Raw genomic sequence first — 201,947 nt, forward strand, 5'->3', positions numbered from 1 at the left:
TTCGCCGACCGCAAACGAGGAATCCGCCAACAACCCGTCCGTTCCACCAATTCAACCCGCTCCACCACGCAGGTTTCATGGAATCGGTCGTCTAGGTTTGATTCGTCGGCTGCATCTAGTTGGTTACGCTGGAAAAGCAGTGGCGGCGGCATGATGATGATGATGCAGAATTCTCGGAACGGACCGTATTTTGCTGATCTCAAACTTCTGTTCGTCACCTGTGCATGGGACAGACGCGAATCAAGTCCACTAGTAGTTTGGCTCTGAGGCGGTCGCCGGTCGAAACTTACTGCCAAATTAGAAAGGCGGGCGTTAATGGATAATCATCTGTCGCTTGATCAGATCCGCGAACTCATCAAGCCGATTTCGGGACCCGACGGGCGAGGAACCAAAGATGCCGATGTCTTGGTCGTTGGTGCGGGTCCGATCGGCCTGACGGTCGCTAACATTCTCGGCTCGCTCGGGATTTCCACAATCTTGCTGGAGCGGAATGAACTGACGTCGGACTTGCCCAAAGCACTCGTGATCGACGACGAGTATCTCCGTCTTCTTGATAGCCTGGATTTGCTCGACGACATGGAAGAGCACCTCTCGCCGCCTTTTGGAATTTTCTTTTATTCTATGCGGGGCAAGCCGGTGGTGAAGGTCAACCCCTTCTTGACGTCGAATGGATTTGGCAACCGCGCGGGATTGATGCAGCCAGTCTTCGAGAAGAAGCTGCTGCATGGCGCACGGCGCTATCCCTGCCTCGATCTGCAGTACCGGTCTACTGTCGCAGGCCTAGATCAGGATGAGAATGGCGTCAGGTTGAAGGTCGTTCGTGCCGGGCGAGAGCATCTAGTGACTGGACGATTTGTACTCGCCTGTGATGGCGCGCGAAGTTTCATCCGCTCGGCTGTCAATATTTCTTTCGCCGGAAATCGCATTGATCAACCCCATTTAGTGGTCGACCTCGCCGAGTTCCCCGACCGGTCCCCCTTCTCGCGTTTTTTTTGCAATCCTGAGCGGCCGTTCAACAGCGTGCCTGCGCCATATGGCGGGCGAAGACTGGAGTTCATGCTCAACCCAGGCGAAGATCATCACAAGATTGCCACGGCGGACAGCATCCGTGATCTCGTGGACAGACATACTCCGTACAAAGGAACACCCCTCAAAATCATCCGGTCGGTGGTCTATGGATTTTCGGAGCGCATCGCCGAGCGAATGGGATCGAAACGGGTCTTCTTGCTCGGCGACGCAGCGCACGTCATGCCGCCGTTCGGCGCGCAGGCCATGAACACGGGCGCTCGCGATGCCAACAACATTTGCTGGAAGATTGCGGCGGTACTGCAAGGGAGGCTCAACCCCACGATCCTTGAGACCTACGAGACAGAAAGGAGGCCGCAGGTTGAGGCGATTATTCGATATTCGGTGATGATCGGAAGGATGGCAAACATTCGCAACCGCATTATTGCTGCGGCGAGGGACGCCTTCTTCCAGACATTGAACCTTATCCCCGCGATCCAGCGTTTCTTTGCCGAGATGCGCTATATGCCTCGACCATGGATTAAGGCCGGCTTCATGGTGCGGTCCAGGCGGCAGGAACTCGTTGTTGGACGGACATGTCCGCGTGTTTCGCTTTTCCTGGATGGTGGTAGCACGAAGTCAATTGATGCGATTTCGGACGGTTGGTTCCTGGTGGTAGGGATCGCTGTACCCACCAACGATTTGCTCTTGCTTGCCGATTCGCGAGTGTTGAGCCCGCGGTTTTTGTCTATTTGCTTCAATCAAATGCAGCGTGTGAAAGTTAGTGGTGTGCACCACGCTAGACCGGCCTCGCCGGAGGCGGAAGCGTTTTTGAGACCGCTCACCGGTCGGGTGCTGCTTGTGCGGCCTGATCGATATGTCGCGGCTGTGTCGACGCTAGATGGGATTGGTGCGGTCTTGGCAGAGCTTGAGAAATCGTTTGGCCCGCTGCGGGAAGACGTCAGTTCGTCACCTATTCGCTCGAGCTAACGGAGACGCAAGTCGCTTGCGGACTTCGCAAGCGGCGGAGCGGCGAGCGCGGCGCCTCTGGATCGCAAAGCTTTGGCCGCGCCATAGCGACAGTCGGGTTTGCCGCCACTGCCGCTACGCGGATCACCGCCTGCTTCTCGCGGTTGATTACCAGCCGCACTGCGTCGGTGCGCGAATAGCGGCCGGCTGGATCCGCAGTGGATTTTGCGACCGCAAGCGCTCCGGGATGGAGATCGGCGTTGAGGATGCCTCTTGGTGGTCAGGAATACGCTCACAGAGTTTGCGGGCGTCCGGTCCATTAATCATTGAGAATCCCGCGCCTGGTTTGGACGTGCGCGGATTGAGCTAAAAGGCTTTCTGCGGCGTATCCACGACCATGCCGTACATGTCCTGGCTCACGACGGCGCAGGCGGCGAGGACATAGCGTGACCCTTCGACCGCGTAGCGAGGCTTGAGCGAGGGACCCCGCCGGCATCACCTGACCGGAGCCGATGTAGGATCGAATTTCTTTGCAAGGTCGGTCCAGCACTCGGCGTAGTCGTCGTCTCTTTCCGCCAAGTCGGCCGCATATTGCGTCAGCTTTTGCGGAAAGCGCGACTCGAACATGAAGGCGAGTGTATTGGCGATCTTGTGCGGTTTCAGTTCGACGGTGCTCGCCCTCTCGAAGGCGACGGCGTCCGGTCCATGCGGAAGCATCATGTTGTGGAGGCTCATGCCGCCGGGCACGAAGCCCTCGGGCTTCGCGTCGTATACGCCGTAAACAAGGCCCATGAATTCGGACATAATGTTGCGGTGATACCAAGGCGGCCGAAACGTGTTCTCGGCGACCGCCCAGCGCTCCGGGAAGATGACGAAGTCGATATTGGCGGTGCCCGCACTTTCCGACGGCGAGGTCAGGACGGTGTAGATTGATGGGTCCGGGTGGTCGAAGGCGATTGCGCCGACCGGCGAGAAGTGCCGTAGGTCGTACTTGTAGGGTGCGTAGTTGCCGTGCCAGGCGACGACGTCAAGCGGCGAATGCCCGATCTTGGTCGCGAACAGTTCGCCGCACCATTTGAAGGTCACGACGCTCGATGAATCAACGTCATCATAGGCTGCGACCGGCGTAAGGAAATCGCGGGAATTGGCCAGGCAGTTCGCGCCGATCGGCCCCCTTTCCGGAAGGGTGAACGACCCTGCGTAGTTTTCACATACATAGGCGCGAGCGGGCCCGTCCATAAGCTCCACGCGGAAGATGATTCCGCGCCGGATCACGCAGATCTCGCCGGGTGCGATTTCAATGATGCCGAACTCCGTACAGAAGCGCAACGCGCCATGCTGCGCCACGACGAGCAGTTCTCCGTCGCAGTCGCAGAAATACTCGTCCTTCATCGAGTGGGTGATGAAGGACAGATGGGCGGCCATGCCGCCTTGTGCTTCGGCATCGCCGGCAGTCGTCACCGTTCGCAGTCCGCTGACGAAGGTCAGTTCGTCGGCGGGGATGGCGACCGGCTGCCAGCGGTATTGCCCGATCGGCAGCTTCGATTGTCCCGTGTTGGGAGCGGTGCGGAGGAAGCCCGGCTCGACCGGCGTGAAGCGGCTGGTGTGCTTGACGCTGGGGCGGATACGGTAAAGCCACGATCGTTCGTTGGTGCCGCGCGGTGCCGTGAACGCCGAGCCACTCAACTGTTCGGCATATAGCCCGTAGGTGGCCCGCTGCGGCGAATTCCGCCCGACCGGCAGCGCGCCGGGGAGCGCCTCTGTTTCGAAGCTGTTGCCGAATCCAGACATGTATTGCGGTGTGTTCATGTTCGAGGAACCTTGCTCGTTGCCTGGCGCGTGGCGCTGCCAATGGCACGAGCATAAGCCGCCCTGTCCGCGATCCCCGTCCCATCGGCGTGTGACATGGCCGCTCTTCCGGACGGCGGTGCCGTTCTGTCAATTCATCGCAACCCACGACGGCTCACGCCGCAGTTTGATGGAGTCCGCCAATTCCGGCAACGCCTTCCAATACAGAACCTGCCGTTCGGCGTGTTCCGGCGCACCGACCCGGCCGAAGCTCCGCGAGGTGGCATCGCGATCGGCGATATGATCCTCGATGTAAGCATATGCGCCGCCAATTTCACTGGCCTCGCGGCTTGGGGCGGTCGCCTTAGGCGGATCGAGCCTGAATGGTTCATGGTGTTGGGACCGGACAAGGTCTGAAGTTCGGCTGCAGATTTTCCGGCTACAGTATACGCAGAACGTCGCCGCCCGCGTGGGACTGTCGCCGCACTTGGTCGCGATGGCTGATGCGGAACTTCTACTACCTGTGCGGATTGCGGTCTCCATCGATGAGGCGTGGCAGCACATCTTCGGCTTCTGCGTTCTCAACGACCGAATGTCTCGCCGAAGTGCTGCTTCCGTTCCGCGTGACTGCATTCCCGCGTGACGAACAAGACCCGCGTGCTTTGCCGCATCTGTACGCCCAGGCCGATAAGCAGTCCGGCGCGATCGACATCGACGTGCGTTGCGCTCTACGTGCGGCAGGCATGACCGTGGCTCTGACGGTCAGCCCCGCCTGCACTCGCGGCCTGTATTGGAGGCCTGCCCAGTTCGTCACGCACCAAACGAGCAACAGATGCAATCTAGAGACCGGCGATCTGCTTGGATCCGGCACCGTCTCCGGAACGACGCTGGGTAGTCTCGGCAGCCCGCTCGAGATCACCGCGTGCGGCCACCAAGCCGTTTGATCTCGGCGGCGAGCCCCGATCGTTCCTGGCGGACGGCGACGAAGTTCGATGACGGGATAGTGCAATCGCGACGGCTTCGCCACGATCGGCTTTGGTGAATGCACGGGGAGGGTGACACCTGCGGTCTGAGGCTTCCCTGCGCGCAGGTTTAATCCATGACAAGGCGGAGCAATTCGTTCTGCGACGAGATGCCGAGGCGGGCATAGGCGCGCTTGCGATAGGTCAGCACCGTGTTGATGCCGATGTCGAGCCGCAGCGCAATGCCTTCCGAGGTCAACCCCTCCATGATGCCGGCACAGACGTCGGCTTCCCGCGTGGACAACACGGGCGCAACCCGCAGCAATCGCGCGCGAACGTCTTGGGCCGGGCCGCGCTGGGCCGCTCGGGCATCGCGGGCATGGCGCCCGATCAACGCCAAGAGCATGTCGGCGCCACGCGCGATCAAGGCCTCGTCGGAATCCGAAAACGCGTTCCCACCGGAACGGTACAGATTGATGCGGATGGTCCGGTTCGCCGACGCGCCGGCGATGCAGATGCGGTCGCCCAGTCCGACCGACGTGTAGCAGGCGCTGCGATAGTCGGAATGCTTAATCTCGGAGGCGCGCGTGCGGATGCACCAGGTCGCGCTCCCCGATGTTGGCGTACCGGCCATCACCTGATTGGCCAGGTCGTGACGCCAGTAGGTGCTGCGGTAATGGTTCGCAACGTCTCTGGCCACCGGTCGTTGCCCGGCGTTCTCTGCGATCAGCACAAGTGGATCAGCATCGCGGTCGAATGCGAACGCCGTAAGGTGGCCGCAGCCGGTCATCGCGTGAGCCATCTTGAACAACGTGCCGGGAAACGTTTCCGCGCCTGCGAGATCGATCAGTCCAATCAGCGCCGGCGTCATGTCGTAGACGCCAGTCGGATGGTCCACCTTGTAAGCCTTCATCCCGGAACCTCGGCCAGCGGCTCTCTGTCCGCTCGCCTGCCACTTAAAGGCAAATTCGGGTGCAGGCAATCGGCGCTTCGGCTTGGATAGTGTCCCCTATTCATGTGACTGGGCGACCGGTGGCAGCGTGTTAGCCTCCCCCCGGATCAGCGCGTGACAAGCGCCTTGCGGCGTTGTCACAAATTCAGGGTGGAACCATCGATGAACGACGCCAAACCGCTGCGCGACCGGGTCGCCGTGATCACGGGCGGCAGCAACGGTATCGGCGCCGCCGCCGTGCGTGAAATCGCCATGCTCGGCGCCAACGTCGTGATCGGCTACCACAGCAGCGAAGAGCGGGCGCGAAAGCTACTGGAAACACTCCCGCCGGCCGACCACGCGGTAGCGCGCCTGGAACTGAAGGACGAGACCTCGTTCGCAGCCTTGGCGGATGAACTCGGAATCCGCTATGGAAAACTCGACATCCTGGTCAATTCCGCAGGCTTCACCCGTGCGATACCGCATGGCGATCTCGACACGCTGACGGACCAGCTGTTCGAGGACATCCTGATCGCGAACGTGTGCGGTCCGTACTCCGCTGTCCGGGCGCTCCGCTCCTTGCTACGCGCATCGGGTGACGCCGTCGTCATCAACGTCTCGTCCATCTCGGGCTTCACCGCGTCCGGCAGTAACGTCGCCTACTGCGCATCGAAGGCCGCCCTGGACAACATGACCGCCTCTTTGGCACGCGTGCTCGGCCCGGAAATAAGGCTACTGGCGGTTTCGCCCGGCGCCGTTGCAACCGACTTCGTTCCGGGTCGCGATCGCAGCGCTCTCGAGGCGGGCGCCAAGGCGACGCCGCTCAAGCGCGTCATCGAACCGGATGACGTGGCCGCCGCCATCGTTGCCTGCATCACCCATCTCAAGGCCAGCACCGGCACGCGCATCGTCGTCGATGGAGGGCGTCACTTGTGATCGCCGCCCGATTGCAATCTCGTTCGCGTTGGCCTGTGCGTCGGCCCAGGACGCCCAGCAGACCAAGATCGTCGCTGGCTTCGCGGCGGGCGCCGTCGCGGACGTTCTGGCGCCCATCTATGCGGATTCAAAGAGGTGTCTCAACAGCGTCACCATGTCGAGAACCGGCCGGGCGGTGTCCGGCATGGTCGCGGTCGCCGCGGTGTCCCTCTCGCGATTGCTGACAGCGCGTACTTGCTTGCCGCGCGCCAACAGGTGTTTTGCCGTTGCTCCGCCCACTTTTCCCGTAATTTCCAGTACCCATACATGCGTTTTTTCCTGATCCTGGGGGACAATACGATGCCCCGGTTGGTTCAGTGGATGAGTGGCATAATGGCGCGGATACCACAAAGATATCCAACACGTAGCCGAGCACTCGTGGGGAAAGACCAAGTCTCCGACCAATTCATTTAGGGCAAAGTAAATTGGAATATAGATGAGGTTAGCCGATCGATACGTCTCAATTACGGAACGGGGCATTCCAGTCGCGGAACTGGACGAGCAATATCGAAACGCTGTTGAGTAGGCCGCAAGCGACCTTCGGCGCCGGAAGCAAAGTTGGCAATGCCGGGCGACGCAGACGTGGCACCCGAGACACGCAGGAGGTGCAGAGAGTCGAATGCCGTTCTGATGGTTGTATGAGTCTGATCCGGGGCTAGCTTCGGCGTTGAATTGTTGGAGACGAGAAATGGTTGGAGTTGAGCGCAGCGTGGATCATATCGAGTTGGAAACACCTTTCGGCTGCCTGCGGGGCATCACGGTGGACGGTGTTACCGCGTTTCATCGAGTGCCATACGCAGAGGCTCCGATCGGGCCGCGGCGTTTCGAGTTGGCGGGATCGGCTCTCCGATGGCGAGATACTCGCGACGCGACCGTACCTGGCCCCGTTCCCCCACAGTTACCCTCGCGCCTGGACAGCGTTATGGGTACCTACGAGGTGGAGCAAAGTGAAGACTGTCTCCATCTCGATATATGGACGACGCACCGGGCCGGCGACAATGCGCCGGTCTTGGTCTTCCTCCACGGAGGCGCCTTCATGACCGGCGGCGGGTCGCTCCCTTGCTATAATGGAAGCGTTCTCGCAGGGGAGAATGGTCTTGTAGTCGTGAACATTACCTCTCGCCTTGGTCTTCTCGGCTTTTGGCCTGGACCTGATTTCGGCGAATTGAATCTGGGCCTCCACGATCAAGTTGCAGCTCTGCGTTGGATCAGGGAGGCGATCAGTTGCTTTGGAGGCGATCCCGCGCGCATCACAGTTATTGGGCAGTCGGCTGGCGCCTTCAGCATCGCTGCGTTTCTCGGGACTGATCTTGGGCGCGACCTCTTCAGCCGAGCGATCATCATGAGCGCGCCTGTCGGCGTAGAGCTGCGCACAGTCGAAACGGTGAGGCCGCTGGCCAAGACACTTCTAGACGTTCTTGGATTGGCCGACCAAGATGCCAACAGACTGCGGACGATGCCCGTTGACCAAATTCTTGGATTACTACGTGGGTTGCAAAACAGACCTCCGGCGATACCGGGGGACATCAGCCCGCCGTTCATGCCCGTTCTGGATGGCAGCCTTATCCCGAGAGATCCTGTCGCATCCATTCAAAACGGTAGCGCACAGTGGTGCGACATCATGATTGGTGTAACACGCGAAGAATACGCTGCGTTTTCGCTATCCAATCCGACCTTGAACGACCTGTCTGAAAACGAAGTGAATGACATATTCAAGTTACAAATAGGAAGCGGCGCAGCGGATGCGATCATGAAGATCCGATCAGCGCGCGTTCCCGCGATTCCTCGGACGATAGTGGGAGATCTCTACACAGACACGATCTTCACGGACGCGAGCCTGGCTGTCGCAACTGCCCAAGCGAAGGCTGGCCGGAATGTGTTTTCCTATCGTTTCGATTGGCAGTCGCCAGTCCCAGGACTAGGCGCCTGCCACTGTATCGATCTTCCGTTTCTTTTCGGAAATATCGACGTGTGGCGGAACGTTCCGATGCTCAAGGGAGCAGATTGGCGAGAGGTGGAAGAGCTGAGCCGACGATTTAGAGGTGCGATTGCGGCATTTGCGAAGAGCGGCGAACCAAACGGGACCGATTTGCCGTATTGGCCCGCGTACACACACAACCGTGCGGTGCTCCACTTTGATAGGCGCATTCAGGCCTTTGGCTGGGTCGCCTGATACTCTTTAGCCGGTTGAGTCGCGCGACCGAGGAAAGTCTGTCGCGCGCGCCGCTTGCCCAAGTCGCTTAAAGCGGGTTGTTGAAGGATGTTGCATTGCTTGAGCTTACAAGTTGTACGTCTGGAGCGTTCCTGGGACAGAGCTTTGATCGTGTTCAGCTCGGCCCTGATCTTGCACGTTGGTAGATCAACGAGTTCATTTCAGTCGCCGCGAAGTTGGGTGATCCACGTCGCAAATGTGGGCGCCGAGCCGATGCTTGAACTCGCCAATCCGGCCACTCAATCTTGATTTCTCTCGTCGTTCGGCTTGCGGCTGAAAGGCTGTCCCGCTCGTCTGCGCCGTTACCCGAACGTCGTCCATGAAACGCGCGAAATAGAATGATCGTCCCATTCTTGGAACGCGATCGTGCCAACTGCGGTGCTTTTGCTTACCCGCTCGACGCTTATGCTGCCAACCGTTGGATTTTGGAGAATGGCCTGGGTACAGCGCTGTTCGGCTGGCTAGGCAGAACATTGGCGGGGGAAAATGAAGCGTCAAATTCAGATAATGCTAACAGTACTGCCCTTGGTTTCCTTTGGTAGCGCGGCAGGTCTGGCGGGAGATCTGCCGGTCAAGGCCCAGCCAGCGCCGCCCGATCTGCCATTCTTCCTGGTGATCGATGACCGTGTCACCTTTTCGTATATACCAAAAGCAGCAGACCCAGGTGTGTACTCGGTAAATCCGAACGGGTCGCTCAACAGCAACACCGCGGTGCAGGTCTATTCGTTCACGCATTTCGACGCCTGGCGATACGGCACGAATTTCCTGAACCTATCAATGTACAAGGCGGATCAAAACGATCCAGCCAGCCCTTGCACCAACGCCGGCAGTATCTTCAATCCTGGCACGCGTGTTACCACTCCTGCAAATTGCGCAGGTGCTATTTCTGGCGTGGGCCAGCTTCGGTCGACATTTGGCTGGAACGAAATCTTCGGGGCCAAGACTTTCACTGTCGGGCCGCTGCGCAACATCTCGTTCGAGATCGGCCTTGATGCGGCGGCCGCGAACTATTATCGGGCGTCCGCAGGGCAGGCCGTCTCGGCGGGCTTGCAGTTCCAGTTCGATCTTCCCTACAAGGGCTACATAAATATTGCCCCTCTGGCGACCTGGGTCTACAGCTCCCACATGGGCTTCCTGCAGTGTGGCGGAGGGTTCGCTCCCAATACACCAGGCGTCGGCTGCCTTACCGACGGCAACAGACAATATCAGCCGACTTGGGCAATCGAAACCAACTACTACATGAATCTCGATTTCTTGCCCGAGAGCGTCCGCTACTTTTCTATCAGCGGCCGAGCGGCTTGGACTGGGACGATGGGGTCTGAGAATAGTCCACTTCCTTACAACCCTTTGCCACTAGCTAGCCCTGCCAACTCGATGACAGCGGTTCAGCTAAATTCCGAGCCGATCCGTCTGACCTTCGATGCATCGAAAGCGATGTGGGGGCCAAAGTATTCGCATTACGTCGACGTGTGGGTCGCCTATCGCTATTGGCAAAACAAATACGGATTGGATCACAACGTCAGTCGGCTTTGCAACCTCTCACCGGGTGTGAGCAACAATACCTGTACCGAATCAAGTCTGTACAGCGGCGTCACGATGAAGTTCTAGCTTCATTTACCTCCCGAAGGTCAACTCTGGCCGCATGCCCCGCGGCACAGTTTTCGGATGCTTCCATGGCGGACAGTGCGCAAGCTTCTTCGAGGCTGCGTTGCTGGCCGCCTCTTCGTGGGCCATGAACTGAGAAGGAGAGGTTGCGATGAAGTTTGTGAAGCGGCTGGCGTACACGTGGATCATTGTGGGTCTGCTTGGAAGCTCAACATGGTCCGCTGCAGAGGCCCAGCCGGCGATAGCCGATACCATTTATGTTAATGGCAAAGTCTACACCGCTGATGTGAAGAACACCGTGGTGGAGGCGTTCGCGTTATCAGGCGATCGCTTTCTCGCCGTTGGCAGCAACGAGGAGATCAGGAAGCTCGCGTCCACCGGCACCCGTGTGTTCGACTTGAAGGGACATTTCGTTAGCCCTGGCCTTGCCGACGCGCATTTCCACAATGAAGGCGGCGGTACCGGTATTGATCTGTCTCATACCCGTAGTCTCGCCGAACTCATGTTGGCGGTAGCCAACGCCGCCGCGGGGGCCGCGCCGGGCGCGCTGCTCGTTTCGAACGGAGATTGGCACGAAGCGCAGTTGAGAGAACAGCGCCTGCCAACGGCGCGACAGTTGGACGAGGCGGCGCCGAACAATCCTGTGGTGCTAGTGCGAGGCGGTCATTCCTACATCCTCAATGGGCGAGCGCTGGCGCAGTTCAATATCACTAGCCAGACGCCGGTGCCGGCCGGGGGACAGATCAGTCGTGACGCAAATGGTGAACTGACCGGAGAGTTGTTTGACGCGGCCAAGGCGCTTGTGCCGCTACCCGCTCCAAAGCCGCTCGCGATGGAGGACATCCTCGCGACGCAGAGAGCGATCAATCCTTTCGGCCTCACGGCGGTTCGAATTCCGGGTGCCTACCGGGGCAACCTGGTGGAGGCGCTGAAGCTGATGCGGCAGGCCGACGCCGAGCACGCGCTCACCGTGCGCTATACCGTCTATATGCCGGGGTTCGGGTTCAGAACCCCGCAGCAGGTCGACGATGCGGTCGCCCAATGGGGTGTGACGCAGGACGAAGGCAGTGATTTCGTCCGCGTAGGCGGCATCAAGCTCGTGGTGGACGGTGGTTTCGAGGGGGCTCACCTCACGCGCGCATATCAAGAGCCATTCGGGAAGAGCGGAACCTATTCGGGTCTTACCCTTTCACCTCCCGAGGCCTACAATTCTGTCGTGCGCGAGATCAATCGCCTGGGTTGGCGCGCCGCGACGCATGCCGTAGGGGATGCGGCCGTGGACGAGGTTCTCACCGCCTACGAGATCGCCCACAATGACAAACCGTTGACCGGGAAGCGATGGGCCATCGAACATGCCTTCATCGCGCGGCCCGATCTCGTCAAACGCATGCAGAACCTGAAACTGATGGTGTCAGCGCAGGATCACCTTTATCTCGCCGCGCCAGTCTTGAAAGGATATTGGGGTTGGGATATCGCCAGCGAAGCGACGCCGCTCAAGAGCTATCTCGACGCCGGATTGCTGGTCGCCGGCGGCACCGACTCGCCGGTCGTTCCGTGCAACCCATTTTGGGAACTCTACCATTTTGCGAGCCGCGATACGATGTCCGACGGTGTTTACGGGGCCGACCAGAAGGTTACCTCGCGAGCACAACTGCTGCGATTGGTCACGATTAACTTTGCCGTGTTGATCGGAGAGGAGAATCGTCGCGGCTCGATCGAGCCAGGCAAACTCGCCGACTTCGCGGTACTGACCGACGACTTCTTGACCCTGCCGCTCGACGCCATTCCCAAGATGAAGGCATTATTGACCGTAGTTGGCGGGAAAGAAGTCTATCGCGATCCCAATATGCCTTGACGATCGGAGCGGTCCTCCGCCCCATCGTCGGTAAGCATTCATCAAGGGCGAACACCCACTTCTGGATCGATCCCAAGGCCAAGCTGGCTGCTCTCTTCATGACGCAGTTAGCGCCCCTGGGCGATCCGCGTCTTATGTCGGCCTTCGTCGAATTCGAGCGAGCTGTTCATGCCCATGGATGATCTCTAGCCACCGCGTGAGCGGGTCGGCTTGCCCGTTAGGGCTTCGAGCACGTGCTGGTTGGGCCGATTGACCGGTGAGGCATCAGGGCAACCTTGCTCCCGCTCCTCGTCAAGAAGTCAGCTACACGGCAATTCCTTTTGCCAAAGTGGCTGTTGTCTTCGGAGCCAATGCGCGGAAGTGTTGGGGACCATTCGAATGCAAAGCATTCAAATTACCCCTTAGCCAGGAGCAGCGTATGAATCGCGGTGGAAACCGGCCTTTCACGGGCGCCGAATATCTTCAGTCTCTACGAGACGGCCGCGAGGTGTGGATCTATGGCGAGCGTGTCAAGGACGTTACAACTCATCCAGCGTTTCGCAACGCGGCGGTCTCAATAGCCAAGCTATATGATGCGCTGCACGACAAGTCCCTCAAGCAGGTCTTGACGACCGAGACCGACACGGGAAGCGGCGGCTTTACACATCGGTTTTTCCGCTACGCGCGGTCGCGCGAAGATCTGATCGCGCAGCGCGATGCAATCGCAGCCTGGGCGCGCCTGACATATGGCTGGATGGGACGAACGCCCGACTACAAGGCAAGCTTCACGAACACCCTGGGGGCGAACGCAGACTTCTACGGCAAGTTCGCCGACAATGCGCGTGGCTGGTACAAGCATGCGCAGGAAACGGTGCCATTTATCAATCACACGCTCGTCAACCCGCCGATCGACCGGAACAAGGCCGCAGACGACGTTAAGGATATCTACGTCCGCATCGAAAAGGAGACGGACGCAGGCATATTCGTCTCGGGTGCGAAAGTCGTCGCAACCTCGTCGGCGCTGACCCACTACAATTTTCTCGGCCAAAATATGGCTGCAGAAATCACGGATGACAGTATGGCGGTGATGTTCATGGTCGACATGAACAGCCCCGGGATCAAGCTGATCTGCCGAAATTCCTATGAACTTGCGGCCGCAGCGACCGGCTCGCCGTTCGATTACCCGTTGACCAGTCGATTCGACGAAAACGACGCGATGTTCATTTTCGACAACGTGTTCGTCCCCTGGGAGAACGTCTTCGTTCACCGCGACATCAACATGTTGCGTACCTTCTATCCGAAGTCGGGCTTCCTCAACGGCTTCACCTTTCAGAGTTGCACGCGCCTCGCCGTGAAGCTCGACTTCATTATCGGCCTGCTGCAGAAGGCCCTGCGTGCCTGCGGCACCGATGAGTTTCGTGGCGTTCAGGTGCAACTCGGCGAGATCGTGGGTTGGCGAAACCTGTTCTGGTCGCTGACTGACGCGATGGCTGCCGCGCCAGATCGCTGGGTCAACGATGGCTTCCTGCCGAATATTCGCGCCTGCACTTCCTTCCGGATCTTCGCCACGGAAGCCTATCCCGCTATCCGATCCATTATTCAGCAGATCGTAGCGTCCGGCCTGATTTACCTCCCTTCCAGTGCCAGGGATTTGAAGGTGCCGGAGATCGAAAAGTACCTCGCGCGCTATGCACGCGGTTCGAACGGCATCGATCACGTCGAGCGCATCAAAATCATGAAGGCGCTCTGGGATGCCGTCGGATCCGAGTTCGGTGCGCGTCACGAACTTTACGAGCGCAACTATGCCGGCAACCATGAAGCGATCCGACTTCAGGCGCTCATCCACGCCAAGGTGTCGGGCACCATGGGAGAAATGGAGGCTTTGGCGACTTCATGCCTCGCCGACTACGATGAGAACGGCTGGCGCGATCCCGCATATCACAATGGCGACGACGTCTCTGTGCTCGATTATCTCGCAAGGAGCCGCTGATGTCTGTCGATCGCATTGCCTTTCGGGACATGATGTCCCGGTTCGGCGTCGCCGTTTCGGTGATCACAACCGATGGCGCCGCCGGCCAGTGTGGCTTTACCTGCACAGCCGTCTGTTCGGTCACGGATGAACCGCCGACGATCCTGGTCTGCCTCAATCGCAAGAGTCAGATGAACGCCGTCTTTCGCCAAAACGGTGTCCTGTGCGTGAACGTCCTGAGCGCGGAACAGGAGGACCTTTCCGCAACGTTTGCCGGACGTCGTGACATCGGCATGGCTGATCGATTCGCCGTTTACCCCTGGGATCGGGTCGCCACCGGCGCCCCTGCGCTGCGACACGCTCTCGGAGCGATCGACTGCGAGATCTCCGAAACGCAGGATTATGGCACACATACCATCTTGTTCGGACGGGTAGTGGCGATAGCCCTCAACCCAGCCCGCGACGCGCTGCTTTACCTCAACCGCGAATATCGCGTCGTGCCCTTTCTGCGGCCGGCTGTGGTCGATCAAAGCGGAGCCCGTACGCGCTAACCAACAACCTGGAGAAACCTATGAAGCACGCGTTGGAGAACCCACCAATCAATCTCGACGATTGGATTGAAAAGAACAAGGCAACGCTCAAGCCCCCGATCGGTAATCGTCAATTTTGGAAGGGCTCTTGGGAGACAACCCTCGTTATGATGGTTGGTGGGCCGAATTACCGACCGGACTACCATGACGATCCAGGCGAAGAACTGTTCATTCAACTGCGCGGTGACGCCACGCTCAAGCTGATCGACCCCGCGTCGGGCGAACGCAGCGAGGTCGTTGTGCGGGAAGGGGAGATGTATCTCCTGCCGTCGCACGTCCGCCATTCGCCGCAACGGCCAGAGGGGTGCATCGGGCTCGTCATCGAGCGTTACCGCCAGCCTGGGGAGGTCGACGCCTTGGAGTGGTATGACGAGAAGGGCTGTCTGGAATTTCGTGGCGAGTTCCTGGTAAAGAATATTGAGGAAGATCTCGCCAAAGTTCAGGCAGCCTGGAAGGCTTGGTCAATAAATCCGGATCGGCTGATCCCCACGACGTGGAGGGTTGGAATGCCGGTGCCCACTCAATAGGCACCGTTAGCCAAGAAGGGGACGAGCATGAAGCGCGAGAAGGACCCTATCGAGGTGCCTCATCATGACCAGCCGGCGCAGGTGCTTAACGTTCCTGCCTATTTCCTTTATGGAGAAAACTGGTCGGGCTCCATCTTCGGCTTCTTCCATATCGAAGAGCTGTTTGTTCGGAACGCTCCGAACAAATGGCACATTGCGCTGCACCGGCATTTGGACTTTGACCAACTTTCCATTCTTCTCAGTGGACACTGCACATTTGAACACGACGGTGTTTCGCGGCGGGTCGAGGCGCCAAACTGCGTTTATACGCCAGCCAACGTTGTGCACCAATTTGACTATTCATCTGCGGCGGTCGGATTTGTCATCAGCGTTTCACCAGACTTCGTCGTTGGTTTGCCTTCTGTCGAGGGAGCGACGAATACAGTTCTCCTGCGCTTGGTGGAAGAACGGGTCGTCGCCTTGGAAGGCGGCCAGCAGGTTACCACGGTCCGAAAGTTGCTCGAGTTGATCTCGGAGAAGGCGACCTCGCGCAACCCCTATCGTCGCGACGCATTGCGATATCTCTTCGGAAGCCTGCTCCTCGAACTCGGTGGGACATTGATGTCCCCGTCTCAGAACAAGATGCCGCAAGCATCCACATTCGAACTCGATCTATTCAAACGCTATCGCGAATTGATCGGCTTAACACTGAATGCAATTGGCTTCGCCGACGACCAGAGAACCAACCCTCTCACTGTCGAACTCTTCGCACAACGCCTCTCGGCCACTCCATATACGCTCAATCTCGCTTGCCAGCACATTTCCGGCATTCCAGCTCGCGACGTCTTGCAGGCTGCCGTCTTGGAGCAGGCAACGCGCCTGTTGTTGTACACGACAAAGCCCGTGAAGGAGATCTCATTCCTTCTTGGTTATTCGCACGCCTCCCACTTCGCTCGCTTCTTCAAACAACGACGCGGGGCGACGCCAGAAGCCTTCCGCCGGGCTTGCACCGACGGCCCGCCCGGCGAGGCCGCAATTGATTCAAGCGAACATGGTTCGATCGCCAACTATGAAAAGGATGCCTGATGACACGGACGATCTTCAACAATCCCAACCTGCCACGGTCGAAATCTCCGCATTCGAACGCCGTGAGAATTGGAAACCTGATCTTTGTCTCGGGCTTTCCGGGTTACGACGATAACGTGCAGATTCCGAAGGGTGATTTCGCAGCGCAAATGCGGCTTGCTCTCAAGCACGTCAAGGCGACGCTCGAATACGCCGGCAGCTCAATCGACAAGATCGGCAAGGTGAACATCTATCTCGATCGCAGAGCCGACTTCGATCAAATGAATGAGATTTATCAGGAGTTCTTCGGAACCGATCCCTCTGGTTGGCCTGCGCGCACGACCGTCGAAGCTAGGCTACCGCGGCCCGATTTTCTTCTCGAAATTGATTGCGTCGCGGAAGTATGAGCGCGATTCAGACGGCCTATGAGGCCGTTGGACCAATCTCGCGCGCGTGTCAGCCGCGCGCATCTTCATAGCTGCAGGAAAGTGCACATATGCTAACAGACCAACAGCGCCACCAGGCCGCAGACGTTCTCATAGAGGCCGAGGGTGTTCGTGAGCAGGCGGGGCAGCTCTCGACTGAGTGGCCGTCGATCGGCTTCGATGACGCGTATGCGATTTCGGCCGAGGTCAACAGGCGTCGCCTCGAAGCGGGCGCAAAGCTGATCGGCTATAAGGTTGGCTTGACCTCGAAAGCGATGCAGAGGTCCTCCCAGATCGACGAGCCCGATTACGGCTATCTCTATCAGCACATGATAATCGCGGACGGCGGAAAGACGCCTCGTGAAAAATATTGTGTCCCAAGAGTTGAAGTCGAACTCGCTTTCGTGTTGGGCAAGTCTCTCAAAGGCCCCGGTGTCGGTATATTCGAAGCGCTGGATGCTTGCGATTATGTCTGCCCCGCGATCGAGATCGTTGATGCTCGCGTAAAGGATCCGCGAAAGATTTACGATACTATATCCGACAATGGGGCGGCGGCAGGCCTTGTGCTTGGCGGACGACCCCTCCGACCCAGCGAAGTCGATCTGCGCTGGACCGGCTGCATCCTTTATCGCAACGCCGAGATCGAAGAAACGGGCCTAGCGGCCGGTGTGCTTGGCCACCCGGCCCTCGGCGTCTCGTGGTTGGCAAACAAGCTTGGGGCCCAGGGCATTACCATGGAGGCGGGTCATATCGTCCTTACTGGCTCATTTACCCGGGTGGTTTTCGCCCAGCAAGGTGACAGTTTTCACGCAGACTTCGGTGTGCTCGGCGGCGTCGCGGTGCAATTTAGCTAAGCGACGGCGATGCTGAATCAGCCAAAATGATCGCGCTGGATCTTCTAGTGGTACTCGGCACAAAGGAAACATGATGGAAAATTCGAGGAACCGCGCGATTCCCTAGATCGAGTAGGCGCGATCTCACCGGCGCGGGTAAGTGGTTAGCGATTTTTCACAAATGGCTGTTGTGCAGGCTTCACTCCACCTCTCTTATTTCGTCGGCCCCGTTGTTGCAATGTAACTCCAGGCCGCCTTTAGGAAGTAAAACGAAAGGAGAAGTGGATGCTCGTCCGTCTCATGGCGTCGCTGATGATGCTCGCCCTATTAAGTTGCGCGGAGGCTTCCGCTCAGGTCCAAGCGGATTATAAGAAGGAGAGCTTCAACTACAGTGAATGGACCAAGGGGAAGTTCTCGGAGGTCGTGACTGTCACAAACGCGAACAAGTTCATTTTTCTTTCTGGGACGGGAGCGGAGCGCGAAGGAGACGGCGAGATTCTGTTTCGCGACGACTTCATGGCGCAATGCACATACGCGTACTCAAAGATCAAGAAGGCCCTGCAGGCCCAAGGCGCCACAATGAATGACGTCGTGCGGATCGTTACTTACACGACTGACGTAAGGTTCTTTCGGGATGCACTAAAATGCAGAGCGGATGCCTTCGGGAGCGCTCCAATCCCCGCCTCGACCTTCTTAGTCGTCAGTCAGCTCGCGTGGCCGTTCATGACCATAGAGATCGACGTAACGGCCGCCCTTGGAAAATAGCGCCTCGTTCGGCGACTTAGTCGCGATCGACAGGCATTGAGTAGACAGCCGTGCCTCCAACACGCTGATGCGGTTAGGATCAAGGCGTCAGGGAACGTTATGGTCAAAACGACAGGAGAAATCGACACCTGGTCGACCAGTCTAGTCGAGCCTGCGCGGAGCTTCGACTACTGGATTGGCGCCGTCTGCGAATGCTTTCTAGAGATGGATATCACGACGCCCGTTCGCAGAGGATTCGACTGCTCCATCCAGCGCGGGCAACTGGATGGGATTGGTGTCAATCGTGTGCAGGGCTCGGCGCAGCACGTCTATCGCCGACCAGCTAGCGTCGCGCGCGCGACCGCGAATTACTACTATCTACTCTGCAAGACCGACGGCGACTGGAGGGTGCTGCAGAACGGTAATTCGTCGCCCATGAAGACGTTCGATCTCGTGCTGCTGGACTCGCGGCGGTGCTATGAGTTCAATTTTCCGGTGACCGCGGACACGCTGTCGCTGGAACTGCCGATCCCCTGGGTCGAGTCATGGATCACCGATCCCGATCGATGCATCGGACAGCGCATCGACGGGCGAACGGGCTGGGGTGCGGCGCTGAGCGCGTATGCCTGCCAGCTGACGCCTCATCTTGCGATCGACCCGCCTCTGCCCGCGCCCGTTCTCGCCGACCAACTTGGCGCGCTGCTGGCGCTGGCTTATGGAAGCGAGATTCCCGCTACTCTATCCGAGCAGAAGGATGCTGCGAAGCTGATGGACGTGATCGTCCGTGGCATACGGCTGTACTACGCCGAACCTGGATTGACGGCAGGGCACGTCGCCAGACGTCTGCGTATCTCGAAGCGATCGTTGCATCGCTGCCTCAACGGCGCCGGGCTCACGTTCAGCGGACTTCTGAGTGATTGCCGGATGGCAGTGGCGCGCAGGATGCTGAGCGAACCCCGGTTCGATCACATTAGCATCAGTGGGATCGGGCTTCGCGTAGGTCTGTCCGATCCATCCCATTTCATTCGCCAATGCCGAAAGTCTCTTGGCGTGACACCTGCCGTATTCAGACGTCAGCGCTAATGCTGTTGCGAACTGAAGCTTCTTCGAAGCGCTGTATCGCTAAAGATTTGTGACTGTGGATGCATGCTTTCCCGGGAAACCCGTGTCCGCTTTTCCGGACAATGTTGTGGCACAAATCGGCGATCACTGCGGCGGAATCCGGCCATCCGGCTTAACGAGCCGTGCCTAGACTAGAATTCCGATGGTCGAACCGAGGGAGAGAGAAATGATAGAGCCTTATGTTCTGGTTCACGGCGCGTGGCACACTGGGGCCGAGATGGAGGCGGTCGCGGCACATCTGCGGAAGAAGGGATATTTGGTGCATTGCCCGACAGTCGCTGGCAACAACCGCGGCGACGATCGCGCTAAGATAGGGCTCGAGGATGCGATCGGCTCAATTGTCAGCTACATTGAAGGAAACGATCTGCGGAACGTCCGGCTGATCGGCCACAGTTACGGGGGAATGGTGATTTCCGGTGTCGCCGACCGCCTTACCGACCGGATCAGGCGTCTCGTCTATGTCAACGCGTTTGTTCCGCTGGACGGGCAGTGTCTCAACGACATGGCGCCGCCGCATTATGTAAGCCTGTTCGATACGATGGCCGCCGCGAATAACAACGCGGTCATGCTGCCGTTTGAGATCTGGCGCGAGGCCTTTATTAACGACGCCGATCTCGATCTGGCAAAGTCCGCTTACGCCAAGCTCAATCCGCATCCAAACAACACCTTCACCGACAAGATCACGCTGAAGCGCCCGTTGGCCGAGCTATCGGTCAGCAAATCCTATGTCAATTGCCGGCAGGACATCTCGCTGCCTCACAGCCTTCCGTGGCATCCGCGGCTATCCGAGCGCCTGGGTCTGTTTCGCCTAGTCGAGTGCGATGGCAGCCATGAAATGTTCTTCAGCAATCCGGCGCGGTTGGCGCAGGCCATCGAGGAGGCCGCCCGCGACTAAAGGGACCAATGCGAAGCTGAATTGGCGAGGGGCGCGACGGTTGCGTCGGGCCTCCTCTTTCTTCCTTTCTTTGGCGTTTCCTCCCAAACACTGGCCGCCAGCGACCTCGTTGCGCGGCCATTTTTGGTAGTGGCGTGGGCTCGATGTCGTCTAGAACTTGCATACGAGCGTTGAGTCCTTCCCGGCAGGAGCTACCAAGCCGTTCGCCCTTCGTGAACTTCTCCTGAATTTCCGTCGACCCGTCGCGCCGCTGCTATTGGCCACTGGTTCCCGATTTTACGGAAATGGTCATTGTCAGCTCGCGGAGGCGACTTCAGCATGAAGGAGTAAGAACCTAAAGCGAGCGCGGCACCCGGCCTCTCTAGGAATGGCGCGCAACCTGTGAGGGCCACGAGGGGCTATGTTTCGTGGCGAAGGGAAGGGCTGCAGCGATGACGACAACTCGTCCAATTCCAGAACTCGACATCGATCCGTTTTCAATGGAGTTCTTCGACGATCCATATCACACGCACGAGCGTCTACGCGAAACCGGACCGGTCATCCGGCTTTCAAAATGGAACGTCTACGCGGTTGCCCGTCATCGGGACGTTCGAGCCATTCTACATGACCACGCCAGCTTTTGCTCGAGCCGCGGTGCCGGATTGAGCGACTTTGTAAAGGAAGCGCCGTGGCGGCCGCCTAGCCTTATCCTTGAAGCAGATCCTCCGGAACATACCAGAATTCGCGCCGTCTTCGATCGAACATTGTCGCCGGCTCTCGTAAGAGAGCTGCGGGAGCACTTCACAAGGATCGCTGAACTGAAGGCGGAGGAGGTGGTCTCAAAGGGCCATGTCGATGCCATTTCGGATATTGCCGAGGCGTTCCCACTCTCAGTATTTCCTGATGCGGTTGGGCTGAAAAAAGAGGGGCGGGAGCATCTTCTCCCGTATGCCGGGGTCGTATTCAACGCTTTTGGCCCTCCGAATGAGCTTCGCCGGCAGTCGCTGGAGCGGTCGATGCCTCATCAAGCTTATGTTCAAGAGCAGTGTCAGCGGAAGAACCTCATGCCGGGAGGCTTGGGCGCGTCCATTTATTCTCGCGTTGAACTTGGCGAGATCAGCGAGTTGGAAGCCCCGTTGTTGGTGCGGTCACTGTTAAGCGCGGGCCTCGACACAACCGTCAATGCGTTAGGAGCAGCGTTGTATTGCCTAGCGCGCTTTCCAGACCAGTGGAGCCGTTTGAAGGGAGATCCCACGCTGGCGCGCAAGGCGTTTCAGGAGGCAATCCGCTTCGAATCGCCAGTGCAAACCTTCTTCCGAACGACCACGCGTAAGGTCGAGATAGACGGTTTTGAGGTTCCAGCGGGCGAAAAGGTGCTGATGTTCCTGGGCGCCGCTAACCGTGATCCACGCAAATGGGACCGTCCGAATGAGTACGACATTTGTCGGCAAACGAGCGGGCACGTCGGCTTCGGTTCGGGGGTCCACATGTGCAGCGGCCAATTCCTCGCACAGCTCGAGGGAGAAGTCATGCTGTCGGCTTTGGCGAGAAAAGCGAAATCAATCGAAATCTCGGGAGCGGTTCGGCGCCGCTACAATAACACGCTGCGCGGCCTAGACAGCCTTCCCGTCACCCTCAAAGCAATGGATTGACGCATGCCTTCCATCAAGTTCGTCCAGTCGTCCGGGAGCTCGGAAGTCGTCCAGGCACACGAGGGAGAGAGCGCAATGGAAGCGGCTACCCAGAACGCAATACCGGGCATTCTAGCTGAATGCGGCGGAAACGCCATGTGTGCGACGTGTCACGTATACGTTGATGATGAATGGCTCGATCGACTGCCGTCAGTTTTGGAGCAAGAGAAAGCGCTGCTCACCGAAGTCGCGGCCGAACGCCGCCAGACGAGCCGGTTGTCGTGCCAGATCCAGATGACGTCAGGCCTCGACGGGCTACTTCTCCACATTCCGAATAAGCAGATCTAAGGCCGAAGAAAACCAGTCCCCCTATTGCTGAACCGAAGGTAACAAGATGAGAATGCGCGTGCTTACTTTGCTCATCATAACCGCATTCGCTGCGCCGCAGATGGCGAACGCCGAAGTGTCGGACAAGGTCGTCCGCATCGGCGTGCTCACCGATATGTCGGGACTTTATCAGGACACAAATGGTCTGGGATCCGTCGAGGCTGCCAGGATGGCAGCGGAGGACTTCGAGGGGGCTCATAAAGGTGTCAGGGTCGAGGTGATCTTTGCAGACCATCAGAATAAAGCCGATGTGGCGTCAGCGATCGTACGAAGATGGCTTGATCTCGACCGGGTCGATGCAGTGGTTGATGTGCCAAATTCGGCGGTCGGACTGGCGGTGAACTCGCTGCTCCGCGGCACAAGGGCGACTTTTCTCGCTGCGTCGACAGCCACGTCCGAGCTTACCGGCAAGGAGTGCTCTCCCAACACCATCCAATGGGTCAATGACGTCTGGGCGACTGCGCATGCGACCTCGGCGGCAATGATGGAGCGTGGAGGCAAGGACTGGTATTTCATCACCGTGAACTTCGCGCTCGGCCAGGGCCTCGAGTCAGAAGCGACGAACTATATCGAAAAGCACGGTGGCAAAGTGTATGGCTCCAGCAAGCACCCCATCGGCACGTCGGACTTCGCGTCGTTCCTTTTGCAAGCCCAGAGTTCCAAGGCGAAGGTAATCGGTCTGGCAAATGCCGGCGGCGATACGATCAACGCGATCAAGCAGGCGTCTGAATTCGGTATTCAGCAGGGCGGCCAGTCTATGGTCGCCTTCCTCCTCTTCATCAACGATGTTCACGGAATGGGTCTTAAGGTCGCGCAAGGTCTACAATTGATCGAGGCGTTCTACTGGGATGCGGACGATGACACGCGAGCCTTCGCGAAGCGGTTCGCTGCGCGCGCCGGCATGAACGGAAAAATGCCGAGTGGAAACCAAGCCGGCGTCTATTCGTCGACGTTGACTTTTCTCGGCGCGGTTGCCGCCACGCAAAGCGACGATTCGAACGCTGTGGTACCGGAAATGAAGAAGGTGAATGGACGGGATAAGTTGTTCGGCAATATCAGAATTCGCGAGGACGGGCGCGTCATACATCCAATGCACCTGTTCGAGGTGAAGCGTCCGGAAGAATCGAGATATCCGTACGACTATTACAAGCATCTCTCGACCATTCCTTCGGAACGGGCATTTCGTCCTTTGGAAGCTGGTGGGTGTCCCTTGGTGAAATGAGCCCTTCGTTTCCCGACGCCTAAAACGGTGGTCGGCGTGAGCGAGCCGTTCGGCAAGGCCCGGCACATTAAATCATGCCTGCGCCATGAGTGGAGACGTAGGGATGGACGGCGTGTCCCGGAATGCCGCGAACCAATGACACTTGCGATCGGCCTGTTGGAGCGCGGACGGCAAGGGCAACACTAGGGCAGAAGCCTTGCTCGACAATACGACTGCTGGCGCCTGCCTCCGGCTGGGAATATGGTCAAGGCCGCCGCCGGCAGGGCTCGCTGACCAGACGCCATGGCGGCCGAGGTGATCGAAAATGGGGATCGTTGACGACCTTACGCTTTTCGTGGAGACGGTCAGGGCCGGCAGCCTTTCTGCCGCAAGCCGTAAGACCGGCATTCCGAAGTCCAGCCTGAGCCGTCGCATCGGCGATCTCGAGAGCCAGCTTGGCGTGCATCTGCTCTACCGGGGGCCGAGAAATTTCTCCGCAACCGAAGTCGGAATTTCGATCTATGAACGAAGTGAGCGGATCAAGGAGGAGTTAGATGCCGTTAAAGCGCTGGCGGAGAGCTTTTCAAATCACCCGTCAGGCAAGCTCCGCATCTCTTGCCCGGCCGTGCTGGCCGAAAGTCTGGTTTCCGAATTCGCGATCGGATTCTCGATCGTGCATACCGACGTTCGCATCACCCTGGATAGTGCGGTCGGTGCCTTCGACACCGCGATCGGCGACTATGACCTGATGATTCATCCGGCGCGCGGGGACACCATGGCCGACTCCGAGCTGGTCCGGCAAAAGCTTGCCGCCGCAAGCTACCGGCTCGTTGCCTCGCCTGGCTTCATGAAACCACTCGGAATGATCAACGATCCATCGGAGCTTCAGGACCGGAACGGAATTGGCTGGGCGGCAGACGGCCATCTGGCACGCTGGACGCTCGTGAACCGAAACGCAAACACGACCGAACTAAACGTTAATCTCAAGTTCAGCGCGAACAACCTAAACGTGATCAGGCAGGCGGCGTTGAGCGGCGCCGGCCTGGCGCGGTTGCCGCTAACGATGTGCGAAGCCGACCTCGTGGAAGGACGTCTGGTGCTTCCGCTTCCCGATTGGGCGCCGCCTTCCGTTACCGTTTATGCTCTTTACCCTTCGCGGCGGTCACTGACGCTTGCCGGCCGTCTGTTTGTGGCCGGATTGGCCCGTCATCTGCAGGATAGCATGCCGGCAGCCTGACCGAGTCGTGGCGAACAGCCTGCGGCCCGCGAGACCTGGTCGGCAATAAGTCTCGGAGCGGACGTCCGTGCAGTCCTCTCTGCAATGGGCAGAGCGCGCGGGGAACGCGGCTTGCGACGTATTCGCGTATTGCTTCGACTGGCGATCAACGGACATGAGGTTGGGAACTCCCGCGGCTATGCGAGCTCCCCGTTGCGTCCTGCATCTCGCTGAGAGCCGCCTGTCCCGGATTCGGAATGCACAGTCCCATTCCTGGGTCTCGACAAGCCGCGAACGAAATCTTTTAACAAACGAATGCGCGAGACAACGTAGTCATCGGGGGATGAACTTGACGAACAAGATGGATGTGATTGGAAGGGGCGATGCCGCAAGCGTCGCAAGCGCCTCTCCGGCTGTTTCTGAAAGTCTTCAGCCGTCCTTTCCCAAAACCTTGCTGTTGTGTTTCCTAGCGATATTGCTCGACGGCCTTGATACGGGCTCCATCGGAGTCGCCGGTCCGGCAATCGCGGCTCACTTCGGCGTGTCGACAGCTTCCTTGACACTGCCATTTATCAAGACAAGCATCGGAGCCGTGTTAGGATATCTGGCTTCCGGCTATCTGGTGGCCCGATGGCGGGCTCGACGTGTGTTGATTTTCAGCGTGATTGGATTCGGGGTGCTCACCTTGGCAACACCCTTTGCGAGTTCGATTATTGTCCTGTCCATCCTCCGTCTTGTCACGGCCATAGGACTTGGCGCTGCACTTCCCTCGGCCGTGGCGATCGCAGTCTTGCAGGCACCCGTCACGCTGCGAGCTGCCGCCACGATCGTGGTCGGAACGGGACTTGCTGCGGGTGGGGCCCTAAGCGGTGCGCTTGGCGGCCTTCTGACCAGGAAGTATGGCTGGGAGTCACTATTCTACTTCGGAGGCGCGCTTCCATTGTTGCTGTCATTTGTACTGTTGCGCTGGCTGCCTGCGCCAGATGAAGCCGATGCTGCGGCAACGGCGGCGGGCGACAAGCGTATGGCGGGAAATCTGAAGCTCATCTCAAGCCTATTTGCCGGTTCGCTCGGCAGTCGAACCACATGTCTCTGGATCTTTTCATTTCTCATCTTCGCCGACGCCTATGCACTCATCTTCTGGCTGCCCCCGCTGCTGATCGGGTTCGGCTTTCCGGCTGCGGACGGCCAGTTCGCGGTCGGCTTCTTCAGCGCCGGCGGCCTCATCGCCAATTTGATTGTCGTGCCGCTGGTGGGCCGCTTCGCCGTCACCAGCGTGATGAGGATTGCCGCGTCGACAGCTGCGGTATGCGTGACCGGAATCGCGCTTTGGGCGACGACGTCGTGGGTCTGGGCGCTGATTCTAGGTGTCGGCGCCGGGCTTATCGCCTGTTCGGTCGGCCAGTCGGCGCTGGCCGTCTCAATCTATCCCGCGCCATTGCGAACCAACGGCGTCGGCTTCTCTGCGGCAGCGGGGCGGATCGGTTCGATCGTCGGGCCTGCTTTCGTTGGTCTGCTGTTCTCGCTTGGCTGGTCTCCGAAATCCATCGTCTTGGCGGCGGCCGTGCCGATCCTGGCCGCGATCCTCGTGCTGTTGCTCCTCCCGCGATCGGTTCAAGGCAGTGAGCTTTGGGATGTTTCCGCAGGGAAGCGGGGCACCTGATCGCATTTCGCGAGGTTCACCAAACAGGCATTGTCATGCAATGTTCAGGCTGCGCCCTTCTTCTACATGCCCTTCGCCTCGCTGCCGATCGACCGTGGACTGGTCGAAGCAATTAAGTGAGCGTGGAGCAAACGGAAGGTCTCAATGCGAAACGACGGCGCTGTAGCGCGAAAGTTCGAGCCTGCAGAAGCGGGCAGCATTCGAGACCCGGCCAATGCCCCTCTTATCCAAACACCGGGGTCCGGAGTTAAGCTGCCCCCGGTAGGAGAACAGCGCCTCCAGGGCGGTGGGTTTAGCAATGTGGCGGTCTAGTGACTCGAATCCCCGACAGATCACGGCATAGTCTAATGCGCTTACCCTCGGAGGCCTCGGCTGCTCGGCCGCCAGTCCAAGATCCCAATGACGCGCCAAGCGCCGTTCTCCCTGGCTGCCGCCGCAACGAAATCGCAATGAATTGGACGAAACGAGCGTGAACAAAACGGGTCGAAAAGGCCATCCAGATCAAGAAAAATCAACGACTTAGAAGTTGTTCACTGCGTTCGGGACGCAGGCATCCCTCAGTCAGATCGCAACTTGGACCGAATGTCGGTATCGGTGGTTGCGCCTCCTGGATTTGAGCTACAATGCGAGCTGGGTGTAGTTCCGAAGAGACACCGTGCTGTGCCGACGAAAGCGGGCATCGAAAATGCGCGTCTTCGATTTTGGGCGGCGGAGGTCGCTTTCACCTGACCGGCAGCCCAGGGCTTCGATATTCGTCTAAGCGTAGAGCTGCGGTCGTCCTGAGGCTCACGCACCGCCCTATGGATAAGATTGGATGAGGTATCGTAGCTTGGGCTGGTATGGGAAAGGCGGTTAGCGCTCCAGGGATTCGAACCCCGACGATCCAGCGGCACACTATCTCTTGGCATCTTAGAATGCGCAACGCTCCAGTAGCATGGACAAGGCTACCCCGCGTTCGCCTTCCACCCCGCCGCCTGGATGCCCGCCACGGCACACGCCTCGTCATTGTCCGACGTGTCGCCGGAGACGCCGACGGCGCCGAGAAGGGTCGTGCCGTCCATGATCAGCACGCCGCCGGGGACCGGCACCAACGCGCCTTTTGCAATCGTGTTCACGGCGTCGATGAAATAGGCCTGCTCCTGTGCCCGCTGGTACAAAGCGCGCGAACCCATGCCCATGGCGAGCGCGCCAAAGGCTTTGCCGTGGGCGATCTCGGCGCGCATCAGGCTGGTGCCGTCCTGCGCGGCTGCGAGCTTGAGCACGCCGCGGGCGTCGAGGACGGTGACGACGAGCGGCTTGAGCTTCAGCTCGGCCGCCTTCGCCAATGCGGCGTCGAGTATCTTGCGGGCGGTGTCGAGCGTGAGGTCAGCCATAACTGGGTTCCTTTGCAATAGGAGTGGAATTGGTCTCGGCGCGATCGAGGCTCATCGCCAGCACGCGGGCGACGTGAAGCGCCTCGCGCTGCGCGCCGTCGTGGATCTGGTGGCGGCAGGAGGTGCCGTCGGCGACGACGAGCGTGCTCTGGTCTGCGCGGCGCACCGCCGGCAGCAGCGACAGCTCGGCCATCTCGATCGAGGCATCATAGGTGTCCGCGCCGTAACCAAAAGCACCCGCCATGCCGCAGCAGCTCGACTCGATGGTCTTGACCTCAAGGCCGGGGACGAGCCGCAGCACCTGCTCGACCGGCTTGAAGGCGCCAAAGGATTTTTGATGGCAATGGCCGTGGACGAGGGCCTTCTCAGCGACGGTGCCGAGCGGCAGTTGCAGCCGGCCGGCCTCGGCCTCGCGCACCAGAAACTCCTCGAAGGTCAGCGCGTGGGCGCCGACAGCCTTGGCGTCATCGTCCTTGCGCAGCGAGGCGAGCTCGTCGCGGAGCGTCAGCAGGCAGCTCGGCTCGAGGCCTATGATCGGCACCCCGCGCGTGGCAAAGGGCGCGAAGGCGGCGACGAGACGATCGAGCTCGGACCTGGCTTCATCGACCAGCCCGGCGGACAGGAAGGTGCGACCGCAGCAGAGCGGGCGGTTGCCGCTGGGGGGCTTCGGCATATGCACGCGATAGCCGCCAGCGGCGAGCACACGCAACGCGGCCTCGAGATTTTCGCGCTCGTAGATGCGATTAAAAGTGTCGGCGAAGAGAACGACTTCGCGGCCGGCCTCCGGACCGACGCTGTCGGCAGGCGCCACGAACACATCGCTGCGGAAGGCGGGCAGGGCGCGGCGCGCGCTGATGCCGGCGAAGCGCTCGAACAGCTTTCGCAGCAGCGGGCTTCGGTTGCGCAAGTTCGCTAGCGGCGCAAAGCGCGACGCGAGGCCGGCGTAACGCGGGAGGTAGCCGACCAGGCGGTCGCGCAGCGTCAGGCCGTGCGAGGCCGTGCGCGCAGCCAGCACCTCGATCTTCATCTTGGCCATGTCGACCCCGGTCGGGCATTCGTGGCGGCAGGCCTTGCAGGAGACGCAAAGTTTCAGGGTCTCCATCATTTCGTCGGAGGACAGCGCGTCGGGGCCGAGCTGCCCGGAGATCGCGAGCCGCAAGGTGTTGGCGCGGCCTCGCGTGACATCCTTCTCGTTTCGCGCGGCGCGATAGGACGGGCACATCACGCCGCCCTCGAGCTTGCGGCAGGCGCCGTTGTTGTTGCACATCTCGACCGCGCCCTGGAAGCCGCCGCCGGCGCCGGGATAGGCCGACCAGTCGAGCTTGGTCTTGAGGTCAACGACGCGATAGTCCGGCTTGAAACGGAACAGCGAGCGGTCGTCCATCTTCGGCGCGTCGACGATCTTGCCGGGGTTGAGCACGCCGTCGGGATCGAAGCGGTGCTTTACTTCCTTGAAGTCGGTGACGAGGCGCTCGCCGAACATGGTCTCGTGGAATTCGGAGCGGACCAGGCCGTCGCCATGCTCACCGGAATGCGAGCCCTTGTATTCGCGCACCAGCGCAAAAGCCTCTTCGGCGATGGCGCGCATCGCCTTGACGTCTTTGTCGAGCTTGAGGTTCAGCACGGGGCGCACATGCAGGCAGCCTTCGGAGGCGTGCGCGTACATCGTGCCGCTGGTGCCATGCCTGGCAAACACCTCGTTCAGCCGCGCGGTGTAGTCGGCGAGATACGGCAGCGGCACGGCACAGTCCTCGACGAAGGAGACCGGCTTGCCCTCCTGCTTCATCGACATCATGACGTTGAGGCCGGCGGCGCGGAAATCGGCGATGCCGCTTTGGAGCGCGGGCTCGGTGATCTCGACCACGCCGCCCCATTTGCGCGTGTCGTTATTCCAGCCGAAGCCGAGATCGCCCATCAGCTCGCCGAGCTGCTTGAGGCGCAATAGATTGTCGGCCTGGTCCTCCTCGGCGAACTCGACCACCAGCACGGCGTCTGGATCGCCCTTGATCGCCGCATTGATGATCGGCTTGAACATCGCGATGTCGCGGCCGAGCGCGATCATGGTGCGGTCGACCAGCTCAACCGCGATCGGCTTCAGCTTGACCAGGTGCTGGGCCGCGTCCATCGCCTCGTAAAAACTGCCGAAATGGCAGACGCCCAGCGCCTTGTTGCGGATGACAGGCCACAGCTTCAGCTCGACCTTGGTGGTGAAGGCGAGCGTGCCTTCGGAGCCGACCAGGAGATGCGCCATGTTGTTGCGCGCATTGCGCGGGATGAGCGCATCGAGATTGTAGCCGCCGACGCGGCGCTGCACTTTTGGGAAGCGCGCAGCGATCTCGTCGGCCTCGCGCGTGCCGAGGTCGAGCATGTCGCGGAACAGGGCGCGCATGCTGTCGTCGGCGTCGAGATCGGAGAGATCGCGCGAGACCTCGCCGAAACGGCTCAGCGTGCCGTCGGCGAGCGAGGCCTCCAGCGACAGCGTGTTGTCGCGCATGGTGCCGTAGCGAAGCGAGCGGCCGCCGCAGGAATTGTTGCCGGCCATGCCGCCGATGGTGGCGCGGGACGCGGTCGAGACGTCGACCGGAAACCACAGGCCATGCTTTTTGAGCTGCCGGTTGAGGTCGTCGAGCACGATGCCGGGCTCGACCACGCAGGTCCGGCCTTCGACGTCGAGCGACAGGATGCGGTTGAGGTGTTTTGAGAGATCGACGACGAGGCCATCGTTGACGGTCTGGCCGCATTGCGAGGTGCCGCCACCGCGCGGGGTGACCTTCACGCCCTCGTCGCGGGCGACCGCCAGGGCCCGCAGCGCCTCGTTCATGGTCTTGGGGACCACGACGCCGGACGGCACGATCTGGTAGAACGAGGCGTCGGTGGCGTAGCGGCCGCGGCTGAAGCGATCGAACAGGACGTCGCCAGTCATGTCCGCGCGCAGGCGCCGTTCGAGCGAGGAGGCGTTGGTCATCCCTGGTCCCGGATTGATCCTACAAGGCCCCGGCCCCGTCGGATTATTCATTCTTGTTTCTGACCGATTATATTATGAATTCAAAATGGGCAAGCCGGCTACCCCTTAGGGTGCCGCCGGTGCGTCGTCTTCGGATTCGGCCAGGTGCTCGATCGCGGCCGTCCGCTTGTTGCGCAGGTGCTGGAACAGGATGTCGCTGAGCTCGCTCGCGGCGCGGCGGCGCAGCGCGTCCAGGATCGCCTCGTGCTCGCGCATCGCCTCCGCCCAGCGCTGCCGCTTGCGGGCGAAATTGGCGGAGTAGCGGACCCGGCGGATTCGTCCGGCAAAGTTGGCGTAAGCCGTCTTCAGCGTCTCGTTGCGCGCGGCTGCGACGATGCTCTCGTGGATGCGCTGGTTGGCCTGGAAATAGCCGTGCATGTCGCGATGCAGATAATGGCCGTACATCTCGTAATGCAGCTGCTCGATTGCAGTGATTTCCGCATCCGTAATGGCCTCGCAGGCGAGGCGCCCGGCGAGGCTCTCCAGTCCCGCCATGACGTCGAACAGCTCTTCCAGGTCGCGCTGGCTGAGCTGGCGGATGCGGGCGCCGCGGTTGGGTAGCAGCTCGATCAGGCCCTCGGCCGCGAGCACCTTCAGTGCCTCGCGCAGGGGCGTGCGGGAGATGCCGAACATCTCGCAGAGCTGGCGCTCGGGAACGCGGGCACCGTCGGGAATGTTGCCTTCCACGACGTAGTCGCGCAGCCGCAGCAGGATCTCGCCATGGAGCGAGGCCTCGTGACGGTTTTCTTGGCGGTCGCCGCCATTTGTGGCGGGCGGGGTGATCGGAACCCCGGTGTCGGGAATCGTGGATTTCATTTGCAGCACAGTAGTTTGCTCGTTGGGTCGCGTCGACGGCCGCAATCGAATACCAAATTTCGATTGAAATGACAAAAAATGAATGCAAAATGGCCAACAGAGCCGGCCAGAATCCGCCGCCAGGGAGGTTTTCATGCATCAGGGACGCCATTTCCTTCAAATTCCGGGCCCGAGCCCGGTCCCCGAGCGCGTTCTTCGCGCCATGGACATGCCTGTCATCGACCACCGGAGCGCGGAATTCGGCGAGCTCGGCCGCACCGTGCTCGAAGGCAGCCAGAAGATTTTCCAAACCGCGGGCCCCGTCGTGATCTTCCCTTCCTCGGGGACCGGCGCCTGGGAGGCCGCGATCGTCAACACGCTGTCGCCGGGCGACAAGGTGCTGATGGTCGAGACCGGCCATTTCGCCACGCTGTGGCGGCAGATGGCGGGCCGCTTCGGCATCGATGTCGATTTCGTGCCCGGCGACTGGCGCCGCGGCGCCGATCCCGCCATGATCGAAGCCAAACTCACCGAGGACAAGGCGCGCGCGATCAAGGCGGTGATGGTCGTGCACAACGAGACCTCGACCGGTGCGACCAGCCGCATCGCCGAGATCCGTGCCGCGATCGACCGCACGGGCCATCCGGCGCTGCTGATGGTCGACACCATCTCCTCGCTCGGCTCGGTCGACTACCGCCACGACGAGTGGAAGGTCGATGTCAGCGTCAGCTGCTCGCAGAAGGGGTTCATGCTGCCGCCCGGCCTTGGCTTCAACGCGATCTCGGAGAAGGCGCGCGCGGCTGCGAAGACCAACAAGATGCCGCGCTCCTATTTCGACTGGGAGGAGATGCTCAAGCCGAACGCCAACGGCTTCTTCCCCTACACGCCCGCGACCAACCTGCTTTACGGCCTGCGCGAGGCGATCGCGATGCTGCTCGAAGAGGGGCTCGACAACGTGTTCGCGCGTCATCAGCGGCTCGCCGCCGCAACGCGCGCCGCCGTCAATCATTGGGGGCTCGAAGTGCTGTGCCAGCAGCCGTCGGAATTCTCGCCGGTGCTGACCGCGGTGCTGATGCCGCCCGGCCATGACGCTGACCAGCTCCGCAAGATCGTGCTCGAGAGTTACAACATGTCGCTCGGCTCGGGCCTGTCGAAGGTTGCCGGAAAGGTCTTCCGCATCGGTCATCTCGGTGAATGCAATGCGCTGACGCTGCTCGGCGCGCTCACCGGCGTGGAGATGGGCCTGTCGGTTGCCGGCGTGCCGCACCGCTCCGGCGGCGTCGACGTCGCGATGAAGCTCCTGGAGCAGCGCCCGCATGGCAATGCATCGCCGCATCTGAAAGTGGTCGGCACCTAATTGCGCAGGGACACGCAAGGCCAATCATAAAAAGCGATCAGGAGGGGTGGAGATGGGAATTCGGTTCAAGGCCACGCATGTCGTGCTGGCGATGCTCTGCGCGATGTATTTCATCACCTATGTCGACCGGGTGAACATCGGCACCGCGGCGAGCGAGATCCAGAAGGAGCTCGCTCTCTCCAACACGCAGCTCGGCCTGATCTTCTCCGCCTTCGCCTATCCTTATCTCTTGTTTCAAGTGATCGGCGGCTGGGTCGGTGACCGTTTCGGGCCGCGCAAGACGCTGTTTTGGTGCGGCATGATCTGGGCGGTCGCCACCATCTCGACCGGCTTCGTCAACGGACTTGCCGCACTGTTCGTCGCGCGCTTCGCGCTCGGCTTCGGCGAGGGCGCGACGTTCCCGACCGCGACGCGCGCGATGCAGTACTGGACACCGGCAAACCGCCGTGGATTTGCGCAAGGCCTGACCCATTCCTTCGCCCGGCTCGGCAATGCCGTGACGCCGCCGGTGGTGGCGCTCCTGATCCTGTGGCTGACCTGGCGCGGCGCGTTCGTCGTGCTCGGCTTCGTCAGCCTCGTCTGGGGCGTGATCTGGGTCTGGTACTTCCGCAACGAGCCGAAAGACCACGCTGCCATCACGGAAGCAGAGCTCGCTGCACTGCCGCCGCGCCCGACCGGCGAGCGTCCGCGCGTGCCCTGGGGCCCGCTGTTGGGGCGGATGTGGCCGGTGACGCTGACCTATTTCTGCTACGGCTGGTGCCTGTGGCTCTATCTCAACTGGCTGCCGCTGTTCTTCAAGAACAACTACAATCTCGACATCAAGAACTCGGCGTTGTTCGCCTCCGGCGTCTTCTTCGCCGGTGTGATCGGCGACAGCGTCGGCGGCGTGATCTCGGACAAGATCCTCGACCGCACCGGCAATGTCCGGCTGGCGCGGCTCAGCGTCACCGTCACGGGATTTGCGGGGGCGCTGCTTTCGCTGTTCCCCATCCTGTTCGTCCACGACATCACGATCGTGGCGCTGTGCCTGTCGGCCGGCTTCTTCTGCGCCGAGCTCGTGATCGGCCCGATGTGGTCGATCCCGATGGACATTGCCCCAAAATATTCGGGGACCGCGTCGGGACTCATGAACACCGGCTCAGCCTTTGCGGCCATCGTCTCCCCGCTGGTCGCCGGCTTCGTGATCGATGCGACCGGAAACTGGTACCTGCCGTTCCTGATGTCGATGGGGCTGCTGCTGCTCGGCGGCCTCTCGGCTTTCCTGATGCACCCGGAACGCCCGTTTACGGAGGCCGAGGGGCGCCTGCCGTCCGGCAAGGTGGTGGCCGCGGAGTAGGAGCGGCGGAGGGTCCCCGGTTACGCATGGGAGTCGCCCTTTGGAGAGGGGACAAGCCGGTCAAATGGTGCTATTCGGCGGCCATCAAAACAAGGCTAGACCGGGAAGGACGCCTATGACCGTGCATACTGGAAGGCATTTTCTCCAGATTCCAGGACCGACCAACGTGCCCGACCGCGTGCTGCGGGCGATGGACATGCCGACGCTGGACCATCGCGGTGCGGAGTTCGCCGAGCTTGGTTTTGCCGCGCTTGCGGCGATGCAGCGCGTGTTCCGCACCAAGCAGCCCGTGATCATCTTCCCGTCGTCCGGCACCGGCGCCTGGGAAGCGGCGATGGTGAACGTGCTCGCGCCCGGCGACAAGGTTTTGATGTGCGAGACCGGCCAGTTCGCCGTGTTGTGGCGCGGCATCGCCGACAAGTTCAAGCTCGACGTCGATTTCATCCCGAGCGACTGGCGCCATGGCGCCGACCTCGCCGAGATCGAGAAGCGCCTCGTCGCCGACAAGCAGCACGCGATCAAGGCGGTCTGCGTCGTCCACAACGAGACCTCGACCGGCTGCGTGACGCCGCCGCTCGAAGTGCGCAAGCTGCTCGACCGCACAAAACATCCGGCGCTGCTGATGGTCGACACCATCTCCGGCCTCGGCTCGATGGAATACGAGCACGATGCCTGGGGCATCGACGTCTCGGTCGCCGGCTCGCAGAAGGGCCTGATGCTGCCGCCCGGTCTCGGCTTCAACGCCGTCTCGGAGAAGGCGCTCAACGTCGCCAAAGCCAATCCCGGCATGCGCTCCTATTGGGACTGGCAGGAAGTGATCTCCTTCAATAAGCTCGGCACCTTCCCCTACACGCCTGCGACCAATCTGCTCTATGGCCTGCGCGAAGCGGTCAAGATGCTGGAAGAGGAGGGGCTGGAGAACGTCTGGTCCCGCCACAAGCGTCACAGCGCGGCGACGCGCGCGGCGGCCAAGGTCTGGGGTCTCGAGACGCAGTGCGCCGATCCCGCCGCGCATTCGCCGGCGCTGACCGGCGTGCGCGTGCCTGAGGGCCACGACGCTGACGCCTTCCGCAAGGTGGTGCTGGAGAACTTCGACATGTCGCTCGGCACCGGCCTGAACAAGGTCAAGGGCAAGGTGTTCCGCATCGGCCATATCGGCCATTTCAACGATCTGATGCTGATGGGCACGCTCGCCGGCGTCGAGATGGGCCTGGATCTTGCAAAGATTCCGCACCGGAGCGGCGGCGTGCTGGCGGCCATGGACGTCCTGAAGGGACGCGACGCGGTGCCGATGGCCAAGGCGCAGGTAGCTTAGGGTCCAACTAATCTGGAGAGTGAGCGCGCGATGAACGCACCGACGACTGCTAACGAAGACCTGCTCTACTCCGTCACGGACGGCATCGCGCGGATCACCTTCAACCGCCCGCAGGCGCGCAACGCCATGACCTTCGCCATGTATGACCGCATGGCGGAGATCTGCCAGGAGATCAACGCCGACCGCTCGATCAAGGCGCTGATCCTCACCGGCGCCGGCGACAAGGCGTTTGCCTCCGGCACGGACATCTCGCAATTCCGCGCGTTCAAGACGGCGCAGGATGCGCTCGACTACGAGGCGCGGATCGACCGCGTGCTCGGCACGCTCGAGCAGTGCCGCGTGCCCGTGATCGCGGCCATTGCGGGGGCCTGCACCGGTGGCGGCGCCGGCATCGCCGCCTGCTGCGATCTCCGGATCGGCACCGAGACGACGCGCATGGGTTTCCCGATCGCGCGCACGCTCGGCAACTGCCTGTCGATGTCCAATATCAGCCGCGTCGTTTCGCTGGTGGGGCCGGCCCGCACCAAGGATCTGATCTTCAGGGCGCGGCTGGTCGAGGCGCAGGAAGCGCTGTCGCTCGGGCTGCTCACCGAAATCGTCCCTGATGTCGAGACGCTGCAGCGCCGCGCCGACGAGACCGCAAAGCTCGTCGCGAGCCACGCTCCGCTAACCCTCGAAACGACCAAGGAAGCGGTGCGCCGCATCCGCCCCACGCTGTCGCGCGAACAGGGCGAGGACCTGATCCTCAAGGCCTATATGAGCGAAGATTTCCGCGAAGGCATGGACGCCTTCCTCAACAAGCGCACGCCGAACTGGAAGGGCAAGTAGGGGCAAGTAGCGCGCGCTTCGTCAGCCGGAAGTCATATGCGGCCGAATGTCCGCCTGCTTGAACTCGCGATCTTTAGTCCGCACAATGCATCGATAGATTTCCCGGCGTCACAAAGCCAATAAGAACCAGGGGACGAAACTCGTGCGAATTCCAGTGAAAGCCGTCGGAGCTGCGACGGCCTTGTTGTTGAGCGCGCCAGCCTTTGCCGGCTGGGAGCCCACCAAGCCGGTCGAGATCGTCGTGGCCGCGGGCGCGGGCGGCGCCTCCGACCAGATGGCGCGGATGATGCAGGCCGCGATCCAGAAGAACAATCTGATGAAGCAGCCGATGGTGGTCTCGCTCAAGGGCGGCGCGTCGGGTGCGGAAGCGCTGATGTACATGAAGTCCAGCGAGGGCGATCCGAACAAGGTGCTGATCGCCTATTCGCTGATCTACATGCTGCCGCTGTCGGCCAAGATCCCGTTCAACTGGCGCGAGCTGACCCCGGTCTCGGTGATCGCGCTCGACCAGTTCGTGCTGTGGGACAACAGCGCCGGCCCCAAGACGGTGAAGGAATTCGTCGACGCCGCGAAGGCGGCGAGCGCCCCGTTCAAGATGGGCGGCACCGGCTCCAAGCGTGAGGATCACGTGCTGACCGTTTTCCTCGAGCAGAAGACCGGTGCGAAATTCTCCTACCTGCCCTACAAGTCCGGCGGCGAGGCCGCGACCCAGCTCGTCGGCAACCACACCGAATCCAACGTCAATAACCCTAGCGAAAATCTCGAAGTCTGGCGCGCCGGCCAGGTGCGACCGCTCTGCGTGTTCGACAAGGAGCGCATCGCCTACACCAGCAAGGTGACCGACACGCAGTCCTGGGCCGACATCCCGACCTGCAAGGAGGAGGGCATCGACGTCCAGTATCTGATGCTGCGCGCGATGTTCCTGCCCGGCAAGGTCACGCCGGAGCAGCAGGCGTTCTATGTCGAGCTGTTCCACAAGGTGACTCAGACCGCCGAATACAAGGACTACATGGAAAAGCAGGCATTGAAGCCGATCTTCCTCACCGGCAAGGACATGGTGCAATTCCTCGAGGAGGACGATGCCACCAACAAGTCGCTGATGACGGAAGCCGGATTCGTCGCGAAGTGATCCCACCTCCACGTCATGCTCCGCGAAGGCGGGGCATCCAGTACGCCGAAGCTTATCCGTACTCCTCGCCGCAGCTGGAATACTGGATCATCCGCCTTCGCGGATGATGACAGCGCATTTTGATTTGGCAGAGCATGTCCCAAACCGATCTTGAAATCGTCGTCGACGATCCGACCGCGCCTGAGGAAAACTCGCCTTCCGTCACGAGCTCGGGCACGGTCGAAATTATCGTCTGCCTGCTGCTGCTCGCGCTGGCAGCGATCCTCGGCTACGACAATTGGCGGACCGGGGCATCCTGGGATTCGACCGGGCCTGAGCCTGGCTATTTCCCGTTCTATCTCTGCCTCGTCCTCGGCGGCAGCAGCCTCTATGGCCTGATCGCCGCGCTCCTCACGCGCCGCGGGGCCGCCGAAACCTTCGTCACGCGCGCGCAGGCGCGCCGGGTGATGGCGGTGTTCGTGCCGACGCTGCTGTTCTGCCTGGTGACGCAGTTCCTCGGTCTCTACGTCGCGAGCTTCCTGCTGATCGCGGGCTTCATGCGGGCGATCGGCAAGATCGCGCTGTGGAAGTCGCTGCTCACCGCCTTCCTGTTCACGGCGATCATGTTCGTCACCTTCGACATCGCCTTCGACGTCATCATGCCGAAGGGCCCGCTCGAAGCGGCCTTCGGCTACTAGGCGGACCCGCGATGGAAGCTTTCGGTCTCCTGCTTCACGGCTTCGCCGTCCTGCTCACGTGGAAGACGCTCGTGCTGATGATGGTCGGGCTGGTGCTCGGCATCTTCGTCGGCGTGCTGCCGGGTCTCGGCGGCCCCAACGGCGTTGCGATCCTGCTGCCGCTCACCTTCACGATGGATCCGACCTCGGCGATCGTGATGCTGTCCTGCATCTACTGGGGCGCGCTGTTCGGCGGCGCGATCACCTCGATCCTGTTCAACATCCCCGGCGAAGCCTGGTCGGTCGCCACCACCTTCGACGGCTATCCGATGGCGCAGCAGGGCAGGGCGGCGGAGGCGCTGACCGCGGCGTTCACGTCGTCCTTCATCGGCTCGCTGGTCGCGGTGCTGCTCATCACCTTCCTTGCGCCGATGATCTCGTCCTTTGCGCTGAAGTTCGGCCCGCCCGAGTTCTTCGCAGTGTATCTCTTGACCTTCTGCTCCTTCGTCGGCCTCGGGCGCGAGGCCAAGCACAAGACGCTCATCTCGATGTCGCTCGGGCTGTTGCTCGCAGGCATAGGCATGGACACGGTGTCGGGCCAGCTGCGCATGACTTTCGGCTCGTCCGAGCTCTTGCGCGGCATCAACTTTCTCGTCGCCGTCATCGGCCTGTTCGGCATCAGCGAGATCCTGCTGACGATGGAGGAGCGGCTGGCGCTGCGTGGCCATGCCGCGAGCATCTCGCTGCGCGTGGTGCTGAGCGTGTGGAGGGACCTGCCGAAATACTGGGTGACGCTGCTGCGCTCCTCCTTCATCGGCTGCTGGCTCGGTATCACACCGGGCGGCGCGATTGCGGCGTCCTTCATGGGCTACAATCTTGCCAAGCGCTTTTCCAAGGATCCCGAGAGCTTTGGCAAGGGCCGCATCGAGGGCGTGTTCGCGCCTGAGACGGCCGCGCATGCCTCCGGCACCTCGGCGCTGCTGCCGATGCTGGCGCTCGGCATTCCCGGCTCCGGCACGGCTGCGATCCTGCTCGGCGGGTTGATGGTGTGGGGGCTCAATCCCGGACCGCTGCTGTTCATCGAGCACAAGGATTTCGTCTGGGGCCTGATCGCCTCGATGTATCTCGGCAATGTCGTCGGCCTCGTGCTGGTTCTGACAACGGTGCCGATCTTCGCCTCGATCCTGCGTGTGCCGTTCGCGGCGGTGGCGCCGATGATCGTGGTGTCCTGCGCGATCGGCGCCTATGCGATCCAGAATGCGATGTTCGACATATGGCTGATGCTCGGCTTCGGTGTGGTCGGCTACGTCTTCAAGAAGATCGGCATTCCCTTGGCGCCCTTCACGCTGGCACTCGTGCTCGGCAGCCGCGCCGAGGATGCCTTCCGGCTGTCCATGATCGGCGCTGGTGGCGACCTCAAGGTGTTCTGGTCGAACGGGCTGGTCGGCTCGATCACGACGCTGGCCATCGTGCTGCTGTTCTGGCCGGCGATCGACGGGCTGCTCGGACGTCTCGGTTTGACTGGGCGGACTAAGGCCGCCTCGGGCTGAGGCGGCCGGACGATGGTCTCAGGTCAATCGCCTAGACCACTTTGGCTTGTCGAAGTCCGGCGATCTCGCTGTCGGTGAAGCCGAACTCGGTGAGCACCTCGTCAGTCTGCTCGCCGAATTCCGGCGGCCGCGCCGCCATCTTGCTCGGCGTGCGCGACAGCGTGACGGGCTGGCCGACCAGGCGGAGCTGGCGGTCTCCTTCGTTCGGCACGTTCTGGGCGATGCCGAGATGCCTGACCTGGGCGTCCTCGAACACCTGGTCGATGGCGTAGATCGGCCCGCAGGGCACACCGGCCTCGTTGAATTCGCGTACCCAGGTCTCGGTCGACTTCGTCAATGTGCGCTTCTCGATCTCGGCGTTGAGCGCATCGCGGTTCTTGGAACGAGCAGGGGCCGTCGCATAATCGGGATGGCTGTAGAGCTCCGGCGCGCCGATCGCCTGCGCACAGCGCTCCCAGATCCGCCCGCCCGTCGTGGCGATGTTGATGTAGCCGTCCGAAGTCTTGAACACGCCGGTCGGGATGCTGGTCGGATGGTTGTTGCCGGCCTGCTTGGCGACTTCCTTCTCCATCAGCCAGCGCGCGGCCTGGAAGTCGAGCATGAAGATCTGGGCCTGGAGCAGCGAGGTCTGCACCCACTGGCCCTTGCCCGAAACCTCGCGCTCGAGCAGCGCGGTGAGGATGCCCATGGCGCAGAACAGGCCGGCGGTGAGGTCGGCAACGGGAATGCCGACCCGCATCGGGCCTTCGCCCGGCGCGCCGGTGATCGACATCAGCCCGCCCATGCCCTGCGCGATCTGATCGAAGCCCGGCCGCTTGTGATAGGGGCCGTCCTGGCCGAAGCCGGAGATGCTGCCATAGACGATGCGCGGGTTGATCTCGCGCAGCGTCTCATAGTCGATGCCGAGCTTCTTCTTCACGTCGGGCCGGAAATTCTCGACCACGACGTCGGCCTGTCCGGCCAGCCGCTTGAACACCTCGAGGCCCCTGGGGTCCTTCAGGTTCAGGGTCATCGCCCGTTTGTTGCGGTGCAAATTCTGGAAATCCGAGCCCCTGCGCGGCCCGCCCGGCTGCTCACCCCCGGAATCCTCGGTGAGCGCGTCGATCTTGATCACCGTGGCGCCCCAATCCGCGAGCTGGCGCACGCAGGTGGGTCCGGAGCGGACGCGGGTCAGATCGAGCACAGTGAAGCGCGACAGGGCTTCCGAGGCATGCGGGAAGGGCATTTTTGGCGGCTCCGGGAACAGATTGCGGGCCTACCATAGTGCCGAAACATCATGCGGCAAGTCCGGCCCGGCGCCGAAGCGGCCTGCCAAAATGCGATGCCTCGTGTTGCCTTTGTCCCTTGGAGAGATCAGCGCGACAAGCGCTTCAGTTCGGCGCGCGCCTTCTCGGCCAGGGGATCGTCGCCGTGGCGCGCGATGAAGAGCTCAAACGCCTCCGGCGTCCCCTTCTGGCGGGCAAGCTCGTATTCCTCGGCGACCGCTGCCGAAGGCGCACGGGCTGGCGGAACCGAGGGCGCGAGCAACCCCTTTGCGCTGTCGTCCGCGTTGGCTTTTCCGACCATGACAGGCATTCCTCGGAGGGGCAGGTAATCCAGCCCGGCGAGCGCCACTAGGGCACTGAACAGGCCGGCCGAGAGCAGGCGTAGTTCCATGATTTTCCCTGCAAATCACGATGGCCACTGGAACCGGCATTGTGATCGTTGCCCGTATGAGTACGAGATTTGGTGCCTAACACGGTATTATGGAAGAGGTCTGGCCGCATCGCCAAATTTAAACCAAATATATGTTTCTCAAGGTAGAATCGACTGTCCGCGCCCCAAATCGACCGGCGCTTGCTGTTTCGGAGATTCCCTTGGCTACCTCTGTCAACGTTAGTGCAACCAACAACGCGGACATAGACGGCCTGCTGGCGGGCACCAAATGGTCCGGCACGATCAGCTATAGCTTCCCAACCTCGTCCAGCACCTATGCCAATCCCTATTCCGGCGGTGACGGCGAACCGACAACGTCGGGTTTTTCGGCGGCGCCGACCCAGATGCAGGCGGCGATCAACTACGCCATTGCGCTGATCCAGAGCTACACCAACGCCAGCATCACGTATAACGGCACGGGCTCCGCCGACATCATGGTCGCGCAGTCGCCGGCGGCCAATCCGACCTCCTACGCCTATTACCCCGGCAACTACGCGGCCGGCGGCGACGTCTGGTTCGGCACGCAGTACGACTACACGCAGGCACAGCTCGGCAATTACTATTTCACGACCGCGCTGCATGAGCTCGGCCACGCTCTCGGCCTCAAGCACAGCCAGGAGACCGGCGGCCCCGCGAATGTCGCGGTGCCGAGTGCGCATGACGACAGCGAATACACCGTCATGAGCTATCGCAGCTACGTCGGCGGGCCGCTGACCGGCTACACCAATGAGGCCTACGGATATCCGCAGACCTATATGGCCAACGATATCCTCGCGCTGCAGACACTGTATGGCGCGAACTACAATACCCAGAGCGGCAACACCGTCTACACTTGGAGCCCGACGACGGGGCAGGAGTTCATCAACGGCGTCGGACAGCTCGCGCCCAGTGGCGGCGCCGGCGGCTCGGCCAACCGCATCTACGATACGGTCTGGGACGGCAATGGCGTCGATACCTACGACCTGTCGAACTACACGACCAACCTGACCATCAATCTCAATCCCGGTGCGTCGTCGGTATTCTCCACCACGCAGCTGGCCTATCTCGGCAACGGCCATTACGCGGCTGGCAACGTCTATAACGCGTATCTCTACAATGGCGACGCGCGCTCCTACATCGACAACGCCACCGGCGGCTCCGGTAACGACACGATCATTGGAAACGCCATCGCCAACGTGCTGAAAGGCGGCGCCGGTAACGACATCATTGCGGGCGGTGCCGGCAACGACACCATCATCGGCGGTGCGGGGATCGATACCGCCGTCTACTCCGGAAGCGAGGCGAATTATCTTATTTCCTACGACGAGAACGCGCAGACCTACACGATCGTCGATGAGCGTCCCGGCTCGCCGGACGGGACCGATACGGTGAGCGGGGCGGAGTATTTCCAGTTCAGCGACGGCACCTTCGCAACCAGCGCCACCGCCAGTGGTGCAAAGCACGCCAGCGCGACCGGATTCGACTTCAATGGCGACCAGAACACGGACCTGCTCCTTGTCAACAGCGGCACGCTAGGCGTCGCGGAATGGCTGATGAACGGCGTCGCCGTCGCAGCGAGTCCGCAGGTCGGAACGATGGCCTCCGGCTTTCACTATGCCGCGTATGGCGACTTCAACGATGACGGAAGATCCGATCTGTTGATGGTCAATGACACCTCCCATGATGTCGTCGTCTGGGAGATGGATGGCGCCCAGATTTTGGCCAATCAGACCATCGGAACGATCAATGCCGCCGACGGCTGGCAATATTCCGGTACGGGCGACTTCGATGGCGACGGCCAGACCGACCTGCTATTGACCAATAGTACGACGAATGGTGTCGCGATCTGGACCATGAACGGCACCCAGGTCACCGCCAGTCCACAAATAGGCACGATCAATGCAGGGGCTGGCTGGAGTTTCGGCGGCACGGGCGATTTCAACGGCGACGGCAAGACCGATCTGCTGATGCTGAACAGCACGACGCATGGCGTTGCGATATGGGAGATGAACGGCGCCCAGGTCACCGCGCCCCCCCAGATCGGCACGATCAACGTGGCGGCGGGCTGGAGCTTCGCCGGCACCGGCGACTTCAACGGCGACGGCAAGACCGACCTTTTGCTGCTCAACAGCACCACGAAGGGCGTCGCAATCTGGGAGCTGGACGGCACGCAGGTCATCGCAAATCCACAGATCGGCACGATCAATGCGGGGGCCGGCTGGGCCTTCGCCGGCACCGGCGACTTCAACGGCGACGGCAAGACCGACCTCTTCCTGCTCAACAGCACTACGAAGGGCGTCGCAATCTGGGAGCTTGACGGCACGCAGGTCATCGCAAATCCGCAGATCGGAACGATGGCATCGGGCTTCTCGTTCGACAGCACGAACGATTTCAACGGCGATCACAAGGCCGATCTCTTGTTTGAGAATTCCACCACGCATGCCCTCATCGTGTGGGAGATGAACGGGACTCAGGTCGCGATCAACCAGCAGATCGGGACCGTCAACGCCAGTGCCGGATGGCATATCGTCACCTAGCTGGGCGCCGCGGATTGCACGCCCGTACGGCCGCCGCCCGCTGAGACCTGCGCGACTCGATACTCGTCCGGCCCACCCCCGCCTGCATAGATTGCCCTTGCACGCGCCTGGAGAATGCGGCAAATCCCGGAACGTTCGATGATCTGGAGGGATTTTCACCGTGAAGCTGTCCGTCGTGACCACCCTCTACCGTTCGAAGGCGACGATTGACGAGTTCTATCGCCGCGCGGTTGCCGCCGCCGAGCCCATCACCCAGGACATCGAAATCGTGATGGTGAACGACGGCTCGCCTGACGATAGTCTGTCGCGTGCCGTGGCACTCCATAAGGCGGACCCTCGTGTCGTTGTTGTCGACCTGTCCCGCAATTTCGGTCACCACAAGGCCTTGATGACGGGACTCGCGCATGCGACAGGCGATCTCGTCTTTCTCATCGACAGCGATCTCGAGGAGGCGCCCGAGCTCCTCACGCGTTTCTACGCGCGGTACATGGAGGGAGATTGCGACGTCGTGTTCGGAGTGCAGACGGCGCGACGCGGAGGCTTGTTCGAGCGTACTACCGGGGCGTTGTTCTTCTCGCTCGTAAACATTCTCAGTGATCATAGCATTCCGCGCAACGTCGTCATCGCCCGTCTGATGACGCGCGACTATGTCCGCGCGCTCATCCGTCATCGCGATCGAGAGTTCTTGATCGCGCATTTGTTGCAAGTGACGGGATTTCGGCAGGTTCAGCTCCCACTCAAGAAGCTGTCGGAGTCGCCAACGACTTATTCGGTCAGAATGCGCATTGAGATGGCGGTGAAGTTTCTGACGACCACGTCGACGAAGTTGCTCTACGGGGTTCTCTATCTGGGCTTATGCATTTTTGTGCTGTCGACGCTTGCGATCGGATATTATGTCTGTCGCTACCTTCTTTCGGGCATTGGCGTCGATGGTTACACGTCGATCATCGTGTCGATCTGGTTCTTCGGTGGACTGACGACACTCATTCTCGGAATCCTGGGTATTTACATTGCCAACGTGGTTTCCGAAGTCAAACGCCGGCCCTACACGGTGGTTCGATCGGTCCATCGTGCCCATGACGCAGCGGTTAGCCTCTCTAATGTCGTTCATGTTCCATCTCGGGAGGCCCGGCATGAGAGCGGGCCGCGAACGTAGATGTCGGAGAATCCTATGATGACGGTTAGCTCCGAATCTCCGATTTTAAGCAGTGTCGCGGCGTATTACACGTCCAAGCTCCGGCTTAACGGCGCGACGCCGCGCGGCGTGGATTGGAACGGCGCGACTTCTCACGATCTGCGGCATCAAGAATTTCTCCGGCTGTTGGACGGCTCCACGGAGAGCTCGATTCTCGATCTCGGTTGCGGATATGGCGATTTCCTGCGCTTCCTCCGCCACGCCGGACACCGCGGCCCGTTTATCGGCTACGATATCGCGCCTGCGATGATTGAGGAGGCGCGACGGATCCACGGCGACGGAGCGGATCGCCAATGGCACGTCGGCGCAGAACCCGACGATGTTGCCGATTTCGCCGTGGCCAGCGGTATCTTCAACGTCAAGGGTGACGTGTTGCAGGAGAATTGGGAACGCTACGTCTATGAGACCATCGAGACGCTGGCGAGGGCGGGACGGCGCGGTTTCGCGTTCAATGTTCTCAGCCTGTCAAGCGACCCGGAGCGCCGGTCGCCGAACTTGTACTACGCGGATCCCTGCGCGATGCTTTCGCACTGCCTGCGCCATTACGGGCGGTCAGTGGCGCTGCTTCAGGACTACGGACTCTACGAATTTACCGTGATCGTTCGGCGCATCTGACATTTGCACACTAGTCCTGCTCCAGTACCGCGATTCCGAACCCGGCATCGCCATAGCGTCCGCCATTGTAGAGCATCATCCGGCCGAGATCTGTATCGAACACGAACGGATAACTTATCATCGGGCCTTCCCAGCCGGCATCGCGCTCGATGCCGGCCTCTTCGTCGCGGCGCGTCCATGAAATGCCGTCAGTCGAGGTTGCGAAGCCGATGCTATAGCCCCAATCGTTGGCCCGGTATGAATACCAGGCCTTATAGGACCCGTCGCGTTCCCTGAGGGGACAGAAGCGAGCGATAGCCACCTCGCCCGGATGTTGGAAAGCCAGCGACTGAATGCCCGTCAGGCTCCAGTTCAAACCGTCGACCGACTGCGCATAGCGGATGTCGTACGACGGCAGCGGGACATCGGCCGGGCGAGTCCATGGGCGCCCGGACTGATACCACATTCGCCAATGTCCATCCTCAATCACGACGGCAGGATCAGCGATGAAAACCGGCTCCTGGCGGCAACGGTCGAGAATTGGCCCTTCGCTGATCCGTTCAAAGGGACGATCGGGATTGCCGGCCGGACGCTCGGCCACGCCGACCGCGACGTAGAAACTCACGGTCACCCCGCGCATCCACCCCTGATAGTAAAGCCGTTCGATACCGTCATGCTCGACGATCCAGCATGCTATGGCCCCGCTGTCGTCGAAGCATCCGAGCGGCCCCGGCGACAGGAGCGGGTGATCCGACAGCCGCAGGACCCTGGTCGGATCGCGAATATCAAGATCGAGCCAGCTCACATTGGACCGGTTCTGCCGGTCGCGTGGACTGAAATAGATTCTATAGCGATGCGCATCCAGCGCCCGCGCAATCGGAACGATACCGTGGCTATGCACCCACTCCGAATGGCCATTGGCGACGAAGATCCGTCCGAGCTTCTTCCAGCGCATCTTCGAACTGTTTCTCAAATGCGGCGAAGGCGGTTGCTGGGAACGGGCGATCGTTCGGTGCCGCGCGGCGCAAGGACCGAAAGGTCGGGCTGATCCTCGAGCACGAGCGCTCCCGCGCCGATCACGCATTTCTTGCCGATCGCAACGTGGTCGCGGACGGTGGCGTTGACGCCGAGAAAGCTTCCTTGACCGATCCTGACCCCGCCTGAAATGATCACATGCGAGGCAACGAACACGTCGTCTTCAATTACGGAATGATGACCGATGTGGTTGCCGCTCCACAACGTGACGTTGGCCCCGATCTGCGCAAAGGGCTGAATGGTGTTGTCCTCGAGAATGAAGCAGTTCTCCCTGACCTCCAGGCCGGGAAAGGTCGTTGCTTTGCTGCTCACATAGGAGACCAGCCGATAGCCGGCGGCGCGAGCAGCCGCAACCCGGGATGCCCGCAACTCGTTGAGCTTCGAGTAGCTTACCGCAACGAAGAAACCAAAATCCGCCGGAGGAAACGACCGTGTGACGTTTTCGAACGGCACCAACGGACGCCCGCGAAACACGGGATCCTTGGCGTAGGCCTGATCGACAGTAAAGCCCGCGACCTCGAATTCCGAGTCGTGAGTGAAATAAAAGTCCGCAAGCTCGGCGATTTCGCCGATGCCGAATACGACGATTTGCTGCTTCACCATTGTTCACCCGCCGAACTATTTGGTTCCGGTCGCCTTGTGCAAGGTCTTCTCCAGCCAAGCCGAAATCGACAAGCCTTCGGTCGCGGCCTGCTTGACGACGGAGTCCCGCAACTGCGGCGACACGCCTTCGAGTCGCCCGAAGTAGCGGGTCCGGTGCGATCCCCCGCGCCACCCGGGAAATTCCACGTCCAGGTCGAGTTGCGGTTCGCCCTGACCGACCTCAAACGAGATCAGGTAAAATGAACCCTGGAGCACCCAGCGGCAGGTTACGTCCCGTGCATTGACCGGCACTTTGTCCAGCGGAGCTGCGTACGTGAACAGCGGATTTGAATTTTTGAGAATCTTGGCGAACTCTGTCTGCGCGAGCCAAGATCCAACGCCTTCGTCGCCGGCGACGACTCGACCACCAATCTTCACGACGCGGGCCATCTCGGCCAGGGAAGCGGCGATATCCGGAAACAGGTTGAGCCCGCCGAAGTGAAAGGCCGCGTCGAAAAATCCGTCCGGAAAAGGAAGAGACATGGCGTCGGCGCGAAACAGCCGAACGCGGTTGAGGTCGGCGTTGGCCTCGCTGAGCCGCTGCTTTCCGATGGCGAGCATCTCCTGGGACAGGTCTCCTGCATACACGGTGGCATTTCGGCGGAGAAGGTGAACGGTGTCGCGGCAAGTACCGCAGCCGATTTCTAGGACGCGCGCACCGGAGGCAAGCTTCAGCGTGTCGGCAAGATCCTCGCGAACTGGTTCTTCCTCCGACTGCAGCATCCGGAACATCACGCTGTTGCCGAGATCATACTCCTGCGCGCGGGTGCGATAGAATTGCTGGTTTCCTTCCGGCGGATCTTCATGTCCGGCCGCTGCAACGAAATCCGGTATGCCGTCGCGCACGGGATAACGCGCCCCGGCAGCGCTGACGAGCGCTGCTCCCTTTTCGGCAAGCGTGAGCGGCTGATGGTCCTGCGGACAAACGAAGTCGTACACTGAAAATTGCATCCTGGTCCTTATCACAACGGACTCTATAGCCTTCAACGGCAGGTGTCATCCCATCATCGCTGTCCCCAAGGCGCGCCTTTCCAACCCTGGCTGGATTTTTTGCTGGAGGACCTTGTCAAATGGCGTGTTCTATTTGTCATATGACGCATTCTCGTCTGTCGTGGCGCCAAGGGGAGCTTCACAAAGAAAACGTGCTTGATCGTTGAACCTCTACCGGGGGGCGAACCGACCTATCAGGGCGGTTTCGAGAGTGTGGCACTGTGGTACCGGAACCGCGCGGCCTACCTTTCGACGATTTGGCACGGGTCGCAAACTCAGGGGCGAAAATCTGTGAACATTGGAAATATGTCCAGGGGCGGCGCGCCCCACGCATACGACAGTATGACTGAAGTTCGAGCACGTACCCCATTAGTCCCACGCTTGACAAGCCTTGAACATTGCTTCGGGACCGAGTCTTGGTTGAGAAAACTCACTTTTTAAGGAGATATAATCCATGCGTCGCATTGCCTTGATGGCCTTGGCCATTGGACTGTTCCTGCCTTTCCTGGCTTCGGCACCGGCCAATGCCCAGGCGACTCGAACCTGGGTCTCGGGCGTCGGTGACGATGCCAATCCCTGTAGTCGCACAGCGCCCTGCAAGACCTTCGCGGGCGCGATCTCGAAAACCGCCGCGGCGGGCGAAATCAACTGCCTGGATCCAGGTGGGTTTGGTGCGGTGACCGTCACCAAATCGCTGACGATCTCGTGCGAGTCGGGGACTGCCGGCGTTCTGGTCTCGGGCACCAACGGCATCGTCTTCGCTGGCGCTTCAACTGACTACCTCTACCTGAAGGGGCTTGATATCGAAGGTCTGGGATCCGGCATCAACGGCATCTTGTTCAATTCGGGCGGCTTCCTCCATGTCGAGGATTGCGTGATCCGACGCTTCACTGGATCGGGAATCCTGATTCAAGCGACTACGAGCGTGGGCTTTTCAGTGAACCGCACGACCATGTTCAGCAATGGCACGGGCTCCACGGGTGCAGGAATTCGCGTGGTCCCGGGTTCGGGCGGGTCTGCCACGGGCACGATCAACAAGGCCGTGGCCGATCGCAACGTGTTCGGTATTGCTGCAGACGGAAGCAACGGCAATGTCAAGATTGCGATCGAGGACAGCGTAGCCAGCAACAACACGCTTTCTGGCATCGTAGCGACAGCTAGTGCCGGAACGACCAACGTCATGATCATGCGAACGCAGATCAACCAAAACGCTACAGGCGTTCAGAATGCCAGCGGCGCGACCACGGTCAGAGTCGGTCAATCGGCGATCACCGGCAATACGACGGGCGTCTCCGGCGCCGTTTCATCCTACGCCACCAACCAACTCGATGGTAACGGAAGCGACGGCACGATGACGGCAATCCCGCTGAAATAGGATACTTCCACGCCGACCAGAGCTCTGGATGACGTGTCATCCGGAGCCCTTCCGCGTCTGAGGTCGATCAGGGCGACGACGGGGACGCAGAACGCTCGAGATAGCGGGCGGCGTCAGCGCCGGTGTTGAACAGCAGGTCGAGCACCGTCACGCCGTGCTCAAAGTCGCCGTAAAGTTGATTGTACTCGGGATAGCCTTCGTAGCTCATCCACTCTGTTGCAATGTCGGCCCCGTCGAACACCGCTTCGTCGAAATAGGCTCGCGCCGAAGGGCCGCTCAGGTAACGATCGGCGCCTGCGTCTCGTGAGATCGCGAGAAGCCTCTCGGTCTTCGCGCCTTCGACGGGATAGATCGTGTCCCGGACAATCCGAGTCTTCAGGCTGAGCAGTCCTGCGAGCTCGCGGGTGAACAGCTCGTTGATGTCGGTTAGACGCCTCTCCTTGTCGGCGCGCTCGTACCAAGCCTGCACGCGGGGTGCCAGGGCGTCAAAGAACGGTGCGTGACGGTACGCCAGCTCCAGTGCCCGCCAGTGCTTTTCTGCCCAGGGCTTCTCGATCAAGACCTCGTCGATCGGCTGACTGAAGCGCCCCTTGGTGATGACGGGGATCGTGAGCCACTCGACGCCATTGGCGGTCTTGATCCGGTTCCGATTGTGCCAGTGACGCTTCACGAACTGCATACGGTCGTAGATGACGTACTCGTCGCACTGCCCGATCAGGTCGAAAAAACCTTTCCAGGGAATGTAGCAGGACTGGATGATCGAAATGCGCACTTCGGGTGTCCGCTTAGAATTCACGTTGTCAGAACGTTCAAGAATGCGTCGGTTGGCTTTCCCGCTCGCACCGGATCGGACGGCGAGGCTTTCTGAGCCCGCACCGTCGGCTGCTGGTAGTGTCCGGTACGCCTATTGGGCCGAATTTGCACAGCTTGCATTCTTTTTCGTCCACAGTGGAGTTCGCGTTGCAACCGACATCTTGAGCGGTACCCCGTAGTGCTCCAAACAATAGGTGTTCAGGAGAGACTCCTCGTCAGCGTCGGCGATCAGGGGAATGCCGGCCTGAGAGCGCAATCGTGTGAGAAACCCCTGGCCTCTCGCCTCGTCAGCGGTGGGTACGGAGTTCGGCGCTAGGGTCAATACGCCCAGCGCGTAAATCCGGGTGGAATGAACGTCCCGCTCGCGTGTAAACACGGGAAACACCAATTCATAGGGCAGCGAGGCGCCCCAAACGAATATTGATTCCGGCGAGACGAATCTGTTCTGCCGGGCTTGCGCGACGGCTTTGTCGCTTGCGATCGCCTCGCCAACCAGATTCCACGCATTGACGAGAGCGCCGGCGAGCAGCGCGGCGAACAGGATGAGGCGCCTCCATCGCGGAACTTGAAGATCCATGGTAACCGCGGCGATGGTTAGCAGAGCCAAGAGCGGGAGGCAGACGCGAACCGGCGGGCTGCGTCCGGCCGCCGTAAAGGCAAGAAAGGCCGCGAGGCAGATGAACCAGGCGACAAACAAGCGTGGTCGGAGCAGGATCATCAGCAGAGCGGCCCCGAGCAGCGTCAAGGTCAGCAACTGGGGCCCGAGCAGCAAGGAAAGGTCAGAAACGCTGGACGAGAGGTTCTTCTCAACGACCGCCTGCGGCTTGATCTCGCTCATGAGTGCCCAAAGCAACTCGGGATTGGAGAGCCGCGGGTCGACGAAGAACCAGCTGCTGACCAGCACAATGTCGTTTGGGGACAGGCCATGACGTTGCATCAGGTCCGGTCGCTCCAAGATGAACTTGGCAGCACCGAAATCGGTGAGCGGGGCCCGCGCGAGGTTCTGTTGGCGGAAAGTCTGCCATTCAGGCGACGAGTATGCACGGACGTTGGCGACGGTCGCGGCGAGGATGCAAATCGCAAGCCCCGCCGCCGCAATGCGTGCGGCGCGCAACGCGGCTAGTTTCCGCCACGGCACCAAAGGCAGGGCTACAGCGACCACCAGAGCGAGCTCCTGGTCGCGGATAAGATAGGCGAGGAATGTCAGGCAGCAGGCGAGCACAAGATCGAAAGCCGATCTGTGGCGATCATAGGCGAGCAGCCCTAGCACCCCCGCAATGGCCAGTAGTCCAGCTGTCTCCGTGAATTGCGGGAACAGGATCGGACGCATGAAAGCGACCGTCAGGATCAAACAGGCGACGATCGGCCTGACGCCGAGGCGGAGCAGGAAATAGACGACTGTGGATGCTGCCAGCGTCAACGCCAACAAGGTTGCGGTGGAATAGCCGAGTAAACCATCGATCGAAGGAAGACTACGGACGATGCAGCCCCACACGACGTTGGAAAAGAGAAGGAGATCGGAACCGTAGTCGACAACGCCGTAGCCGTGCGCAATCATCGACATCCCGACGTCGTCGTTGCTATCCCATTTCGGATCGAAGGTTGCGCAGAGCAGGACCACCCAGGCGATCGAGATCGCGGCAGCCATGAGCAGATGGCGGACGAACCGCGCGTCGCCATGTCGGCGCGCCGTCGCCGGCATCAGTTGGCTGGTCGAAACGTTCGTAGTCATTGATCGGATCGGAGCAATTACCGCTGTCTCGGCCGCCCACCACGACCGATTGGCAGATCGCCGCTTCGTGCCGATGGATATCCGGGTCATAATAGAATGAACAATCGTTGGCAATTCTGACTGGCGCGGATGAATCAAGGCGAAGGCATGGATTCCGTTACGGGACCAGAATAATCTGCCGGGGGGCGTTACCGACGAGAAGGCTGGATGGTGAGCATGATTGATCCCGATCCGAGCGGGCGCGGCCGCGTTCTGAGGCTGCGAGGTGCGCTTTTGGCGTTTGGCGTCGCCGGGCTGATGGTCGCGGGCGGCGCTAGCGCAAAGGCCCAATCCCTCGGCCAGGGCATCTCGGCGTTCAATCGCCAAGATTATGTGACGGCTTCACGCGTCTTCATTCCGCGGGCGGAACGCGGGAACTCGGCGGCGCAGACCTACCTTGGCTTGCTGTTCGAGACCGGCCGCGGCGTGCCGCAGAACTACACGGAAGCCGCGATGTGGTACCGGCGGGCGGCGGAGCAGGGCGATGCCCGCGCGCAATATTCGCTGGGGCTCCTCTACGACCGCGGCCAGGGTGTGCCGCAGGACATCGTCGAAGCGTCCAAATGGCTGAACCTGTCGACCGCCGCGTCGCCGCCGCGGGTGCGGGAGTCCCGGGCCCGGATCCGCGACGCCGTCACCAGCAAGATGACGCGCGGGGAGATCGCCCAGGCCCGCCTGCGGGCGCTGGAATGGGCGCCGAGCCGCGAGCACTGAGCCCCGACGGCAGGGGCCTGAACGACCCCCGTCCGGCAAAAAATCGAAAACAACCCCATGCACAGTAGGGGGCGGCGGACGGCGAGCGCCGAGACGACGATTTATGGAGATCACGGTTGGCTTTAGCCGGACCAGCCGCCGAGCCAGTTCAGATACCAGGTCTCGCCCAGCCAGCCGATCCAGATCGACGGCGCCAAAAACAGGCCGAACGGCAGGAAGGCGGTCCCGCGCAGCGGTTTCCTTTGCAATGCAGCATTGGCGACATAGGCGCCGATCGCGGCTAGCGCCGCGAGCTCGATCACCGCGGCCACCGTCGTAAGATCGAGCCAGGCGCCGGCCACCGCGGCGAGCTTGACGTCGCCGAGCCCGAGCCCGTCGCGGCCGCGCCAGCGCCGGTAGGCCAGCATCAGGAGCAGCAGCGGAAGCGCCATGGCCACGGCGCGCGCGACGGGCCAGAGCAGCGCCTGGGCGCCCACATCGGGTACGGAGGCGGCGGCCCGGAGCAGGGCAAGCGCGAAGGCGGCGCCGGTCAGCTCGTTCGGGATCAGATAATGGCGGGCATCGTTCGCGGCGATGGCGAGCATGAGAGCGGCCAGGAACGCGCCATAGAGGCCTTCCGCCCCCGGCGCTGTGACGAGGCTCGCGAACACGCCGACCAGAAGCGCGAGGCTGAGGACCAGCGGAGCGCGTATCCCGTCTTGCTCGACTTCCCCGGTCACGCCGTCAGCGTGCTGCCTTGGGCGGGCTGACGGTGACCACGGGATTGCTGGTCCCGACCAGGCGGCTGTTCATCTTGCTGCGCATCTCCTCGGCGATGACATGCGCATCGACGCCGTCCTTGATGACGGTCGGGCGGATGAACAGGATCAGCTCGGTGCGCGCGCGCGCGGTGGTCTGGTGCGAGAACGCGTCGCCCACGCCGGGAATGGAATCCAGGACCGGTATGCCCTGGCGCTGCTTGTTCTCGCTCTCGCTGATCAGGCCGGCGAGCAGCACGGTCTGCCCGCTCGTCACCGCGATCGAGCTCTTGACCCGGCGCTGCGAGATCGTCGGCGTCAGCGATCCGGCGGCGGTGCCGGCCGCGACGCTCGAAATCTCCTGCTCGATGTCGAGCACGACGTTGCCGTTGGCATTGGCGCGCGGCAGCACGCGCAGGATGATGCCGGTGTTCTTGTAGTCGATGGTGTTGACCACGGTGTTGTTGGCGGTCAGCACAGTCGCAGTGCCGGTCGAGAACGGCACCTGGTCGCCGACCTGCAAGGTCGCCGGCTGGTTGTCGAGCACCACCAGCGACGGGTTCGACAGCACCTTGACGTCGGTGACGCCGTGCAGCGCGTCGAGAACGACGCGCGGCGAGTTTTCCGAGCCGATCAGGAAGTTGAAGCCCGGCAGCACGCGTCCGAGCAGCGCGCCGGATGCGGCGTTGACGGCGTTGGACGCTGCTTCGACGGCACCGCTGCCAACAGTCGCGGCATTGCTGACACCGGAGATGGTGTTGGAGATCGAGCCTTTCTGGCTCGCCAGGAAAAACTGTACGCCGTAGTTCAGCTGGTTGTTCAGCGTCACCTCGGCGATCGTCGCCTCGATCGCGATCTGGCGCTGTGGCCGGTCGATCTGACGGATGGTTTGCTCGACGACGCGCTGTGCGTCCTGATTGGCATAGACAAGAACGGCATTGTTGGTCACGTCGGCGGTGATCCGCACATTCTGGAGAATGCCGTTGATGCCGGACTTCGCGCCGTTGCTATTGGGGCCGCCGAAGCTGTTGTCCTGCGCCGGCGTCGCGGACGCCGCTGGAGCGGGGCGGGCGCCGAACGATGATCCCGGAGCTCCGGTGACCGGGGTCGCGGCGCCGGACGCAGCTGTCGGCAGTGCGCTCAGTGAGGCGACTGGATTAGTTGAGGACGATGTCGCGATGCCCGCACCGGGCGCGACCTGGCTCGACGCGCTGTCGAGCGTCGAGCTGCTCGCCGCGCTCTGGTTGAACAGCATCTCGTTCAGCATCGACACGACCAGCTTGGAATTGCCGTAGCGCAGCGGATAGGATTTCAGGTTCACGCCATCGGTATCGGAACGGTCGAGCCGCGCGATCCAGGTCTGCGCGCGCTTCAGATATTCCGGCTTCTGGCTCACCACGAGGATCGAGTTGAGCCGCGCGATCGGCTGGAGCTTGATGACGTTCTGGCCCATGCCGCCTTCGCCGGAATCCATGATCTTCTCGATCTCGGCGATGACAGGCTCGGGCGAGGAATTGCGCACCGGGAAAATGCCGACCGATTGTCCGCGCATCCAGTCGGCGTCGAATGAAAGAATTGTGTCGACCGCGGTCGCCCGGTCCGATCCGCTGCCGCTGACGATCAGGGTGTTGCGGGAATTGTCGGGGCGCATGGTCGAAGCTTTGACGCCGAAAGCATCGAGCAGCTTGAAGATGTTTTGCGCCGACGTGTAGCGCAGCGGCACGACGGTGACGCCCTGGCCGGCCTCCGTGCTTGCCGAGCGGTCGATGCCGCCGGGGCCGGCTTCCGGCGCCGGCAGCAGGCGATAGCCGGTGCGGTCGCGCACCAGCGCCACGCCGGACATGCGCAGCGCATTTTCCAAGACGTAGATCGCGTCCGCTTTTGGCACCGGACGCACCGAGGCCAGCGTCACGGTGCCCTGCACGCGGGGATCGATGGTGTAGCCGACGTTGAGTACGTCACCAAGGATGACCTTCGCGACAGTCGCGACCGGGGCGTTCTCGAAATTGAGATCGTAGCCGCTGCCGCCGCCATCGTCGCGCTCGGCTAGCGCGCCGCCCTGCGGTGCACCATCGCTGAGATAGATCGCGGGTTTGGACGATTTCGCCTGACCGATACCGCTTGCCCCTGCATCCGCAGGTTGCCGCGGCTGGAGATCGAGGCCGCGGATTTTGTCAACAAGATCCTGGGCGCGTGGATCCTTGGGGTCCGCTTCGACCGATTGGTCGGCTGTGACGATGCAGGCGGTGAGCAGGAACGCGGACGACAAAAGAACGAGCGTTCCAGTCAACGCTGAGCGCAGGCGCAAAAGCGGCTGGACCACTTCAAACAAGATACGCCTACCAACGCTGCGAGAAAAAAGCATCCGATCCCCCTTGGCTCGGACGCGCAATAATTTGCCGCACGATTATGTTTTTGCTAAGAAATAAGTCAAGGGCAAAGGACCTTCCGTGCTCCATAGAAGCTGTTGTATTCAAGTAACAAGGTCAACGCCGTGAATGCGATGCGCGACCGCTCCGCCGATAGCTTCAGGCAGCATCTCCTGGAAAAATATTCACTGCCGCCGCGAGCGCATGTCCGTGTCGAACGGTCAGCCAATCCGGCGCTGACGCGTCCGCTGCGCGAATTTTGGGAGGCCACCGATCTGTCGGCGGCGGAATTCGCCGACGAGCTGTCCGATTATTTTGCTCTGCCGCGGATGAGCCTTCCGCAACTGCTCACGACCACGCCTCGACTCGAAGGTTTTTCGCGGCGATTTCTACGAGAATCCACCATCTTTCCCTTTGCCGCGCCCGATGGTGGATTTCGCCTCGCTGTTGCTGATCCCTCCGATACGGCGGCTATTCGTGCTGCCGAAATCGTGTTCGGAACGCCGGTCGATGTCGTCGTAGCGTCATATGAGGACATTACGACGGTCTTGGATCAGCGAACCGATGCCGACGATGCGAATGCAGACCAAAGCACCGGCCGCGCGGGGCAGTCCGATGACGACATCGAGAGCCTGCGCGATCTCGCCAGCGGTGCGCCTGTGGTGCGCGCGCTCAACGATCTCTTGGAGCGCGCGGTCGATCTGCGTGCCAGCGACATCCATGTCGAGCCGTTCCGCGCTGGTCTCGTAGTGCGCATGCGCGTTGACGGCTTGCTGCGCCCGCTACCGTCGCCGCACGGCATCCCGCCGCAGGCGCTGATCTCGCGCATCAAGATTCTCGCCAGCCTCAATATCGCCGAACGGCGGTTGCCGCAGGACGGCGCGGCGCGTGTCCGCGTCGGACGCAGTGAGCTCGACGTCCGTGTCGCCACGATGCCAACGCAGCATGGCGAGAGCGCAGTGATCCGTCTGTTGCCACGAGACCGCGGTTTGCTGGAGATGAGCAAGCTCGGGCTCGGCGCGCGCGACGAGAACGTGATGACGCGGCTGCTCGCGATGCCGCACGGCATGATCGTGATCACGGGTCCGACCGGCAGCGGCAAGACCACGACGCTTGCCACCATGCTGTCGATCCTCAACGAGCCGACCCGCAAAATCCTCACCATCGAGGATCCCGTCGAGTACGAGATCCCCGGCATCAACCAGTCCCAGGTCAAGCCGTCGATCGGCCTGACCTTCGCTACCGCCATGCGCTCTTTCGTGCGCCAGGATCCCGACGTGATCATGGTCGGCGAGGTCCGCGACACCGAGACCGCGCATATCGCGATCCATGCCGCGCTCACCGGTCATCTCGTGCTGACGACGCTGCATACCGAGACCGCGGCTGCGGCCGTGCCGCGCCTGATCGATCTCGGCATCGAGGGTTTCCTGCTCAAGTCGACGCTGCGCGCGGTGGTGGCGCAGCGGCTGGTTCGCATGCTGTGCGACCGTTGCAAGGTGCCGCACGCGCTGACCGCGGCCGATCTCGCCAAGGATCCGCGCTTTGCCGTGATCGGTTTCAAGTGCGGCGAGGTCGTGCACGAGGCTGGCGGCTGCGAACGCTGCGGCGGCACCGGCTATCGCGGCCGCAATGGCGTGTTCGAGATCCTCGAAATGTCCGACGAGGTCCGTACACTGATCGGGCCGCAGACCGACTCCCACTCCATCGACGCGGCTGCGATGCGGGGCGGCATGACGACGATGCTCGAGGATGCTGTCGCCAAATGCCGGGCTGGGATGACGACGGTGCCCGAGGTCTTCCGCGTCACGACGGTGCGGTAGAACCATGCCGAACTATCGCTATCGCGCGCTCAATGCCAACGGCGAATTGGTTTCCGGGGCCATCGCCGCGTCTGCGCCTGGCGACGTCGCGCAGCGGATCGAGCGGCTCGGCCTGGTGCTGGTCGACAACGTCACGCCGGAAGAGGGCGGCGCGGCGCGCAGCGCGCTCAGCCTCTTCAACAGGCCGAGGGCCGAAGACGTCACCATCTTCACCCGTGACCTCGCGCTGCTGCTACGGGCCGGCGCCCGCATCAATGACGGCTTGGAGCTGCTCGCCGCCGATCCCGATTTCGGAAGGTTGCGGACGGTCGTCGCCGACATCCGCGCGCGCGTCGTGTCCGGCGAGAGTTTTGCCGAGGCGTTGGTGCGGCATGAGGGGCTGTTCCCGCCGATGTATATCGCGCTGGTGCGGGTTGGCGAGGCGTCGGGATCGCTGGATCAGGTGCTTGAGGTGCTGGCCGGTGAACGCGCGCGCGGCGAGGCGCTGAGGCGGCGCCTGACGGATGCGATCCGCTATCCCCTCTTCGTGCTGGGCGCGGCCGGCTGCGTGCTGCTGTTCTTCCTGACTTTCGTGCTGCCGCAGTTTGCCAGCGTGTTGCAGGATTTCGGCGCCAAGGTCGATCCGATCGTCGGCGTGTTCCTGAACATCTCGACTTTCTTGCGTGGCAATTCCGACGCTGTGCTGGCCGGGCTTGCTGCCACGATCGTCGTCGCGTGGTTGCTGTTGCGCCAGGAGCGCGTCCGCAGCGGCATGACCAATGCGATCACGCGGCTGCCGGCGATCCGCAACGTGATGCGCTCGTACCGCACGGCGCTGTTCTGCCGCAATCTCGGCCTGCTGCTCGGTAGCGGCGTCAACCTCACCACCACGCTGCGCATCCTGATCGACATGATGGCAACGACGGGCCCGTCCGCAGTCTGGAGCGATGCTGCCGACCGCGTCCGCCATGGTTCGAAGCTTTCCGACGCGCTTGCCGAAACGGACGCGCTGCCGGCGATGGCGGTGCGCATGCTGAGACTCGGCGACGAGACGGGGCAGTTGCCGATGCTGTCCGGCCGGGTCGCCGAATTTTATGAGGTCAAGCTGCAGCGTACGCTCGACCGCGCGGTCGGCATTGCGGGGCCTGCGGCGATCATCGCGATCTCGCTCGTCGTCGGAGGCCTGATTACGTCGGTGATGACGGCGCTGATGTCGGTGAGCCAGATTGTCGGTTAGAGTAAAGCAGGGGAGGGGTTCCAGGTGACCAAACATGCATCGTCAAGGCGCAGCCGGCGGCGCGCAGACCGAGGGGAGGCCGGCTTCACCCTGGTCGAGATGCTCGTCGTCATCACCATCATCGGCATGATCATGGCGTTGGTCGGACCACGGGTGCTGAACTATCTCAGCGAGTCCAAGGCCAAGGCGGCGAAAATCCAGATCGAGAGTTTCTCCAGCGCGCTTGATCTCTACTATCTCGATCTCGGTCGCTATCCGACGTCGAATGAGGGCCTCACCGGGCTGACGCGCAGCAACAACCAGGCTGGCTGGAACGGGCCTTATTTGCGAGGTGGTGTGGTGCCCAACGATCCCTGGGGCCACGTTTATGTCTATCGTTCACCGGGGGCGAGCACTCCCTACGACATCATCTCGCTCGGATCAGACGGTCAGGAAGGCGGCAGTGGAACGGCAGCCGACATTGTCAGCGGCGCGCGCTGAGCCAGCTCGTGATACGCGGGCGTTCGATGCGCAAGCCTTCGATGCACAAGGCTTCGCGCTGATCGAGATCCTGTGCGTGCTCGCGATCATCGGACTGCTTGCGGCGATCATTCTGCCGGCGATCCCGCGCTCGACGACGCGGGCAAAGCTCGAGAGTTACGCGGTCGAGACCGCGGCGCTGCTGAAATCCGATCGCAACAGCGCGCTGCGCCGCCAAGTCAGGGTCGCAACCCAGGTCGATGCGGAGGCGCGCGCGATCCGTTCCGGCGTCACCGGACAAACCATTCGCCTGCCGCGCGATGTGGTCGTGCAGGCGACGTTGGCGTCGCGCTGCGCCGATCGCGCGACGGGGCGGTCGATCGATTTCTTTCCGTCGGGCATGTCGTGCGGCGGGACGATCGCGCTGGCGCGGCCCGGCATGGGTTACGAGGTGCGCGTCAACTGGCTGACCGGAGGCGTCGAGATTGTCCCGCAGAAGCTGCTCTGACGGCGCCGCCGGCTTCACGCTGATCGAGGCACTGGTCGCGCTTGCGATCATCGCCATCGTGCTCGGAACCATCGGCTCGGTCATCGCCGTCACGACCAAGGGCACGCGCTCGATCGACCAGCACCTGGCACTGGCCAGCACGGCCGAGACCTTGCTTGCGGATTTGCCGGCGCGCGGACTGCTGAAACCAGGCCGGCAGAGCGGGCAGCTCGCCGGCAGCCGCTGGCGCGTCGATATTGCGCCGATGAATGTTGCCGGCGGCGATCCCGCCACCGATCACTTCGTGCCACTGGCGGTCAATTTGCGCCTCCAACGCGCCGACGGCAGCGCGCTCCAGGTCACGACGGTGAAGCTGGTGCCGAGGTCGACGCAATGACCGACGTCATGAAACCCCTGCGCCGCGCCCTCGCTGCCGAGGCGGGCTTCACCCTGCTCGAAGTGCTGCTGGCAACGCTGTTGATGACGGTGATCCTGGCCGCGCTCGCGACTGTGACGGCACAGTGGCTGCCGAACTGGAATCGCGGCATTGCGCAGGTGCAGCGCGCGGAGCGCCTCGCCACCGGGCTCGACCGCATCGTCGCCGATCTCTCCGTCGCCGAGCAGATGACCGTGAACGGCGACGCCAGGGTGCCGCTGTTCGACGGTGCCGAATTGTCGGTGACTTTCCTGCGCACCGCGCTCGGCCCGAGCGCGCGCCCGGGCCTGGAATTCATCCGCCTGATCGAGAAGGCCGACGCGCAAGGGCTGGCGCTGGTGCGCGAGCGCGCGCCGTTCCAGCCGATGCCGACCGACGGGCAGATCCGTTTCGTCGACCAGGTGGTGTTGATCCGCGCGCCGTTCCGCGTCAGCTTCGCCTATGCCGGGCCCGACAGGCAGTGGCAGCCGATCTGGCACGGTCAGTCGCAACTGCCGGATCGCATCCGCATCACGGTGCGCGACGGCGCCACTGGTCAGGTGCTGGCGGTTTCGGCCGCCGTGTTGCCGCACATCACGGCACCGGCCGAATGCGCGCGTGCCAAGAATCCAACGACCTGCATCACCGCGGGCACAGAGCCGAAACAGGCGGAGAAAAAAGAGGAGCAACAGCTGTGAGCGGCGCGGCGCATGATCGGGACGCGCTTCGCCAGAGAATACTTGGCCAAAAAAAACTTGGCCAAAAAACACTCGGCGACGACCGCGGCTTCATCGTCATCGTGGTGCTCTGGATGCTGGCGGCGCTCGCCACGCTCGCGCTGATCTATCTGACCTATGTTACCAACACTGCCGTCACGGTCGCCGTCAACACCGACCGCTTGCAGGCCGACGCATTGATGAATGCGGGCCTCGAGCTCGCGGCCTATCGCCTGACCGCGCAGAGCGAGGCGACGCGCCCGACCAGCGGCACCTTCAATGCCCGCGTCGGGGCGGGAAGGGTGACCGTGACGTTTCGCTCGGAGGCCGCGCGCATCGATCTCAACATGGCGCCGAAAGCCGTCCTCGCCGGCCTGATGACGGGGCTCGGCGTCTCCGCGTCGGATGCGCCTGATTATGCGGACCGGATCCTGGCGTGGCGGTCGTCGACGGAGACAGGCCAGGACAATCCGGAGGATTCCTACTACCGCACGCTCGGCGTGCCCTATCTGCCGCGCCACGCGCCGTTTCCGCACAGTGACGAGCTGTGGCTGGTGCGCGGCATCCCGCCGGCGGTGATCGAGCGCGTGCTGCCCTTCGTCACCGTGTTCAGCAATATGCGCACCGTGAACGTGCTGGATGCTGCGCCGCAGGTGGTGGCGGCGCTGCCGAATATGACGCCGGAGACCCTGCAACGCCTGCTGCGCGATCGTGCCGATCCCAACGTGGACCCGCGGTCCCTGATTGGGCTCGCCGGCAGCGCCAGCGCGACGATCGAGGGCTCGAAGGCCTACCGCGTGACGGTTGCCGCCGAGGCGCCGTCGCACCGGCAGAGCTCGGCCGAGATCGTCATCCTGCTTCTCGAAAGCGGCGATGAGCCCTATCGTGTATTGTCGTGGCACAACGCCTTCGACGGCTCTGCCGGAAAGCCTCTGTGAGATGAGTTCGCTCAGTTCCCTTCGCGCGATCTTCGATGCCTGGACCGGCACGGTGGCCGGGGCTGCCGTGGCCGGACTGGAGCGAATGGTCTCGCCGCGCCTGGTGCGGCTGGTCGAAGGCGAGACCGGCGCGTTCGCGCTGGAGGCCGCGAAGCCGGAGAACGCGCCGAAGGAGGTCGTGTTCGAGAACGGCAAGTTCACCGGTGCCAATCTCGCGCCCATCGTCCGCGGCTGCCGCGTCGAGATCGTGCTGCGGCCGGCGCGCTTCCTGTTCCGTCCGCTGGAGCTGCCGGCGCGTGCGGCCGATTTCCTCGACGGCATCGTGCGGGCGCAGATCGATCGGCTGACGCCGTGGAGCGCGGGCGAGGCCGTGTTCGGTTGCAGCGCGCCAGTGGCGCAGGGCAGCGAGGGCATCACCACGATGATCGCGGCCGCACCGCGCCGGCTGGCGATGGGTTATGTCGAGGCCGTGTCCGGATTTCATCCGTCCGCGATCGCGGTCCTGACCGAGCCGGCCGAGGGTGGGCGCATCAAGGTGTTCGAGCAGAAGTCGCGCGGCGCGATCGACCCGGTGCGGTTGAGCCGGACGCTGCAGGCGGTGCTGGCCATCGCCGCGATCGCCGCCGTACTCGGTTCGATCGGCGCGGGCTATCTGGCCGACAGTTTAAGCGCGCAGGAGAGCGAGCTCGAGCAACAGATCACCCAGCGCCGCGCCGCGATCCGCGGTGCCGACGGCGGTGAGCGCTCGCCGCTGGCGCTGCTGGAGCGGCGCAAATACGACACGCCGGCGAGCGTGATCGTGCTGGAATCGCTGAGCCGTCTGTTGCCCGACCACACCTATGTCACCGAGATGCATCTGGTCGGCAACAAGCTCCAGATCGTCGGCATCACCCGCGATGCGCCCTCGCTGATTCCGCTGATCGAGCAATCCCAGCATTTCACCCGCGCGACCTTCTACGCCCCGACCACGCGCAGCTCTACCGATCCCGGCGAGCGCTTTCACATCGAAGCGCAGATCGAACCGAGGAACGCGCCATGAAAAGCGCCATGAAAAGCGGTATGAGCAGCGGCGGGATGGCGAGCGGAAACACGGTCGCGCGGTGGTTGAGCGGCTCGCCGCTGATCGCGGTCATGCTCTATCTCGCGGTGACGGCCGCGCTGTTGCTGATGGCGGGCCTGTCGATCGCCGACGTCATCGCCCACCGCCAGGCCCTGGCCCAGACCTCCGACCTGCTCGACCAGCTGCGCGGTCGCAACGGTGCCGCCAAGAATGCCGCGGCGATCTCGGCCGAACATCCCGGCACACCGTTCCTGGAGGGACCGACGGTGACGGTCGCGGGCGCCAATTTGCTGCAGCGGGTTGCGGCCGCGGTCGGCAATGTCGGCGGCTCGGTGCAGTCCTCGCAGGTCGACGTCTCGGGCGCGCAAGTGAAGGACGGCTTCGTCGGCCTCGTCGTCAGCTGCGAGCTGGAGCAGCCCGCGCTGCAGAAGGTGCTCTACGATCTCGAGGCCGGCATGCCGTTCCTGTTCGTCGACCAGCTCGACGTCCAGGTGCCGCAGGCCACCGCGATGAACGAGGCCAGCACCGGCCGCGTGAGGGTGATTTTGGGTGTTTCCGGCCAGTGGCAGGCGGGGAAGTAGGGCGGCCGGCTCACCAGCTGTATTTGAACACGCCCTTGCCGGAATAGCTGGTGACGTTGCCGGAGAACTCGCCGTCGAAGGTACCGGCGATCGAGAAGCCGTTCAGCCATTTCATCTCGGCGCTGGCGCTGACAAGGGCGGAATCGGCATCGACCCTGGCGCCGTTCACGACGAAGCTCGATCCCGGCAGGGTCTGGAACAGCGCGGTAACGGCGCGGCTCGGATTGTAGTCGTGCGCCCAGGCGGCGCGGCCGCGCAGGGTCAGCACGCCGTTCTGCATCGCGTAGGATTTGTCGGTGCGCAGGCCGAGTTCGGAGCGGGTGTCGGTCAGCGACTGCGAGGCATAGTTCAGCGCGAACAGGCCACCGCCATTGAGGCTGACTTCGGAGTAGTTCGGCAGGTTGAAATTCGTCACCTGCGCGGCCGCATAGGGCGTGATGCCGATCAACGGCGTCGTGAAGCGATAGCCGCCCTCGAAGCGGGCCGAGAAGATGTCGGCCTTGAAGCGGCCTTGGAGCTGGTCGGCGCCGGCGAGGGCCACGGTGCGGTTGGTGGTGACGTCGTGCCAGCCATAGGCCAGCGCGGCGGCGATATAGGCCGGGCCGAAATTGTGCCGGCCATAGACGCCGGCCTGGAACAGATCGGCGGAGCCCGTGCCCATCGCGTTGGCGAGCGAGTAGTTCAGCCCGCCGCCGCCGAGCGAGAAGCCGACGAGCGTGTCCAGCGAAATCCTGTAGTCGGCGCCGGCCGCGCCGCCCCAGACCCGCGCGGTGAGGTCCTGCGAGCCGACCGCGGTGTTGCCGCCGACCTGCGCCGAGCCGCCATAGCCGGCCGCCCAGACGCTCCAGCGGTTGATCGGCTGCGACGACAGCAGCGGCGCCTTGGTCGCCATCGCATAGGCCTCGCGCTCGCGTGCCGTCGCCGGGCGCATCGACGCATAGGCGGCCGCGTCATCGCTGTCGGCGTACTGCGCGACGCTGCCGGCCTTCGTGAAGCCGCTCGAGCGTCCGACGACGGTCGGATCGAGCATCAGGTTGAGGAACTGGCCGTCGGCGTTGATCGCGGACTGGATGATGCCGGTGCCGAGCTCGCCCGAAGCGGCGCTCAGCCCTGCAGGCGTCAGCGCAGCGAAGGCGGCGGAAATGCCGCCGGTCGAATTGAAGAAACTGGTCAGCGTGTTGGCGACGTTCTGCTGGTTGACGGTGAGGCCGCCCCTGCTCGGCGTGAAGTTGACGCCGATATTGAGGAACACATTGTTGTTGTCGTAGCTCAGCGTCGCGTTGATCGACGGCATGTTGGAGAGCACGGCCGAATTGAAGGTGGTGTTGCCGAGACCGGTGGCCGCGGTCAGGATCGTGTACTGCTTCTTGACGGTACCAGAGCCGAAGATCGCGCTCACCGTCGCGCCGCCGAGCGTGGCTGCGCCCGTGACGTTGGCGAGGCTGGCGCTGCTGGAGACCTGCACCATATAGGTCGAGGCCGCGGTGAAGCTCAGCGATCCGTTGATCGTCAGCGTCCCGGTCGGGCTCGCCGCGCTGCCTGGTGCGAGCGTGCCGCCGGTCACCGCAACATTACCGACCGTGCCGGTGCCTGCAAGCGTGCCGCCGGTGTTGACGGTGCTCGCGCTGACGATCGAGCCGTCAACCTCCAGCCTGCCGCCGTTCACCGTCGTGGCGCCGGTATAGGTGTTGGCGCCGGTCAGGATTTCAGTGCCGCCAGCCATGGTGAGGCCGCCGCCGGCGCCGCCATCGCCGATGACACCGGAGAAGGTGCTGTTGCCGTTGGTAATTGTCAGCGTGTTGGCGCCGATATTGACGTTGCCCGAACCCGACAACGACTTGATCGAGGTGCCCCCGCTCAAGCCCGTGATGTCGAAGATGCCGTTGGCAATGACGTTGCTCGAGGTCGCGATGCTGCCGTCGCTGCCGCCGAAATTGATCAGGTCGAGCCCGCCGCTCGCGATGGTCGTGGTGCCGGTATAGGTGTTGGTGCCGAACAGCTGCTGAGTGGCGCCGTTGGCGATCACGACGTTGCCGCCGGTGCCGCCCGCGATGCCGCCATCCTGAATGACGCCGCCGAAGAAGCTGCCACTGGTGATCGTCAGTGTCTTCGATCCAAGTGCGACGATGCCGCCGCCGGTCAAGGAGAACAGGGCGTTCACCGAGGTGCCTGAGGTCGTCTGCGAGATGTCAAACGTGCCGCCTGCGCCCGGCGTGAACGTGACGCTCGCCGAACTCGCAATCGATCCGCTGCCCTTCAGCGCCAGCGTCGCGCCGGCATCGATCTGGGTCGCGTTGGTATAGGTATTCACACCAGAGAGAGTCTGCGTTCCGCCACCGACCTCCAGCCCGCCTGTGGTGCTCTGGATCACGCCGGCGAACTCGGTCGAGCCGTTGGTGATGAACAGCCCGAAGCTTCCCATCTGTACGACGCCGCTGCCGGCCAGCGTCGTGATCGCCGTTTGTGATGTGGCCGCCGCGGTATCGAGCGTCCCATTCACCGTCACGACGCTAGAGGAGGAGATGCTGCCAAAGCCCGACAGCGCCAGCGTTCCGGCCGAGATCGTCGTCGCGCCCGTATAGGTGTTGGTGCCGGTCAGGGTCAGCGTGCCGGTGCCGACCTTGGTCAGTCCGCCGCCGGTGCCGGAGATCACGCCGTCGACCTGGGTCGAGGTGTTGAGGCTGCCGGTGGTGAGCGTGTTGGCGCCGAGAACGTAATTGCCCGCGCCTTCGATCGAGCCTGACGTCATGCCGCCGCTGGTCAGGCCGGAGATATCGACGGTACCACCGGCATTGGTGATGAAGCGGGCGCTGCCGCCGCTGCTCGTGCCGGCGAAGTTGGTGGTGCCAAGATTGTTGGTCGTGATCGTGGCCGTGCCCCCGGTGGACGAGCTGTTGAACGTCAGGAAACTGCCCGCGTTGTTCGTGATGCTGGAGCCTGCCGCCGAGGTTGTATCGTTGAAGTTGATCACCGCGTTGTTGACGATCGTGGCGGTGCCGGCTGTGCTGCTGTTGTTGAATTCGACATCGCCGCCATTGGTGATGTGTGCCGTGCCCGCGGTCGATGAACCGTTGAAGCTCATCGCACCGCCGCTGACGTTGTACGTCACGAAGTTGCTGCCGCCGCTTGCGCTGCTCGAATTCGTGAACACCATGCTGGCGACGACGTTGAACGTCTGCGTGTTCGTCGAATTGTTGGAGATGCCGACGCCATTCACCACGAAGATGTCGTTGGTATTGATGGTATAGGCCAGCGCATTGGGCGCAGCCGCAAACGTGACGGCGCCGATGTTGACGAGGCCGTTGCTGTCGACCGTCGTCAGGCCCGTGCTGGTGAAGGTGGCAGTGCCGTCCGGCACGGTCGGCGTCGAGGTCCAGTTCGTGCCGTCAGTCCATTCGGTAGACGTGCCGCCGACCCAGCTGCCGTCGACGGCGTGCGCGGCGACGACGCCAAGCGCCGTGGTCGCGAGCAGGGTCGCCAGCGAGTGCCAGACGACGGTACGCAGCCCGCCATCCATGCGTCCACGCGCTATGATCGATCCAGCCATCGGCCCTTCACAAATCGCCAAAATAAAGCGGCAACAGCGTCCCCCGGGCGCCATGATCTCACGGCGTCGCAACCGGCTGCAATGAACGGCCATCGATTTGCTTGGAGTTCCCGGTCATTTCGTTTGCAATTTCAGTGGTCGTGGCCATTGGGCAACAATTTCATGCATCGCAACATGCCAGAAGGCGCAGCCACTCCAAAGGGGGGCGGCGGGTTGATCGTCAGGCCTATCGGAACTAGTTTGCTGCCGCTGGCTTGCCGCGCGCTGGCCGATCGCAGGGGAGTTCGATGTTCGGGTGGCTGAGATCGGTCGGATTGGCTGTGTTGTGTGCAGTCCTCGGCATCACCGGAAGCGTAGCTGCGACCTCGTCGCGCATGGACATCCTGTCTGACGATGCCGCCAGCAGCCCTGCGGAGAGCGTCGATGTCGGTGCGGTCAGACCGATTGCCCGGCCCGCGCCGGCGACGAGCAAGCCTGCGCCCCGCGGCAATCCGCTCTGGTCGGTGCCGCTGTCGGCGCTGACCGGAACGCAGGAGCGGCCGATTTTTTCGGCGACGCGGCGGCCGCCGCCGCGCGCGGTTGCCGCCGCCCCGGCCGAAGAGGCCCAAACGCCGCAGCTGCCGAAGCCGGTCGAAGCGCCGCCACCGCTGATGCTGGTTGGGGCGGTCGTGGGCGAGGGTGATGCGATCGCGATCCTCGTCAACCGCTCCGATCAGAAGGTTGTCCGGCTGCGGCAAGGTGAATCGCTTGGCGGCTGGTCGCTCGCGTCGGTCCAGCCGCGCGAGGTAACGTTCAAGCAGGGCGATCGCATCGAGGTGCTGGCGCTGCAGCGGCCTGACGGATCGCCCGCACCGGTAGGGCCGCCAGCAACGGCCGGCGCGCCTGCGGACAGCGGCGGCAAGCTGACAATGCCGACAACGGCCAGCACTTCGTTCGCGCCCTTCGTGCCGCGCGCGACGCCAAAGAACGGCGAGGCGGACGGGCTCTGAGCGTTACCGTCCGAGGATCGTTCCGAGCGTATCGCAGGTCCGTTCCTGCTGGACCTCCTGCAAACCCATCCACATCGGCAGTCGGATCAGACGTTCCGAGAGTTCGGTTGTCATTGCTAGATCGCCGTGCGTCCGTCCGAACCGCTGCCCCGCGGGTGAGGAATGCAGCGGGACGTAATGGAAGACCGCAGAGATGTTCGCGTCTCTGAGCTTGCCGAGCACCATGGAGCGATCGATCTCAGGTGGCAGCAGCACGTAGTAGAGATGTCCATTGTGGCGGCAATGGCCTGGCACGATGGGACGGCGCAGGAGGCCGCGCTGCTCCATCGGCGCTAGCATGTCGTGATATATGTTCCAGCTCGCCAGCCGCTCGCGTGTGATGCGCTCGGCCTCCTCGAGCTGGGCCCAGAGGAAGGCGGCGGTGATATCGCTCGGCAGAAAGGAGGAGCCGATGTCCTGCCAGGTGTATTTGTCGACCTCGCGGCGGAAGAACCGGCTGCGATCGGTGCCCTTCTCGCGCATGATTTCGGCGCGCTGCGCGAGCTCAGGGTCGTTCACCAGCAGGCAGCCGCCTTCGCCCGAGATGATGTTCTTGGTTTCGTGGAAGCTGAAGCTGCCGAGATCGCCGATCGCGCCGAGCGCCGAGCCCTTGTAGCTCGCCTCGACCCCCTGCGCGGCGTCCTCGACGATCCGCAGATTGTGACGCCGGGCGATCGCGACGATCGCGTCCATCTCGCAGCCGACGCCGGCATAATGCACCGGGGCAATCGCACGCGTGCGCGGGGTGATCGCGGCCTCGATCTGCCGTTCGTCGAGGTTGAGGGTGTCTTCGCGGATGTCGACGAAGACCGGGACCGCGCCGCGCAGCACGAACGCGTTCGCGGTCGAGACAAAGGTGAACGAAGGCATGATCACCTCGTCCCCGCTCTTGAGGTCGAGCAGCATCGCGGCAAGGTCCAGGGCCGAGGTGCAGGAGTGCGTCAGCAACGCCCGCGCACATCCGGTGCGCTGCTCGATCCATTCGTGACAGCGTTTGCTGAAGCGTCCATCGCCGGAGATATGAAGTGACTCCAAGGCCTCTTGGATATAGCCGTGCTCCTTTCCGGTCGGGTAAGGTCGGTTGAAGGGAATAAAATCGGATGTCATCATTCAGGTATTTCCGGCGGCGCGGCGGATTCGGCCATTGGTTCGATTTCCCCCAACATGGCCGTTCTTTCGACCGGAATCAACCGGACGGTCCTTTCGACGTCGGCGCTGAGGTAATTCCTAAATGTGCTGATTGCAGCCTTTCCCATCGACATCATTGAGCGGGGCTGATAGGCGGCTGACTTGCGAAGAAGGTCCCGACGTTGATCGAACCACCGACTATTGCGCATGGCAGGGAAGGGACGGGTGCGAGTTCTCCCGCAGGAACCCGAGCCCGCCGCCTCTTTGAGGGGTGGTCCGCGAGCCTGGTCCAAATGGCTCTTGGAGTTTCGCAGCAGGTGCTGCTCATTCCAGTCTTCCTGCATTTCTGGACCAGCGATGTCCTGGCCGCTTGGCTTGCAATCTACGCCGCGGGCAGCCTTGTCCTCATTGCCGACGGTGGTCTGCAGATTCGTGCGATTAACCGTTTCCTCGCGTTCAAGGCGAGTGTGGATTGCGACGGCCGCACAGGCCAATTCTATGCTTCCATGATGCGGGTCTATTTCTCGCTTGTAACCATGCTGGCGGCTCTGCTGCTCATCGCCGCTTGGCTCTTGCCGCCGTCACGCGTGCTAGGATTCACCGCGACGGCGCATTTCGATGCCGCCTTCGTCGTGATTGCGGTGGGCACCCTCATGGTGCTGCCGTCCAATCTGACGTCGGCGCTCTACCGGACGCGAGGCAGTTATGCTCGTGCCGTCTGGCTTCAGAGCGCCGCCATGTTCTTCGCGCAGCTTATGCAATTGTTGGCGGTGATTGCGACGGGCAGCCTGCTCGCAGTCGCCGTCGCCTACGCTTCAGTTCAAGTGTTCGCCGCGATCTATTTCGTTGCTTTCGACGGGCCGCGTCTATTTCCGCACCTGCGCGGCCGCCGCGCGTCACCCTCGCTGCGCTGGTGTTTTGGCCAGATCAGGCTTGGATTTCCGTTCGGCTTTGCGGGCGCTGCCGACACGGCGCTGCTGAATGCGCCCGTGCTGTTGGTCAGCGTGTTCGTTTCCGGACGTGTGGCCGTCGTACAGTGGGCGCTTACCCGCGTCATCGCGGGGCTGGTGCGTATGCTCTGTCTGCAAGCGACGCTGCCGCTCTCTGCCGAACTCGGCCATGATCACGCCATTGGAGCCAGGGACCGACTTCGCGATCTATATGCACGAGGATCGGTGTTCGTCACGCTGCTGGCAAGCCTGACCGTATCTGCGCTGTTGCCATTCTGGCCGGACTTTTTGGCGCTTTGGACGCATGGAACCATTCCGTACGATCCATTGCTGACGATCACTCTGCTCCTGGGCTCCAGTGCCGCGGCGCCTTCAATCTTGGCACTCGGCTATGCGAACTGCAGCAATCAAGGAGATTTGCTGGTGCGGACTAAGGCAATTCAGTTGGCTCTGTTTGTCGTGCTCGCGGTCCTCTTGATTCCCCCGATGGGTCCGCTGGGCGCCGCCATCGCCATAGTTGCGAGTGATCTTCTCGTTCAGTCTGGATTCATGGCGTCTGCGATCATCCGCCGGACTCTGCAGAGCCCGTCCAGCCATGTTGCATTTCTCGCTGCGATCTGGCTTACGGTCGTAGGGGGCGGTTGGGCGGTGGGCGCGATTATCGGATGGCTGGTACCCGGGACCGGCGCGATACACCTCGTCGCAGGATGTGCGCTTTGGCTGATCATCATCGGCCTGCTCGTAAGTCCACTGGCGATCAAGCGTGTTCGCAACGGCTTGATTGCGGCAGTCCCACGATAGTCGCGATTTCTGTCGAAAGTGGACCCCGAATTTGGGAATGGTGCAGCAGCACTGACGTCGGTTCCGATCAAGAAATCCAAAGTACGCAGTTGGATCTCTCGCCAGACATTGACGGTCGACATCCGCTTACGGCAGATCACGCAGCGGTCTTCTCGAAGAAGTCTCGAGGGCTGACATACCACAACAGGAACAACACCGCGGCCCCATGCGTGAGCAAAATGGTAGTCAGCGGTACGTTGAGAAACACAAAGGGCAGGACCCCGCCGGAAAGCAGAATGAATTCGGCTGGGAGCCCTGCCGACAAGCGATTGGCGAGGGCGACGACGAGGCCGCAGACAAACACCGAAACGGGAGCGAGCAAGACACCGACAGACGCAATGCCCTCGGTCGCGAGCAGCGAGGCGTTGTAGGCGCCAAGGCCATAACTGTGCTCCATAACGACAGACAACTGATCTTGATAGGGGCACTGTAAGATCGGCTTCAGGATTGAGATTTGACAGAAGTACGTCAACGAGTGATCGAAGAAGAAGTCGTTGTAGATGGACATCGCCAAGGAGGGGATTGCCAGCATCCGGAAATTGACGGTCGTAAAATAGAATGCCCCTTTTTCCCGGAAGACGAACAAGAGGACGATGCCCGCGAGGGCCGGCGCCAGCAGCGACAGGATTGCGACCACCCTGGCTTCGAAGAGCCTTGACAGCGCCAGCAGCGCAATAAGCCAGAACGGCGCGAACAACGAGCTCTTGGTGAGTGTGATTGGATAGAAGAGGACCAACAGGAACAGTGTGGCGATTGCGCGCCAATATGCCTTCTTCGTGACGAAGCAGGCGAAGGCGAACGGCAGCATTGCATTTGAGATGATCGTAATCAGATAGTTGACCACTCGCGGATTGCTGAACTTCGCGCGATACTGATAAATCTCGCTGAGGGGGACGAGATGAAAACTGTAGAACGCGCCTATGGCAATCGCGGCAACGCCCAGGAGCAAGATCACGTTCAGGAAGCGTTCGAAGGACTGCACTGGCATGGAATAAACCTGCCGGATCGGCGACGACACCAGCAGTGCGGGCAGTAGAAAGGTGATTGCGGACGTCGCCGCGGACCATCCAGCGAGCCCGTAATTGTAGGTTAGGTCCGTGAAGTTGTTCAGCCAGAGATATCCGACGACCATCGTGTAGATGTAGAAGCCGACAAAGTATCCGAATGTGAAGTCTTTCAGCACGAACAGGATGGAAACCGTGCCAAAAGCTGCGACGGAGATTACCGCCGGCCACCAACGTGACGGATCGAGGAAAAGGTGGAATGTTTCTGGGAGGAAACCGATCGGGTAGGTATAGGTAGCGGCCTGGACCAGGGACACGCAGACGAGAATGATGTGTAAACCGACGAGCGTTGCGATCCTGATCTGCGACCGGTTTTGCGGCTCAGACATTCCGCAGAACTCCTTCCGGGCACCGGCGTTCCCGACACGGGTGACGTCGAAGGATAGTCCCGCTTCGCAAGTTGCAAGGAGGCATTGGCTTTGCCGGAGTTGGTGAGGGATAGGGCCTTCAATGAACTGGTAGTGCTGGGTTGCATAGCAATGCATCGAGCTTTAGCGACTGATGGCATGTCCGCGACCCAGAAACAAGAACCGAGCTGCTACTTATGAACGCGCTGGTCCTGCTGGTAAGCACCCTCGTCGGTGATCGCCGCGATCACTTGTCCGCTGTGTCCCGCGGAGTCTACGAAATCGCGTTGGCGCGTCGGACTCATCATCGCCTCGCGGGATGAACGGCTCTTTGTGAGCTCTCCGGCCTTGCTCCGACGTCAGTAGATTTGAGGGTAACGACGATATCGCAGCCGCATCAGGTGCCGGGCAAGCTGCTGATGCCCTTCGTCGATCGGTTCCGCGAGGTAGGCAAGCCGGTGCTTGCCTGCCATGGCGAGCCGGCTGCGCTCTTCGGCCGAGCCGACCTTCACGATGGCTTTCGCGAGCGAGGCGGGATCGTCGTAGTCGAACAGGAGGGCCGCGTCACCCGCTTGCGCCTGAAAGGCTTCCGGATAGATCACCGGCGTGCCAACCGCCCACGCCTCGAGCGGAGGAAGATTGGTGGGGCCGAAATAGGTGGCCATCACCAGCGCATTGGCGCCGCGATAGAGCGCGGCAAGCTCCGCGGAGGGGACGAAGCCGAGTATGTGCACGGAATCGGCTAGACCGTGCTGCGCAACCAGCGCCTCGAACGCGGCGCGCGCGCCGCGATCGGAGCCGCAGAGCACGAGCCGGTGCCGCTCGCCCTGATCCCTGAGCAGGCGCATCGCAAGCAGGACGGTTGCATGGTTCTTGTGTGACCAGAATTGCGCCGGATAGAACAGATAACCGGGCTCTATGCCGTGCTTCCTGAGGATCGAAGCGTCCGCGGCCTGATCCGGCGCGCCTGCTCGCGACACGTAGAACGACGGCGAGAACGGGATGCAGACGGCGTGGTCGCGCTCCATGGCGTAGCGCCGGCACAGCATGTCGATCAGCTCGTCGGCGTTGGTGACGACCACCGCGGCCTTGGTGGCGGCGCTGCGCCACACGATGTCGCGGCGCTCGAACTGAGCGAATTCCCGCACCTCGTCGAATTCGGGGCTGTCGCGGAAGCAGCCGTCGAAGATCGTGATGATGAACGGAAGCCTGTAGAGCACCAGGTTCCAATTCGACGTGGTGGTGAAATAGACGATATCGACGCCGGCCCTGATCAGCTTCTTCTCGAATGGCGCGCAGACCCGCATGGTATATTGCAGCAGGTCGAACGCACCCGAATATTTGAGAAACAGAAACAGGCGGTCGAGCCAGCCAAGCTTCAGATACGCGCTGTTGACGCCGAGATCGGCGAGGATCGCGACATTTTCGGGCAGGGTCGTGAACACGGTGACGTCGATTTCGGCGGTCTTGGCCCAGTCGCGCATCCACATGACGTCTGTGAGCGACTGCTGGAAGCCGCCGCCGACGTCGAGCGGTAGCTCGAGAAAAATCCCGACGTGGTAGCGCTTCACGGCTGCGCGGCCTTTCTCGCGATGGAATAGGCGGCCCAGTCCTTTGTGTTCGGCACAGCGTTGGAGAGCCAGGCATGGCTGCCGGCCGGCTCGAACCCGCAGTGTCTGAGTGCGGCTTCGACCTCGAAGGGGAACCAGTAGCGCATGTGGTGCGCTTCATCGACGCGACGGATCGTGGCGCGCTCCATGTCCTCGCAGAATAGCGTGTAGTTCACCGTGACGGTCGCCGCCTGTTCGTCATGGTCGGATTGTGCGATCCGGGTCAGACGCAGCGGCTTCTGCTCGATCACCTTAACGCGCGTCTCGACGCCTTGCGCCAGCACGGCGCCGCCATACCAATAGTCGAAAAAGAAAATGCCGCCGGGCTTCAGCGCGGCATGCGCCGTGCGGAACATCGCCGCCAGTGCATCGCGGCTGGTCTGATAACTGGCGACGTGAAACAGCGACACCACCGCATCGTAGTCGCGTTCCGGTCCGGTCTCGCAGGCGTTGCCCTGCCGGAACGGAATCGAGAACCCGGCCTGCCCGGCGCGCGCCTTGGCGCTCGCGATCATCTCATGGCTGAGATCGATGCCGGCAACGTTCCACCCATTGCGGGCGAACGCGATTGCATGCAGGCCGGTGCCGCAGCCGAGATCGAGCAGCTTGCCTGAGGAAACGCCGTGGTCGCGCAAGCGTGCTTCGACGAACGATGTCTCGGCCGCGTAATCCTTGTCCTGATAAAGCAGGTCATACCAGGGCGCGTAGTCGGCGAACACCGTCACGCCAGAATCTCCTTGAGCGCCTGGGCGGAGCGCGCGATCTCGTCGTCGGTCAAGGCAAGCCCGCTCGGCAGGTAGAAACCGCGACGGGCGATGTATTCCGCGTTGGGATGGGATTCATCGAGCATGAAGCCCATCCGGCGCAGCACCGGCTGCTCGTGCATGCACCAGAAGAACGGCCGCGTGCCGATGCCCTTTTCGCCGAGGCGGCGCATCGCCTCCTTGGCGTCGAACGGCACGCTGTCGTCCAGCACGACGCCGTAGACCCAGTAGATATTGTCCGCATAATTGGTGCGGGCGACCGGGCGGCGGATGTGATCGACGTTGCCGAGATGCTCGTCATAGAGCCGGCCGATCCGGCGCTTGAGCTCGACCGTGCGCGGCAGGCGCTCGACCTGGGCGACGCCGAGTGCGGCCTGGAGGTTGGTCATGCGCGCGTTCCAGCCTAACTCCTCGTGGACGAAACGCTGCCGCGGCTGGAAGCAGAGATTGCGATAGCCTTGCAGCCGGCCGGCGAGCGCGTCGTCGTTGGTGAGGATCATGCCGCCTTCGCCGGTGGTGACATGCTTGTTGGGATAGAAGCTGAAGGTCGAGACGTCACCGAAGCTGCCACAGGGCGCGCCACGATAGGTCTGGCCGTGCATCTCGGCGGCGTCCTCGATCACCCGCAGATCATGCTTGCGCGCAAGCGCCATGATCGGTTCGAGATCGACCGGCAGGCCGTAGATGTGCACCAGCATGATCGCGCGCGTGCGCGGCGTGATCGCGGCCTCCACGCCCTCGACCGTCATGTTCCAGGTTGCAGCGTCGCAGTCGACTCCGACCGGGACAAGGCCTGCGCGCACGATCGCCGAGGCGCAGCTGATGATCGTGAAGGTCGGGATGATGACTTCGGAGCCTTCCTCGAGGCCGAGTGCATGGACGGCGATGTCGAGCGCGACCGAGCCGTTGGTCACCGCGATGCCGTGGCGCCGTCCGGCAGCCTCGGCCATCGCCTGCTCGAAGCGCTTGATGAAGGGTCCTTCCGACGAGATCCAGCCGGTGCGGATGGATTCGGCGAGATAATCGGCCTCGTTGCCGTCGAGCAGCGGCGTGTTGACGGGAATGAACGGCGAGGTCACGGGTTTGGACCCTTGATCCGGATTTCCGACGGGGCGACTTCGGCAAAGCGGGTCTTGTCGTTCTCGCCGGAGTAGGGGCCCTGCTTGATCTCGAACATCTCGACCGGCTCGAGCACGTGGAAGCCGTGCGCGCCGCTGCACAACAGGATGATGTCGCCGGCGCCAAGCACGCGGCTTTCCAGATACTTTTCTTCGACCGTGTAGAAGTCGACCTGGAGCTTGCCCTTCTGGATCAGGAGCACCTCCTGGGTGTAGTGCACCTCCCGCGTCACCTTGTTGTGGCGATGCGGCTCGATGCTCTTGCCCTTCGGATGGCTCATATAGGCGAGCTGCTGCGACAGTTCAGGCGACGAAAAGAAGTGGATACCCGGCTCGCGGAACGAGGCGCGCACGATGATCGCATAGAGCTGGTCGCCGAATCGAACATGTTCGACGTGTTCCATCTGAGCCTCGACAAAAACGCTGTAATTGGAGTGACATAGCGTCACGCAGGAGCACTTTGGCCATTTTGGCCGGGACCGTCAAGGGCGCCCCGGCGGCTGCTATGTGTGGCCGGCGAGCTGCAAGATCGTGCTCACGCGCTGGCGGAACGTGTGGGTCGAAAGCGTGCGTGCCTGTCCGCCTGCAGCGATCGCCTCGCGCGCGGGCTCATCGTTGAGATAGCGATCGATCAGCGAGATGCAGTCGTCGGCCGAACGCCAGACCGCGACCTCGCGGCCGGGCTCGAACAGCGTGTGAAGATTGTCCTTGAAGTCCGTGAGCAGGAAGGCGCCGATACCGGTTGCTTCGAACAGCCGCGCATTGCCGGCTTCGGGGCCGGCCATATCGATATGCGAATTGAGCGTCACGCGCGAGGCGCGCAGCGCCTGATACATGTCCACGCCCCACACCTCGCCCTGGTAACAGCGGTGAAGCGGTGACGAGGCGGGCAGTGTATGCAGGCCGCTGCCGAACAGTTTCAGATCGTATCGCCGCGCGACAGCTTCCAGCTGCGCCACGCGCTGCTGGTGATCGGCCGATACGGCGCCCACGAACGAGACGTCGATGCAGCGTTCTGGTGCTGGCGGAAGAACGTCGAGGATCGCGGGCTCGAATCCGAGATGGATGACCTCCGAGCGGGCGCCTTGTTGACGAAAGAAATCCACCACAGCGGCGATTTGCGAGATCAGGAGATCGTAGACCGACCAGTCTTCGCCCCGCGAGGGCACGATTCCTACCTGGCCGACCATGATGGGGCGGCAGATCTGCTTGATCCGGCGCACCAGGCGCGTGTCGACGTGGAACAGATCCTGGTTGAGGATCAGGTCCGGCTTGAAGTCCTCGATCTGCGCCAGCAGGATCTGTTCGGACTGCGCGTCGAGGCGCGGGCTCAGACCGATCTTGCGGGCGAGCGGCCTCAACACCGGCTTGAATGGCGCGACGGCGCGTTGCAGCCATCCCGGGACGGCATCGCTCACGGCGGCGCCCGGCGGCGGCGATGGAGTCACGCTGATGCCATGCTCGCGCGCCCATGCCGTCTGCATCCAGCCGTTGTTGACGTGGATGTTGGCGGCCGTGTGCCCGAGGGCTTCGAAATTGCGCGAGTAGAAGTCGGCCACGCCGAACAGGCTGGCGCTGCGCGCGGCCATCTGCGCGTCGTAGTTCGAATTCTCCAGGCCCGGATGGCGCCGGTACAGCCAGGCGAGAAAGCGCTGATAATCCGCGTTGAGGATGAGAACGCGCACGGTCCTAGCGCTTCCCGATCGCAGTGTTGCGATTGCTGATGTTCCGACGGAGCCTCATGTCAGGGTCGAATAGCCCATCCAATGGGGGCACACAATGTCCGTGGGCGATCTTCTACCGCTCGTCCGCGATCACCTTGCCGTCGTTCGGCAGCGCGCCGGGGCTGACCAGCTCGACTGCGCCGCCGAGCTTGGTCACGGCCCGTAGGCTGGCCGCGATCTCCTCGCGCAGTGCATCGCCCGATGTGCCTGCCTCGGCCTTCAGCGTCATCGCATCGGCCTCGCCCTGGCGGGTGACGACAAGGCGCAGCCGCCCGAGCGCGGGATGGCGCTTGCCGATCTCGGCGACCTGCTCGGGGCGGACGAACATGCCCTTGACCTTGGTGGTCTGGTCGGCGCGACCCATCCAGCCGTTGATGCGCATATTGGTGCGACCGCAATTACTTGAGCCCGGCAACGCCGCGGTGAGGTCGCCGAGCGCAAGCCGGATCCAGGCATGGTGGGGATCGAGCGAGGTCACCACGATCTCGCCGACGTCGCCGGGGGAGACGGGATCGCCGGTGCCGGGCTTGACGATCTCCATGATCAGGTCCTCGTTCACGACCATGCCCTCGCGCGCCTCGGTCTCAAACGCGATGAGGCCGAGATCGGCGGTGCCGAAGGCCTGGTAGGCGTCGATGCCGCGCGCCTTGATCTCGGCCTGGAGCGAGGGTGGGAACGCCGCGCCCGAAACGAGTGCGCGCTTGATCGAGGAGACATCGCAGCCCGCCTTTGCCGCGGCATCGAGCAGGATCTTCAGGAAATCGGGGGTGCCGCTGTAGCCGACAGGACGATAGGCCTCGATCAACTCGAATTGCTGCTCGGTGTTGCCGGGACCGGCGGGGATCACCGCACAGCCCAGCGCGCGAGCCGACGCGTCGAAGATGAAGCCGCCGGGGGTGAGGTGGTAGCTGAAGGTGTTGAGCACGACGTCGCCCGGTCGAAACCCCGCGGCAAACAGCGCCCGCGCTCCGCGCCAGGGGTCGGTCTGGGTGCCCTCCGGCTCGAAGATGGGCCCCGGGGACGTGAAGAGGCGGGCAAACGACCCCGGGGTCGCCGCCACGAAGCCACCGAAGGGCTGGGAGGCCTTGTGCAGGGCGGGCAGTTCCGACTTGCGCAGCAGGGGAAGGTCCGCCAGCGCCGTCCTGGACGTTACCGAGGCGGGATCGATGCCCTTCAGCCGCTCGGCATAGGCGGGCGCGCTCATCGCGCTGCGCAGGACGCCCGGCAGGCGGGCGAGCAGCTCGGCCTCGCGCACCGCTGGCTCGCGCGTCTCGAGGGCGTCGTAATGGGCGGTCATGGCAGGTCTTTCCGGGTTGGCATCCGTTGCACGCCGCCGCTCGCATGGGTATCAGACGGCCATTGGCGGGGCGCGGAGAGAACGCAATGGCGGACGAGAGCATCATTCCGGCGGAAGAGGCGGCCGACGTCGTCGCGCGCCTGAAGCGCCGCATGATCGAGGACGCGATCCCGCTGTGGTCGACCGTCGGCTGGGACCGCCAAGCGGGCGGTTTCATCGACCGGCTGCATCGCGACGGCACGGCGGATGCCTCGGCGCCTCGCCGGGTGTTCGTGCAGGCCCGCCAGATCTGGTGCTACGCCAAGGCGGCGCAGATGGGGTGGTACCCCGAAGGACGCGCCATCGCGCTGAAGGGGCTGGAGCATCTGCTCAGCAAAGCGAAGGCGCCCGACGGCCGGCCTGGCTATGTGCATCGGCTGGCGCCGGACGGTTCTGTGCTGGACGCGCGGCGCGATGCCTACGACCACGCCTTCATCCTGTTTGCGCTGGCGGCCGTTTATGCGCTCGACAACGACGCGCAAATTCGCGCCGAGATCGACGCGCTGCTCGCCTTCCTCGACGGCCATCTGCGCTCGCCGCATGGCGGTGTGCACGAGAGCCTGCCGGTGTCGCTGCCGCGCCGGCAGAACCCGCATATGCATCTGTTCGAGGCGATGATCGCGTGCTTCGACGCGACCCACGATCTGTCGTTCCAGAATCGCGCCGGTGAATTCTTCGCGCTGTTCCTCGCCAATCTCTACGACAAGCGGAAGTGTGCGCTCGGCGAATATTTCGAGGAGGACTGGTCGAAGATCGAACCGGTCAGCGTCGAGCCGGGCCACCAGGCGGAATGGGTCTGGCTGCTGAAGGGGTTTGAGCGCATCACGGGCTGCCCGACCGGACAGCGGCGCGCAGAGCTGCTGGCGACCGCGCTGCGCTATCGCGACACGGCCACCGGCTGCCTCGTCGACGAGGGCGACGATACCGGCAACATCCGTCGCTCGACGCGCCGGCTGTGGCCGCAGACCGAGATCGCGAAAGCGTGGATTGCGCAGGCCGAGTCCGGCGAGGCGGGCGCGGCGGATGAGGCGCGCGCGGCGTTGGTGCGGCTCGAACGGCATTACCTCAGCCATCCCGTGCGGGGCGGCTGGTACGACCAGTTCGACAGCGACGGCAAATCGCTGGTCGACACCATTCCTGCGTCGTCGTTCTATCATGTTCTCTGCGCAGTCACCGAAGCGGAACAGGTGCTGGAAAGTTAAAGCCAGCGCTTGCGGCGCTTGAAGCTTTTGAGGTTTTTAAAACTCTTGCGCTGGTCGCCGGCGCCGCCGAGATAGAATTCCTTGACGTCCTCGTTGTCCCGCAGCTCGTCGGCGGTGCCGTCGAGCACGACCTTGCCCTGCTCCATGATGTAACCGTGGCTTGCCACCGACAGCGCGGCGCGCGCGTTCTGCTCGACCAGCAGGATGGTGACGCCGAGGTCGCGGTTGATCTTCTGGATGATCGAAAACACCTCTTTCACCAGCAGCGGCGACAGGCCCATCGAAGGCTCGTCCATCAAAATCATCTTCGGGCCCGCCATCAGCGCGCGGCCGATCGCGAGCATCTGCTGCTCGCCGCCGGAGAGATAGCCGGCCAGTCCGGTGCGCTCCTTCAGACGCGGGAAATAATTGAAGACCATGTCGAGGTCGGCATCGACCCCGCGATCCCTGCGGGTGAAGGCGCCGAGCTTGAGGTTCTCCAGCGACGTCATGTCGGAGACGATGCGGCGACCTTCCATCACCTGGAAGATGCCGCGGCGGGCGATCTTGTCGGGATCGATGCCGTTGATCCGCTCGCCCCCGAACAGGATCTCGCCGCGCGTGACCTCGCCGTCCTCGGTCTTGAGCAGCCCCGAGATCGCTTTCAGCGTCGTCGACTTGCCGGCACCGTTGGCCCCCAGCAGCGCGACGATCGCGCCCTTGGGCACATCGAGGCTGAGGCCACGCAGCACCAGGATGACGTCGTCATAGACGACCTCGATGTTGCGCACGGCAAGAAGGGGCGGCGCGGGCACTATGCTGGGCGAGGGACGCTCAGTGTGAGCCACTTCACTCATGGACAGTTACTCTCTCGATGTCGTCACCCCGCCTTGTGCGCAATTGCACACTGGGGCGAGTGACCCAGTATTCCAGAGACGCCGGAGTTTCACCGAGAAGCTGCGGCGTACTGGGTCCCCCGCTCCAGTGCGCGTTGCGCACAAGGCGGGGGATGACAGTTGCGGTTGGGGAAACGGCGAGGCTCACCAGCCCAGCAGTTCCGGCTTGCGCGGCAGCTCGACTGTCTTGACCTTCTCGAGCTTGATCGTGCCCTTGGCCATGAGGTCGTTGAGATCGCCGTCGGTCGCGCCCGAGATCTTGGTGCGATAGAGCTCGACCTTCAGGGTGCCGCGATGATCCTTGTCGGTCCAGGTCGAGGGCGCGCAGACGCCATCCATGCCGGCCGGCACCCAATCCTTTTTCTGGTAGAAGCCTTTGGCGACGTTCTCGCCGGTTGCGCCGCCGTTCTTGGCGGCCCAGTCGAGCGCCTCCTTCATGTAGAGCGCCGAGCAGACGGCGGCGATGTAGTGCACGGGGCGATAAACCTTGCCGGTGGGGTCGGACATCTTGGAGATCTCCATCACCGTCTTCATGCCGGGCGCATCGCCACCCCAGCTCACCGAAGTGCGCAGCGGGAAGATCACGCCATTGGCGGCGTCGCCCGCGGTCTTGGCAGCGTTCTCGTCCATGCCCCAGACATTGCCGAGGAACTGCACCTCGGCGCCGGCGGTCTTGCAGGCCTTCATCACCGAGATGTTGGAGGCCGCGGTGTTGCCGAGATAGGCGTAGTTGGCGCCCGAGGATTTGAGGCTCAGGCACTGCGCGCTGTAGTCACCCGGCGCAAGCGCGAACACCAGCGGGGGGAGCACCTCGAAGCCGAGCTCCTGCGCCATGGCTTCGCCGGCGGCCTTCGGCGCGTTCGGGTAGGGATGGTTGGCGCCCATATGCACGAATTTCGGCTTGCCGGGCTTGCCCTTGGCCTTCCAGTCCTCGGCCGCCCAGATCAGCATCGCGCGCAGCGAGTCCGAATAGCTCGGGCCGTAGAAGAAATTGTAGGGCGCGGGCTTGGCCTTGCCGCTGGTGCCTTCGGGATCCGTCAGGGCCGCGGCATAGGAGCCGGAGAGGTCGGGGATCTTGTCCTGGGCGAGGAAGCCGGTGAGTGCCTCGGTATCCGCCGTACCCCAGCCCATGATTGCCGCCACCTTGCTGTCCGGTGCCGACCACTTCTTGTACAGCGCGATCGCCTTCGGCACCTGGTAGCTATAGTCGTTGGTGTCGACGCTGACCTGCTTGCCGCCGATGCCGCCATTCTTGTTGACCCAGGCGAAGGTGTCGGCGACGGCCTGGCCATAGGGCGTGCCGACGTCGGAGGTGCCGCCGGAATAATCGGCGAGATGCCCGATCGCGATCTGCGCCTGCGCGCTGGCCGAGTAGGCTGCGATCGCAAGCACGAGCGACGCGGTGCTCAAAAGGGACTTCATTGTCATGGGTCGGTTCCTCCGGTTTATTGTTTAAGTGCAGTTTCCGCGCTCAATGCGAGAACGGGTAGAGTTTCCAGTACGCCTTGATCTGCCGCCAGCGATGCGCGAGGCCGTCCGGCTCGAACATCAGGAATGCGATGATGATCACCCCGATCGCGATCTCGCGCAGGAAGGTGATGTTGTTGTTGAGCGAGAGCGCCTTGTCGATCGCGCCGCCCTTCAAGGAGAGGCTGATGAACTCCATCGTCTCCGGCAGCAGCACCACGAAGGCGGTGCCCATCAGCGTGCCCATGATCGAGCCGGTGCCGCCGATGATGATCATGGCGAGGAACAGGATCGAGCGCTCGATGCCAAAGCCTTCCTGCGAGACCACCAGCTGGTAATGCGCATAGAGCGCGCCGGCGATGCCGGCGAAGAAGGCGGCGAGCCCGAACGACAGCGTGCGATATTTGGTGAGGTTGATGCCCATGATCTCGGCGGACAGATAATGGTCGCGGATCGCCACCAGCGCGCGGCCGTCGCGCGTGCGCATCAGATTGGTGACGAGGACGTAGCTCGCGATCACATAGGCCAGCACGACATAGAAATACTGCCGGTCGCCGCGCAGCGTATAGCCGAAGATCGAGAACGGCTCGGCGCTGGCCGGCACCGAGCCGCCGGTGAACCACTCCGCGCGCGAGAAGAAATCGAGCAGAATGTACTGCGCGGCCAGCGTCGCGATGACGAGGTAAAGACCCTTCAGCCGCGCCGCCGGAATGCCGAAGATCAGCCCGACGAGCGCGGTGACGACACCCGCGAGCGGAATCGCGAAGAATACCGGGATCGGCGCGTTGTTGGAGATGTAGGCCGAGCTGAAGGCGCCGAGCAGGAAGAAGGCGGCGTGCCCGATCGAGATCTGGCCGGTGAAGCCGACCAGGATGTTCAGCCCCAGCGCCGCAATCGAGAAGATGCCGATCTGAATGAGAATACTGAGCCAGTAGCCGCCGAGGAACTGCGGCACGAGGCAGAGCAGCAACACGCCGAGAATCGCAAAGTTGCGGCTGGTCGTGGTCGGGAAGATCGTGGTGTCGGCCGCGTAGGAGGTGCGGAAGTCACCAGCAGGGATGAGGGCAGGGCCGGCCATGGATCAGATCCGCTCGATGTCATGGGTGCCGAACAGGCCATAAGGCTTGATCATCAGCACGATGATGAGGACGTAGAACGGCGCGATCTCGTAGAGATTGCCCCAATGCAGGTACTCGCTGTCGACATATTGCGCGATGTTTTCCAGGAGCCCGATGATGATGCCGCCGAGCACCGCGCCGCCGACGGAATCGAGCCCGCCGAGGATTGCCGCCGGGAACACCTTGATGCCGTAGCCGGCAAGACCCGAGGACACGCCGTTCACCACGGCGACGACGACGCCGGCGACCGCGGAGACGGTGGCCGAGATCGCCCAGGCCATCGCAAACACGCTCTTCACGGAAATGCCGAGCGACTGTGCCACCTGCTGGTTGAAGGCGGTGGCGCGCATCGCAAGGCCGTACTTCGAGGCGCGGAAGAACCAGGCCATGCCGATCATCATCGCCACCGACACGACCAGGCTCATGACATAGACGGTCTGGATCTGGAGGCCGAACAGGCCGACCGACTGGCTCTCGAACACGCGCGGGAATGGCTGCGGGTTGACGCCGAACATCCATTTCAGCGTCGCCTGCAGCACGGTGGAGAGGCCGATCGTCACCATGATCACCGAAATGATGGGCTCGCCAATCATCGGCCGCAGGATCAGGACCTGGATCGCGATGCCGAACACGAACATGAACACCAGCGTCATCGGCATGCCGACCCAGAACGGCACCTGGTATTTCGCGAGCAGGGTCCAGCACACCCAGGCGCCGACCAGCAGCAATTCACCTTGCGCGAAATTGACGACCTGCGTCGCCTTGTAGATCAGCACGAACGACATCGCGACCACGCCATAAAGCGTGCCGACCACGAGGCCGTTGACCAGGAGCTGGATGAGGAAGGCGGTGTTCATGTAATGCTATCCTTCGCCTCTCCCGGCTTGGGTAGGAAGGGGCGGATCGATTGCTGGCCCTGGATTGGAAGCAAGTTCACTCTGCAGCCTCCGCCATGGGACCGTGCCCGCCGAGATCCACGACCCGCAATGTCGTTCGCACGCGCTGCGTGGTACCGTCCTGGAAGCGGATCACGGTGTCGACGGGGATGTCGGCGGTGCCGCGGTAGATAGCGTCGATGATGCCTTCATATTTCTCGTTGATGACGCTGCGGCGCACTTTTCGGGTGCGGGTGAGCTCGCCATCGTCGGCGTCGAGCTCCTTGTAGAGTAGAAGGAAGCGGGAGATGCGCTGCGCCGGCGGCAGCGTCGCGTTGACGGTTTCGACCTCCTTCTGCAGCAGCGCATAGACTTCGGGGCGCGAGGCGAGGTCGCTGTAGGTCGTGAACGAGAGCCGGTTCTTCTCCGCCCATTTCGAGATGATGGAGTAGCGGATGCAGATCATCACCGCGAGCGCGTCGCGCCCTGCGCCTAACACCACCGCCTCTGCGATGTAAGGCGAGAACTTCAGCTTGTTCTCGATGAACTGCGGCGAGAAGCGTTCGCCGCGCGATGTCTCGGCGAGATCCTTGATGCGGTCGATGACGACAAGCTGGCGGTTCGCGTTGAAATAGCCGGCATCGCCCGACAGCATCCAGCCGTCGCGGATATCGGCGACGCTCGCCTCCGGGTTCTTGTAATAGCCGAGAAACATGTTGGGGTGCCGCACCACGATCTCGCCGACGCCATGGACGTCGGCATTGTCGATGCGGATCTCGACGCTGTCCGCCATCGGCACGCCCGTCGTGTCGGGGTCGACCTTGCCCGCGGGATGCAGCGTGTAGGCCCCCAGCAGCTCGGTCTGGCCATAGAGCGTGCGCAGCGGCACGCCCATGGCCTGGAAGAACTTGAAGGTATCAGGGCCGAGCGCTGCGCCGCCGGTAGCGGCCGAACGCAGCCGCGTGAAGCCGAGCCGGTCGCGCAGGGCGCGGAACAGGACGGCGTCGGCAAAGCCCGAGCGCTTGCCCTGTTCGAGTGCAGCGAGACCCGACTTCATGCCGATGTCGAACAGACGCTGCTTGAAGGGCGTCGCATCCATCACCTTGGCGCGGACGTCGGCGGCGATCGATTCCCAGACGCGCGGCGCAAACAGCACGAACGTCGGCGCGATCTCGCGCAGATCGTTCATCATCGTATCCGGCTCTTCGACGAAGTTGATCTTCATTCGGCAGAGCAGGCCTTTGCCGAGCACATAGACCTGCTCCATGATCCACGGCAACGGGAGCACCGAGACGTATTCGTCGTCCGGGCCCTTCGGGTCGAAGGCGAGATAGGTCGCGCAATGGCCGAGCACGCGGCTGGCTGCGAGCATCGCGAGCTTCGGATGCGACGTGGTACCCGACGTGGTGCAGAGGATGGCGACATCGTCGCCGTTGGTGGCGTCGACGAGCTTGTCGTAGAGCTCCGGCTCGCGGGTCGCGCGGGCACGTCCGAGCTCGGCGAATTTCTCCGCCGACATCAGCCTGGGGTCGTCATATTTCCGCATCCCGCGCGGATCGGAATAGATGATGTGCTTCAGCCGCGGCACGCGCTCGGCCAGCGTCAGCAGCTTGTCGACCTGCTCCTCGTCCTCAGCAAAGACCAGCTGGGCCTCGCCGTAATTGAGGAGATAGGAGGCCTCTTCGTCGAGAACGTCGCGATAAAGCCCGAGGCTCAATCCGCCAATCGCGTGGGTGGCTACTTCCGCCGCAACCCAGTCCGGCCGGTTGTCGCCGATGATGCCGATGACGTCGCCGCGGCCAAGGCCGAGTTCGATCAGCCCGAGCGCGAAATCGCGCACGCGGGTCTGGTAGTCGTTCCAGGTGAAGGGGCGCCAGAGGCCGAGATCTTTTTCGCGCAGCGCGATCTCGTTGCCGTGCTCTTTTGCATTGAGCCGGAGCATCTTTGGATAGGTGTCGGCCTGGGCGACGCGGCCTGCATAATCCATCATGCCGCGCTCTCCTGCGCCGGCGGCGCATCGTCGGGATCGACCAGAACCTCGTCCTCCTCGCCGAGATAAGCGCGTCTGACGTGGGGATCGGCGAGCACGGCGGCGGGATCGCCCTCGGCGATCTTGCGGCCGAAATCCAGCACCATGACGCGGTGGGAGATGTCCATCACCACGCCCATGTCGTGCTCGATCATCACCACCGTCATGCCGAACTCCTCGTTGAGGTCGACGATGTAGCGGGCCATGTCCTCCTTCTCCTCGAAGTTCATGCCGGCCATCGGCTCGTCGAGGAGGATGAGGCGCGGCTCCAGCGCCATGGCACGCGCAAGCTCGACGCGCTTGCGCAGGCCGTAGGAGAGGGTGCCGGCTGGCGCCTTCCGCACCGACTGGAGGTCGAGGAAGTCGATGATCTCCTCCACCTTGCGACGGTGCTCGAGCTCTTCCTTGCGCGCGCCGGTGAGCCAGTACAGCGATCCCGTGAGGAAATTGTTCTTCAGGAGGTGATGGCGGCCGACCATGATGTTGTCGAGCACGCTCATGTGGTGGAACAGGGCGAGGTTCTGGAAGGTGCGGCCGATGCCGAGCGTGGGACGCGCATTCGGCGTCAGGCCGGTGATGTCGCGGCCCTGGTAGAACAGCTGGCCTTCCGTCGGCTTGTAGCGGCCGGAAATACAGTTCACGATCGAGGTCTTGCCGGCCCCATTGGGGCCGATGATCGAGAACAGCTCGCCCGCATTGATGGCGAAGCTGACATCGGTCAGCGCACGAACGCCGCCGAACCGCAAGGACACGCCGCGCACTTCGAGACTGGTAGCCACCAAACAGATCCCTCCCGGTGATGGCGCATTCAGTGGCGCTCTTCGTCCGTTCCTCCCGGTTAATCCTAGTACGGTCGTGCCGGTGAGGCCATGCAGCACATGGTCCCGACCGGAGCCGCGCCACTTTCGTACCCGTTTGGGATCAAAAGCCGCATCACCCGAGGTGGCTCTCAATAGGGGAAAGCGCTATTTTGAAATGTCTCCGGCCTGACAATTCTGCGACAAAGTTTTTCGGGCGGCCGTGACCCTACACCTTTCGTCGGGTGGTGGCCGGAACGATCATGTTGCAGTGCAACAGAAGGACGGAGTGACGAAACGGTGCGACTGGCTTCGGGGTCATGATTTCAGAGGATCAACTGAAGCGCGTCGCCGCCTGGTCGCGTGAGCTCACGGCAGCGGAGATCGAGGTCGCCCGTGCCGGGATCACGGAGCGGTCCTACGGCACCGGCGAGACCGTGTTCATGCGCGGCGACAAATTCGATTATTGGGCCGGCATGGTGAGCGGCCTTGCCCGCATGGGCGGGGTTTCGCGCGACGGCAAGGAGACGAGCCTTGCCGGGCTTACGGCGGGCGCCTGGTTCGGCGAGGGCAGCGTGCTCAAGAACGAGCTGCGCCGCTACGACGTGGTCGCGCTGCGCGACAGCCGCGTTGCGTTGATGGAACGCGCTGCCTTCATGTGGTTGTTCGAGAACAGCGTCGGCTTCAACCGCTTCCTGGTGCGTCAGCTCAACGAGCGGCTCGGCCAGTTCATCGGCATGCTCGAGGTCAACCGCACGCTCGATGCGACTTCGCGCCTCGCTCGCAGCATGGCTTCGCTGTTCAACCCGATTCTCTATCCGGAATCGACCGCGCATCTGGAGATTACCCAGGAGGAGATTGGCGCGCTTTCCGGCATGTCGCGCCAGAACGCCAACCGCGCGCTGAACCGGCTGGAGAAGGAAGGGCTGCTGCGGCTCGAATATGGCGGCGTCACGATTCTCGATATCGATCGGCTGCGCGGGTATGGCGATTAGCGCGCATTGGCGGGCGCGTGCACCGGCCAGAGGTCGGCGCGCCAGCGGATGGCGATGGCCAGCATCGCGATGAATCCGGCGGCGGCGTAGAGCGACCCCGTCGCAGAATAGCCGATGATGTCGATCATGCTGCCGGCCGCGAGCAATCCGATCGGCAGGCCGTAGATGACCATCATGCGCACCCCCATCACGCGACCGCGCAGGTGCGCGCTGGCTGTCCGCATCAGGATCACGGCAGCGGAAATCATCGACATGCTCTGGGCGATGCCGGTGAGCAGGAGGCAGGCCATGGCCACCGGCATGGTTCTGATTTCGACGAACACGAGCAACATTGTGTACCACGCCAGCGTCGCGCCGATCAGGAGCCGGGCAATGCGCAGGCCGCTGACCAGACTGAGCGTGACGGAGCCGATCAGCGAGCCCAAGGCGAAGCTCGCCGAGAGATATCCGAGGCCGGTCTGGTCGGTATGAAAGATGTCGCGCGCGATGTAGGGCAACAATCCATTCGTCAGCGGAAATGCGGTGAGATTGGCCAGGAACGCAACGCAAAGCGCTGCCAGCATTGCCGGCCCGTTCCAGGAATACACGATGCCTTCCTTGAGATCGCGCAACAGCCGCGAGCCCGAATGGCTCTCGACCGCGCGATGCTCGGCGGACTTCGCCGGTCGGGTCAGGCACAGCATCAGTATCGCGGCCACAAAATAAAGGCAGGCGATCACTGCATAGACTTTACCGATGCCGAAGGTCGCGAATAGTCCGGCTCCCGTCAGTGCCCCGGCGATGCGCGCGCTGTCCTGGGTCGTGCGTGACAGGCTGATCGCCCCCACCAGCAGCTCGGCCGGCATGATGTCGGCGAGAAGCGCGCTGCGAAGGCCGAGATCCGAGGAACGGATCAGGCCCATGATCGTCACAATGATCATCACCTTGAGCGGCGCCAGATGACCGGTCAGCGCCAGCACCATGATGGTCGAGGCGAGTACCGTATAGGTGAGACGTAGCACGACAAGAAGATCGCGGTGACCCATGCGATCACCGACCATCCCGAGCACCGGAGCAATCAGCGTTCCGACATATTGCAGCGATGCGAGAACGGTGAGCAGCAGCACCGAACCTGTCTCGACCAGGATGTACCAGCCGAGCACGAGCGTCTCGATCTCGAACGCCCAGGAGGTGAGCAGGTCGGACGGCCACTGGAAGCGGTAGTTGCGGATGCGGAATGGTGCGAGCGCCGAACGCCGCGCGGTTGTACTCACAACGCGATGACTCGTGTCACGGCGATTCCTGCCCTTGTTGTTTCTTCTTGCTGTTCGGCAACCTAGCGCCGACGATCCGCGTGTCAATCACAGCTGCTGCGGGCCGCCCCTGCGCCGGGCACTTACCTCACTGCTGATCTCGGCTTCCGCTCTGCGAGCGCCGCAGCCATTGCCGAGATCAGTGGACGCATGAAATAGGCGTCGTCCGCAGGCGAGATGTCGGTTTGCAGGCCATGCGCGGCAAGCTCACCCGAGACAGCAGGTCCCACCGAGGCGATCAACGTGCGCTCGAATCCCGCGCGCAACTTCGCCTCGCTGCCATGGGCTTTGGCGGCCTCGATCAGGCGGCGGACCTGGCCGAGATTGGTCAGCGCGATGGCATCGATCCGTCCCTCCGCCATGTCGTCGATGGCGGTGACGATGTTGGCGTCCGCAGCCTTGGAATCGTAGACGTAAGGCAAAACAGTATCGACCTCGGCGCCTTGCGCGGCCAACGCGCCGGTCAGCGTGCTGTGATCCTTGTCCGGATAAAGCTGAAGCCCGAGGCGGCGTCCCCTGAGGTCGAGCTTGCCCAGCATCTCGATCACGCCCTCGGTGGTCGGCTTCTCAGTGGTCTGCTGCGCCTCAAGCCCGTTCTCGCGTAGCGCCTTGCCGGGCTTCGGGCCGCGCGTGAATTTTCGCGATTTGGCCAGCGCCGCGACAAAGGCCTGGTCGAGGCTGCGTGCGCGCGCGAGCTTCACGAGCCGCCGCAGGCCTTCACCGGTCATCAGCACGAGGTCGTCAAGCGGCTTGTCGATGGCGCGGCGGATCCAGGCCTCGACCGGGGCAGGGTCCGGTGCATCCTGGATGGTGAACATCGGGCACTGCACGACCTCGGCGCCTTGCTCGGCCAGGAGTTTTGAGAACTGCGCCTCCTCGCGGGTTTCCAGGATCAGGATGCGGGTGCCGGTCAAACGGTCGGCCATTGGGCATGCTCCAGTGAGCAAAAATCGCAATCGTCCGTTCATCTTGGCACCGTCGTCGGGATTGGCGCAAGGGCCGCGTCGGTGCTAGAGCAGGACGCAAATCGCGGGCCGTTCCGCGGCCTTTGCACAAACCGTCATCAAGAGCCATTCTTCAAGAACCATGCCCGATCATCAATATGTTCTGACCCTGTCCTGTCCGGATCGCCCCGGCATCGTCTCGGCGGTGTCGACCTTCCTGGCGAATTCCGGACAGAACATTCTCGACGCCCAGCAGTTTGACGACGTCGAGACCAAGAAATTCTTCATGCGCGTCGTGTTCACCGCGGCGGATCTTGTCGTGGAGCTGGCTGCGCTTCAGACCGGCTTTGCCGCGATCGCCGAGCGTTTCGGCATGGCGTGGCAGATGCGGGATCGCGCGGCGCATCGCAAGGTGATGCTGCTGGTGTCGAAGTCCGACCACTGCCTGGTCGACATCCTCTACCGCTGGCGCACCGGCGAATTGCCGATGACCTTGGCCGCGATCGTTTCCAACCATCCGCGCGAGGTCTATTCCGGGCTCGATTTCGGCGGCATCCCGTTCCATTACCTGCCGGTCACCAAGGAGACCAAGCGTGAGCAGGAGGCGCAGATCCTCGATCTCGTCGCCAAGACCGGGACCGATCTCGTGGTGCTCGCCCGCTACATGCAGATCCTGTCGGATGACCTGTCGGCCAAGCTCTCCGGCCGCTGCATCAATATCCATCACTCGTTCCTGCCGGGCTTCAAGGGTGCAAAGCCCTATCACCAGGCTCATGAGCGCGGTGTGAAGCTGATCGGCGCGACCGCCCATTACGTCACGCGCGATCTCGACGAAGGCCCCATCATCGACCAGGACGTCGAGCGCATCAGCCACCGCGACACGCCGGAAGATCTCGTCCGCAAGGGCCGCGACATCGAGCGCCGCGTGCTGGCGCGTGCGATCCGCTATCACCTCGACGACCGCGTCATCCTCAACGGCCGCAAGACGGTGGTGTTTGTGGATTAGACTGCGCTGCGGCGAGAGTAGGCATCGATGAGCGTTTGGCTCGACTAGCGCCCAGCCCGCCACATCCAGCGCGCTATCACGAACGTGAGCCCGAGCAGACCTGCAGCGAAGGTCGTTAGCACCGTGATGATGCCTCGTTTTGGCCAGCTCGGCTCTTCCGGCAGGTCAGGAGCGGTGAAGATCACGTCATGTGAGACACCATCGAGCGCGTTCTTGAGAGCGACGATATCGCCCGCATTCTCGTCGTTCTTCGCGATCAGATCCGCGATCGATGCCGCAAGCAATTCCTTGTGGTCGTCGGAGACGAGCCGGTCCGCATCCTTCTGCGCGCGATCAATCAATTGAGAAACCAGCTTGTGACGGGCCTCCCTTCGTATGAGCTCGGCCTCCATACCAGCCCGTTTGGTGGGTGGCGGTTTGGTCGCCTCCAACCAAGCTTCGATGAACGCCGAATTGATCTTTTGTGCGAGATGTGGGTCGGGATCCGAGTACTCCAGGCGGAATAGCGTGGCCGTTTTCTGAAAGTCGCCGGGCGCGACCACTATGCGGCGATGCGCCTCCAGCAACCTGCTGCGCGCTTCCTGGGTTCCCTGAAGCTCAGCCCTTGAGGCAATAACCCTGCTTAGCACCCGTGGCGTGCGCATCAATGCGTCGGCGCTCCGCTCTCCGGCATCGTCGACGTTCAGATAGGCGACGCTCGTGTACCACTTGGGTAGAAAGCCGGTTGATACAAATGTAATCAGCCCTACCAATAACGGAACAAGCAAAAGCAGAATGACATTTTCGCGTATGACACCGCCGAGCGCACGGAGGCTAAGAAAGCGCGTTGCCTCCTGTTCGCGGCCTCGTTCAGCGTCGTCAACGATAGCGGTTCCCGTGCTCAAATTGGACTCTCGATGTGGATCAAGTTCAACAGGGTGACGTAAGGTTGGAAGTTTCTAGGAAGTCGCCGCGCGACCAATACATACAGTCAGTCAAAATTTTGGGAAAGTATCATGTGAACCCTCGCAGTCCCGCGCCGAACAAGGCTCTGCCCGATTCCTGCCCAGCTCGCTGGCGAAGGCCAGGTTAGCCGTATTGGTGGAGAAAGCATCTATCGCGCCTTGAGTAGTTGAAAAATGGAGGGGTGCCACCTGCCGTCCTCGACGGGATCGAAGTTCTCCTGGATATACCGATAAATGAGCGGGTGGCTATTGCGAAAGCGAAGATCGTCGCGGTCGTCCACCGCCTGATCCAGAAGGAGCACGAACTTCGGACCTGCCGCTTTTATCCGCTCGATCTCCTTTTGCTCAAAGGCCGGCGGTCGCGGAAACAGCGCGTGGCTGTCCCACATCGGCGACTTGCGGTCGAGCAACGCATAAGCGGCGGGCCACAATGGCGTAACCAGGAAAGGTTCGCCCTCCGGCGCATAATCCGCCGCGGTGCTTTCAAGCTTGCTCACGAAGCCTGCGATCAGCGGCTGAAGGCTTAGGTCGTCGCCGCCGATTCGCATCACTACGCACCGTTCGATGACGAGACAATCCCATCCCGGATTCTCCGGTAGCACGACGATGGCGCTTGTAGACACAATGAGCAGCATCGTCGTTCGTTGCGCCAGCCGCGGTAGCTTTGTGAGAATCAGGAACGTGCCGACGAGGAACGGAAAAATGCCCAGAGATAGATGAAACAGCTCTGCTCGCGAGAACGCATAGTGGGCATAAGGCAGGGCAAGCATCGAAACCGCAACCAACGGCGGCGCGACCGGCTTCTTGAGCAGGGCGCTTCGGAAAAGCCAGGCGGGGGCAGCAAATCCAAACAAAAGGATGGCCATATAGTAGACCCCAGTGAGCAGGTCGGCGGCAGCTGTCAGCGGTGGCACGCCCCTGACGGGAATCGTCCACGGCCACGGAACTGGACGAGCAAGATTTGTCGAGCCCTTGTCGAGGACAAATCGGATGCTTTCCCAGTAGGCTTCTGCGAAACCCGGGGTAGCCGCGAGCATGATCAAGATCGGGGAATAACCCAGGACCACGCCGATCGCGCAGTAGACCAGGCCGGATAGAATGCCCTCAACGCTTCGCTTCATGCAGCCGATGTAGGCTGCCACCCCTAGAATACCCGCGAGACCATAGACGCCGTGATTTCGCCCAAACAGTGCGGCCACGCCCACGGTAACCCCAGCGAGAAAGAAGCGCCCGCGAGATGGCCGCTCGGCCAACAACGCCAGGGCGCCGATCAGAAAAAGCGATACTGAGGTGTCGTAAACCTTATACCAGTTGAACATCCAAGCCGTCAGAACTAATGCAGCCAACGCACGACGCATGATGCCGACCATTGTTTCCACGACTGGAAGCATCAGCAGGCCGACGAAGAGCCCAAGAAATTGAAAAACCGCGCCTGCGAGCCGGAACGCCACGATACTGTTGCTTCCAAAAAAGCTCATCAATGCGGCCGACCAATAGTATCGGCCCGGATCGTACGCCATGAAATCGCGAATGGGCACTTCACCGGCTTGGACCTGCCGAACCCCGTACCAGAGGAAGCCTTCATCGCCCATATTGAATCCGACGCGGCCCTGCCAGATGAACGAACCGGCTACCACGACTGCAGAAACAACCAAGCACAGAAGCACGTGGGGTGCCGCAGTCGACGACGTCTTCTCGCGCTTTTCGATTGCTAGTTCTCCGCCCAAACCCGGAACCTCGCCGCTTTAGCCTAGTGCACGTGGTTTAATGCCAGAATGGCAAGGTGCCATGCAACTAGAGAGATTTTTCACGAGAAGGCACTACGGGTCACCAATACTTGCTACCGACAGATTTCGCATTGATGTTCGTGGGTGCAGATGCGAAGAATCTCTATCTGGGGATGTGGAAGGAAGCGCTATGCGAGCGATTTGTCAGGCGTTGGGCCTTTTTTGAAACCTCCAATCGAGAAATGATAAGTTCCATGGGGAAGCGCGCGGAAATCGGGAAAGGCCGCGACTGTGCTCGGCTTTCTTTGTGAGCGCGTCGGGTATCGCCACTGAGATCGAAGACGAAGCTGTCGGTCGAAGTCGACACGTTGCGCGGCCCGCATTTGCAGGTGCCGCCGCACGCGCAGGGTAAGCCGGTGCGCGTCGCAAGGGGGCCCATTTTTCGACGTGGCCGTCGACATCCGGCAGGGCTCGCCCCACCCATGGACAACATGCGAGCGCGATGCTGAGTACTGGGGATTGGACTCAGATATGGGAACTGGCGGGGTTTGCCCACGGCTATTGCTCGCTTGAGCCCGATACCGAGGTGATTTACAAGGTCACCGACCGAAATGCGCCCGATTGCGATCGGGGCTAAAGTGGGATGATCCCGCCTTGGCGGTCAGTTGCTATGTCGGACCGGCAAGCGTCTGGCTTGCGGATAAGGATCGCAGGCAGCCGGCCCTGAAAGACTTGGCTCCGGCCTTTTTCTTCGAGGCGCAGGCATCGGTCGGGGTTTGAACGATGCATCGGATTCATGAGAACGCTGGACAAGCGGCAGGGATTTCGCGTGGGCTGCCTATCGGATAGGACGGATCAGTCGGGGATCTGAGCAGCTGCGGCGTGTGCTGGAGAAATCGGACTATGGGTTGTATTTGCTGTCAATCACTAGGGAAGGGCTGCCGTCGTGAGGCGCCTTGCGCTCTGCCTCGCCAGACGGGCGACGGATGCGGAAGGTTGATGTGTCGACCGGTCTGTCTCCAAACAACAGGACGTGAGTTGTGAAAGCGGTCATTCTCGCGGGCGGGCTCGGAACACGAATTTCCGAAGAGACCTCCGTCAGGCCAAAGCCCATGGTCGAGATCGGCGGCAGGCCGATCCTGTGGCACATCATGAAACTATATTCGGCGCATGGCGTGACCGACTTCGTGATCTGCTGCGGCTACAAGGGCTACGTGATCAAGGAATATTTCGCCAACTATTTTCTCCATATGTCCGATGTCACTTTCGACATGCAGCAGAATAGGATGGAGGTGCATCAACAGAAAGCCGAGCCGTGGCGTGTGACGCTGATCGATACTGGCGACGAGACCATGACGGGCGGTCGGTTGAAACGCGTCGCCGAGTATGTGAAGGGCGAAAGCGCCTTTTGCTTCACCTATGGTGATGGACTTTCCGATCTCGACATCAAGGCGTCGATCGAATTTCACGATCGCCATGGCAAGCTTGCAACCATTACCGCTGTCACCCCGCCGGGAAGGTACGGCGCCATGGAGCAGTCTGGGGATCGGGTCACGGCCTTTGTCGAAAAGCCGCGCGGCGACGGCGGCGTCATCAATGGCGGCTTCTTCGTGCTGTCGCCGTCATGTATCGATTTGATCGCAGGGGATCACGTGACCTGGGAGAGTTACCCGTTGACCGAGCTTGCAGCGCGAGGCGAGCTGATGGCGTTCCGCCACAGCGGATTCTGGCAGCCGATGGACACCCTGCGTGAAAAGAACCTACTGGAAGAGCTCTGGGCAAGCGGCAAGGCACCGTGGAAAATCTGGTGACCCATCGTTTGCCCACTCCTGACCCGGCGTTCTGGTCGGGCAAGCGCGTCCTGTTGACTGGGCACACCGGTTTCAAGGGCGCCTGGCTCTCCCTTTGGCTTAGCCGGCTGGGTGCTACGGTGTATGGTGTGTCGTTACCGCCCACCACCACGCCGAACTTGGCCAGCCTCGCTGGAATCGACCGGCTTGTCGATGGCCGCATAGCCGACATCCGCGACGTCGAGGCACTGAATCGATGCGTGCGATCTGCGTCCGCCGACATTGTTCTTCATCTTGCTGCCCAAGCGTTGGTTCGAACGAGCTACAGGGAGCCGTTGGAGACCTTCAGCACAAATGTCCAGGGCACGGCGAATGTTCTAGAAGCGGTCCGAGTGGCTGGTACGGCGCGCGTGGTGGTGGCCGTCACGACCGACAAGGTTTATCGAAACATCGAGCAGTCCTATCCCTACCGCGAGACGGATCCGCTCGGTGGCCACGATCCCTATAGCGCCAGCAAGGCCGCGGCCGAGATCGTGATTGCCAGCTATCGGGATGCTTATCTTGCCGGTGAGGGGATTGCAGTGGCGTCGGCGCGTGCGGGCAACGTCGTCGGAGGCGGGGATTGGTCGCTCGATCGTCTCATTCCCGACGCGGTTCGGGCATGGAGTAGCAACGAGGCCCTGACCATCCGGCGCCCGCAGGCTCTGCGGCCTTGGCAGCACGTGCTGGAGCCGCTTGCTGCGTATCTGGTCCTTGCCGAGCAATTGTGGGCGACCCCCCGTCTTGCCGGTGCGTACAATTTCGGTCCGCCTACCCATGAGGCTGCCAGCGTCCGCGACGTTATTCTGCTGGCGCGGCAATCCTACGGCAGCGGCGAGATCGTGTGGGGTGACGGGACGGAGGGTCCCCACGAGGCCGGCTGGCTAGCCCTCGAAGTCGCCAAGGCGCGGCACGAGCTCGGCATCGGTGCGCGCTGGTCGTTGGAGGAGGGCGTGCAGCGAACGATGGACTGGTACCGCCGTCAGCAGGACGGAGACCCGGCGCGCGACCTCTGCATGCAAGATATCGCCGATTTCGAGGCGGTGGCAGGACAGGGGCGTTCGGCATGAGCAGATTTCGGCTTCACGATACCCCCGTCTCCGGTTTGAAGATCGTCGAGCGCATCAAGCGGTCGGACGAGCGCGGTTTCATCTCCCGCATGTTCTGTTCGGAGGACTTGCGCGCGGCCGGCTGGACCAAACCGATTGCGCAGATCAACCAGACGCTGACGTCCCGACATGGTGCTGTCCGCGGTATGCATTTTCAGCTTCCCCCACATGCCGAGATGAAGCTCGTCAATTGCATTCGCGGCAAGGTGTGGGACGTAGCCGTGGATCTGCGAAGGGGTTCTCCGACCCTTCTAAAGTGGTTTGCAATCGAGCTGTCGCCCGACAACAACCTGGCTCTGATGATCCCGGAGGGGTTTGCGCATGGCTTTCAGGTGCTGGCGCCGGACAGCGAACTGCTCTACTTCCATAGCTGCGCCTATGATCCTTCCAGCGAAAGGGCTCTTCACCCCGAAGAGCCGCGCGTGCTGGTGGAGTGGCCGCAGGCGATAACCGAACTATCGGCGCGCGACGGAGGGCACCCGATGTTGCCAGAGTCATTCCAGGGAATTGTGGTGTGAGTTGCTGTAGGCACTGCTCAGCGAAGCTAAAGCTCGAGTTGATCGACCTCGGCACGTCGCCGCCGTCGAACGCGTACCTGTCGCCGGATATGCTGGCTGCGCCCGAAAATTACTTCCCGCTCCGGATCATGGTTTGCGAGACGTGCTGGCTGGTGCAGACTCTGGATTTTGCCGAGGCGGACAAGCTGTTTTCGAGCGAGTACGCCTATTTCAGCAGTTTTTCGACCACCTGGTTGCAGCACGCCGCAGCTTACGTGGATGGGATGGCCAAACGCTTCGCACTCGGCCCGAACAGCCATGTCGTGGAAGTCGCGTCCAACGACGGCTACCTGCTGCAATACGTGAAGGCCCGGGGAATTCCTTGTCTTGGAATCGAGCCCACTGCGAGTACGGCGAGCGCGGCGCGGGAAAAAGGCATCGAGACGCTAGAAGCTTTTTTTGGCGCAGGCCTCGGTGCAAGCCTTGCCGCTGAGGGTAGGCAGGCTGACCTCACGGCCGCAAATAACGTTCTTGCGCATGTGCCCGATATCAATGATTTCGTGAAGGGCTTTGTAAATCTCCTGAAGCCAGACGGGGTTGCGACATTCGAATTCCCGCATTTGTTGCGTCTGCTCGCCGAAGTGCAGTTCGACACGATCTACCACGAGCATTTCTCCTATCTCTCGTTGACGACGGTTGTGCGGGTTTTCGAAGCGAATGGTCTTTCCGTATTCGACGTCGAGGAGATTCCCACTCATGGTGGAAGCCTGCGGGTGTTTGCGCAGTGTAGGACCAGGGGAAAACGCCCCCTGACTGATCGGGTGGACGCCGTCCTAACGAGGGAACGCGAGGCCGGGTTGTCCACTTCGGAGGGGTACGAGCGGTTTCAGGTCCGGGCGGAGAAGATCAAGGACGATTTCGTTTCGTTTCTGATCGAAGCCAAGCGCCGCGGCAAGCGGGTGGTCGCTTACGGCGCGGCCGCCAAGGGAAACACTCTCTTGAACTTTGCTGGATGCCGGGGGGATCTCATTTCCTATGTGGTCGATCGCAACCCAGCGAAACAGGGGAAGTTTCTGCCGGGTAGCCGCATCCCCATTGTCAGCGAGGCGCTCCTTCATAAGGACAACCCGGACTACATCGTCATCCTGCCGTGGAATCTCAAGATGGAAGTGATGGACCAACTCAAGCGCGCCGGTGTTTCCGGTGCGCAGTTCGTGACCGCAATTCCCGCGCTTGAAATCGTGTGACCGAGGCTCCTCAATGATCTGGTCCGGGCTTATCGTCAAATGCGGGTAGCAGTTACCGGCGCGCGCGGATTTGTCGGCCGTCACGTGCTCGGCCAACTCGCCGCGCGCGGCGTCGAGATCGTCGCGACGGAGCGTCCGGGCGTTGTGCGAGAACGAGCAGCCGTGGCCGATGTGCACTGGGTCTCGCTCGATATCGCCAGTCCACCCGCCGATTGCTTCGCGGCGCTGGAGCGCCCCGACGTGCTCTTGCATCTCGCCTGGGACGGACTGCCAAACTACCGTTCGCTTTATCACCTTGAGACCGAGCTGCCGCGTCAATACGGCTTCCTCGCCAACGCGGTTCGCAACGGACTGCCGGCACTGGTCGTGGCCGGTACATGCCTGGAATATGGTCTGCAATCAGGTGCTCTGTCTGCACAACTGGAGACTCGCCCGACGACGCCTTATGGGCTTGCCAAGGACACGCTGCGCAAGCAGCTTCAATTTCTGAAGGCCGCGCAGCCCTTCGAGCTGACCTGGGCGCGGCTCTTCTACATGTATGGCGACGATCAGCCGGCGACCTCGCTTTACCCGTTGCTGAAAGCCGCGGTCGCATCCGGCCACGAGCTATTTCCGATGTCGGGCGGCGAGCAGCTCCGCGACTATCTCCCGGTCGACCAAGTTGCCGGCCGCCTCGCCGATCTCGCAATCGATCCGGCTGATCGTGGGCCAATCAACCTGTGTTCCGGACAACCTGTTTCTGTTCGTACTCTGGTCGAAAGCTGGATTGAGCGGAACAGTTGGAAGATACGCCCCAAATACGGCGAACTGCCCTATCCCGACTATGAGCCCACGGCATTCTGGGGAGTGTCGTGAAAGCGGAGCCTGTGCCATCGGGGCGCTTCGGCGAAAGCTCCACAAGCGATTGGGTCCAAAATGTGTGGACCCGCTTCTCGCTGCGGAGCGGTCTGGAACGGGCCTACCGCAAGGCGTGCGGTGATGACCCCAGGCAAGTGTTGGTACGCCTGCCTCTGCTGGCGTTCGTGTTCGTCTGCGTTTTCGATCCGGCCGATCAGATATTTCACGCCAAGGTCTGGCTCTTCGTGGCGATGTGGGCGGGACTGTGCGTCCTCGTCTATTTCGACGGGGACAAGATCCAAATTGCGCCAGGATTGATCGCTTGCGTCCTGCTGTTGATTAGCATCCCCCTGCTTTCGATCGTCTGGTACTATCTGGTCGACGGAACAGAACCTTATGCCGGGTTCGGCCTTTTCAAAGGCTTCCTGCTGCTCTCAATTGCGATCGTTCTGGCGGCTTGGCGCATTGATTTGATGCCGTTCTTGAGCACGCTGCTCGTCCTGCTCGCGCTGCTGACTATCGCGGTGTTCGTCCTGTTGCAGCTCAGACCCGAGATGTTCCCGGACCTGCAGCAGATGGGCTCCAACAGCGGATTGGTCCTGCTGGCCGAGAGGAGTCATGGGGAAGGGTTCAAATTCACTCAAGTCAATGTCGTCACCCTACCGCTGCTGACGATTTCGATTCCCTATTTCTTCGATCGTGCAATGGGCGCGCCGGGTTTTCGGGCAAAGGCTTTCTATTTGGCGCTGGTGGGCATCAGCATATTGGCGATGCTGTTCTCCGGCTCACGCAACCTAGCGGCGGCTGCGCTGCTGCTGCCTTTCCTTTTGTGGCCTCTTTACACGGGACGGATCATTCTGAACGGGCTGATCAGCCTGGGCGCTTTGGCGGTTCTTTCGTTGCCGTTTGTCGCCCGACTACGGGCATCTCTTGATCCCAGCGATATCTCGAATAACATCAAACTCACCTTGCTTGGCGACTATGCTCATATTTTCCGTGATCTCCAAACGTTGCTGCTTGGCAAAGGTCTTGGCGCCTACTATCGCTGGAGTACCTCGGGGCGGCCCGAGTTCGAACTCACCGGTGAGTATTTCTACTTCAATACGGAGCTGACCTATGCGGAACTTATCCGCTATTTCGGCTTGTTCGGCGCGGGCATCGTGATCTTGATCTTGCTCTTTCCTGTTGCAAAAGCATTTCTAACCGACGTGAGTTCGCGCCAGCGGGCGCTCGCGTTGGGCTGGTTGGCATATCTTTGCATGACCGCTACAAATCCGATGTTGTTCTCCTCGACCGGTATGCTGCTGTTGTCGGTGATGCTGGTTGAAAATCTATCATCCGCGAACACGAATTGATGACTTCCACCTCGACCCGATTTAGCGTCGTTCTGCCTGTTCGGAACGGCTGGCCGTATGTTCAGGAATGTGTCGAAAGCATCCTGGCGCAAACCTATCCGCATTTCGACTTGATCGTGCTTGACAACCAAAGCACCGACCAAACCGTTCCCTGGCTCAAGTCGCAGAAGGACAGCCGCATTCGCCTGTACGGCTCCTCGTCTTCGCTGTCGATCGTCGATAGTTGGGCCCGTGCCGTGGGGGTGGAGAAGCAGGAATACGTGACGCTGATCGGGCACGACGATCTGATCGATCCCGGCTTTCTGACCGCGATCAAGAATTTGATTGATCGCTATCCGGACGCAAAGCTGTACCAAACCGGCTCACGTTTGATCGACACAGACGGCGGAACTATCCGCAGTTGTCGACCCGTTCCTGAACGTGAAACTCCGGCGCAGTATCTCGAAGGCCGCTTCACCTACCAGCGGGACATCACCGGGACCGGTGTCGTCTTTCGATCAGCAGAGTATGACGGGCTCGGGGGCATTCCGCATTTCGAGCGGCTGTTTTTCGCCGATGATGCGCTGTGGCTGTCGTTGATGAGGGGCGGCTACAAGGCATACGCTCCCGCCGAGCTCTGCTCCATCCGGATGCATCCAAAGAAAGAATCCACCACCAAGCCGTCATCATGGCCTTCGCTGCTTCTGGCGCTCAACCAGTTTGCGGAATTTCTCCAGGATTACGTGCCGTCGGATGCCCAGGCGAAGGCAGCCGTCGCACAGCATGGCCCAAGCTTCATGCTCAGATATCACCGGAACCTGTACATCCTCGCGCTGTTGGAGGCATGTCAGATGGGACGCAGGATCGATCCCGCCACAACAGAACGATTTGCCGCATCGCTCAAGAAATGCGCCCCGGCCGCCGAAGGTTCGCTGCGCAAGTCACCGAAGGTCGCTTTGGTCGAGGCGCTCAATGCTTCTCCGGCCCGCAGCATCGCTCTTGGCTTGTGGAAGATCTATCATCGTCTCTGGATGCGAGCGCAATGACTGTTGAAGGATCGCCCGACCTGTCGCCCGGTGTGTCGGCAAGCGGTGGCTCTCCGATGAGCCGCGTCGCTTGCGTGATCGTCAGCTATCGGCCTGAGATCAAGCAGCTCTCCAATCTCTGCGCGTGCATTGTGGCGGATGGGGCGAGGGCGATCGTGGTCGACAACACCGAGGCGCCCGGTATTTCGCCGGCGCAGGTACTGGCCGATTGCGAAGTGATCTCCCTGGGCAGGAATACGGGAATTGCACATGCCCAGAACGTGGGAGTCGTGCGCGCCAGAGACACCGGCGCATCAATTATTGTCTTATTCGATCAGGATTCGAAATTCGAACGGGGGTTCCTGCCGGCACTGGTTGCTCCGCTGAAGTGCGGCGTTCCGGAAATCACGTCCCCGCTTTTCGTCGATGACCGCACCGGGACGGCGCATCCGTCGCAGCGGCTGGGGCGGTGGGGACTGCCGCATGCAGTCTACGGGGGCGCAGCAGCCGAACCCTTTCCGGTGGACATCGTAATCGCCTCCGGAACGGCAGCGACCCAGGAGGTGTTCGCTCTTGCCGGAGGGCTCGACGAGGGGCTGTTCATCGACGGTGTCGACAGTGAGTGGTGCCTCCGCTGCCGAAGCAAGCAGATTCCGATTTACGTCGTTCCTGCGGCCGTGATGCGGCACCAGATCGGACACGGCTTGGTTCGGCTCGGCCCTTTCACCATTCTCATGCACAGCCCGACGAGGTGCTATTATCAGCTCCGAAACTGCCTCCTTCTGATGCGGAAGAAGCACGTGCCGTTCGGCTTTGCGTTCAAGCATGCTATATCCGTTGTGTTGAACCGCTTGCTAGCGTTATTTCTCGTCGGCGATCGTCTGGCCTACATCAAGGCTTATCTGGCCGGGCTGCGTGATGGCCTGATGGGCGTCGCTGGGGCCAAGCCGTGAGCAGTACCCAGCAAGCCGTTTTAGCCATCATCGACGAGGGGCTGACCATGAAGCGTCGTGCGAAGATATTGTTGGCGCTGGCCGGATGCGGGCTCTATTTCGTCATCGCCCTCATCCTGAAATATTCTTTTGTACCGCCCGCGATGCCTCCAGGCGAAGCGCTACTTCTTCACCATCCATTTTTGAGATTCGGAACATTCGGTTCTGCAGTCACCTTGCCTGAATTGCTCGCCTTTGCTGACACCCCATCGAACTTGGCTCGCTCGCCTGCGGTAGTCTACGAGAATGACCGTCCGTTAGGCCCGGGGCACACTCCACATGGTGAGATCGCAGAACTCGGCCACGGCCGGTTTTCTCACCTTGAGAACATGATCGCCTTCTCAACGAGTGATGGAACTCCCGCCAATACAAACGGCCGGAGATACTGGGTTGCCATACCCAGGAATTGATTTTGACGTTAGTCGGGCGGCGAGCGAGCCGCGGCGTTTCACTTGCTTTCTCGGCTTGGGGGCGATGCTCGAAAGTAGCAAGCGTACACCGCGTCTCATCGATCCATTTGTTTGATTTTGAATGTATTTTTTGTTTGTGTGCCGCACCATTCTGCGCTTAATACGCGCTTTGTAGCCTGCAAAGGTCTACGCGATCCCTTTAATGTCGCCGCGCCAAAGGCAGTTGATGACGTGAACATATTGGTGCTCGGAGCAACCGGCCTGCTCGGCAATGCGGTGTTCCGTAGCCTGTCGAGGATGCGGGGTGCGCAGGTCACGGGGACGATCCGGCAGGACTCGGCCCGCAGGCTGTTTGATGGCGCCCTTGCCGCGCATCTTACTGTGGCCGGCAATATCGAGGATCCGGGCCTGCTGACAGAGCTGTTTGATGCGGTTCGTCCAGATGTGGTCGTCAACTGCGTTGCCGTCGGCCGGCCAGCGCCCGCCGATCCCATGCGGTCTATTGCGGTCTATGCCGTGCTGCCGCACCGGCTGTCGCATCTGTGCAAGCTTGCCGGCGCGAGGCTGATCCAGGTCAGCTCCGACGGCGTGTTCTCAGGCCACCGCGGCACCTATACCGAGGCCGACGTGCCTGATGCCGATGACGTCTATGGGACGTCGAAGTTCCTCGGCGAAGTCGATGCGCCGCATGCCGTCACCCTGCGAACCTCCATCATCGGCCACGAGCTGCAAGGCGGCAGCGGATTGCTGGAGTGGTTCCTGTCGCAGCAGGGTGAATGCCGCTGCTTCACGCGGGCGATCTTCTCCGGTTTTCCGACCATCGTGCTGGCGGATATGATCCGGGATATCGTGCTCCCGCGGCCGGACCTGAGCGGTATCTATCATGTTGCGACCCGGCCGATCTCGAAATTCGATCTGCTATTGCTGGTTGCCGAGCGTTACGGCAAAAGGATCAAGCTGCTCGCGGACGATCGGCCGGCACCGGATCGCTCGCTGGTTGCAGACCGTTTCGAGCGGTTTACCGGCTACAAGCCGCCGGAATGGCCGGCGCTGGTTGATGAAATGTACCGTGACAAGTTCAGTTCGGTGGGACACGATGAAGGATAAGGTAGTAGTCATCACAGGCGGCACCGGCTCGTTCGGTCAGCACATCCTGAGGGGATTTCTCGCGACCGACGTCGCCGAGATCCGCATCTTCAGCCGCGACGAGAAGAAGCAAGAGGAGATGCGGACGGCGTTCAACAACGCCAGGCTGAAGTTCTACATCGGCGACGTGCGGGCCTATGACTCGATTCACCAGGCGCTGAAGGGCGCGCACTACGTGTTTCACGCCGCTGCGCTGAAGCAGGTGCCGTCTTGCGAATTCTATCCGCTGGAGGCGGTCCGCACCAACGTTCTCGGCACCGAGAATGTCATGAGCGCGGCGATCGCAAACAATGTCGAGAAGGTGGTCGTGCTCTCGACCGACAAGGCAGTCTATCCGATCAACGCCATGGGGCAGACGAAGGCGTTGATGGAAAAGGTGATGGTTGCAAAATCACGTAGTCAGTCGCCGTCCGAGACCCTGTTGTGTGCGACCCGTTACGGCAACGTCATGGTGTCGCGCGGCTCGGTGATTCCGCTGTTCGTCCAGCAGATCAAGGCCGGCAAGCCGCTGACCGTGACGGACCCCAACATGACGCGGTTTCTGATGTCGCTCGACGATTCCGTCGAGCTGGTGCTGCATGCCTATGGGCATGGCCGCCAGGGCGACATTTTCGTGCAGAAGGCTCCGGCGGCAACGATCGGCGACCTCGTCCAGGCGCTCAAGGAGATCTTTAACGCCAGCAACCCCGTGCAGATCGTCGGCACGCGGCATGGCGAGAAGCTCTACGAATCACTCGTCTCGCGCGAGGAGATGGCCCGCGTCCAGGACATGGAGCGGTACTATCGCATTCCCGCCGACAATCGCGACCTCAACTATGCGATGTATTTTACCGACGGGCAGAGGGAGATTTCCACCCTCGACGATTATACGTCGCATAATACCGAGCGGCTGACCGTCGAGGGCGTCAAGGCGTTGCTGCTCAAGCTGGATTTCATCCAGCGCCATCTGCGGGGCGCGGACGGCGAAATTGCAGAGGTCTAGTTTTCCCGGGTTATCGACCTGATAGAATGATTATGCTACCCCCGCACGTCCGTTACCGGCGGTTGTGGTCGAGCCGTGGCCAAAGGCGGGGAACAGGGGAATTTTCGTGATTGAAGCGGGTGATTCCGAACAGCCCTGCTGTGCGTTCTGCGACAGCCGGCGGCTCGGACTGGTGATGGACTTCGGTAGGGTCGGCCTCGCGGGCGGATTTCTCAAGCCTGAGCAGTTCGCGACCGAGCCAACCTTTCCCATGCGCCTGCACTTCTGCAACGACTGCTACGCCGTGCAGGTGACGGACAAGGTTCCGGCCGACGTGATGTTCAAGGACTATTTTTATTTTTCGTCATCGATCGGAACCCTGCGCGACCATTTCAGTGCGTATGCGGCCGAGGTCACCACGCGCTTTCTCGATCCGGCCAAGGCGACGGTTCTCGAATTCGGCTGCAACGACGGCGTGCTGTTGCGTCCGCTCGCGGACCAGGGCATTCGCACCGTGATTGGCGTCGATCCGGCCTCCAACGTGGTCGCAACCGTCAACGACCCGCGCATCAAGGTGGTCAACGACTACTTCACAGAGAGCGTGGCACGCAGCGTCGTCGCCGAGCACGGCTGTGTCGATCTGATCATGGCCAACAACGTCTATGCGCATATTCCCGATATCCAGGGCACGACGCGCGCGGTTGCTGCGGCGCTCGGTCCGGACGGCGTGTTCGCCTTCGAGGTGCACTACCTCGGCAAGGTGATCGACGAACTGCAATACGACATGGTCTATCACGAGCACCTCTATTACTACTCGCTGCTGTCGGTGATGAACCATCTCGCTCGCTACGACATGATGGTGTTCGACATCAAGCCAATCCCGATCCACGCCGGCTCGATCCGCTTCTACACCTGCAAGAAAGGCAGCAAGCACAGCGCGTCCGTTTCGCCCGCGGTCAAGGCGCTCGAGGCGGAGGAGCGCGCCCGTGGATTCGATCGCTTCGAGACGTTCCAGGCGTTTTCCGCCACGGTCGCTGGTCACCGCGATGAGCTGGTCGGGCTGTTGAGCCGTCTGCGGGCCGAGGGCAAGCGTATCGCCGGCTACGGCGCGTCAGGTCGCGCCAACACCATGATCCAGTGGTGCGGCATCAGCCATGATCACCTCGACTACATGATCGACGATGCGCCGGCGAAGGCCGGGTTCTACACGCCGAAATCGCATTTCCAGATTCATTCGAGCACAATTCTCAGCAGCGACAATCCGCCGGATTATCTCCTGGTCTTCGCCTGGAGTTTCTTCGACGAGATCAGGAAGAGAAACGCGGCCTATCTGGAGAAGGGCGGCCGGATGATCCTGCCGCTGCCGGAGGTCTCGATCTTTCCGCCGTCCGACGCCTAAGATAACGCTCTCGAGTCCCCGCTTAACGAAAGCCATACGGAACACGCAAATGAAGGTGATGTCGATTTTCGGTACGCGGCCTGAAATGATCAAGATGTGGGCGACGCTGAAGAAGCTCGACGACTACAACTTCGATCACGTGATGGTCCACACAGGCCAGAATTTCACGCCGGAGCTGCGCGAATTCTTCTTCAAGGATCTCAAGCTCAGGAAGCCGGACTACGAGCTGGACATCGATACGTCGGGTTACGGCCCCGAAGTCGCGGATGTGATCAAGAAGTCCGACGCACTGATGGAGAAGGTGAAGCCCGATGCGTTGCTGATTCTCGGCGACACCTACAGCGGGCTGAGCGTGTTGCCTGCGTCGCACCGCGGCATCAAGATCTTCCACATGGAGGCCGGGTTGCGCGCGTGGGACCGCCGCATGCCAGAGCAGCGCAACCGCATCCTGATCGACCACATCAGCAACATCCTGCTGCCCTACAACCACTATCATCGCGAGAATTTGTTGCGTGAGGGCATCCATCCCTCGAAGATCATCGTTACCGGCAATACGACGTTCGAGGCGATGCGGGCGTTTGCGCCGGAGATCGAGAACAGCGACATCCTCAAACGCCTGGGGCTTGAGCCGAAGAACTACATCCTGGTGACGGCGCACCGCAGCGAGAACGTCGACGATCCGCAGAATCTCGCGAATATCTTCGAGGCGCTCGGCATCCTCAACCAGCGGCTCAAGCGCGAGATCATCTTCCCGATGCATCCGCGTACGACCAGCAAGCTGAAGAATATCGACGTGCCGCCGAACATCCGGATCATGGCGCCGCTCGGCTTCTACGATTTCAACCAGTTGCTCAAGCAGTCTTACGTCGTGCTCTCCGACTCCGGCACTGCGGCCGAGGAGGGGCTGTTCTACAAGGTGCCCAACGTCAGCCTGCGCATGGCGACGGAGCGGATGGAGACGCTCGAAAGCGGCGCCACGATCGTTTCAGGCATGGAGGCCGAGAATATCGTCGAGGCGGTGACGCTGGCTGTCGGCCTGCCCTGGGGCGCGCGCTACGAATTCGAGGAGGATTATTCTCCATCGTCCGTGGTGGTGAACGCGATCCGCACCAAGATCACGAACTTCTTCTGAGCCTCGCGGCGAGCGGCGGTGAGCCGCCGCTGATCTTGTTGAAGCATTGACATGAACCGTGGCCTGCTGATTGCACTGATCTCGACGGACTATCCGCCGCTGCGGACGTCCGCGGCGGTGCAGTTGCGGGATCTTTCACGGGAGTTTGCCGCGCAGGGGCATCGGCCGGTTGTCATCGTTCCATCGCCGATGTCGGATAAGCCGTGGGTGGTGGAGCAACTCGACGGGGTCGAGGTGTTGCGGGTGGCTGCGCCGCCGACGCGTTCGCCGTCCTTCGTCCGGCGTGCCATCGCCGAGATGTGGCTGCCTTTCGCGATGTATTTCAACATCCGGCGCAGCCCGTTTGCCTCGGCGAACTGGGATCTTCTGGTGTGGTATTCGCCACCGATCTTCTTCGGCCCGCTGATCGCGAAATTGCGGCGCAAGTCGAAGGGCAACAACAAGGCGAGGACCTATCTCATCCTGCGCGATATTTTTCCGGAATGGGCGGTCGACCTCGGTCTGGTCCGGCGAGGGCCGGTCTACCTCGTCTTCAAGGCCATCGCGGCATTCCAGTATAGCGTGGCCCAGGTGATCGGCGTGCAGACCGAGTCCAATCTCCACTACCTCAAGAAGTGGGAGCGCGCCCCGCGCCGCATCGAAGTGCTGCGCAACTGGCTCGCGGTGACGCCCGACGTCGGCAGCAGCATCGTGGTAAGGAATACGCCACTCGCCGGCCGCAAGATCTTCGTCTACATCGGCAACATGGGCGTGGCCCAGGGCATGGATATCTTCATCGACCTGATTCACAGCCTGCGCGACCGCACGGATATCGGGTTCCTGTTCGTCGGGCGCGGGACCGAGTTTGCCCGGCTCGAAGCCGAGAAAGCATCACGCGATCTCAGCAATGTGCTGTTCTTCGGGGAGATCGATTCGAGCGAAATTCCAGGGCTTCTTGCGCAGTGCCACGTCGGTATGGTCGCGCTGCATCCCGACCATAAGACGCACAATATTCCGGGTAAGTTCGTCTCCTACGTGCAATATGGGGTTCCGGTTCTCGCGCGCGTGAATCCGGGCACCGACCTGATGAAGCTGATCGAGACCGAGCAGGTAGGGAAGGTGTATGTCGGGAACTCCGTCATCGCGTTGAAGAAACTTGCAGAACAACTTATAGACGATGAGGAATTGCGGCGTTCCATGTCGGAGCGTGGACGGGAACTTGGGCACTCGATGTTTTCGCCTGCTGCTGCGGTGCGGCAAATTGTGGCATCCGCGGTTGTGCCCGCACCGGGAGGATGATCAGAATGTCTGGAATCATCGCCCGCGAGCGGTCGCGTGCAGCTAGTGGAACATTCTGGCCGAGCGGGATCTTCTGTCCTTTCGACCACCGGGGCGAGTGAGTGGATGTTGCGGATATTGGTGACTGGCGCCTCCGGCTTCATAGGGTCTGCCCTGACCAATGCGCTGGCAAACGACGGCCACTTCGTCCGGGCGGCATCGCGCAAGTCGATCGCGCTGACCAATGCGCCGGGAAGCGAATGGGCGGAGCTGTCCGACCTCGAGCGCGAAGTGGACTGGACTCCACTTCTTGATGGCATCGACGTCGTCATCCACCTCGCGGCCATCGCTCATCGCACTCACATTGACAGCGGCCAGTACACCCGGGCCAATCGCGTGGCGACGGCGCATCTGGTGCAGGCCTGTGCGCAACGCGGGATCAAGCGGCTCATCTTCATGTCGTCGATTGGTGCGCAGGCGGGCTCCGCCGCCGACCATGTGGTCACCGAGAAGGACGAACCTTGGCCCATCACGGCCTATGACCGGGCCAAGCTCGCGGCGGAAGAGGAAGTTCGTCACTCTGGCGTACCGTTCACCATTCTGCGGCCGGTCATCGTCTATGGTCCGGGAGCCAAGGCCAACATGGCCATGATGATGCGGATTGCGTCGCTGCCTGTGCCGCTCCCGTTTGGCGCCTTCAAGAATCGCCGTTCGCTGCTGTCGGTCGACAATCTCGTGCAGGCGGTGATGTTCTGCCTCGACAATCCGAACACGATCAATCGGACCTTCATTGTCTGTGATCCCGAGCCGATCACGCTGGCGGAAATGATTGGAACATTGCGCGAGGCGTCCGGGCGGCCGCGGAATCTCGTTCCGATACCGCCGGCCGCGGTGCGAGCGCTGGTTTTTGCCGCTGGCCGCCGCTGGCTCTGGGATCGCATCGGACGCGACCTCGTCGCGAGTTCGGCCGATCTTCAGAGTGTCGGATGGTGTCCCCGCGTGCAAACAAAAGATGGACTGCGCGCGATGGTGCAGGTGGCCAAGTCGCTTCCGCAGGCGTCCCGCATATGAAGCGTCTGCTCGATGTCGCGGTCTGCGCGGTGCTCCTGCTTCTGCTCTGGCCGATCTTCCTGATTGTCGCTGGCGCCATCCGGCTCGATAGCCGGGGGGGAGCGATCTTTCGGCAGGCCCGCGTCGGGAGGAACGGACAGCGATTTACCTGTTATAAATTTCGAACAATGGCCTCAGACACGGGCGATCTTCCGACCCATCAGGTCTCGGCCGCAAAGGTCACGCGACTGGGCTATCACATGCGCCGTTTCAAGATCGATGAACTGCCGCAGGCCTTCAACGTATTGGCCGGTGACATGAGCTTGGTCGGTCCGCGGCCGTGCTTGCCGTCGCAAGTCGAGCTCGTCGAGGCGCGGCGCAAGCTGGGCGTGCTTGACGTACGTCCCGGCATTACCGGGCTGGCCCAGGTGAGGGGCGTCGACATGTCGAACCCGGACCGGCTCGCCGAACTCGATGCCCAATACGTCAAGTCGCAGAGCTTCGTTGGCGATCTCGGTCTGCTCTGGGCGACGTTGCGCGGGCAGGGCGTCGGCGTCGACCAAATCGTCAAGACCTGACCCGCAATCCTCGGCTCACGCTCGGGTCGCGATCGATACGGCCTAATCGAAGACCGGACGGAACAGCCGTGGATTCCAGCCGAAATCCTCGACCGCCGGCGTGGCGTCGAACGTCATATCCTTCATCATGCGCAAGCCCATTGCAACGTTCGCCGTGGGAAACAGCGGCTTCGCCATCGCAAAGATCACGCGCCACAGCCACGGAGAGACGGGAACCAGCCGCCGAGGTCGCCCCATGCCGTCAAACACCCGGCCAATCATTTCGCGATAGGGCAGCGTTTCCGCTCCGGGCAGCGAATAGAATTTGTTGGACGCTGCCGGACTTGCAGCTGCGGCGATCGCGCCGATCGCGAGATCCTCGGCGTGCACCGGCTGCCGCAGGCCTTGCGCGCCGCCGACGACGGGCATGAAGCCGATGCGGCGAATGAGCCGTGACAGCGGCGTGATGTTGGTGTCCCGTCCTTCTGCGTAAATCAGGGTCGGACGCAAGATCGTCCAGCTGACCTGGCGCTGTTCGCAGAGTCTGGCGATCGTCTGTTCGGCATCGGTCAGGTTTCGGATGGTCTCGCGCTCTTCCGCAACTTCAGTATCCTGCTTGGTGAGCACGCTGGTCGAGCTCAATGCCACGACACGATCGACGGTGGACGAGAGGATAAGGGGCAATGCCTTGGCGAGCAGAATTGCGTCGCTGGTACAGTACAGCGTCGTGACATCAGGAAATCTCAGGGTGTCCGACCGCGTCAGGTCGGCCTGGATCCATTCCACGCCAGCGGCCGTGCTGCGGGGCGAGCGGGAGACTGCAAACACGCGCCGATGCTGCCGGGCGAGATGGTCGACGAGGTAGCCGCCGACCAGTCCGCTGCCGCCGATCACGAGACATTCCGTCCGCTTGCCTGCGCTGTCGTCCAGCATGCTGCTACCCCACCTTCAACCGGTGTTTACAAGCAATGCTATTGCGCGGGGTCAAGCCTGCTCTGGCCAGTTTTGGATTCGTCGCGCGTTGCTGCGGGCTGCAGCCGCTTCTGCTCACGTTCCTTCATCCATGCGTCGTACTGCGGCGTGCCCGGTCGCGGTGGGGCGTCCGCAGGCAGGCCGCCGGCCCATTGCGGGACATAGTCGCCCATGCCCGCCGTGAGCTTCTCGTTGACCGTGCCGCAGCCGGACAGACCCGCGGCAAGCCCGACGAGAAGCAGGAGAGAACGAAAACGTATGGACATCGTACGGCGCCGGGTTCGGAGCTTGGGGTGATGAGACGCCGGGTAACCAGCGGGTCAGGAAGGTAGCCTTCAACAAGATAAAATTGGCTTATTCGAGGTGGGTATCCAAATACCAGACAGGATGAGCACCTCGTTTGCCAATGTTCAAATTCTGCAAATGAAAGACGAAATTCTCCATCCACCCGCCAGGTCGCATTTCTAGAATGCGGCCATCGGCTCGCGACAATCTGGCTTGGCCGGCGACCGGGCTTTTTCGTTGACAGGTCCATTTTATTTGTACAATCGTACAAATGGATGCGACCGGGATCGAGGTGCTCGGGTTGCCCGGCGTAACCGCGACATCGCGCTTCACGCTTGGTCATTGGCACGCGCCGCTTGCGCCGCATGGTCGCCAAACGTCCGATTGACAATGAGGGCGCGGAAGACGCCTTGTGACGCGCGACATCGCCCGTGCGTGGGTTAAGGTGAGGCAAGGACCGGGCACTCGGTCCGACGCACAAGAGGCCAGGAATGAAGGGGAGGGACATCTGATGTTCGAACGCAAATACTTTTCTCGGGTGGCCGCGCTTGCTGCCGTCGCCGGCCTTGCGGCCCTCGCACCGGCCAAGGCGGAAGACACCGTCAAGGTCGGCCTGATCCTGCCGATGACCGGCGGGCAGGCCTCGACCGGCAAGCAGATCGAGAACGCGATCAAGCTCTACATGCAGCAGAAGGGCGACACCGTCGCCGGCAAGAAGATCGAGATCATCCTCAAGGACGATGCGGCGATCCCGGACAAGACCAAGACCGCCGCGCAGGAGCTGATCGTCAACGACAAGGTCAATTTCATCGGCGGCTTCGGCGTGACGCCGGCAGCGCTCGCGGCCGCGCCGCTGGCGACGCAGGCCAAGATTCCGGAAGTCGTGATGGCGGCCGGCACCTCGATCATCACCGAGCGCTCGCCCTATATCGTGCGCACCAGTTTCACGCTGGCGCAGTCCTCGACCATCATCGGCGACTGGGCGGTGAAGAACGGCATCAAGAAGGTGGCGACGCTGACCTCGGACTACGCGCCGGGCAATGACGCGCTCAACTTCTTCAAGGAGCACTTCACGGCCGGCGGCGGCGAGGTGGTCGAAGAGGTCAAGACGCCGCTCGCCAACCCCGATTTCGCGCCGTTCCTGCAGCGCATGAAGGATGCCAAGCCCGACGCGATCTTCGTGTTCGTGCCGGCGGGCCAGGGCGGCAACTTCATGAAGCAATATGCCGAGCGCGGCCTCGACAAGGCCGGCATCAAGGTGATCGGACCGGGCGACGTCACCGACGACGACCTGCTCAACAATATGGGCGACGCCGTGCTCGGGACCGTGACCGCGCACATCTACTCGGCCGCGCATCCCTCGCCGATGAACAAGGACTTCGTCGCCGCCTACAAGAAGGCGTTCGGCACGCGTCCCGGCTTCATGGCGGTGAGCGGCTATGACGGCATCCACCTGATCTACGAGGCGCTGAAGAAGACCAATGGCGACACCGACGGCACCAAGCTGGTCGAAGCCATGAAGGGTCAGAAGTGGGAGAGCCCGCGCGGCCCGATCTCGATCGATCCGGAGACGCGCGACATCATCCAGAACGTCTACATCCGCAAGGTCGAGAAGGTCGACGGCGAGCTCTACAACGTCGAGTTCGCGACCTTCGAGGCCGTCAAGGATCTCGGCAAGACCAAGAAGTGACCCGCGAAAGCGGGTCATCCCCGAGCGCGCTTGGCGCGCATCGGGGATCCAGAAGTTGTTGAAGCATGATTCCGGGTTCAGCGCATTCGCGCTGCCCCGCAGTGACGAACGCCTACCAGGATCGCTCGACGCTCGATGACCTCAATCCTCACCAACCTGTTCGATGGCGTTGCCTACGGCATGCTGCTGTTCGTGCTCGCCTGCGGGCTTGCGGTCACGCTCGGCCTGATGAACTTCGTCAACCTCGCCCATGGCGCCTTCGCCATGGCCGGCGGCTATGTCTGCATGGTGCTGGTCAACCGGATGGGGTGGCCGTTCTTCGCCGCGCTGCCGCTCGCCTTCGTCTCCGCTGCCGCGATCGGAATTGCGCTCGAGCGTATGCTCTATCGCCATCTCTATGCACGCAGCCATCTCGACCAGGTGCTGTTCACCATTGGTCTCACGTTCATGTCGGTCGCGGCCGTCGACTACATCCAGGGCTCGTCGCGGGTCTTCATCAACCTGCCGGCCGCGCTGCAGGGCCAGTTCGACGTGTTCGGCGTCGGCATCGGCCGCTACCGGCTGATGATCATCGTGATCTGCGGCCTGCTCACCATCGGTCTGCAGATGGTGCTGGCCAGGACCCGCTTCGGCAGCCGCCTTCGTGCCGCCGTCGATGATCCCCGCGCCGCGAGCGGCCTCGGCATCAACGTGCCGCAGGTGTTCGCCTTCACCTTTGCTTTTGGATGCGGGCTCGCAGGTCTCGGTGGTGCGCTGAGCGCCGAGATCCTCGGCCTCGATCCGTATTTCCCGCTGAAGTTCATGATCTACTTCCTGATCGTGGTCACCGTCGGCGGCTCGTCCTCGATCACCGGACCGTTTTTGGCCTCGCTCCTGCTCGGCATCGGCGACGTCGCCGGCAAATATTACGTGCCGAAGATGGGACCCTTCGTGATCTACACCATGATGATCGTGATCCTGATCTGGCGCCCGAACGGATTGTTCGGCCGCACGGCTGCGCGTTGAGTTTGCCGATGAACGCTTCTTCCGACGTCGGTTATCACGCCCAACGGCGGACGCGCTGGCACTATGGCGAGGCCGCCTTCTGGCTCGTCGTGCTCGCCTGCGGCTTTCTGTTTCCCACGCGCTATCTGATCATGACCGACATCCTGCGGCTGGCACTGTTTGCGATGTCGCTCGATCTCATCCTCGGCTATGCCGGCATCGTCTCGCTCGGCCATGCCGCCTTCTTCGGCGTCGGCGCCTACGCCGCGGGATTGCTGGCGCTGCACGGCATCATCAACGAGCCGGTGCTGGCGCTGATTGCCGCAGGCCTCGCCGCGATGGTGCTCGGCTTCGCGACCAGCTTTCTGGTGATCCGCGGCGTCGACCTGACCCGGCTGATGGTGACGCTCGGCATCGCGCTGCTGCTGGAGGCGCTCGCCGAGCGCTTCTCCAACATCACCGGCGGCACTGACGGCCTGCAAGGAATCGAGATGCAGCCGATCTTCGGCGAGATCCCGTTCGACATGTTCGGCAAGGCCGGCTTCTTCTATTCACTAGCCGTGCTGTTCGCGCTGTTCCTGCTCGCCCGCCGCATCGTGCATTCGCCGTTCGGCCTGTCGCTGCGTGCGATCAAGAACAATCCGCTCCGCGCCGCGGCCATTGGCATCCCCGTCAACCGCCGCCTGATCGCGATCTATACGCTCGCGGCGTTCTATGCAGGCATCGCCGGCGCCCTGTTCACGCAGACCACCGCGATCGCTTCCCTCGACGTCTTCGCCTTCGAGCGCTCCGCCGACCTGATGCTGGTGCTCGTCATCGGCGGCACCGGCTATCTCTATGGCGGGCTGATCGGCGCGGTGATCTTCCGCATGCTCCAGGAAGTGTTCTCCACGATCACCCCGCAATATTGGCAGTTCTGGATCGGCCTCGTGCTGGTCGTGATCGTGCTGGTCGGCCGTCAGCGCCTGCATCGCTGGGTGCTTTATGTGCCGAACCTGATCATCAAGCAGGTGATGGGGCGCAAGGCCGTCGTCGCCGTGCCGGAGAGCGACGCATGACCATCGCGCTCGAAACCCAAAACCTCGAAAAGCAGTTCGGTGGCCTGCGCGTCACGCGCGATCTCTCCCTGAAGATCGAGCAGGGCGCCCGCCACGCGCTGATCGGTCCGAACGGTGCCGGCAAGACCACGGTCATCAACCAGCTCACCGGCGTGCTCAAGCCTAACTCCGGCCGCATCCTGCTCGAAGGCCAGGACATCACCGATCTCCCGGTGCACAGGCGCGTGCTGCGCGGCCTGTCGCGCACCTTCCAGATCAATCAGCTCTATCCTGATCTCACCCCGCTCGAGACCATCGGCCTTGCCGTCTCCGAACGCCTCGGCCATGGCGGCGACTGGTGGCGGCGAATGGGCACGCGCAACGACGTCAATGACGAGATCGCCGATCTCCTGACGCGTTTCCATCTGCTCGATGTCATGAACGAAGAGACCGTGACGCTGCCCTACGGCAAGCAGCGCCTGCTCGAGATCGCGGTCGCGATCGCCGCCAAGCCGCGCGTGCTGCTGCTGGACGAGCCCGCCGCCGGCGTGCCGGAGAGCGAGCGCCACGACATTCTCGCCGTTGTAGGCAGCCTGCCGCGCGACGTCACCGTGCTGCTGATCGAGCACGACATGGACCTCGTGTTCTCCTTTGCCGACCGCATCTCGGTGCTGGTCTCCGGTGCGCTGCTGACTGAAGGTGCGCCCGACCAGGTCGCGCGCGATCCGCAGGTGAAGGCGGTCTATCTCGGCGAGGAGGCGGTCAATGTCTGACCTGCTCGCAATCGATTCACTTCGCGCCGGCTATGGCGAGGCGGTGGTGCTGCCCAACATGTCCCTGTGCCTTGCCGAGGGACAGGTGCTGGCGCTGCTCGGGCGTAACGGCACCGGCAAGACCACGCTGATCAACTCTATCGTCGGCGTCACGCGCCGTTTCTCCGGCAACGTCACCCTTGGCGGCACCGACGTCACGACCATGCGGCCGGACCAGCGGGCGCGCGCCGGCATTGGCTGGGTGCCGCAGGAGCGCAACATCTTCCGCTCGCTGACGGTGGAGGAGAACATGACCGCGGTGGCGCAGCCCGGTCCCTGGACCGTCGCGAAGGTCTACGAGATGTTCCCGCGGCTGAAGGAGCGGCGGGGCAACTTCGGCAACCAGCTCTCCGGCGGCGAGCAGCAGATGCTGGCGATCGGCCGTGCGCTGACCCTCAACCCAAAAGTCCTGCTGCTGGACGAGCCAACCGAGGGTCTGGCCCCCATCATCGTCGAGGAGCTTCTGAAGGCGATCGGGACCATCACCCGGGCCGGCGGCATCTGCTCGATCATTGTCGAGCAGAACGCCCAAAAGATTCTGGGGCTCGCCGACCGTGTTGTGATATTGGAGCGCGGAACGATCGTCCACGACGCCCCGAGCGCCGCGCTGAAGGCCGACCCGTCGGTCCTGGAGCGCCACCTCGGCGTCGCCGGGGCGGCGGCCCACTAAAAAATCCTCGGGAGTTCAAGAATGCAGCGAACCAAAGCCCCCTTCCGCGCCGACGAGGTCGGCAGCCTCCTGCGCCCCGCCAAGATCAAGGAAGCCCGCGCGAAGCTCGAGAAGGGCGAGATTTCGCCCGACGATCTGCGCAAGATCGAGGACATGGAGATCGAGAAGGTCGTGCACAAGCAGGCCTCGGTCGGCCTGAAGCTCGCGACCGACGGCGAATTCCGCCGCTCCTGGTGGCATTTCGATTTCCTGGCCAAGCTCACGGGCTGCGAAATGTTTCATCCGGACACGGGCATCCAGTTCGCAGGCGTCGAGACGCGGCATGACGCGGTCCGCGTGATCGGCAAGCTCGATTTCCCGGACGACCATCCGATGCTGGATCACTTCCGCTTCCTGAAGAAGTCCGCCGACCAGGCCCACGTCACCGCCAAGATGACGATCCCCTCGCCAGCCGTGCTTCACTTCCGTGGCGGCCGCAAGGCGATCTCCAAGGACGTCTATCCGGATCTCGACGCTTTCTACGAGGACCTCGGCAAGACCTACCGCAAGGCCGTCAAGGCGTTCTACGACGCCGGCTGCCGCTATCTCCAGTTCGACGACACCGTCTGGGCCTATCTCTGCTCGCAGGACGAGTTGCAGAAGGCGCGCGAGCGCGGCGACAATCCGGAAGGCCTCCAGCAGATCTACGCACGTATCATCAATTACGCGCTGGCCGAGAAGCCCGCCGACATGGTGGTGACCACGCATGTCTGCCGGGGCAATTTCCGCTCGACCTGGATTTCTTCGGGCGGTTACGAGCCGGTGGCCGAGACCATGCTGGCCGGCACCAATTACGACGGCTACTTCCTGGAATACGACAGCGACCGCGCCGGCGGCTTCGAGCCGCTGCGCTTCCTGCCCAAGGGCAACAAGGTCGTCGTGGTCGGCGTCATCACGTCGAAGTTCGGCGAGCTCGAGAAGAAGGACGATATCAAGCGTCGTCTGGAAGAAGCCTCCAAGTTCGCCCCGCTGGAGCAGCTCGCGCTGTCGCCGCAGTGCGGCTTTGCCTCGACGGAAGAGGGCAACATCCTCTCCGAGGAAGAGCAGTGGGCGAAGCTCAGCCTTGCTGTGGAGATCGCGAAGGAAGTGTGGGGCCAGTAAGTCTCCACACCGCGCTGTCATTCCCCGCGAAGGCGGGGAATCCAGCACGCCGCGGCTTCTCGATGAACCACGGACCTCTCGGAATACTGGATCGCCCGGTCAAGCCGGGCGATGACCACTGAGGGCGGAGAGTACTTCGCGTCAGCGCAGGCAACGAACCCGCTGCCCTCACTTCTCCGCCAGATAGACCTCGCCCAGCAGCGACGAGTTCGACCACGGCACCTGCTTGTTTTTCGTCCCCGAGACCACCTCGGCCCGCACCCGCGTCAGCATCTGCTGCACTTCCAGCCCCGGCGTGCCGATGTGGCGGGACAGCGCCGCTGAGAATGGCGAATTGGCACGTTCACCGTCGAGCGCCACCTGGCCCGGTGCGGTCGCGAACGCGATCAGCGTGCCGGCCCCTAACGTCGCGCCGGACCCGAGGCTCGACGGAGCTGCGAGGCCTGGCGTCCCCTCGATGCCGCGACTGCTGGCGGTGCTTGCGACTTGCTGCGCCATCGGATTGTTGCGGCAGGCATCGAAGATCAGGATGTTGGTACGAACCTGGTCGTCGAGGCCAGCCATGATCGTGTCCATGTCGATCATCGCCTCGGTCATGCTCACACCGGGCTTGAGCTCGACGTCAACGGGAATGAGGTAGTTGCGACCGTCGACCTGCACGCCGTGACCGGCATAATAGACCAAGGCCACCTGCGCCCGCGCCACCTCGCGCAGGAAGTCGCGCGTCACCTTCTGCATCGCGGCGCGGTCGAGATCGACGCCCTCCGATACAATGAAGCCGATGTCACGCAGGCTCTTGGCGACGGCGCGCGCATCGTTGGGCGGATTGGGCAGTGCCCTCACATGCGCGTAGGCGCCATTGCCGATAACGAGCGCCATGCGCTTGCCTGGCGTTGCGGGAACAGGCGAGGGCGCAGGCGCGGCGTTACCCTGCTGCTGCGTGGGCGTGGTCTGCTGTTGTCCTGACGGGGCGGGCGCATCGCGCGGGATCGGCACGGCTGGGTCCGTCACCAGCGACAGCCGCACTTTTGCGGTGGCCTGATTGGCCTTGCTGCCCGCGTCCGAGGCCACGATCGCGAGCGTTGCGTTGTAGTCGTCTTTCGCACGCGCGTAGTCGCCCTTGGCCTCATAGGCCAGCGCGCGATGGGTGTAGGCGGAGATCAGCACGCTGTTCGGCGGTGTCATGATGCTGACCGGCGGCTTCTCCTTCGCGAGCCGGATCGCCTCGCTGCCGTCGGCAATCGCGCGATCGAGATCGTTCTTCGCGCGCCAGATCGCGGTGCGGTTGATCAGCGGCTGCGGCAGCGTCGGATCGAGCCGGATTGCCTGGTTGATGTCGGAGAGCGCGCCGTCGAGATCGCCCAGCGCCCCCTTCGCGATGCCGCGGTTCTGGAACGAGAACGCCGATCTCGGATCGGCCTTGATCGACATGTCGTAATCGGCGATCGCCTTGGCGTAGTCGCCCTTGCCGCGCCAGGCATTGCCGCGGTTGTGGAAGATGATGCCATCAGGCGGCCCGAGCTTCAGTGCGTCGTCGAAATCCGCGATCGCGATGTCGTAGTCGCCCTTGTCGTAATAGGCCGAGCCTCGCAAGCTGTAGACCGCCTGGCTCGGCCGCAGCCGGATCGCTTCGGTGGTGTCGGCAATGACACGGGCGTAGTCGCCCTTCTTGTTCCAGCCCACCGCGCGCCAGAAATAGACGGTCGCGAGCTGCTCACCCTTGAAAACCTTCAGCGCGATGATCTTGCTGCAGGCGTCGACCATCTGGTCCGCCGGCGTGGTCTCGGTGGTGCAGAGCGGTCCGAGCTGGCTGCGCGCCTGGGCGGAGCAAGGCGCCGACCACAGGGGCGCCAAGAGAAGGCAGAGCGCGACGAGCAGGCGGCGCATGGAGCCTCGGATGCTGACGATATAGCAGAAGGAGGACGTGACCCTTTTGTCGGTCCCAGGGGATCGTCGGTTCAGATTCTGCGGTTGCGGGGGCAGGCTTACTTCTTCGGTTGGCGGGTGCGGACCTCGATGAAGCCGCCGGCCATTTGAACTTCGAACCGTGACAGGAAGCTCATGCCGAGCAGGCCATCGATGCCGGCGCCGTAGCTCTTGTCATCCGTCGTCTGGATCGCCACGGGCACGTTGATCGCTTCCAGCTTGCCGAGCGCAACCTTGTCGGCTCGGGATAGTTTCGCTTTGCTCTGGCCGTTGGCCGTTATGAGCGTGATCTCACTGGTGCCGGCGTCGGGGATCTTGGCGCGGCTGGCAAAAGTGGACTTCACGGACACGTAGCTCGCGCCGGTATCGAGGACGAACAGTCCGGAGACGCCGTTGATCGCAGCCTTCACCGTGACGACGTCCTTCCCCCCGCGTAGGGGGAAGCTTTCTTTGCGCAATCCTGTCGAAGCGACGCAGTTGCCCTGGCTTTCGTAGTCGGCGATGATCTTCCGGGTCTGGCTGGTATCGCGGGTGGCCGGATCGAGCGCAACCCATAGACTGATCGGCGCTGTTGCCTCGCAGAACTGTTTGAGAGCCGCATAGGCGCCTGCCATGTGCAGGAAGACACGGCTCGAGATCGATTTCTTGTCCGTGCCATAGAGCTCGATGGCATCGGAATAGTCGGCCAGCGCACGGTGGTAGTCTTGCAGGCCATCAAGCGCGACGCCGCGCAAGTAGTGTGCGTCGCGATTGGTCGGTGCGCGCCGCATGAACTCGTCGGCGACCTCCGCGGCTCTGGGATAGTCCGTGAGCTTGAGATAGATGTTGATCGAGCGGTGCAGCGCGGTGATCGGCGCGCCACAATTCATGACGAACTTGTAGAGCCCGTCAGCGGCCTGTCGCCGGTAGCCGAGCTTGTCCAGCATGAGCGCGAGATCACTGATGCTTTTCTGGTCACACGGCTCGCGCTTCAACTCTTCCAGGCGCAGCCAGACAAATGGGTCGCGCGCGGCTGCGACGGGCAGGACGCCGATCCTCTCATAGACTGACGCGAATAATTCGTCGGGATTCTCGTCCAGATAACCTGCGCGTGCGCCGCCCGATAATGCCGCCAGCAGACAGGCGACGAGCCAAAACAACCTGAACATACCCTGCCCCGAACATCCCGTTCGCAATGTATACCGGTAAGTGTAGGCGCGGCCAAACGCACGATGGGAGTGCCCCCAAGGATCTGGTTGGCCTGCCAATGAGGGGGGAGCAATTCCAGAGGGTATTCCCTGAGTGGGCAGAATTTGCTAGGAGGCGGGTCCCAACTTTTCTGCCCACCACTGTCCCACACATGAAAAACGACGAAATCCTGAGCCAAATCACCGAGTTCTGCCGCAAGGCGGACATGGCGGAATCGACGTTTGGCCGGCGTGCGGTGAACGATGGGAAGCTCGTGCAGCGGCTGCGCGAGGGCAAGCGCATCACCATCGACACGCTGGAACGGATCCAGGCCTATATCGCCGCGTCCACGACGGGCGGCCTGCCGCCGCCGCGGGGGCTCCAGGTGCCCCCGGAAAAGCGCGATCCGCGCGGCAATTTCCGCTTCTTCGAGAACCGGCAGAAGTATCTGCTGTTCGTCCACACCTGCAGCGAGAAGCGGGTGGTTGCGGAGCGTGTCGCGCTGGAGCTCGCCAGCATCCATCCTCGGCCGCCCGCCCTCCGCATCTTCGATGCCGGTGTCGGCGACGGCACGGTGCTGGCGCGAGTGCTGCGCGCCACGCACCAGCGCTACCCGCACATGCCGTTCTATGTGGCCGGCAAGGAGCTCAGTCTCGAGGATCTGCGCCTGACGCTGGAGAAGGTGCCGGACCGCATTTTCGAGCATCCGGCGTCGGTTTTCGTCTTCACCAACATGTTCTACTCGGAGGCGCCCTGGCTCACGCCGGCGTCGCCTGCGGCAGCGGCGGCCACCGTCTGGCACGAGGTTCCGCTGCGGGGCGCCTCATCAGGCGAGTTCGAGCAGCAGATCGCCGAGCTTCGGCCGTTCCTGGAGCAGAACTGGCGTGCCGCGATCAGCCCGCGCACGGCGATGCCGCTGTATGAGCGGCCGGTCGTGCTGGTGCTCTACCGCGAGGACCAGCGGTTCCTGCTGGATTCGACCATTCCGCGACCGGGCCAGACTGAGGCCAATTTCGACCTCGTGATCGCATCCCAGCCATACCGCGCGCTGTCCTCGGTCAATTTCCGGGCCAAGCGGATCATTGCACCGCTGGCGCGGGCGCTGCGGCCGGGCGGCCGCCTGATCGGTATCCACTCCCACGGTCACGATCCCGGCATGGAAATGATCCAGGCGATCTGGCCCGGAGAAAATCCTTTCTCGGTGAGCCGTCATGAGCTATTGCGCGCCGTTAAGTATGAGCTGGGGTCGTTGGGCCGCGACTTAAATTTTAATGCTTACGCGGACAACCGTTCGATCTTCAGGTATGATATGGAAGCGCTGCCCAACGAGGTGACGGGTACCATCGGAACCTCGACGGCCTTTGCAGCGTGGAATGCGGCGGTGTATGTCGCTCAGATTGAGGACGACCGGTTGACAGATATGACTCAAAACGGCCGCACTCTGGATGCCGCCAGGGATGTGCTGCGAAAGTACAACGGGCTCTGGTTTCTCGACGAATCCTACGTCATCTCGCGCCGGCGTGATTGACATAATCCAAGGGTAAACATCGCAAACTCCGCCTGAAGCGGCGGAACAAGGGGTTACTGATGCGCGCGTCCTATCTTTTCACCAGCGAGTCCGTGTCCGAGGGCCATCCGGACAAGGTCTGTGACCGGATTTCCGATGAAATCGTCGACCTGTTCTACCGGGAAGGGCCCAAGGCCGGCATCGATCCGTGGGCTATCCGCGCGGCCTGCGAGACGCTGGCCACCACCAACAAGGTCGTGATCGCCGGTGAGACCCGCGGTCCGAAGTCCGTCACCAACGAGCAGATCGAGAGCGTCGTGCGCGACGCGATCAAGGACATCGGTTACGAGCAGGACGGCTTCCACTGGCAGAAGGCGGACATCGAGATCCTGCTGCACCCGCAGTCGGCCGACATCGCGCAGGGCGTCGACGCGCTGCAGCCGGGCGAAGTCAAGGAAGAGGGCGCTGGCGACCAGGGCATCATGTTCGGTTACGCCACCAATGAGACGCCCGACCTGATGCCGGCGCCGATCTTCTACGCCCACAAGATACTGCGTCTCATCTCCGAAGCCCGTCATTCCGGCAGGGAGAAGGTGCTGGGCCCGGATTCCAAGAGCCAGGTCACCGTGCAGTACGAGAACGGCAAGCCGGTCGGCGTGCGCGAGATCGTGGTGTCGCACCAGCATCTGGTCGAGGACATCTCGTCGAAGCAGATCCGCGACATCGTCGAGCCCTATGTGCGCGAGGCGCTGCCGAAGGACTGGATCACGCCGAAGACGATCTGGCACATCAACCCCACCGGCAAGTTCTACATCGGCGGTCCCGATGGTGACTCCGGCCTGACCGGCCGCAAGATCATCGTCGACACCTATGGTGGCGCGGCCCCGCATGGCGGCGGCGCGTTCTCCGGCAAGGATCCGACCAAGGTCGACCGCTCCGCGGCTTACGCGGCCCGCTACGTCGCCAAGAACATCGTCGCGGCCGGCCTTGCCGATCGCTGCACGCTGCAGCTCGCCTACGCGATCGGCGTGGCGCGTCCGCTGTCGATCTACATCGATACCCACGGCACCGGTAAGGTGTCGGAGGACCAGCTCGAGAAGGCCGCCGCCAAGGCGATGGACCTGACCCCGCGCGGCATTCGCAGCCATCTCGATCTCAACCGCCCGATCTACGCGCGCACCTCGGCCTATGGCCATTTCGGCCGCACGCCGGACAACGAGGGCGGCTTCTCCTGGGAGAAGACCGATCTCGTCGAGGCGCTCAAGCGCGCGGTCTAGTTCACTTGCGTCATTCCGGGGCGCCGCGACAGCGGCGAACCCGGAATCTCGAACCTCCGGATTCCGGGTTCGCTCGTTTCACGAGCGCCCCGGAATGACGAGCCCAACAAACAGGAACCCCCTATGAACGCGAAGCCCGGCTTCACCGATTACATCGTCAAGGACATCTCGCTCGCCGAGTTCGGCCGCAAGGAACTCTCGCTGGCCGAGACCGAGATGCCCGGCCTGATGGCCACCCGCGAAGAGTACGGCCCGAAGCAGCCGCTGAAGGGCGCGCGTATTGCAGGCTCCCTGCACATGACGATCCAGACCGGCGTGCTGATCGAGACGCTGGCAGCCCTCGGCGCCGACATTCGCTGGGTCTCCTGCAACATCTATTCGACGCAGGACCACGCTGCGGCTGCGATCGCAGCCGCCGGCATTCCAGTGTTTGCGGTCAAGGGCGAGACGCTGACCGAGTATTGGGACTACACCGCAAAACTGTTCGACTGGCACGGCGGCGGTCACCCGAACATGATCCTCGACGACGGCGGCGACGCCACCATGTATGTCCATCTCGGCCTGCGCGCCGAGAACGGCGACACCGCGTTCCTGGACAAGCCGGCTTCGGAAGAAGAGGAAGTCTTCTTCGCGCTTTTGAAGAAGCAGCTCAAGGAAAAGCCGAAGGGCTACTTCGCCGAGATCGCCAAGAGCATCAAGGGCGTCTCCGAAGAGACCACCACGGGCGTGCATCGTCTCTATGACATGCAGAAGGCCGGCACGCTGCTTTGGCCCGCCATCAACGTCAACGACAGCGTCACCAAGTCGAAGTTCGACAATCTCTATGGCTGCCGTGAATCGCTGGTCGACGGCATCCGCCGCGGCACCGACGTGATGATGTCGGGCAAGGTCGCGATGGTCGCGGGCTTCGGCGACGTGGGCAAGGGTTCGGCGGCTTCGCTGCGCCAGGCCGGCTGCCGCGTGATGGTGTCGGAAGTCGATCCGATCTGCGCGCTGCAGGCGTCGATGGAGGGTTATGAAGTCACCACCATGGAAGACGCCGCGCCCCGCGCCGACATCTTCGTCACCGCGACCGGCAACAAGGACATCATCACCATCGAGCACATGCGCGCGATGAAGGATCGTGCCATCGTCTGCAACATCGGTCACTTCGACAACGAGATCCAGATCGCGTCTCTGCGCAATCTGAAGTGGACCAACATCAAGCCGCAGGTCGACGAGATCGAGTTCCCCGACAAGCACCGCATCATCATGCTGTCGGAAGGCCGGCTCGTGAACCTCGGCAACGCGATGGGCCATCCGTCCTTCGTGATGTCGGCGTCGTTCACCAACCAGACGCTGGCGCAGATCGAGTTGTTCGCCAACAACAAGGACGGCAAGTACAAGAAGGAAGTCTACGTGCTGCCGAAGACGCTCGACGAGAAGGTCGCGCGCCTGCATCTCGCCAAGATCGGCGTCAAGCTCACCGAGCTCCGCAAGGACCAGGCCGACTATATCGGCGTGAAGCAGGAAGGTCCGTACAAGAGCGACCACTACCGCTACTGATCCGCAGATCACATCGATCATCGACACAAAGCCCTGGAGCGATCCGGGGCTTTGTTGTTTCGGCGCATGGAATTCAACTCGCTTTGCAGTCGCTGCACGGCTGTTTGGCGATTGACGGCCAGCAGAGACGGGCGGACTATCGCCGCGGGCGGAGGAAACCATGCAACAAGAGCATTTCGACGTGCTGATCGTCGGTGCCGGCCTGTCCGGTGTCGGCGCGGGCTATCATCTTCAGACCAAGTGCCCGGGCAAGAGCTACGTCATCCTGGAGGGGCGCGACTGCATCGGCGGCACCTGGGATCTGTTTCGCTATCCCGGCATCCGCTCCGACAGCGACATGTTCACGCTCGGCTATTCCTTCAAGCCGTGGACCGATCCGAAGGCGATTGCCGGCGGGCCGCAGATCCTGAACTATGTGCGCGAGACCGCAGCCGAGAACGGCATTGAGGCGCACGTCCGCTTCCGCCATCGCGTCAAGCGCGCGGCATGGTCGACGCAGGAAGCGCGCTGGACCGTCGAGGTCGAGCATACCGCAGGGGAGGGCGCGACCGAGCTCGTGCGCTTCACCTGCAATTTCCTGTTCATGTGCTCAGGCTATTACAAATACGAGGCGGGCTATACGCCGGAGTTCAATGGCGTCGCGGATTTTGCCGGCCGCATCGTGCATCCGCAGAAATGGACCGAGGACATCGACTACGCGGGCAAGCGCGTCGTCGTGATCGGCTCCGGCGCGACCGCGGTGACGCTGGTGCCGGAGCTCGCCAAGACCGCGGCGCAGGTCACCATGCTGCAGCGCTCGCCGACTTATGTGGTGTCGCGCCCGGCGCAGGATCCCGTCGCCAACAAATTGCGCCGTAACCTGCCGGCGCGGCTGGCCTATCACCTGATCCGCTGGCGCAACGTGATGTGGGGGATGTTCTTCTTCCAGCTCAGCCGGCGGCGGCCGGACAAGGTGAAGAACCTGATCCTCGGGGGCGTGCGTATGGCGCTCGGGCCGGACTACGACATCGCCACGCATTTCACGCCGCGCTACAACCCCTGGGACCAGCGGCTCTGCCTCGTGCCCGACGGCGATCTTTTCAAGGCAATCCGCGAAAAGCGCGCCGCCGTGGTCACCAATGAGATCGACACCTTTACCCGCGACGGCATCCGCCTGAAGGACGGCAGCGAGCTTGCGGCCGACATCATCGTGACGGCGACGGGCCTGGTGCTCCAGGTGGTCGGCGGCCTCGAGATCAGCGTCGATGGCCGCGCCGTCGATTTCGCGAGCACGCTGACCTATAAGGGCATGATGTATGCCGACGTGCCGAACATGGCTTCGGCCTTCGGTTACACCAACGCGTCCTGGACGCTGAAATGCGATCTCACCTGCGAATATGTCTGCCGTCTCATCAACTACATGGACCGGCACAATTTCCGTCAGTGCATGCCGCACAATGACGACCCCGAGATCACCGCGCAGCCGTCGCTCGATTTCACCTCTGGCTATGTCCAGCGCTCGGTCGCGAAGATGCCGAAGCAGGGCTCGAAGCAGCCGTGGCGGCTGTACCAGAACTACGCCTTCGACATCGTGTCGCTGCGGTTCGGCAGGATCGACGACGGCGTGATGCGATATTCCTGATCACGCCGCCTCCGCTTCTATGCCTTGCGCGGAGTGAGCTCGCCGAGTTGTCGCGTCGCGGCTGCCAATGCGTTGTTTTGCGTATACGGCCGCCCGGCTGAATCGGGGATGGTTCCGAACAGTTAACGCCGGATTAACGGATGAGTCCTAGCCTGTCTCGGCCGGGGTTACTCGCAAGGCCGAGGTGAGCCCAATGGAAGCCCAGAAGATCGCGGTCGACGCCGTCGTCGCGCTGACCGATTGCGACCGCGATGCCGTCGTCGCCTTTATCCGCCGGCTCTATCTCGCCGGCGTCACCGACCCCAAGCGCCTGACCTTCAAGGGTCTCCAGGCACTGGCGCGGGCTTGATTCGGCTCGTTTCGGTCCGCTTCGGCCCGATCTCTCCTCGGATGTTCTCCCCAGAGTGACCGCAACCCAGCGGTGAATATCTTGCCGCTCGGGCTGGGTCGCGTTAGATCACGTCCCCGGTTGTGTCACTCGGGAACTTGGGGAATGCTAAAGCAGCTTTTTGCGCCGCAACTTGTCATTTTGTATGTGCTCGCGGCCTCGACGATTTACGTTCACTTCCGTGGCAAGCAGCGGCTGCGCTTCGCGCGCCAGCTCGGCGATCACTCGACCTATCTCGCGCCCTACAATGTGCTGATGTACGCGGGCTCGGCCGTGCCGAACAAGCCCGTCATCTCCGTCGAGCAGTTTCCCGAACTGAAGCCGCTCAGCGAGAACTGGGAGACCATCCGCGACGAGGCCGTCCGCCTGTTCGACGAAGGTTTTATCCGCGCGGCAGCAAAGAACAACGATTGGGGCTTCTATTCGTTCTTCAAAAGCGGCTGGAAACGCTTCTACCTGAAATGGTACGACGACTTCCTGCCCTCGGCGCGCACGCTGTGCCCGAAGACGGTGGAGCTGCTCAATTCGATTCCGAGCGTGCATGGCGCGATGTTCGCGATGCTGCCGCCGGGCGGCAAGCTCGGCGCGCACCGCGATCCCTTCGCGGGCTCGCTGCGCTACCACCTCGGCCTGGTGACGCCGAACTCGAACAAGTGCCGCATCCTGGTCGACGGCGTCGAATGCGTCTGGCGTGACGGCGAGGCCTTCATGTTCGACGAGACTTTTATTCACAGCGCGGAGAACGCGACCGACGTCAACCGCATCATCCTGTTCTGCGACGTCGAGCGTCCGATGAAGTACGGCTTCATGGCCGCGATCAACCGCTGGGTTAGCCATCGCATCGTCAAGGCATCGGCAACCCAGAACGTCGACGGCGAGAGCGTCGGCGTGCTCAACAAGGTGTTCGGCAAGCTCTACGAGATCCATCTCGGCAGCCGCAAGATCAAGGAGTGGAACCGTAACGTCTACTACACGCTGAAATATTCGCTGACGGCGTTGATCCTCGGCCTGATTGTGCTGTCAGCGCTGCGGTGACGATCTCGGAATCAAAAAGCCCCGGAGCGATCTCCAGGGCTTTCTGTTTGTGGATACGCTCCAGCCGCAATCAGGCAGTCTTAGCGCCTGTCTGAATGGTCGAGCCCACATGCTGCCCGCGCAGTGCCGCGCTGATCCGGCCGGGCACGAGGCCGTTGACCACCTGCACGCGCGCGATGTGCCGTGCATTCGCCATCACCTCGAGCAGCGCAGGATCGAACGGCAGCGTGCCCTTCAGCTTCGCGAGTTCGGCGAAGCTGGTTTCTTTCAGCAGCTCGGCCGTTTTGCCATCAGCGCCATTGGGATCATTGGTGTAGACGCCGTCGACGTCCTCCACGATCGTGAGGCCGGCGGCCCCAAGCGCATCGGCGAGCAGGAAGGCGCCGGTGTCGGCGCGATGCAGCGGGATGCGCGAGGTCGGGAATTCGTGATGGTGGTAGGGCGGGAAGGCGCTGCCGACGACCGCGCGCGCCGCCGCGAGGTGGATCGCGAGCTGGCTCGCAATGGTCGGATGCTCGACATAGGAGACGCCCTCGGGTGCGAGCAGGCTCGCCAGGATATGGCCGTTCTGGCCGGCCTCGCTGGCGGCGAGCGGCGCGAGCGAGCCGACCGGCAGGCCGAGGTCGAGACCGACGCTGTAGAGATGGCGGGCACGGATGCCCGCGCCGGTCAGGATCAGCAGGCGATGCTCGGGCAGCAGCGATCGCAATTCATCGACGAGCGGCAGGATCGCTTCGTGACCGCGATCCATGATGCGGCCGCCGATCTTGATGACCTGCAGCCAGGGCAGCAGCTTGATCGGGCGATTGCCGGCGACAGGACGGGTGAGATCGCTGTCCAGAAGGGTCTGGCGGGCGAGCGGCGAGGCGACGTGCTTGATCTGGTTGGTGTCAGCCATAACTGCTCTCTTCAGCTCGCGGTGATGATGGTGCCGACATGCTCGCCCGCGAGCGCGCGGGTGAGGTTGCCGGGGACAAGGCCGTTCACGACCTGCACCTGACTGACGTGGCGCGCCGCGGCGAGGAGATCGAGCACCGGGAATTCCAGGATGGAATCCTGCAGACCCTTGGCCTTCATTTCCGCCACCGAGATTTTCGGAATGAAGGTCGCATTATTCGATGTTTTCGGGTTTGCTGTGTAAAGGCCGTCCTCGTCCTTCACATAGATCATCGCCTTGCAGCCGAACTGCTCGGCGACGAGGAAGCATCCGGCGTCGGTGCGGTAGGGCGGGATCACGCCCTCGGCCGCCGGCCGCATCCACAGGCTATAGGGCGGCATGCCACTGAAGATCACCGCGTTCACTTCGGCGAGGAACAGCGGCACGGACGATAGCCCGGCGCTGCTGACGGCAGAGATGCCGTGCTTGGCAAGCAGCTGTCCAAGCATCGCGGCGTTCTGGTCGGCCACGGAAGCGCCGAGCTGCGACAGCACGCCGGCCGGCAGGCGAAGCCCGGCGGCGATCGAATAGAGATGCCGCGCGCGGGTGCCGGCGCCGGTGCCGATCAGGAGCTTGTGGGCTTTACGGGCCGCAACAATCTCCTCGACGATCGGATAGACTGCGGCGCGACCGCGATCGATCATGCTCTGTCCGCCGATCTTGATGACGGTTGCGTCCGGCAGGATGCGGAAGTCCGAAGCTTGCTCTGCGGCGGCGACAAGCTGTGGGTCGGTGAGCGAGCGCTGCATCAGCAGCGCTTCAAGCTCGGTGGTCGTGGTCGACATCAGAGACACCTCTCGTTGTCAATGCGGCGACCCCTCCGGTCCTGACCGCGTGTGGGAGTCTTGCTGGATAGTTCGGCCCGTGGCAACAAAGATTGCCGGGATTGAGTTGCCCGAATATGGAGCAGGCGATGGCCTCCTTGCCGACCGCGAATACCGATATAACGCAGTTCTTTCGTCAGTGGCTGGAAACCTTCGCGGGTTATGTCCGCGAGGTCGACTATGCCTCTGCGCGGCCGCTCTTCCATCCTGACGCGCTGGCTTTCGGCACGCATAACGATGTCATCCCCGGCCTCGATCAATGGGTCGCGACGCAATGGGACAACGTCTGGCCGAAGACGACCGACTTCCGCTTCGTGCTCGATCAGATCGCGATCCTGGCATCCCCCGACGGCACGATGGCGACGGTGATCGCGCCCTGGACGAGCACGGGCTATCATCCCGATGGCAGCGCATTTCCGCGTCCCGGCCGGGCGACGATGGTGTTTTCAAGAGACCGAGATGGTTGGCTGTGTGTGCATTCCCACATGTCGCTCAATCGCGGTGTGCCGCAGACGAGCCACGCCAATCGGCCTGTGAAGGCTTGGTAGAGGGCGGTCACCGCGGGCTCCATCGGCGACTAAAGTCTTAGCCTCTCGTTCCAGCCTGCTGGAACCATTGGAACCTGATATCGTTTGTTCCGCAACGAACAATCGATGAAAACGCGCAAGTGGGGGTCTATCGGAGGGAGCATTCCGATGGCAACACTCGACCTTGATGTCACCCAACTCACCACATCCGAGCATCAGCGCCAGCTTCGTCGCGCCGTGATCGCCTCCACGATCGGGACTGCGATCGAATGGTATGATTTTTTTCTCTACAGCACCGTCACGGGTCTGGTTTTCGCAAAGCTGTTCTTTCCGCACTCCGATCCCTGGGTCGGCACGCTGGAGGCGTTTGCGATCTACGCGGTCGGCTTCGTCGCGCGCCCGATCGGCGCGGCCATCTTTGGGCACTATGGCGACCGCATCGGACGCAAATCCACTTTGATCGCGACCCTGCTCTTGATGGGACTGGCGACTGCCGCAGTGGCCGTGGTGCCGACCTATGCAAGCATCGGCATCTGGGGCGCCGCGATCCTGACCGTACTGCGATTCATTCAGGGCGTTGGCGTCGGCGGCGAGTGGGGCGGCTCAGTGCTGATGTCGATGGAATGGGCCCGCAACGATCAATCCCGAGGATTGATCGCATCATGGCCGCAATTCGGCGTGCCATGCGGCCTATTTCTCGCCAATCTTGCCGTGCTGGCGTTCAGCCAGATGGCGGGCGATCAGTTCCTGGCGTGGGGGTGGCGCATTCCGTTCGCGCTCAGCATCATCCTGGTCGGTGTCGGCCTCTACATCCGGCTCGGCATTCTCGAAACGCCCGTGTTCTCAAAGCTCGTGGCTGAACGTCAGGTCGAGCGCACGCCGATGCTGACCGTGATCCGGGAATATCCGAAGGAGATTCTGCTGTCCGCGTTCGCGCGCATGTCGGAGCAGGCGCCGTTCTACATCTTCACTGCCTTCGTGTTCTCCTATGGCATCGGTACCCTGCACGTTTCGCGCGACTTCCTGCTGACCGCGGTGCTGTCGGCCTCGGTGCTGTCCTTTGTCTCGATCCCGCTCTGCGGCCACATCTCCGATCAGATCGGCCGCAAGAACATGTACATGCTCGGTGCTGCCGCGACGGGCATCTTCGGCTTCATTTATTTCGCGATGCTCAATACCGGATCGCCAACCATCATCTTCCTGGCGATCATCCTGTCGCTGATTCCGCATGACATGCAGTATGGACCGCAAGCCGCGTTGATCGCCGAGAGCTTTACTGGACGCCTGCGCTACAGCGGCTCCTCGCTCGGCTATCAGCTCGCATCCGTGATCGCCGGCGGCCCCGCGCCGCTGATCGCCGCCTGGCTATTCGGCACGTTCCACTCGGCGACCGCCATTGCGGTCTATATCGCGATTTGCGCAGTCATAACGCTGGCCGCAACCGCGATGATGACCGATTACACCGGGAAGGACATCAACGCGGCGGGCGCGCACGAGCGGCGAATTTGAGACCACAAAAAGCCCCGGACGCCATCTCCGGGGCTTTGCTTTTCCCGTGATCTCGAGGTCAGCCTTATTCCGGCTGGCCGATGCTCACCTTCAGCGTGCCGACGCCGTCGACGCCGCATTCGAGCTTGTCGCCGGGCTGGAGCTGCGACACCCCGGCCGGCGTGCCGGTCATGATGATGTCGCCGGCGGCGAGCTTCACCTGCTGCGAGAGCTGCCAGATGATTTCCGGCACGTTCCAGATCAGCTCGTTGAGGTCGCCCTTCTGGGCTTCCTTGCCGTTGACCGTGAGCCAGATCTTGCCCTTGGCGGGATGGCCGATCTTCGAGGCCGGCTGCACCGCAGAGGCGGGCGCCGAGCCGTCGAACGACTTGCCGATCTCCCACGGGCGCTCCTTCTTGCGCGAGGCGATCTGGAGGTCGCGGCGGGTGAGGTCGATACCGACGGCGTAGCCGTAGACGTGGTCGAGCGCCTTGTCGGCGGGAATGTTGAGGCCGCCGCTCTTCATCGCGACGATCAGCTCGACCTCGTGATGCAGATCCTTGGTCAGCGGCGGATAGGGAATGGTGGCGCCGTCCGGCACCAGCATGTCGGCGTGCTTGGCGAAGAAGAACGGCGGCGCGCGCTCGTCATTGCCCATCTCGCGGATGTGCTCGAGATAGTTGCGGCCGACGCACCAGATGCGGCGCACCGGATAACGGCCGGCCTCGCCGACCACGGGAAGCGAAGCCTGGGGCGGAAGCGGGATGACGTAGGAGGCGGCGTTCATGAAGCGATCTCGCTGCTCTTGAGGTGGACGGAACTTTATGCGGTGGCGCTGATCGGCGCCAGAGCGCCGGCGTCGCGATGTTGCAGGCGGAAGAACGAGGCGTAACGTCCCGAGCGGCGCAGCAGCTCGTCATGCCGGCCCTGCTCGACGATCTCGCCGCCTTCGACGACCAGGATCGCATCCGCATGCATGATGGTGTGCAGGCGGTGCGCGATCACGATGGTGGTGCGGTTCTGGCAGAGATGCTCGATCGCCTCCTGGACCTGCCGCTCGGACTCGGAATCGAGCGCGGCGGTGGCCTCGTCCAGCAGGATGATCGGGGCGTTCTTGAGCAGCGCGCGCGCCACCGCAATGCGCTGGCGCTGGCCACCCGAGAGCTGCGTGCCGTGTTCGCCGACCGGGGTGTCGTAGCCGAGCGGGAAGCTCATGATGAAATCATGCGCGCAGGCTGCCTTCGCCGCATCGATGATCTCGCTCTCGCTCGCGCCTGGTTTGCCGAAGGCGATGTTGTTGCGGATGGTGTCGCGGAACAGATAGACGTCCTGGCCAACATAGGCGGTCTGCGCCCGCAGCGATTTGCGCGACACCGCCCCGATCGGCTGGCCGTCGATCACGATGTCGCCTTGGCTCACCTCGTAGAAGCGCAACAGCAGCGCCAGCACGGTCGACTTGCCGCCGCCAGAGGGGCCGACCAGCGCGGTGACCTTGCCGGGCTCGGCGACGAAACTCATGCGGTTGAGCACGGTCTCATTGGCGCGATAGCAGAAGCTGACGTCGCGCAGCTCGATCCGCGCATCGGAGAGTTTGAGCGCCGGCTTGCCGTCGTCGGAATGCTCGCTGGCCGGGCTGTCGACGACCTCGAGCAGCATGCGCGCGCCGACGAGCTGGCTGTTGAGGTCGATGTTGAGCCGCGCCAGCCGCTTGGCCGGTTCGGTCGCCATCAGGAAGGCGGTCATGAACGAGAAGAACGCGCCGGGCGTGGCGTTAAGCGCGACCACGCTGTAGCCGCCATAAAGCAAGCAGCCGGCGACCGCGAAGCCGCCGAGCATTTCCATCAGCGGGTTGGAGCGGTTGGCGACGCGGGCCATCTTGTTGGCGTTGCGCTCGACGATTCCGATGTTCTCGTCGATGCGCTTCTGCATGGTGTCTTCGAGCGTGAACGCTTTCACCGTGCGGATGCCTTGCAGCGATTCCTGCATCGTTTCCATGATGTCGGCGGTGCCGGTGAACTGGTTGAAGGCGAGGCCCTTGATGCGCTTGACCAGCTTGCGCAGCACCAGCATCGCCGGCGGCACCGCGACGAGCCCGATCAGCGACATCAGCGGATCCTGCCACACCATCACGCCGATCATGGCGAGCAGCATCAGCAGATCGCGCCCGATGGCGTTGACCAGCATGTTGAGCACATCGGTGATCGACTTGGCGCCGGCCGTCAGCCGGGCCAAAAATTCGGACGAATGCCGCTCGGAGAAGAAGCCGACGCTCTCGCGCATCAGCTTGGCAAACAGCTGGCGCTGGTTGGTGGCGAGGATGGCGTTGCTGATCTTGGTCAGGATCACCATGTGGCCGTAGGTCGCCACGCCCTTGATGAACAGCAGGATCACGGTGACGCCCGAGAACATCGCGATGCCCGGGATGTTCTTGTCGACATAGGCCTGGTTGATGACCTGGCCGAGCACGTAGGTCGCGCCTGCGGTGGCGCCTGCGGCCGCCGCCATCAGCGCAAAGGCGACGAGGTAGCGCCGCCAGTAGACGACGCCCTGTTCCGTGACCAGGCGGCGAATGAGGACCATCGCCTCATAGGGATCGTCGGTGATTTTCTTTGGAAACTGCGCCATCCGTAGTCCATTGACGGCCAAGGCGAAAAGCCTGCCCGCGCGTCAGGGATCGAATGGCCTCTGTGCCCGCTAAAGCTACGCTTTTCAAGCCCAATTAAGGGCTTGCGCCTGGAGGGATTTTAGGCCGAGACGGCGTGGCGAAGCTCGCCATGGCGCTCGCGGAACAGCTTGTCCTCCCAGGCCAGCGCGTGCGCAGCGATGGTCTCGAGGTCCTCATATTGCGGTTTCCAGTCGAGCAGGCCGCGGATGCGGCTGGTGTCGGCGACCATGGTCATGATGTCGCCGGGCCGACGCGGGGCGTATTGCACGGCGAAGCTGCGGCCCGACACCCGGCGTACGGCGTCGATGGTTTCGAGCACCGAATAGCCGCGGCCATAGCCGCAGTTCAGCGTCGTCGAGGCGCCGCCATTGCGCAGGTAAGCCAGCGCCGAGCGATGCGCCTGCGACAGGTCCGTGACGTGGATGAAGTCGCGGATGCAGCTGCCGTCCTGGGTCGGGTAGTCGGTGCCGAACACGTCGATCTTGGCGCGCTGGCCGGTCGCGGCTTCCACCGCGATCTTGAGCAGATGCGTGGCGCCGGCGGTGGCGAGGCCAATGCGGGCCTGCGGGTCGGCACCGGCGACGTTGAAATAGCGGAGCACGACGTACTGCATGCCGTAGGCGGCGGCGACATCGTGCAGCATGATCTCGGTCATTAGCTTCGACGAGCCGTAGGGCGACAGCGGCCGCGTCGGCGCGTGCTCGGGCACCGGCACCTGGTCCGGATTGCCGTAGACGGCGGCGGTCGAGGAGAAGATGAAGCGGTTGATGCCGCGCTTGACTGCGACGTTGAGCAGGTTGCGCGCGGTCATGAAATTGTTGCGGTAGTAGCCGAGCGGATCGCGCATCGACTCCGGCACGACCACCGAGCCGGCGAAATGGATGATGCTCTCGATGTTGTGCTGGGCGATCACGCCCTCGAGTAAATTCTCGTCGCCGGCATCGCCAATGAACAGCGGCACGCCTTCGGGCAAGTAAGCGGAGAAACCGGTGGAGAGATCGTCGATCACGACGACGTCCTCGCCGGCTTCCGCCAGCGCCAGGACCGTGTGACTTCCGATATAGCCGGCGCCGCCGGTGACTAGCACAGTCATGATCTCACCCGTCTTCGATCAACGCACCAAGTTAACGTTTGCGCGGTGAAGAGGGGGTTTCGGCAGCCCTGAACTGGTCACTATGCTTAATGTTGCGTATAGGGGGCGTACCAGACGGAGCATGACGTGGCGAATTTTCCGGACGATCTGCAGGTGATCGTACCAAATCTGCACAGGCGCTATTCTGGGGTCACCGCGACCAACCGGATGGTGGCGCCGCGGCTGGCAAAACTCTATCGCGCCGCATGGTTCGGATCGGACGCGCCGGAGGGGATTGCGCGGCTGGGCGCCGCCGATGTCCTGAAACTGTGGCGCCGCAAGTCGCCGCTGATCTGGCATGCGCGCCGCAACAACGAGATGATCGCAGGCGTCGTGCTGCGCGCGCTCGGCTGGCCGCTCAAGCTCGTCTTCACCTCGGCGGCGCAGCGGCATCACAGCTGGATCACGCGCTGGCTGATCCGGCAGATGGACGCGATCATCGCGACGTCAGACATCTCGGCCTCGTTTCTCAAAGTGCAATCGACCGTGATCCCGCATGGCGTCGACACCGACGTCTATGCGCCGCCGCACGATCGCGCCGCGGCCTTCGCGGAAAGCGGCTTGCCGGGCCGTTACGCCATCGGCTGCTTCGGCCGCGTGCGCGCGCAGAAGGGCACCGATGTGTTCGTCGATGCGATGTGTAGATTGCTGCCGCGCTATCCGGATTTCACGGCAGTCATCGTCGGACAAGTCACGGCCGAGCAGACGCCGTTTGCGAATGATCTGAAGAAGCGCATCGAAGCAGCGGGCCTCCAATCGCGCATCGTCATCACCGGCGAATTGCCGATCGAACAGGTGCAGCGCTGGCACAAGCGGCTGACGATCTACGCCTTCACCTCGCGCAACGAAGGCTTTGGCCTGACGCTGATCGAGGCGATGGCGGCCGGCAGCGCGCTGGTCGCTGCGCGCGCCGGTGCGGCCGAACTCGTGGTCGAGGATGACGTGAGCGGCGTGCTGATCCCGACCGGTGATGCGGAGGCGCTGATGGCTGCGCTCGAGCCGCTGATGCGCGACGTGGCTCTCGCGACCGCGATGGGCGAGCGCGGTCGCGCCCGCGTGCTCGAAAAGTTCAGCCTCGACGCCGAGGCGGCGCGGATCGGCGAGATCTATCGTCCGCTGCTCTGAGCGACCGCAGACAAAAACGCGAAACAAGCCCATGCACAGTAGCCCGAGGCAGCAAAATCAACGGCTTGCCGGGCAGGCACGGGAAGGTGCGGATTTTACGAATTTCATTTGACTCGTCGGGCAAAACAAGGGCACGATGTCATGATCGGCGTAGCTTCGGTGGCTACTTGAGTCAAAACGCCGCCTTCGCAAGCGTCAGCGACGCTGCCCTTTCTCCGCGAATGAACTGACAACGTCACTAAGGCAAGCGGGCGGAAATCGAGACCCTTTTGCTGGATCACGGCCATGCTCTCGCGGCTTGTGTTCATTTGATTTTAATCGACCCCCGGTTGCCATTTTGCTTTTATGCAATCGGGCCTCCCACGAAAGCCCTTTGTCCGCGAGGTGCCTAAGAGGCGGCTGGCATCTTTGCTCTCTCGATTTATAGCCGCCGAGAACACCCCGGCCGCGCGCAATGCCGAGCCGGGTCGACACTTCTGCAAGCCATGTCGGCTTCAGGTGCATGCCAGGAGGAGGATCATGTCATGAGTAACGATAGGATTCCGGCAAAGCCCGAGACAAGCTCACGGCCAACGGGTCCAGAATTGAAGCGCCGCGATCTCTTGTTGAGCGGTAGCTCTCTCACCGCGGCTTTGGCACTCTCCGCCGTCGGTCCGATAAGTTTCGCGCAAGCGCAGCAGCCAACCGCGGCCCAGGCCCCAACCCCGGCCGGGCAACGGCCCAATATCGTCGTCATCATGGGCGACGATATCGGCATCTGGAATATCGGTGCTTACCATCGTGGGATGATGGCTGGCCGGACGCCGAACCTCGATAAGATTGCGGCCGAGGGCATGCTGTTTACCGATTACTACGCCGAGGCGAGTTGCACCGCGGGCCGCGCCAACTTCATCACTGGCGAGCTCCCGATCCGCACCGGCATGACGACAGTCGGTCAAGCAGGCGCCCCCACAGGCTTGCCCGCGGAGGCCGTGACGATTGCCACCGCGCTAAAAGGGATGGGCTATGCCACTGGCCAGTTCGGCAAGAACCACCTTGGCGACAAGAACGAGTTTTTGCCGACAGTGCACGGCTTCGACGAATTCTTTGGCTATCTGTACCACCTCGATGCGATGGAAGACCCGGCCCACCCGGCCTATCCGCAGGAGCTGCTGAATAAAGTCGGTCCGCGCAACATGATCCATTCGTGGGCAACGACTGTGGACGATGCCACCGTCGATCCGCGCTGGGGCAAGGTCGGCAAGCAGAGGATTGAGGATGCCGGAACGCTTTATCCCAAGCGGATGGAAACCGTGGACGACGAGATCCGCGACTTAGCGCTGGGGTTCATTGAAAGGGCAAAGGCGGAGAACAAGCCGTTCTTCTTATGGCTCAATCCAACCCGCATGCACATCGTCACGCACCTGTCGCCGAAGTACCAGGCGATGCGCAACTCCAAGAACGGCTGGTCGATTCATGAAGCCGGCATGGCGCAGCTCGACGACGATGTCGGCATCGTGATGCAAAAGCTCAAGGACATGGGCGTGGATGACAACACCATCGTCATCTTCACCACCGACAACGGCACCGAGGTCTTCACCTGGCCGGATGGCGGACAGACGCCGTTCGCGCAGAGCAAAGGTACGGTCATGGAAGGCGGCTTCCGCGCGCCGGCGATGATCCGCTGGCCGGGCAAGGTGCCGGCCGGCAAGGTCGAGAATGGTATCATCTCCGGGCTGGACTGGTTCCCGACCTTGCTGGCCGCTGCCGGCAATCCGAACATTGCCAACGAGTTGAAGAACGGCAAGCTCATCGGTGACCGCAGCTACAAATGCCATCTGGACGGCTACAATCAGATGGACATGATCACCGGCAAGGGACCGTCGAACCGGCACGAAATCTGGTACTTCGGCGAAAGCGAGCTGGGGGCCGTGCGCATCGACGACTACAAATATCGTTTCATCGACCAGCCCGGGGGATGGCTCGGCGAAAAGAGCAAGGTCGACGTACCGTACCTGATCAACCTTCGCCTCGATCCGTTCGAGCGAACGGGCTGGCCAGACAGTGGGACCAAATACGGCGCGCAAGAATACTTCGACTGGTTCAAATATGAGTTCTGGCGATTCGTGTTTGTCCAGCAGGAGGTCGAGAAACTGGCCATGACCGCCGTCGAGTTTCCGCCAATGCAGAAGGGCGCGAGCTTCAACCTCGATGCCGTGAAGGCGAAAATCGAGGCTGCAAGGACGGCGATGGGAAAATAAGCTGTGCCTATGATCGTCATGGTGGGACGGCCCGCATCCGGGCCGCCCCACGCCCCAGGCGACATGCATCAACGTTGGTGATAGTCGCTTTGCGGGAGTCGAGCGGACCGGCCGTCTAAGCCCGCCTGTTCCGCGCCAGCACCCCCGCCACGAACGCGTCGAGGTCGCCGCCTGGAAAGAGAAAGCCCGGCAGCCCGAGCGCCTTGCCGGCCTCGATGTCCCGGGCCTGATCTCCGATCACGAAGCTGCCGTCGAGTTGCACGGGCCAGTGCTGGACGAGATCGCGCAACATGCCGGGCGCGGGCTTGCGCCAATCATGCTCGGCGATGTAGCCGGCGACCGTTCCTTGCGGATGATACGGACAGAAGCGGATGTCATCGACACGAGCGCCTTCGCGGGCGAGCTCGTCGCGCATCCAGCCGTGCAGCCGGTTCACGTCCTCTTCGGTGAAGAGGCCGCGCGCGACGCCGGACTGGTTGGTGAAGACGAACACCCAATAGCCGGCCTCATTGAGACGGCGGATGGCTCTGGCGACGTTGGGCATCCAACGGATGCGGTCGCGCGTGCCGATATAGCTATCGTCATGATTGATGACGCCGTCGCGATCGAGGAATGCGGCGGGCTTCGCCGCGCGGCCGTCAGACATTTGCAAGTCAGCCATTTTCAAGTCCCTGCGTCCTGGCAAGCACCTCTCTTGCGATCTCGACCACGTCCTGCGCCGTGATCTCGCGCATGCAACGGTGGTCGTTCATCTTGCAGATCGTGCTCTGGCAGGGCTGGCAGGCGAGCACGCTCCTGTTCTGGACTACGGTTGCGGCGAGGCCGTTGAGGGGGGCCCAGAGAGAGGGGCTGGTCGGGCCGAAGATGCCCATGGTGGGGGTGTCGAGCGCGGCCGCGATATGCATCAGGCCCGAGTCGTTGGAGATCGCGACGCCGGCCGCGGCCATGGCGAGGATGCCGTTGCGCAGATCGTTGCCGGTGAGGTCCCTCACCCCCGCGCCACCGGCCGCGACAATCTCCTGGGCGAGGCCCTTTTCCGCGGGGCCGCCGACCACCCAGACCTCGAGCCCGCGCGCGACCAGCAGGCGGGCGGCCTCCGGATAGGAGGTCCAGCGTTTTGACGCCCCTACCGAGCCGGGGGCGAGTGCGACGGCGGCGCCGGCGCTGAGGCCATTGGCCTGCCGCCAACCGGCGATCTCCTCGGCCGGCACCCGCAATTGCGGCACCGGCCATTCCGGCGGCAGGGGCGCGCCGTCGGGCTGGGCCAGCGCGGCGTTCTTGTCGATGAAGCGGGGCAGCTTCTTCTCGCCCCAGCGCCAGCGGTTAAGCAGGCCGAACCTGAATTCGCCGACGAAGCCTATCCTTTCAGGGATGCCGGCCAGCGCCGGCGCAATGGCCGCCTTCCAGGTCCGCGGCAGCACTAGGGCGGTGCCATAGTTCCGCTCGCGCAGGAGCCGCGCCAGGCCGAGCTGGCGGCCTACCGCTAGGCGGCTGCGGGGCAGGTCCCAGACGAGCCCGGCGCGTACGCCGGGCATGTAGTCGATCAGGGGGGCGCACAGGGACGTGGTCAGGAGATCGACCGGCCGATTCGGCCATCGCTCCTTCAGCACCCGAACCACGGTGTGATTCCGGACGAAATCACCGATCCACATATAAGGGACGATCAGGATCGGGCGGGTGTCGCTCCGATCCTCACTTCCGCCAAATTGCGAATCATTATTCATTCGTTGAAGGTGCCCGCCGACGCTCTGATGAGGCGGTTCGGTTAGCCGCTCCGGACCGGCAGGTAAAGCCGGGAGAAGTGCCGGTCCCAAAATGCTTACACTTTGGCAGATGATGCGCTACGGCAGATATCGGGCCGCAAAAACTCGGGCAGGGTGATTGGAATGTTGCTGGTGACCGGCGGGGCCGGTTTTATCGGATCGAATGTCGTCGCGGCGCTGAACGACGCCGGCTGCAGCGACGTCGTGGTCTGCGATCTCCTTGGCAGCGACGGCAAATGGCGCAATCTCGCCAAACGGCAGCTTGTGGATATCGTTCCCCCGGCCGAGCTGCCTGACTGGCTTAGGGATCGCAAGCTCGACGCCGTGATCCATCTCGGGGCGATTTCCGAGACCACGGCGACCGACGGCGACCTCGTGATCGAGACCAATTTCCGCTTCTCGATGCGCCTGCTCGACTGGTGTACGGCCAATGCGGTGCCGCTGATCTACGCGTCGTCGGCTGCGACCTATGGTGACGGCGCGGAAGGTTTTGACGACGATGCCTCGCTGCCGGCGCTGAAGAAGCTGCGGCCGATGAATCTCTACGGCTGGAGCAAGCAGCTGTTCGATCTCGCGGTCGCCGAGCGCGTCGCGCGCGGCGAGAGGCTGCCGCCGCAATGGTCGGGCCTGAAATTCTTCAATGTGTTCGGCCCGAACGAATACCACAAGGGCACGATGATGAGCGTGCTGGCGCGCCGCTTCGACGACGTCAAGGCGGGCCGCGTCGTGCAGCTGTTCAAGTCGCATCGCGACGGCATCGCCGACGGCGACCAGCGCCGCGATTTCATCTATGTCGACGACGTCGTGCGCGTGATCCTGTGGCTGCTGGCAACGCCATCGGTGTCGGGGCTGTTCAATGTCGGCACCGGCAAGGCGCGCAGCTTCCGGGAGCTGATGCTGGCTGCCTATGCCGCGCTCGGCACCAGGCCCAATATCGACTATGTCGACATGCCCGAGCAGATCCGCGGCAGCTATCAGTATTTCACCGAGAGCAAGGTCGATCGTCTCCACCGCGCCGGCTATAACGGCGGCTTCACGACGCTCGAGGACGCGGTGAAGGCCTATGTCGCCGATTATCTCGACCGGCCCGACCGTTTCCGTTAAGGCCCCAAGGATCTGAGGCCCAATCACCATGCCGACGCCCATTCTCGATTTCGATGCCCTCGCGCAAGCCATCTCCGGCCGCACGGTGCTCTGCATCGGCGACATCATGCTGGACGAGTTCGTCTATGGCGAGGTGTCGCGGATTTCGCCGGAAGCGCCGACGCCCGTCATCGCGGCCCAGCGCAGCGAGATCCATATCGGCGGCGCCGGCAACGTCGCGCGCAATATCGCCTCGCTCGGGGCCCGCTGCGTCTTCGTCGGCCTCGTCGGCGAGGACGATGCAGGGGCGCGGCTCAAGGCCGCGCTGGCGGATTATGCCGGCATCGAGAGCGTACTGGTGTGCGACCCGTCGCGGCCGACCACGCGAAAAGTCCGCTTCGTCTCCGAGCATTTTTCCACGCATATGCTGCGCGCGGATTGGGAGCAGGCGATAGCGGCCTCCGACGAGGTCGAGACCAGGCTGATCGAGGCGATCCTGCCGCAGATCGCGCGCGCCGACATCGTGCTGCTGTCCGACTACGCCAAGGGCGTGCTGACCGCGCGCGTGATCCGCCACACCATCGACGCCGCGCGAAAGCTCGGCAAGCCCGTGATCGTCGATCCCAAGAGCCTGAACTGGGCGATCTATCGCGGCGCCACGCTGCTCACGCCCAACCGCAAGGAATTTTCGGAAGCCACCCGTAGCCGCGCCGACACGGTGCAGAGCATCGTCGATGCCTCGGAAGACGTGATGCGGCTGGCTGATTGCGAAGCGATCCTGGTCACCCAGGGCGAGCACGGCATGACGCTGGTGCCGCGCAAGGGTGAAGCCGTCCATGTTCCGGCTTTCCCGGTGAAGGTGCGCGACGTCTCCGGCGCTGGTGATACCGTCGCCGCCGCGCTCGCGGTCTCGATCGCGGCGGGCGCGGATTGGGACACGGCGCTGCGCGTTGCGAGTGCGGCCGCCGCCGTCGCGGTCGGCAAGCAGGGCACCGCCAGCGTGAGCGCCGACGAGCTGCGGCGAAAGATCCTGCCGCATGCCACTCTCGCGGCCGAGGAGAAGGTCGTGAGCGCGCCTGATACGCTCGAGGCCCAGCTCGCCGAATGGAAGGGGCAGGGGCTGCGCGTCGGCTTCACCAATGGCTGCTTCGACATCCTGCATCCCGGCCATGTCAAGGTGCTGACCGCGGCGCGCGCCGCCTGCGACCGCCTGATCGTCGGGCTGAACAGCGACGCCTCGGTGCGCCGGCTGAAGGGCGCGGATCGCCCGGTCCAGGACGAGCGGGCGCGTGCCGAAGTGCTGGCCGCGCTCGAAGCCGTCGATCTCGTCGTGATCTTCGAGCAGGACACGCCGATCGACCTGATCGCGCGCATCACGCCGAGCGTCCTGGTCAAAGGCGGCGATTACACCCGCGAGCAGGTGATCGGCCACGATGTCGTCGAGGCCGCGGGCGGCACGGTCGTGCTGGTCGACATCCTCAAGGGCTTCAGCACGACGGCGCTGGTCCATCGCGCGCGCGGAGAGACGAAGTGACGGAGCTCGTGCGGGACACGATGTGGGGGACGACGCTGCGGCGCTTGCGCAGTCCGGCGGCATGGTCCGAGACGGTCGACCTGTTTGCCATCCTGACCGCGGCCTCGCTGCCGTGGTCGACGTCGCTGGCGGCCATCTTCAACGTTACGATGCTGATTTGCATGGTGCCGTTTCTCGACGTCAGGGACTTCCTTCAGTCGCTGAAGCGACCGGTCTGCGCACTGCCGATCGCCCTGTTCCTGCTCGCGCTCGTCGGCACGCTGTGGTCAGGGGCGCCCTGGGGAGCGCGGCTCTACGCCGTGAACCCGACGACGAAGCTGCTCGTGCTCCCGGTCCTGATCTATCATTTCGAACGCTCGTCGCGCGGGCACCTTGTGTTCATCGCATTTCTGGTTTCCTGTGCGCTGCTCTCAGTGATGTCCTGGCTCGTGGTTTTCCATCCCACGTTCTCCCTGAAGCCGCCTGACGAATCCAACTCGCGCGGCATCTTCGTGAAGAACTACATCGACCAGAGCCAGGAGTTCACGCTGTGCGCGGTCGCGCTCGCGTTTCCGATCGTGAAGCTGCTGCAGCAGAACAGGGTCTGGCTGGCCGGGCTGCTGGCGGCGGTCGCGCTCAGCTTCTTCGTCAACATGGCCTTTGTAGTAATCTCGCGCACCGCACTCGTGACCGTACCGATCATGCTGGCGGTGTTCGGGCTGCTGCATTTGAAATGGCGCAGCATCCTGATCATCTTCGCGGCTCTCGTAGCCCTCGCCGCGCTGACGTGGAAGACCTCGTCGACGCTGCACAACACGATTGAAACATTCTCCGTTCAGTACGAGCTCTACAAGGACAAGGGCATCCCGACATCGATCGGACTTCGGCTCGAGTTCTGGCGCAAATCGCTGGGTTTCTTTGCCGAGGCGCCGGTCGTCGGTCATGGAACCGGCTCGACGCGCGGCCTGTTCGAGCTGGCTGCGACCGGCGGCCCCTACCAGGCCTCAAGCGAGGTGATCGGCAATCCCCATAACCAGACGCTGAACGTGGCCGTGCAATGGGGCGTTGTCGGCATCATCATCCTGTATGCGATGTGGGCGGTGCATCTGCTCCTGTTCCGCGGCGACGCGCTCGCCAGCTGGATCGGGTTGCTGGTCGTTGTCCAAAACGTATTCACCTCGCTGTTCAATTCCCATCTTTTCGACTTCCATGAAGGGTGGATGTACGTGCTCGGTGTCGGTGTGGCCGGCGGCATGGTGCTCAATTCGCGCCGGAACGGCCGGAGCCCGGGAGAAGCCCGCGCCTGAGCTTCGGAGCGCTGGCAAGTCCCGGCGAGATGCGCTATCAGCGCGGTCAGGTTGTATGCAGCATTGGAGATATTCGGCCGCAGATGACGCGTCTTTCGCATCTTACCTTGCGTAACTTCCTGATCGCGCTTCACGACCTGGTGGCGACGGCCGCGGCCCTGTTCGTTGCGTTCTATCTGCGCTTCGAGGGCGGCGCGGGCTTCACAGCCCGCTTGCCGCTGCTGCTGCAGATCCTGCCATATTTCCTCGCCTTCAGCGTGGTCGTCTTCTACGTCTTCAACCTGACGACCACGAAGTGGCGCTTCATCTCGCTGCCTGATGCGCTCAACATCATCCGCGTCGCCACGGTGCTCACCGTCGCCCTCCTCGTGCTCGACTATGTCTTTGTCGCCCCGAACGTGCACGGCACCTTCTTTCTCGGCAAGATCACCATCGTCCTTTACTGGTTCCTGGAAATCTCCGCGCTGAGCGCGCTGCGGCTGACCTACCGCTATTTCCGCTATACCCGCGTGATGCATCACGTCAGGACCGAAAATGCCGCGACGACGCTCCTGATCGGGCGCGCTGCCGATGCCGAGGTCGTGCTACGCGGCGTCGAGAGCGGCGCCATCAAGCACCTCCGTCCGGTCGGGGTGCTGTCGCCGTCCCGGGCCGATCTCGGCCAGCTGATCCGCAACGTGCCGGTCGTCGGCGCGATCGACGACATCGAGGACGTCATCGGCAGCTTCGCGAAGCGCAACAAATCGATCGCCCGGGTGGTGATGACACCCTCGGCCTTCGAGCCGGAATCGCATCCCGAATCCGTGCTGATGCGGTCGCGGCGGCTTGGCCTGATCGTCAGCCGCCTGCCATCACTCGAGCAGGGGGATATGCCGCGGCTCACCTCGGTTGCGGTCGAGGACCTGCTGCTGCGGCCGAGCGAGACGATCGACTACGTGCGGCTGGAAGCCCTGATCAGGGACAAAAGCGTCATCGTCACCGGCGGTGGCGGCTCGATCGGCTCGGAGATCTGCGAGCGCGTGGTTGCGTTCGGCGCGGCGCGTCTTCTGATCGTCGAGAATTCGGAGCCGGCCCTTTATGCGGTCACCGAGGCGCTCGTTGCGCGCGGTTCCGGCGCCGAGATCGAAGGCCGGATCGCCGATATCCGCGACCGCGAGCGCATCACGCGTCTGATGGCGGAGTTCAAGCCGGACATCGTGTTCCATGCCGCCGCGCTCAAGCACGTTCCGATCCTGGAGCGGGACTGGAGCGAGGGCGTCAAGACCAACATCTTCGGTTCGATCAACGTGGCCGATGCCGCGCTTGCGGCAGGCGCCGAGGCCATGGTGATGATCTCGACCGACAAGGCGATCGAGCCGGTCTCGATGCTCGGCCTGACCAAGCGATTCGCGGAGATGTATTGCCAGGCGCTCGACCACGACCTCGTGGCGCAGGCCGGCGGCAGCAGGCCGGCGATGCGCTTCATCTCGGTCCGGTTCGGCAATGTGCTGGCCTCGAACGGGTCGGTCGTGCCGAAATTCAAGGCGCAGATCGAGGCCGGCGGTCCTGTCACCGTGACGCATCCCGACATGGTCCGCTATTTCATGACGATCCGCGAGGCCTGCGATCTCGTCATCACGGCCGCCACCCACGCGCTCGGCGCCAAGCGTTTCGACGTTTCGGTCTACGTGCTGAACATGGGCCAGCCGGTGAAGATCGTCGATCTGGCGGAACGGATGATCCGGCTGTCCGGTTTGCAGCCCGGCCACGACGTCGAGATCGTGTTCAGCGGCATGAGGCCGGGCGAGCGGCTGAACGAGATCCTGTTCGCCTCCGAGGAGCCGACCGTCGATATCGGGGTCGCAGGCGTCATGGCGGCAAAGCCGAACGAGCCGCCGATGCAGACGTTGCGCAAATGGATCTCCGCGCTCGAGCTCGCCATCGCGCATGATGATCGCGCCACGATCAGGACCATCCTGAAGGATGCGGTTCCGGAGTTCGGCCTCAACGCGAGCGCTGCATCCTGAGGGACGCCGGCGAGCGGAGCTGAAAGATCCGCCGGGCAAAGCGCAGGAAGAACGCGGCGTCGACGAACGGCGCGTTCAGATGCTGCCGGCGCGACCGCAGGCATTCCAGATTGGCGCGCAAGGTCACGCGCCAGCCGCTGGTGCTGATGCCGCCCATCTGGAAATCGGCGATGACGCGCGGAAGGTAGGCGACCCTGTAGTCGTTCAGCGCCAGCGCACGCAGCATGTAATCGTAGTCGGCGGTCGTGACGTAGCTCAGATCGTAGTCGCCGACCGTCTCGGCGACCTGGCGCCGCATGTAGAACGTCGGATGCGGCGGGACCCAGCCGAGCTGAAACGAGTAGCGACCGTAGTGTCCGCCACGCCAGGCACGCACGAGGGTCTTGGATTGGTGATCGGTGACCATGTCGAGGTCGCCATAGACGACATCGGCCTGCTCCAGCGCCGCCGCGATCGCCGCCAGCGCGCTGTTGTCGTGGAACGTGTCGTCCGAATTGAGGAAGCCGATCGCGTCGCCCTTGAACAGATGCAGCCCCTTGTTCATGGCGTCGTAGACACCCTTGTCGGGCTCGGAGATCACGCGGATCTCGCTGGAGCCGAACGACTCCACGATCTTCAGCGTCGCATCCTTTGAGGCACCGTCGACCACCAGCATCTCCTTGTCGGGATGCGTCTGGGCGAGGAAGGATTCGATGGTGGCGCCGATCGTCGCCTGGGAGTTGTAGCTGGCCGTGATGACGCTGATCTTCATTCCGGATCCGTGATGCTACGCGCCGGAGATTATAGGAAATAACCCCGAGGGTTGATAGATCGGCGCAGAAGTCGCGGTGCTTCCGTGCCGGACCTGTGAACGCTTATTCACGCGCTGCGATCGGAGCCGAGCCGTGCGCGGCTTTCTCCGCGCTGAGGATCCAGACCAGGCCGCCGAACGCGCCGACGATGAAGGAGACCGCGCCGAACAGCAGCGAGACGTTCACGCCTTCATTGGCAGCCAACCCTGCGAAGCCGAAGGCCAGCCCCATGCTGGCCTCGCGCACGCCCCAGCCGGCGATCGAGATCGGCATCAGCGTGATCAGCATCACCGGCGGTACCAGCAGGAAGACCTGCACGAAGCTGACCGGCGCTGCGATCGACTGCACCACGCACCAGGCGATGACGACGGTAAGCACGTGAACCAGCAGCGACAGGATCGCGATAACAGGTCCGCGCGTGCGGTTGAAGATCACGCGGTTGGCGATCACCGCGCAGGCGTGGATATGGTGGATGGCCCACCAGGCCTTCAGCCACGACCATTTCAGCGCGCCGAAGATCAGGAAGCCGATGCCGCCGGCGAGTGCGGCGAAGTCGACGAGCAGCAGCGCCGAGCGGCCGTGCGGATCGGCGATGAGCGTGTAGCTCCAGGGCAGGCTCGCGACGATGAGGACGGCCAGCGCGACCAGGCCGATCGCGCGATCGACGAAGATCGAATAGGTCGCCGCGCGCCATCCGGCGCCGGTGCGCGCCACCAGCCATAGCCGGACCGCATCGCCGCCGATTGCGGAAGGCAGGGTCTGGTTGAAGAAGGAGCCGATCACGTTGTAGCGCATCGCGCGGCCGAGCTCGAGCGGCGCACCGCATGCGGCGCTGACCTCGCGCCAGCGCAGCACGCCGACGAAGATTTGCAGGAACGTCACCGCGATCGCCATGCCGATCCAGAACAGGCTGGTCGCGGTGAAGCGCGAGAGCAGCTCGGTCAGATCGACCTTGCGCAGCGCCAGATAGAGCAGCGCCGCGGAGATCAGGATTTTGGTCGTCGACAGAAGGATTCGGCGCATCTCGCCCGCTTGAACAGGGTTTCGGGAGCAACCCGACGCGAGGCGCCGAATTCGGCCGCTTTGGTATGGTTTTGGCGCCGATCTTGCAATAGCTGTCATTGAGCGCCGCGGGCTCACGTTAAGGATGGCTTGGGATCGCTTGGGAACAGGATGACGGATCAGGCGATTTTGGTCACGGGAGCCGCCGGTTTCATCGGCTTTCACACCGCCCGGCAGCTGCTGGCCGAGGGGCGGTCCGTGGTCGGGCTCGACAATCTCAACAGCTATTACGATCCGGCGCTGAAGCAGGCGCGGCTTTCGCTGCTCGGCAACGAGTCCCGTTTCTGCTTTGTCCAGGCCGATCTCGCCGATCGCGAGACGATGGCGGCGCTGTTTGCGCGGCATCGCTTTTCAGAGGTCGTGCATCTCGGCGCCCAGGCCGGCGTGCGCCACTCGATCGAGCATCCGCAGAGTTACGCCGATTCCAATCTGCAGGGCTTTCTCAACGTGCTCGAGGGCTGCCGGACGAGCGGTTGTCGTCATCTCGTCTACGCCTCGTCATCGTCCGTTTATGGCGCCAACACCAAACTGCCGTTTTCCGTGCAGGACCGGACCGATCATCCCGTGAGCTTCTACGCTGCGACCAAGAAGGCCAACGAGGTGATGGCGCTGTCCTACAGTCATCTCTACCGGCTGCCGGTCACGGGCTTGCGCTTCTTTACCATCTACGGCCCGTGGGGCCGGCCTGATATGGCCATGTTTCTGTTTGTAAACGCCATCATGGCGGGCCAGCCGATCCGGCTCTTTAACCATGGTAAAATGCGCCGCGACTTCACCTATATTGACGACGTGACCCGTGTAGTGTCCAAGCTGATCGATCTTGTGCCTGCGGACAATCCGTCTGCCGCAAATGCGCCGTCTCGGGTCTACAATGTCGGAAATCACCGTCCCGAAGAGCTGATGGATGTCGTCGGACTTCTGGAGCGGGAGCTGGGTCGGACGGCGGTCAAAGAATTGCTGCCGATGGAGCCGGGAGACGTGGTGGAAACGTTCGCGGATGTCGAGGATTTGATGCGCGACACCGGCTTTGCACCGTCAACGCCGATCGAGCACGGGGTCCACAAATTTGTCACCTGGTATCGCGACCACTTCAAGGTTTGAAATGACGATGGACAAACGCATTATCCCCCTGATCATGTGCGGCGGTGCTGGCACGCGGCTGTGGCCGGCTTCGCGCGAGGTGCGCCCGAAGCAGTTTTTGCCGCTGTTCGGCGCGCGCTCGACCTTCCAGGACACGCTGTTGCGCGTCTCGGACGCTTCGCTGTTCGATCGCCCGATCGTCATCACCAATGCCTCCTATCGCTTCATGGTGCTGGAGCAGCTCGCCGAGATCGGCATCGAGGCCGACGTGATCCTCGAGCCGATGCGGCGCGACTCCGGTCCTGCGATTGCCGCCGGCGCGGCGTTCGCGCAGAACCGCAGCAGTGAAGCGATCGTGCTCGCGCTCGCTGCCGACCATGTGGTGCAGGACAAGGCCGCCTTTGTTGCGGCGTGCCGCGAGGGCCTCGTTGCCGCGAGCACCGGGCGCATCGTCACCTTCGGCGTCAAGCCGGAGCGGCCGGCGACCGAATACGGCTATATCAGCCCGGGTGAGGTGATCTCCGGCGAGGTGCACGCGGTCGCGCGCTTCGTCGAGAAGCCGGATGCCGTGAAGGCTGCCGACTACGTCAATTCGGGCTATCTCTGGAACAGCGGCAACTTCATGTTTCCCGCGGCCCTGCTGCTCGACGAATATCGCAAGGTCGATGCGGCAAGCGTGGAGGCGGTGTCCAATGCGGTTGCCGGCGCGGGGCGCGATCTCGGCTTCGTGACGCTCGAGCCGCAGGCTTTTGGCGCGGCGAAGGCGATCTCGATCGACTATGCGGTGATGGAGAAGACCTCGCGCGCAGCCGTGGTGCCGGTGTCCTGCGGCTGGTCCGACGTCGGCTCCTGGCACGCGGTGTGGGAATTGTCGGACAAGGACGCGCAGGGCAACGCCTCGCATGGCGCTGCGGTGTTCGAAGACTCGCGCAACTGCAACGTCACGACGGATTCGGCGCTGGTCGCGCTCGAAGGCGTCGATGATCTCGTCGTGGTGGCGACTGCGGACGCGGTGCTCGTCTCGCGCCAGAAAGACGCCAACGGGCTCAAGCGGCTGGTCACAAAACTCAAGACGGTTGCGCCGAAGGTGACCGAGGAGCATCTCAAGGTGCATCGGCCCTGGGGCAGCTACCAGTCGGTCGACAATGGCGAGCGCCATCAGGTCAAGCGCATCGTGGTGAAGCCCGGCGGGCGGCTGTCGCTGCAGAAGCATCATCACCGCGCCGAGCACTGGATCGTGGTCCGTGGTGCCGCCCGCGTCACCGTGAACGAGACCGTGAAGACGGTGCACGAGAACGAGTCGATCTACATCCCGATGGGCGCGGTCCACCGGATGGAGAATCCCGGCAAGATCATGCTGGAGCTGATCGAGGTCCAGACCGGCTCCTACCTCGGGGAAGACGACATCATCCGGATTGAAGACGACTATCAAAGGTCGTAACCAGCAAGCTCCGAATCACGCGATCCGGGCCTGAAAAGTCCGCTTCATGCGGCTTAAGGCCCGGAGAACGTGTAATTTTTTGAATCAAATCGTGTCCGGGCAGTTTTGCCGGCATTCGCCACAAATGTGGCACCCGTGCTAGAAGCGGCCCGGGGATTTGCGGTGAATCGGGGTTCGATCAGATGAGTTCCAAAGGGTCACAACCGGCAAAGGCCGGCTTGCGCGTCGGCGTCATCGGCGCCGGCGTGATGGGCAGCAACCATGCGCGCGTGCTGAGCGGTCTGCCCGGCATCAGCCTGGTCGGCATAGTCGATCCTTCGCCGGCGCACCGCGCGCGCGCCACCGAGCTTGCCGGCTGCCAGGGCTTCGAGACCATCGAGCAGCTCTTCGCCGAAGGCGTCGATGCCGTCACCATCGCGGCGCCGACCCATCTGCATCACGAGGTCGCGCTCGCCTGCATCGCCAAGGACATCCATGTGCTGGTCGAGAAGCCGATCGCGTCCACGGTCGCCGAAGGCCGCGAGATCGTCGCCGCCGCGCAAAAGGCCGGCGTCACGCTGATGGTCGGCCATGTCGAGCGCTTCAATCCGGCGGTTGCCGCCGTCAAGCAGGCCATTGCGGGCGAGGACATTCTCTCGATCGCGATCACCCGCGTCGGTCCGTTCCCGCCGCGCATGTCCAATGTTGGCGTCGTCATCGATCTGGCCGTGCACGACATCGATCTGATCCGCTGGTTCACCGAATCCGACATCGTCGAGGTGCAGCCGCAGCTGTCGAGCGCGGTCGCCGAGCGCGAGGACATCGCGCTGCTCCAGTTCCGCACCGCCAGCGGCGTGCTCGCGCACATCAACACCAACTGGTTGACGCCGTTCAAGGCGCGCAGCGTCACGGTCGCGACCCGCGGCAAATACGTGATGGGCGATCTCTTGACGCGTCAGGTTACCGAATGCTTCGGGTTCAAGCCTGACGGCAGCTACTCGATGCGGCATCTGCCGGTCGGCCATGACGAGCCGCTCCGCGCCGAGCTGATCGCCTTCCTCAAGGCCGTGCGTCACGGCGAGACGCCGGCGGTCACCGGCGACGAGGGCGTCGCCAGCCTCGAGATCGCGACGCAGTGCCTCGAGACGCCGTCGCGGCCCGCAGCCACGTCATCCGCTCGCAAGGGCCCGCGCCGCGTCGCCGGCTAAAACCCTTTCCATGTCGACCGCTCAAAACCCGCAAGAAAATCGACAAGGCGCCATGAACCAGCATCTGCGTTCCGAACCCATTCCCTTCATCGACGTGGCCTCGCAGCGCCGCCGGCTCGGCGCATCGCTCGATGCGGCGGTCAAGCGCGTTCTGGACCATTGCCAGTTCGTCAATGGCCCTGAGGTCGCCCAGCTCGAGGCGCAGCTTGCGGCCTATTGCGGCGCCAGGCATGTCATCGGCTGCGCCAGCGGCACCGATGCGCTGCTCATGGTGTTGATGGCGAAGAACGTCGGTCCCGGCGATGCCGTGCTGTGCCCGTCGTTCACCTTCATCGCGACCGCGTCGCCGGCGGCGCGGATGGGCGCGACGCCGGTCTACGTCGATGTGGACGAAGCGACCTTCAACATGAGCCCGGACTCGCTCAAGCGCGGCATTGCGACCGCGCGCAAGGCTGGCCTGAAGCCGGTCGCGGTCATTCCGGTCGATCTGTTCGGACAGCCTGCCGACCACGATGCCATCGCCGAGATCGCCAGCGACGAAGGCCTGTTCGTGATCGATGATGCCGCGCAAGGTTTTGGCGCAAGCTACCAGGGTCGCAAGCTCGGCACCTTCGGGCTCGCCACCACGACCAGCTTCTTTCCGGCAAAGCCGCTCGGCTGCTTCGGCGACGGCGGCGCGATCTTCACCGATGACGACGAGCTCGCCGCAACGCTGCGCAGCATCCGCGTGCACGGGCAGGGTGTCGACAAATACGACAACGTCCGCCTCGGCCTGACCGGCCGGATCGACACCATGCAGGCCGCGATCCTGATCGAGAAGCTGAAGATCTTCGACGACGAGATCGCCGCCCGCAACAAGGTCGCCGAGCGCTACGCGCGGGGTCTGTCCAACGTCGTGACCGTGCCGCGTCTGGCGCCGGGCAATACCTCGGTCTGGGCACAGTACACGATCCGTCTCCCTGAGGGGACCGACCGGGATGGCTTTGCCGCCGCGCTGAAGGCCCAGGGCGTGCCGACCGCGATCTATTACGGCAGGTCGATGCACCAGCAGACCGCCTACAAGCAGTATCCGGTCGCTGACGGCGGCCTGCCTGCTTGCGAGAGCCTGTCGCAGGACGTCATCAGCCTGCCGATGCACGCCTATTTGACCGAAGCCGATCAGGAGCGAATCATCGCCGCCGTACACGGCGCGCTTTCGGCCTGATTTGCCCTGATTTTGCAGCGAGCCGTCTCTTCCTCTAGAAGGGGCGCATGCTCGGACGCATCTTCACGGTCGGTGGTTATACGCTGCTCTCGCGGCTGACGGGATTTGCCCGCGACATCATGCTCGCGGCGATCCTCGGCGCCGGCCCCGTGGCCGACGCCTTTTTCGTGGCGCTGCGGCTGCCCAATCATTTCCGCGCGATCTTTGCCGAAGGCGCCTTCAATGCCGCCTGGGTGCCGGCCTATGCCCATGTCCATGGCGAGCGCGGGGAGGGGGCGGCGCGGCTGTTCGCCGACCGCATCTTCACGCTGCTGCTGGCCTCGCAGGTTGTGCTGCTGACCGTCGCCTGGCTGTTCATGCCGCAGGCCATGAGCATTCTGGCGCCGGGCTTCGGCGATGATGCCGAGCAGCGCAAGCTCGCGATCGAGCTGACCCGGATCACCTTTCCCTATCTGCTGCTGATCACGCTGGTGACGCTCTATGGCGGCATGCTCAACGTGATGCAGCGCTTTGCCAGCGCAGCCGCCGCGTCGATCTTCCTCAACGTCGCGATGATGATGACACTCGCGCTCGCCGCCTGGTTTCCGACCGCGGGCCACGCCGCCGCCTGGGGCGTCCTGATCTCGGGCTTCCTGCAGTATTTCCTGCTCGCAGGCGATCTTGCCCGCCATGGCGGCCTGCCGCGGTTTGCGCCGCTCAGGCTCGACGAAGACGTCCGCGGCTTCTTCAGGGCACTGGGACCTGCGACGCTGGGCTCGATGGGCACGCAGGTCGCGCTGTTCGCCGACACCATCATCGCGACCTTCCTGCCGGCGGGCGCGCTCTCGGCGCTCTACTACGCCGATCGTCTCAATCAATTGCCGATCGGCGTCATCGGCATCGCGATCGGCACGGTGCTGCTGCCGGAGATGTCGCGGCGGATCACGGCCAACGACCATGACGGCGCGATGAAGGCGCAGCGCCGCGCGTTCGACTTCACGCTGCTGTTCTCGGTGCCGTTCGTCGCCGCGTTCCTCACCGTGCCCGACGAGATCATGCGCGCGCTGTTCGCCCGCGGCGCGTTCTCCAGGGACGATGCGGTTGCCGCAGGCAGCACGCTCGCGGCCTATGCCATCGGCCTGATCCCTTTCGTGCTGATCCGCAGCGCGGTCGCAACCTTCTATGCGCGCAAGGATACCGCGACGCCGGTTCGCGCCTCGTTGTCAGGTATCGCGGTCAACGTCACGCTGAAACTCGCTTTGATGGGATCGTTCGCCCAGATCGGCCTGGCGCTGGCAACCGCAATCGGGGTCTGGACCAATCTGCTGCTGGTGCTGTTCTTCGCCGTGCGCCGCGGCTTTCTCGTGCTGGACCGCGCCTGGCTGTCGTCGCTCGCCAAATTCCTGCTGACCGGAATAATCCTCGCCGCCGCCTTCTGGCTGATCGCACGCTTTGGGGGTTCTGCGCTGGGCGCCATGCACTTCCGGGACGAAGTGATGCTGGTCCTGTTGGCCGCCGGGGGCACCATAGTCTATGCGCTCGCTATCCTCGTCCTGTTCGGCCGCGGCTGGCTGGTGTCGCTGGTGCGCGGCTAGCTCGCCTCCAGGGTGCAGCTGGCCTCCGCACATCTCTTGATTTTGTACGATTGCCGTGCTATGAGCAGCTCATGATCAAATGGTCGCGCAAAGTCAACTTCTCGCACATGACCCGCTTCGGCTGGGCCGTGGAAGGAGTCGCGCGCTAGGAATTCGTCGACGACATCTTTTCCACCAGGCCCCGCCGGCATCGGACGGGGCCTTTTGTTTGGCCACGCTCGCTGCCGGCACGACAGCAGGAGCGTTCGATGCCACCCCAACTGACGAACACCTCACCCGGGATTGAGGGCGACGCCGCGAGGCGCGGCCTCACCCTTACGATCTTGTCGGCGAAGAGCGCAGTCGACCAGGCACTGGCAGCACGCCTCAAGGCGTCCGCTGCGGCGCTGGACGACGCTTTGCAGGATAAGGATGCTGCCGGACCAGCGGGCGCATCGACGCCAAGCGTCCCGGGCTTGCTCAGGCGATATTGGCTGGCGTTTCAGCAGCGGCGGCGGCGCCGGAGCCTGCGCGTCAACTTGCACGAGTTGAGTGACAGGGAGCTGATGGACATCGGCTTGACGCGCGGTCAAATCGACTACCTCACACCTCAGCGAGCGATCGATACGCTGAGGGATAGCACGATCTATCTCTGGAGCCGCCGTGGGATGTAGCGGATTTACCGCCAGAGGCGGACATGCGTTTTGAGAGCAAGCAGCGGCTAGCACGGCTGCTTGTTCTCACATGCCGTTGCATCGCGAGACAACGTTTAGATAGCGCCTAAACATTTGATTAATTTAGCCACGGCGGCTTCGACGAATCGAGCCTCTGTGGCTCCATAAATTGATGAACAATTAACCGGGCCTCATTGATTATCGCACCCAGCACTTCGCACCGATTCATTGCCGGACAGGCTGCCAAACCCATGGAAATTCAGGACGGGACGCCACGCCCCGGCAGGATGTTTCTGTCCATCGTTGTACCCTGCTACAACGAAGAGGAAGGCTTGCGCGAATTCCACCATCAGATGACGGCCGCGGCGCGCGCGCTGTGCGGTCAACGGTTCGAGCTGATCCTGGTCGATGACGGCTCGACCGACAACACCTGGAAGCTGATCAACCAACTCTCGGCGGAAGACCGCAACGTGGTCGCGGTAAGGCTCTCCCGCAACCACGGACATCAACTGGCGCTGACGGCGGGGCTTTCCACGGTGCGCGGTGACCTCGTGCTTGTCATCGACGCCGACCTGCAGGACCCGCCGGAACTGCTGACACCGATGTACGAGACGATGGCGCGGGAAAGCGCCGACGTCGTCTACGGCCTGCGACGCAGTCGCGCCGGCGAAACCCGCTTCAAGAGGAAATCGGCCGAGGCCTTCTATCGCCTCCTCGCCCGGATCACCCGCGTCCACATCCCCGTGGATACCGGCGACTTCCGCCTGATGAGCCGCCGCATCTCCGACCAGCTGGTGCAGATGCCGGAGCACGATCGTTTCATCCGCGGGATGGTGGCCTGGCTCGGCTACAAGCAGGTCGCCTACGAATACGACCGCAATCCGCGTTATGCCGGCAGCACCAAATATCCGCTGGCAAAGATGATCGGCTTTGCGGCGGACGCGCTAGTCAGTTTCTCGATGGTGCCGCTGCGGATTGCGACCTATGTCGGCGCGCTCCTGACCACAGTCCTCACCTTTGTCGGTATCGGTGCCGTCATCAGCTGGATCTTTTCAGGCACCGTGCCGGGATGGACCAGCCTGACGCTGCTGGTCGTGATGATCTCCTCGGTCCAGCTCCTCGTGCTCGGGCTGATCGGCGAATATGTCGGTCGCATCTACATTCAATCGAAGAACCGTCCGCTGTTCGTGATCTCGCACATTCACCGGCGCGGACGGCTGCCGCACAGCGCGACCGACGGCCGGGACGATCAGGAAACGGCGCCGTTGATGACGTTGCTGGCCCAGTCGGAATCGAACAGGCGCAGCGAAATATATGAGGCCTCCTGATGAAGGCGATGATCCTGAGCCATCCCGTCCTCTATCAGGCCTATCAGGCTGCCGGCGGCTTCTTCGGCGCGCGGGTCAAGGCGATCGCGGATTACCTGACCATGCGGCCGGGCATGCGGGTGATCGACATCGGGTGCGGACCGGGTCATATCCTGCAATATCTGCCCGAAGGCACCAACTATAACGGCTTCGACATCGACGAAACCTATATCGCCTACGCGAAGCGATCGTTCGGCCATCTCGGCACCTTTCATTGCCGTTATTTCGATGCCGCCGCCGCCCGGGAATTCGCCGGCGCAGACCTCGTCATGATGAACGGCGTCTTGCACCATATCGGCGACGAAGATCTGAGGTCCACGCTCGCCAACATCCGCGACGTCCTGAGAGACGACGGCGTCCTGTTTACGACCGATCCCTGCTATCGCGAAGGCCAGTCGCCGATCGCGAAATGGCTGCTCGACAACGACCGCGGCGAGTTCATCCGCGATCAGGACGGCTACTCCAGGGTGCTCGGCAACGCGTTTGCGAGGGTGAAGCTCGCCATCCGAGAAGACTTGTCGCGCCTGCCCTATACGTTCGCCATCGGCGTCGCACAGAAATAACGGCCGGCGCGCCGGCTAACACGGATCATTCAGTCCGGCGCAGGATGTCGATCCCCTCGACGGATCGTACCAGCGAATACGGTTTGAGAAGTTGCGACAGTTCGGCATCGGCGCGCACCCAGTCCCCCCATCCGTCGCGCAGATTGTCAACCAGGACGATGTCGGGCGGCAATTTCCTGAAATCCTCGATCAACCATTTGCGCTCGAGCGCCAGATAGTCGTTCAGCCGGGCGGCCGTCGCGGCGTCGACCGAGGTCTTTTCGCGCGTCAGCCGCCCGAATACCCTAAGCCACAGATTCTCCTGTCGAGAAACCCAGACGCCGCCGACATCCCGCACCAGCGGGTGACCAATGGCGGCCTCGCCGCTCAGCACGAGGATCCGCGGATGCGGCATGAGACCCTCGATCGCTTGCCTTACCGGGCCGACATAGACGTTGCCGTTGAACCATTGCGCGCCGAACAAAAAGGTCGCGACCAGGATCAGCGGCGCCGCCAGGCCAAGGCGGCGGCGCGACGGCGCGTCGCCCGCGACCAGCAGCGCGTATCCCATCGCGAGCGTGGCGACCGCCACCATCGGATAGGAATGATAGGCCCAGCCGCGCCGCTGCAGGAAGAACGAGATCGCAAATCCGCTCGCGGCAAGAACAGCCGCGAGCAGCAGCGAGTCGGGCGTTCGTCCCCACGTCGTCAACAGCACCGACAGCATCGCGACGGCGAAGAGCAGCGAGGCTGCATTCAGGAAGATGACGGACAGCGGCATCGACCAGGACAGATACGTATCGCGCACCAGCGGATAGGTCACCGTGAAATATTCGGGATAGAGGAGGTAGGTGCCGATACTGACGCTGGCTACCAGCACGCCCGCGATGATGTTTTCCGGCGCAAACAACACAAGCCACGAACGCGCGCGAACGGCGCTCGCCAGCATGCACAACGCCACCGGCACAGCGAAGAACGGCTTGAAGGCCAGCGTGATCCCGGCTCCCAAGCCGGCAATCAGGATCGCCCACAGCGGAACCGAAACGCGATCGCTGCGCAGTGCATAAACTGCGAGCGCAGGCAGGAAGGTCAGCGTCGCCATATGCTCACGCTGGCCGAACACGTGCATTGGCAAGAGGGTCACGACGGCCGCGGCCCAGACCGCGAACGGTCCCCAGTTCGCCTCAGTCCATGCCGGCGACAGCCGCACGATCCGCGACACGGCATAGAGCGAAGCTACCGCCAGCAGCAGAAGCTGAATATCGATGACGTGTCTCGGATCGACGCCGAGCAGGCGGCCCAGCGCAACGCCGGGGAGATAGGCAAACGCCGCCATCGGCGGATTGATCTCGATAATATCGCCGTAGAGGTGCTGGCCATCCAGCATGCGCTCGCCGACCACGAGCAACCAGCTGACGTCGGTATTCAGCGGAACGAACTCCCGCATCAGGAGTGCGAGCCCAAACACGGCGCCGATCAGCAGCCAGGGCGTCGGGGCCGACCGTTCGCGGTCATGCGGGCTGACATGCGCCTGGCGGGAAACGTCTGCGATCTTCGAACTGCTCTCCGAACTGCTCTCCAAACTCATGGGCCTATCCTGCGAGGAAACGCAGCCACGCTACCCGAGGTGCGTTAACGAGTGACTTTCGCGGCAAACTACAGCGCGGTCGGAGTGCCTGAAGAGTTCGATGGCAATTTTGGGGCTTGATTGAACGAACGTAGGGCGTGGAAAGCCCTGGAAGGCACACTGCTGCACGATCTCCAAAGATGCCACTTATGGGGGCGAATTCCTAAAGCCATTTGCGCTCTCCCTCGTTCCACGGCAATATGGTTGGCAAAACAACCATAGGACGGGACAAGACAATGGCGGCTCCCATCAAGTTCGGCGTTGGCCAAAGCGTGCTGCGCAAGGAGGACGACGCGCTGATTCGCGGCAAGGGCCGCTATACCGACGATTACGCGCCGCAGGCCGCGCTTCGCTGCCTGATGCTGCGCTCGCCGCACGCGCATGCCAAGTTCACCATCGATGCGGCCCGCGCCCGCACCCTTCCCGGGGTGGCGCTGATCCTGACCGCCGCTGAGGTTGCGGATCTCGGCAATCTGCCCTGCCTGTTCAATCTCGAGACCGATCCCTTCACCGGCCCGCCTTACCCGATCCTTGCCAAGGACGAGGTGCGCCATGTCGGCGATTCCGTCGCCTTCGTCGTCGCCGAGACCATCGATCAGGCCCGCGACGCGATCGAGGCGATCGAGGTCAAATGGTCGCCGCTGCCATCGGTGACCGGCCTCGTCAACGCCGTCAAGAAGGGCGCGCCGCAGGTCTGGCCGGACAAGCCCGGCAACGTGCTGTTCGATGTCTCGATCGGCGACAAGGCCGCCACTGAAGCTGCGTTCGCCAAGGCGCATACGGTCGCCGAGATCTCCATCGTCAATCCGCGCGTGGTCGCGAGCTTCATGGAGACGCGCGCGGCGGTCTGCGAATACGACGCCAAGAACGATCATCTCACGCTGACGATCGGCAGCCAGGGCAGCCACCGCCTGCGCGACATCCTGTGTCAGAACGTGCTGAATATCCCGACCGAGAAGATGCGTGTGATCTGCCCCGATGTCGGCGGCGGCTTCGGCACGAAACTGTTTCCCTATCGTGAATACGCCCTGGTGGCGGTCGCGGCGCGCAAGCTGAAGAAGGCGGTGAAGTGGTCGGCCGACCGCTCCGAGCACTTCGTGGGCGACGCGCAGGGGCGTGACAACGTCACCACCGCGAAGATGGCGCTGGCCGAGGACGGCAAGTTCCTCGCGATGGATTGCGACCTGATGGGCGACATGGGCGCCTATCTCTCGACCTTCGGACCCTACATCCCGCATGGCGGCGCCGGCATGCTGCCGGGCCTCTATGACATCCGGGCTTTCCACTGCCGGGTGCGCACCGTCTTCACCAACAGCGTGCCGGTCGATGCCTACCGCGGCGCGGGCCGCCCTGAAGCGGCCTATGTGATCGAGCGCCTGGTCGATGCCTGCGCGCGAAAACTCGATATGACGCCGGATGCGATCCGCCGCAAGAATTTCATCCAGCCGAAGGCGCTGCCCTACAAGACCGCAACCGGCAAGGTCTACGATTCCGGCGACTTCGCCGCGCACCTGAAGCGCGCGATGGAGATCGCCGACTGGAAGGAGTTTCCCAAGCGCGCCAAGCTCGCCAAGAAGCACGGCCTGATCCGCGGCATCGGGCTTGCGAGCTATGTCGAGGTCTGCGGCGTGATGGGGGAAGAAACCGCCAATGTGCGGCTCGACCCCAATGGCGACGTCACCGTCTTGATCGGCACCCAATCAAGCGGGCAGGGCCACCAGACGGCTTACGCGCAGATCGTCGCCGAACAGTTCGGCTTGCCGCCGGAGCGCGTGCACGTCCGTCAGGGCGACACCGCCGAGATTGCGACCGGCCTCGGTACAGGCGGTTCGGCCTCGATTCCCACAGGGGGCGTCTGCGTCGAGCGCGCCTCGAGCGAGCTAGGCAACAAGCTGAAGGAGTTCGCCGCGCAAGCACTGGAAGCGAGCGTCGGCGACCTTGAAATCACCGACGGCGTGATCCGCATCGCCGGTACCGACCGCTCGATCTCGTTTGCCGATTTGGCCAAGCGGCCCGGCGCCGATCCATCGAAGTTGAACGGCAGCGCGACCTTTGCCAGCGCTGACGGCACCTATCCCAACGGCACGCATCTGGCGGAGGTCGAGATCGATCCTGCCACCGGCATCATCAAAATCGTCAACTATGTGATCGTCGACGATTTCGGCAAGACGCTCAATCCGCTGCTGCTTGCGGGGCAGGTGCATGGCGGTGCCATGCAGGGCATCGGCCAGGCGCTGATGGAGCAGGTGGTCTACGGCGCCGGTGACGGCCAGCTCATCACTGCCACCTACATGGATTACGCGCTGCCGCGGGCGGCCGACGGCCCGCCCTTCGTGTTCGAGACTGCCAACGTCCCCTGCACCACCAATCCGATGGGGGTGAAGGGCGCGGGCGAGGCCGGCGCGATCGGCTCCTGTCCGGCGGTCGTCAACGCCATCGTCGATGGGCTCTGGCGCGAATACAAGATCGACCACATCGACATGCCGGCGACACCGGAACGTGTTTGGATCGCGATCAACGAGCATCATCGCCGCCACAGCCTGTAAAGCTTGGCCCCCCGCGGCGGGAATAATCGGCCGCCGCCGGGTTCTAACCATGAACGACCTTCCCCCCAAAACCGACTTGCGAGCCGGAGAAACAAGCCGATGAAGCGAATTTTGATTGTCGTGGGCACCCTCATTCTGGGTGCGGGCGCCGTCATGGCCCAGCAGGAGATTGCCGTCCAGCAGGACAACCTGATGCGCTCGCAGGCCAAGAGCATGTACGGCGTGATCCTCAAGATGACGAAGGGCGAAATCCCCTACGATCAGAAGGCCGTCGACGCGGCGATCGCCAGTCTCGAGGTCGACGTCGCCAAGATCGCAAAGACCTTCGAGGTCAATCCCAAGCAGGACGTGGTCAACGCAACTTACGGTGCTTCGCCCAAGGTCTGGCAGAACAAGGCCGATTTCGACTCCAAGATCCCGCCGGTGCAGAAGGCGATCGCCGAGGTCAAGGGCAAGATCACCGATGTGGCGAGCCTGAAGGCCGCCTACACTGCGATGAATGATCGCTGCACCGACTGTCACGAGACGTATCGGCTGAAGCTGAAGTAGAGCGGCGCGGGCGCATCACTACAAGTTCGGTGTCATCGCCCGCCTTGTGCGCACTTGCGCACTGGGGCGGGCGATCCAGTACGCCGAGGCGGTTCGGGGAACGTTTGATGTCTCTAGAATACTGGATTCCCCGCTTTCGCGGGGAATGACAGCAGTGGGTGAGGCTTCGCAATCGCGTTCATGCTGCTGCATTACCGGCGCGCAGCTCATCACCAAATTCTCCTCTCATGGCCTGACGGATCGCCGTCAGAGTGGTTATGTTTGCTCGCGCCGCTGCAGCGTTGATGCCTCACGATGTCTGGAGTTCCAACGCGCGGCGCGGATCTCGAGCAACAGCGAGGCAGGCCATGGTCAAACCGTTCCCGTCGAAAACCCATATCGGCAACCATATGCTGCATCCGGAAACGCTGATGCTGACCTATGGCTATGATCCGCAGCTGTCGGAAGGCGCCATCAAGCCGCCGGTGTTCTTGACCTCGACCTTCGTGTTCAGGACGGCCGAGGACGGCCAGGACTTCTTCGATTTCGTCGCGGGCCGGCGCGAGCCGCCGGAGGGCATGGGCGCAGGCCTGGTCTATTCGCGCTTCAACCATCCCAACAGCGAGATCGTCGAGGACAGGCTCGCCATCTATGAGCGCACCGAGAGCTGTGTCCTGTTCTCATCCGGCATGGCGGCGATCGCGACCACGATCCTGGCTTTCATACGCCCTGGCGATGTCATCCTGCACTCCCAGCCGCTCTATGGCGGGACGGAAACCCTGTTGACGAACACGCTTTCGCGTCTTGCGATCGGCGCAGTCGGCTTTGCCGACGGCATCGATGAATCGGCGGTCGGCCAGGCTGCGGAGGAGGCCATGCGCAAAGGCCGGGTGTCGATGATCCTGATCGAAACCCCGGCCAACCCGACCAACGGCCTGGTCGACGTCGCGATGATGCGCCGCGTCGCCGAGACCATTGGAAAGGCCCAGGGCCACATGCCGATCATCGCCTGCGACAACACGCTGCTCGGCCCGGTGTTTCAGCGGCCGATCGAGCATGGCGCGGATATTTCGCTGTACTCGCTGACCAAATATGTCGGCGGTCATTCCGACCTGATCGCGGGCGCGGCGCTCGGCTCGAAGGCGATCATGAAAAGCATCAAGGCGCTGCGCGGCGCGATCGGCACCCAGCTCGATCCGCATTCCTGCTGGATGATCAACCGCTCGCTCGAGACCTTGAGCCTGCGCATGGAGAAGGCCAACAGTAACGCGCGCCTCGTCGCGGACTATCTGCGCGACCACGCCAAGGTCGCCAAGGTCCACTATCTCGGTCATCACGACGAGGCCTCGCCGGCCGGACAAGTGTTCGCGCGGCAGTGTCTCGGCGCGGGATCGACATTCTCGTTCGACATCGTCGGCGGCCAGGCGGCGGCGGAGAAATTTCTCAACGGCTTGCAGATCTTCAAGCTCGCGGTCAGCCTTGGCGGAACGGAATCGCTGGCGAGCCTGCCGGCGACGATGACCCATTCCGGCGTGCCCGCCGACATCCGCCATAAGATTGGCGTTCTGGATTCCACGATCCGGCTCTCGATCGGCATCGAGCACCCGTCGGACCTGATCGCGGATCTTGAGCAGGCGCTGAGCGCTGCGTAGGGACAGGCATGCTGTGAGCAAGCGTCCCGTCTGACACGCTCAGCCGGAATCGAAAAGGCCGGACGCGCAACTCGCGCCCGGCCCCCGCGGAAAAAATTGCAACAAAGCTTACTTGGTCACTTGGCCGCGGATTTCGCCGCCCGGGTTGGCCGCGGTGTGAATGTTGACGTAGAGCTTGCCGGCGAGCAGATCGGAGGCCTGCGCGTCGGTCAACGTCGCCGAGCCCTCAGCCGGGCTGTTGGCAGCACCCGGGATCGGCACCGCGACGCCGGCATTCTTGCCGGCCTCGGCGGGGCCATGGAAATGGGCGGCGGTTGCGGGGCCGGAGAGGCCGGAATAGCTCAGCTTCCAGGACAGCTTCTTGGTGGCGGCGTCATAGTCGAGATCGGCCGTGCCGGTGCCGCTGCTGGTGGTGGCGGGCACTTCGGACTTGCCGTCCAGCGTCGCCTTCAGTTTCTCCGCGCTGGCCGAGCCTGCGAATGCGACGGCGGCTCCGAGCGCCAGCGTGGCAAAAAGCGCTTTGTTCATGGGTCTCTCCCTGTTGACGCCTGATTGCGGTCAACTTGCAAACAGTGCGGTTCCGACTTTATTCCCGGATTCCGATCAAACCATCTAAATTATTCGTGGCTGGAGCGGCTGCGGGATGATCCGTAAATTCGCCGGAGCTCGATGGGATCCTCAATGCCGCGACGAATAATTTCTGTCATTTTGATTGCTGCTGTTGCAGCACTTGTCGTCTACTGGTGGCTGACCGCGCCGACCGCTTTGGCCTTACCGGCGCCGATGCGCGGGCCTGATCTCGTCAATGGGCAGGAGCTGTTCAATGCCGGCGGCTGCTCTTCCTGCCATGCCGTGCCCAACCAGCCCGATCGCCTGCGGCTTGGCGGTGGCCTGGCGCTGGGCTCGCCGTTCGGAACGTTCTATGCCCCGAATATTTCGCCCGATGCCGCCGACGGCATCGGCCGCTGGAGCGAGGCCGATTTCGTCAATGCGGTGATGCGCGGCATCTCGCCTGCGGGTACGCACTACTTCCCGGCATTTCCCTACACGTCCTATCACATCGTCAAAGTCGACGACGTTCGCGATCTCTTTGCCTATCTGAAGACGCTGCCGCCGGTGTCCGGCCGGGTGCGCGACCACGATTTGCCATTTCCCTTCAACATCCGCCGCAATGTCGGCATCTGGAAATTGCTGTTCATGGAGGTCAGGCCGTTCATGCCGGATGCAGCGCGATCCGCACAATGGAATCGCGGCGCCTATCTCGTGAACGGTTTTGGCCATTGCGCCGAATGCCACAGTCCGCGCAATTTTCTCGGCGGCGTCATCACTTCGCAGCGCTTCGCCGGCGGTCCCAATCCCGAAGGCGAGGGCTGGGTGCCGAACATCACGCAGAAGGGTATTGGCGGCTGGAGCGAGAAAGATATTGCCGACTTCTTAGAGACCGGCGATATGCCCGAAGGCGACAGCGCATCGGGCTCAATGCGGCCGGTGATCAAGAACCTCGCGCAGTTGACACCGGAGGATCGCGCCGCGATGGCGGCGTATCTGAAGTCGTTGCCGCCGGTCGACGGCCCGACGCCGCCCAAACGCAAGGAGGCTGGCGGTTAGCTGGTGCCGAACGCCTTGAAGGTGATGATGGTGAGCGTGTCCTGGATGCCGGGCAGCACCTGCACCTTCTCGTTGATGAAGTGGCCGATGTCGGTGTCGTTGTCGACATAGAACTTCACCAGCAAATCGTAATGGCCGGCTGTCGAGTAGATCTCGGAGGCGATCTCGGCTTCGGCAAGCGCATTGGCGACCGTATAGGACTGGCCGAGCTTGCATTTGATCTGGACGAAAAAGGGAACCATTGCAGTCACTCCGAAGGCGTATTCTTCCGGCTAATAGGCCAAAACCGGCCGGATTTAGCAAGCGGACTTGCGGCCTGCGGGGACAAGCCGCCCGCGCGCAAATACGGTTTTGCCCTACGAAGTCACCGTCACCGCGGCGAAGGCGTCCCTGAGCCGCTGGGCGAGCTCGGCCTTGCGATAGGGCTTGGTCAGGACCACTGCGTCGGCTTGCGCGCGGCCCTGCTCGAGCAGGGTCTCCAGCGCATAGCCTGAGGTGAACAGCACCGGCAGGCCCGGCCGAATCCGCCGGGCCTGGTCGGCGAGCTCCCAGCCGCTCATTCCGCCGGGCATGACGATATCGGTGAACAGCATGTCGATGCCGGGGTCGGCGCCCAGCCGCTGCAGGGCATCCTGGCCGTTGACGGCGGCGACGACGCGATAGCCGAGCGCCTCCACCCGCAGGATCACCGAGGAGCGCACGAACGGATCGTCTTCCGCGATCAGGATCTTCTCGTGCCCGCGCGGCGCGACGTCCTCGCTTTCCAGCGCATCGGCCAACGATTGTCCGGCACCGGCACGCGGCAGGTAGATCCGAATCGTCGTTCCCAGGCCCTGTTCACTATAGATCGAGACGTGACCATCGGACTGCCTGGCGAAGCCATAGACCATGCTCAGCCCGAGCCCTGACCCCTTGCCGACCTCCTTGGTGGTGAAGAATGGTTCGAATGCGCGCTCGATCACCTCGGGCGTCATGCCTTCGCCGTCATCAGTGACGGAAATCAGCGCGTAGGCGCCCGAAGCCACTTCCGGGTGCAGGGCACGATAGTCCTCGTCGATCGCGGCCAGTTCCGTGCTCAACGTCAGGTGTCCGCCTGATGGCATCGCGTCCTGCGCATTCAGCGCAAGGTTCAGCACGGCGGATTCGAGCTGGGCGCGGTCCGCAAAGGCCAAGATCGTGCCGGGCCCGAAGGCTGTCTTGATCTCGATGTTCTCGCGCAAGGTGCGCTTGAGCAGCTTGAGCATGGACCCGAGCAGCTCGCGGCAATCGACCGTCTGCGGCTGGAGCAATTGGCGGCGACTGAACGCGAGCAGCCGCTGCGTCAGCTCCGCGCCGCGTTCGCCGGACTCGCAGATGTCGTCGGCAAATTGCCGCAAATCGGGCCGCGTCTTGAGCTGCTCGCTGAGATGCTCGGCGTTGCCAATGATCACGGTCAGGAGATTGTTGAAGTCGTGCGCGATGCCGCCGGAGAGCTGGCCGACCGTCTCCATCTTCTGCGCCTGCTGAAGCTGCTGCTCGGTCAGCTTGCGCGCGGTCAGATCGTGGATGATGCCGACATGGATCAGATCGCCGTCCTGCCACGCCTGGCCCACCGACAGATCCATCGGGAAGGTCGATCCGTCCTTGCGCAGGCCGGCGGCTTCGCCGGTCGCGAAGCGCCGCGCATGACGGGTGGATGAGGGCCTCTCCTGGTTGGACATCAGCATGCCGATGTCGAGATTCATGACCTCGGCGGCGTGATAGCCGAACAGCCGTTCGCAGGCGGGATTGAACAGGAGAATGCGGGCTTGCGCGTCGAACAGGATGACACCGTCGACGGCGGTCTCGACGACCGCGGTGAGACGCGTCACGCTTTCACGCATCGCGCGCTGGGCGTCTCCGACCTGCCGCAGCAGCAGCGTCGCGTCCCGGCTCTTGATCTCCTCCTCCTCGAGCGCAGCCTGAACCTTCTGCAGCTCAAACGGGGAGGGGATGGTCAGGATTTTCGGCAAGAGCGGCCAAAGTGCACCGGCGGTGAAGATGGAGGCCGCAGCCGTGACCGCCTTGACCAGGCCCTCGATGCCGTAGATCGGGACCCAGAGCGTGTAGATCGACAGCACATGGGTCAGGCCGCAGGCCATGATGAAGATGGCGAACGCCCAGTAGACCCAGCCGAATTGGAGGTCTCGCCGCTTGGTGACGAGAATGGTGAGAGCGAACGGGATCGAGAAATAGGCGGCGGCTATGATGGCATCGGAGACGACGTGGAGCCAGATCAGCTCAGGTTCCCACAACAGGCAGATGCCGTGCGGTGAGAACATCGAGGAGTCGAGAATGCGTTCGAAGTAGGCCCACATGATACAGTCCCGAGAGGGTTGCAGGCCGGGGGCGGCCCGCAACATGGCATCGCCAGCGAATCGATCAATCTTTCACTGATTTGGATGGACCCGCCAAGGCCGGGCGATGACTAGGTCTTATTTGTCCGGATGTGCACGTTTCCGGGACGACGATACTGCGTGGCACCGCGCGTGCACGATTCGCGGCTTGCTGGTGCTCCGAGCGCGCGGTAGGAGAAGCCATGACTTCGAAATGCCTGACTTTGAAACGCCTGGCTTCGAAAACCCGGAAAACCGCCCGATGACCACGCCCGTGGCGCTCACCATCGCCGGCTCGGATTCGAGCGGCGGCGCCGGCATTCAGGCCGACCTGAAGACCTTTGCCGCGCTCGGCGTCTACGGTGCCTCCGCGATCACGGCGCTGACGGCGCAGAACACCAAAGGTGTCAGCGGCATTCACGCGGTTTCCGCGGCGTTCGTCACCGCGCAGATCGATGCGGTGCTCTCCGATCTCGACGTCGGCGCGGTGAAGATCGGCATGGTGGCGCAGGCCGAGACTATCGATGCGATCGCCTCTGCGCTGTCGCGCTGGAAGCCTCGCAATATCGTGCTCGATCCCGTGATGGTCGCAACCTCGGGCGACCGCCTGCTGGCGTCCGAAGCCGTCGAGGCCCTGCGCAAGAAACTGATTCCGCTGGCCTCGGTCGTTACGCCAAATCTGCCCGAGGCCGCCGCTCTGCTCGACGGGCCGCTTGCGCGAAGCGAAGCCGAGATCGAGAGTCAGGGGCGCCGCCTGCTCGCGCTCGGCTGCCACGCTGTCCTGATCAAGGGCGGGCACGGCGAGGGCGCCGAGAGCATCGACTATCTCGTCGATGCCGGAAACACGATTGCGCTTGCCGCGCCGCGCGTCGCCACGAAGAACACCCATGGCACCGGCTGCTCGCTCTCGTCGGCGATTGCGGCGGGTCTCGCCAAGGGCGAGACCCTGGAGCAGGCGGTGCGCAACGCCAAGGCCTGGATCAGTGTTGCGATTGAAGCAGCCGACCGCTTCAGCGTCGGCCACGGCCACGGGCCGATCCATCATTTCCACAAGTTTTACTGACGCCGGCTGCGAGCTGCGTGTTGGCCCCGCCGTTAACCAGCAGGACCAGGGTGTTCCGGGCTTTTGCGGGCAACCAATGCCGCCTCATGTCGCCTGATTGTCGCATGCGACTGATATTCGCGGGGAGGGCGAGGCGAGGTTTGATTCGTAGCTGAGGTGCCTCAAAGGTCCAATTGGTCATCCCCCTGTCACGGGACATTGTTACAGGCTGTCGCATGGGAAGTTACGATGTGAGTGACGAGAGCCCTGAAAGGCGCTTTCGCACCTTGTTCATTTCCGATGTCCATCTCGGAGCCCGCGGCTCGCAAGCCGACCTGCTGCTGGACTTCCTGCGCTACCACGACGCCGACACTATCTATCTCGTCGGCGACATCGTCGACGGCTGGGCGCTGAAATCGAGCTGGCACTGGCCGCAATCGCACAACGACCTAGTGCAGAAGCTCCTGCGCAAGGCGCGCAAGGGCGCCAAGGTCATCTACGTGCCCGGCAATCACGACGAGTTCCTGCGCAACTATTACGGCACGCATTTCGGCGGCATCGACGTGGTCGAGAACACCGTCCACACCGGCGTGGACGGCAAGCGCTATCTCGTCATCCACGGCGACATCTTCGACCTCGTGGTGCAGAACGCGCGCTGGCTCGCCCATCTCGGCGACAAGGCCTACGACTTCGCGATCCAGATGAATCGCTTCGTCAACTTCTTCCGCCGCATGTTCAAGGTGCCCTACTGGTCGCTGTCGCAGTGGGCCAAGCAGAAGGTCAAGAACGCCGTGAACTATATCGGCGCGTTCGAGCAGGCGCTCTCGGCCGAAGCACGGCGCCATGACGCCGACGGTGTGATCTGCGGCCACATCCACTACGCCGTGATCCGCGACGAGAATGGCATCCGCTACATGAATTGCGGCGACTGGGTCGAGAGCTGCACCGCGCTGGTCGAGCACGATGACGGTCGTTTCGAGATCATCACCTGGGCCGACCACGCCCAAAAGCCTGCAGCCGTACCGCAGGTGGCAGCAAGGGCGGCTTGATGCGCATCCTGGTCGCGACCGACGCCTGGCACCCGCAAGTCAACGGTGTGGTTCGGACGCTGACCAAGCTTGCTGACGCCGCCAAGACGCTCGGTACCGAGTTTACATTCCTGACGCCGCAATCGTTCCGCACCTTTGCGATGCCGAGCTATCGCGACGTGCGGCTCGCGATGCCGCGCCCGGCGCGCATCGCAAGACTGATTGAGGAAGCGCGGCCCGACAGCATCCACATCGCGACGGAAGGGCCGATCGGCCTGATGGTCCGCCGCTATTGCCGGCAGCGCAAGCTGCCGTTCACGACCAGCTTTCACACCCGCTTTCCCGAATATGTCCGCGCCCGCGTGCCGGTTCCGGAATCCCTGATCTGGCGGGCGCTGCGGCGTTTCCACAGCGCCAGCCGCGCCGTGATGGCGGCGACGCCAGCACTCGCCCGCGAGCTCAGCGAGCGCGGCTTTGCCAATGTCGTGCTGTGGCCGCGCGGCGTCGACACAAAGCTGTTCCACCCTCGCGCCATCGATCTCTGCCTCCCGGCACCGGTGTTCCTTTCCGTCGGCCGGGTCTCGGTCGAGAAGAATCTCGAGGCGTTTCTCGACCTCGATCTGCCCGGCACCAAGGTGATCGTCGGCGATGGCCCGGCGCGCAACACACTGGAAGAGGCCTATCCCGACGCGATTTTCCTGGGCGAAAAGCACGGCGAGGAGCTGGCCGACATCTACGCGGCAGCCGACGTCTTCGTGTTTCCGAGCAGGACCGACACGTTCGGCCTGGTCCTGCTCGAGGCGCTCGCGAGCGGGCTGCCGGTTGCGGCGTTCCCGGTGAAGGGGCCGCGCGACGTCATCGGCGATGCGCCGGTCGGCGCGCTGGACAATGACCTGCGCAGTGCCTGCTTCGCGGCGCTCGATGTCTCCAGGCCAGCCTGCGTCGAATTCGCCGCCAATTACACCTGGGAAGCCTCGGCGAGGGCATTTGTGGACAGCATCCGGGCGGCCGGCGCGGTGCTGCCCGGCCGGACCGGCACGGAACAGCCGCGCTTCGTCGCCTGAACGGATAAAAATCCTCGCGCGGAGATGTCTTGCCCGCGCCGCGTCCGCCGCGATAACATCGCCCCCATGTCCGAACAGCCCCTTCCGATCGGCCCCGCCGATATCGATGCCGCAGCGCGCGTGCTCGCGCCTTTCGCTGTCCGCACCCCGCTGTTGTCCTTTCCCGTGCTCAACGAGCGCGTTGGCGCGAAAGTGTTCCTGAAGCCGGAGATGCTCCAGCGCACCGGCTCCTTCAAGTTCCGTGGCGCCTTCAACAAGGTGTTCTCGATCCCGCAGGACAAGCGTGCCGGCGGCGTCGTCGCGTTCTCCTCCGGCAATCACGCCCAGGGCGTGGCGGCGGCGGCCAAGATCCTCGACATGCGGGCGACCATCGTGATGCCGGCGGACGCGCCGCTCTCGAAGCGTGAGCGCACCAAATCCTATGGCGCCGAGGTCGTGCTGTACGATCGCGACCGCGACGATCGCGAGGCGATCTCGCGCGGCATCGCCGAGAAGCGCGGCGCGACGCTGGTCAGGCCCTATGACGATCCTTTCGTGATCGCGGGGCAGGGCACCGCCGGCCGCGAGATCGCGGAGGACATGGCAACGCTCGGCCTCTCACCTGACATCGTGGTGGCGCCGGCCTCCGGCGGCGGCCTGATCGCAGGCGTCGCGACCGCCGTGAAGGCGCGCTACCCACTAGCCGAGATCGTGGTGGCCGAGCCCGAGGCGTTCGACGATCACGGCCTGTCGCTGACCGCAGGCCATCGCGAGCCGCACGGGCCTGCGGGCCGCACCATCTGCGACGCGCTGATGGCGCTGATCCCGGGCGAAATGACCTTTGCGATCAACAGCAAGCTTCTGGCGCGCGGCGTGACCGCGTCGGACAAGGAAGTCGGCGCGGCCGTCGCCTTTGCCTATCGCGAGCTGAAGCTCGTGGTCGAGCCCGGCGGTGCGGTAGGCCTTGCGGCGCTGCTTGCCGGCCGCCTCGACGTTGCCGGCAAGAACGTGGTCATCGTGCTCTCCGGCGGCAACGTCGATGCGGATCTGTTCGCTGAGCTGGTGGCCTGAGGTTTTGAGCTTTTGACATGAAGAAGGGGCAGAGCGTCGCCGCACTGCTCCTTCGTCGCCGCCATCAGTGCATGAAGCCGCGGTGGTTGTTGCCGCCATTCATGTTTGACTGGTTCATCGATTGACGGACATTGTTGCCGCCGCCATTCCCCATCGCATTGAACTGCGGCCGGTTGTTATTCTGCACCTGCACCTTGTTCACCGGGTTGTTGTCGAGTTTGACGCTGTTGTTGATGCGGATCGGATTGTTCTGGGTCTGGACATTCACCGGCTTGGCATCGCCAGTCGTGACGCCCTTGCCGATCGTCACGGGCATGCCCGCGACCTTGCCAGGAGGGGTATTGGCAGCGCCGGCATTACTGTTGCCGGTGTTCTGCGTGGTCACCGGCAGTGTCGTGATCTTGCCGATGCCGTTGTTGTTCGTCGTCGTGTTGGTCGGCGCGGACAGGGTGACGATCTTGCCCGGGGCCTGCGACGGCGTGCCGTTCTGCGAATTGCCCGCCGGCAGGGTGACGATCTTGCCGATGCCGTCGACCGGCTTCTGCACGACCGGCAGGCTGGCGTTCATCTGCGAGCCGCCGCTGCCCTGATGGATCAGCGGCATGTATTTGGGCTGGCCGAGATTGCCGATCTTGAGCGTCGGGGCAATGTTCTGCGGAGCCAAAAACTTCGTCGCCTGCATCAGGGGGATCAGCTTCGGCTGCGTCTCGAGCTTGTGCGCCATCAGCGCATACGGGCTATTGCCGTAGCTGTCGTAGAAGGCCTTGTAGCCGATCGGCGAGTTCGCGAGCACCGCCTGGTGCCAGGCCTGCGAGATCAGCAAATTCGACAGCAGCCAGCGGATATGATCGCACAGCGGGTCGTGCGGATACATCTGGATGAACTCCTGATAGTACTCCGGCCGTCCCTCGGACACGACGTAGTCATAGGCCTGCCGCGTCGAACGGCTCGGCAGGTTGGAGGCCATCTGCACGACCGGCGCATTCACCGGCGCGCGATTGGCTGCAACGGCCGTGTCGCCGAAGAAGGTGAAGTCGGAGGTCAGCGAGGAGCTCTCCCACGGAATCTGCGCGCCGCTGGTGGTCTGGTTGACCTGGAGCCGCACGCGCTTGAAGAGCTGCTCGATCGGCACGTTGGGCTCGCGCGCGACGTTCAGGAAAGCCTGGGTGTAGGGGCTGTGGCCGGCATTGCCATCGAGCGCTTCGGCGCCCGGCGCGGTCGAATAGCCGACGATGGAGCCGTTCGGCGCATCGACGATGGCAAGGCCGCGGCCGGCGTCGTTGACGTCAGGGAACGGGTTGTTGCGGCAGGCATCGAGGATGACGATGCGCATCCGGCTCGGGATCGTCTCCAGCGTCGACATCACGTCGACCAGGCGGACCGAATCGTTGACGAGCTCGGTCTGGTTCGACACCTTCGCGTCAACAGGGACGAGATAGTTCTCGCCGGCGAGCTGCACGCCGTGACCGGCGTAATAGACCATCGCCACCGTGTTCGGACCGCGCGCGGAGACCTTGGCCGAGAAATCCTGCACCACGCGCAGCATGTCGTTCTGACCGAGATCGGTCGCCGAGATCACCTCGAAGCCGGCCGAGTTGAGGAACTGCGCCATCGACTGCGCGTCATTGTCGGGATTGGCGAGCTGCGGCGCGTTCTGGTAGTTCGAATTGCCGATCACCAGCGCCACTCGCTGCTCCGGGCCTTGCAGCGCGGCAGGCGCAGCCGGTTCGACAGGGGCGACCTGTGCGGAAACGGGGCCGCAGCCGAAGCCGAACAGGCTTCCCAGCAGGCCGGCAGTCATCAGGGCGGATTTCAGGCGGAACATGGCGGGCTCCCTCGGGGCTCATCTCGATGCGAGATTGGTTGCGAGGAAGCTAGGCGGCGTTCGATCCCTGGTCCGTGATCGCGATCACCCCGGCGCGGTGCGTGATCTAGATCACGCGTAAGGGCGTGGGGCGCTTGCCTCGCGCTCCGTCATTGCGAGCGGGGCGAAGCAATCCAGAATCTTTCCGCGGCGGCAGTCTGGATTGCTTCGCTCCGCTCGCAATGACGGTGGAAAGAGTGCGAGCGCCTTTACGAGAAGAACGCGATCTTCTCGGCCTGGGTCATGCGGCGGATCGGCGCCAGCGCGTCGTTGGCCGCAGGGCGGGGCTTTTGCACGATGCCGCTGGCGAGAATGGTGGCGCCGAGCGAGGGTTCGGGCAGGGGGGAGGGCATCGGCAGCGACGCGGTCGGTGCTGCGCCGTAGGTTGCTGCGGCCGTCATCATGGAGGCCGGTTGCTCCATCGCTTCGGCTGCGGCTTCGGCGATGGCATCGGTGAGACGCGCGAGCGATTCCATCGCGATCGGGGCTTCGACGACCGGCTCCTCAACAACCGGTTCCTCGACATGCGGCGCGATTGGCGCCTCCATGGCGAACGGCTTCGCGACCCCCGCGGCCATCGGCTCCGGCTTGGGAATAGCCGCTTCCATCTCCATCGGCTCGACGATCTCGTCGAACTCCGGATCAGGCGCAGCCATCTCCAACGCGATCGCCGCGAGCACGGCGTCGTCTTCGGCCTCCGCGGCGGCATCGAACGAGAACTCGTCCGTGATCTCGGCGACGGAAGCGGGATCGGCGAGGCTGTCCTCGACCGCAGCAAAACTCTCTTCGACGGTGGCGTGGCTTTCGGCAATCTCGGGCGCGATCGCGACGTCCATCATCGCGTTCTCGGCGATGCTGCTCGCGTCAGCGGTCGCCTCGGGCTCCGGCGCGATGTCCTGCGGGGTCTCCGTCAAAGCCACGGATGCTTCGCTCGCCATCGCAACGGGCGCTCCGACGCCGTCAGCGTCCGTCTGCTCGACCCGGTCCCTGAGCAGATCGAAGGCGGCCTTGAGGTCGGCGCGCGGGTCGATGGTCGACACCTGGGCGCAGGCCGCTTCGATCGAGGCGAGCTGCGAATCAATCAGGTCGCAGATTCGCCCGTCGGCGCCGATCTCGCGCCAGCGCCAGGAGATCTCCTTGATGATGCGCACGCCGCGCGGAATCGGCGCGAGGCTCGCCTCGAGCACGGCCGGATCGAAAGCCTTGCCGGCGGCGCTTTCTGCGTCCTCGACCGCGCGGCGGATCGCGACCAGCGCCTCGGGCAGGCGGTCCTCGACGACGGGTTGTCGCTGTGCCGCAAGGGTTTCTTCGATTTTGGCGACCGCGTCGAGCACCATGCTGGTGTCGGCATTGCGGTTGCGCTTGGCGTACTCGCCGAGGAACCAGCGGCCGCGCGCGGTCTCCATGAAGGCTTCACGGATCGCGTCGTAATCCTGCTCGTTCGGCTCGGCCGCGCGGGCCGACATGGGCGAGAGGGCGAATGCTTCGTTGGCCATGACAATCTCGTCGCGCAAATCACCGCGCGTTACTGTAACGATCACCACGATATCGACCGAATCGCAATTGGTTTGATGGCAGGCGAATCACAAATCCCCATCGCGACATCCGTCAAGCGGCGATTCGCCGTGCGTCTTGCGCTGTTCTACGCGGCCGTGTTCGCGGTGACGGGCACGCATCTGCCGTTCTTCCCGGTCTGGCTCAAGGCGATCGGCGTCGATGCGGCCTGGATCGGGATCATCAACGCGCTGCCGGGGATCACGCGCTTCACCACGCTGCCCTACGCAACCGCCTTTGCCGAAAAGCGCCATGCGATTCGTGCCGGCATGATGGTTTCGGTCGTCGCGACGGCGGCGGGATTTGCGCTGGTCGGCGTGCAGCACCAGCCGCTGGCACTCCTGCTGATCTATGCGCTGACCTGCATCATGTGGACGCCGGTCGTCCCGCTGACGGATGCGTACGCGTTGCGCGGCGTCATTCGCTACGGCTTCGACTATGGGCCAATTCGGCTGTGGGGCTCGGCGGCCTTCGCGGCCGGCGCACTCGCCTGCGGCTATCTCGTCGACAGCATCGACACGCGCGAGCTGATCTGGGTCATCGTCGCATGGGCTCTCGTTGCGGGCGTCGCGGGCCTGTTGCTCCAGCCGCTCGGCGATGTCAGGCGAAGGAGCGCGGAAAAGCCCGCTGGCAATGCCCTGCTGCGCGATGCCGGCTTCTGGTCGGTCATCATTTCGGCCGCGCTGATCCAGGGCAGTCACGCTGCCTATTACTCATTTTCGGCGATCAGCTGGCAGGCCCATGGGCTCGGCGGGTTCACAATCGCCGGACTCTGGACGCTGGGCGTGATCGCCGAGATCGTCGTCTTCGCGCTGTCGCCGCGCTTCTCGCTGCATCCGTCATCGCTGATGGCGATCGGCGGCGCAAGCGCGGTGCTGCGCTGGATCGTCACGGCGCAGGAGCCGTCGCTGGCGCTGCTCGCGATCGCGCAGCTCGGCCACGGCCTCACTTTCGGCATGACCATCGTCGGCACCATGAATTTGCTGGTGCGGCGGGTGCCGTCGTATCAGATTGCGCGGGGGCAGGGTTACTATGCTGCGTGCAGCGGCTTGCTGGGCGCGACGAGCTCGATCGCCTCAGGCGCGATCTACGCCAGCATCGGCGACAGCCTCTATTACGTCATGGCGGCGATGGCGGCGGCCGGCGCGATCGTGATCTGGTCGGCGCGGCATCGGCTCACGGCTCAGCCCCAGAGCGAAGCGTCCGGCGGATAGACCAGGCTCTCGTCATAACGCAGTCCATGATCGCGATCGCGCGCCAGCAACAACGGGCCGTCGAGATCGACGAAGCGTGCCTGCGGGGTCACCAGCATGGCGGGCGCCATCGACAGCGAGGTCGCGACCATGCAGCCGATCATGATTTCGAAGCCGAGCGCCTGCGCGGCATCGGCCATGGCCAGCGCCTCGGTGAGACCGCCGGTCTTGTCGAGCTTGATGTTCACGGCGTCGTAGCGCGCGCGCAAGGGGGCCAGCGAGTTGCGGTCATGCACGCTCTCGTCGGCGCAGACCGCGAGCGGCCGCTTGATCCGCGCCAGCGCGTCGTCCTTGCCGGCCGGCAGCGGCTGCTCGACCAGGGTAACACCGACGGCGGCGCAGGCCGCGAGATTGTGTTCCAGATTGGCCTCGGTCCAGGCTTCGTTGGCGTCGACGATCAGCTCCGACTCGGGGGCCGCCTTGCGCACGGCCGCGATCCGCTCGGGATCGCCGTTGCCGCCGAGCTTGATCTTGAGCAGCGGCCGGTGCGCCGCCCTGGCGGTCGCCGCCGCCATGGCCCCAGGCGTGCCCAGCGAGATCGTATAGGCCGTGGTGCGCTCGCCCGGCACAGGGCGGTCGAGCAGGTTCCAGGCCCGCAGGCCCGAAGCCCTGGCCTCGAGGTCGATCAGGGCGCAATCCAGCGCATTGCGGGCCGCCCCTGGCGGCATGGCGGCTTGGAGGGCCTGCCGCGTCAGCCCGCCCGCGAGAGCCGCCTGCATGGCCTGGATCGCGGCCAGTGTTGCCTCGGGCGTCTCGCCATAGCGGGGATAGGGGACGCATTCGCCGCGGCCGATCAGGCCGTTTTGGCTCACTTCGGCCACTACGGTCACGGCTTCCGTCTTGGCGCCGCGGCTGATCGTGAAACTGCCGGCGATGGGAAACCGCTCGATTCGGGCGGCAAGCGCAGGAACTTTGCTGGAAGTCATTTTGAACTCTGGCGAAATCTGAACCTGCTGGTTACCTCTAGCAACTAACATTAACCAGTTGGGGATACCTTTTCTGGGTAAGGGCGTGTGCGCAACGATCTGATTTCTGCCGCCCTGGTACAGGAGCGGGCATCTTGAGCGGCGATCCGAAGCTGGAACGGATTGCCAAAGGCAACGCGCTGGCCCTCTGCGCCACCGGAACCTGGACCGCGAGCTTCGCGCCGGTCCTGGAACGGATGGTGGCCGACGCCGAGAAGCTCGCCGGCAGCCCCCAAAGCATCTTCATCGACGTCTCCGAGGTCGCCAAGCTCGACACGTTCGGGGCCTGGCTGATCGAACGGCTGCGTCGCACCCTGACCCAAGGCACCGTCGAGGCTCAGATCGCGGGGTTGTCCGCGAACTATTCGAGCCTCGTCGACGAGGTGCGGCGGGTCCGCGCGACGCCCGTGATCGACACCACCTCGATCACCATCACCGGCATGCTGGAGCAGATCGGCCGCGCCGTGGCAGGCATCGGCGGCACCATTGCGAGCCTGATCGACATGCTCGGCGCGGTGCTCGCGGCGGGCGGGCGGGTGCTGATCCATCCGCGCTCACTCCGCCTGACCTCGACCGTGCATCATCTGGAGCAGGTCTGCTGGCGCGCGGTGCCGATCATCGTGCTGATCACCTTCCTGATCGGCTGCATCATCGCCCAGCAGGGCATCTTTCATTTCCGCCGGTTCGGCGCCGACATCTTCGTCGTCGACATGCTCGGCGTCCTGGTGTTGCGCGAGATCGGCGTGCTGCTGGTCGCCATCATGGTCGCGGGCCGCTCGGGCAGCGCCTACACCGCCGAGCTCGGCTCGATGAAGATGCGCGAGGAGATCGACGCGCTGCGCACCATGGGGTTCGACCCGATCGAGGTCCTGGTATTGCCGCGCATGCTGGCGCTGGTGCTGGCGCTGCCGATCCTCGCCTTCCTCGGCGCCATGGCCGCGCTCTATGGCGGCGGTCTCGTCGCCTGGCTCTATGGCGGCGTCGATCCCGAGGCGTTTCTGCTGCGCCTGCGCGACGCCATCTCGATCGATCATTTCATCGTCGGCATCGTGAAAGCGCCCGTCATGGCCGCGGTGATCGGCATCGTCGCCTGCGTCGAGGGCCTCGCGGTACAAGGCAGCGCGGAATCGCTCGGACAGCACACGACCGCGTCGGTGGTGAAGGGCATCTTCTTCGTCATCGTGATGGACGGCGTGTTCGCCATCTTCTTCGCCTCGATCGGAATGTGACGATGGCGCAGGAAACTCAAAACGCGATTCAGGACCCCATCATCCGCGTCCGCGACATCACCGTGCAGTTCGGTGCGACGCGCGTGCTGGACGGTCTCAACCTCGACGTCCGGCGCGGCGAGATTTTGGGATTTGTCGGCCCCTCGGGCGCAGGCAAATCGGTGCTGACGCGGACCATCATCGGCCTGGTGCCGAAGGTCGCGGGCTCCATCGAGGTGTTCGGCGTCGATCTGGATTCCTCCAACACCTCGCAGCGCCGCAATGTCGAGCGGCGCTGGGGCGTGCTGTTCCAGCAGGGCGCGCTGTTCTCCTCGCTCACGGTGCGGCAGAACATCCAGTTTCCGATGCGCGAATACTTACGCGTCTCGCAGCGGCTGATGGACGAGATCACCATGGCCAAGCTCGCCATGGTCGGCCTCAAGCCGGAAGTGGCGGAGCGTTTCCCCTCGGAACTCTCCGGCGGCATGATCAAGCGTGTCGCGCTGGCCCGCGCGTTGTCGCTCGATCCGGACCTCGTCTTCCTGGACGAGCCGACCTCCGGCCTCGATCCGATCGGCGCCGGCGACTTCGACGATCTGGTCAGGACGCTGCAGCGTACTTTGGGGCTGACCGTTTTCATGGTAACCCACGACCTCGACAGCCTTTACACGGCTTGCGACCGGATCGCCGTTTTAGGGAACGGTAAGATCATTGCGGCAGGGTCGATCGCCGACATGCAGGCCTCGCAGCATCCCTGGCTGAGGCAGTATTTCCATGGCAAGCGCGCCCGCGCGGTCGTGACTTGAGTAGCCGGAGCAGCTGATGGAAACGCGGGCGAATTACGTACTGATCGGATCCTTCACGCTGGCGGTGCTCGCGGCTGCGATCGGCTTCGTGCTGTGGTTCCAGTCGCTGCACACCATCAAGCAGCGCAGCCCCTTCCGCGTCGTGTTCGAGGGCCCGGCCGCGGGCCTGCGCAACGGCGGCAGCGTGAACTTCAATGGTATCCGGGTGGGCGAAGTGGTCTCGGTGAAGCTCGACAATCCGCGGCGGGTTGTCGCACTCGCCATGATCGAGAACAACACGCCGCTCCGCAAGGACACCCTGGTCGGCCTCGAATTCCAGGGCCTGACGGGTGTGGCCGCGATCTCGCTCAAGGGTGGCGAGGAGGCGGCTCCGCCGCCGCCGCTCGACGAGGACGGCATCCCGACGCTGACGGCCGACCCCAACAAGCTCCAGGACGTCACCGAGGCGATCCGCGGCACGCTGCAGAACATCAACAAGATCGTCGCCGACAACCAGGAATCGGTGAAGAACTCGCTGAAGAATCTGGAGACCTTCACCAACTCGCTCGCCCGCAATTCCGAGAAGATCGACGGCGTGATGGCCAAGGTCGACGGCGTCATGCTCAAGGCCGACAACCTCATGCTCGGCCTCAACACGCTCGCCGGCGGCAAGGACGGTGGCGAGCTGTTCCTGACGGTCAAATCGATCCGCGAGCTTGCCGAGGATTTCGACAAGCGCTCGGGTGCGCTGATGACCGACGGCCGCCGTACGCTCGGCGACATCAGCCGCGCCGTGAACAACTTCGACCGCAACCCGACCCGCGTGCTGTTCGGCGCCAGCAACAGCGCACCGGCCGCCGCCGCGCCGTCGGCCGAGGCGCCGAAGCCGGCGCCGGCCAGCGAGCGCAAGCGGCAGTAGCGCCTCTCTCCTCCGTCATTGCGAGCGAAGCGAAGCAATCCAGACTGTCTCCGAGGAGGCAGCCTGGATCGCTTCGTCGCAAGGGCTCCTCGCAATGACGGAGCTTGTGGGGGCGTCGTAATTTCCCAACGCGCGGTGAACTGCTGGCGCAATAACGGCCAAAACAAAACGGAGCCCGACAGGGCTCCGTTTCTTCATTCGCTATTCGCCACTCGCGAGCTTTGTCTTACCCCAGCCGGCCCGCCGCGTGAGCAAGCAGCGTATACACCAGGCCCGTCTCCGAGGTGAGGTGGCTGCGTAGCTCCTGCGGGCCGCGGCCGTCGCGGGCGACTTCGTCGAGCAGACGTTCGAACTCGCTGATGTAGCGGTCGACCGTCGCCTTGAAGTTGCGGTCGGCGCGATACTTGCGGGCGACTTCGTCAAAAGCCTTCTGGCCGGCGGGCGTGTACAGGCGCTTGGTGAAGGCCTTGTTCTCGCCGCGCTGGTAGCGGTCCCACATCTCGGTGGCGAGGTTGCGGTCCATCAGCCGGCCGATATCGAGCGACAGCGATTCCAGCGGATTGCCGCCATTCTGCGGGGCCTGCGGCTGCGGAGCGGGTGCAGCCTGGCGGCCACGCGGGGCCTCACGACCGGTTGGAGCAGCCTGGTTGGCGTCCGTGCGGTTCAACAGATCCGACAACCAGCCGTCGCGGCCGGGGTCGTTGCCGCCCGGTGCGACCGGCGGCGCCTCGGTGCGCCGCGAGGAGGCGGGCATGCCCAGGTCCGGCGGCGGCAGCGTGGAAGCGCTGCCTGTGTCGCGCGTGCGGGTCTCGTTACCCCGTCCGCCCGCACTTGCCATCACCGGCTCTTCCTGACGCTGGACGGCGACAGAAGCGCGGCCCGTCGTGGTGACGTCGAGGCCGCGGCCGTGCTGGGCCACGATGCGGTTGAGCTCGGCGAGCGCCTCGATCTGGTCGACGATCACCTTGCGCATCTGCGCAGTGCTCTCGGCGGCCTCCTGCGGCATCTCGAGCACGCCGCGGCGCAGCTCGTTGCGGGTGGCTTCGAGCTCGTTGTGCATCTCGAACGCCATCTGCTTCATGCTGGAGACGAGGTTGCCGAACTTCTCGGCCGACTGCTTGAACATCGCATCCGCCTCGTCGGTGGTCTGGCGGTAGATGTCGTGCATGGCATCGATGGTCTGGCGATGCTCCTCTTCGGAGGCCGACCGCACCGCCTCGAACTGGCGGGTGATCGCGGCCGAACCTGCGCCGGCGGTCTCCGCGACCACGCGGGCGATGTCGCGGGCACGCTCTTCGGCCGCAGCGAGCGACTCATCGAGCAGTCCGGTGAAGCGCGACAGCCGCTGGTCGAGATCGGTGGTACGCAGGTCGATGGTGGTGACGAGCGATTCCAGCGCCTGCTTGCGCTCGGCGAGCGAGGCGGTGGTGTTCTTGTTGCTCTGCTCGACGACCTGCGCGGCATCGACGAGTGCCTTGCCGTGCGCGTCGAACTGCGTCGACAGCTCGCCGAGATCCTGGAGCGCCCGCGTGGTCTTGGTGTTGAAGACGTTGAGCTGGTCTTCCAGGTTCTGCGTCGCAGCGCCGTTGCGCGAGGTGACGTCGTTCATCGCCGAGACGAAGTCGGCGACGCGCGTCACCAGCGCCCGCTCGAGCGAGTTGAGGTTGTCGTGCGCACCGGTCAGCACCTCCTGCAGGAGGATGTTGCCTTCGCGCAGACGCTCGAACAGGGCGACCGTGTCGGTGCGCAGGATCTTGCTGGTCTCCTGCATCTCGGTGACGGCCGCAATCGAGACCTGGCGCGACTGGTCGATCGCCGCACGCGAGGCCTGTTCGAGGTCCTTGAGCGACCGGCCGACCGCGCTGGTCGCGACCTCGCTCGCCGCGTTGATGGTGCGGGCGACTTCGTTGCCGTTGCCCATCATGGTCTGCGAGAACGCCGTGCCGCGCGTCTCGATCGACTTCAGCGCGTCGGAGGTGACGCGGTCGATGTCGAGCGTGAGCTGGCTGGTCTTCGAGCCGATCGCATCCACGAGCGAGCCGCGCTTGGCGTCGATCATGTTCGAGAGGCGGTCGGCCTGCTGCTGCACGTAGGTGACGATCTCGTCGGTCTTGCCGGTCATGGCCTGGCCGAAGCTGCTCGAGGCGGAGAGCACCGAGCGCTCGACGTCGGCCGAGCTCGACTTGACCCGCGAGCTCGCTTCGTTGGAGGCGTTGATCAGCGCATTCTGGGCGTTGAGCGCGCTGGTCTGGATGTCGTTGGTCGCGTTCGCCGTGGCCGTGCTCAGCGCGCGCTCGATCTCGGTCGAGATCGTGCGGATCTGGCTTGCGGCATCTGCCGAGGTCGAGGTCAGCGAGGTCTGGGCCTCGCGTGCGCTGTTGAGGATGGTCGAGGCAGTGTCGGCGCCGACTGCGGTCAGCGTGCGCTCGATGTCGGTCGTCAGCGACTTGATCTGGCTCGCCGCATCGGTCGACGCAGTGATCAGCGTGCCCTGGGCCTCGCGCACGCCGCTGGTCAGCGCCTCGATGGTGGCGCCGCCGGCAGTCGCCAGCGCGCGCTGCATCTCGGCTGCGAGCGAACGGACCTGGCCGGTTTGTTCTGCTGAGACAGCAAGAAGGGTGCTCTGGGCGTCGCGGGCGCTGGCCGTGATCGTCTCGGCAGTGCTCTGGCCGACCTGCGAGAGCGAGCGGTGCACCTCGGCCGCGAGCGACTTGACCTGGCTCGCCGCATCCGAGGACGCGTTGACCAGCGTGCTCTGGGCTTCGCGTGCACCGGTCATGATGGTCTCGGCCGTCGAGGTGCCCGCCATCGAGAGCGAGCGCTGCACGTCGGAGGACAGCGCCTTGATCTGGTTGGCGGTCTCGGTCGAGGCCGCGATCAGCGTGCCCTGCGCATCGCGGGCGCCGGCGGTGATCGATTCCGCCGTGCTGGTGCCGGCGAGCGACAGCGAGCGCTGCACGTCGGCGGTGAGCGTCTTGACGTGGTTGGCCGCGTCCGAAGAGGCGGTGACGAGCGTGGTCTGCACCTCGCGGGCGCCGGCCAGGATCGAGGCCGCGGTGGCCGAGCCGGCTGCGGACAGCGTGCGTTCAACGTCGGCGGCGAGCCCCTTGATCTGGATGGAGGCATCGCCCGAGGCCGCGACCAGGGACGACTGCGCCTCGCGGGCGCTGGTCAGGATCGAGTTCGCAGCACCGGTGCCGACCGCGGTCAGCGCACGCTCGACCTCGGCGGAGGTCATCTTGAGCTGGGCGTTGACGTCGGAGGAGACCGTCATCAGCGATTGCTGCGCGGTGCGCGCACCGGTCTGGATCGTCTCGCTGGTGTTGACGACGAGGTTGGTGAGCGAGCGCTCGGCGTCCTCGACATGCGAGCGGATCGCGGTCGAGATCATCTCGGCGCGGGACATCATGTCGTCGCTGGCCTGGCGGCCGCTGCTCTCGATGCGGCCGGCAACGGCCTCGACACGCGAGCCGAGCAGGTCTTCGAACTGCGCGACGCGCACGTCGATGTCGCTGGCAACCGAACCGACCTTGGTCTCGATAGCCTGGTGGATGTCCTGGAAGCGCGCCGTGACCGTGTCGGTCAGGTGCATGCTGCGACCGTCGATCAGTTCGGCGACGCTGGTGATGCGGCGGTCGACCGCCTCGATCGCCTGCGCCGTGCCGTCCGTGAGCGTCGAGGTCAGCAGGGTGAGGCGGGTGTCGATCGACTGCACGGCCTGCGAGGCGCCGTTGGTCAGGGCGGTCGTCAGATAGGTGAGGCGGCTGTCGACGGACTCCAGCGCCTGCGATGCGCCGCTGTTGAACGTCGTCGTGAGGTGCGTCAGCCGCGTATCGATCGCCTGGATCGTCTGGGAGGCGCCGTCGGTCAGCGTCGTCGTGAGGTGGGTGAGGCGGGAGTCGATGGACTCGAGCGCCTGCGATGCGCCACCGGTGAGTGTCGTCGTGAGGTGCGTCAACCGCGTGTCGACCGACTGGATCGCCTGCGCGGCACCATCGGTCAGCGACATCGCCAGCGTGTTGAGACGCCCGTCGATGGTCTCGGTGACGGACTTGGCGCGGGTGTCGAACGACTCTTCGAGCGCAGCGACGCGGCCAACGAGCTGCTCGTCGAAGGTCTTGATGTGGCCTTCGATGGTGCCGTCGAGGCTCGTGATCTTGCCGTTCAGCGAGGTGTCGAGGTTGGTGACGCGTTCGCCGATCGTGGTCTCGAACTGCACCAGGCGCTGGTCGAGCACGGCCGTGATCGCGCCGCCATTGGAGGTGAAGCGGGTGTCGAAGTTGTCGACATAGGTCTTCAGCGACTCATGGATGTCGTGGGTGCGCTGGCCCATGCGTTCGACGATCTCGCCGCCGAACGTTTTCACGGTGCGGTCGAACTCGGAGATGTGGCGCGTGATCAGAGCACCCAGCGTGCCGGAATCGCGGGCGAACTTCTCGACCAGCTCGGAACCCTGGTTCTTCACCAGCTCGTCGAACGCGCTCATCTGCAGCGACAGCGAGTCGTGCGCGGTCTCGGTCTGGCTGACGACCTTGGCGACGAGGGTGTTGACCGTGGCGTCGAGCGCTTCGCTCGCCTTGTCCCCGGAGGTCATGATCTGGCCGGCGAGGCGGTTGCCGGCGTCGTCGATCTTGGCGGAGAGGTCGTTGGAGCGCAGCTCGAGCTCGAGCAGCAGCGAGTCCGACGAGTTCTTCAGGCTGTCATGCACCTGCTCGGTGCGCTCGGAGATGCCGTCGACGATCGCGGCGGAACGCTGCTCGAACTCGCCGGTGATGCGGTCGATGCGCTCGTTCAGCATCTCGTGGACGCGGTCGGCGAGGTCGACGAACTCGTCGTGGACGTGGCCGGTCTTGAAGTTGAGGCTGGTGGTCAGCCGCTCGCTGGCGTCGAGCACCGCGCGCGTCGTCTCGGCGCTGGCCTCCTCGAGGCGGTCGAGCAGGTCGCCGCCGCGCTCGCCGAGCGCCAGGATCATGTTGTCGCCGGCGTGGCTCAGCGCGCCGGTGATGTGGGCGCCGCGCTCTTCCAGCGCGCCGGTGATGGATTTCGCGACCTCGTCGACGCGCGAGGCGATCGCGTCCGAGATCAGCGCGATGTCGTGGCGGAGGTCGATCTGCACGCCGGAAATGGCGCTGCGGACCTGCTCGGCCTGGCCGACCAGGTTGTCGCGCTGATGCGCGATGTCCTGGAGCAGGGCGCGGATGCGGACTTCGTTGTCGGAATAGGCGCGCTCAAGCGCGGCGACCTCGTTGGCGACCAGCGTCTCGAGCTCACCGGCGCGCGCGATCGCGCGCTCGATGCCGTCGCCCATCGCGGCGACCTCGCGGCGGATGGCCTGGCCGACGGTGACCATGGAATCGGACGCAGAGCCTTCCGGCTCGGAGAAGCGGATCGCGACCTGCGCCATCGCCTGCGCGACCTGGCTCATCTGCTGGCCGCGCCAGACCAGGCTCGCGAGGAAGTAGAACAGCATGATCGGCGCGAAGAACATCGTGACGAGGCCGGCGATCGCCAGCACGCCGCCGCTCTGGCCCATGGCGGCCTGGATCGAGGGCAGGAAGCCGACCGTCAGCGCGGCGCAGGCCGCAAGCCAGACGACGGTGAAGATGGTCGCGCCGGTGTAGATGTTGCGGGCCGGGCGGCCCGTCTGCAGCGACTGGAGCAGCTGGCCGATGGTCTCGCGGTCGTCATTGGCGGCGCGGCGCGAGGTCCGCGGTTCCTCGATCGGATCGAACACGTCGCGCTCGTTGGCAGCAGGGCGCGGCTCGAATGTCGGCTCGTCGAACACGGAAGGTGCCGGCGGCGCCGTTTCGTTGCGCATCGATGCGTTGCGGCTGGTGTCGGCAGCCGTGTCGCTGATGTTGAGGGCTTCCTGGATCGCAGAAAGCGCAACTTCTGTGGGATCTTTGACCTTCTTGGGAGTGTTGGCCATGTGCAGTCGAGCCCTCGTTACTTGTACGCGTCCCCCCGCGAGCCCTGCGCGCTGCGCAAGCCCACAGTCTGGATCATGCCGCTTGCGCGGATCTCCGAGCCATCCCCACCCGGATGGCTTGTCCGCCAATTTCCGAAACATCCTATTGGCAGAGCGTCGCGAATGAAATGCCTGCGGTTAAGACAATCTTAATCATCGTTAACAGGATCGCGCCGTAACACCTTAGGCCTAAATGAAATTCTCCACGGAACTTGGCCGATTGCGGCAACTTTTCGTCAATAAACGGGCGGATTTGCGTAAAACGGTCCGAACACTTCGTTAACCATTTCCGTGCTTCGGTGGGGCAAACCGCCGAACCGGCGGACCGTCGCGCGATGCCGGGGGCCTGCGCCATGCTGCCTGAACTGCAACGGATGGACTGGATGCCCTCGCCCCCGCTTGCGCCCATCGATAGCCCCCTCGACCTCGACCACCTCTCGCGGATGACGCTCGGCGATGCCGAGCTGGAACAGGAAGTGCTTGCGATGTTCGCCGAGCAGGCGGTTCGGCTGATCGCGGCGATGACGGCGCTGCCGGCCGAGACCGGTGCGCTCGCGCATAAGCTTAAAGGCTCGGCGCGGGGGATCGGCGCCTTTGCGGTTGCGGATGCCGCTGCCAGCCTGGAAACCGCGGCCCGGATCGGCCACAACCAGCCCCGCGCGTTCGCCGTGCTGAAAGAGGCGGTTGCCGAGGCTCGCGCGGCCATTGCGGCGATCCTGAAGCATTAGGCGGCGCTCCCACGAATGCGGGTGGACTGCGCACTAGCGCTGCCCTGACCGACCCGTTATAGGACAGCCCGGACCCTCCTTTCTCCCTAGATCGCGGCAGCACGAGCACTCATGGCCAAAATTCACTTTGTCGACCACAAGGGCGAAACCCGTACGGTGGATGTCGAGAACGGCGCGACCGTGATGGAAGCCGCCATCCGCAACAGCGTCCCCGGCATCGAAGCCGAGTGCGGCGGCGCCTGCGCCTGCGCGACCTGCCATGTCTATGTCGATGAAGCCTGGCGCGAGAAGGTCGGCAGCCCGACGCCGATGGAAGAAGACATGCTCGACTTCGGCTTCGACGTGCGCCCGAACTCGCGCCTGTCCTGCCAGATCAAGGTCTCCGACGAGCTCGACGGGCTCGTGGTGTCGACGCCGGAACGTCAGGCCTGATCTTTCTTACGATATGCTCGGCCGCGCGACCTCGATGCCGCGCTTGTGCCAGGGTCTGAACCTCTCGACGATCTCCGTGGTCAGCGGCGCCGGCCGCCGCGTCGCCTCGTCGAGCAAGACGCCGACTGACGTCGCCGAGGCGATGCATTTTCCCTGCGAGAACACGACCTGCTCGAAGGTCACGGACGTCCGTCCCAGTTTCACGACGCCAAGGCCGAGCTCGATCGTGTTCGGCCAATGCAGCTCGGCCCGGAAATGGATGTCGAGCCGCACCATGATCCAGGCGAGCCCTGGCGGTGTCAGCCCGTATTCCGGGAGCTTCATCAGCGTGACACGGCCGGTCTCGAAATACGTGGCGTAGACCGCATTGTTGACGTGCTGGTTCGGATCGAGATCGCCGAAGCGGACATTGTCGCTGAGGCGAAAGGGGAAGTCTTCCAGACGCGGCGTCGTATCGAGGCGGCTTGGTGCGTTCACCGATTGATCTCCGTCATATCCAATCTCGTTACAGCCCAGTTATTTTGACCCGGCAAGTGGGCGCGGCTGCGGGGCGCTCCCGCTTTTATGCCTTCCCTGATCCATCCCCGTTGGCTAGACAGGCAGGGTCACCTCTGCCCGCAGGGCGCCGTCCAACCGATAACGACCGATAAAGAGACGACATGAGCGACGTGATCAAAACCGATGTGCTGATTATTGGCGCTGGCCCTTGCGGTCTGTTCGCCGCCTTCGAGCTTGGCCTTCTCGACATGAAGGCGCATTTCGTCGACATCCTCGACAAGGTCGGCGGCCAGTGCGCCGAGCTCTATCCGGAAAAGCCGATCTACGACATTCCCGGCATTCCGCATGTGTCGGGGCAGGGCCTCACCGACGCGCTGATGGAGCAGATCAAGCCGTTCCACCCGACCTTCCATCTCGGTGAGATGATCGAGACCGTGGAGAAGATCGGCGATCCCCTGTTTCGCTGCACCACCGATACCGGCAAGGTGTTCGAGTGCAAGGTGGTGGTGATTGCGGCCGGCGGCGGCTCGTTCCAGCCCAAGCGTCCGCCGGTGCCGGGGATCGAAGCCTATGAAGGCACCTCGGTGCACTATGCCGTGCGCAAGATGGAAAATTTCCGCGACAAGAACGTGCTGATCGTCGGCGGCGGCGATTCCGCGCTCGACTGGACGCTCAATCTGCATCCGCTGGCCAAGCGCATCACGCTGCTGCACCGGCGCGACGATTTTCGCGCCGCGCCCCACAGCGTCGAGCAGATGCGCGCGCTGGTGGCCGGCGGCAGGATGGATCTGCGGCTCGGCCAGGTCACCGCGCTCTCAGGCGCCGATGGCCAACTGACCGGCGCCACCGTCAAGGGCAACGACAACAATGTCAGCGATATTGCCTGCGACACCATGCTGCCGTTCTTCGGGCTGACCATGAAGCTCGGTCCGGTCGCGAACTGGGGCATCGCGCTGGAGAACAATCTGGTTCCGGTCGAGACCTCAGCGTTCGAGACCAACGTATCGGGCATCTTCGCCATCGGCGACATCAACACCTATCCCGGCAAGATCAAGCTGATCCTGTGCGGCTTCCACGAGGGCGCACTGATGTCGCAAAAAGCCCACCGCTACGTCTACCCGGAGAAGCGGCTCGTGTTCCAGTACACGACATCGTCCTCCAGCCTGCAAAAGAAACTCGGTGTCAACTGATTGCGACGGAAGCGGACGGGCGATGCCCCATGTTTCTGGTGCTGGAATCGTTCGCGAAATCGCCGTAGTCTGCGGCCATTGCAGTGGCGGCTCAGCAAGGTGATCATGATGCGGAATCTCTTTACCGGCTTTCGGCTGCTCCCGTTGCTCGCGCTCGCGCTGTCGCTCAATGCGGTGAGTCCGGCTGCGGCGCAAGCGCAGCAGCCAACTGCGGCGGGCCTCTGGCAGAAGGTCGAAGACGGCAGGACCGTGGGATGGTTTCTCTTCATCGACCACAACGGTATCTTCGAAGGCGTGATCGCAAAGACCTTTCCGCGTCCCGGCGACGATCCGAACGAGGTCTGCGCGAAGTGCACCGACGATCGCAAGAACGCGCCGGTGCTGGGGCTCTCCTTCATCCGCGACATGAAGCGCGACGGCTTGAAGTATGACGGCGGCAACGTGGTCAATCCGCGCGACGGCAACATCTGGAAGGCCAAGATGACGGTGAGCCCGGATGGGCAGACCCTGACCATGCGCGGCTTCCTCGGCATTTCCCTGTTCGGCAAGGACGAGACCTGGCAGCGTTTGCCGGATGCAAATATCGCGGAAGTCGATCCCGCCATCGTCGCCAAATATCTCCCCGCACAGGCCGCCGCGGCCAAACCGGTTCCCGCGCCTGCGACCAAGAAAGGTGGCGCGACGATGATGGCGCCGGCAGCGAAGAAGTAGGGCTGCTTTCACGCCGCCCGCTCTAACAATCTCAATATGTCCGCGCCTTCTTGCAAGGCGCATAGAACGTGCCGTTGCCGGCAACGACCCGCTCGAGGCATTGCCGGGGATCGGTGATCTCGCCATCGACCTGAAAATAATAGGCCTGCGGCCCCAGGCTCAGGACGTAATGTCCCGGCGGAAGCTCTAGCTCTGCATCGCCGGCGTGAAGCTCGTACATTTCGGCTTTCCCCGGAATCGGCGAGATCCGGAACGGATAGGAGAAGTTGCGGATCACGCCGACGTCGTCTCCGCCACTTGTCGTCTTGCCTGCAGCGTCGGTCGAAAACTCTTTGACCTTCGCGACAACACGGACCTCGACCCGCTCGGGGATCACATTTGCAACGTCCCGGCGGAACACGATGAACTTGACGTGGCCGTTCGGCAGATGCGGCCGATCGGGCTTCCTGAACTCTGGTGAAATCGCAATGCGCATGTCCGGCGCCATCACGCCGGTCGCGTTCAACTCAGCCAGCGACTTGTCGTCGATCAAGGCATAGATGCCGTAATCGCTCGGGAGCACGCGCACTGGTGGAGGCGGGGCGGAGGGGACCATTTCCGGCTTGGCGACCGCGATCGTCGTCTCCGGCCTGGGCGTGACCTGCGCGATCTCCGCCGTCTGCGACGACATCAGCCGGCGCAGTGCGGCGATCCTGTCTCGATGCGAGACGGTCACGATGACTGCGCCAACGACAACAAGGATGGCCACTGTACGCTTGATCACTGGTAGAAGCGGGCCCGAGACCGCAGGCCGCTTGCTGCGGGACGTCCCGATCGCCGAAGGCAAAACGGTCGCATCGCCGGACACCAGAAGAGTCCCTGCTTCGGTCACCCCAGATGATGTGAGGTGTTGCGACGGCAAGCGCTCCAGCGGTGCCCGTTCGCGCGAAAACTTCTCGACCTCATTGATCGCGACCTCGAGGGCCTGCTTCATCTTGTCGACGTTTTTCGCGTCGGCGTAGGTGAACTGTTCCTGGAGCTTGTAGCGGGCGAGATCGTAGACCATCTGCCGCCGGGCTTCGGCGTCGTCTTTCACCGTCTCGAGCATGCGCGAAATCACCAGCGCAAATTGCACCTGGTTTGCGGGCAAATCGGCCGGGTCCTGCTGACCGGGAAGCAGCTCCCTCGAGTCGCTCATAGCGCTGACGGTCCAACGCCTGTCACGCCAACACCCAATTTTTGCATTCGAAACAGTTGGTTAAACGATGCGGTCGCGTCCCGCGCCAGCTTGGTACACGTCCTGACACAACAAGGAAAGCCTCCGAACGAGCTGCGGCAAACCGCAGACACGCCACACTTGCCACACTTGCACGAGGTGCAGGCCGGTCGAGGCCGCCTATCGCGCCGGTAGTTCCCCGGAATGTGCGCTGGCGCCGGATTTGCATAGCTGTCGCAAAGCTGCTGGGGGAACGAGTCGCCACATTTCCACGCCTGCCGCCGTTGCGCGGGTGGGCGGGCGGCCTTGTCTGTCCCTTGCGGCGCCGATTTGATCCGCAGGGAGACGATATGAGACTTGCAAGATTGTGTGCGGCGACGTTGCTGGGGCTAATGACGCTGCTGGCGACATCGGCGCTCGCGCGCGACGATGGACGCTACGCCAACTCGCCGCTCAAACCCTGGTTCGAGAGTCTGCGCAGCGAGTATGGCCAGTGCTGCTCGGATGCCGACGGCTATATCGTCGCCGATGTCGACTGGGAGTCCGATAAGGGACACTACCGCGTGCTTCTCGACGACGAATGGATCGTCGTGCCCGATGGCGCGGTGATCACCGAGCCGAACAAGATCGGCCGTACCATGGTGTGGAAGCACTATATCGACGGCCACCCGCGCGTGCGGTGCTTCATGCCGGGCAGCATGACGTGAGAGGTGCGCGGCATTGCGGGCGACGCGTCGCGTCGAACCCGGAATGAAAGAATGAGGCGCAACGCGACGCCGATCGTGCCTCATGCCAGCTTGGACTCTCGCACCACTGCATCCGCGCGGCGGCCTCTTTGTCTTGCTCTTCGTCTTGCGGTCGCCGTCGCAGGCGCTTCAGGTCACCGGCGCCGGATTAAACAGCGTGAGGTCGTTGTGGATGCCCCAGCGATCCGACCACGGCTTGGTGCGGCCGCTCGCAACATCGAGGATCAGGTGGAACAGGTCCCAGCCGGTTTCCTCGATGGTCTTCTCGCCGGTGGCGATCCCGCCCGCGTCGAAATCGATCAGGTCCTTCCAGCGCCGCGCCAGCTCGCTGCGGGTCGCGACCTTGATCACGGGCGCAGCCGCGAGGCCGTAGGGCGTGCCGCGGCCGGTGGTGAATACCTGCAAGGTCATGCCGGAGGCAAGCTGGAGCGTGCCGCAGATGAAGTCGGAAGCCGGCGTCGCCGCAAACAGCATGCCCTTCTGCGTCGCCTTCTGGCCGGGCGACAACACGCCGGTGATGGCGCTCGAGCCGGACTTGACGATCGAGCCGAGAGATTTCTCGACGATGTTGGCGAGACCGCCCTTCTTGTTGCCGGGCGTGGTGTTGGCGCTGCGATCGGCACCGCCGCGCGCCAGATAAGAGTCGTACCAGGCCATCTCGCGCACCAGCGCGCGGCCGACGTCCTCGTTGATGGCGCGGCGGGTGAGGAGCTGGATGGCGTCGCGCACCTCGGTGACTTCGGAGAACATCACTGTGGCGCCGGCGCGCACCAGAAGGTCGGCGGCGAAGCCGAGGGCGGGGTTCGCGGTGACGCCGGAGAAGGCATCGCTGCCGCCGCATTGCAGGCCGATCACCAGATCGGCAGCCGGGCAGGTCTCGCGGGTGCGCTTGTTGAGGATTTTCAGGCGGGCCTCCGCCTGGGTCATGATCGCGTCGACGATCGCGCCAAAGCCGTCGAAGGCTTCGTCCTGCATGCGCACGATGGCGTCGCTGATGCCTTCGGGCACCAGCCGCTCGGGCGCAAGCTTCTCGCAGCCGAGGCTGATGACCAGGATCTCGCCGCCGAAATTCGGATTGAGCGCGAGATTTTGTAGCGTGCGGATCGGCACGACCGCGTCGGGGGCATTGATGGCGACGCCGCAGCCATAGGCGTGCGTCAACGGCACGACGTCATCGACGTTCGGATACTTCGGCAGCAGCTCGGTGCGGATGCGCTTCACCGCATATTCCATCGTGCCCTTGACGCATTGCACGGAGGAAGAGATGCCGAGGATGTTCTTGGTGCCGACCGAGCCGTCGGAATTGCGAAAGCCTTCGAATGTAAAACCTTCGAGCGGCGGCAGCGGCGCAGGCACGGCGGTGGAGATTTCGAGCTTGTCCAGCGCTGGCGCCTCCGGCATGCGGATGCGCGCCTCGTCGACCCACTCGCCGGCCAGGATCGGCGAGAGCGCGTAGCCGATCACCTCGCCATAGCGGATGATCGGCTGGTCTTGCGCGATGTCGACCAGCGCCGTCTTGTGCCCTTGCGGCACGAAGGCGCGCAGCGTCAATCCGCAGGCAAAACGGGAGCCGGCGGGAAGCCCGAAATCATTCACCACGATCGCGACATTGTCGCGCGCGTTGAGCTTGATGTAGCGGGGCTGTTCTTTCGCTGCGACGTCCTGGTCCATGCGGACTCCGGGGATTTGTAAGGTGGGTTAGCGCAGCGTAACCCACCAATGTCTCTGTCTGCAGGTGGGTTACGCTGCGCTAACCCACCCTACGATGTCTACGATATCAACCTATCAGCCCGGATAGGTATAGGCGGTCTTCACCGTGGTGTAGAACTCGCGCGCATAGGAGCCCTGCTCGCGGGCGCCGTAGCTCGAGCCCTTCCGGCCGCCGAACGGCACGTGATAATCGACGCCGGCGGTCGGCAGGTTGACCATCACCATGCCGGACTCGCTGTTGCGCTTGTAGTGCGAGGCGTATTTCAGGCTGGTGGTGCAGATGCCGGAGGCGAGGCCGAATTCCGTGTCATTGGAGATCGCCAGCGCTTCCTCGTAGTTCTTGGCGCGGATGACGGTCGCGACCGGGCCAAAAATCTCCTCACGCGCGATGCGCATGTTGTTGTTGGCTTCCGTGAACAGCGCTGGCTGGAGGTAGTGGCCGGGCGTCTCGCGCGTGAGCAGTTCGCCGCCCCAGGCGAGTTTCGCGCCCTCTTCCTGGCCGATCTTGATGTAGCGCAGGTCCTGGTCGAGCTGGCTCTGATCGACCACGGGGCCGATATGAACGCCCGCCTTGAGTGCGTCGTCCACCGACAGGCCCTTCAGGCGCTCGGCCATCGCCGCGACGAAGCGGTCATGGATGCCTTCGGTGACGATCAGGCGGGAAGACGCCGTGCAGCGCTGGCCGGTCGAGAAATAGGCCCCGTTGACGGCGACCTCGACGGCGGTCTTGAGGTCCGCGTCGTCGAGCACGACCAGCGGATTCTTGCCGCCCATCTCGAGCTGGAACTTCTTCATCGGGTTCGACAGCACGCAGGCCTGCGCGATCTTGCGGCCGGTCTGCACCGAGCCGGTGAAGGAGATCGCGGCGACATCCGGATGGTCGAGCAGGGTCTGGCCGACCACCGAGCCGGAGCCGACCACGAGGTTGAAGACTCCTGCCGGGATGCCGGAGCGGGCGATGATCTCGGACAGTGCATGCCCGGAGCCCGGCACCAGCTCGGCCGGCTTGAACACCACCGTGTTGCCGTAGCAGAGCGCGGGCGCGATCTTCCAGGCCGGGATCGCGATCGGGAAATTCCAGGGCGTGATCATGCCGATGACGCCCACCGGCTCGCGGGTAAGCTCGACGTCGAGACCGGGGCGGACAGAGGCGCCCTTCTCGCCGATCAGGCGAAGCGCTTCACCTGCGAAGAACGCGAAGATCTGGCCGGCGCGCGCGACCTCGCCGATGCCCTCGGGGAGCGTCTTGCCTTCCTCGCGGGCAAGCAGGCGGCCGAGCTCTTCCTTGCGGGCGAGGATTTCGAGAGAAATCTTGTTCAGCGCGTCATAGCGCACCTGCGGCGTCGACTGGGCCCAGGCGGGGAAGGCGGCTTTCGCGGCCGCGATTGCCTTCTCGGTCTGCGCCTTGTCGGCCTTGGCGTATTCGCCGACCAGATCGTTGGTGTTGGAGGGGTTGATGTTCTTGGTGACGCCGGAGCCGTCGACCCATTCGCCGCCGATGAAGTTTTTCAGGATCGCTGTCATCTTTTTCCTCCAGGGAAGTTCTTAACGCACGAGGCAGGGACGCTTGTCGTCAAAGGTCCAGCCGGGGATCAGGTCCTGCATGGCAGTAGCGTCATCGCGGGCTCCGAGTCCATGCTGCTTGTAGAGCTCATGCGCGGCCTCGATGGCCGTACGGTCGATCTCGATGCCGAGGCCCGGACGATCCGGGACCGTGATCCTGCCGCCCTTGATCTGGAGCGGCTCTCTCGTCAGCGCCTGGCCGTCCTGCCAGATCCAGTGGGTGTCGATCGCGGTGACCTTGCCGGGGGCCGCGGCGCCGACATGGGTGAACATGGCGAGCGAAATGTCAAAATGGTTGTTCGAGTGCGAGCCCCAGGTCAGGCCGTTGTCACGGCAAGTCTGGGCGACGCGCACGGAGCCTTGCATGGTCCAGAAATGGGGATCGGCGAGCGGAATGTCCACTGCACCCAGGCGCAGTGCGTGGCTGAGCTGGCGCCAGTCGGTGGCGATCATGTTGGTTGCGGTCGGCAGGCCCGTGGCGCGGCGGAACTCGGCCATGATCTCGCGGCCGGAGAAGCCGGCCTCGGCGCCGCAGGGATCCTCGGCATAGGCGAGGATGCCGTGCATGTTCTTGCAGAGGCTGATGGCCTCGTCGAGCGACCAGGCGCCGTTCGGATCGAGCGTGACGCGGGCGTTGGGAAAGCGCTTTGCGATGGCCGTGACGGCCTCGATCTCCTGCTCGCCGCGGAGCACGCCTCCCTTGAGCTTGAAGTCGGCGAAGCCGTAATGGTCCTGGGTTGCTTCCGCCAGGCGCACCACCGTCTCCGGCGTCATCGCCTCCTGATGGCGCAGGTTGAACCAGTCGGGTTTGCCGGTTTCGCCCTTGACGTAATCGAGCCTGGATTTGCTGATGTCGCCGACGAAGAAGAGATAGCCGAGCGTCTCGACGCTCTTGCGCTGCTGACCTTCGCCGAGCAGCGCTGCGACGGGAAGATTGAGGTGCTGGCCGAGCAGGTCGAGCAGGGCGGATTCAACCGCGGTAACAGCGTGAATCATCACGCGAAGGTCAAACGTCTGTTTGCCGCGGCCACCGGCATCGCGGTCGGCGAAGGCCGTGCGGACGTCGGCGAGGATGTTGTTCAGCGCGCCGACGGTCTTGCCAATCACGAGATCGCGGGCGTCCTGGAGCGTCTGCCAGATCTTTTGCCCGCCCGGCACCTCGCCGACGCCGGTGTGACCGGCATTGTCGGTGAGGATGACGATGTTGCGGGTGAAGAACGGCGCATGCGCGCCGCTCAGGTTGAGGAGCATGCTGTCGCGGCCCGCGACCGGGATCACCTGCATCGTTGTGACGACCGGTGCGCCGGCGACTGGCGCGCAGGAGATATCAGTCTGGGCCATCGCACGCTCCTCCCTGTCGTTTGTTATTCTGCAGCCTGTTGTGACGATCGAATGGCGGGCAGATTTTTGACCAGCGCGGTCAGTTCCGCAATCTCCTGCTCGGAGAGATCGGTCAGCGGCGGGCGGACCGGGCCGGAATCACGGCCGATGACCTTCATGCCGGCCTTGATGATCGAGACCGCATAGCCCTTCTTGCGGTTGCGGATCGCGATCAGCGGCAGGATGAAATCCTTCAGGCCGGCGTGGATTGTCGCATGGTCGCGCTTGCGTACCGCGGCGTAGAAGTTGGTGGCGAACTCCGGAACGAAGTTGAACACGGCCGACGAGTAGGTCGTCACGCCCATGTCGAGATAGGGCAGCGCAAACGTCTCGGCGGTCGGCAGGCCGCCGACATAGGTCAGGCGATCGCCGAGCTTGGTGTAGACGCGGGTCATCAGCTCGATATCGCCAATGCCGTCCTTGTAGCCGACGAGGTTCGGGCAGCGCTCGGCGAGGCGGGCGACCGTGTCGGGCTGGAGGATGGCGTTGTCGCGGTTATAGACGATGACGCCGATCTTCACGGCGGCGCAGACGGCCTCGACGTGGGCGGCAAGGCCTTCCTGCTCGGAATGGGTGAGGTAGGGCGGCAGCAGCAACAGGCCGTCAGCGCCGGCCTTCTCGGCGCCGATCGCGATCTCGCGGGCGATTGCGGTGCCATAGCCGGTGCCGGCGAGCACGGGCACGCGGCCCTTGGTCTCCTCGACGGCGACCCTGACCACCTCAGGGACTTCGGTCGGGGTCAGCGAGAAGAACTCTCCGGTGCCGCCGGCGGCGAATAGACCTGCGACATCATAGCCGCACAGCCAGTCCATGTTGGCGCGATAGGTGGTCTCGTCGAAGGAATAGTCAGCCTTGAACGGCGTGACGGGGAAGGACAGGAGGCCAGATCCGATCTTCTGGGCCATTTCCTGCGGGGTCATCTTGCTCATGGGCGCTGCTCCCTGTTTCTCGTGTTGTGGCGGCCGCAACAAGGCCGCGCGTCCATGCGCCGCTGTTTAGGAGACCGTTCGATGCGCGTCCAAGCCAAAGCCTATATCGACCGATGCGGATTGAGCATCAATCTTCCACCACCTCGGCCGAGGACAATTCGCTGGCGATCTTGACCAGCGCGGACAGCAGCGGATTCTCGTCGTCGCGGCGCCAGACCATGAAGAGCTCGACCGGAACGCGGTTGCGCAGCTTCAGCGGCCGCAGCCGAACGTCGGAGATTTTCAGGCCGGCGGCCGCGGCCGGCACGATGGCGAGGCCAAGGCCGGCGCGCACCATCGCGAGGATCGAGTGGATTTGGCTCAGATGCTGGACATAGCGTGGCAGGATGTCGGCGCGGGTGAACAGCGCCACCAAGAGATCGTGGAAGTAGCGGCTCTCATAGGGCGAATACATCACGAAGGGCTGGCCGTCGAAGTCCTTGATGGTGATGCTGTCGGCATTCGCCAGCGGATGCTTCTTCGGGATCGCGGCGAGCAGCGGCTCGGCGACGACGCGGCGGCTGGCAAGCTCGGGTCGCGCGATCGGGGGGCGCAGCAGGCCGGCATCGATCTGGCCCGAGGTCAGCGCCTCGAACTGGTCGCCTGAGACCATCTCCTTCAGCGAAAAATCGACCTCCGGCAGCTTGGCGCGGCAGGCCGCGACCAACTCGGGCAGGAAGCCGTAGGCGGCCGCGGCCGTAAAGCCGATCTTCAGCGAGCCGATTTTGCCGAGCGCGATGCGGCGGGCGACCTGCGAGGCGCTTTCCGCGAGCTTCAGGATGCGGCGGGCCTCGGGCAGAAAGCTGCGCCCGGCCGGCGTCAGGCGCACCGAACGGCTGGTGCGCTCCAGCAGCGGCGCGTCGATGATGTGCTCCAGCACCTGGATCTGCCGCGATAGCGGCGGCTGAGTCATGTTCAGCCGCGCCGCGGCACGGCCGAAGTGCAGTTCTTCGGCCACCGTGACGAAACAGCGGAGCTGGTTGAGGTCGAACATCGATACATGCCTTAGATGAATAAGGCGTTTCCCCGGCACTTCTAGCATCGATCATCCCCAAAACAAAGACGGCGGCCTTGTGAGCCGCCGTTGAGTTGCCTGTCCCGCTCCGATCACTCGGAGCGCTCAGGAGGAACGTTTGAGCACCACCCGCTCGATCTTGCCGACCACCACGAGATAGGCGACCGCGGCCACCAGCGCGTTGATGCCGACGAACACCAAGGCACCGTTGAAGGAGCCGGTCGCGGCCACGATGTAGCCGATCACGATGGGCGTGGTGATCGAGGAGAGATTGCCGAAGGAGTTGAACAGGCCGCCGGAGACGCCGCCGGCCTCCTTGGGGGAGGTGTCGGAGACGACCGCCCAGCCGAGCGCGCCGATGCCCTTGCCGAAGAAAGCGAGCGCCATGAAGCCGACCACCAGCGCCTGGCCGTCGACATAGTTGCAGGCGATGATTGACATCGACAGCAGCATGCCGCCGACGATCGGGATCTTGCGCGCCATGGTCAGCGATCCGGTCTTGCGCAGGATGGCGTCGGAGATGACGCCGCCGAGTACGCCGCCGATGAAGCCGCACAGCGCGGGCAGCGTCGCGACGAAGCCGGCTTGCAGGATCGACAGGCCGCGCTCTTTGACCAGGTACACCGGGAACCAGGTCAGGAAGAAATAGGTCAGCGTGTTGATGCAGTACTGGCCGAGATAGACGCCGAGCATCATACGGTTGGAGAGCAGCTGGCGGATATGGTCCCATTTCGGGCCGGAATCCGGCGCACGCTCTCTCTTCACATCGTCCTTGGGCGCGTCGAGATCGACCAGCGCGCCGCCTTCCTTGATGTAGTCGAACTCGGCCTCGTTGATCGAAGGATGCTCCTTCGGTCCGTAGACGGTCTTGATCCAGGCGAGGCCCATGATGACGCCGAGGCCGCCCATCACGAAGAACACGTAGCGCCAGCCGTAATCATGGGCGATCCAGCCCATTAGCGGCGCGAAGATCACTGTGGCGAAATACTGCCCCGAATTGAAGAAGGCCGATGCAGTGCCGCGCTCATTGCCGGGAAACCAGGCGGCGACGATGCGGGCATTAGCGGGGAAGGACGGCGCTTCCGCGACGCCGACCAGGAGGCGAAGCGCGAACAGCACGACGATCGCAGCGCCGGCGCCGAAGAAGCCGACCCAGCCCTGCATCATCGTGAACAGCGACCAGACGATGATGCTGAAGGCATAGACGAGGCGCGAGCCGTAGCGGTCGAGCAGCCAGCCGCCCGGCACCTGCGCGGCGACATAGGACCAGCCGAACGCCGAGAAGATCCAGCCCATGGCGACGGGATCGAGATGAAGTTCCTTGGCGAGCGCGGGGCCCGCGATCGAGAGCGTGGCGCGGTCGGCGTAATTGACGGTCGTGACCAGGAACAGCATGGTCACGATGAACAGCCTGACGCGAGACCTCCTCACGTCGGTTGCGGACACGACTGCGCTCATCAGGCGCCTCCTTAGAACTCGAAATGTTTCCTCACCACGACTCCTAGAGGCGCACGCGGGAAAGTGTCCAAGTTCAAGGGAGTATCGATTGATACCGTTTTTGAATTGATGGAACGAGGTGGCGCCAAGAACCAGGATCGCTCGCTTCGCGGGCGATGGCGTGAGTGTGGGGGGGGGGGGGGGGGGGGGGGGGGGGGCGGGGGGCGGGGGGGGGGGGGGGGGGTGGGGGGGGGGGGGCCCCCCCCCCCCCGCGGGGGGGGGGGGGGGGGGGCCC

172 protein-coding genes and 1 pseudogene are annotated in these 201,947 nt (G+C 63.0%); 110 read left to right on the forward strand and 63 right to left on the reverse strand.

Going from position 1 to position 201,947, the window contains the following annotated elements; translation table 11 throughout:
• Both ABID58_RS23060 and ABID58_RS23065 read left to right on the forward strand, forming a co-directional pair.
• The coding region (locus tag ABID58_RS23060) for a hypothetical protein (RefSeq protein WP_354034864.1) at positions 1-267 on the forward strand (267 nt) is incomplete at its 5' end.
• 48 nt (positions 268-315) lie between these two features.
• The gene (locus ABID58_RS23065) at positions 316-1,995 is read left to right on the forward strand and encodes an FAD-dependent monooxygenase (RefSeq protein ID WP_354034865.1); all 1,680 of its coding nucleotides are present in this window, start codon (positions 316-318) and stop codon (positions 1,993-1,995) included.
• Between the two features lie 474 nt (positions 1,996-2,469).
• Here ABID58_RS23065 and hmgA read toward each other — a convergent pair whose 3' ends face one another.
• Positions 2,470-3,783, reverse strand: a complete 1,314-nt coding sequence (hmgA, locus tag ABID58_RS23070) for a homogentisate 1,2-dioxygenase (RefSeq protein WP_354034867.1) — start codon at positions 3,781-3,783, stop codon at positions 2,470-2,472.
• Positions 3,784-3,879: 96 nt separating this feature from the next.
• On the opposite strand from hmgA, the gene ABID58_RS23075 reads away from it, so the two are divergent.
• Both ABID58_RS23075 and ABID58_RS23080 read left to right on the forward strand, forming a co-directional pair.
• The gene (locus ABID58_RS23075; RefSeq protein ID WP_354034869.1) at positions 3,880-4,179 is read left to right on the forward strand and encodes a hypothetical protein; all 300 of its coding nucleotides are present in this window, start codon (positions 3,880-3,882) and stop codon (positions 4,177-4,179) included.
• A gap of 86 nt (positions 4,180-4,265) precedes the next feature.
• Positions 4,266-4,706, forward strand: a complete 441-nt coding sequence (locus ABID58_RS23080) for a fumarylacetoacetate hydrolase family protein (protein WP_354034871.1) — start codon at positions 4,266-4,268, stop codon at positions 4,704-4,706.
• A gap of 148 nt (positions 4,707-4,854) precedes the next feature.
• Here the strand turns inward: ABID58_RS23080 and ABID58_RS23085 are convergent, their stop codons facing one another.
• Positions 4,855-5,637 carry a helix-turn-helix transcriptional regulator gene (locus ABID58_RS23085; protein WP_354034873.1) on the reverse strand — a complete coding sequence of 261 codons (783 nt, stop codon included), beginning with the start codon at positions 5,635-5,637 and terminating at the stop codon, positions 4,855-4,857.
• A gap of 201 nt (positions 5,638-5,838) precedes the next feature.
• Between ABID58_RS23085 and ABID58_RS23090 the strand changes: the two genes are divergently transcribed.
• Positions 5,839-6,591: an SDR family NAD(P)-dependent oxidoreductase gene (locus ABID58_RS23090; protein WP_354034875.1), complete on the forward strand. Its 753-nt coding sequence runs from the start codon at positions 5,839-5,841 to the stop codon at positions 6,589-6,591.
• A 117-nt stretch (positions 6,592-6,708) separates the two neighbouring features.
• Here ABID58_RS23090 and ABID58_RS23095 read toward each other — a convergent pair whose 3' ends face one another.
• A complete protein-coding gene (locus ABID58_RS23095; RefSeq protein ID WP_354034877.1) occupies positions 6,709-6,981 on the reverse strand; it encodes a hypothetical protein in 273 nt (90 codons plus the stop codon).
• Positions 6,982-7,318: 337 nt separating this feature from the next.
• On the opposite strand from ABID58_RS23095, the gene ABID58_RS23100 reads away from it, so the two are divergent.
• The 17 genes from ABID58_RS23100 (at position 7,319) to ABID58_RS23180 (ending at position 26,507) form a co-directional block, all read left to right on the forward strand.
• Positions 7,319-8,803 (forward strand): carboxylesterase/lipase family protein, encoded by a 1,485-nt coding sequence (locus ABID58_RS23100; protein WP_354034879.1) that lies wholly within the window; start codon positions 7,319-7,321, stop codon positions 8,801-8,803.
• Between the two features lie 525 nt (positions 8,804-9,328).
• Positions 9,329-10,450 (forward strand): hypothetical protein, encoded by a 1,122-nt coding sequence (locus tag ABID58_RS23105; protein ID WP_502916424.1) that lies wholly within the window; start codon positions 9,329-9,331, stop codon positions 10,448-10,450.
• 148 nt (positions 10,451-10,598) lie between these two features.
• Entirely contained in the window at positions 10,599-12,302 is a 1,704-nt protein-coding gene (locus ABID58_RS23110; protein ID WP_354034881.1) for an amidohydrolase, read from the forward strand.
• Positions 12,303-12,720: 418 nt separating this feature from the next.
• Positions 12,721-14,271 (forward strand): 4-hydroxyphenylacetate 3-hydroxylase N-terminal domain-containing protein, encoded by a 1,551-nt coding sequence (locus ABID58_RS23115; RefSeq protein ID WP_354034883.1) that lies wholly within the window; start codon positions 12,721-12,723, stop codon positions 14,269-14,271.
• Positions 14,271-14,801 (forward strand): flavin reductase, encoded by a 531-nt coding sequence (locus tag ABID58_RS23120; RefSeq protein ID WP_354034885.1) that lies wholly within the window; start codon positions 14,271-14,273, stop codon positions 14,799-14,801. Before ABID58_RS23115 ends, ABID58_RS23120 begins: the two co-directional genes overlap by 1 nt.
• Before the next feature lie 20 nt (positions 14,802-14,821).
• Complete coding sequence (gene nbaC, locus ABID58_RS23125; protein ID WP_354034887.1) at positions 14,822-15,367, forward strand: 3-hydroxyanthranilate 3,4-dioxygenase; 546 nt, start codon at positions 14,822-14,824, stop codon at positions 15,365-15,367.
• A gap of 27 nt (positions 15,368-15,394) precedes the next feature.
• The gene (locus ABID58_RS23130; protein ID WP_354034889.1) at positions 15,395-16,432 is read left to right on the forward strand and encodes a helix-turn-helix domain-containing protein; all 1,038 of its coding nucleotides are present in this window, start codon (positions 15,395-15,397) and stop codon (positions 16,430-16,432) included.
• Complete coding sequence (locus ABID58_RS23135) at positions 16,432-16,818, forward strand: RidA family protein (protein WP_279662966.1); 387 nt, start codon at positions 16,432-16,434, stop codon at positions 16,816-16,818. Before ABID58_RS23130 ends, ABID58_RS23135 begins: the two co-directional genes overlap by 1 nt.
• A gap of 89 nt (positions 16,819-16,907) precedes the next feature.
• Positions 16,908-17,690, forward strand: coding sequence for a fumarylacetoacetate hydrolase family protein (locus ABID58_RS23140; RefSeq protein WP_354034891.1), 783 nt, complete (start codon positions 16,908-16,910; stop codon positions 17,688-17,690).
• A gap of 264 nt (positions 17,691-17,954) precedes the next feature.
• Positions 17,955-18,434, forward strand: a complete 480-nt coding sequence (locus ABID58_RS23145) for a RidA family protein (protein ID WP_354034893.1) — start codon at positions 17,955-17,957, stop codon at positions 18,432-18,434.
• A gap of 99 nt (positions 18,435-18,533) precedes the next feature.
• Positions 18,534-19,496: a helix-turn-helix domain-containing protein gene (locus tag ABID58_RS23150; protein ID WP_354034895.1), complete on the forward strand. Its 963-nt coding sequence runs from the start codon at positions 18,534-18,536 to the stop codon at positions 19,494-19,496.
• A 208-nt stretch (positions 19,497-19,704) separates the two neighbouring features.
• Complete coding sequence (locus ABID58_RS23155; RefSeq protein ID WP_354035106.1) at positions 19,705-20,430, forward strand: alpha/beta fold hydrolase; 726 nt, start codon at positions 19,705-19,707, stop codon at positions 20,428-20,430.
• Between the two features lie 431 nt (positions 20,431-20,861).
• Entirely contained in the window at positions 20,862-22,061 is a 1,200-nt protein-coding gene (locus ABID58_RS23160) for a cytochrome P450 (RefSeq protein WP_354034897.1), read from the forward strand.
• Between the two features lie 3 nt (positions 22,062-22,064).
• Positions 22,065-22,388, forward strand: a complete 324-nt coding sequence (locus tag ABID58_RS23165; protein WP_354034899.1) for a 2Fe-2S iron-sulfur cluster-binding protein — start codon at positions 22,065-22,067, stop codon at positions 22,386-22,388.
• A gap of 52 nt (positions 22,389-22,440) precedes the next feature.
• Complete coding sequence (locus tag ABID58_RS23170; protein ID WP_354034901.1) at positions 22,441-23,649, forward strand: ABC transporter substrate-binding protein; 1,209 nt, start codon at positions 22,441-22,443, stop codon at positions 23,647-23,649.
• Between the two features lie 304 nt (positions 23,650-23,953).
• Positions 23,954-24,865, forward strand: a complete 912-nt coding sequence (locus ABID58_RS23175; protein ID WP_354034903.1) for a LysR substrate-binding domain-containing protein — start codon at positions 23,954-23,956, stop codon at positions 24,863-24,865.
• Between the two features lie 328 nt (positions 24,866-25,193).
• Positions 25,194-26,507, forward strand: a complete 1,314-nt coding sequence (locus ABID58_RS23180; RefSeq protein ID WP_354034905.1) for an MFS transporter — start codon at positions 25,194-25,196, stop codon at positions 26,505-26,507.
• Positions 26,508-27,451: 944 nt separating this feature from the next.
• Here the strand turns inward: ABID58_RS23180 and ABID58_RS23185 are convergent.
• From ABID58_RS23185 to ABID58_RS23195, 3 genes are all read right to left on the reverse strand, one after another.
• The gene (locus tag ABID58_RS23185) at positions 27,452-27,880 is read right to left on the reverse strand and encodes a GlcG/HbpS family heme-binding protein (protein WP_148751194.1); all 429 of its coding nucleotides are present in this window, start codon (positions 27,878-27,880) and stop codon (positions 27,452-27,454) included.
• The gene (locus ABID58_RS23190) at positions 27,873-30,845 is read right to left on the reverse strand and encodes an FAD-binding and (Fe-S)-binding domain-containing protein (protein ID WP_354034907.1); all 2,973 of its coding nucleotides are present in this window, start codon (positions 30,843-30,845) and stop codon (positions 27,873-27,875) included. Before ABID58_RS23190 ends, ABID58_RS23185 begins: the two co-directional genes overlap by 8 nt.
• Before the next feature lie 105 nt (positions 30,846-30,950).
• Positions 30,951-31,700 carry a GntR family transcriptional regulator gene (locus tag ABID58_RS23195; RefSeq protein WP_354034909.1) on the reverse strand — a complete coding sequence of 250 codons (750 nt, stop codon included), beginning with the start codon at positions 31,698-31,700 and terminating at the stop codon, positions 30,951-30,953.
• Between the two features lie 133 nt (positions 31,701-31,833).
• Between ABID58_RS23195 and ABID58_RS23200 the strand changes: the two genes are divergently transcribed.
• The 7 genes from ABID58_RS23200 to ABID58_RS23230 all read left to right on the forward strand — a co-directional run bounded on the left by ABID58_RS23200 (position 31,834) and on the right by ABID58_RS23230 (position 39,850).
• On the forward strand, positions 31,834-33,036 hold the full coding sequence (locus tag ABID58_RS23200) for a pyridoxal-phosphate-dependent aminotransferase family protein (RefSeq protein ID WP_502916425.1): 1,203 nt from the start codon (positions 31,834-31,836) through the stop codon (positions 33,034-33,036).
• Between the two features lie 52 nt (positions 33,037-33,088).
• Positions 33,089-34,372, forward strand: a complete 1,284-nt coding sequence (locus ABID58_RS23205) for an MFS transporter (protein ID WP_354034913.1) — start codon at positions 33,089-33,091, stop codon at positions 34,370-34,372.
• Between the two features lie 115 nt (positions 34,373-34,487).
• Positions 34,488-35,687, forward strand: coding sequence for a pyridoxal-phosphate-dependent aminotransferase family protein (locus ABID58_RS23210; RefSeq protein ID WP_354034915.1), 1,200 nt, complete (start codon positions 34,488-34,490; stop codon positions 35,685-35,687).
• A 30-nt stretch (positions 35,688-35,717) separates the two neighbouring features.
• Positions 35,718-36,515, forward strand: coding sequence for an enoyl-CoA hydratase/isomerase family protein (locus tag ABID58_RS23215; RefSeq protein WP_280709999.1), 798 nt, complete (start codon positions 35,718-35,720; stop codon positions 36,513-36,515).
• 154 nt (positions 36,516-36,669) lie between these two features.
• Positions 36,670-37,644, forward strand: coding sequence for a Bug family tripartite tricarboxylate transporter substrate binding protein (locus ABID58_RS23220; protein WP_456678224.1), 975 nt, complete (start codon positions 36,670-36,672; stop codon positions 37,642-37,644).
• A gap of 134 nt (positions 37,645-37,778) precedes the next feature.
• A complete protein-coding gene (locus ABID58_RS23225; RefSeq protein WP_354034919.1) occupies positions 37,779-38,321 on the forward strand; it encodes a tripartite tricarboxylate transporter TctB family protein in 543 nt (180 codons plus the stop codon).
• An 11-nt stretch (positions 38,322-38,332) separates the two neighbouring features.
• Positions 38,333-39,850, forward strand: a complete 1,518-nt coding sequence (locus ABID58_RS23230; RefSeq protein WP_354034920.1) for a tripartite tricarboxylate transporter permease — start codon at positions 38,333-38,335, stop codon at positions 39,848-39,850.
• Between the two features lie 31 nt (positions 39,851-39,881).
• Here ABID58_RS23230 and ABID58_RS23235 read toward each other — a convergent pair whose 3' ends face one another.
• Together ABID58_RS23235 and ABID58_RS23240 are read right to left on the reverse strand one after the other, a co-directional pair.
• Positions 39,882-41,075, reverse strand: coding sequence for a CaiB/BaiF CoA transferase family protein (locus ABID58_RS23235; protein ID WP_354034922.1), 1,194 nt, complete (start codon positions 41,073-41,075; stop codon positions 39,882-39,884).
• Positions 41,076-41,203: 128 nt separating this feature from the next.
• Complete coding sequence (locus ABID58_RS23240) at positions 41,204-41,506, reverse strand: hypothetical protein (protein ID WP_354034923.1); 303 nt, start codon at positions 41,504-41,506, stop codon at positions 41,204-41,206.
• 200 nt (positions 41,507-41,706) lie between these two features.
• Between ABID58_RS23240 and ABID58_RS23245 the strand changes: the two genes are divergently transcribed.
• From ABID58_RS23245 to ABID58_RS23255, 3 genes are all read left to right on the forward strand, one after another.
• Positions 41,707-44,061 carry an FG-GAP-like repeat-containing protein gene (locus ABID58_RS23245; protein ID WP_354034924.1) on the forward strand — a complete coding sequence of 785 codons (2,355 nt, stop codon included), beginning with the start codon at positions 41,707-41,709 and terminating at the stop codon, positions 44,059-44,061.
• Between the two features lie 160 nt (positions 44,062-44,221).
• The gene (locus tag ABID58_RS23250) at positions 44,222-45,217 is read left to right on the forward strand and encodes a glycosyltransferase family 2 protein (protein WP_354034926.1); all 996 of its coding nucleotides are present in this window, start codon (positions 44,222-44,224) and stop codon (positions 45,215-45,217) included.
• Between the two features lie 15 nt (positions 45,218-45,232).
• Complete coding sequence (locus tag ABID58_RS23255) at positions 45,233-45,871, forward strand: class I SAM-dependent methyltransferase (protein ID WP_354034928.1); 639 nt, start codon at positions 45,233-45,235, stop codon at positions 45,869-45,871.
• Positions 45,872-45,881: 10 nt separating this feature from the next.
• Here the strand turns inward: ABID58_RS23255 and ABID58_RS23260 are convergent, their stop codons facing one another.
• From ABID58_RS23260 to ABID58_RS23270, 3 genes are read right to left on the reverse strand one after another with little or no spacing between them, the layout of a single operon-like run.
• Positions 45,882-46,805 (reverse strand): glycoside hydrolase family protein, encoded by a 924-nt coding sequence (locus ABID58_RS23260; protein WP_354034929.1) that lies wholly within the window; start codon positions 46,803-46,805, stop codon positions 45,882-45,884.
• Positions 46,806-46,819: 14 nt separating this feature from the next.
• On the reverse strand, positions 46,820-47,488 hold the full coding sequence (locus ABID58_RS23265) for an acetyltransferase (protein WP_354034931.1): 669 nt from the start codon (positions 47,486-47,488) through the stop codon (positions 46,820-46,822).
• Positions 47,489-47,503: 15 nt separating this feature from the next.
• Positions 47,504-48,466, reverse strand: coding sequence for a methyltransferase domain-containing protein (locus ABID58_RS23270; RefSeq protein ID WP_354034933.1), 963 nt, complete (start codon positions 48,464-48,466; stop codon positions 47,504-47,506).
• Positions 48,467-48,971: 505 nt separating this feature from the next.
• Between ABID58_RS23270 and ABID58_RS23275 the strand changes: the two genes are divergently transcribed.
• Positions 48,972-49,892 carry a right-handed parallel beta-helix repeat-containing protein gene (locus ABID58_RS23275; RefSeq protein WP_354034935.1) on the forward strand — a complete coding sequence of 307 codons (921 nt, stop codon included), beginning with the start codon at positions 48,972-48,974 and terminating at the stop codon, positions 49,890-49,892.
• 67 nt (positions 49,893-49,959) lie between these two features.
• Here the strand turns inward: ABID58_RS23275 and ABID58_RS23280 are convergent, their stop codons facing one another.
• A complete protein-coding gene (locus tag ABID58_RS23280; RefSeq protein ID WP_354034937.1) occupies positions 49,960-50,664 on the reverse strand; it encodes a WbqC family protein in 705 nt (234 codons plus the stop codon).
• A 132-nt stretch (positions 50,665-50,796) separates the two neighbouring features.
• Positions 50,797-52,437: a hypothetical protein gene (locus ABID58_RS23285; protein WP_354034938.1), complete on the reverse strand. Its 1,641-nt coding sequence runs from the start codon at positions 52,435-52,437 to the stop codon at positions 50,797-50,799.
• Positions 52,438-52,653: 216 nt separating this feature from the next.
• Here ABID58_RS23285 and ABID58_RS23290 point away from each other — a divergent pair, with 216 nt between their 5' ends.
• Positions 52,654-53,190 carry a tetratricopeptide repeat protein gene (locus ABID58_RS23290; protein WP_354034939.1) on the forward strand — a complete coding sequence of 179 codons (537 nt, stop codon included), beginning with the start codon at positions 52,654-52,656 and terminating at the stop codon, positions 53,188-53,190.
• Between the two features lie 122 nt (positions 53,191-53,312).
• Here the strand turns inward: ABID58_RS23290 and ABID58_RS23295 are convergent, their stop codons facing one another.
• Positions 53,313-53,909: a prepilin peptidase gene (locus ABID58_RS23295; protein WP_354034941.1), complete on the reverse strand. Its 597-nt coding sequence runs from the start codon at positions 53,907-53,909 to the stop codon at positions 53,313-53,315.
• Between the two features lie 4 nt (positions 53,910-53,913).
• Positions 53,914-56,292, reverse strand: a complete 2,379-nt coding sequence (gene gspD, locus ABID58_RS23300) for a type II secretion system secretin GspD (RefSeq protein WP_354034944.1) — start codon at positions 56,290-56,292, stop codon at positions 53,914-53,916.
• A gap of 138 nt (positions 56,293-56,430) precedes the next feature.
• Between gspD and ABID58_RS23305 the strand changes: the two genes are divergently transcribed.
• Genes ABID58_RS23305 through gspM form a run of 9 tightly spaced genes read left to right on the forward strand, consistent with a single transcriptional unit; the run spans position 56,431 to position 63,988 of the window.
• A complete protein-coding gene (locus ABID58_RS23305) occupies positions 56,431-58,116 on the forward strand; it encodes a GspE/PulE family protein (RefSeq protein ID WP_502916426.1) in 1,686 nt (561 codons plus the stop codon).
• A 4-nt stretch (positions 58,117-58,120) separates the two neighbouring features.
• Positions 58,121-59,332: a type II secretion system F family protein gene (locus ABID58_RS23310; RefSeq protein ID WP_354034946.1), complete on the forward strand. Its 1,212-nt coding sequence runs from the start codon at positions 58,121-58,123 to the stop codon at positions 59,330-59,332.
• Between the two features lie 24 nt (positions 59,333-59,356).
• On the forward strand, positions 59,357-59,812 hold the full coding sequence (gene gspG / locus ABID58_RS23315) for a type II secretion system major pseudopilin GspG (protein WP_354034948.1): 456 nt from the start codon (positions 59,357-59,359) through the stop codon (positions 59,810-59,812).
• Positions 59,775-60,299: a prepilin-type N-terminal cleavage/methylation domain-containing protein gene (locus tag ABID58_RS23320; protein ID WP_354034950.1), complete on the forward strand. Its 525-nt coding sequence runs from the start codon at positions 59,775-59,777 to the stop codon at positions 60,297-60,299. The genes gspG and ABID58_RS23320 overlap by 38 nt, the downstream gene beginning before the upstream one ends.
• A complete protein-coding gene (locus ABID58_RS23325) occupies positions 60,277-60,675 on the forward strand; it encodes a type IV pilus modification PilV family protein (RefSeq protein WP_354034951.1) in 399 nt (132 codons plus the stop codon). The genes ABID58_RS23320 and ABID58_RS23325 overlap by 23 nt, the downstream gene beginning before the upstream one ends.
• A complete protein-coding gene (locus ABID58_RS23330; protein WP_354034953.1) occupies positions 60,672-61,391 on the forward strand; it encodes a hypothetical protein in 720 nt (239 codons plus the stop codon). Before ABID58_RS23325 ends, ABID58_RS23330 begins: the two co-directional genes overlap by 4 nt.
• A complete protein-coding gene (locus tag ABID58_RS23335) occupies positions 61,388-62,347 on the forward strand; it encodes a type II secretion system minor pseudopilin (RefSeq protein WP_354034955.1) in 960 nt (319 codons plus the stop codon). The genes ABID58_RS23330 and ABID58_RS23335 overlap by 4 nt, the downstream gene beginning before the upstream one ends.
• A gap of 1 nt (position 62,348) precedes the next feature.
• On the forward strand, positions 62,349-63,386 hold the full coding sequence (locus ABID58_RS23340; protein ID WP_354034956.1) for a PilN domain-containing protein: 1,038 nt from the start codon (positions 62,349-62,351) through the stop codon (positions 63,384-63,386).
• Positions 63,383-63,988: a type II secretion system protein GspM gene (gene gspM, locus ABID58_RS23345; protein ID WP_354034958.1), complete on the forward strand. Its 606-nt coding sequence runs from the start codon at positions 63,383-63,385 to the stop codon at positions 63,986-63,988. Before ABID58_RS23340 ends, gspM begins: the two co-directional genes overlap by 4 nt.
• Before the next feature lie 10 nt (positions 63,989-63,998).
• Here gspM and ABID58_RS23350 read toward each other — a convergent pair whose 3' ends face one another.
• Positions 63,999-67,535: an autotransporter outer membrane beta-barrel domain-containing protein gene (locus tag ABID58_RS23350; protein ID WP_354034960.1), complete on the reverse strand. Its 3,537-nt coding sequence runs from the start codon at positions 67,533-67,535 to the stop codon at positions 63,999-64,001.
• 287 nt (positions 67,536-67,822) lie between these two features.
• Between ABID58_RS23350 and ABID58_RS23355 the strand changes: the two genes are divergently transcribed.
• Positions 67,823-68,524, forward strand: a complete 702-nt coding sequence (locus ABID58_RS23355; protein ID WP_354034961.1) for a hypothetical protein — start codon at positions 67,823-67,825, stop codon at positions 68,522-68,524.
• A 3-nt stretch (positions 68,525-68,527) separates the two neighbouring features.
• Here the strand turns inward: ABID58_RS23355 and rffA are convergent, their stop codons facing one another.
• Positions 68,528-69,670: a dTDP-4-amino-4,6-dideoxygalactose transaminase gene (rffA, locus tag ABID58_RS23360; RefSeq protein WP_354035109.1), complete on the reverse strand. Its 1,143-nt coding sequence runs from the start codon at positions 69,668-69,670 to the stop codon at positions 68,528-68,530.
• 314 nt (positions 69,671-69,984) lie between these two features.
• Here rffA and ABID58_RS23365 point away from each other — a divergent pair, with 314 nt between their 5' ends.
• Positions 69,985-71,442 (forward strand): MATE family efflux transporter, encoded by a 1,458-nt coding sequence (locus ABID58_RS23365; protein WP_354034963.1) that lies wholly within the window; start codon positions 69,985-69,987, stop codon positions 71,440-71,442.
• 136 nt (positions 71,443-71,578) lie between these two features.
• On the opposite strand, the gene ABID58_RS23370 is transcribed toward ABID58_RS23365, so the two are convergent.
• The 7 genes from ABID58_RS23370 to ABID58_RS23400 all read right to left on the reverse strand — a co-directional run bounded on the left by ABID58_RS23370 (position 71,579) and on the right by ABID58_RS23400 (position 79,405).
• The gene (locus ABID58_RS23370) at positions 71,579-72,874 is read right to left on the reverse strand and encodes a hypothetical protein (RefSeq protein WP_354034964.1); all 1,296 of its coding nucleotides are present in this window, start codon (positions 72,872-72,874) and stop codon (positions 71,579-71,581) included.
• Between the two features lie 377 nt (positions 72,875-73,251).
• On the reverse strand, positions 73,252-74,463 hold the full coding sequence (locus ABID58_RS23375; RefSeq protein ID WP_354034966.1) for a glycosyltransferase: 1,212 nt from the start codon (positions 74,461-74,463) through the stop codon (positions 73,252-73,254).
• Positions 74,460-75,227 (reverse strand): class I SAM-dependent DNA methyltransferase, encoded by a 768-nt coding sequence (locus tag ABID58_RS23380; RefSeq protein WP_354034967.1) that lies wholly within the window; start codon positions 75,225-75,227, stop codon positions 74,460-74,462. The genes ABID58_RS23375 and ABID58_RS23380 overlap by 4 nt, the downstream gene beginning before the upstream one ends.
• Positions 75,224-76,345, reverse strand: coding sequence for a DegT/DnrJ/EryC1/StrS family aminotransferase (locus tag ABID58_RS23385; protein WP_354034968.1), 1,122 nt, complete (start codon positions 76,343-76,345; stop codon positions 75,224-75,226). Before ABID58_RS23385 ends, ABID58_RS23380 begins: the two co-directional genes overlap by 4 nt.
• A complete protein-coding gene (locus ABID58_RS23390) occupies positions 76,342-76,788 on the reverse strand; it encodes a cupin domain-containing protein (protein ID WP_354034969.1) in 447 nt (148 codons plus the stop codon). Before ABID58_RS23390 ends, ABID58_RS23385 begins: the two co-directional genes overlap by 4 nt.
• A gap of 99 nt (positions 76,789-76,887) precedes the next feature.
• Positions 76,888-78,069: a CgeB family protein gene (locus ABID58_RS23395; protein ID WP_354034970.1), complete on the reverse strand. Its 1,182-nt coding sequence runs from the start codon at positions 78,067-78,069 to the stop codon at positions 76,888-76,890.
• A gap of 112 nt (positions 78,070-78,181) precedes the next feature.
• Positions 78,182-79,405, reverse strand: a complete 1,224-nt coding sequence (locus tag ABID58_RS23400) for a phenylacetate--CoA ligase family protein (protein ID WP_354034971.1) — start codon at positions 79,403-79,405, stop codon at positions 78,182-78,184.
• A gap of 86 nt (positions 79,406-79,491) precedes the next feature.
• On the opposite strand from ABID58_RS23400, the gene ABID58_RS23405 reads away from it, so the two are divergent.
• Complete coding sequence (locus tag ABID58_RS23405) at positions 79,492-80,646, forward strand: AGE family epimerase/isomerase (protein WP_354034973.1); 1,155 nt, start codon at positions 79,492-79,494, stop codon at positions 80,644-80,646.
• Here ABID58_RS23405 and ABID58_RS23410 read toward each other — a convergent pair.
• The 6 genes from ABID58_RS23410 to ABID58_RS23435 form a co-directional block, all read right to left on the reverse strand.
• Positions 80,643-81,482 carry an ABC transporter ATP-binding protein gene (locus ABID58_RS23410; RefSeq protein WP_354034975.1) on the reverse strand — a complete coding sequence of 280 codons (840 nt, stop codon included), beginning with the start codon at positions 81,480-81,482 and terminating at the stop codon, positions 80,643-80,645. The genes ABID58_RS23405 and ABID58_RS23410 overlap by 4 nt on opposite strands.
• Before the next feature lie 183 nt (positions 81,483-81,665).
• Entirely contained in the window at positions 81,666-82,949 is a 1,284-nt protein-coding gene (locus tag ABID58_RS23415; protein ID WP_354034977.1) for an ABC transporter substrate-binding protein, read from the reverse strand.
• Positions 82,950-82,992: 43 nt separating this feature from the next.
• Complete coding sequence (locus ABID58_RS23420; protein WP_354034979.1) at positions 82,993-84,066, reverse strand: branched-chain amino acid ABC transporter permease; 1,074 nt, start codon at positions 84,064-84,066, stop codon at positions 82,993-82,995.
• A gap of 3 nt (positions 84,067-84,069) precedes the next feature.
• On the reverse strand, positions 84,070-84,963 hold the full coding sequence (locus ABID58_RS23425) for a branched-chain amino acid ABC transporter permease (RefSeq protein WP_354034980.1): 894 nt from the start codon (positions 84,961-84,963) through the stop codon (positions 84,070-84,072).
• A gap of 76 nt (positions 84,964-85,039) precedes the next feature.
• On the reverse strand, positions 85,040-86,971 hold the full coding sequence (locus tag ABID58_RS23430) for a long-chain fatty acid--CoA ligase (protein WP_354034982.1): 1,932 nt from the start codon (positions 86,969-86,971) through the stop codon (positions 85,040-85,042).
• Positions 86,968-87,789: an ABC transporter ATP-binding protein gene (locus ABID58_RS23435; RefSeq protein ID WP_354034983.1), complete on the reverse strand. Its 822-nt coding sequence runs from the start codon at positions 87,787-87,789 to the stop codon at positions 86,968-86,970. The genes ABID58_RS23430 and ABID58_RS23435 overlap by 4 nt, the downstream gene beginning before the upstream one ends.
• A 338-nt stretch (positions 87,790-88,127) precedes the next feature.
• Between ABID58_RS23435 and ABID58_RS23440 the strand changes: the two genes are divergently transcribed.
• Positions 88,128-88,802, forward strand: a complete 675-nt coding sequence (locus tag ABID58_RS23440) for a Crp/Fnr family transcriptional regulator (RefSeq protein ID WP_354034984.1) — start codon at positions 88,128-88,130, stop codon at positions 88,800-88,802.
• On the opposite strand, the gene ABID58_RS23445 is transcribed toward ABID58_RS23440, so the two are convergent.
• Both ABID58_RS23445 and ABID58_RS23450 read right to left on the reverse strand, forming a co-directional pair.
• Positions 88,799-90,055: an MFS transporter gene (locus ABID58_RS23445; RefSeq protein WP_354034986.1), complete on the reverse strand. Its 1,257-nt coding sequence runs from the start codon at positions 90,053-90,055 to the stop codon at positions 88,799-88,801. The genes ABID58_RS23440 and ABID58_RS23445 overlap by 4 nt on opposite strands.
• A gap of 122 nt (positions 90,056-90,177) precedes the next feature.
• Complete coding sequence (locus tag ABID58_RS23450) at positions 90,178-91,020, reverse strand: uroporphyrinogen-III synthase (protein ID WP_354034988.1); 843 nt, start codon at positions 91,018-91,020, stop codon at positions 90,178-90,180.
• Positions 91,021-91,180: 160 nt separating this feature from the next.
• On the opposite strand from ABID58_RS23450, the gene purU reads away from it, so the two are divergent.
• Positions 91,181-92,044: a formyltetrahydrofolate deformylase gene (gene purU, locus ABID58_RS23455; RefSeq protein WP_354034990.1), complete on the forward strand. Its 864-nt coding sequence runs from the start codon at positions 91,181-91,183 to the stop codon at positions 92,042-92,044.
• A gap of 44 nt (positions 92,045-92,088) precedes the next feature.
• On the opposite strand, the gene ABID58_RS23460 is transcribed toward purU, so the two are convergent.
• Positions 92,089-92,928, reverse strand: a complete 840-nt coding sequence (locus ABID58_RS23460; RefSeq protein WP_354034992.1) for a hypothetical protein — start codon at positions 92,926-92,928, stop codon at positions 92,089-92,091.
• A 209-nt stretch (positions 92,929-93,137) separates the two neighbouring features.
• Positions 93,138-94,643, reverse strand: a complete 1,506-nt coding sequence (locus ABID58_RS23465; RefSeq protein WP_354034994.1) for a hypothetical protein — start codon at positions 94,641-94,643, stop codon at positions 93,138-93,140.
• Positions 94,644-95,202: 559 nt separating this feature from the next.
• Here ABID58_RS23465 and ABID58_RS23470 point away from each other — a divergent pair.
• From ABID58_RS23470 to ABID58_RS23550, 17 genes and pseudogenes are all read left to right on the forward strand, one after another.
• Positions 95,203-95,352: pseudogene (locus ABID58_RS23470) on the forward strand (dTDP-4-dehydrorhamnose 3,5-epimerase family protein); the annotation flags it as partial.
• Positions 95,353-95,755: 403 nt separating this feature from the next.
• Positions 95,756-96,526 carry a glucose-1-phosphate cytidylyltransferase gene (gene rfbF / locus ABID58_RS23475; RefSeq protein ID WP_354034996.1) on the forward strand — a complete coding sequence of 257 codons (771 nt, stop codon included), beginning with the start codon at positions 95,756-95,758 and terminating at the stop codon, positions 96,524-96,526.
• Complete coding sequence (gene rfbG, locus ABID58_RS23480; RefSeq protein WP_354034998.1) at positions 96,523-97,614, forward strand: CDP-glucose 4,6-dehydratase; 1,092 nt, start codon at positions 96,523-96,525, stop codon at positions 97,612-97,614. The genes rfbF and rfbG overlap by 4 nt, the downstream gene beginning before the upstream one ends.
• Complete coding sequence (locus ABID58_RS23485; RefSeq protein ID WP_354035000.1) at positions 97,611-98,171, forward strand: dTDP-4-dehydrorhamnose 3,5-epimerase family protein; 561 nt, start codon at positions 97,611-97,613, stop codon at positions 98,169-98,171. Before rfbG ends, ABID58_RS23485 begins: the two co-directional genes overlap by 4 nt.
• Positions 98,168-99,397: a methyltransferase domain-containing protein gene (locus ABID58_RS23490; protein WP_354035002.1), complete on the forward strand. Its 1,230-nt coding sequence runs from the start codon at positions 98,168-98,170 to the stop codon at positions 99,395-99,397. Before ABID58_RS23485 ends, ABID58_RS23490 begins: the two co-directional genes overlap by 4 nt.
• 39 nt (positions 99,398-99,436) lie before the next feature.
• Positions 99,437-100,252, forward strand: coding sequence for an NAD-dependent epimerase/dehydratase family protein (locus tag ABID58_RS23495; RefSeq protein WP_354035004.1), 816 nt, complete (start codon positions 99,437-99,439; stop codon positions 100,250-100,252).
• Positions 100,249-101,589, forward strand: coding sequence for a hypothetical protein (locus tag ABID58_RS23500; RefSeq protein ID WP_354035006.1), 1,341 nt, complete (start codon positions 100,249-100,251; stop codon positions 101,587-101,589). Before ABID58_RS23495 ends, ABID58_RS23500 begins: the two co-directional genes overlap by 4 nt.
• Complete coding sequence (locus ABID58_RS23505) at positions 101,589-102,614, forward strand: glycosyltransferase family 2 protein (RefSeq protein WP_354035007.1); 1,026 nt, start codon at positions 101,589-101,591, stop codon at positions 102,612-102,614. The genes ABID58_RS23500 and ABID58_RS23505 overlap by 1 nt, the downstream gene beginning before the upstream one ends.
• The gene (locus ABID58_RS23510; RefSeq protein WP_354035008.1) at positions 102,611-103,546 is read left to right on the forward strand and encodes a glycosyltransferase family 2 protein; all 936 of its coding nucleotides are present in this window, start codon (positions 102,611-102,613) and stop codon (positions 103,544-103,546) included. Before ABID58_RS23505 ends, ABID58_RS23510 begins: the two co-directional genes overlap by 4 nt.
• Entirely contained in the window at positions 103,543-103,995 is a 453-nt protein-coding gene (locus ABID58_RS23515; protein ID WP_354035009.1) for a hypothetical protein, read from the forward strand. The genes ABID58_RS23510 and ABID58_RS23515 overlap by 4 nt, the downstream gene beginning before the upstream one ends.
• A 111-nt stretch (positions 103,996-104,106) precedes the next feature.
• Positions 104,107-105,102: a dTDP-4-dehydrorhamnose reductase family protein gene (locus ABID58_RS23520; RefSeq protein WP_354035011.1), complete on the forward strand. Its 996-nt coding sequence runs from the start codon at positions 104,107-104,109 to the stop codon at positions 105,100-105,102.
• Positions 105,092-106,123 (forward strand): polysaccharide biosynthesis protein, encoded by a 1,032-nt coding sequence (locus ABID58_RS23525; RefSeq protein WP_354035013.1) that lies wholly within the window; start codon positions 105,092-105,094, stop codon positions 106,121-106,123. The genes ABID58_RS23520 and ABID58_RS23525 overlap by 11 nt, the downstream gene beginning before the upstream one ends.
• A 106-nt stretch (positions 106,124-106,229) precedes the next feature.
• A complete protein-coding gene (locus tag ABID58_RS23530) occupies positions 106,230-107,501 on the forward strand; it encodes a methyltransferase domain-containing protein (RefSeq protein ID WP_354035015.1) in 1,272 nt (423 codons plus the stop codon).
• 49 nt (positions 107,502-107,550) lie between these two features.
• Entirely contained in the window at positions 107,551-108,633 is a 1,083-nt protein-coding gene (gene wecB, locus ABID58_RS23535; protein ID WP_354035016.1) for a non-hydrolyzing UDP-N-acetylglucosamine 2-epimerase, read from the forward strand.
• Positions 108,634-108,684: 51 nt separating this feature from the next.
• Entirely contained in the window at positions 108,685-109,911 is a 1,227-nt protein-coding gene (locus ABID58_RS23540) for a glycosyltransferase family 4 protein (protein ID WP_354035018.1), read from the forward strand.
• A gap of 105 nt (positions 109,912-110,016) precedes the next feature.
• The gene (locus ABID58_RS23545; protein WP_354035020.1) at positions 110,017-110,961 is read left to right on the forward strand and encodes an NAD-dependent epimerase/dehydratase family protein; all 945 of its coding nucleotides are present in this window, start codon (positions 110,017-110,019) and stop codon (positions 110,959-110,961) included.
• Positions 110,958-111,518, forward strand: a complete 561-nt coding sequence (locus ABID58_RS23550; RefSeq protein WP_354035021.1) for a sugar transferase — start codon at positions 110,958-110,960, stop codon at positions 111,516-111,518. Before ABID58_RS23545 ends, ABID58_RS23550 begins: the two co-directional genes overlap by 4 nt.
• A 42-nt stretch (positions 111,519-111,560) precedes the next feature.
• On the opposite strand, the gene ABID58_RS23555 is transcribed toward ABID58_RS23550, so the two are convergent.
• Together ABID58_RS23555 and ABID58_RS23560 are read right to left on the reverse strand one after the other, a co-directional pair.
• Positions 111,561-112,430 carry an NAD-dependent epimerase/dehydratase family protein gene (locus ABID58_RS23555; protein ID WP_354035023.1) on the reverse strand — a complete coding sequence of 290 codons (870 nt, stop codon included), beginning with the start codon at positions 112,428-112,430 and terminating at the stop codon, positions 111,561-111,563.
• A gap of 38 nt (positions 112,431-112,468) precedes the next feature.
• Positions 112,469-112,735 carry a hypothetical protein gene (locus ABID58_RS23560; protein WP_354035024.1) on the reverse strand — a complete coding sequence of 89 codons (267 nt, stop codon included), beginning with the start codon at positions 112,733-112,735 and terminating at the stop codon, positions 112,469-112,471.
• Between the two features lie 530 nt (positions 112,736-113,265).
• Between ABID58_RS23560 and ABID58_RS23565 the strand changes: the two genes are divergently transcribed.
• From ABID58_RS23565 to ABID58_RS23590, 6 genes are all read left to right on the forward strand, one after another.
• Complete coding sequence (locus ABID58_RS23565; protein ID WP_354035026.1) at positions 113,266-114,444, forward strand: ABC transporter substrate-binding protein; 1,179 nt, start codon at positions 113,266-113,268, stop codon at positions 114,442-114,444.
• Between the two features lie 135 nt (positions 114,445-114,579).
• A complete protein-coding gene (locus ABID58_RS23570; protein ID WP_354035027.1) occupies positions 114,580-115,449 on the forward strand; it encodes a branched-chain amino acid ABC transporter permease in 870 nt (289 codons plus the stop codon).
• 8 nt (positions 115,450-115,457) lie between these two features.
• On the forward strand, positions 115,458-116,486 hold the full coding sequence (locus ABID58_RS23575; protein ID WP_354035028.1) for a branched-chain amino acid ABC transporter permease: 1,029 nt from the start codon (positions 115,458-115,460) through the stop codon (positions 116,484-116,486).
• Positions 116,483-117,238, forward strand: a complete 756-nt coding sequence (locus ABID58_RS23580) for an ABC transporter ATP-binding protein (protein WP_354035029.1) — start codon at positions 116,483-116,485, stop codon at positions 117,236-117,238. The genes ABID58_RS23575 and ABID58_RS23580 overlap by 4 nt, the downstream gene beginning before the upstream one ends.
• Entirely contained in the window at positions 117,231-117,947 is a 717-nt protein-coding gene (locus tag ABID58_RS23585) for an ABC transporter ATP-binding protein (protein WP_354035031.1), read from the forward strand. Before ABID58_RS23580 ends, ABID58_RS23585 begins: the two co-directional genes overlap by 8 nt.
• Positions 117,948-117,968: 21 nt before the next feature.
• Complete coding sequence (locus ABID58_RS23590; protein ID WP_148751261.1) at positions 117,969-119,087, forward strand: cobalamin-independent methionine synthase II family protein; 1,119 nt, start codon at positions 117,969-117,971, stop codon at positions 119,085-119,087.
• A 168-nt stretch (positions 119,088-119,255) separates the two neighbouring features.
• Here the strand turns inward: ABID58_RS23590 and ABID58_RS23595 are convergent, their stop codons facing one another.
• Positions 119,256-120,974, reverse strand: coding sequence for a caspase family protein (locus ABID58_RS23595; protein ID WP_354035033.1), 1,719 nt, complete (start codon positions 120,972-120,974; stop codon positions 119,256-119,258).
• A 98-nt stretch (positions 120,975-121,072) separates the two neighbouring features.
• Positions 121,073-122,161, reverse strand: a complete 1,089-nt coding sequence (locus ABID58_RS23600) for an aspartyl protease family protein (RefSeq protein ID WP_354035035.1) — start codon at positions 122,159-122,161, stop codon at positions 121,073-121,075.
• 191 nt (positions 122,162-122,352) lie between these two features.
• Between ABID58_RS23600 and ABID58_RS23605 the strand changes: the two genes are divergently transcribed.
• From ABID58_RS23605 to ABID58_RS23630, 6 genes are all read left to right on the forward strand, one after another.
• Positions 122,353-123,708 (forward strand): hypothetical protein, encoded by a 1,356-nt coding sequence (locus ABID58_RS23605; RefSeq protein ID WP_148751560.1) that lies wholly within the window; start codon positions 122,353-122,355, stop codon positions 123,706-123,708.
• Between the two features lie 59 nt (positions 123,709-123,767).
• The gene (gene metK / locus ABID58_RS23610) at positions 123,768-124,964 is read left to right on the forward strand and encodes a methionine adenosyltransferase (protein ID WP_148751263.1); all 1,197 of its coding nucleotides are present in this window, start codon (positions 123,768-123,770) and stop codon (positions 124,962-124,964) included.
• Between the two features lie 123 nt (positions 124,965-125,087).
• Entirely contained in the window at positions 125,088-126,509 is a 1,422-nt protein-coding gene (gene ahcY / locus ABID58_RS23615) for an adenosylhomocysteinase (RefSeq protein ID WP_148751264.1), read from the forward strand.
• Between the two features lie 160 nt (positions 126,510-126,669).
• Positions 126,670-128,130 (forward strand): flavin-containing monooxygenase, encoded by a 1,461-nt coding sequence (locus ABID58_RS23620; RefSeq protein WP_354035037.1) that lies wholly within the window; start codon positions 126,670-126,672, stop codon positions 128,128-128,130.
• Between the two features lie 193 nt (positions 128,131-128,323).
• On the forward strand, positions 128,324-128,479 hold the full coding sequence (locus ABID58_RS23625; protein WP_187434840.1) for a hypothetical protein: 156 nt from the start codon (positions 128,324-128,326) through the stop codon (positions 128,477-128,479).
• 144 nt (positions 128,480-128,623) lie between these two features.
• Complete coding sequence (locus tag ABID58_RS23630) at positions 128,624-129,553, forward strand: aspartyl/asparaginyl beta-hydroxylase domain-containing protein (protein ID WP_354035039.1); 930 nt, start codon at positions 128,624-128,626, stop codon at positions 129,551-129,553.
• 70 nt (positions 129,554-129,623) lie between these two features.
• On the opposite strand, the gene ABID58_RS23635 is transcribed toward ABID58_RS23630, so the two are convergent.
• Both ABID58_RS23635 and ABID58_RS23640 read right to left on the reverse strand, forming a co-directional pair.
• Positions 129,624-130,451 carry an amino acid kinase family protein gene (locus ABID58_RS23635; RefSeq protein ID WP_354035040.1) on the reverse strand — a complete coding sequence of 276 codons (828 nt, stop codon included), beginning with the start codon at positions 130,449-130,451 and terminating at the stop codon, positions 129,624-129,626.
• An 11-nt stretch (positions 130,452-130,462) separates the two neighbouring features.
• The gene (locus tag ABID58_RS23640) at positions 130,463-131,275 is read right to left on the reverse strand and encodes an amino acid kinase family protein (protein WP_354035041.1); all 813 of its coding nucleotides are present in this window, start codon (positions 131,273-131,275) and stop codon (positions 130,463-130,465) included.
• 128 nt (positions 131,276-131,403) lie between these two features.
• Here ABID58_RS23640 and ABID58_RS23645 point away from each other — a divergent pair, with 128 nt between their 5' ends.
• Positions 131,404-131,862: a YybH family protein gene (locus ABID58_RS23645; RefSeq protein WP_354035043.1), complete on the forward strand. Its 459-nt coding sequence runs from the start codon at positions 131,404-131,406 to the stop codon at positions 131,860-131,862.
• 147 nt (positions 131,863-132,009) lie between these two features.
• Positions 132,010-133,350 (forward strand): MFS transporter, encoded by a 1,341-nt coding sequence (locus tag ABID58_RS23650; RefSeq protein WP_354035045.1) that lies wholly within the window; start codon positions 132,010-132,012, stop codon positions 133,348-133,350.
• Between the two features lie 64 nt (positions 133,351-133,414).
• Here ABID58_RS23650 and ABID58_RS23655 read toward each other — a convergent pair whose 3' ends face one another.
• The 3 genes from ABID58_RS23655 to galE all read right to left on the reverse strand — a co-directional run bounded on the left by ABID58_RS23655 (position 133,415) and on the right by galE (position 137,087).
• Positions 133,415-134,116 carry a fumarylacetoacetate hydrolase family protein gene (locus tag ABID58_RS23655; protein WP_354035047.1) on the reverse strand — a complete coding sequence of 234 codons (702 nt, stop codon included), beginning with the start codon at positions 134,114-134,116 and terminating at the stop codon, positions 133,415-133,417.
• A gap of 35 nt (positions 134,117-134,151) precedes the next feature.
• Complete coding sequence (locus ABID58_RS23660) at positions 134,152-135,954, reverse strand: ABC transporter ATP-binding protein (protein ID WP_354035049.1); 1,803 nt, start codon at positions 135,952-135,954, stop codon at positions 134,152-134,154.
• Between the two features lie 119 nt (positions 135,955-136,073).
• Complete coding sequence (gene galE, locus ABID58_RS23665) at positions 136,074-137,087, reverse strand: UDP-glucose 4-epimerase GalE (RefSeq protein ID WP_354035050.1); 1,014 nt, start codon at positions 137,085-137,087, stop codon at positions 136,074-136,076.
• Between the two features lie 126 nt (positions 137,088-137,213).
• Here galE and ABID58_RS23670 point away from each other — a divergent pair, with 126 nt between their 5' ends.
• The gene (locus ABID58_RS23670; protein ID WP_354035052.1) at positions 137,214-138,251 is read left to right on the forward strand and encodes a glycosyltransferase family 4 protein; all 1,038 of its coding nucleotides are present in this window, start codon (positions 137,214-137,216) and stop codon (positions 138,249-138,251) included.
• A 524-nt stretch (positions 138,252-138,775) separates the two neighbouring features.
• Positions 138,776-140,491 carry an arylsulfatase gene (locus ABID58_RS23675; RefSeq protein WP_354035110.1) on the forward strand — a complete coding sequence of 572 codons (1,716 nt, stop codon included), beginning with the start codon at positions 138,776-138,778 and terminating at the stop codon, positions 140,489-140,491.
• Between the two features lie 115 nt (positions 140,492-140,606).
• Here ABID58_RS23675 and ABID58_RS23680 read toward each other — a convergent pair whose 3' ends face one another.
• Positions 140,607-141,152, reverse strand: a complete 546-nt coding sequence (locus ABID58_RS23680) for a D-glycero-alpha-D-manno-heptose-1,7-bisphosphate 7-phosphatase (RefSeq protein WP_354035053.1) — start codon at positions 141,150-141,152, stop codon at positions 140,607-140,609.
• Positions 141,145-142,215, reverse strand: a complete 1,071-nt coding sequence (gene waaF / locus ABID58_RS23685; RefSeq protein WP_354035055.1) for a lipopolysaccharide heptosyltransferase II — start codon at positions 142,213-142,215, stop codon at positions 141,145-141,147. Before waaF ends, ABID58_RS23680 begins: the two co-directional genes overlap by 8 nt.
• Positions 142,216-142,377: 162 nt before the next feature.
• Between waaF and rfaD the strand changes: the two genes are divergently transcribed.
• The 4 genes from rfaD (at position 142,378) to ABID58_RS23705 (ending at position 148,163) form a co-directional block, all read left to right on the forward strand.
• The gene (rfaD, locus tag ABID58_RS23690; RefSeq protein WP_354035056.1) at positions 142,378-143,358 is read left to right on the forward strand and encodes an ADP-glyceromanno-heptose 6-epimerase; all 981 of its coding nucleotides are present in this window, start codon (positions 142,378-142,380) and stop codon (positions 143,356-143,358) included.
• A 28-nt stretch (positions 143,359-143,386) separates the two neighbouring features.
• A complete protein-coding gene (gene rfaE1, locus ABID58_RS23695; protein ID WP_354035058.1) occupies positions 143,387-144,871 on the forward strand; it encodes a D-glycero-beta-D-manno-heptose-7-phosphate kinase in 1,485 nt (494 codons plus the stop codon).
• Positions 144,868-146,157, forward strand: coding sequence for an O-antigen ligase family protein (locus ABID58_RS23700; protein WP_354035059.1), 1,290 nt, complete (start codon positions 144,868-144,870; stop codon positions 146,155-146,157). Before rfaE1 ends, ABID58_RS23700 begins: the two co-directional genes overlap by 4 nt.
• An 83-nt stretch (positions 146,158-146,240) precedes the next feature.
• A complete protein-coding gene (locus ABID58_RS23705; protein ID WP_354035060.1) occupies positions 146,241-148,163 on the forward strand; it encodes an SDR family NAD(P)-dependent oxidoreductase in 1,923 nt (640 codons plus the stop codon).
• Here the strand turns inward: ABID58_RS23705 and ABID58_RS23710 are convergent.
• Entirely contained in the window at positions 148,141-148,914 is a 774-nt protein-coding gene (locus ABID58_RS23710) for a glycosyltransferase family 2 protein (protein ID WP_354035061.1), read from the reverse strand. The genes ABID58_RS23705 and ABID58_RS23710 overlap by 23 nt on opposite strands.
• A 103-nt stretch (positions 148,915-149,017) precedes the next feature.
• Positions 149,018-149,977, reverse strand: coding sequence for a lysylphosphatidylglycerol synthase transmembrane domain-containing protein (locus tag ABID58_RS23715; protein WP_354035062.1), 960 nt, complete (start codon positions 149,975-149,977; stop codon positions 149,018-149,020).
• A 150-nt stretch (positions 149,978-150,127) separates the two neighbouring features.
• Here ABID58_RS23715 and ABID58_RS23720 point away from each other — a divergent pair, with 150 nt between their 5' ends.
• The 8 genes from ABID58_RS23720 to ABID58_RS23755 all read left to right on the forward strand — a co-directional run bounded on the left by ABID58_RS23720 (position 150,128) and on the right by ABID58_RS23755 (position 159,085).
• Complete coding sequence (locus ABID58_RS23720; protein WP_354035063.1) at positions 150,128-151,117, forward strand: NAD-dependent epimerase; 990 nt, start codon at positions 150,128-150,130, stop codon at positions 151,115-151,117.
• Between the two features lie 7 nt (positions 151,118-151,124).
• Positions 151,125-152,537, forward strand: a complete 1,413-nt coding sequence (locus ABID58_RS23725) for a mannose-1-phosphate guanylyltransferase/mannose-6-phosphate isomerase (protein ID WP_354035065.1) — start codon at positions 151,125-151,127, stop codon at positions 152,535-152,537.
• 182 nt (positions 152,538-152,719) lie between these two features.
• Entirely contained in the window at positions 152,720-153,724 is a 1,005-nt protein-coding gene (locus tag ABID58_RS23730) for a Gfo/Idh/MocA family oxidoreductase (protein ID WP_354035067.1), read from the forward strand.
• A 52-nt stretch (positions 153,725-153,776) separates the two neighbouring features.
• A complete protein-coding gene (locus tag ABID58_RS23735; protein ID WP_354035069.1) occupies positions 153,777-154,928 on the forward strand; it encodes a DegT/DnrJ/EryC1/StrS family aminotransferase in 1,152 nt (383 codons plus the stop codon).
• Between the two features lie 47 nt (positions 154,929-154,975).
• A complete protein-coding gene (murJ, locus tag ABID58_RS23740; RefSeq protein WP_354035070.1) occupies positions 154,976-156,502 on the forward strand; it encodes a murein biosynthesis integral membrane protein MurJ in 1,527 nt (508 codons plus the stop codon).
• A gap of 248 nt (positions 156,503-156,750) precedes the next feature.
• Complete coding sequence (locus ABID58_RS23745) at positions 156,751-157,155, forward strand: YjiS-like domain-containing protein (protein WP_354035071.1); 405 nt, start codon at positions 156,751-156,753, stop codon at positions 157,153-157,155.
• Positions 157,156-157,442: 287 nt separating this feature from the next.
• Positions 157,443-158,483: a glycosyltransferase family 2 protein gene (locus tag ABID58_RS23750; protein ID WP_502916427.1), complete on the forward strand. Its 1,041-nt coding sequence runs from the start codon at positions 157,443-157,445 to the stop codon at positions 158,481-158,483.
• A complete protein-coding gene (locus ABID58_RS23755; RefSeq protein ID WP_148751288.1) occupies positions 158,483-159,085 on the forward strand; it encodes a class I SAM-dependent methyltransferase in 603 nt (200 codons plus the stop codon). The genes ABID58_RS23750 and ABID58_RS23755 overlap by 1 nt, the downstream gene beginning before the upstream one ends.
• A 25-nt stretch (positions 159,086-159,110) precedes the next feature.
• Here ABID58_RS23755 and ABID58_RS23760 read toward each other — a convergent pair whose 3' ends face one another.
• A complete protein-coding gene (locus tag ABID58_RS23760) occupies positions 159,111-160,652 on the reverse strand; it encodes a hypothetical protein (protein WP_354035075.1) in 1,542 nt (513 codons plus the stop codon).
• Between the two features lie 275 nt (positions 160,653-160,927).
• On the opposite strand from ABID58_RS23760, the gene ABID58_RS23765 reads away from it, so the two are divergent.
• The 3 genes from ABID58_RS23765 (at position 160,928) to ABID58_RS23775 (ending at position 165,417) form a co-directional block, all read left to right on the forward strand.
• Complete coding sequence (locus tag ABID58_RS23765) at positions 160,928-163,237, forward strand: xanthine dehydrogenase family protein molybdopterin-binding subunit (RefSeq protein WP_354035076.1); 2,310 nt, start codon at positions 160,928-160,930, stop codon at positions 163,235-163,237.
• A 99-nt stretch (positions 163,238-163,336) separates the two neighbouring features.
• Positions 163,337-163,786 carry a cytochrome c gene (locus ABID58_RS23770; protein WP_354035078.1) on the forward strand — a complete coding sequence of 150 codons (450 nt, stop codon included), beginning with the start codon at positions 163,337-163,339 and terminating at the stop codon, positions 163,784-163,786.
• Positions 163,787-164,133: 347 nt separating this feature from the next.
• Positions 164,134-165,417 carry a cystathionine gamma-synthase family protein gene (locus ABID58_RS23775; protein WP_354035080.1) on the forward strand — a complete coding sequence of 428 codons (1,284 nt, stop codon included), beginning with the start codon at positions 164,134-164,136 and terminating at the stop codon, positions 165,415-165,417.
• A 108-nt stretch (positions 165,418-165,525) separates the two neighbouring features.
• Here the strand turns inward: ABID58_RS23775 and ABID58_RS23780 are convergent, their stop codons facing one another.
• Entirely contained in the window at positions 165,526-165,945 is a 420-nt protein-coding gene (locus ABID58_RS23780) for a CHRD domain-containing protein (protein WP_148751292.1), read from the reverse strand.
• Positions 165,946-166,098: 153 nt separating this feature from the next.
• Here ABID58_RS23780 and ABID58_RS23785 point away from each other — a divergent pair, with 153 nt between their 5' ends.
• Positions 166,099-167,025 (forward strand): c-type cytochrome, encoded by a 927-nt coding sequence (locus tag ABID58_RS23785; RefSeq protein ID WP_354035082.1) that lies wholly within the window; start codon positions 166,099-166,101, stop codon positions 167,023-167,025.
• Here the strand turns inward: ABID58_RS23785 and ABID58_RS23790 are convergent.
• Positions 167,022-167,267, reverse strand: a complete 246-nt coding sequence (locus ABID58_RS23790) for an Lrp/AsnC ligand binding domain-containing protein (protein WP_129271476.1) — start codon at positions 167,265-167,267, stop codon at positions 167,022-167,024. The two genes, ABID58_RS23785 and ABID58_RS23790, sit on opposite strands and share 4 nt — an antisense overlap.
• A 114-nt stretch (positions 167,268-167,381) precedes the next feature.
• Complete coding sequence (locus ABID58_RS23795) at positions 167,382-169,361, reverse strand: ATP-binding protein (RefSeq protein WP_354035084.1); 1,980 nt, start codon at positions 169,359-169,361, stop codon at positions 167,382-167,384.
• Positions 169,362-169,641: 280 nt separating this feature from the next.
• Here ABID58_RS23795 and thiD point away from each other — a divergent pair, with 280 nt between their 5' ends.
• The 4 genes from thiD (at position 169,642) to ABID58_RS23815 (ending at position 173,563) form a co-directional block, all read left to right on the forward strand.
• Complete coding sequence (thiD, locus tag ABID58_RS23800; protein WP_354035085.1) at positions 169,642-170,442, forward strand: bifunctional hydroxymethylpyrimidine kinase/phosphomethylpyrimidine kinase; 801 nt, start codon at positions 169,642-169,644, stop codon at positions 170,440-170,442.
• A 215-nt stretch (positions 170,443-170,657) separates the two neighbouring features.
• Positions 170,658-171,470, forward strand: a complete 813-nt coding sequence (locus ABID58_RS23805; protein ID WP_354035086.1) for a UDP-2,3-diacylglucosamine diphosphatase — start codon at positions 170,658-170,660, stop codon at positions 171,468-171,470.
• Positions 171,470-172,513 carry a glycosyltransferase family 4 protein gene (locus tag ABID58_RS23810; protein ID WP_354035088.1) on the forward strand — a complete coding sequence of 348 codons (1,044 nt, stop codon included), beginning with the start codon at positions 171,470-171,472 and terminating at the stop codon, positions 172,511-172,513. Before ABID58_RS23805 ends, ABID58_RS23810 begins: the two co-directional genes overlap by 1 nt.
• A 66-nt stretch (positions 172,514-172,579) precedes the next feature.
• A complete protein-coding gene (locus ABID58_RS23815) occupies positions 172,580-173,563 on the forward strand; it encodes a threonine/serine dehydratase family protein (protein WP_354035089.1) in 984 nt (327 codons plus the stop codon).
• A 64-nt stretch (positions 173,564-173,627) separates the two neighbouring features.
• Here the strand turns inward: ABID58_RS23815 and ABID58_RS23820 are convergent, their stop codons facing one another.
• Positions 173,628-175,388: a caspase family protein gene (locus ABID58_RS23820; RefSeq protein WP_354035091.1), complete on the reverse strand. Its 1,761-nt coding sequence runs from the start codon at positions 175,386-175,388 to the stop codon at positions 173,628-173,630.
• A gap of 248 nt (positions 175,389-175,636) precedes the next feature.
• Positions 175,637-176,923, reverse strand: coding sequence for a hypothetical protein (locus tag ABID58_RS23825; RefSeq protein ID WP_354035092.1), 1,287 nt, complete (start codon positions 176,921-176,923; stop codon positions 175,637-175,639).
• Positions 176,924-176,998: 75 nt separating this feature from the next.
• Between ABID58_RS23825 and ABID58_RS23830 the strand changes: the two genes are divergently transcribed.
• On the forward strand, positions 176,999-178,195 hold the full coding sequence (locus ABID58_RS23830; protein WP_354035093.1) for an MFS transporter: 1,197 nt from the start codon (positions 176,999-177,001) through the stop codon (positions 178,193-178,195).
• On the opposite strand, the gene dgcA is transcribed toward ABID58_RS23830, so the two are convergent.
• Positions 178,165-179,160: an N-acetyl-D-Glu racemase DgcA gene (gene dgcA, locus ABID58_RS23835; RefSeq protein ID WP_354035094.1), complete on the reverse strand. Its 996-nt coding sequence runs from the start codon at positions 179,158-179,160 to the stop codon at positions 178,165-178,167. The genes ABID58_RS23830 and dgcA overlap by 31 nt on opposite strands.
• 134 nt (positions 179,161-179,294) lie before the next feature.
• On the opposite strand from dgcA, the gene ABID58_RS23840 reads away from it, so the two are divergent.
• From ABID58_RS23840 to ABID58_RS23850, 3 genes are read left to right on the forward strand one after another with little or no spacing between them, the layout of a single operon-like run.
• On the forward strand, positions 179,295-180,428 hold the full coding sequence (locus ABID58_RS23840; protein ID WP_354035095.1) for an MlaE family ABC transporter permease: 1,134 nt from the start codon (positions 179,295-179,297) through the stop codon (positions 180,426-180,428).
• A gap of 2 nt (positions 180,429-180,430) precedes the next feature.
• On the forward strand, positions 180,431-181,213 hold the full coding sequence (locus ABID58_RS23845; protein WP_354035096.1) for an ABC transporter ATP-binding protein: 783 nt from the start codon (positions 180,431-180,433) through the stop codon (positions 181,211-181,213).
• Positions 181,214-181,229: 16 nt separating this feature from the next.
• Positions 181,230-182,111: an MlaD family protein gene (locus tag ABID58_RS23850; protein ID WP_148751304.1), complete on the forward strand. Its 882-nt coding sequence runs from the start codon at positions 181,230-181,232 to the stop codon at positions 182,109-182,111.
• A 226-nt stretch (positions 182,112-182,337) separates the two neighbouring features.
• Here ABID58_RS23850 and ABID58_RS23855 read toward each other — a convergent pair whose 3' ends face one another.
• Positions 182,338-188,040 carry an apolipoprotein A-IV repeat region-like domain-containing protein gene (locus tag ABID58_RS23855; protein ID WP_354035097.1) on the reverse strand — a complete coding sequence of 1,901 codons (5,703 nt, stop codon included), beginning with the start codon at positions 188,038-188,040 and terminating at the stop codon, positions 182,338-182,340.
• A gap of 392 nt (positions 188,041-188,432) precedes the next feature.
• On the opposite strand from ABID58_RS23855, the gene ABID58_RS23860 reads away from it, so the two are divergent.
• Together ABID58_RS23860 and ABID58_RS23865 are read left to right on the forward strand one after the other, a co-directional pair.
• Complete coding sequence (locus tag ABID58_RS23860; RefSeq protein ID WP_148751306.1) at positions 188,433-188,807, forward strand: Hpt domain-containing protein; 375 nt, start codon at positions 188,433-188,435, stop codon at positions 188,805-188,807.
• 111 nt (positions 188,808-188,918) lie between these two features.
• Positions 188,919-189,239 carry a 2Fe-2S iron-sulfur cluster-binding protein gene (locus tag ABID58_RS23865; protein WP_148751307.1) on the forward strand — a complete coding sequence of 107 codons (321 nt, stop codon included), beginning with the start codon at positions 188,919-188,921 and terminating at the stop codon, positions 189,237-189,239.
• Between the two features lie 6 nt (positions 189,240-189,245).
• Here the strand turns inward: ABID58_RS23865 and ABID58_RS23870 are convergent, their stop codons facing one another.
• Positions 189,246-189,716 (reverse strand): acyl-CoA thioesterase, encoded by a 471-nt coding sequence (locus tag ABID58_RS23870; protein ID WP_354035098.1) that lies wholly within the window; start codon positions 189,714-189,716, stop codon positions 189,246-189,248.
• A 182-nt stretch (positions 189,717-189,898) separates the two neighbouring features.
• Here ABID58_RS23870 and ABID58_RS23875 point away from each other — a divergent pair, with 182 nt between their 5' ends.
• Positions 189,899-190,927 (forward strand): NAD(P)/FAD-dependent oxidoreductase, encoded by a 1,029-nt coding sequence (locus ABID58_RS23875; protein WP_148751309.1) that lies wholly within the window; start codon positions 189,899-189,901, stop codon positions 190,925-190,927.
• Positions 190,928-191,035: 108 nt separating this feature from the next.
• Complete coding sequence (locus ABID58_RS23880; protein ID WP_187434878.1) at positions 191,036-191,638, forward strand: DUF2147 domain-containing protein; 603 nt, start codon at positions 191,036-191,038, stop codon at positions 191,636-191,638.
• A gap of 31 nt (positions 191,639-191,669) precedes the next feature.
• Here the strand turns inward: ABID58_RS23880 and ABID58_RS23885 are convergent, their stop codons facing one another.
• Positions 191,670-192,815 (reverse strand): hypothetical protein, encoded by a 1,146-nt coding sequence (locus ABID58_RS23885; protein WP_354035099.1) that lies wholly within the window; start codon positions 192,813-192,815, stop codon positions 191,670-191,672.
• Between the two features lie 368 nt (positions 192,816-193,183).
• Between ABID58_RS23885 and ABID58_RS23890 the strand changes: the two genes are divergently transcribed.
• On the forward strand, positions 193,184-193,540 hold the full coding sequence (locus ABID58_RS23890) for a hypothetical protein (RefSeq protein ID WP_187434847.1): 357 nt from the start codon (positions 193,184-193,186) through the stop codon (positions 193,538-193,540).
• Between the two features lie 168 nt (positions 193,541-193,708).
• Here ABID58_RS23890 and garD read toward each other — a convergent pair whose 3' ends face one another.
• The 6 genes from garD to ABID58_RS23920 form a co-directional block, all read right to left on the reverse strand.
• Entirely contained in the window at positions 193,709-195,250 is a 1,542-nt protein-coding gene (gene garD, locus ABID58_RS23895) for a galactarate dehydratase (RefSeq protein ID WP_354035100.1), read from the reverse strand.
• 114 nt (positions 195,251-195,364) lie between these two features.
• Positions 195,365-196,813: an aldehyde dehydrogenase family protein gene (locus tag ABID58_RS23900; RefSeq protein WP_148751313.1), complete on the reverse strand. Its 1,449-nt coding sequence runs from the start codon at positions 196,811-196,813 to the stop codon at positions 195,365-195,367.
• A gap of 21 nt (positions 196,814-196,834) precedes the next feature.
• Positions 196,835-198,193: a glucarate dehydratase gene (gene gudD / locus ABID58_RS23905; protein ID WP_354035101.1), complete on the reverse strand. Its 1,359-nt coding sequence runs from the start codon at positions 198,191-198,193 to the stop codon at positions 196,835-196,837.
• 23 nt (positions 198,194-198,216) lie between these two features.
• Positions 198,217-199,161, reverse strand: a complete 945-nt coding sequence (gene kdgD / locus ABID58_RS23910) for a 5-dehydro-4-deoxyglucarate dehydratase (protein ID WP_354035102.1) — start codon at positions 199,159-199,161, stop codon at positions 198,217-198,219.
• A gap of 127 nt (positions 199,162-199,288) precedes the next feature.
• Positions 199,289-200,194, reverse strand: a complete 906-nt coding sequence (locus ABID58_RS23915; RefSeq protein ID WP_354035103.1) for a LysR family transcriptional regulator — start codon at positions 200,192-200,194, stop codon at positions 199,289-199,291.
• Positions 200,195-200,320: 126 nt separating this feature from the next.
• On the reverse strand, positions 200,321-201,673 hold the full coding sequence (locus ABID58_RS23920) for an MFS transporter (protein WP_354035104.1): 1,353 nt from the start codon (positions 201,671-201,673) through the stop codon (positions 200,321-200,323).
• Positions 201,674-201,947 lie beyond the last annotated feature (274 nt).

This window comes from Bradyrhizobium sp. S3.2.6 (genome assembly GCF_040546885.1).
GTDB classification, from domain to species: Bacteria; Pseudomonadota; Alphaproteobacteria; order Rhizobiales; family Xanthobacteraceae; genus Bradyrhizobium; species Bradyrhizobium cytisi.

Coding starts and splice junctions, on each gene's coding strand:
- ABID58_RS23065 (WP_354034865.1), top strand. CDS start 316: ATGGATAATCATCTGTCGCTTGATCAGATCCGCGAACTCATCAAGCCG.
- hmgA (WP_354034867.1), bottom strand. CDS start 3,783: ATGAACACACCGCAATACATGTCTGGATTCGGCAACAGCTTCGAAACA.
- ABID58_RS23075 (WP_354034869.1), top strand. CDS start 3,880: ATGGCCGCTCTTCCGGACGGCGGTGCCGTTCTGTCAATTCATCGCAAC.
- ABID58_RS23080 (WP_354034871.1), top strand. CDS start 4,266: ATGCGGAACTTCTACTACCTGTGCGGATTGCGGTCTCCATCGATGAGG.
- ABID58_RS23085 (WP_354034873.1), bottom strand. CDS start 5,637: ATGAAGGCTTACAAGGTGGACCATCCGACTGGCGTCTACGACATGACG.
- ABID58_RS23090 (WP_354034875.1), top strand. CDS start 5,839: ATGAACGACGCCAAACCGCTGCGCGACCGGGTCGCCGTGATCACGGGC.
- ABID58_RS23100 (WP_354034879.1), top strand. CDS start 7,319: ATGGTTGGAGTTGAGCGCAGCGTGGATCATATCGAGTTGGAAACACCT.
- ABID58_RS23105 (WP_502916424.1), top strand. CDS start 9,329: ATGAAGCGTCAAATTCAGATAATGCTAACAGTACTGCCCTTGGTTTCC.
- ABID58_RS23110 (WP_354034881.1), top strand. CDS start 10,599: ATGAAGTTTGTGAAGCGGCTGGCGTACACGTGGATCATTGTGGGTCTG.
- ABID58_RS23115 (WP_354034883.1), top strand. CDS start 12,721: ATGAATCGCGGTGGAAACCGGCCTTTCACGGGCGCCGAATATCTTCAG.
- ABID58_RS23120 (WP_354034885.1), top strand. CDS start 14,271: ATGTCTGTCGATCGCATTGCCTTTCGGGACATGATGTCCCGGTTCGGC.
- nbaC (WP_354034887.1), top strand. CDS start 14,822: ATGAAGCACGCGTTGGAGAACCCACCAATCAATCTCGACGATTGGATT.
- ABID58_RS23130 (WP_354034889.1), top strand. CDS start 15,395: ATGAAGCGCGAGAAGGACCCTATCGAGGTGCCTCATCATGACCAGCCG.
- ABID58_RS23135 (WP_279662966.1), top strand. CDS start 16,432: ATGACACGGACGATCTTCAACAATCCCAACCTGCCACGGTCGAAATCT.
- ABID58_RS23140 (WP_354034891.1), top strand. CDS start 16,908: ATGCTAACAGACCAACAGCGCCACCAGGCCGCAGACGTTCTCATAGAG.
- ABID58_RS23145 (WP_354034893.1), top strand. CDS start 17,955: ATGCTCGTCCGTCTCATGGCGTCGCTGATGATGCTCGCCCTATTAAGT.
- ABID58_RS23150 (WP_354034895.1), top strand. CDS start 18,534: ATGGTCAAAACGACAGGAGAAATCGACACCTGGTCGACCAGTCTAGTC.
- ABID58_RS23160 (WP_354034897.1), top strand. CDS start 20,862: ATGACGACAACTCGTCCAATTCCAGAACTCGACATCGATCCGTTTTCA.
- ABID58_RS23165 (WP_354034899.1), top strand. CDS start 22,065: ATGCCTTCCATCAAGTTCGTCCAGTCGTCCGGGAGCTCGGAAGTCGTC.
- ABID58_RS23170 (WP_354034901.1), top strand. CDS start 22,441: ATGCGCGTGCTTACTTTGCTCATCATAACCGCATTCGCTGCGCCGCAG.
- ABID58_RS23175 (WP_354034903.1), top strand. CDS start 23,954: ATGGGGATCGTTGACGACCTTACGCTTTTCGTGGAGACGGTCAGGGCC.
- ABID58_RS23185 (WP_148751194.1), bottom strand. CDS start 27,880: ATGGCTGACCTCACGCTCGACACCGCCCGCAAGATACTCGACGCCGCA.
- ABID58_RS23190 (WP_354034907.1), bottom strand. CDS start 30,845: ATGACCAACGCCTCCTCGCTCGAACGGCGCCTGCGCGCGGACATGACT.
- ABID58_RS23195 (WP_354034909.1), bottom strand. CDS start 31,700: ATGAAATCCACGATTCCCGACACCGGGGTTCCGATCACCCCGCCCGCC.
- ABID58_RS23200 (WP_502916425.1), top strand. CDS start 31,834: ATGCATCAGGGACGCCATTTCCTTCAAATTCCGGGCCCGAGCCCGGTC.
- ABID58_RS23205 (WP_354034913.1), top strand. CDS start 33,089: ATGGGAATTCGGTTCAAGGCCACGCATGTCGTGCTGGCGATGCTCTGC.
- ABID58_RS23210 (WP_354034915.1), top strand. CDS start 34,488: ATGACCGTGCATACTGGAAGGCATTTTCTCCAGATTCCAGGACCGACC.
- ABID58_RS23215 (WP_280709999.1), top strand. CDS start 35,718: ATGAACGCACCGACGACTGCTAACGAAGACCTGCTCTACTCCGTCACG.
- ABID58_RS23225 (WP_354034919.1), top strand. CDS start 37,779: ATGTCCCAAACCGATCTTGAAATCGTCGTCGACGATCCGACCGCGCCT.
- ABID58_RS23230 (WP_354034920.1), top strand. CDS start 38,333: ATGGAAGCTTTCGGTCTCCTGCTTCACGGCTTCGCCGTCCTGCTCACG.
- ABID58_RS23235 (WP_354034922.1), bottom strand. CDS start 41,075: ATGCCCTTCCCGCATGCCTCGGAAGCCCTGTCGCGCTTCACTGTGCTC.
- ABID58_RS23240 (WP_354034923.1), bottom strand. CDS start 41,506: ATGGAACTACGCCTGCTCTCGGCCGGCCTGTTCAGTGCCCTAGTGGCG.
- ABID58_RS23255 (WP_354034928.1), top strand. CDS start 45,233: ATGATGACGGTTAGCTCCGAATCTCCGATTTTAAGCAGTGTCGCGGCG.
- ABID58_RS23260 (WP_354034929.1), bottom strand. CDS start 46,805: ATGCGCTGGAAGAAGCTCGGACGGATCTTCGTCGCCAATGGCCATTCG.
- ABID58_RS23265 (WP_354034931.1), bottom strand. CDS start 47,488: ATGGTGAAGCAGCAAATCGTCGTATTCGGCATCGGCGAAATCGCCGAG.
- ABID58_RS23275 (WP_354034935.1), top strand. CDS start 48,972: ATGCGTCGCATTGCCTTGATGGCCTTGGCCATTGGACTGTTCCTGCCT.
- ABID58_RS23285 (WP_354034938.1), bottom strand. CDS start 52,437: ATGACTACGAACGTTTCGACCAGCCAACTGATGCCGGCGACGGCGCGC.
- ABID58_RS23290 (WP_354034939.1), top strand. CDS start 52,654: ATGATTGATCCCGATCCGAGCGGGCGCGGCCGCGTTCTGAGGCTGCGA.
- gspD (WP_354034944.1), bottom strand. CDS start 56,292: ATGCTTTTTTCTCGCAGCGTTGGTAGGCGTATCTTGTTTGAAGTGGTC.
- ABID58_RS23305 (WP_502916426.1), top strand. CDS start 56,431: ATGCGCGACCGCTCCGCCGATAGCTTCAGGCAGCATCTCCTGGAAAAA.
- ABID58_RS23310 (WP_354034946.1), top strand. CDS start 58,121: ATGCCGAACTATCGCTATCGCGCGCTCAATGCCAACGGCGAATTGGTT.
- ABID58_RS23330 (WP_354034953.1), top strand. CDS start 60,672: ATGACCGACGTCATGAAACCCCTGCGCCGCGCCCTCGCTGCCGAGGCG.
- ABID58_RS23340 (WP_354034956.1), top strand. CDS start 62,349: ATGAGTTCGCTCAGTTCCCTTCGCGCGATCTTCGATGCCTGGACCGGC.
- gspM (WP_354034958.1), top strand. CDS start 63,383: ATGAAAAGCGCCATGAAAAGCGGTATGAGCAGCGGCGGGATGGCGAGC.
- ABID58_RS23350 (WP_354034960.1), bottom strand. CDS start 67,535: ATGGCTGGATCGATCATAGCGCGTGGACGCATGGATGGCGGGCTGCGT.
- ABID58_RS23355 (WP_354034961.1), top strand. CDS start 67,823: ATGTTCGGGTGGCTGAGATCGGTCGGATTGGCTGTGTTGTGTGCAGTC.
- rffA (WP_354035109.1), bottom strand. CDS start 69,670: ATGACATCCGATTTTATTCCCTTCAACCGACCTTACCCGACCGGAAAG.
- ABID58_RS23365 (WP_354034963.1), top strand. CDS start 69,985: ATGGCTCTTGGAGTTTCGCAGCAGGTGCTGCTCATTCCAGTCTTCCTG.
- ABID58_RS23370 (WP_354034964.1), bottom strand. CDS start 72,874: ATGTCTGAGCCGCAAAACCGGTCGCAGATCAGGATCGCAACGCTCGTC.
- ABID58_RS23390 (WP_354034969.1), bottom strand. CDS start 76,788: ATGGAACACGTCGAACATGTTCGATTCGGCGACCAGCTCTATGCGATC.
- ABID58_RS23400 (WP_354034971.1), bottom strand. CDS start 79,405: ATGACCGCCCATTACGACGCCCTCGAGACGCGCGAGCCAGCGGTGCGC.
- ABID58_RS23405 (WP_354034973.1), top strand. CDS start 79,492: ATGGCGGACGAGAGCATCATTCCGGCGGAAGAGGCGGCCGACGTCGTC.
- ABID58_RS23410 (WP_354034975.1), bottom strand. CDS start 81,482: ATGAGTGAAGTGGCTCACACTGAGCGTCCCTCGCCCAGCATAGTGCCC.
- ABID58_RS23415 (WP_354034977.1), bottom strand. CDS start 82,949: ATGACAATGAAGTCCCTTTTGAGCACCGCGTCGCTCGTGCTTGCGATC.
- ABID58_RS23420 (WP_354034979.1), bottom strand. CDS start 84,066: ATGGCCGGCCCTGCCCTCATCCCTGCTGGTGACTTCCGCACCTCCTAC.
- ABID58_RS23425 (WP_354034980.1), bottom strand. CDS start 84,963: ATGAACACCGCCTTCCTCATCCAGCTCCTGGTCAACGGCCTCGTGGTC.
- ABID58_RS23430 (WP_354034982.1), bottom strand. CDS start 86,971: ATGATGGATTATGCAGGCCGCGTCGCCCAGGCCGACACCTATCCAAAG.
- ABID58_RS23440 (WP_354034984.1), top strand. CDS start 88,128: ATGATTTCAGAGGATCAACTGAAGCGCGTCGCCGCCTGGTCGCGTGAG.
- ABID58_RS23450 (WP_354034988.1), bottom strand. CDS start 91,020: ATGGCCGACCGTTTGACCGGCACCCGCATCCTGATCCTGGAAACCCGC.
- purU (WP_354034990.1), top strand. CDS start 91,181: ATGCCCGATCATCAATATGTTCTGACCCTGTCCTGTCCGGATCGCCCC.
- ABID58_RS23485 (WP_354035000.1), top strand. CDS start 97,611: ATGAGCAGATTTCGGCTTCACGATACCCCCGTCTCCGGTTTGAAGATC.
- ABID58_RS23495 (WP_354035004.1), top strand. CDS start 99,437: ATGCGGGTAGCAGTTACCGGCGCGCGCGGATTTGTCGGCCGTCACGTG.
- ABID58_RS23505 (WP_354035007.1), top strand. CDS start 101,589: ATGACTTCCACCTCGACCCGATTTAGCGTCGTTCTGCCTGTTCGGAAC.
- ABID58_RS23510 (WP_354035008.1), top strand. CDS start 102,611: ATGACTGTTGAAGGATCGCCCGACCTGTCGCCCGGTGTGTCGGCAAGC.
- ABID58_RS23525 (WP_354035013.1), top strand. CDS start 105,092: ATGAAGGATAAGGTAGTAGTCATCACAGGCGGCACCGGCTCGTTCGGT.
- wecB (WP_354035016.1), top strand. CDS start 107,551: ATGAAGGTGATGTCGATTTTCGGTACGCGGCCTGAAATGATCAAGATG.
- ABID58_RS23540 (WP_354035018.1), top strand. CDS start 108,685: ATGAACCGTGGCCTGCTGATTGCACTGATCTCGACGGACTATCCGCCG.
- ABID58_RS23545 (WP_354035020.1), top strand. CDS start 110,017: ATGTTGCGGATATTGGTGACTGGCGCCTCCGGCTTCATAGGGTCTGCC.
- ABID58_RS23550 (WP_354035021.1), top strand. CDS start 110,958: ATGAAGCGTCTGCTCGATGTCGCGGTCTGCGCGGTGCTCCTGCTTCTG.
- ABID58_RS23555 (WP_354035023.1), bottom strand. CDS start 112,430: ATGCTGGACGACAGCGCAGGCAAGCGGACGGAATGTCTCGTGATCGGC.
- ABID58_RS23560 (WP_354035024.1), bottom strand. CDS start 112,735: ATGTCCATACGTTTTCGTTCTCTCCTGCTTCTCGTCGGGCTTGCCGCG.
- ABID58_RS23565 (WP_354035026.1), top strand. CDS start 113,266: ATGTTCGAACGCAAATACTTTTCTCGGGTGGCCGCGCTTGCTGCCGTC.
- ABID58_RS23570 (WP_354035027.1), top strand. CDS start 114,580: ATGACCTCAATCCTCACCAACCTGTTCGATGGCGTTGCCTACGGCATG.
- ABID58_RS23575 (WP_354035028.1), top strand. CDS start 115,458: ATGAACGCTTCTTCCGACGTCGGTTATCACGCCCAACGGCGGACGCGC.
- ABID58_RS23580 (WP_354035029.1), top strand. CDS start 116,483: ATGACCATCGCGCTCGAAACCCAAAACCTCGAAAAGCAGTTCGGTGGC.
- ABID58_RS23585 (WP_354035031.1), top strand. CDS start 117,231: ATGTCTGACCTGCTCGCAATCGATTCACTTCGCGCCGGCTATGGCGAG.
- ABID58_RS23590 (WP_148751261.1), top strand. CDS start 117,969: ATGCAGCGAACCAAAGCCCCCTTCCGCGCCGACGAGGTCGGCAGCCTC.
- ABID58_RS23595 (WP_354035033.1), bottom strand. CDS start 120,974: ATGCGCCGCCTGCTCGTCGCGCTCTGCCTTCTCTTGGCGCCCCTGTGG.
- ABID58_RS23600 (WP_354035035.1), bottom strand. CDS start 122,161: ATGTTCAGGTTGTTTTGGCTCGTCGCCTGTCTGCTGGCGGCATTATCG.
- ABID58_RS23605 (WP_148751560.1), top strand. CDS start 122,353: ATGAAAAACGACGAAATCCTGAGCCAAATCACCGAGTTCTGCCGCAAG.
- metK (WP_148751263.1), top strand. CDS start 123,768: ATGCGCGCGTCCTATCTTTTCACCAGCGAGTCCGTGTCCGAGGGCCAT.
- ahcY (WP_148751264.1), top strand. CDS start 125,088: ATGAACGCGAAGCCCGGCTTCACCGATTACATCGTCAAGGACATCTCG.
- ABID58_RS23620 (WP_354035037.1), top strand. CDS start 126,670: ATGCAACAAGAGCATTTCGACGTGCTGATCGTCGGTGCCGGCCTGTCC.
- ABID58_RS23625 (WP_187434840.1), top strand. CDS start 128,324: ATGGAAGCCCAGAAGATCGCGGTCGACGCCGTCGTCGCGCTGACCGAT.
- ABID58_RS23630 (WP_354035039.1), top strand. CDS start 128,624: ATGCTAAAGCAGCTTTTTGCGCCGCAACTTGTCATTTTGTATGTGCTC.
- ABID58_RS23635 (WP_354035040.1), bottom strand. CDS start 130,451: ATGGCTGACACCAACCAGATCAAGCACGTCGCCTCGCCGCTCGCCCGC.
- ABID58_RS23640 (WP_354035041.1), bottom strand. CDS start 131,275: ATGTCGACCACGACCACCGAGCTTGAAGCGCTGCTGATGCAGCGCTCG.
- ABID58_RS23645 (WP_354035043.1), top strand. CDS start 131,404: ATGGCCTCCTTGCCGACCGCGAATACCGATATAACGCAGTTCTTTCGT.
- ABID58_RS23650 (WP_354035045.1), top strand. CDS start 132,010: ATGGCAACACTCGACCTTGATGTCACCCAACTCACCACATCCGAGCAT.
- ABID58_RS23655 (WP_354035047.1), bottom strand. CDS start 134,116: ATGAACGCCGCCTCCTACGTCATCCCGCTTCCGCCCCAGGCTTCGCTT.
- ABID58_RS23660 (WP_354035049.1), bottom strand. CDS start 135,954: ATGGCGCAGTTTCCAAAGAAAATCACCGACGATCCCTATGAGGCGATG.
- galE (WP_354035050.1), bottom strand. CDS start 137,087: ATGACTGTGCTAGTCACCGGCGGCGCCGGCTATATCGGAAGTCACACG.
- ABID58_RS23675 (WP_354035110.1), top strand. CDS start 138,776: ATGAGTAACGATAGGATTCCGGCAAAGCCCGAGACAAGCTCACGGCCA.
- ABID58_RS23680 (WP_354035053.1), bottom strand. CDS start 141,152: ATGGCTGACTTGCAAATGTCTGACGGCCGCGCGGCGAAGCCCGCCGCA.
- waaF (WP_354035055.1), bottom strand. CDS start 142,215: ATGAATAATGATTCGCAATTTGGCGGAAGTGAGGATCGGAGCGACACC.
- rfaD (WP_354035056.1), top strand. CDS start 142,378: ATGTTGCTGGTGACCGGCGGGGCCGGTTTTATCGGATCGAATGTCGTC.
- rfaE1 (WP_354035058.1), top strand. CDS start 143,387: ATGCCGACGCCCATTCTCGATTTCGATGCCCTCGCGCAAGCCATCTCC.
- ABID58_RS23705 (WP_354035060.1), top strand. CDS start 146,241: ATGACGCGTCTTTCGCATCTTACCTTGCGTAACTTCCTGATCGCGCTT.
- ABID58_RS23710 (WP_354035061.1), bottom strand. CDS start 148,914: ATGAAGATCAGCGTCATCACGGCCAGCTACAACTCCCAGGCGACGATC.
- ABID58_RS23715 (WP_354035062.1), bottom strand. CDS start 149,977: ATGCGCCGAATCCTTCTGTCGACGACCAAAATCCTGATCTCCGCGGCG.
- ABID58_RS23720 (WP_354035063.1), top strand. CDS start 150,128: ATGACGGATCAGGCGATTTTGGTCACGGGAGCCGCCGGTTTCATCGGC.
- ABID58_RS23725 (WP_354035065.1), top strand. CDS start 151,125: ATGGACAAACGCATTATCCCCCTGATCATGTGCGGCGGTGCTGGCACG.
- ABID58_RS23730 (WP_354035067.1), top strand. CDS start 152,720: ATGAGTTCCAAAGGGTCACAACCGGCAAAGGCCGGCTTGCGCGTCGGC.
- ABID58_RS23735 (WP_354035069.1), top strand. CDS start 153,777: ATGAACCAGCATCTGCGTTCCGAACCCATTCCCTTCATCGACGTGGCC.
- murJ (WP_354035070.1), top strand. CDS start 154,976: ATGCTCGGACGCATCTTCACGGTCGGTGGTTATACGCTGCTCTCGCGG.
- ABID58_RS23745 (WP_354035071.1), top strand. CDS start 156,751: ATGCCACCCCAACTGACGAACACCTCACCCGGGATTGAGGGCGACGCC.
- ABID58_RS23750 (WP_502916427.1), top strand. CDS start 157,443: ATGTTTCTGTCCATCGTTGTACCCTGCTACAACGAAGAGGAAGGCTTG.
- ABID58_RS23755 (WP_148751288.1), top strand. CDS start 158,483: ATGAAGGCGATGATCCTGAGCCATCCCGTCCTCTATCAGGCCTATCAG.
- ABID58_RS23760 (WP_354035075.1), bottom strand. CDS start 160,652: ATGAGTTTGGAGAGCAGTTCGGAGAGCAGTTCGAAGATCGCAGACGTT.
- ABID58_RS23765 (WP_354035076.1), top strand. CDS start 160,928: ATGGCGGCTCCCATCAAGTTCGGCGTTGGCCAAAGCGTGCTGCGCAAG.
- ABID58_RS23770 (WP_354035078.1), top strand. CDS start 163,337: ATGAAGCGAATTTTGATTGTCGTGGGCACCCTCATTCTGGGTGCGGGC.
- ABID58_RS23775 (WP_354035080.1), top strand. CDS start 164,134: ATGGTCAAACCGTTCCCGTCGAAAACCCATATCGGCAACCATATGCTG.
- ABID58_RS23780 (WP_148751292.1), bottom strand. CDS start 165,945: ATGAACAAAGCGCTTTTTGCCACGCTGGCGCTCGGAGCCGCCGTCGCA.
- ABID58_RS23785 (WP_354035082.1), top strand. CDS start 166,099: ATGCCGCGACGAATAATTTCTGTCATTTTGATTGCTGCTGTTGCAGCA.
- ABID58_RS23790 (WP_129271476.1), bottom strand. CDS start 167,267: ATGGTTCCCTTTTTCGTCCAGATCAAATGCAAGCTCGGCCAGTCCTAT.
- ABID58_RS23795 (WP_354035084.1), bottom strand. CDS start 169,361: ATGTGGGCCTACTTCGAACGCATTCTCGACTCCTCGATGTTCTCACCG.
- thiD (WP_354035085.1), top strand. CDS start 169,642: ATGACCACGCCCGTGGCGCTCACCATCGCCGGCTCGGATTCGAGCGGC.
- ABID58_RS23805 (WP_354035086.1), top strand. CDS start 170,658: ATGGGAAGTTACGATGTGAGTGACGAGAGCCCTGAAAGGCGCTTTCGC.
- ABID58_RS23810 (WP_354035088.1), top strand. CDS start 171,470: ATGCGCATCCTGGTCGCGACCGACGCCTGGCACCCGCAAGTCAACGGT.
- ABID58_RS23815 (WP_354035089.1), top strand. CDS start 172,580: ATGTCCGAACAGCCCCTTCCGATCGGCCCCGCCGATATCGATGCCGCA.
- ABID58_RS23820 (WP_354035091.1), bottom strand. CDS start 175,388: ATGTTCCGCCTGAAATCCGCCCTGATGACTGCCGGCCTGCTGGGAAGC.
- ABID58_RS23825 (WP_354035092.1), bottom strand. CDS start 176,923: ATGGCCAACGAAGCATTCGCCCTCTCGCCCATGTCGGCCCGCGCGGCC.
- ABID58_RS23830 (WP_354035093.1), top strand. CDS start 176,999: ATGGCAGGCGAATCACAAATCCCCATCGCGACATCCGTCAAGCGGCGA.
- dgcA (WP_354035094.1), bottom strand. CDS start 179,160: ATGACTTCCAGCAAAGTTCCTGCGCTTGCCGCCCGAATCGAGCGGTTT.
- ABID58_RS23845 (WP_354035096.1), top strand. CDS start 180,431: ATGGCGCAGGAAACTCAAAACGCGATTCAGGACCCCATCATCCGCGTC.
- ABID58_RS23850 (WP_148751304.1), top strand. CDS start 181,230: ATGGAAACGCGGGCGAATTACGTACTGATCGGATCCTTCACGCTGGCG.
- ABID58_RS23855 (WP_354035097.1), bottom strand. CDS start 188,040: ATGGCCAACACTCCCAAGAAGGTCAAAGATCCCACAGAAGTTGCGCTT.
- ABID58_RS23860 (WP_148751306.1), top strand. CDS start 188,433: ATGCTGCCTGAACTGCAACGGATGGACTGGATGCCCTCGCCCCCGCTT.
- ABID58_RS23865 (WP_148751307.1), top strand. CDS start 188,919: ATGGCCAAAATTCACTTTGTCGACCACAAGGGCGAAACCCGTACGGTG.
- ABID58_RS23875 (WP_148751309.1), top strand. CDS start 189,899: ATGAGCGACGTGATCAAAACCGATGTGCTGATTATTGGCGCTGGCCCT.
- ABID58_RS23880 (WP_187434878.1), top strand. CDS start 191,036: ATGCGGAATCTCTTTACCGGCTTTCGGCTGCTCCCGTTGCTCGCGCTC.
- ABID58_RS23885 (WP_354035099.1), bottom strand. CDS start 192,815: ATGAGCGACTCGAGGGAGCTGCTTCCCGGTCAGCAGGACCCGGCCGAT.
- ABID58_RS23890 (WP_187434847.1), top strand. CDS start 193,184: ATGAGACTTGCAAGATTGTGTGCGGCGACGTTGCTGGGGCTAATGACG.
- garD (WP_354035100.1), bottom strand. CDS start 195,250: ATGGACCAGGACGTCGCAGCGAAAGAACAGCCCCGCTACATCAAGCTC.
- ABID58_RS23900 (WP_148751313.1), bottom strand. CDS start 196,813: ATGACAGCGATCCTGAAAAACTTCATCGGCGGCGAATGGGTCGACGGC.
- gudD (WP_354035101.1), bottom strand. CDS start 198,193: ATGGCCCAGACTGATATCTCCTGCGCGCCAGTCGCCGGCGCACCGGTC.
- kdgD (WP_354035102.1), bottom strand. CDS start 199,161: ATGAGCAAGATGACCCCGCAGGAAATGGCCCAGAAGATCGGATCTGGC.
- ABID58_RS23915 (WP_354035103.1), bottom strand. CDS start 200,194: ATGTTCGACCTCAACCAGCTCCGCTGTTTCGTCACGGTGGCCGAAGAA.
- ABID58_RS23920 (WP_354035104.1), bottom strand. CDS start 201,673: ATGAGCGCAGTCGTGTCCGCAACCGACGTGAGGAGGTCTCGCGTCAGG.